Here is a 230,686-nt window from a genome sequence, read left to right as displayed (position 1 = left end):
GCCCGTGATGCCGATCGCGCCTTCCATGCGCTTGCTGAGCGACTGGAGCGCGTGCGTGAGCTCCCAGAGGAGCTGCATGAACTGGAGCGTCTTGCCGAGCTTCGGCTCGAGCGGCGCGTCGGACGTCGGCATCTCGTGGCGAGGTCTGGCAGCGGGCGCGCGAGCGCGCCAGTGGTCAGCTCGCGGTCGCGAAGCGCGCGATGCGCTCGATCCCGTGCACGGTCGGCGCGCACCATGCGCGCAGGAACGTTTCGTCGATCGCCCCCGCGCTCGCCGCCGCGGCCGTGAGCGCGCGGGCGCCGTCGAAGTCGACGAGCGCGAGACGCAGATGGAGCGCGCGCGGATCGGCGCCGAACTCGCTGCCGGGAAGCGCGGCGACCCCCTCGTCGATCAACAAGCGCTCGGCGAGCTGCACGTCGTCGTGGATCCCGCGCGCTTCGAGCTGCGCTCGCAGCGGCTCGAACGACGGGAACACGTAGAACGCCGCGTCGGGCTCGACCACGCGCGCGCCGGCGTCCCGCAGCCGAGCGCACGCCCAGCGCACGAGCGCGCCGAGCACGCGACGCGACGCGACGAGGTCGGCCTCGATGCGCGGGTCCGGCTGGAACGCGCGCACCGCCGCGTGCTGGATCGGCGCGCTCGTCGCGGAGTACGTCTCGCTCGCGACGACCGCCATCGCGTCGAGCAGCCATCGCAGGCGCGGCGGGAACACGAAGCAGCCGAGCCGCCATCCGCCCGCGCCGCACCACTTCGAGAGCCCGGTCGAGACGATCGTGCCCTCGTCGTACATCGTCGCGATCGACGTGTGGCGCGCCTGCGACGTGGAGAAGTGGAGCTCCCCGTAGATCTCGTCGGAGAGCACGATCATGCCGTGCGCGCGCGCGACGTCGGCGATCGCGGCGAGGCGCGCTCGATCGTGCGCGACGCCGGTCGGGTTCGACGGCGAATTCAGGATCAGCACGCGCGGCGCGCGGCCGCCCTCGCGACAGAGACGATCGAGCGCGTCGGGATCGATCTGAAAGCGATCTTCCTCGCGCGTCGCGAGCAGCGACACGTCGCGTCCGAGGATGCGCGCCTGCGGTACGTACGAGACCCACGCAGGCGTCGGCACCACGACTCGGCCGCGGAACACGACCTGGAGCAAGAACATCAGCTCCTTGGTCCCGGGCGCGATCAGCACGTCCTCCGAGGAGCGGCCGACGCCGTGGCGGTTCCAGAGGTGTCGCGCGATCGCGACGCGCAGCGCGGGAAGCCCGCGCACCGGCAGGTACTCCTTCTGCGCCGCGTTCGCGCGCAGCGCGTCGGTGACCGGCAGCGGCACCGGGAACGGCGACTGCCCGAGCCCGAAGCGCACGACGGGCACGCCCGACTGCGCGAGCTGCGCGCTGCGCTCCTGGATCGCGAGCGTCGCCGAGGGCCGGAGCCCGACGAGGCGAGGATCGAGCCCCGCCTCCTCGGCGCCGGTGGAGGTGAGAGAGAGCGAGAGACGGGAAGGCAGACGAAGCGAAGGATCGGTCACGAGCCCTCGGTGCTCTCCGCGCGTGCGGCGGCGATGACGGGGAGCCGGCGACGGCGCAGCGTGCGGAACGCGCTCCGCGTCGCGTCGGGGTCCTGGCGGATGCGACGCATCTCGGGCTCGAAGAAGAACTCGGCCTCGCCGAACGCGGGCTCGAGCTGATCGAGCCACGTCGCGCGCTCGTCGTAGCGCGCGAAGAACGGGCGGCCGACCCAGTCCGGCTCGCGTGCTTGGAGGAAGCGCAGCGCGAGCACGCGCTCACCACGGACGTGCGTGGGCCCGTCGACCGTGACCTTGCCCGGCGTCGCGCTCATCGAGGGTCCACGCGCGGTGCGCGCGAGCCCCGACACGCGCGCGAGCGCGTCGCGCACGATCCGCCACGCGTCGACGAGCGGCACCTCGAACCAGTGGCTCGCGCCGGTGTCGCGCTCGACGAACGCGTAGTAGGGCACGGCGCCGAGCTGCGCCTGGAGGCGCCACATCTCCGCCCACGCGATCGCGTCGTCGTTCACGTGACGCAGGATCGGCGCCTGACAGCGCACCACCGCGCCGGTGCTCCGGACGCGCTGCACCGCGCGCTGCGCGATCGCGGTCTCGAGCTCGCGCGGATGGGAGTAGTGCGCCATCAGCGCGAGCGTGCGGCCCGAGCGCGTGACCTCTTCGAACAGACGCAGGAGATCGTCGGCGTCGGGATCGGTCACGAAGCGATACGGCCAGTACGCGGGGGCCTTGGTGCCGATCCGGATCGACGCGAGGTGCGGCAGATCGGCGGCGAGGAGCGGCTCGACGTAGCGGCGCAGGATCGACGTCTTCATCAGCAGCGGGTCGCCGCCGGTGATCAACACGTCGGTGACCTCTTCGTGATCGGCCAGATAGCGGACGAGCTCGTCGGCCTCGCGGCTCGCGAACTTCATGTCGTCGAGCCCGACGAACTGCGGCCAGCGGAAGCAGTAGGTGCAGTACGCGTGGCAGGTCTGGCCCTGCGCGGGGAAGAACAGAACCGTCTCGCGATACTTGTGCTGGATGCCACGCGTCCGCGCGTCTCCGAGCATCGGCGTGTTGAGCTCCATCTGGCCCGCGGGGTGCGGATTGAGGCGGTGCTGGATCGCGCGTGCGGCGGCGCGGATCGCCTCGCTCGGCGCGCCGCTCGCGAAGACACGCTCCATCATCGCGAAGTCGTCGTCTCGCAGCATGCCGCGCTGCGGGAACGTGAGCTGGAACATCGGATCGTCGGGCACGCGCGCCCAGTCGATCAGCTCGCTCGTCACGTACTCGTTCACGCGGAACGGGAGCACGGACGCCACGATCTCCATCGCACGGATCTCGCCCTCGCCGAGGCGTGCGAGCTGCGGAATCGAGGAGAGATCCTTGCGCTCGAGAGCCTTGAACCGACGCGGGACGAGCGTTCGATCACCGAACAGCACGTCGTTCACTCATCCAGAAATAGTTTGAGCTCAAACTATCGTCAAGCACGAGCGTGAGCGCGCGCGCGAAAATCCGCGGCTCGTCGACGAGCGCGCGAGTCGCGATCAGAATCGGCGCGCCATGCGCGCCCTCCGTCTCGCTCCGCTCGCCCTGCTGCTCACGCTCGCCGCGTGCGGAGACGATCGTCCCGCCTCGAGCTCCGGGGCGCAGGGCGGCGCGAGCGCGACGAAGAGCGAGCCCGCGCGCGTGCCGCGTCGCGAGCAGGAAGAGGGTCTCGCGCGCTGCGGCGAGGTGCTGATGCGCATCGAGGGGCCCGAGGCCGCGCCGACGTTCGCGCGCCTGATGCGCGAGTGCAGCGGGATGTTCGCGCGCCGACGCTGCCGCGACGCGCTCGCCGCGGAGCCCTTCTCGCGCGAAGGCGTCGCCGCGGCGTGCCGCGAGGACTACTGCGACGACCTCCGTCCCGCGCCGTCGTTCTGCACGACGGACATGCCGACCGACGCGGAGTTCCTCGAGCAGTTCGCGCGGTTCTCGCGCGCGGCGCTGCGCGGCGATCTGCGGCGTCTGATGGATCGCGAGGGCGCCGACGAGATCGCGGATCTCTTCGCCGATCTGATCGAGACGCAGGCGACGCTGCAGTGACGCGGCTATTGCCGTGAAGTCGCGCGTTCGGGCACGCTGATCGCGGGGCGTCAGGGAAGCGCGCTCCGGGTGGGGAAACATGCGAATGCGGAGCGCGGGGGCGTTCGGCGCGTGGTGGATCACGGTCACGTGCGCGCTGGGGTGCGGCGCGACGGCGACCAGCTCGGGCGGTGCGGAGGGCACGACGGCGGCGTCGCAGCCCAACCGCGCGGTGGTCACGCGCTGTGACGTGCCGCACGCGCCCGCGCCGATCGAATTCGAGGAAGGCATGCGCGCCGCGGCGAGCGGCGACGTCGAGAATTCGCGGCGCCTTCTCGCGGTTGCGTGCGACAGCGGCAACCCGTGCGCGTGCACCGAGATCGGCGAGTCGTTCGTCGATCCGGCCGACGGCGCGCGCGACGTCCAGCGCGGCGCGCTCCTGCTCGAGCGCGGCTGCGCGGGCGGTGACATCTGGGGCTGCTACGCGCTCGGCTCGGCAATCTTCCGGTTCATCCCCGATCGCATCGAGCACGCGCGCGATCTCTTCGAGGACGCGTGCGAGGACGGAGTGCCCGAGGCGTGCCTCGAGATCGGGCGCTTCCGCATGACCGGCGTCGACGGCGATCGCTCGGCGCTCGACGCGCTGCAGTTCTACGAGCGCGCGTGTCGCGAGGGCGTGCAGCACGCGTGCGTCGTGCTCGGTGAGGCGTTCGCCGAGGGCGTGGGCACGCCGCGCGATCCCAAGCGCGCGGCCGAGCTGCTCACGTGGGCGTGCGAGGAGGCGGACGTCGCGCACGCGTGCACCGCGTGGGCGCAGCACCTCGACGTCGAGGACGAACAGCGCTCCGCGCTCCTCCGCCGCGGGTGCGACGGCGGCGATCCCGTCGCGTGCGACGCGCTCGATCCGGACGCGGCGCGTCGTGGCGGCGAGCCCGCGCTGCGCGCCCTCGCTGCGCGCGTGCCTTCGGCGCGTCCGGTGGAGAACGGGAGCGCGGAGATCGAGGCGACCATCGGCGGCGTCGTCGATCTGAGCGCGCTCGGCCTGCGTCCTTCGTGCGTCGGCTTCGTCGACGCGGAGCCCGACGCGGTGCTCTCGGTGCCCGAGGGATCGAGCGAGCTCCACGTCGGCGTGCGCGCCGCGGCGGACGCGATCCTCGCGATCCGCGATCCCGCAGGGCGCTGGCTCTGCGCCGACGACGGCGTCGCGGGCGACTACGACCCGTCGATCGCGATCGGCGATCCCGTGCAGGGCGACTACCTCGTCTGGGCCGGCACGCTCGATCGCGAGCCGAACATCCCGGCGCGCCTCTTGGTCGCGGCGATCGCGCCGGTCGTGGTCGCGCCGCCGGCGACGTACGAGAGCCTGCCGGAGCCGACGCCGGAGACGATCACGATGCCCGACGCGCGGCTCCGCCACTACCAGCTCGACGTGACCGCGATGCCCGGAATGACCGGGCGCGTGCGCGTCGACGGCAACGAGGTGTGGGCGTTCGAGAGCCGCGGCGGGCACGCGACGCTCGACGACATCCAGTGCGCGCTCCAGCCGGGCCGCCACGTGATCGACGTCGAGGTCGTGCAACGCGGGCGCGATGCGCGCCTGCTCGGCGGCGCGACGAACCTGCTGACGGTCTCGCTGCACGGCGCGATGCGGCGCTCGCTGCTCACCGAGGACGAGAGCCGGCTCCATCGGCTCGAGTGGACGCCCGAGGGCCCGGGGCGAAGGCAGCTCGTGCTCGAGGTCGAGCGGCGCCAGGCGGGTGATCGCAGCACCTGCGAGGAGTGAGCGGCGCTGCGAGGGCACCGCGTCAGATCACGCAGCGCGCGACGTGCGGCACGTCGCCGAGCTCGTCGGCGTACGTCTGCCCGTCGAGGAAGTCGACGGTCCACGGCTGCGGCTCGCCGGCGTCGCGGATCGTCGACGTCCAGTGTCGCTCCGAGGGTGTGTCGGGGAACAGCGCGGGATCGATCGCCGGCGCGCGGCGCGACTCGTCGACGAGCGTCTGGAGCTCGCGGATCGTCGGCAGACGCGCGTCGATCGCGGTGCACGCATCGCGCGCCTCGGTCCACGTCGTCGCGTCGATCACCGCGCGCGACCAAGTGAGCCCGGTGCCGCGATCGTGCACGCCTTCGTCGCGCACTTCGTGCTGGGCGCCGTCGATCGGCGCGGGCCCGGCGGCGACGCAGCGCACGCGCGCCGAGGGACGCGATGCGAGCCCGAGCGTGGTCTCGCCCGCGCCGAGATAGACGCTGAACGCCGAGCCCGGCGCCTCGTCGGGCTCGCTCGTGCTCCAGTGGTACTCGGCGAGCGCATCGGGGAACGCGTCGCCGTCGACCGTCGGGCTGCGCGCGGGCGCGACGATCGAGACCCACTCGACGCGTGTCGGAAGGCGAAAGTCGTCGCGCCCATCGAGCTCGAGCGCATCGCACTCGGCGCGCGCGTCCTCGAGCGTGCGCAGCGCGCCGGTGTCGCCGCGTTGCCAGATCAGACCGGTGACGAGATCCTCGACGACGGCGCTACGGATTTCGTAGCGCTCCCCGCCGAGCTCGGGCATCGCGAACGCCGCGTAGCCGCGCCCCGGGCGTGACGTCGTCGCCGCATCGATCGTCGACGCGTCGATCGACAGGACGACGTCCGATCCACACCCGACGAGCAGCAGCGCGAGCGCGAGCGCGAGCGCTCGGATCACACGAGGAGCTCGGGCAGCGTCCCGCGCAGCGAGAGCGACCCGCCGCCGACGAGCGGCGTGCTCTCCGCGCCGAACGCGTCCACGTCCATGCCCAGCGCGCGCATCAGCGTGACGTAGAGCTGGTTCTGCGCGGGCCCGATCGAGAGCTCGCTGTAGCCCTGCCGCACTCGGTTCGAGCGCGCGTAGCGCACGTACTGTCCGGTGCGCAGCACGCCGTTCGCGCCGCCCGCGATCACCACCGGCATGTCGTGCAGCCAGTGCGTGCCCGTGCCGAGCTCGCTGATCCACACGACCGCGGTGTGATCGAGCAGCGTGCCGTCGCCCTCGGGCACCGAGTCGAGCTGCTCGAGCAAGTACGCGAAGCGCCGCGCGTAGAAGAGGTTGTACTCGATCATCCCGCGCTCTGCCTCGGCGGTGAACGCCGCGTCGGGCCCCGCGACCGAGTTGTGCGCGTAGTCCTGGTGCACGTTCGTGCCCACGGGCAGGCCGAATTCCTCGGGCCGCAGCGGCATCGTCACGAAGCTCACCATGCGCGTCATGTCGCAGCCGAGCACCAGCGACATCACGCGCGCGAAGCGATCCATCTCGTGACCGAGCGCTTCGTACGTCGGCGAGCACGACGCGCCGGGCGTGGTGCCGCGGAACGAGATCTCGAGGTCGCGCAGCAGCTGCGCGTGGCGCTCGAGCTTCTGGCGATCCGCGGTGCCGAGGCGCGGCGCGACTGCGTCGTACTCGCGCGCGGCGAGATCGAGCGCGCTCGCGCGACCGCGCTGGATCGCCGCGACGCGCGGGTCGCCTCCGTCGTCGGGCGGCATGTAGACGCCCATCAGGTCGTCGTACGCCTGGCGCGCGGTGGTGACGCGCGGCGCGGCCTCGCCCGCCGCGACGAAATTGTACGGGTGCTGATGGTTCGCGCCGTACACGCGCGACGCCCAGCGTCCCGGCTGCGCGAGCGCACGACCGATCACCTGATCGACCGACTCGCCGCCGCCGATGCACGTCGAGCCCGCGCGCTGCAGCGGGTCCACGCACGTCAGCAGCGACGCCTGACCGAAGTGATGGCGGTTGAGGTCCCAGCCGCTCGTCGCCGCGCCGCGACGCTCGTAGTCGATCGCCGAGGTGCGCGCGATGCCCTCGACGATCGAGAGCTTCTGCTTGAACGGCGCGAGCGGCGCGAGGATGCGGCTCCACGCCGCGTCCTCGAGCGTCGCGATCGACGCCACGCCGGTGCCGCTCGCGGGCAGGCCCGGAGGGCTCATCGCCCACGCGTTCGGCACGGTGCCGTGCGGTGTGATCCACAGCAGCAAGCGCGCCGGCACGTCCTCGCCGCCCGCCTGCGCGCGACCGCCCCAGCCCATCGCGCCGGGCAACATCAACCCACCGCCGACGCTCGCCGCGCCGAGACCGAGCGCGGTGAGGAACTGACGCCTCTGCATCGTCATCACGGTCACTCCGAAGCCAGCGGGCGGTTGCGGAACTCGGGGCTCGTCACGATGTCGACCATCAGCGCGCGCACGTCGCCGCCGCTCTCGTGGAACGAGCGTGCGAGACGGCTCGTCAGGCACTCGTCCTCGCGCTCCGGCGCGCGACCGAGCGCGTAGCGCATCCACATCCGCGTCGCGCACACCTCGACGCGCGCGCTCTCCGCGAGCGCCTCGCTCAGCTCGATCGCGCCGACGTACGGACCGTCGACGTCGGTGCCCGTGAGGTTGCCCGACGCGTCGACCGGCAGGCCGTGATCGAGCTCGCGATATCCACCGACCGCGTCGTAGTGCTCGAAGCCGAACCCGAAGCCGTCGATGCGCGTGTGGCACGCGATGCAGCCCGCGGGCGACGTGCGCTCCTCGAAGAGCTGTCTATTCGTGCGCGGCTCCTCGCCGGGGCGCACCACCGGCGGCGTGAGATCCGCGTCGGGCGGCGGCGACGGGCGAGGCTCGCAGAGCAATCTCTCCATCACGAACACCCCGCGCAGCGGCGGCGAGCCGTTGCCCGAGTGCGCGTGCGACGCGAGGAACCCCGCGCGCGTCAGGAGCCCTGCGCGCTGATCGTGCGGGAGCGTCACCTCTTCCCACGTCGTCGCGTCGCCCGGGCCGTTCACGCCGTAGAGCGACGCGAGCGGTCCGTTCACGTACGCGGTGCGGCTCGTGAGCAGCGCGCGCAGCGTGCCCTCGCCGTCGAACAGCACGCCCTCGACGAAGCGATCCTGCTCGTCGCGCACCGCCTGGCGCAGCGTCTCGTTCCACGTCGGATAGAGCTCGGGCACGCGGCCCTGGTGCTCGTCCATCTCGATGCGATCGAAGTCGAGCCACTGGCGATGGAAGTCGACCACCGCCTCGCGCGCACGACCGTCGTCGAGCATGCGTCGCGCCTGTGCCTCGAGCTGTGCGTCGGTCGCGAGCTCACCGCGCGCCGCGGCCTCGAGCAGCGCGTCGTCGGGCGTGCTCTCCCAGAGGAAGTACGAGAGGCGCGACGCGAGCTGGTACCCGTCGAGCGGCACCACGCCGTCGCCACCGCCCTCCCCCGGCAGCTCGATGCGATAGAGGAACCACGGCGACTGCAGCAGCGCCATCGTCGTGAGCTGCACGGCGGCCGCGAAGTCGATCGCCTCGCGCTGCGACTCGAAGAACGCGACGTAGCGCTCGACCTCCTGGTCGCTCAGCGGACGTCGATACGCGCGGCGACCGAAGTCGCGCACGAGCGTCTCGCCGCACGCGCGCTGCGCGCCCGCGTCGCCCGCGCCCGGCGCGCACGGCAGGAACGCCGCGAGCCGATCGGGCGACGACGTGACCTCGCCCGCATAGCGGAACGCGATGTCCTCCCAGCGCGAGACGCGCACGTCGGACGGGCCGAGCGAGCGCGCGTCGTTCTCGAAGCCACCGACCTCGGTGTCCTCGGGCAGCTCGGGCACCGCCGGCGTCACGCCCGGGAAGAGATCCCGGAGCGTGTGCAGGTACTCGGCGTTGCTCAGGCGCCGCATGGGCGCGGTGCCGAGCACGATCGATCCGTCGCCGCAGCTGACTGGACCGCCACCACGTCGACCGGCGCCGGCTGGACCAGCTGCGCCGTCGAGCAGGACTCCGTCGCACGCAAACAGCGCGAGCGACGCGAGCACTGGAGCGATCCGCCCCCAGTCGTTCGGTCGGCTCATCAGCTACGTGAGTACCAGACCCGTGGCGGAATGGCTCAGGCGGTCGCGCAAAATCGTACGAGCGCGTGCGACCTGTAGGCCGCACGCGCTCGCTTCACTCGTCCCCCCGCTCAGCCGTTCATGATCTCGGGGATCACACCGCGCAGCGACACCGTGCCGCCGCTCGCCGTCGGCGAGGACTCGATGCCGAACGACTCGTTCTCCATGCCCATCGCGCGCATCAGCGAGACGTAGAGACGGTTCTGCGCCGGGCCGACCTGGACGAAGTGACCCCACCCCGCGCCGACGCGCGTGTCACGCGCGAGGCGGATGTACTGGCCCATGCGGAACGAGCCGCCCGCGCCGCCCGCGATGACGATCGGCAGGTCGTGCAGGTCGTGGTTGCCGGTGCCGAGCTCGCTCATCCACACGACGGCGGTGTGATCGAGCATCGTGCCGCCCGCCTCGGGGATCGAGTCGAGCTGCTCCAGCAGGTACGCGAAGCGCTGCGCGTAGAACCGGTTGTACTCGATCATCCCGCGCTCGCCTTCCGCGCGGTACGTGCTCGAGCCCTGGATCGACGTGTGCGCGTAGTCCTGATGGATGTCGGTCGCCGCGGGCAGACCGATCTCCACCGGCGCGAGATCCGGCGTCACGTACGTCATCACGCGCGTGAGATCGCAGCTGAGGCCGAGCGCCATCACGCGCGCGAAGCGGTCCATGTCGTGACCGAGATCGCTCCACGTCGGCGAGCACATCGCCGGCGAGTCCTCGGGCGAGTCGGCGAACGAGATCTCGAGCTCGCGGATGAGCTCCTGGTGCCGCTGGAGCTTCAGGCGATCGGCCGCGGGAAGACGCGACGCGAACGACGTGTGCTCGCGCGCCGCGAAGTCGAGCACGCTCCCGCGCGCCCGCGCGATGAGGTCGGCGCGCGTGTCGCCGCCCCCGTCGCTCGGCGGGTTGTAGGCGCCCACGATGTCGTCGTAGGCCTGGCGCGCGCCCTCGACGCGCGCGCTCTCCTGGCCCGCGGCGACGAACGAGTACGGGTGCCCGTGGCGCGACCCGTACACGCGGCTCGACCAGCGGCCCGCGGCGGTCGTCGCACGCCCGATCACCTGGTCGATCGAGATGCCGCCGCCGATGCACGTCGTGCCCGAGCGCTGCATCGGATCGACGCACGTCATCAGGTGCGCCTCGCCGAAGTGGTGGCGGTTCAGATCGAACGAGCCGCCCTGCGAGTCGTGCGCGCGCTCGTACTCGATGGCCGCGGTGCGCGCGATGCCCTCGACGAACGAGAGCTTCGACGCGTGCGGCTGCAGCGGCGCGGCGATGCGCGGCCACGACGACGCGGCGAGGCCCGAGAGCGGCGCCGCGGAGGTCCCGCTCGGCGCGAGGCCCGGCACGTTCATGTTCCACGCGTTCCACACGGTGCCGTGGGGCGTGATCCAGAAGAGCACGCGCTTGGGCGCGCCGCTGCCGGACACCTGCGCGAGGCCCTTGCTCGCGCGTCCGAGGATCGCGCCGGGGATCGTGAGCGCGGCACCACCGACGCCCATCGCGGCGAGGAACTTACGACGATCGATCTTCATGCGAGACAGCTCCTGCTGTTCGTGGGGAAGTTGGAGGTGGTGCTCATTCCGTCGCGGCGAGGCCGCGGGTACGGAACTCGGGGCTCGTCACGAGGCTCACGAGCAGCTCGCGGACGTTGCCGCCGCTCTCGGTGAAGCCCTCGGCGAGGCGGTCGACGAAGCACGACTCGGCGCGCTCGGGCGCGCGGCCCATCGCGTAGCGGACCCACTGCTGCGTCGCGCACTCCTGCACGCGCCCGCTCTGCGAGAGGATCTCGCTGAGCTCGATCGCGCCGTCGTACGGACCGTCGACGTCGGTGCCGATCACGTTGCCCGAGGCGTTCACCTCGAGGCCGTTGTCGAGCGCGCGGAACGCGCCGATCGCGTCGTAGTGCTCGAAGCCGAAGCCGAAGCCGTCGATGCGCATGTGGCAGCCCTGGCAGGTCGGCGCAGCCGTGCGCTCCTCGAAGAGGTCGCGGTTCGTGCGCGGTCCGTCACCCGGCTCCGCCGTCGGCGGCGACACGTTCGCGTCGGGCGGCGGCGAGGGGCGCAGCTCGCAGAGCAGGCGCTCGGTCACGAAGATGCCGCGCAGGATCGGCGAGCCCTGACCGGTGTGCGCGTGCGCCGCGAGGAAGCCCGCGCGCGTCAGCAGACCGGCGCGCTCGCCCTCGGGCAGCTCCGTCTCGATCCACGTCGCGTCGTCGGCGGGACCGTCGACGCCGTAGAGCTCGGCGAGCGAGCGGTTCACGTAGCTGCGGCGGCTGTTGAAGAGCGCCGAGAGCGTCCCCTCGCCTTCGAACAGCACGCCCTCGACGAAGCGGCGCTGCTCCTCCGCGATCGACTCGCGGAGCGTCTCGCTCCACGTCGGGTAGAGCTCGGGCACGCGGCGCTTGTGCTCGTCGATCTCGATGCGATCGAAGTCGAGCCACTGGCGGTGGAAGTCCACGACCGCCTCGCGGGCGCGCGGGTCGTCGAGCATGCGGCGCGCCTGCGCCTCGATCTGCTCCGTCGACGCGAGCTCACCGCGGTCCGCGGCCTCGAGCAGCGTCGCGTCGGGCATGCTCTCCCAGAGCAGGTACGACAGGCGCGACGCGAGCTCGTAGCCGTCGAGCGCCACATGCTGGCCCTCGGGCGCGACCTCTTCGATGCGGTAGAGGAACGCCGGCGACTGCAGCAGCGCCATCACCGTGAGCTGCACCGCGGCCGGGAAGTCGATCTCGGTGAGCTGCGTCTGGAAGAGGTCGACGTAGCGCGAGACCTCTTCGCTCGTCGGCGGGCGGCGCATCGCGCGCAGACCGAACTCGCGCACCAGCGTCTCGCCGCACGCGCGCTGGCTCTCGAGATCGCTCGCGGCGGCCGCGCAGGGAAGGAACGCCGCGAGCGTCGCGGGCGTGGCCGTCACTGCGCCGCCGTAGCGGAACGCGATCTCCTCCCAGCGCGCGACGCGGACATCGGACGCACCGAGCGCGCGCGCGTCGTTCTCGAACCCACCCGTGAGCGTGTCGGGCGGAAGCTCCGGAAGCTCCACCTCGACGCCGGGGAAGAGGTCTCGGAGCGTGTGCACGTACTCCGAGTTACTGAGTCGACGGATCGGCGCGCTGCCGACGACGAGCGCGTCGTCCGTGCAGCTGGTTGGCGTGGATCCACCGCCGCCACCGCCTCCTCCTCCGCCGCCGCCACCGCCCGCGCCGCCCGAGCCGGCGGGGCCCGCGGGACCGCCGCCGACGTTGCCCTGACAGGCTCCCATCAGCATCGCGCCCGCGATCATCAGCACGACGTTCCCACTGCTTCGTCGCATCCGAGCTCCTTTGTTCGGGGCGTCGGTACCGTCGCTGTCGTGGGATGGCTCAGTGGCTGCGAAAATCGGTACGCACCTCTGGAGACGGGTGCTCGGCGCCGGCACACCCGACGAGAGTTCCTCCCTGTGCGAGTGAGACACTCACGCCACAGGCTGTGGCGTTCTGAATCGTTGGAGCTCCAACGATTCAGAGGGTGGGCGCGAGTGCCGAGATGTCGGCGTCAGAGGCCCAGGCGGAACACCACCGCGGCGATCGCCCAGACGCTGACGAGCAGCAGCGTGATGCCGACGAAGAACGTCGGGCTGGGCCTCCGGTCGAAGCCCGCGACGCCCGCGATCGTTCGGAACGACGCGCTCCACAGGTGCTTCCGCAGCGCGAAGTACTGCGCCAGCGCGAGCGTGAGCCCCGCGGTGCCGGCGACCATCAGCGCGAGCCCGAAGATGCGCGGCGCGTGCGGCTCGAGCGCGGGGCGCGCGCCGGCGAAGCTCGACACGCGCTCGAAGAACTGCACGACCGTGAAGCCGAAGCCGACGAGCGCGGCTGCGGTCCGCACCCACGACAGGAGCGTGCGCTCCATCGACATGCGCGTCCGCAGCCACGAGAAGTGCGACGGCGCGTCGGGCGTCACCTCGAGGGACGCCGTGTCGTCCCCGCGCTCGTCGGTCGCGCTCATCGCGCGCCGTGGCAGCGCTTGGTCTTCGTCCCGCTGCCGCACGGGCACGGCTCGTTGCGCCCGGCGTGCGCCGCGGACTCGCGCGCGAGGATCGCCATCACGTCGGACGCGGGACGCCCGCGCTCCACGAGCTGCGCCATGCGCTTCATCGGGCCATCGACGTGATGGAAGAACGCTTTGTATCCCGCGCAGAGGTAGTTGAGCCCGGGCTCGCCGTCTCGCGTCTTCAGGAACCGGCTCTTCGGGCACTCGCCGTGACAGGCGAATCGGACGTCGCACTCGCGGCACTCGCGCGGGAGGGACTCGAGCTTGTGCCTGCCGAAGGCGCGCTGCTCGTCCGACATCACGACGTCGAGCAGTCGCTTGTCGCGCAGGTTCCCCACCCGATGGCGGGGCTCGACGAAGTGATCGCACGAATAGAGATCGCCGTTGTGCTCGAGCGCGAGGCCGTGCCCGCACGCCTCGTCGAACACGCACATCCCCGACGACTTCAGGCCGAGCCAGTTGCGCAGCGCCGCCTCGAACGTCTGCACGAACACGCGCCCCACGTCGTGGCGCACCCACTCGTCGAAGATTGCGATCAGGAACGATCCGAATTGCTCGGGGCCCACCGACCGCTCCGACACCGTCGATCCCAGCACGCGCTCGACCACGGGGATGAATTGGATCCAGTCGGTGCCCACCTCGTCGCGGAAGAAACGATAGACGTCGAGCGGATGATCCGCGTTCGCGCGATGGACGGTGCACAGCACGTTGTGGTCGACACCGTGCTCCTGCAGCAGCCGGACTCCGCGCATCACCTTGTCGAACGTCGGCTTCCCGCCCTTGTCGACGCGGTAGTGGTCGTGGAGCGCTCTCGGGCCGTCGATGCTGATCCCGATCAAGAACCCGTGCTCGCGAAAGAACTCGCACCACGCGTGATCGAGCAGTGTCCCGTTGGTCTGCAGCGTGTTCTCGAACACGAGCCCCGGGCGCGCGTGCTTGCGCTCGTACTCGACGACCTTGCGATAGAAGTCGAGCCCCATCAGCGTCGGCTCGCCGCCCTGCCAGGCGACGGTGACGCGATCGCCGCGATGGGCCTCGACGAGCTGCTGGATGTGCCGCTCGAGCAGCTCGTCGCTCATCCGGAAGTCGCTGTCCGGATAGAGCTTCTCCTTGTCGAGATAGAAGCAGTACGCGCAGTCGAGGTTGCAGATCGCGCCGGTCGGCTTCGCGAGCACGTGGATGCGCGCGGGCGGCGTGGGGATCGTCGAGGTCGCGGTGGTCATGAGCGCAGCGAACGCGGTGCACGCACCGTGCGCGGATCGCGCGTCGCGATGCGCCACGCGCGGCGCGAGCGGGCGTCGTTCGTGCAGAGCGGGATCCCATGCACGAGCGATCCGCGTCGGTGATCGTGCTCGCGACGATCGTCGCGACGAGCGTGACCAGCGCGGCACGAGACGACGGCGATCCGGTCGCGCCGGCGAGCGGCCACTCCGACGAGGCGCTCGCGAATCAGGTGGCCAATCCGCTCGCCAATCTGATCAGCGTGCCGCTGCAGAGCAATTTCGAGTTCGGGCTCGGACGCGACGACGACGGCTTCCGATATCTGCTCAACATCCAGCCGGTGATCCCGATCGCGCTCGGCGGTGACTGGCTCGTGATCACACGCGTCATCCTCCCGGTCGTCTATCAGGACGACGTCGTCACGTCGCAGGACTCGAGCGGCGACTCGATTGGAGGGACCGCCGACACGACTGCGAGCGTGTGGCTCGCGACACCGCCGATCGGTGGGCTCGTGCTGGGGCTCGGACCGGTGACGGTGTTGCCGACGTCGACCGACGATCGCTTGGCACCGGGGCATTTCGGGCTCGGTCCCACGGCGATCGCGCTCTGGCAGTCGCACGGTGTCACGGCAGGCGTGCTGATGAACCACGTCTGGACGTTCACCGAGGAGGACGACGACTACAGCCAGACGTTCGTCCAGCCCTTCCTCAGCTACGTGCTCCCGACGAGCACCACGCTGACGGTCCAGAGCGAGACGAGCTACGAGTGGCACTCGGACACGTGGACCGCACCCCTGATCGCAGGAGTGAGCCAGCTCGTGCGCATCGGACCACTGCCGATGAGCTTCGGGGTCCAGGGCAAGTGGTACGTGGAGCACCCCGAGTCGGCGCCGGACTGGGGATTGCGCGCGATCGTCACCGCGCTGCTGCCCACGGGCGCGCACTGATCTCTCGCCGCGAGGAGACACACTCATGCAGCTCGGACGATTCGCCACGTTGTCGCTCGCGGTGCTGATCGGATGCGGCGGTGCAGGCGCGAGAGAGACGATGCGCGACACGAAGCCGGCGGCGGCTCCGCGATCGGCGTCGAGCGCGCTCGCCTCGTGGAACGACGTCCCGTCGCGCCGGGCGATCGTCGACTTCGTGGAGCGCGTCACGACCGAAGGCAGTCGCGACTACGTCGCTCCGGACGCGCGCATCGCGGTGTTCGACAACGATGGCACGTTGTGGGCGGAGCAGCCGATGCCGTTCGAGCTCGCGTTCGCGGTCGATCGCGTGCGCGAGCTCGCGCCCTCGCACCCCGAGTGGCGCGCGCGCGAGCCCTTCGCGGGCATCCTCCGCGGCGACGTCGCGGGCGCGATGGAGCGCGGCGGACGTCGCGGGATCGCCGAGCTGATCGCGGCCACCCACGGCGAGATGACGCCCGAGGAGTTCGAGCGAGTGGTGCGCGAGTGGATGTCGACCGCACGACATCCGCGCTACGACCGGCGCTATTCCGAGCTCGTCTATCAGCCGATGCTCGAGCTGCTCGACTACCTGCGAGCGCACGAGTTCCGCGTGTACATCGTCTCCGGCGGCGACACCGACTTCATGCGCGCGTGGGCCGAGGACCTTTATGGGGTCCCGCCCGCGCACGTGATCGGCAGCCAGGCGCAGCTCCGGCTCGAGCGGCGCGGCGGCGTGCCGACGCTCGTGCGCGGGGGCGAGATCGAATTCGTCGACGACGGTCCGGGAAAGCCGATCGCCATCGAGCGCACGATCGGCGCGCGACCGATTGCCGCGTTCGGCAATTCCGACGGCGATCACGAGATGCTCTCGTGGGTCGCGAGCGGGCCGGGCCCGCGCTTCGTCGCGCTCGTCCATCACACCGACGCGGAGCGCGAGTTCGCGTACGACCGCGACGCGCGATCGGGTCGCCTCGCCGCCGCGCTCGACGACGCGCAGCGGTCGGGATGGACGGTGATCGACATGCGCGACGACTGGCGCGTCGTCTATCCGCCCGAGTGATCGCGCTGCGCGTGGCGTTGCTCCTCGCCGCCGCGGAGCACACGTCGCGCACGGCGCCGCGCGAGCGGATCGCGCTCCGGCGCGACGTCCGCGATTCCGCCTCTCCTCTTCGTGGCACGTCCAGCGCAAAGGGGCCGAGCATGCGAATCGGCATGATCCTCGGAGCAAGCGCGCTCGCCCTCGTGGCGGGCTGCGCGACCAGCGGTGGCGGGAGTGGAACGCTCGAGACCGGCAAGCCGGGCGAAGCGAGCGAGCCCGTCGCGTTCCAGTGGAACGCGGCACCGGACGCGACGCGCGGGACGATCCGCGCGGAGCTGATGGACGGGCGCGACTTCTCCGGCGAGTTCCTCCAGGTCACGACGGAGACACGCGCGACCGATCTCGATCCCTACTGGGACGTGTGGGGCGGTCCCTGGTACGGCATGGCCGACGACACGGCGTTCATCCGCCAGTACACCGGCCGCGTGATCGCGCAGCTCACGGGCCCGGAGGGCGAGCGCATGCGCTGTCACTTCCAGCTCGCCGATCCCGAGGCCGGTCCGCAGTCGGGCGGCATGGGCGACTGCGAGCTCTCCACCGGCGAGCGCATCCAGGACGCGATGCTGCGCGGACAGCGCTGAGAGAGGGAGACGTCATGGCGACGATGGGAAAGCGCAAGACGGGCAACGGGCACGGCAACGGACACGGAGAGAAGAAGTCCGACAAGCCGAACATCCTCGTGATCTGGGGCGACGACATCGGCATCACGAACCTGAGCTGTTACAGCGACGGCCTGATGGGATATCGCACTCCCAACATCGATCGCTTGGCAAAGGAGGGGATGCGCTTCACCGACTCCTACGGTGAGCAGAGCTGCACTGCCGGGCGCGCGTCGTTCATCACCGGTCAGAGCGGATTCCGCACCGGATTGACGAAGGTGGGAGTCCCGGGCGCGACGCTCGGCCTCAGCGCGGAAGATCCGACCATCGCCGAGCTCCTGAAGGCGCGCGGCTACGCGACGGGGCAATTCGGAAAGAATCACCTCGGCGATCGCAACGAGTTCCTGCCGACCGTGCACGGGTTCGACGAGTTCTTCGGCAACCTCTACCACCTCAACGCGGAGGAGGAGCCCGAGCTCCCGGACTACCCGCCTGCGAAGGACTTCCCGAACTTCCGCACCAACTACGGCCCTCGCGGCGTGCTGCGCTGTTGGGCGACGGACATCGACGATCCCACCGTCGACGAGCGCTGGGGTCGAGTCGGCAAGCAGAAGATCGAGGACACCGGTCCTCTGACGAAGAAGCGCATGGAGACCTGCGACGACGAGTTCATCGCCGCCGCGAAGGACTTCATCACCCGCAAGAGCGCCGATGGACAGCCGTTCTTCTGCTGGGTGAACACGACGCACATGCACTTCCGGACTCACCCGAAGCCCGAGAGCGTCGGTCAGTCGGGACGATGGCAGTCGCCGTACCACGACACGATGATCGACCACGACGAGCACGTCGGTCAGCTGCTCGACCTGCTCGACGAGCTCGGCATCGCCGAGAACACGTTCGTCATGTACAGCACCGACAACGGGCCGCACATGAACTCGTGGCCCGACGGCGCGATGACGCCGTTCCGGAGCGAGAAGAACACGAACTGGGAGGGCGCGTTCCGCGTCCCGAAGATCGTGCGCTGGCCCGGGAAGATCGAAGCGGGCGTGGTCTCGAACGAGATCGTCCACCACCACGACTGGCTCCCGACGTTCCTCTCGATGGCGGGCGAGCCGAACATCCAGGCGAAGCTCAAGAAGGGCCACACCGCGCTCGGAAAGAAGTTCCGAGTGCACATCGACGGCTACGATCTGCTGCCCTACCTGACCGGCAAGGAGAAGAAGAGCCCGCGTCCGGGACTCATCTACTTCAGCGACGACGGCGACCTGGTCGCGCTCCGGTTCGACAACTGGAAGGTCGTGTTCATGGAGCAGCGCGCGCCGGGCACGCTCCGCGTGTGGGCGGAGCCGTTCATCCCGCTGCGGGTGCCGAAGCTCTACAACCTGCGCACCGATCCCTTCGAGCGCGCCGACGTGACGTCGAACACCTATTACGACTGGTATCTCGATCACGCGTATCTGGTGTTCGCATCGCAGGTGATCGCGAAGGAGTTCGCGGACACGTTCGTCGAGTTCCCGCCGCGCCAGAAGTCCGCGTCGTTCACCATCGATCAGGCACTGCAGAAGATGCACGACACCGCGGCGATGGCGGGCGACTGAGGCGTATTCGACTCACCGCAGAGGGCACGGAGGGCCGCTGAGATGGGAGAAGGATTTCTCTTCTCTGCGGTCCTCTGCGGCGCTCCGTGGTGGATTTCGGAAATCGCGCCGTGCGCGATCGCGAGGCCTACTTCGAGAACCGTCCCGCCGCGATCGCCGCGGCGATCCCGTGCACGAAGGGCGGCGCGTCGGCGCGGACGTGCAGCTCGAGGCCGGGAAGGAGCTCGATGCGCCGCCACACCGCGCCGATGGGCACGCCGGTGCTGCTCGGCTCGTCGCGCGGGGCGAGCGCGCTCTGCACGGCGAGCGACTCGGTGGAGACGACGTTCTCGATGCCCGAGCCGCGGCCCGCGCCATCGCGCGCCGGCGCGCTGGGCGTTCCGTCGGACGGAAGCGCGCGGGTCGGCGGCGGCGGAGGCAGCGCGGCGGGCTCGCGCGGCGCGGGAAGCCCGCCGATCTCGCGCAGCTCCGCGTCGGTCTTGTTCGTGAGGAAGCGCGCGATGTGCGGCAGCGGAACTCCGTCGCGTCGGAGCGCGGCGACCGCGTAGGCGATCACGATCTGCTTCCGATCGAAGCGCGTGAGGTGACCGCGCGCCCGCGGTCGCGGCAGCGCGCCGGCCTGCATCCACGCGCGGAGCGTCCGGGTGCTGACGCCGAGCCGCTTGGCGAGCACGGCAGCTTCGAGGGCCTCGGGAACGTCGTCCATGTCGAGCCCCAGCGTAGGAGCACCTCCGACGGAAGACAATGCTCCGTTGAGTGCGATCTGGCGCCGTCGACGGAGGTCATGGTGCGCGGAGCCGCCGCTGGGCAACAGATCTAGGAAGGGCGATGGCTAACGCTAGCGTTCCAGGAGAGATCTCGGAAGCACAGCCGCTTGCGCAACCGTTTCGAGAGACATCTCGGAAGGACAGCCGCTGCCGCTAGCGTCCCACACCACATCGCGGAACCGCGACCGCTGACGCAAGCGATCCACCAGCTCTCCCGGAAACGCGACCGCTGACGCAAGCGATCCACCAACTCTCCCGGAGGCGCGCGCGCTCACGTACCGGTCCCGAATCCGCGGGGACTCGAGATCACCCTCCCGCAAGCGATCCGCGGGGACTCGGCGAGCCCTTCACCGCGAAGCAACCCCACCACGAGCGGCCCGCTCGCCGAAACCAGCAGCGCGACGGGCGTGCGCGCGAAGCGCGCACCTGGAGCGAGCACACACCGAAGCCGATCAGTACGACCGCGCGCTCACTCCGCGTCGACGATCGGGAGCCTGCGCGCGCCGTCCATGCCGATCGCGGTGCGCGGCGTCTTCTCGTCGCCGTCGGTCGCCACCGCGAGACCGAGCTTCGCGTAGAGATCGCGATCGAGCAGGTGCGTCGCGCGCACGTTCCCGATCGCCGCGAGCATGCTCTCCTTCGCCTTCGGCGCGTGCGCTTCCATCTCGGCGAGCATCCGCTTCACCTGCTTGCGCATCAGGTTGTCCTGCGAGCCGCAGAGGTCGCACGGCAGGATCGGGAAGCGCTCGAGCTCCGCGAACCGCGCGAGGCTCGGCTCCGCGCAGTACAGCAGCGGGCGGATGACGGTGTTGCGCTGGTCGTCGCTCACGAGCTTCGGCGGCATCGCCTTCAGCGAGCCCGTGAACATCAGGTTCAGCATCAACGTCTCGAGCGCGTCGTCGCGATGATGCCCGAGCGCGATCTTCGTGCACCCGAGCTCCTGCGCGACGTTGTAGAGGATGCCGCGACGCAGGCGCGAGCAGAGCGAGCAGTACGTGCTCTCCTCGGGCACCTTCTCCTTCACGATCGAGTAGGTGTCCTCGCGCACGATGCGGTAGTCGAAGCCGCGCTCGCGCAGCCATCCCTCGAGCGGCGTGCCGTCGTAGCCGGGGTGGCCCTGGTCGAGGTGTACCGCGAGGAGCTCGAAGCGCACCGGCGAGCGACGCCGGAGCACGTCGAGCAGGTGCATCATCGCGTAGCTGTCCTTGCCTCCGCTGAGGCAGACCATCACACGGTCGCCCTCGCCGATCAGGTCGAAGTCCCCGATGCAGCGCCCGACGTTCCGGGAGAGATCGCGCGTGAGCCGCTCGCGCTCGTCCATGAGGCGCGAAGGTGTGACGTTCGCCTCTCGAAACCGCAAGCAGGCATCGCTGCGCGGTCTCGGGATGGTATCTTCGCGAGGTCCATGACCGACGCCCATTTCCGACGCAGCGCGCGCACGGCGATCGAGCTGCGCGTGTGCTTCCGGCGAGACGAGCCCGGCGCGGCGCTCGAGAAGGCGGGACGCATCGCGGACCTCGGGATGGGCGGCGCGTTCGTGCAGGCGGATCGGCCTCCGCCGATCGGCGCGTCGATCGTCGTGACGCTGCAGAGCCCGACCGCGTGGGATCCGCTGGAGCTGCCCGCACAGGTGCGCTGGGTGAGCGACGACGGGCTCGCGGGGCTCGGCCGCGGCTTCGGCGTGAAGTTCGGCGATCTCGCGCCCACGCAGGCGGCGGCGCTCTACGAGCTGCTCTCGTCGGCAGGGTTCGACGAGGCGCCGGAGAAGGCGGAGCGCGAGGGATGAGCCAGCGTCGTCCGCGGGTGAGCGGCGTCGCGCAGACCGAGCGACCGCCGCCGATGGGCGCGCCCGAAGAGAGCTCGCACGTCGGGTTCCGGAGCGAGGCCTGGCTCGGTCGGCTCGTCGAAGGGCGCTATCGCGTCGCCGAGCTGCTCGGCGAGGGCGGGATGGGCGCGGTGTTCCTCGCGGAGCACGTGAAGCTCTCGAAGAAGGTCGCGCTCAAGGTGATCCTCCCGCAGTTCGCGGGCGACGGTGAGCTCGCGGAGCGCTTCGCGCGCGAGGCGATGGCGAGCGCGAAGCTCGATCATCCGCACGTCGCGAGCGCGCTCGACTACGGCGCGCTGCCCGAGGGCGGCGCGTACCTCGTGATGCCGTACGTGCGCGGGCGCAGCCTGCGCCGCGCGATGGACGCGGGCGACGCGACGTGGCAGTTCGCGTGCGACATCGGCGCGCAGATCGCGGACGCGCTCGCCGCGGCGCACGCGCATCGGATCGTGCATCGTGATCTGAAGCCCGAGAACGTCATCCTCGAGCCGCGCGACGACGGCAGCGAGATGGTGAAGGTGCTCGACTTCGGCGTCGCGCGCGTCGCGAGCGAAGAAGGCGCGACCGCGAGCACCGGCAAGGCGCTGACGCGCGTCGGCACGATCATCGGGACGCCGGGCTACATGGCGCCCGAGCAGGCGCTCGGCGAGAACGTCGACACGCGCGCGGATCTGTACGCGCTCGGCGTGGTGCTCTGGGAGCTGGTGGCGAAGCAGCCGCTCTTCCCCGACGACGATCTCACCGCGATCGTCACGCGACAGCTGACGACCGACATCCCGCGGCTCGCGAGCCTGGTGCCCGACGTGCCGGTGGAGCTCGACGAGCTGGTGGCGCGGCTGCTCGCGCGGGCGCGCGACGACCGACCGCAGCGCGCGGGCGAGGTGCGCGACGTGCTGCGCAGGCTCGCGCTGGGCGCGGCGCTCGAGCACAAGGTGCTCTCGGGCGAGATCGCGGTGCCGATCCGCTCGAGCGACACGAGCGGTCAGCACCCGGTGGTCGACACGACGGGATCGATCGCGACGGCGCAGCCGAGCGTGGTGTTGCCCGCGGGGCTGGGGAAGGCGGCGGAGACGCTGCAGGGCACGATGAACGTCGGCCCGGTGCGCAACGTGCCGACGTCGCTGGTGGTCGCGGGGTGCGCGACGCCGCTCGTGCTCGCGATGTTGATGTTCGTCGGCGTGCTCGCGTTCGGCGGAGGCGAGGAGACGCCCGCGGGCGCGACCGTCGCGACGACGACCCCGGAGGCGCAGGAAGCCCCGCCGACCCCGCCGGCGCGCGAGACGGGACGCCGCGGCGCGCCCGAGCGCGAGCTGCCGCGCGCGCCCGATCCGCCGGACGACCAAGCGGCCGCGGCCCCGGTCTCCGACACGAGCGGCGTGCCGATCCCGATCGAGATCGCGCGCGACGTCTCGACGCTGCTCGACAGCGGCTCGGGCGAGGAGCGCGAAGACGCGGCGCGCCGCATCCGCGACGCCGCGCGCACCGACGCGCCGCCGTTCGTGGCGGCGGTGGTGGCGCTCGAGCTCGGCGAGCGATGCCCAGACCGGCGCACCGCAGTGCGCGATCTCGGGCGCATCGGCGACGCACGCGCGCTGCCGGCGCTGGAGCGACTGCACCGGGATCGGCGCGGCTGCGGGTTCCTGAACACGCAGGACTGCCACCGCTGTTTGCGGCGCGACCTGCGCGATGCGCGACGGGCGCTGAGCGGAACCGCCGCGGAGGAGTAGGCGCTCAGGGACGCGCGGTCGCGACGACCGAGCGATCCGCGCCGAGCAGCGCGAGCGGGGGCATCAGCGCGACTCCGCCGTCGGGCGACTCGAGGCCGACCTGCTGCTCGGTGAAGCGCGGCCCGTGGTGCGGGCCATAGACGAGCTCGATGCGCGACGTGCCCGAGAGCACGACCTGCATCTCGATCTCCTCGCCGGTGTTGTAGTGCTGGCCGGTCCACTGCACGACGAGCTCGCCGGCGGTCTGGCGCGCGCAGACGCGCGCGACGAGATCGGTCCACTGCGCGGCGATGACACCGTCGGGCAGCTGGCCGCCGACCCCGACGCCGCCGCTGCCGATCGAGTCGCCGAGATAGCTGCCGTCGATCGTGAGCCAGCCGTTGGTCGACACGAGGATCTGGTCGACCGACGTGCCGAACAGCTCGAAGCCGGCGAACGTGTCGAGGGGCACGATCCCGCTCATCGCGTCGTCGTCGTCGACGAGCTCGACGCCCGCGGCGCACACGTCGGCGAAGCGGCGCGCGCCCGGGGCGAACGAGTACGCGGGAGGCTCCGAGTCGATCGCGATGCCGACCTCGCCCGCGCTGCCGTCGACGGTGCGCACCGCGAGCGCGATCCAGCCGCGCGGACCGACGGTGCGCGCCATCGACTCGGGCTGGCCGCCGCCCGTCGCGTCCACGGTGTCGACCACCGTCACGTCGGCCTCGAGCTCGTCGATCGCGACGTCCGCGCTCCCCGCGCCGGTCGCGCGGAACGTGAGCTCGGTGCCCGTGGGAGCACGCACGAGATAGAGGCGCGACGTGTCCGCGGCGATCGTGTCGGCCGCGCGCGTCACCGGCGTGCCCGGCGTGACCGGCACGTTCACGAACGTCTCGTTCACGAGCGCGAGATCGAGCGACTCGTCGAGCTCGGAGCCGTTGGGATCGTTCACCGCGATCAGCAGCTCGCCCGGGCCGTCTCCGTAGATGCGCGAGAAGCCCTCCGCGCTGATCAGCGCGTCGATCGCGCTCACGTTGCCGGGGCCGCGATCCATCGCGAGCACCCCCTCTTCGTCGCGCATGAAGAGCAGGGTCTGCGCCTCGACGAAGTCGGTGCCGGCGAGCGACGAGAGCACGTAGCGTCCCCAGTCGACCGAGCTCGCGTCGATCGCGACGAAGCCGTAGCGCCCGCCCGAGAGGTCGATCGTGCTCGGCGTGCCGACCGCCGCCGCGATTGGCGTGATCGCCTCGACCTGCAGCGCGACGTCGTAGTCGACGCCGTGCTCGCCATCGACGTTGTAGATGCGCGCGACGTAGCGCCCGGTGCCGGTGAGCTGCGCGTAGCGCTCGGCCGCGGTGCAGGGCTCGTCGACGCAGATCGGTGCGACGATCTCGGAGACTTCGCGATCGTAGAAGTAGTAGTAGAGCCGCGCGCCATCGCTCTCGATCGCCATGCGCATCACGTCGCCGGCCTGGCCCTCGAACCAGAAGTAGGGCGCCTCGTCCTCGTCGTGCTCGATGGTGAGCGTTCCCTCGTCGGGCAAGCGCGGCGGACGGCGGACCTCGAGGTCGTAGGCGACCGGGGTCGCCGCGTAGTCGTAGACCGCGTCGACGACGAGCAGCAGCGAGTCTCCGGCCTCGAGGATCTCGGAGAAGAGGTCGGTGCGCGGCGACGCGGCGCGCTCGCCGTGGAACGTGGTGCCGACGCTCATCACGAGGCCGCCCATCGCGGCCGCGCTCGACGCGGTGAGGCGCGCCTGGAGCACGGTGCGCGCGGGGCTGGCGATCGCGAAGAACTGCGGATCGCCGAGCGCGCCGGTGCGCGTGCTCGCGGTGAGCGCGGTGGGCGAAGGCGTCTCGAGCCCTTCGACGCTCGCGAAGTAACACGTGCCCTCGCCGCCGACCGGGCGCGCGAAGGTGAAGCGCGAGGGGAGCAGATCGAGCGTCGCGCTGCGGCTGTCGAAGATCATCAGCACGTAGGTGCCGGCACGCGGGAGCCAGACTTGGCGCTCCGAGCCGTCGCTCGCGAGGTCGATGCCGAGCCGGAACCACGTGTCGAGCGCGGGGTCCGTCGACGCGATCGCGAACGCGGCGCTGAGCCCACCCTTGCCGTCGGCGCGCACGCGGTAGAGGCCGGGCTGCGCGACGGTGAACGCGAAGTGATCGACGTCGACGTCGATGATCCCGCGATCGTCCTCGTCGAAGTTCGCGGGCGCGATGCAGCCGTCGATCGTGACCGTGTCGCCGATCGACGGCGGGCTCATCGGCGCGGGGTCGCCGTCGAAGCGCGGGTCGTCGGGCTCGGCGGCCGCGTGCACGTCGCCCACGAGCGTGTCGTCGAACGGGACGCAGCGGCCCTCGACGAGCACGGTGCCCTCGGCGCACGCGTCGGGATCGAGCACGCACGCGCCACGCGCGGGATCGAACACGGTGTTGCCGGAGCAGACGACGCTGCCGTCGGGCACGCACTCGCCCTCGACGAGGCGCGTGCCGGTCGCGCACTCGACGGTCTCGCTGGGCACGCACGCGCCGGTCTCGGGATCGCGCTCGGTGCCCGGCCCGTACGTGGTGCTCGAGACGCAGCGGCCGTCCTGCTCGATCGTGCCCTCACCGCACTCGAGCGACGACCCGTCGCACCCGGCGAGCAGCGCGAGCGCCGCGATCCCGAGCCAGCCCCTGCTGCGCATGCAGAACCTCCGAGCGCTCTTGGCCGCGCGCCGAGCGTTCCGTCACGCGGTCGCAGTGGGCAGCTCGATCGTCACCACGAGACCGCCGCCGTCTGCGTTCTTCGCGTGCACCGCGCCACCGTGCAGCCGCACCGCGCGATCGGTGATCGCGAGGCCGACGCCGGCGCCGCCCGAAGCACGCTCGCGCGCGCTCTCGACGCGCGTGAACGGTCGGAAGATCTCGTCGAGCGCGTCCTCGGGCACGCCGGGGCCGTGATCGCGCACCTCGAGGCGCGCGCGGCCGGACGCCACGTCGAGCGCGAGATCGACAGTCGTGCCGTCCGCGGTGAAGCGGATCGCGTTGCGCACGACGTTCTCGATCGCCTGGCGGAGGATCTCCTCGTCGCCGCGCACCTCGGCGGGCGCGCTGCGCACCAGCGCCACGTCGCGCCCCGCGCCGCGCGCCTCGAACGCCGCGTCGCGGTGGATCTCATGGAGGAGCTCGTCGATGCGCACCGGCTCGCTGCGGTGCGGCGCGGCCGAGGGCTCGAGCTTGGCCATCGTCAGCACGAGCCCGACGAGCTCGCCCAGGCGCTCCGCCTCTTTCTCGATGCGATCGAGCGCCTCGTGCGCGCCGGCGCCCGCGCTCTGTCGCGCCAGCTCGAGCGCGACGGACAGGCGCGCGAGCGGGGAGCGCAGCTCGTGCGAGACGTCGCGGAGCAGGCGCTCGCGAGACTCGAGCAGCGCCTCGATGCGCTCCGCCATGCGATCGAAGTCCTTCGCGAGCGCCGCGACCTCGGCATCGGCCGTGCGGGTGATCGTCGGCCCGACGCGCACGCCGGAGTGGCCCGCGGCGAGGCGGTCGGTGGCGGCGCGCAGCGCGCGGATCGGGCTCGCGATCCAGCGCGCGAGCGCGAGGGTGAGGATCGCGGAGAGCACACCGACGAGCAGCAGCTGGAGCGTCGGCGGCGAGAGGCCCGCGATCGTGCGCGGCTCGCTCGGCGCACCGACCACGACGAAGCCGCCCGGGAGCGCGGCGACGTGCCAGGCGACGTCGCCGCGCGTCGCGATGGTGGGCTCGCGCGATGCGCGCGCGGTGCGCACGAGCTCGGGGCCCTGGGGCGCGTCGCGGCGTCCGGCGACGATGCGGCCCTCGGGGTCGAGGATCGCGGCGCCGATGCCGCTGCGCGACGCTGCGTCGGCGAGGAGCGCCTCGGCGCGCTCGGAGTCACCCGCGGAGATCGCGATCGCCGCGTCGGCGCCGCGGCGCGCGAGCAGCTCGGCGACGAGGAACGACTGGTGCTCGCGGCGCCGCTCGAAGCGCGCGCCGTACACCAGACCGACACCGAACATCGCGAGCGCGTTCGCGAGCACCATCGCGACGAAGACGCGCGCCGAGAGACTCCTCACCGCTCGTCCTCCGCGAGGAGGTAGCCGGCGCCGCGCACCGTCTTGATGCGCTCGCGCCCACCGGCGCCGGGGCCGAGCTTCTTGCGCAGGTTGCTGACGTGGACGTCGACGCTGCGATCGAAGGGCGAGAAGCGTCGCCCCAGCACCTGCTCGGCGATCGACTCGCGGGTGACGATCTTGCCGGGCGTGCGGAGGAGCAGCTCGAGCAGCGAGAACTCGACGCTGGTGAGCGTCACCTCGTCGCCGCCGCGCCGCACCACGCGCGCGCCGACGTCGAGCGAGAGGTCGCCCGCGGAGAGCACCTCGCGGCTGCGCGGCGTGCGCGTCGCGGCCTCGGCGCGCCGCTGGATCGCGCGCACCCGGGCGGCGAGCTCGCGCGGGTTGAAGGGCTTCGGAAGATAGTCGTCGGCGCCCATCTCGAGCCCGACGATGCGATCGACGTCGTCGCCGCGCGCGGTGAGCATCAGCACCGGGACCGCCGACGTCGCGCGCAGCGCGCGCAGCACGTCGAGCCCGTTCATCCCGGGGAGCATCACGTCGAGGATCACGATCGCGTGCTCTCCGGCGCGCGCGCGCTCGAGGCCGGCGGGGCCCTCGTGCACCGCGTCCACCTCGAAGCCTTCGCGCGAGAGGTAGTCGCGGAGCAGGCCCGCGAGCTCGACGTCGTCGTCCACGAGGAGGATGCGCGAGGCCACGGAGGAAGAACGTAGGGCCCGGGGTGGCCGTCGCGCACGTCAAGAATCGTCGCGCCGCGTCTTTGCACTTCTTGAGACGAGCCGGGCACTCGGAAAGATCGCACTCGCTAGCTTGGCGATCGTGCGCATCGCTTCGATCCTCGCTCTCCTCGGCGCGCTCGTCGTCGCGCCCTCGGCGGCCTCGGCGCAGGCGATCACGGAGCGCGACGCGGTCGCGCGCGCGCTCGGAGCGAGCCCTCGGCTGCGCGCCGCGCAGGCCGATCTCGCAGGCTCGCGCGCGTCGGTGCGCGCGGCAGAGGGCGCGCGGACGCCCACGCTCGCGCTCACGGCGCAGGGGCACCACACCGAGGGGCTCGCAGCCGCTGCGAACGGGCTCACGCGCCAGCAGCAGGACGGCATCTCGAGCGAGGCGACGGTCGCGATGACGACCGATCTCGGCACGACGATCGAGCTCGGCGTCGCGACCGGGGTCGCATGGCGCTCGACGAACCTCGACCCGAGCCGCACGACGATCTTCCGCATCGGGCCGACGTACTCGGGCCAGGTGACCGTCGGGGTGCGCCAGCCGCTGCTGCGCGGCGCGGGCGACGACGCGACGTTGGGCACGCAGCGTCAGGCGGAGGCGGCGCGGACCGCGGCGGAGCGCTCGCTCGATCAGGCCGTGAGCCAGCTCGCGCTCGACGTGATCACGGCGCATCGCGAGCTCTGGTACGCCGAGCAGGCGCTCGCGGTGAGCGACGACGCGCTCGCGCTCGCGCGCCGACAGCACGAGGAGGCGGAGCTCCGGCTGCGCGAGCTCGGCACGGTCTCGCGCACCGAGGTGCTGCGCTACGGATCACAAGTCGCGAGCGCGGAGCGGGCGCGCGCCGTCGCGCTGACGAGCGCCGAGACGCGCGCGATCGAGCTCGGTCGCCTGCTCGGCATGAGCCCGGCCGAAGCGCGCGTGCTGCGCGCGGACGCAGAGGCGCTCGATCCCGTCGAGCCCTCGGCGCTCGAGATCCTCGCCGACGCAGCACGCGCGAGCTCGAGCGAGCTCCTCGCGCTCGAGGCGGACGTCGCCGCGGCGCGTGAGCGCGAGCGCACGGCGCGCGACGCCGATCAGCCGCGCGTCGATCTCGTGACGCAGCTCGCGGCGGGTGTGCTCTTCGACGACGAGGCGCTCGGCACGCTGCAGCTCCCGGGTGATCGCCCGGCGTTCAGCGGCACGATCGGCCTCGAGGTCGAGCTGCCGCTGGGCTCGAGCCAGGCGGGCGCGGAGCGCGAGGTCGCGTCGGCGCAGCACGAGGCCGCGCTCGCGCGCTACGAGGATCGCGCGCAGGAGATCGTCGGGCGCGCGGCGTCGCTGCGCGCGACGTTGGTCGCGGCGGCCGAGCGCATCGCGCTCTCGGTCGAGGCGGAGCGCGCGGCGCGCGAGCTCGCCGACGCGGAGCGCGAGCGATTGCGCCTCGGCACCGGCACCGCGCTCGAGGTGCTCCAAGCGCAGCAGAGCGAGCGCGACGCGACGCTCGAGCGGCTGCGCGCGCAGGCGGACTACGCAGAGGCGGAGGCGGAGCTCGCGCACCTCACGGGCGCGCTCGCCGGTCGCTTCGCAGGAGGCATGTCGTGACGAAGAAGAGGACGCGCGCGCTCGCGTGGGGCGCGCTCGTGGCGGCCGCGCTGATCGTCGCGGCGGGGCTCGCGATGTCGATGCAGCGCGCGGGCGCCGACGCGCCGAGGCCGATGGTGCGCGTCGAGCGCGGCGATCTCGTCGAGGTCGCGTCGGTGTCGGGCACGATCGAGCCGCACGCGCAGGTGGACGTGCACTCGCGGCTCGCGGGCGAGGTCGTCGAGGTCGCGGTCGAAGAAGGGCAGTCGGTGGAGCAAGGCGCCCTGCTCTTCCGGCTCGACCCCAGCGACGCGCAGCGCGCGCTCCGTACGGCGGAGAGCGAGGTCGTGCGGGCGCGCGCGGCGCTGGCCGAGGCGAGCGCACAGGTCGCGAGCGCGCAGGCGAGCGCGCGCGACGCGCAAGAGGATGCGCGCGTCGGCGAGCGCGGCGTCGAGCTCGGCCTCACCGCGCCCGAGACGGCGCGGCAGAGCGCGCACGATCGCGACGTCGCCGGCACGCAGGTCGCGTTGCGGCGGGCGCAGGTCTCGAGCGCGCGCGCGCAGCTCGCGGCCGCGGAGCTCGCGGTGGAGGAGGCGCGCCGCAACCTCGAGCGCACCGACATCCGCGCGCCGTTCGCGGGCACGGTGCTCTCGGTCGGTGTCGAGCGCGGCTCGATCGTGAGCTCGCCGATGGGCAACGTGAGCGGCGGCACGACGCTGGTGACCATCGCGGACCTCCGCGACCTGCGGGTGATCGGGCAGCTCGACGAGGCGCAGGTCGGGCGCGTGCAGGTCGGTCAGGAGGTCACGTTCCGCGTCGACGCGTACGCCGATCGTACGTTCGCGGGGCGTGTGCACCGGGTGAGCCCGCTCGGCGTGGTCGACACCAACGTCGTCGTGTTCGACGTCGAGATCGTCGTGACGGATCCCGACGTCGCGCTGCTGCGCTCGGGGATGAGCGCCGACGTGGAGATCGTGACGGCGCGGCAGGAGGGCGCGCTGCTGGTGCCGCTCACCGCGATCCGCAGCCGCGGCGCGGTGCGCGAGGTCGAGCTCGCCGATGGTGCGCGACGCGCGGTGCGCACCGGCGCGACCGACGGTGAGCACATCGTGATCGTCGAGGGGCTCGACGAGGGCGACGAGATCGTCGCCGACTCGCGCGCGGCGCGCGCGACGAGCGAAGCGCCCGCGCGACGCTCGGGCCTGCTCCCGGGACCGCCTTCGCGAGGAGGCCGCCGATGACGCGCGTGCTCGAGCTCGACGGCCTCTCGAAGGTCTATCACCCCGAGACGCCGGAGCTCTCGGTGCGCGCCGTCGATCGCGTGTCGTTCGCGGTCGAGGCCGGTGAGTCGCTCGCGATCATCGGTCCCTCGGGCTGCGGGAAGTCGACCCTGCTGCAGGTGCTCGGCTGCCTCGATCGTCCGACCTCCGGTCGTTACCTGCTCGGCGGTCGAGACGTGGCGGGGCTCGGCGACGACGAGCTCGCGCTCGTGCGCAACGTGCACGTCGGGTTCGTCTTCCAGAGCTTCCACCTGCTGCCGCGCCTCAGTGCGGTGGAGAACGTCGAGCTGCCGCTGCTCTACCGCGCGACCGTCGACGACACGCGCGCGCTCGCGCTCGATGCGCTCGCGCGCGTCGGGCTGGCGCAGCGCGCGCGGCACCTGCCGAGCGAGCTCTCGGGCGGTCAGCGCCAGCGCGTCGCGATCGCGCGCGCGCTCGTGACCCGTCCTTCGATGTTGCTCTGCGACGAGCCCACCGGCGCGCTCGACAGCCGCACCGGCGAGGAGGTGCTCGCGCTGCTCTCGCAGCTCCACGACGAGGGCGCGACGATCGTGATGGTCACCCACGATCTCTCGGTCGCGCGCGCGCTGCAGCGCGCGATGTGGATGAAGGACGGGCGCATCGAGGACGACGGGCCCTCGGAGCGCGTTGTCGCGGCGTTCGCGGCGGCGCACGCGAGGGAGGCGTCGTGAGGCTCCGCGAGGTCGCGCGCAGCGCGATGCGCTCGCTGCGCGCCAACGGCATGCGCACCGCGCTGACCGCGCTCGGCACGATCATCGGCGTCGCATCGGTGATCGTCGTGCTCGCCGTCGGTGAAGGCGCGAGCGCGGACGTCTCCAGCCGCATCCGCGCGCTGGGCACCAACCTGCTGACGATCCGTCCCGGCGCAGGCGGGTTCGGTCCGGTGCGCAGCGGCTCGGTCGAGACGCTCACCCTCGGCGACGCCGCCGCGATCGCGCGCGTGCCCGGCGTGGCCGCGGTCGCGCCCGAGGTGAGCGGCTCCGCGCAGCTGCGTCACCGCAGCGAGAACACGAGCGCGCAGGTGATCGGCGTGACCGACACGTACCTCGCGATCCGCTCGCTCGAGGTCGCGACGGGGCTCTCCTTCGACGCGCTCGACGATCGTGAGCGCCGGCGCGTCGTGATCCTGGGCGCGAACGTCGCGGAGGAGCTCTTCGGCAGCGCGAGCGCGCTCGGCGAGCGCGTGCAGATCCGAGGGATCGCGTTCCGTGTGATCGGCGTGCTCGAGCGTAAGGGCGACGCGGGGTTCCTCTCGCCCGACGACATGGTCCTCGTGCCGCTCGCGACGCACCAGGGCGTGCTCTTCGGCCAGGACCACCTCTCCACGATCAGCGTGCAGATCGAGGACGAGGGCGAGAGCGACGCGGTGCAGGCGAGCATCGAAGAGCTGATGCGGCTGCGCCACCGGCTGCGACCCGATCAGGAGGACGACTTCTCGGTGCGCTCGCAGACCGAGATGCTGCAGACGATGGGCGCCGTGACGGGCACGCTGACGGCGCTGCTGGGCGCGGTCGCGCTCGTGTCGCTGATCGTCGGCGGCATCGGGATCATGAACATCATGCTCGCGTCGGTGCGCGAGCGGACGCGCGAGATCGGCGTGCGCATGGCGGTCGGCGCGCGGCGCCGCGACATCCTGCTGCAGTTCCTCGCGGAGGCGGTCGTGGTGTCGGCCGCGGGAGGCCTGGTCGGGCTTGCGCTCGGATGCGCAGGCGCGGCGGCGATCGCGCGCTTCGGCGGATGGTCCACGGTGGTGCCCGCCTACGGCGTGGTGCTCGCGCTCGGCGTGTCGCTCGCGGTGGGCGTGGTGTTCGGCGTGGGCCCCGCCCGCAGCGCGGCGCGCCTCGATCCGGTCGAGGCGCTCCGCACCGATTAGTCGATCCGCCGTACGGCGACGGCGCGCGCGTGCGCCTCGAGCCCTTCGAGGCGCGCGAGCTCCTCGAGGAGATCCGCCTGCTTGCGGATCGCGTCGCGCGAGTACGCGATCAGCGAAGTGCGCACCACGAAGTCCCACACGCCGAGCGGCGAGGCGAAGCGCGCGGCGCCGCCCGTCGGCAGCACGTGGCTCGGCCCCGCGGCGTAGTCGCCCGCCGCCTCCGGCGTGTGATCTCCGAGGAACGCCGCGCCCGCCGCGCCGATCGACTCGAGCAGCGCCTCCGGCGCGCGCACCTGGAGGCTCAGGTGCTCCGCCGCGAGCGAGTCCGCGACGCGCGCGGCCTCCGCGAGATCGCCGGCGATGAACGCCCAGCCGTGCTCGCGGATCGACACCTCCGCGACCTCGCGCCGCGGCAGCAGCGCGAGCTGTCGCTCGACTTCGCGCGACACCGCGCGCGCCTGCGCCTCCGAGAGCGTCACCAGCAGCGCGTACGCGTCCTCGTCGTGCTCCGCCTGCGAGAGCAGATCCGCGGCGACGACCCTCGGGTCCGCCTGATCGTCGGCGACGACGAGGATCTCGCTCGGGCCCGCGATCGAGTCGATGTCGACGACGCCGAACACCAGGCGCTTCGCGCACGCGACGTAGATGTTCCCGGGCCCGACGATCTTGTCGACGCGCCCCACGCTCTCCGTGCCGTACGCGAGCGCCGCGATCGCCTGCGCGCCACCACAGTCGACGACCTCGGTGACGCCGGCGATCTCCGCCGCGGCGAGGATCTCCGCCGTCGGCCGCGGCGTCGCGAGCACGATGCGCGGCACGCCCGCGACGGCCGCGGGGACCGCCGCCATCAGCACGCTCGACGGATACCGCGCCTTGCCGCCGGGCGCGTACACGCCCGCGGCCTTCACCGGGCGCACGCGCAGGCCGAGCGAGATGCCGCCCTCTTCGTAGCGGAAGCCCGGCTCGCGCTGGTGCTCGTGGTACTTGCGGATGCGCTCGCCGGCCTCCTCGAGACGCGCGCGGATCGCGGGATCGAGCGCTCGCGCGCCGGCGACGATCGCGTCGCGATCGAGCACGATGCGCTCGATCGTCCGCTTGTCGAAGCGCTCGGTGTACTCGTGGATCGCCGCGTCGCCGCGCTCGCGCACCGCGCGCAGGATCGGTCGCACCTCCGGCTCGACCCGCTCGAGATCGGCGTCGCCGCGCCTCGACAGCGACGCGAGCGCCGCGTCGTACTCCTTCGTCCCGCGCGCGTGGATCGTCAGCATGCGGCGCGAGATCTAGTGGCAATGACGCGGTGTGTCGATCGGACGAGCGCACGTACGCCGACGCGACGCACGACGGTTCCGGTAGAGTCGCGCGCGATGTCCAAGGCGGTTCGGACGCTCGTGATCGTGATCGGTCTCTCGTGGCTCGCGGGGTGCGGCGATTCGTCGGGCGACGAGAGCGACGCCGGCAGCACGGACGGTGGCGCGCGGATGGACGCGCAGGTCGGCTCGGACGCCGCGACCGACGAGATCGATGCCGCGGTGGAGACCGATGCCGCGCTCGAGATCGATGCCGCGATCGAGATCGACGCCGCGATCGAGATCGACGCCGCGATCGAGATCGACGCCGCGATCGAGATCGATGCAGGCGTCGACGCGGGCGAGCCCGATGCGGGAACCGAGATCGACGCCGGCGTCGATGCCGGCGAGCCCGACGCGGGTCCGCCCGATGCGGGTCCGCCCGATGCGGGTCCGCCCGATGCCGGTCCGACGAGCGAGCTGTCGTGCACCGACGGCATCGACGACGACGGCGACACGCGCACCGACTGCGCCGACCCGGACTGCGACGCACGCTCCGCCGGTCCCGGCGCGATCTGCGCCGGCGGCGCACGCCGCGAGACGATCTGCACGGATCGCATCGACAACGACGGTGACACGCGCGTCGACTGCGCCGACGCGGAGGACTGCCCGTGGGGCTCGCCCTGCCGGCGCAACAACGGCACGCCCGGCACGTGTCAGTCGAACCGCACCTGCGGCTGAGTCACGCCGGCGCGGAGACGCGCACGCGCACGTCCGGCTGGATGCGCAGCGTGCCCATCATCGCGCTGTACGGCGTGACGCCGAAGTCCGGCTGGTGCAGCGTCGTCGTCGCGACCCACTTCGCGCCTTCCTTGGCCACGCGCACCTGCACGTCACGCTTGCGTCCGTGCAGCTCGAGCGCGCCGCGGATCACGTAGCCGTCGCCCTCCGGCTCGATCGCGCTCGACGTGAACACGACGTCGCGATGCCGCTTGGTCTCGAGCACGTCGTCCTGGATGTTCGACTCGATCTTCTTCTTGTCGCGATCGGAGAGCGCGCCCGGGCTGGGCTTGCCGTCCTTCATCGCGTGGATCACGCGCAGGCTCGTCGCCTCGAAGCGCGCCTCGACGCGCGTGCGCGCGTCGTCCCACTCGACGTGGAAGCGATCGACGGCGATCTCGAGGTCGTGCGCGATGGGCGAGAGCAGGCCTTCTTTGAACGTGTAGACCCGGCACTCGGCGTCGTTCTGCGTGAAGCGCGGCATCGGCCGCACCATGTTCTACCCGCCCTCGCCTCCGCAAGCGTCGATCGGCGGCTCGGGCGCGACGAGCCCCGCGACCCAGCAGCGCTCGCACGCGATCGATGCCGGATCGCGGAACCCCGTCCAGCGCTCCATCGCCTCGATCGACGCTTCACCGATCGGACGGAACGCGACGCGTGCGCGAGAGAACCGCGCGCGCACGTCGATCGGCTCGGGCCGCCGCCCCGCCTCGCGACACCACGCGCGCGTGCGCGATCGCGTGAGCAGGCTCCAGCCGTCGAGTCCCGAGGACCGCCACCAGCGCAGGTGCAGCGTGGTGCCCTCCCACGCGGCGCCTCCGCGCGCCCACGCACGATCGAGCTCGACGACCAGCGCCACGCCGCCGCGCGACGGCACGAACCCGAACGTCGCGACGCGCACCGACTCGCGCGACGTGTCCGCAAGCACCTCCGCGCTGCACGCGCCGAGCGAGCGACATCCGACCGCGACGATCTGCGCCGAGCGCGCGCCCTGCGCGAGCACGAGGCTCCACGTCGTGCCGCCCGCGACGCGCACCGAGCGCAGCGTCGTCATGCGTCGCGCCTCGCCGCGCACCACGCGCGCCGCCGCGCGCTCCGCGGGCGCATCGGTGCGCGACGCTCGATCGAGCGTGGGCAACGCGGGCTCCGCGCCGAGCCAGTGCGACGCGACGAGATCGTCCACGAGATCCGGGCTCGGCTCGAGCGACCACGCGCGACGCAGCGCGCCCGCGGCCTCGGCGTGCACTCGCGGCTCGCGCGAGCCCCGCGCGAGGATCGCGCGACCGAGCAGGGCCTCGCACCGAGCGCGCGCGTGACGCCCGGGCGCGCTCGCGCTCGGCGTCGACGCGATCGCGCGCAGCGCTTGGCGCGCGAGCGTCTCGGCCTCGGTGACACGGCCACGCCACAGCGCGTCGGAGCCCTCCGCGCAGAGCTCGTGGATCGCGCCCGCGTCGGGAGGCTCGACCGGCGGCGGCTCGCTCTCGACGGGACGCGGCGCAGCGCGCGGAGTGGGCGCCGCGGGCGTGATCGTGGCCGCGGGACGCGCCGGCACGCGCTCGGTGACACCGCGCGAGGCAGGCGCCGTCTGCGCATGCCCCGATCGCGGCTCGATCATCGTCGCGAGCACCGCGACGAGCACCATCCCCGCAGCCCCGAGCGCGCCACCGCCCCGCGCCATGCGACGACCCCCGTGCGCCGAGAAATAGGCACGGAAGGCGGAGAGCCCAGGGGGCGCGTTTCCCGAACGAGCCGCGGCGGAGCGCGCGCACGGAGCGCACGCTCACCGCATCAGACGTTGAAGCGGAAGTGCATCACGTCGCCATCCCGGACGACGTACTCCTTCCCTTCGATCCCCATCTTGCCGGCGGCCTTCACCGCGGCCTCGGTGCCGAGGCTCACGCGATCCTCCCAGAACATCACTTCCGCGCGGATGAAGCCGCGCTCGAAGTCGCTGTGGATCTTGCCCGCCGCGCCCGGCGCCTTCGTGCCGCGCTTGATCGTCCAGGCGCGCACTTCCTGCTTGCCCGCCGTGAAGTACGTGATGAGGTCGAGCATGCGGTACCCGGTGCGGATCACCGCGTTGAGCCCGGGCTCCTCGAGCCCCGCCGACGCGAGGAAGTCCGCGCGATCCTCGGGCGCGAGCTGCATGATCTCGGCCTCGATCTTCGCGCAGATCACCACGAGCGGCGCGCCCACCGAGTCCGCGTGCGCCTTCACGCGCGCGACCAGCGGGTCCTTCTCGCCCACCGCGAGCTGATCCTCCTTCACGTTGCACACGTAGAAGATCGGCTTGCGCGTGATCAGCGCGAGGTCGCGGACGATGTTCTGCTTGTCCTCGTCGTCGCCGGGGTCGTAGAGGCGCGAGGGCTTGCCCTGATCGAGCAGCTTCTCGAGCGCCTCCGTGACCTCGATCGCCTTCTTCTCGATCGCGCTGCCGCCCTTGCTCTGACGGCGCGCGCGGTCGAGCCGCTTCTGCACGGTGTCGAGATCCTTGAGCGCGAGCTCGGTCTCGATCGTCTCGATGTCCGCGAGGGGATCGACGCGGTTGTCGACGTGCAGGACGTTCTCGTCCTCGAACGCGCGCACCACGTGCGCGATCGCGTCGCACTCGCGGATGTTCGCGAGGAAGGCGTTGCCCTTGCCCTCGCCCTTGCTCGCGCCGCGCACGAGGCCCGCGATGTCGACGAACTCGACCGTCGCCGGCACCGTCTTCTCCGGCTGCACGATCTTCACCAGCGCGTCGAAGCGCGGATCGGGCACGGGCACGATGCCGACGTTCGGCTCGATCGTACAGAACGCGTAGTTCGCGGCCTCCGCCTGCTTCGACGAGAGCGCGTTGAAGAGCGTCGACTTGCCGACGTTGGGCAGACCGACGATCCCGACCGACAGCGCCATGGGACCTCCGAGGGGGCCGACACGTAGCGCGCCCCTCGGACCTTCGCAAAGACCCTGCTTTTTCGGCTAGGTGGGTGCCGTTGTCACCGGCGGGCGAATCCCTTTCGCTCCGGCCACGTGCTCGTCACATGGCTGCTACGCTCCTCCGTCAGTGTCGGCACCCGGAATGCGCGAGCGGATCCTGCTGGTCGACGACGAAGCGGACATCGTCGAGCTGCTCGAGTACAACCTCCGCCAGAGTGGGTACACGGTCGTCACCGCGCGTGACGGCAACACGGCGCTGGCCGAGATCCGGCGACAACGGCCCGATCTCATCCTGCTCGACCTCAACCTGCCCGACGTGGCGGGGACCGAGGTCTGTCGCAGGCTGCGCCGTGACGCGGGTACCTCGTCGATCCCGATCATGATGATCACCGCGCGCGGCGAGGAGATCGATCGGGTGGTCGGCTTCGAGCTCGGGGCCGACGACTACATCGTCAAGCCGTTCAGCCCGCGCGAGCTGGTGCTGCGCATCGGCGCGGTGCTCCGACGCGCGGTGACGCCGACCGCGGCGACGCCGACGGAGCGCATCCTGATCGGCCTGCTCGAGATCGACGTCCCGCAGCATCGCGTGGTCGTGGAGAACGAGGACATCCCGCTCACCGCGCTGGAGTTCAAGCTCCTCTACGATCTCGCGAGCCGTCCCGGTCGCGTACAGACGCGCGACGCGCTGCTCGAGCGCGTCTGGGGCTACGCGCCGGGGATCGAGACGCGCACCGTCGACACGCACGTCAAGCGGCTCCGCGAGAAGCTCGGTGCGGCGCGCGACTACATCGAGACCGTGCGCGGCGTCGGCTATCGTCTCCGGGCAGACTGATCGTGATGCGCGAGTGACGCGCACGGTCGACGAGCGAACGACGTGCTCCACAGCATCCGCGCACGCCTGCTGATCGCGACGCTCGCAGGCGCGGTGCTCGTCGTCGGCGCGAGCTGGATCTATGCGGAGAACGTCGCAGCCGACGCGGCGACACGAAGCGCGATGCGCGACGTGCTCGTGTTCGCGAGCGTGCTCGCCGCGATCGTGGCGGTCGTGCTCGCGGAGCTGATCGCGCGACGCTTCGTGACGCCGATCGCCGAGCTGCGTCACGCGTCCGACGCGCTCGCGCGCGGCGACTTCGCGGTGCGCGTGCGCTCGCGCCGCGACGACGAGATCGGCGGCATCGGGCGCGCGATCGATCGCATGGCCGATCAGCTCGCGGAGCGCCTCGAGGCCGTGCGCGCCGAGGAGTCGCGCCTGCGCGTGATGCTCGACGCGATGGACGAGGCGGTGCTCGTCACCGATGCCGACGGCCTCGTCGTGCTCAGCAACGCCGCGTTCGTCGGCCTGTCCGGCAGCGCGGGGCTCGGGCGCGCGTGCATCGAGGCGATCCGGAGCGCGGAGCTGCACGAAGCCGTGTCGAAGGCGCTGCGCGGCGAGCGCAGCAAGGCCGTCTTCCGGCTCGACGTGAAGATCATCTCGGCGCACGTCGCGCCGCTCCCCGACGGCGCCGGCGCGATCGTCGTGATGCGCGACGTGACCGAGGTGCGGCGTCTCGACGAGGTGCGGCGGGATTTCGTCGCGAACGCCAGCCACGAGCTGCGCACGCCGCTCACCGCGATCCGTGGGTTCGCGGAAACGCTGCGCGACGGAGCGCTCGACGAGCCGCGCATCGCGAAGCGCTTCGTGAGCAACATCGTCGAGAACGCGATCCGCCTGCAGCGCATCGTCGACGACCTCCTCGAGCTCTCGCGCTCCGAGTCGCCCGACGCGCGCTTCGAGCTCGAGCCGATCGATCCGCTCGCGATCGCGAGCAAGGTGCTCTCGTCGCTCGAGCAGAAGGCGAGCGACAAGGGCGTGCAGCTCGGGATCGAGGCGACGCACGACGCGGTGCCGGTGAGCGGTGACGAGCGCGCGCTCGATCAGGTGCTGCTCAACCTCGTCGACAACGGGATCAAGTACACGCCCTCGGGCGGGCGCGTGGTGGTGCGCTTCCGCAAGGACGCGGACACCGCGCGCGTCGAGGTCGTCGACAGCGGCCCGGGCATCGCGGCGTCGCACCTCTCGCGCATCTTCGAGCGCTTCTATCGCGTCGATCAGGGGCGCTCGCGCGAGCAGGGCGGCACGGGCCTCGGGCTCGCGATCGTGAAGCACCTGACGCAGCGCATGGGCGGCGAGGTCTCGGTCGAGAGCCGCCTCGGGCACGGCACGACGTTCTCGGTGCGGCTCGCGCGCGCCGAGCTCGGGCGCGACGCGAGCGCGCACGACGACGACTCGGCGGCGCTCGACGCCTGAGATCCGGAGCGCGCTTCGTTGACCCACGATCGCGCGTCCGAATAGGATCGCGCGATGATGCGCACGCACGCCGCGCTGGGCCTCGCGGTCGCGCTCTCGATGGTGTCCGCGAGCGCATCCGCGCAGGAGGAAGCGGCTCCAGCGCGCGAGCCCACCGACGCGGAGATCGCCGAGGCGCGTCACAGCTTCGAGGTCGCGTCGACCGCGTTCGATCAGGGCGACTACGAGACCGCGGCGTCGGAGTTCCGCGCGGCGTATGCGCTGCTCGGAGACCCCGATCTGCTCTTCAACGTGTACCTCGCGGAGGAGCGCGCGGGGCGACCGCGCGAGGCGCTCGAGGCGCTCGAGCAGCACGTCGCGCGCGCGACGATGACGGCGGAGCAGCGAGCGCTGATGGAGCAGCGGATCGTGCGCCTGCGCGAGCGCGTCGCGCGCATGGACGCGGGCACGCAGCCGCAGATCGACGACGCGCGAGAGAGCGCGGGCGACGTGCCGCTCGCGCTCGACGCGCAGCCGGCGACACCGCGGACGCCACCGCCCGAGCCGATCGAGACGCGGCCGCCGGCCGCGGCGATCGCGATGCTGGTCACGGGCGGCGTGCTGCTCCTCGCGTTCGGCGGGCTCGCGATCGCGTCGGAGCTCGAGGATCAGTCGCTGGCGTCGAGCTGTGGGCGCGACGCGGGCCGCTTCTGCAGCGCCGAGCGCGTGTCGACGCTCGAGGCGCTCAACGTCGCGGCCGACGCGAGCTGGATCGCCGCGGCGGTCGCGGGCGCGCTCGGGATCACGTTCCTCTTCGCGTTTCCGCCCGAGCGCAGCGCGCCGCAGGTCGCGGTCGCGCCGTGGATGTCGCCCGAGGGCGCGGGGATCGCAGCAGGAGCGCGGTTCTGATGCGCCTGATCGCGCTCGTGTCGCTCGCGCTCGTGTCGCTCGTGCTCGGCGGGTGCTCGGTGGTGAACGCGACGAGCGAGCACCGTGATCCGATCCCCGCGAGCGAGTTCTGCTCGGTGTTCGCCGAGGTCGCGTGCCGCGGGCTCGTCGAGTGCTGTCCGAGCGCGGCAGGCGCGGACATCGAGGCGTGTCTCGGGCCCGCGGCTGCGCGCTGCGCGCAGGACTTCGGCACGCTCGCAGCCGATCCGCGCACGGGCTACGACGCGGACGCTGCTGCACGCGTCGCGGCCGAGGGCAACGCGCTGATCGACACGTGCTCGCTCGCGCTGAGCGATTGGCTGCTGCAGCGCACCGGGTTCCAGTCGGTGCTCGCGGGCACCGTGCCTGGCGGCGAGCGCTGCGACGCACCGAGCGCGGAGGACGTCGCGCCGATCTTCTCGTGCGAGCGCGACGATCAGAGCTGCGTGTACGACGGAACGGCGTGGGAGTGCTCCGCGCGCCGCGCGCAGGGTGAGCGCTGTCTGCTCACCTGGGACTGTCAGGACGGGCTCTATTGCGCGGGCGTGTTCGGCACCGGCAGCTGCGAGCCGCGCCAGGCGGACGGCGCGTTCTGCGTGAACGACGAGGCGTGCGCGTCGCTCGTGTGCCGCACCGGACAGTGCGTCCCGCGGACGCTCGAGGACGTCTATTGTGGCATGGACGAGTGACTGCGTGTCACTCGTCCACGTGCGTCGCGCCGCTCGAGTCTCCGGACACGCGGTCGCGATGGACGACTGGAGCGGGGATCCGTCGTAGTCGACTCGGAGGGGCGCGATGAAGGATCGGAGTCGTTCGCCGATTCTTCACGATGCGAGCGCGACGAGCGTGGGAGTGCGACATCGACGCTGGCGTGGCGAGCGACACCGCGCTGTCACTCGTGCTCCACGGCCGCGACACCAGGCTCCGATCGACCGACGAGAAGCGCACGCTCGAGCCCGCGATAGCGCTCGGGAATCCCGGGCGCGAGACGCGCGGCGCCCACGAGCTTCACGAGCGGCGCCGTCGCGACCTCGTCGCAGAGCGACGCGAGCACCTCGCGCGCGACGTCCTCGGGCAGCAGCGCCGACGCGCAGAACGTGTCGCCGGGGATCGGTGCGCTGACGTCGATGACGCTCACACCGTGCGCCTCGGACCAGGGTCGACGGACGATCTCGCCGTCCGCGCCGACCGTGCAGAACGCGGCACCGACGTCGGCAGTGCCCGCCGCGAGCGCATCGAGCACCGCCTCGTAGGAGCCCACGAATCCCTGCGATCGCAGCGCCAGATCGGGATCGATCCCGTGCTCGCACAGCAGCGCGCGCGGCACGAGGTATCCAGCGGCCGACCAGTTGTCGACCCACACCGCGCGGCGGCCCGCGACGTCGGCGTACGACGACACGGCGCCGCGCCGACCGAGCAGCGCGGACGCGTACTGCGCGCGGCCGTCGCGCTCGACCGCGACCACCATGCGCACCGCGCCGAGCCGCGCCGCGCGCACGTAGGCGACCGGCGGCAGCCACGCGAGATCGACGTCGCCCTCGCCCACCGAGTCGACGAGCTCTGCGTAGCTGCGGAAGCGCGTGATCTCGCATGCCCGATCGAGCGCGGATCGGAACGCGTCGCGCAGCTGCACCGAGTCGAGGTCGCGCGCGTCGTTCACGATCCCGATGCGCAGCGCCGCGCGCATGGGCCCGCTCTCGTCGATCGTGACGCGCTGCACGCTCGGGACGCTGACGCGCTGGAGCTCGACGACCGTGGGGTCGGAATCGTCGTCGTCGTCGAGCTCGTCGAGCGAGTGGTAGCCCGCGGGCGGCGGAACCGTGCGCACGTCGTCGGCGTCGCCGATCGACGCGAGCATCGTCGCGAGCTCGCGCATGGTGGGCCGCAGCGCGGGCTCGATCGAGAGCGCAGCGCGGATCGGGCTCGCGAACGCGTCGTGCACACCCACGAGCAGGCGCGGGCTCGTCGCGTCCAGCCCCGAGATCTCGCGCAGCAAGAGGTGCAGCTGCGTGGACTCGTAGGGCACGCGTCCGGTGAGCGCCTCGTAGAGACACACGCCGATCGACCACACGTCCGCGGGAGGTCCGACCTCGTCGTCGAGGATCTGCTCGGGGGCCATGTAGTGAGGCGTGCCGAGCAGCGTTCCGTCGAGCGTGATGCGCGTGTACGCGTGGTCGTCGACCCGCTTCGCGATGCCGAAGTCGACGAGCTTGGGCACGAGCACGCCGCGCGGGTCGCGCGCGAGCACGATGTTCGAGGGCTTCACGTCCCTGTGCACGATCCCGAGCTCGTGGGCGGACGCGAGCGCGTCGATCACCGGCAGGAACACCCTCAGCACCTCGGACGCGGCGAGCCGTCCGACGCGATCGAGCCGCTCGTGCAGGTCTTCGCCCTCGAGCAGCTCCTGCACGAGGAACAGCGAGCCGTCCTCCGCCGCGCCCATGTCGAGGACGTCGACCACGTTCGGATGCGAGAGGCGCGACGCGGTGCGTGCCTCTTCGAAGAGCCTCCGCTGGACCGTGCGTGGCAGTCCGGGGTGCATGAGCTTCAGCGCGACGCGACGGTGCGTCCACGTGTTGATCGCCTCGTGCACGACGCCCATCCCGCCTCGCCCGATCTCGCGTAGCAGCTCGTATTTCTGCGCGATCGGAGAGGAACGATGAGCCGTGGCGGGCGCGTGATCCGACTCCGCGACTCCACGTGGAACTGCGGCGCTCATGCTCGATCAATAAGCGGCATCCTCGCGCGCTCCACAAGCCACGGGACGGTCATCGCCCGCGACATCGCGACGAATTGGCCCTGGTGAAAAGGTGACGACACCGCTGCGAAACGAGTCGAGCTCGACATGGCGCGAGCGGGGTCGCGCGTACACGAGCAACGGAGGCTCTGCGAGATGCGATCGTTCCTCCTCAGGCTCGTGCGCGGGCTCGCGATCGGCGCGATCGTGGTGGCGCTCATGATCTTCGGCTTCGCGACCCGACTGCAGCGCGCGCTGCTCTTCCACCCCGACGCGGCACCGACGAACGAGGCGATCGCAGCGCGCGTGCCCGGCCTCGAGCGCTGGTGGCACGACAGCGACGAAGGTCCCGTCGAGGCGTGGTTCATCCCGGGCGATGGCGTCTCCGCGGAGTCGCCCGGCCCTCTCGTCATCTACGCGCACGGCAACGCGGAGGTGATCGATCCACTCCCGCTCTGGCTCACGCACTACCGAAGGATGGGCGTGTCGGTGCTGCTGCCCGAGTATCGTGGCTACGGGCGCAGCGCGGGCACGCCGAGCGAGCGCGCGATCCGCGAGGATCTCGTCGCGTTCCACGACCGCGCGATCGCGCGTCCCGACGTCGATCGGTCGCGCGTCGTGCTCCACGGCGTGTCGCTCGGGGGGGGCGCCGTCGCGCAGCTCGCGCGCGAGCGGTCACCCGCCGCGATCATCCTGCAGTCGACGTTCACGAGCGTGTCCGAGGTCGCGTGGGAGCTCTATCGCGCGCCGGCGTTCTTGATCTCGGACCCCTTCGACACGATCCGCTCTCTGCGCGGCACGCGCGCGCCGGTGCTGCTCTTCCACGGTCGCCACGACACGGTGATCCCGTTCGCGCACGGGCAGCGCCTGCAGCGCGCGCTGCCGGGGAGCGTGCTCGTGGCGTGTGATGCCGGGCACAACGATCTCCCGCCCGTCGATCTCGACTACTGGGGCGAGATCCGCGCGTTCCTCGAGCGCCACGACGTCCTGCGGTGACGAGCTACGATGCGCGCCGAATGGCCCGTATCGTCCCCGAAGTCTGGAACATCCCCGCTCGACTCCGCGAGAAGGTCGGCCCGCGCGCAGGGCGACAGCGATTGATGACGCACGAGGGGCACGTGCTCCTGCTGCTCCACCAGGTGCCGCGCGACGCCGACCCCGATCGCCACGCAGTCGTCTTCTGGCGCGACGTCGAGGGCGAGTGGCGCTGCGCGCCCGGTCGCGACGACATCGTGACGCTGCAGACGCACGTCGAGAGCTACGCGAAGTACGTCGACGAGCTCGAGGAGCAGCTCGCGAAGGCGTGTCGCGCCGAAGACTATCTCGCCGTCGTGCGCGCGGCGCGCCCGGTCCAGCGCGCGGCGCGGCACATGTACCAGGCGCTCGCGCAGCTCCGCGAGACTCTCCCCGAGGACGATCGCGTCTTGCCGATCCGCGATCTCGCGTACGAGGTCGAGCGCGCGGTCGAGCTGCTCGTCGAAGAGGCCGAGGGAGAGATGCAGTTCATGGTGGCGAAGCGCGCGGAGGAACAAGCGCGCTTGTCGGAGCGCATCTCGGTGCAGACCCACCGACTGAACATGATCGCCGCGCTGTTCCTACCGATCACGGCGCTCGGCGCGATCCTCGGGATGAACCTCGAAAACGGGCTCGAGCACCTGCCGGAGCCGGTCACGTTCTGGTCGATCGTCGCCGGTGCGTTCTTGGTGGGATTCCTGATTCGCGCCCAGGTGGCGCGAGAGCGTGGCTGACGAATCGCCGCTGCGACACCCTCTGCGCTCGCGCCGACTGGCCGGCTCGATCGCCGCCCGATGCTCACCGGCGGCGACCGAGTCGGCCAGACAATCAGTAGAATCGACTCGTCAAGTCGGGTGCGCGCTCCGCCTGGCAGAGCGCCGCGAAGGCTTCGCAGCCGGCGGTGAACACGGGCAGGCCGCCTCGATTGGTCTCACAGTCACTCGACTGATCCCAGTCATTCGGTGTGTACGAGATCCGCCAGTCGGCCCAGCGCGCGTCGCTGCCGGCGCCTCCGTACATGCATTCGAACGCATCGGACGAATCGTCGAGGTCTCCGCGTAGCGAATCGTCTCCGGCGAAGCCGCACATCACGTCGAACCCGGAATCGGCCACGACGGGGTCGTCTGTCGAGACAATCCGAAAGAACTCCACCGTACCCGTCACCTCGTCCAGCACGCATGCGCCCAGGCTCGACGTGGACCCGCACGTCACGCCGCCACCCGATGCAGGCGTGCATTGCTGATAGCGCCCGAGCAAAACCAGCGTGTCATTCGTCCTCGCGGACAGGTCGAGGACATCGCACTGCGCTTCCGCAGAGCCCGGTGTGAACATGGACAGCACCGCGATCGCGCGCACGAGAGAGCTTCGACAGATCGCTTCAGTCACTGTGGCTCCTCCAGGTTGGGCCCCAATTGAAGGTTCCGCGCATGGCGTCGCGATGTCTCCGGCGTAGCTGTCCGGTCACGACGGGCCGGCGCGCAGATGCTCGCGCGCTTCGCGAATCAATCTCCGGCTCGACGAGATCTGGCGCATCGGAATAGCGCCTGCGTCGGCGAACCGGAGGCCCTGGCCTCGATGACATCCGGGTACGAATCTCGCGAGGAACGAAGAAGCCCCCGTGAGCACAGCTCACGGGGGCTTCTCGCACGCTGCACTCGCGCGCGAGTGCAGCTCACTCGCTCACTCCGCGGGGTACGCCGTCCAGCCCTGCGTCCAGTCGCTCGCCGCGTCGCGGATCGCGCCGATGAACGTGGCCGTCGCGTCGATGCCCGTGCCCGCCGGCGTCGCCGCACCGCTCGTGAGCGCCGCCGCCGGAGCGAAGTTCGGCGCCGTGAGGTTGTACGGCATCGAGAGCATCGGGTTCGTCTCGGTCTGGTTCATCGCGCCCGCCATGCTGAACGCGGTCTGCGCTGCGCCGCTCGAGAACGCGACTCCGTTGTTGAAGAAGATCGAATTTTCGACCTCGAGATCACCACTCGCCGCCGCCGCCGCGCTGGGATCCGGAATCGCCGGCAGCGGGCCGTCCCCGTCGGGGTCGACGGTCGCCGGAATCTCGACGCCGGCCTCGCCGAAGCCGACCACGATAGCGTTGAAGATGTGACCGTGGGTGCCGCGGCGGAGGACCATACCCACGCTGTTCGTCACTGCGGCGTTGTTCGCGCCGACGACCGTGAGGTTGTAGACGGTCGGCTCGGAGATCGGCGCGGCGGCCGGCGACGCGCGGAGATTGTCCGCCTCGATGCCGTTGGGATCCGCCGACGACGAGTTGCCGCGCTGGATGATCGCGAACTGCACGCTACCGGTGTAGCCCTGGTCCCAGTCGAGACCGTCATCGTCCATGCTCGACGCGACGACGTGGCGGAGGTTCACCGTCCCGCCGAACATCTCGAACGCATCATCGAGACCGTTGTGGACCTGGACGTAGTCCACGACCGTGCCGGTGCCGCACGCACCGAGCGTCAGCCCGTTCAGCTCGTTGTCCTCGCCGATGACGTCGCCCGCGTACTCCACGCGGACGTAGCGGAGCGTGCCGCAGTTGTGCGCCGCGTCGGTGCCGCCGTACACACCGCGCTCCTCCGTCGCGGGCAGCCCCTCGATGTTGTCCTCGCCGCCTTCGACGTTGATCGGCGCGCGGCCGAGGAGGACCACGCCGCCCCAGTCGCCGCGACCACGCGAGCCTTCCGCGCGCGACGAGGTGAACACGATCGGCGCCTCGGCGGTGCCGTCGGCGACGAGACGCGCGCCGCGCGTGATCACGAGGTGCGAGCCGTCGTCCCCGAGGATGCGGGTGCCGGGCTCGATCGTGAGCACGGCGTTGTTCGTGACGAACACCGGCGCGGTGAGGCGGTACTCGTTCGCGCAGGTCCAGGTCGTGTTGGTGCTGATGTCGCCCGAGACCGTGGTCTCGCCCTGCTCACCGCATTCCGGGGTGTTGCCGCCGTCGTTCTCGTCGCCGCCACCGTCGACCGGGTCGTTCCCACCGTCGACGCGGCCGGAGTCCGGCGTGCCGTCGCCACCGTCGTCGTCGCCGCAGCCCATCAGCCCGCCGGCCCCCATCAAGCCAAGCGCGAGCACCGTCGCAAGATACTGTCGCTTCCTCATGTCTTTATCTCTCGCCTTCTTTGGAGACCGTCACAATCGACTCCCGCGCGAGATCACGGGGAGTACGACGCACTGAGGACCACGGTCGTCCCGGGCTGATAACCCGTGACGACGAACCCGCCCTGGGTGAGGTCGATCCGCTGGAAGAGCAGATTCCGACCCGACAGAGAGAGTCCGAAGGTGTCGTCGACGTCCCAACGAATCGTCGCGTCCACCGTGTGCCAGGGCTGCTGATACACGTCGGGAATGCCCTGGAGCCCGACATCCTCCAGCCTCGGGCCGAAGACGTTGTAGTAGGCGTAGAACGAAAGGCCCGTATCGGGAGGCGTAAAGCCGAGTGACACGTTGATGACGTAGGGCGGCTGTCCAGCGAGGGGACGCTCGCTGTTCGTCGCCTGATTCCGCTGCTCGTCCGTGAGGCGAGCGCGGCTGTAGACGAGCGTCACGTTCGTGCCGACGCTGATCCAGTCGAGCTGGGGTACGATGTGGCCGAGGTGCACCCGCGCCTCGATCTCCGCCCCGTAGTTCTCCGCGCCCGCGATGTTCGAGTAGCTGAGATCGCCCGCGCTCGTCACGATCGTCTGCTCGATCGGGCTCTCGAACACTTTCGCGAACCCGGAGACCGCGAGCACTTCGTTCTCCGACGGGAACCACTCCCATCGAAGGTCGAAGTTGTGGATGTAGGTGCGCTCGAGATCGGGATTGCCAGTGATCGTGCGGCGCCGGACGAAGTCGACGAAGAGAAACGGCGCGAGCTCACGCACGAGCGGGCGCGCGACCGTGCCTCCGTACGAGGCGCGGACGAACATGTTGCTGATCGGCTCGACTACCACCGACGCCGACGGGAGCGGGTCGACGTCGGTACGCCGCGTTCCGGTGATCTCGTCGTCGGGCCCGGCGAAGACGGGACGCGACTCGACGATCTGGCGGAACGACTCAGCACGGACGCCGCCGGCAATCCGCAGCGCCGAGATCGGGCGCCACTCGAGCGACGCATACGCCCCGAGCAGCGTCTGGGACGCGTAGTAGCTGTCGTCGTCGCGGGACGTCTCGGCGATGCGAAGTGCGCTCTCGAGGCTCTGCGGGCCGAACAGCTCCTCCGGCGGGAGGAGCGCAGTCTCGGGCGGAGCGCTCAACGAGAGGCGCCAGTTGAAACGGCGCGTCTGGAAGTCACGCTCGGTGCGGCTCGCGAGGCCTCCGAACCGCGCCTCGAAGTGCTCGAACGGCACGGTTATGTCGAGCCCGCCGCCGTACGTGACGTCGTCGAGAGTCGAGTAGAAGCGCTGGCCGCTCGACGCGCTCGGAGCCCATCGCGCGACCCCTTCCTCGCTGATCACGTAGCGGAGATCACGCAGGTCGGGCTGGTCGCGCTGGACGCTGCTCAGGTTGAGCTGCCAGTTCAGCCGCGAGGTCCCGAAGAGGTGCGTGTGCTCGCCGAGGAGCTGGCCGAATCCGAGCGTCCGCTGCACCCACGAGATGCGGAAATCGCGAATGTCCGAGTTCGTCGTCTCGCTACGGCCCGAGATGATCGCAGCGAAGTCGTCGGAGTTCTGACTGAACAGGCCGACGAGCGTCACGTTGTGGTGCTCGGCGAGCTCATAGGTGACCGTGCCCAGCGCGCTGAGCTGGGCGACGCGGCGCACGCCGTCTTGCTGGAGCGATTCACGCAGCGTGACCGAATCCGGATCTTCGGGATCGCGGAGCTGGACCGACGCGATGATGTCGGGGAGCGGGCGCTCGGAATATCGATATCCCGCGACGACCAGATAGCCCAGCAGATGACCGTCGATGTCGACCGTGTCGCCCATGCTGAATCCGCCGCTCAGGTTCGGCCAAGACGTGCGCTCGCCCACGCCCCACGTGTTCGGGAACGACATCGAGGCATCGCGAAGCTGGTCGCCCGTGATGTCGCGCGACTGCAGATCGGTGTCGCGCACCAGATCGGGCAGTGCGCGAGTTCCGTCGTCGAACGCGAGGAAGTCGAGACCACCGGACTGATATCCGAGCGTCTCCTGGAACGAGTTCTCCGAGTTGATGCCGAAGCTCAGGTTCAGGCGCAGCTGGAAATCCGTCGGGTAGCTCTGCGTCTGGATGTTCATGAGCCCACCGGCCCACGCGCCGGGCACGTCCGGCGTGAACGTCTTCCGCACCGTCACGCTCTCGAGCAGCGAGGCGGGGAAGATGTCGAGCTGCACACCCGCAACGTCGGGATCCGTGCTGGGCACGACGACGCCGTTGAGCATCGTGCTCACGTACCGGCTCCCGAGGCCGCGGATGTAGACGAAGTCGTCGCGGGTCGTGACACCGACCATGCGGCGCACGACCTCGCTCGCCGTGCTGTCCGGCGCGCGGCGGATCTCTTCGCTGGAGATCGCGTCCTGCGAGCCCACTGCTTCACGCCGCATGCGCAGCTGCGACGCGGCGGTGCCGCGCTCCGCGCGGACCTCGATCACGATCTCCTCGCCCGTGGTCGTCTCCGAGCTCAGCTCGAGCTCGATCGTCGTGCACTCACCGCGCGTGACGACGACGTCGTCGACGCGCGTCGGCTGGTACAGGTCGTAATACGAGCGAAGCGAGTACGTGCCGGGCGGCAGATCGATCGCGAATCGACCGTCGTAGTCGGTCAGGACGCGAGCCCCGCGACCGACGACGATCACCGGCGCTTCGATCATCGTCTCGCGCGTCTGCGCGTCGCGCACCACGCCTTCGACGCCGGTGCCGCTGCAGTGCGGCGCGTCTTCGGCGAGCGCGGCGTCGATCTCCGCCTGCTCGGCCTCGCTGATCGCTGCGTCGTCCGGTGCAGCGACCTCGGCGGGCGGCGCTTCGTCCTGCGGCGCTTCGTCCTCGGGCGTCACCGGCGTGTCACCGACTTCGTCGCTCTGAGCGAGCGCGGGAGTCGTGACACAGAGCGTCGTCACAATTGCGAGGACACACCTCGCCCAGAGCGTCGGATTCACGACGGCACGCATGGAACCTCGGAGGTGGATCGATAGACGTCGCGGCGATCAGTCCGCGAACCGGATAGACAGCGGGAGCTCTGCGTTCAGCGCGCGTCGGCGAGCGCTTCGGTCGCGACCGCGATCGTCGTCGCGCCGGCGCCGCGGCACGTGTCGAGCACTTCGACCGCGCGGCCGTACGGAGCGTCGCTCTGCGCGTCGAAGAACACCGTTCGGTCTCCGCGCGCCGCGAGGACTCGACGCAGGCGCGTCTCGAGCTGCGCGAGGGGCACTTCGTCGCGATTGATCAGCACGCGACCCGCCGCGTCGACCGTGACGACCGGCGGTCCGTCGTCGCTGGGCGGCGGCGGCGTCGCCTCCGCTTCCTCGGGCTCGCTCGGCAGGTGGATCCAGAACTGCTTCGCGAGCATCGGCGTGATCACCATGAAGATGATCAGGAGCACGAGCACCACGTCGACGAGCGGCGTGACGTTCATGTCGGGCTTGCTGCGCCCCTTCTTCCCGCCCTTGCCGCTGGAGACCTCGAACGCCATCGCTCAGCCCTCGCTCTCGCCTTCGCCGCCGCGCTCACCCACGCGGAGCGAGACGCCCGGCAGACCGATCTGCTGGCACATGCGGAAGAGGCTGCGGACCTCTTCGTAGCGGAGCGTCGAGTCGCCGCGCAGGATCACGCGGCGCGTCGGCTCCGATGCGTGGATCTCGCGCAGTCGCGACTCGAGCGCGTCTCGCGGCATCTCGTCCTGCTCGAGGAACAAGCGACGATCCGCCGTGATCGAGACCGTGATCGGATCCGTTCGGCCGCGCGGATCTTCGTCGACGTGGAAGATGCTCGGCAGGTCGACGGGCGCGTCGTTCTCCATGCTCGGGAGGACGACCATGAAGATGATCAGGAGCACGAGGACGATGTCGACGAGCGGCGTGACGTTCATCGCCGGGCTCGGTCGCGATCGCTTTCCACCGAAGCGCTTCATGCTGCGTGCTCCGTGCGTGCGAGTCGTCGCTCAGACGGCTTCGGCGGTCGCGAGCTCTTCCGACGGAGTCGGCGCGCGGCGCGTGCCGCTCTCGCGATAGGTGCTCACCGGCTCGCTGACCTCGAGGCGATCCGCGAGCTCGCTGCCTGCGTTCGTGAGGCCCATCTCGAACCGCGAGATACGACCCGAGATCCAGTTGAAGACGAGCACGGTCGGAATCGCGACACAGAGACCGTAGCCCGTCACGATCAGCGCCTCGCCGATCGCCGCGCCGATCGTGCCGATGCCGCCCGAGCCGCTCGCCGCGATCATCTGGAACGCGTTGATGATGCCGAGCACGGTGCCGAGCAGACCGACGAAGGGCGCGGTCGAGCCGGTCGATGCGAGGACGTTGAGGCCGCGGTTGAGCTCGTCGGACGTCGACTCGCCCTTGCGCTCGATCGCGCGCCGCGCGAGCTCGGCCGCGCGCTCCGGCGCGTCGCCGGCCTTGCTGCGGTCGAGGAAGACCTTGAGCCCGGTGTAGAGCACCAGCGCGAGGTGCGACCCCTTCGCCTTGCTGGCCTCGTCGAAGAGGCGGCTCCACTCGCCCTGATCCATCAGCGGCGCGGCCTTCGTCGCGAACGCGCGCGAGACGGCCTGCGAGCGGAAGAGCAGCACGAGGCGATCGATCGCCACCGCGATGCTCGCCACGGCCTGCAGCGTCAGCACGATGACGACGATCCGGACCGGGAGCCCCATCTCGTGCCAGAGCTCGAGAAGATTGATGTTCATCCTGATACCTCGGGTGAGCGGAGAGTCGGAGTCAGCGTGCCAGTCGCGTCAGAGCGTGACTGCGATGGTGATCGGGAGCGTGTGAATCGCGGAGTAAGCAGATCCGTCCGCGAGGCGAGCAGGCTGGAAGCTGCTGCGCTCGACCGCGCGCACGATGTTCTCGTTCGGGATCAGCGGGTGTCCGCGCAGCACGTCGACGCGCATCACGCGTCCGTCCTCCGCGACCGTCACGCGCACGACCACCGTGATCCGCGCGATGCCCGCGGTGCGGACCTCGCTGGGGATGTCGAAGTTGCGCGCGATCTCCTCGCGATCGACCTGCGGCGGCGTCGAGCCCTCGATCACGCGCTGCGGGCCGCGCGGGCGCGCGGGCTGGGGCGCCGGAGCGGGCGTGGGCTCCGCGACGACCGCCGTGCCGGTGCCGCCGGGAACACCGCCGATCACACCATCCGGCGTGCCGTTGGGGTCGCCTTCTTGCTCCGGTCCGAACGGATCGTCGGGCGGCGCGAGGGGCGCATCCGATTCCTCGGGGCGCTCGTCGGGGATCTCGTCGGGCTGCTGGAGCTCGGGTCGCGGACGACCCAGGCGCGCCGGCGCTGCGTCGGGCGGCGGAGGCGTCGCGACCTCGACCGGGGGAGGCGGCGGTGGCGGCGGCGGCTCGGGAGCGGGCTCGGGCGGTGGTGCGAACTCCACCTGCACGAGCTCCTCTTCGACCACGACCTGACGCACCATCGCGCTGGCCGCGACGACCGCGCCGCTGATCGCTCCGAACACGAGCACGGACGCGCCCAGCGAGAGGCCGAACCGACCGCGCCCTCCGGAACCGCTCTTGCCGAAGTCGTCGAGCATTCGTCTCCTCCGGTGGCGAACCCCTCCGGACGCGGCGCGTTGTCGCAGGCGTCCGTGGCGGACGTGTGACGCGCGAGTGGCATCGCGTGTCCCCTGCGTCGCAAGAGGCGCAGCGTGTGTCGGAGCGGCCCGATCCGAGCGAGCGCGGCCGCGCGAGACCCGCCCGTTCGGCGTGGCCTCGCACCGAACCGAGATCGTCCCCGGGGTCGACGGCGATGGATCGTTTCGGTGACGAGCGCGCCTCACGAGCGCGGCGCGCGCGACAGCGATCAGAGGATCAGATCACGCAGCGCGTTCGCGATTAGCCCGAGCACGACGAGGGCGGTGACGATCGCAGCGCCCATCGCGAAGCGCGGGCGTCGATCGACGAAGAGGCCCATCTCGCGCGTCGACCGCTTCATGAACGTCACCGGGCACTGCACGCGACAGCGTCCCTCGAGGATCGCCTCGAGCTCCGCGATCATCTCCTCCGCGCTCTGCCATCGCGCGGCGGGATCACGCGCGAGCCCGCGGCGGCAGAAGTGCGCGAGCTCCGCAGGGATGCCCTGCGGGTTCGCGGGATGGGCGGGGAACATCGTGTGGACGTTCTCCGGCTCCTGCGCGCGGATGGCCTCGAGCAGCTCGCCCAGCGAGCCGCTCGTGCTGCTGCGGTAGTGACGCAGGCCGAGCAGCTCGTGGAACACGAGGCACGCCGAGTACAGATCGCTGCGCGCGTCGAGCTCGTCGTTCTTCCCCGCGGCCTGCTCCGGCGACATGTAGAGCGGCGTCCCGATCAGCGCGCCCGCGTGGGTCTCGCTCGCGCGCGAGGGCGTCGCGCGCATCTCGTCGGGGCTCATGCGCTGCGCGTCGTCGTGCGCGCCGACCTTCGCGATGGGCCGCGCCACACCCCAGTCCATCAGCACGACCTCGCCGTAGCGGCCGATCATGACGTTCGCGGGCTTCACGTCGCGGTGCACGACGCCGCGCGCGTGCGCGTACTGCAGCGCGCGCAGCAAGCCGACGAAGATCTCGACGCGGCGCGTGATGCCGTGATCGGCGATCGCGCGCGGATCGCCGGCCTGCAAGCGCGTGACGATCGACTCGAGCGTCTCGCCGTCGACGTACTTCATCACGAAGAAGTAGCGACCGCTCTCGTCGACCCCGACGTCGTGGATCGGCACGATGTTCGGGTGCTCGAGGTTGCCGATCGTGCGCACCTCGTCGACGAAGCGCGCGACCACCGCGGGCCCCTGACCGAACGTCGCGCGCAGGCGCTTCATCGCGACGTTGCGACCGATGTCGCGATCCTCGACGAGCGCGACCTCGCCCATCCCGCCCTCGCCGAGCGAGCGCACGGTGCGATATCGCGGACCGCTCGTGGGCACGAGGCGCACGCCCTTCCCTTCCGCCTCGACGCGCGGCAGCACCGACGTGGACGTCGACGTGACGCGCGGCGCGCTCGCCCCCTCGGCGACCTCCGGGAGCGGCGCGGCGAGCGTCTCGCCGAGCGCGACCGTCGCGTGCAGCGCGCCGGGGAGGCTCGCGTCGGCGGCGGTCTCGCCGAGCGCGAGCGGTGGGCGATCGCTCGCGCGCGGCACTTCGTATCCGACCGTCGTGTCGACCGACCCCTGTCGCTCGCGCTGCTGCATGGCTCGAGAGTCTCGGGCGCGGGGCCCCGGGCGCAAGCCCTACGCTCTTTACGAAATCGCGCGATGGGCCCAAAGTGCCGAGCCGTGTGTGGGAGACCTCGCGGGTGGCTCGCGTCGCTGCTGTTCGCGCTGGCCGTGGTCGTCGCGAACGCAGCGCACGTGAAAGCGCAGGACGCGCCGGCGGACGACGCGCCAGCCCGACCGAGCCCACCGCGGCTCACGCAATTCGTTCCGAGCGATCCGCCCGAGGGGCTCGAGGATCGCGACGCCGCGGTCCTCTTGGAGATCACCGTCACGGCGGAAGGCACGGTGTCCGACGTGCGCGTCGTCGAGGGCGCGGGCGAAGGCCTCGAGGCGTTCGACGAGCGCGCCATGACCGCGGCGCGCGTGTTCGTATTCGAGCCGGCGCGAGTGGGTGAGCGCGCGATCGGGGCGCGCATCCGATATCGCTACGTGTTCGAGGCGCGCGTCGTCGAGGAGCAGATCGAGCCCGCCGCGGAGGGCGACGCCGAGGCCGAGACCGAGACCGAGACCGAGACCGAGGCCGAAGGCGAGAGCGCGGCCGAGGCCGAGAGCGAGACCGAGGCCGACGCGCCGGAGGACCCGGAGCCCGTGTTCCGCGCGCGCGCCGAGGTCGAGCCCTCGCCACGCGACGCCGTGCGGCGTGTGCTGCGCCGCGAAGTGCTCACGCGCATGCCGGGCACGCGCGGCGACGCGCTGCGGGTCGTCGAGCTGCTCCCGGGCGTCGGGCGCCCTGCGTTCGGCGGCGGCGTCCTGCTGGTGCGCGGATCGGCGCCCGGTGACAGCCAGGTGTTCCTCGACGGCAATCCGGTCCCGCTCCTCTATCACTTCGGCGGACTGACCTCGTTCTTCAATTCGCAGCTCCTTCAGCGCATCGAGTTCGTCCCCGGCAATTTCTCGGTGCGATACGGGCGCAAGATCGGCGGCATCCTCGAGGTCGATCCGCGCGATCCGCGCTTCGACGGATTCCACGGGTTCATCGATCTCAGCGGCGGCATCGACGCGTCGATCATGCTCGAGGGCCCGATCGACGAGGACTTCGCGTTCGCGCTGGCGTTCCGGCGCAGCTACATCGACGCGGTCCTCGCGCTCGCTCAGGACAGCCTCGGAGACGACGCGCCGGACTTCCTCACTGCGCCCGTCTATTACGACTATCAAGCGCTCGCGACCTGGACTCCCACCGACGCCGATCGAATCCGACTCGCGATCTACGGCAGCAGCGACGAGCTCCGCCTCTTGCTCGCGAATCCGTCGGACGGCGACTTCGCGGTGCGCGGCAATCTCGGCATCTCGACGCAATTCCATCGCATCCAGATCGGATGGCGGCACGTCGAGGGCTGGCTCGAGCAGGACGTGCAGGTCGGCTTCGGGGTCAACCTGCTGGAGCTCGGCGTGGGCGACGCGTTCCAGCTCGACGGCGAGTTCTTGCCGCTGAACATCCGCAGCGAGTGGCGCATGCAGCTCTCGCCGAGCGTGCGGACGATCGTCGGCATGGACATGCAGATCACGCCGCTGAGCCTGCTGTTCCGCGGCCCGCCGACCGCCCAGTCGGAGGGCATGCCCGCGATGCCGACCGACGAGCGCATCGACTTCGCGATCGACGACGTGGTCGCCTATCGCCCGGCGGCGTACGTCGAGACCGACGTGACGCTGTTCGAGCGGCTCGATCTCGTGCTCGGCGTGCGCGCCGACTACTACCGCGAGATCGAGGAGCTCACGGTCGATCCGCGCATGACCGCGCGCGTGCGCCTCACCGATCAGATCGCGCTGCGCACCGGCGTCGGCCTCTTCTCGCAGCCGCCCGAATTCCAGGAGAGCGTGGAGGATCTCGGCAATCCGGACCTCGAGCCGATCCACGCGCTGCACGTCGGGCTCGGCGGTGATCTGCGGCTCCCGGAGCACGGGATGTCGTTCTCCCTCGACGGCTTCTACAAGCACCTCTGGGATCGTGTGGTCGCGACGCCGCGCGGCGTCGCGCCGTTCTTCACGAACGACGGACTGGGGCGCATCTACGGCCTCGAGGTCGCGGCGCGCATGGAGCCCGATGGGCCCTATCCGCTCTTCGGGTTCCTCTCGTACACGCTCTCGCGCAGCGAGCGACAGGACGGGCCGGGCCAGGAATGGCGCCTGTTCGACTTCGATCAGACGCACATCCTCACGCTCGCGCTCGTGTGGCGCATCGGACAGGGCTGGGAGCTCGGCGGCACGTTCCGGCTCGTGAGCGGCAATCCGTACACGCCGATCGGCGGCGCGATCCAGGACGTGCGAACGAGCACCTATCGCCCGATCTACGGCGCGGTGAATTCGGATCGGAATCCGTTCTTCCATCGCCTCGACGTGCGGCTCCAGAAGCTCTGGAGGATCGGGGACGTGTCGCTGACGTTCTACATCGACGTGCAGAACGTCTACAACAGCACGAACCCCGAAGGGCGCATCTACAACTACGACTATTCCGAGTCGCGGGATCTGCCGGGATTGCCGATCCTCCCGTCGATCGGAATCCGAGGAGAGCTCTGATGTCGGCGCGCAGCATCGGAGTCGTCCTCGCGGGAGTCGGCCTGTTCGGAGCGTCGATGTCGCTCGCGTGCGGGCCTTCGCTCGACCCGCCTTCGGTCGTGGATCGCACGCGCATCGTCGCCGCGCGGGTGTCGGTCGTCGATGCGCCGGAGATCGCCCAGCCCGCGCCGGGCGACGCGATCGTGATCGAGTGGATCACGATCCGACCCGCGGGCCCCGAGGAGATCGCGGCGACGCTGGTCGCCTGCGCGCCGCTCCCGGGCTCGACCGGTGCGCCGGCGTGCACGCCGGGAACGATCGTCGTGCTCCCGCCGCGCGCGCCGAGCATCGAGCCGCTGCGCACCGAGCTGGTGGTGCCGGAGGGCGCGGGGCGCGAGCTGCTGATCACCGGCGCGGTGTGCGTCGGCGGCGGCACGCCTGCGCTCGTCGACACGGGCGACGTGCCCGAGTGCGAGGGCGGGCCCGAGGGCGAGCGCGCGGAGCTCGTCGTGCTGAACGTCCCGCTCGCGACGGGCGAAGCCGCGAACCGACATCCGTCGATCGCCGACGAGGCATGGACGCTCGCGGGAGACGCCTGGGATCCGCCGAGCGCCGAGCCGCCGCTCGACGGATGCGCCGAGCTGGAGATCCCGCAGATCGATTCGAGCGAGCGCGCGGACCGCACGATCACGATCACGGCGAGCGACGCCGATCGCGAGACGTACGTCGCGGTCGAGGGCGATCCTCCGGCGAACGTGGACAAGCGCGAGGTGCTGCAGATCTCGCACTTCGCGACGGCCGGCCGCTTCGAGCGCACGTTCAGCGCGGTCGACGACACGACGACGCAGGACCCCGCGATCGAGATCGACTGGGCGCTGCCCGAGATCGACGAAGTGCCCGAGAGCGGGCTGCTCGTGCGGTTCACCGCGGTGGTGCGCGATGGCCGCGGCGGCGTGGACGTCAGCGAGCGCGTGGCGTGCGTGGTGCCGTGAGCGCCTCGCACACTTCGCGCTCCGTGCGCGGGCGCCGGTGTCGCGGGCGCAGCGCGACCATCTCGTCGAGCAGCGGCAGCGCGTGCGGGCAGTCGCCCTCCGCGAGCAGCGTCTCCGCGAGCCTCGCGCGCGACGTGTAGTCGCCGGGGTCGAGCCGCGCCGCGGATGCGAGCGCGGCAGGAGTGCCGTGCGCCCGCAGCGCGAGCGCCTGGATCTCGATCGCACGATGGGTCGCCGCGAGCATCAAGCCCGTCGCGAGCACGATCCCGATCCAGCGCGGCGCGCCCCACACGCGCACCTCGCGATCGACGGGCGGCGCGAGCAACACCGCGAGCACCGCGAGCGGCGCCGCGATCTGCAGCACCGAGTCGAAGAGCACGAGCGGCACCGTCGCGCCGAGGCACGCGGCGCACACCGCGCGAAGCGATCGATCCTCGAGCCGCGCGATCACCACGATCAGCGCGATCCCACACGCGAGCCCGCTGACGACGCCGAGCGCGCCGCGCTCGATCGCCAGCGCCGCCACGTCGCTCGTGAGGAGCCGACCCGTGTGCTCCCACGCATCCGCGAAGAACGTGGGATCACCGGACGGGCTGACCGCGGGATACTCGACGGCCCAATTCCCCGGGCCCACGCCGAGCCACGGATGCTCGTGGATCAGCGCGCGCGACGCGTCGATCTGCACGAGCCGCCCGTGGCCGCTCCCGCCGCTCGCGTCGACGAGCCGCTCGAGCGTGTCGCGATACGGGTGCGCGCTGCGCCACGCGAGCGCCGGTCGCGTCGTCGCGACCGCGACGATCCCGCTCGTCATCGCGAGCGCGCTGCCGAGGTGGCGCGCGCGACGACCACGATCGACCACCGCCCACACCGCCAGCGCGATCGCCCCGATGCCCAGCGCGAGCCAGCCGGCGCGGCTCCGCGTCACGACGATCGCCGCGCTCGCGAGCGCGACGACGAGCATCGCCGCGACCCGCCACCGCGCGCGCGACGACACGATCGAGGCGCGCCACGCGAAGGGCACGACGATCGCGAGCACGTGCGCGACGGTGTTGCGCTGCCCGAGCGTCGCGCCCGGCGCGCGCCCGTACGACGACATCCCGGCGATCGCGCCGTACGTCTCCGCGAGCGTGATCGCCGCGAGCGCGCCCGCCGCCGCGATCACCCAACCGCGCGCGCGATCCCGCGCGTCGTCGTCCTCCTCGCGCAGCGCGATCGCGAGCGCGACGCCCGCGACCGTCAGCGCCGCGAGACGCGCGCCGATCCACCCGTTCGTCGCGCACGCAGCGCTCGCGATGGCGGCGATCGCGGCGAGCCCCATCGCGACATCGAGCACGTCCCAGCGCACGCGCCGCGCGAGCCCGCCGATCGCGAGCGCGGACGCCGCGATCAGCGCGAGCTCCTTCGGCAGCTGATATCGCTCGAGCGAGAGATCCGCGAGCGGCGCGTACACGAACATCGTGGTGATCGCGGCCGCCGCCGCGACCGCCGCGATGCCCGCGCTACTTGCAGGTCGGATCACAGGACCGGCTGTAGCTGCGGCACGAGCCTCCGGTGCACGCGCCCTGGCACGCCGCCATCGTGCGGTGGAACGTCGTGGGCTCGCCCTCGGTGCGGCACGCGGCGCCGACCGCCTCGCTCATCACGACCTCGCGCGTGATCGCGTCGCGCGCGACGCATCCACCCGCGCTCGAGCAGAGGTCGTGGCACGTGCGCACGCGGAAGCAGGCTGCGCACGAGCACGAGTTCCGATACGCCGTGCTGCCGAAGCAGAACTCGGTGCACGCGTAGACGGGATCCGTGTAGCGCAGCATCTGGTACTCGGTGTCCCCGTCCTGCCGGACGAGCTGCACCATGTCCTCGTCGTGCACGCCGACCGCGCCGTGCATGATCTCGTGGAAGATCGTCTCCGAGAGCTGCGCGTCGGTGCGCCCGTCGATCAGCAGCGTCATCTGCAGCGTCTCGCCCTCGAGCTGACAGGCGAGACACCAGCGCCCGTAGTAGCCGCAGCCCGAGCCCGTCGCGCACTGGAACGAGCGCGCGCTGTTCCACATGAGGCCGATCGCGATCAGGCTCCGCGCGCGCACGTCGCCGCGATCCGCGCCCTGGTTGAGCAGACAGTCGAACCCGCGCTGGATCACCTGGCGCATCAGTCGATTGAGGCGCTCGCTCGTCGCATCGTCGCAGTCGCCGACGTCGCACGAACCGCCGCCACCGCCATCCTGCTCGAGGTGCTCGTCGGTGATCCGGGTCTCGCTCACCGTCGTCAGCACGCCCTCGACGAGCTCCTCGCGCGTCTGCCACTCGGAGCCGTCCGCACGGCGCTCGATGATCGTCCGCTCCTCGACGTCGCGGCTCGACGGATTGCGGAACACACGCTCGAGGCGTCCCGCGCCGATCGTCTCCTCGATCTCGAAGAAGGTGTCGTCGCGCTCGACCTCGTCGTCCGCGTGGAGTCGCCCGCGCATCACTCCGTCGCTGCCGCGCGTCCACTCCGCGAGCGTGACGATCACCGGCACGAAGCCCTCGAGCTCGAGGTCGTACTCGACGTCGATCTCGCGCACGACGCGGCTCTCGACGAGCACACCGCCCTCGATCACGCGCTCGTAGCGCACGCACCCGAGCGGCCCGAGCGGCACGCTGATCTCGCCGTCCTCCCACACGTCGATCCGCTCGATCGCGGCGGCGAGCGTCTCCTCGGTCGGCGTGTCGTCCTGCGATCCCGCGCAGCGGAAGAACGCGCCGTCCCACTCGGGCTCCGACGCGTCCTCCTCCTCCATCGGCGCGCTGGGCTCGCACGAGCAGCCCACGGCGAGCAGCGAGCACAACACCCCGATCCACGCACGACGGACCTCGAGCCCTCGCATCGGCTGCGACCTCCCACGACGACGCGACGCGTCGTCGTCCGGTGTTTGGAGGCGCGCCCCGAGATCCGTCTCAGTCCAGCTGGAGTGCTCGCCCGCTCAGGGACCGCACGCGAGCGTGCGGAGCACGTCGACGGGAGGGCCCTGAGCGGGCGAGCCGATGTTGGACACACTCTCAGCCGCGCGCGACGCGCGCGAGCGTCACGCGGATGACGTCGGGCAGCACGTCGCGCAGTCGCTCGACCACGATCTCGCGAGGGAGCGCGCGGCCCTCGGCGAGCGCGAGCACACACGTCGCATCCTCGAGCGCGCCGCGATCGGCGCGGGGCCTCGCGGTCACGTCCCGAGCGAGCGAGCGCGCGCGCACCGGATCTTCGCCCGCGCCCGCCGCGAGCAGGCGCAGCCGCGCCGCGACCGGATGACGCGCGGTGTGATCGTCGATCGCGCGATGCGCCGCGTGCGCGTCGTCGCGCGCGAGCGCCTCGAACGCGACGAGCGGCGCCTCTTCGTCGGAGGGAAGCCCACGCACCACGAGGCCCGAGACCTCGTTCGTCGGAGGCGGACGCCCGCCGTGCAGCGACGCCGCGGCGCGCGCGAGCCGCTCGACGTCGCGCGCCGCACGACGATCGCGCTCTTCTTCTCCGCGCACGAGCGCCGCGACCCGACGCGCCGCCTCGAAGCGCGTCGCCGCGAGACATCCCGCCGCGACCGCGACCGCACGATCGAGCCCCGCCGCGTCGCGCAGCACCGGCACGATGCGCAGATCGGTCGAGAGCGTCGCGACCTCGTCGACGCATCGCGCGCACGCTCCGACGTGACCCTCGCTGCGCGCGCGCGCCGCACCGCGCATCGTGCCGTCGACGAAACCGGCGATCGCCTTCTCGTCGAGGCATAGCGCCGTGTGCGACGCGTTCTTGCCGAGCACGCGCGCGCGCACGCTCCGCCACGTCGCCTCCGCCATCGTGCGCGCTGCGCGGAACGCCTCGTCGTCCTCGGTGCGCACGGCCGCGCGCGTGCGCTCCGCCGCGTCCGCTGCGCCGAGCACGATGCGGTACGCCTCGGTCGCGAGCTTCGCCGCGCTCTCGCCGCCCTTCTCGACCTCCTCGCCGATGCGCGCCGCGATGCGCTCGAAGCTCGCGACGATCACCGCCTGCGCCTGCCCGACCGCGCCCGCGATCTGCTCGCGATCCATCCCGCGAAGCCGCAGCCGCACCAGCGCGCCCGACGTCGGCGGCAGTCGCTCGAGCAGGTCGTGCACGAGGATCGCGCTCTGCTCGGCCTCGACGTCGCGCATGTGCAGGACCGGCGGCGTCGGGAAGAACGCGACGATCGACGCGCGCGTCGTGCTCGACTCGACCTGCCTCCGCGCGACGTTGCGCGCGACGACGCAGAGCCACGCGCGCAGCGAGCTCTCGCGCGGCGTCCACGTGCGCAGCGCCGCGCCGCCGTGTCGTGCGAGGTGATCCCACAGCGCGTCGCGCATCTGCTCGAGCTCGCGCTCGCTCTCCGCGGCGGTCCCGAGCTCGCGCAGCATCACGACCTCGGCGAGCGGTCCGTGACGCGCCTCGAGCACCTCGTAGGCGTCGCGATCCCCGCGGACACAGCCGTCCACGACGACCTCGTCGTCCGACTCGGAGTAAGGACGAGGCAACGTCACCGAGACTCGAATGCTGCGGGAGCGGAGCCCTTTCCGTCAACGCCGCGCGCGCGTTGCGAAGGGTGCGGAAACACCTGGGTTTCGTTGACAGTGCCCGACTCCGCTGCCACGATCGCGCCTCTCCTGATGGTCGATCGCATCGGCAATTGCCGCATCCTCGGCGAGATCGGCAGCGGCGGCATGGCCGTCGTCTACAAAGCGGTGCAGGAGCCGCTCGGCCGCCTCGTCGCGATCAAGGCGCTGAAGCCGAGCATCGCGGTCGACTCGGGGTTCGCGAAGCGCTTCGAGCGCGAGGCCCACTTCATGGCCTCGCTGCAGCACGAGAACATCCTCCACGTCTACGACTTCATCAAAGAACGCGGGACGATGTACATCGTCATGGAGTACGTGCAGGGCATCGACCTGTACGACCTCCTCGAGATCACGCCGCGTCTCCCGGTCGAGGTCGCATCGATCATCGCGCTGCAGGTCGCGCGCGCGCTCGACTACGCGCACTTCCGCGGGATCATCCACCGCGACATCAAGCCCGCCAACGTGATGATCAGCCATCACGGCGAGGTGAAGCTGATGGACTTCGGGATCGCGCGAGACGACAAGCTCAGCGATCTCACCGAGACGGGCACGGGCCTCGGCACGCCGAGCTACATGTCGCCCGAGCAGATCCTCGGCGACAAGCTCGACTTCCGCAGCGACATCTTCTCGGTCGGCATCGTGCTCTACCAGATGGTCACGGGGCGCAAGCCGTTCGTCGAGGACGACGCGCGCACCGTGATGCAGAAGATCCGGCTCGATCGCTACACGTCGCCGCGGAAGATCAACACGACGGTGCCGCGCGCGCTCGAGCGCATCATGGCGCGCTGCATGGAGAAGATGCCGGCGAACCGGTATCCGACCACGCAGGCGCTGATCGACGACCTGCAGGACTTCCTCGCGTCGCGCGTGCCGATCAACCACAACGCGCGGCTCGTCATGTACCTGCGCGAGGTCGGCACGATCAGCGACGAGCAGGCCGACGAGATCCTCGCCGCGAGCGCGCCCAACCGCGTGCGCCGCAGCGCGAGCGACCGGACGCTGCTCGTGCACAACTGGATGGTGCAGGGCGCGCTCTTCGCCGCGATCCTCGGCGGCGGCGGCGCGATCCAGGCGTTCAGCGGAAGGCTCGCCGGCGATCCCGATCAGTTCGCCGCGGAGAGCGGCGCGCCGGTGGTGCCACAACGCGCTGGCTATCTGCGCTTCGTCGTCGACCCGTGGGCCGAGGTGTACATCGACGGGCAGCACGTGCTGACGACGCCGAGCGCGCAGCGCATCGCGCTCGCGCCGGGGCGCCACTTCCTCCGCCTTCACAACCCGTACTTCCGCGGCATCGATCGCGAGGTGTGGGTCGAGGAGGGCGAGGTGCAGCTGATCGACGAGACGCTGGTCGAGGAAGAACCCGGCCACGCGACGACGCCCGCGCCGCTCGATCCCGGCGCGGTCCCTGCGGTGGGCGCCGACGGAGCGACCGCGCTGCCTTCGGCGAGCACGACGGGGGGCGGTCCAGGATGACGCGCCCGCTGCGCGCGCTCTCGTTCGTGCTGCTCGTGTCGCTCGTCCTGCTGGTCTCGCAGGAGGTCGCGCGCGCGGACTTCCCGGCGTACGTGCACGTCGTGCGCGACGGCGAGACGCTCGCGTCGATCGCGCAGCGCTACTACGGCGATCCGCGCCGCGAGAGCGTGCTCGTCGCGGAGAACGGGCTCACGACGCAGGGCGGCAGCGCGATCGTCGTCGGGCTGCGGCTCGTGGTGCCGACGGTGAACTACCACCGCGTGCGCGCCGGCGAGACGTGGGCGCAGATCGCGGACGTGCACTACGGCGACGCGCGCCGCGCGTACGCGATCGTCGAGGCGAACCCCGCGGTCGAGGGCTCGCAGCCGCCCGAGGGCGCCGAGCTGCTCATCCCCTACCCGCTGCGCCACGTCGCCGATCAGCGCGACACGCTCAACCACGTCGCGCAGACGTACTACGGCACGACCGACGGCTCGCGCACGCTGCGTCGCTTCAACTCGCTGCGCACGCTGCGGCTCTCGCGCGGTCAGGTGATCCTCGTTCCGCTCCCGGATCTCGTGCTGTCCGAGGAGGGCCGTCGCATCGTGTCGGAGCGCACCGGCGTGACGCCGAACGACGGCGAGGTCCGCGATCGACAGGCGCTGATCGGCGAGCAGCTGCCGCAGCTGCAGGACCAGGTGCGCGTCGGTCGCTACACCGAGGCGGTCTCGCTCGGCAACCGACTGCTCGGCGCAGGCGAGCTCACGGGCAACCAGGTCGTGACGATCCAGCGCACGCTCGCGGTCGCGTACGTCGCGCTCTCGCGCGAGGACCTCGCGGTCGAGGCGTTCCGCGAGGCGCTCGAGCGACAGCCGGACCTCGAGCTCGACTCGCGCCGGACGTCGCCGACGGTGATGCGCGCGTTCGATCAGGCGCGCGCCCAACGCGCGGCAGCGGGCGATGGTGGCGCGACGAGCGCCGCCGACGCGGGCGCGGCGACCGCGCCCTGACGCGTCAGCGCTTCGCGCCCTTCTTCTTCTTCGCGCCGCTCTTCTTCGCCTCGGGCGCGACGGCCTCGAGCTCCTCGCTCGGTGCGCTCTCTCGCGCGGGCTTGGCGGTCGTCGGCGTCGCGTAGGTCTCGGGCGCGCCGAGGCGCATCACCGGCACCGGCGCGCGCTGCTGCGCCTTCTTGCCCTCGAAGTAGAAGAACCCCGCGATCGGCACGAGCGCGAGCGACACGAGCTGCGACGTCGAGAAGCCGAACGCGAACCCGCGCTCGGGATCGTCGCGCACGTACTCGATCGCGAAGCGCCACACGCCGTAGAACATCGTGAGCGCGAGCAGCACCTCGCCGCGGAACGAGCGACGACGCCACATGAACAGCGTCACGCCGAGCAGCACGAACCCCGCGAGCGACTCGTAGATCTGCGTCGGGTGCACCGGGAACGAGTGCGCCGCGTCGTGCGCGAGGTCGTACTCCGCGACGTGGTGCGCCCATGCGGGCGAGCCGTTGCCGTCGGCCCAGTGCGGGAAGGTGCCGAGCGCGCGAAGCCACGAGGGCGCGTCGTCCTCGAGGCGCGCGCCGTAGTCGCAGCCGTAGAGGTAACAGCCGATCCGCGTGAGCGCGAGACCGAGCGCGAGCGTCGGCGCGGCGACGTCGGCGAACGAGAGCAGCGATCTCTTCTGCGAGCGCAGATAGAAGAGCGCGCCGAAGAAGCCGCCGAGGAACCCGCCGTACGCGACGAGCCCGCCGCCGCGGAGGTTCACGAGGTCCTGGAACGACTCGAACTCGCCGGGGTTCGTGAGGATGTAGAGCGCACGCGCGCCGACGATCGCCGAGACCGCGGTGACGATGAACGTGTTCGCCAGCGTCTCGCGCCCTTCGCCCTCGCGCTCGCCCAGCCACATGATCACGTACCAGGCGACGATCATCGAGGTCCCGAGCATCACGCCGTAGGAGTAGATGGGCAGAGCCCCCCAGGGCGTCGGGATCTCGAACAAGATCGGATGCATCGAGGGGCGACTCTTCATCGCGTGTGACGGGATCGTCAAGCTGTACGACCCGGCAGGCGCGCGACGGCGCGCACGCACGACACGAGCGCGCGCAGCTTGGGCTCGCTGCGCGCGGTGCGCGGGTAGTAGAGGTAGAGGCCGTCGAGCTCGACGGAGCACGCGTCGAGCACGGTGACCAAGCGCTTCTCCGCGATGGCGCGCGCGGCCTCGGGCTCGGCGACGTACGCGAGGCCCATCCCCTCTTCGGCCGCGGCGAGCAGCAGCTCGACGTCGTCCGAGATCGTCGGACCTCGCACGCTCACCTCGAGCGCTCGACCGCGCTCGCGCAGCGCCCAGCGATGCTCGCCTCCGTCGTCGCGGCGCCAGGTGAGGCACGCGTGCTCGACGAGGTCGCGCGGGTGCAAAGGTCGACCGCGCGTCCCGACGTACCGCGGCGAGCCGACCACGACCATCCGCAGCCGTCCGCTCAGCTGCACGCGCGTCATGTCCGCCTGGAGCGCGCGCTTGGGTCGCACGCCCGCGTCGAACCCTTCGCGAACGATGTCGACGTTCGCGTCGTCGACGACGACGTCGGTGCGCACTGCGGGGAAGCGCCGCGCGTACTCCGCGAGCACCGGCAGCAGACCGACGCGGCACGCGATGCGCGGAACGCTCAGCCGCAGCACGCCCGAAGGCTCCTCGCGACCGCGCTGCGCGGTGACGAGCGCGGTCTGCGCGGTCGTGATCGCCGGGCCTGCGTCGCGGAGGAGGCGCTCGCCCGCGGGCGTGACGTTCACGCTGCGCGTGGTGCGCACGAGCAGCGCGACGCCGAGCTCCTCCTCGAGCCGCGCGATCGCCTGGCTCGTCGCCGAGGGCGACATCCCGAGCGCGCGCGCCGCGGCGCTGAAGCTGCGGCGCCGCGCGACCTCGAGGAACACCGGGAGCTGCACGAGCCCGGGCGCGCGGATTGTTTCGCTCTGCTTCAGAGTGTCATCCGGATTCTTCGCATTCACGCCGCGACGGTAGCGCACCAGGTTCGCGTCATGAGCAACGAAGGTGAGCAGAAGGTGGCGTTGATCACGGGCGCGAGCTCCGGGCTCGGGCGCGCGATCGCGGAGCGGCTGGCGCAGTCGGGATGGATCGCCGGGCTGGTGGCGCGACGGCGCGATCGGCTCGAGGCGCTCGCGCGCGACATCGAGACGCGCGGCGGGCGCGCGCACGTGATCGTGGGTGACCTGCGCGATCGTGCGTTCGCGGCGGAGGTCGTCGACGCGCTCGTGGCGCGCACCGGACGTCTCGATCTCCTCGTCAACAACGCGGGCGCGCCGACGCCGGCAATCGATCGCGGGACCTGGGAGGTCGCCACCGACGACGCGTTCGACGACGCGTTCGCGCTCAACGTGCGCGCGATGTACCGGCTCTCGCACGATGCGCTGCCGCACCTCCGCGCGACGCGCGGATCGATCGTGAACGTCGGCTCCGCGGGCGTGGCGGCGAACCTGCCGATCGATCTCGTCTACCTCGCGAGCAAGGGCGCGGTGGAGGTGATGAGCCAGGGGATGGCGCGGAAGTGGGCGCCGCTCGGCGTGCGCGTGAACGTGGTCTCGCCGGGGCTCGTGCCGACCGAGATCTTCCAGGCGGCGGGGCTCTCCGAGGACGCGGCGCGCACCGAGATCGCGCGCGCGATCGGCACGCTGCAGCCCCTGCCGCGTATGGGTCGCGCGGAGGACGTCGCGAGCGCGGTCGCGTACCTCGCGTCGGACGCGGCCGCGTTCGTGACCGGCGCGGTGCTCGCGGTCGACGGCGGCATGGGCGTCGGAGGTGCGTCGTGAGGGCGCTCGTCGCGCTGCTCGGCGTGCTCGCGGGATGTGCGGGCGTCGCGACGCGCCCCGATGCGTTGGACCGGCTCGCGATCCGCGAGGTGCTCGATCGCGCGAGCGACGCGATCAACCACCACGAGTGGGATCGCCTCGAGACGACGTTCGCGTCGCGCATCGTGTGGGAGCGACGCTCGTCGGATGCCTGGCGGCTCGACGGACGCGAGGCGATCCGCGCGTTCCTCACCGGCAACGAGGAGCACATCGAGGTGCTGCTCTACGCCGTGTCGGCGACGTCGATCGAGCTCCACGATGCCGGGCACGCGACCGCGCGCTCGACGATGAGCGAGCACATCCGCGTGCTCGAGACCGGCGCGACGGTGCACGTGGTGGGCACGTACACCGACGAGCTGGTGCGCGAGGACGGCGAGTGGCGCATCGCGCACCGGACGTTCGTGCCGCGTTACGAGGAGGACGGGCCGCCGCCGGCGCGCCTCTGGTCGGACGGCGCGCCCACGCGCTCGGCGCTCGACGGGATCGTGGGATCGGAATAGCGATGCGTGTCAGGCTCGCGCGCGATGACGATCGACGTCGAAGCCGAGCTCGATCGGCTCGCGCGCGCGCTGCACGCCGAGCGGCTCGGGGCGCGCGCCCGCTTCCGCGAGGAGCGCAGGCTGCTCACGCTCGCGCAGCGCGTGGAGCGCGGCCTCGCGCTGCGCGATCTCGCGGTGACCGACACCGACGCGGCGCCCGGCGGGCGCACGATCCTGTGGCTCGCGCCGCGCGACGGCGAGATGCGCGATCTGCGGATCGGCCAGGGCGATCCGGTGCTGCTCTGGCAGGACGATCCCGAGGGGCCCGACGTGGTGCGCGCGATCGTCTCGCGACGCCGCAGCGACGCGCTCGCGGTCGCGATCGACGGCGAGGTGCCGGAGTGGCTGTGGACCGAGGGGTTCCGCCTCGATCGCGAAGCGCCCGAAGTGACCTTCGATCGCGGTGCGCGCGCGATCGAGCGCGCGAAGCACGCGAAGAAGGGCAGCGACGAGGCGAAGTCGGTCGCGACGCTGCTCGGTGCGCGGGCCCCGGACTTCGACGCGAAATCGTTGGAGCTCGAAGCATTCGACGAGGCGCTCGAGGACGATCAGCGCGTCGCGGTGCAGCGCGCGCTCGCGGCGCGGGATCTCTCGTTGGTGCTCGGACCGCCGGGCACCGGCAAGACGCGAACGCTGACCGAGCTGGTGCGCCAGGCGGTCGCGCGCGGTGAGCGCGTGCTCGTCACCGCCGCGAGCCACACCGCGGTCGACAACCTCGCGGAGCGGCTCGTCGACGCGGGCGAGAACGTGGTGCGCATCGGACACCCGGCGCGCGTCTCGCCGGCGATGGAGGAGCGCACCCTGGACGCGCTGCTCGAGAAGACCGACGCGTGGAAGCTCGCGCGCCGGTGGACGCGCGAGGCCGAGGATCTCCGCCGGCGCACGCTGAACCGCACCCAGCGCGGCACGCTGCGCGGCGAAGAGAAGCGCGCCGCGTGGAGCGAGGTGCGGCAGCTGATGCGCGATGCGCGCGAGTACCTGAAGGACGCGCAGCGCACGATCCTTTCTCGCGCGCGCGTCATCGCCGCGACCGCGGCGGGCGCGGACGCGTGGCTGCTCGAACATGAAGCGTTCGATCGCGTGGTGCTCGACGAAGCGACGCAGGCGCCCGATCCGATCGCGCTCGTCGCGCTGCTCCGCGCGCCGAAGGCGACGCTCGCGGGCGATCCGCACCAGCTGCCGCCGACGGTGATCGCACGCGAGGCGCTCGATCTCGGGCTCGGGTCGACGTTCTTCGAGCGCATCGCCGCGACGCAGAGCGATGCGCGCGTGGTGACGACGCTGCGTGTGCAGCACCGCATGCACGAAGCGCTGATGGCGTTCCCCAACGACGCGACCTACGGCGCCGTGCTCATCACGGCAGAGGACGTGCGCACCGCGCGCCTCGAGGAGCTGCCGGGCATCGAGCCCGACCCGTCGCGCGAAGGCCCGTTCGTGCTGGTCGACACCGCAGGGCGCGGCTGGGAAGAAGTTCGCGAGGCCGACGACCCGAGCACGCGCAACCCCGGCAACGCCGAGCGCATCGCCGACGAAGTGCGTCGACTGATCGCGCGCGGTGTCGCGCCGAGCGACGTCGGTGTGATCACGCCCTATCACGCGCAGGTGCGCCTCCTGCGCGACGCGCTCGAGCCCGAGCTCGCGGCAGGCCTCGAGATCGCGACCGTCGACAGCTTCCAAGGGCGCGAGAAGCTCGCGATCGTCGTCGATCTCGTGCGGAGCAACGACGAGGCGCAGCTCGGGTTCCTCGAGGACGTGCGCCGCACGAACGTGGCGGTCACGCGCGCGCGACGCTTCCTGCTGGTGCTCGGCGACGCAGCGACGCTCGCACGGCATCCGTACTACGCAGCGCTCGTACACCACGCCGAACACACGGGCGCGTGGCTCAGCGCGTGGAGCGAGTGAGCGCTCGCCGCGACGCAGCTACACCGCGGGCTCCCCGCGCTTCGCGAGCCACTGCTCGAGCTGATCCGCGCCCCCGATGCGCGTGCCGTCGACGAAGATCTGCGGGGTCGTCGCGGCGCCCGCCATCGCGCGCAACAGGCGCGGCGTGCTGCGCACCTCCTGCCATCGCAGCCCGGCCTTCGTGAGCAGATCGCGCGCGCGTGCGCAGTGCGTGCAGCCGGGCTTCGTGAGCATCGCGACGTCGAGCGGCGAAGGCGACGCGCCGTGCGCGACGTAGCGCAGCATCGTGTCCGCGTCGGAGACGTCGTAGGGGTCGCCCGCGATCTCCTTCTCGACGAACAGCTTCTTCACGACGCCGTCCTCGACGAGCATCGAGTAGCGCCAGCTGCGCGGGCCGAACCCGAGCTCGCGCTTGTCGACGAGGAAGCCCAGGGCGCGCGTCAGATCCCCGTTGCCGTCGGGCAGGAGGCGCACGCGCTCGACGCCCTGATCGCGCCCCCACGCCTCCATCACGAACGCGTCGTTCACGGAGATGCAGACGATCTCGTCGACGCCGTGCTGCGCGAGCTCCCCCGCGAGCTCTTCGTAGCGCGGCACGTGCGACGTCGAGCATGTCGGCGTGAACGCGCCGGGCAGGCCGAACACGACGACGGTGCGACCGCCGAACAGCTCGCGCGTCGTGAGGTCCTTCCACTGGCCGCTCTCGCGCACGCGGAGCGTGAGGTCCGGGATGCGCTGACCTTCGCCGATCGGCTCCATGCTCTCCTCCGTTCCGCCCTCGCATGGGACCTCGGAAGGGCGCGACAAGGCGGGGCTGGTGGACCCCGTGACAAAATGTGAGACTGCACAGTCATGATTTCACCGACACCACGCGCACCGCTCGATTCGTGGCCGGTGCAGGCGTTCGACGCGCGCTTCGGGCTCGGTTGGTGGACCGATCCTGCGGTGCTGGTGTTCCAGGCGACCGTGGAGCAGGCGACCGCGGAGAACGCCGAGCTCGTGCAGTCGTGGATCGACCTCGCGCTGCGCCATCGGAAGGAGGAGATCGCCGAGGCGGGCGGGCTCTTCATCTTCCACGACTGGCGCAGCGTGCGGGCCTACGACACCGAAGCGCGCAAGGCGTACCTCGCGCGGATGCGGGCGCGGCCGCGCGACTACCTCCGGCACTCGGTGACGGTGATCTCCGCGGCGAGCCCGCTGCTGCGCATGGCCGTCGAGACCGGGAACCTCGTCGCGTCGATGGTCGCGGGCAGGAAGGTCGAGATCGCGCACGATCCGGTCGCCGTGATGCGCGAGCACGAGATCCGTCCGCCGGCGATCGGGACGCGCTTCCCGGGCACGGGGCGCCCGTCGTCGCGTCCTCCGGTCGCGCGCTGATCAGCCGGTCATCGCGCGCAGCGTCTCGAGCGTCGGCGGAGCGAGCGGCGGCTCCATCGGGGTGTCGAGGCAGAGCTGCGCGAGCTCGCGCGTCACGCGATCCGCGTCGCCCCAGAGCGGCGCGAGCGCCGCGACGAGCTCTTTCGGGCGCGCCTTCCAGCCGCGGAACATCGCGCGCATGTCGTCGGGCCACACGCCGCGCGCGATCGCGTCCCACACCGCGAACGGGAGCTGCGAGCCCATCACCGGCTCCCCGGGCTCGCCCTCGAGCACGCCGAGCACCGCGTCCTCGATCAGCGCGCGGTGCGCGGGGTCGCCGGGATCGAGGCGATCGACGAGGTAGCGCTCGAGCAGGAAGACCTCCCACGCGAACGGGTGCGGCGAGTCGACGTCGTCGAGCGAGTCGCGCACGCGATCGACGTCGATCGCGAACACCGCGAGGTGCACGTAGGTCGCGCCGTGCCGGCTCGCGAGCGCGCGGTCCATGATCGTCGGCAGGCCGAGGCCCTCGGATCGCGCGGAGACGGTGGGCAGCTTGACGCGCATTCGGCGGTGAACATGGACGCCGCTCCGCGCGCCGTCGAGCGCGCCTTCAGCGCTCGACGTGCAGGTCGAAGCGCTCCTCGCCGACGAAGAGCGCGATCGCGAGCTCCCCCTCGCCCTCGGCGTGGCCCGACCAGTAGCCCGGCTGCATCGACGTGGTCCGCAGCCCCACTCCTTCGAGCCGCAGCGGCGCGTCGGTCGTCGCGTAGGCGGCCAGCTGTCCGTCGTCGAACGCGTACACCTCGACGCGCGCCGCGCCGGTGCGCGCGTCCTCGACCTGCGCGACCCGCCGGCCGCTCGCGGGATCACGCATCGGCTCCCCGTCCGCCGCAGCGAGCACGAGCGGTGCGCGCGTCCCGTCGGGGCGCGCCGACGTCCGCAGCGCCCACGCGAGCTCCTCGCGCGCGCGCGCCGAAGCACGGATCCGGCGCGCGATGCTCGCGGCCTCGAACGGATCGAGACGGCCCGAGAGGAGCCGCGAGACGTCTCGCGGCGAGGGCTCGGAGCGCGGCGCGGCTTCGGGATCCGGCGCACGGCCGGCGAGCGCACGGAGCCCGTCCCGCGCCAGCGTGAGCGCGATGCGCAGCGCTTCCTCTTCGTCCTCGTCGTCGCGACGCTCGGCGCCCGCATGGAGCAGCGCGCGCTGTCCTACGCGGCGGAGATCTTCGCGCGCGCGGCGCGACGTGTCGGGCAGCGCGCCCGTCACCTCGAGCGCGACCGAGAGCGCGAGCGCCTCGAGCACCGGCCCGATCGCGTCTCCCTCTCGCCACGCCGCGGCGGTGCGCGCGCGCTCTTCCCAGGCTCGCTGCAGCTCGTCCGTCATCGCGCAGCTCCCTCGATGGCAGCCAGATCGTCGCACCCGCGCGCTCGACCTCGGCTCGACCGAGACGCGCCGGCCCGCGATCCCGGCGATCCCGGTGCGTGGGGCGAACGAGCGGCTCTCGGAGCGGCGACGGCGTGCATGGCGCGCTCCCGACGCCGCGGGTGCGGTGCGACTGACGCGCTCACGATCCCTCCCCGCGTCGCCGCGACGGCCGCGGCCTCCCCGCGTCGGCGCGCCGCGCGCTCACGAGCTCGCGCACCGCCGCCGCGATGTCGGACGCGGTCGAGCCTTCCCCCGACTCGCGCACCCAGCGATCGAGTCCCGCGAGCACCCACGGCCGCCCGCGCTCGACCCACTTGTAGACGCGATCGCGCGTGAGCGGCTCGCCCGCGTCGAGCGCCGCGGCGATCGCGTCGAAGTCCGCCTCGAGCACGGCGCGGTGCAGCGTCGCGCGCGCCTGCATGCGCTTGAGGTGACGGCTCGCCGCGTTCGGCTCTGTGGCCTGCAGCTCCGCCTCGACGTGATCCTCGATCGTCGCGAGCACGCGCTCCAGCGCGTTGCCGTCGAGATCGCCGCCCGCGTCGCCCTCGAGGCGATCGAGCAGCGGCGTCGCGTCCTCGCTCTCGCTTCCGCGGTCGAGCCCGCGCTGCACCGGATCGCGCTTCCGCATCCGGAAGCCGTCGACCTTCTTGCGGCGGTGGATCGTCGAGACCCACTTCGCGGCCTGCAGCGGGACCGAGGCCTCCATCGTCCGCACGTTGCGCGCAATCGCGAGCAGCGTCTCCTGGCGCGCCTCGTCGGCGTCCGCGCCGCCCGCGGGCCACGTCTCGCGCAGCCACGCGTCCACGGCGCGCCAGTGCACGTCGTGGCGTCGCGCGAGGGGATCCTCGGCGTCGCGGAGCGCGATCAGAGCGGCGAAGAGCGTGTCGGGCGAGGACATCGGAGACGCGAGCGGAGGGAGTTACCCGATGCGAGCCCCGGACTCAATGCCGTCAGATCGCTTCGCAGCGCGCCACGAGCTCGCGCAGCGCGCGGCCGAGCGCGTCGGGGCTGCTCTTCGCCAGCGCTCGCTCCACGCGCCCTCGGGCCGCGCCGAGCCATCGGGGCGCATCGCCCCACGTCGGCAGCGCCGCGAGCGCGGCGCGGGTGCGCGCCGTCGCGTCCTCGTCGAGCCGTGCGCTCGCGACGCGCACCTCCGCCTCGACGAGCACGTTGACGTGCGCCAGCGAGCGCAGCCCCGGCTCGAGCGCGCGTCCGTGCGCGAGCGTCGAGCTCGCCAGCAGGTGCAGCCCGCGCTCGCGCGCGTCGCGATCGTCGCCTCGCGCGAGCGCGAGCCCGAGGTGACGTCGAGCGCGCAGCCCGGGCAGCGGATGCTCGTGAAGCGCCTCGTGCACCGCCGGCACGTCGAGCACCTCGCGCGCCTCGGACCAGCGAGCGAGCGCGACCAGCGCGCCGCCCCATCCGGTGCGCACCCAGCTCTCCTTCTTGCCGCGCGCGCCGGGCTCGTCCTCCGCGACCTCGTGCATCGCGGCGCGCCACATCGCGCGCGCTTCGGCGTCGCGGCCGAGCCGACCGAGCGCCTCCATCAGGTACACCCGGCTGCGCGCCGCGTCCTCGGGCGCGTGACGCAGCGTGAGCGCGAGCGCTTCGTCGAAGCAGGCGCGCGCCGCGTCGTCGCGCCGCCGCCCCATCTCGACGAGCCCCGCGCAGCCGAGCGCCTTGATGTGCTCACCGCGCAGCCGCGCGCGGCGCGCGATCGTGATCGCGCGCTGCGCCGCCTGGGCTGCGGCGCGGAACCGGAAGAGCTTCAGCTCCGTCATCGCGCGCTGCTGCTCGAGCGCGGTGAGCGGCCCGTCCGGGACCGCGTCGGCCTGGCTCTCCGCGATCACGCGCGCGCTCTCGAGCACGCGCAGGCTGCCCTCGGGATCGCCGAGGTGACGCCGCGCGGCAGCGAGGCGCGAGAGCGTCTCGATCTGCAGGTCGGGGCGCGCATCGGGCAGCGTGCCGGCGACGCGCGCGAGCCGCTCGTCGATCGCGGGCCAGCGATATCCACGCCATCCTTCGGCGAAGAGCGCACGCGCCTCGCGCACCGCGCGCTCGGGATCGCGACGAGCGCGCACCGCGACGAGCGTCGCGTCGAGCAGCGCCTCGACGGTGCGCACCGCGATCACCTCGATGCCCGCGCCCGCGCCGCGCGCTTCGTCCTCCTGCTCGGCGGGCACCACGATCACGTCGCAGCCCGCCTCGCGCGCCGCGCGCACCTTCGCGGGGATCGCGCCCACCCGCGCGATCACGCCGCTGCGCAGCGCGCCGGTCACCGCGATCCCGCTGCGCGTCGATCGCTCGCTCCAGAGCGACACCGCGCTCACCAACGCCGCCGCGCCGAGCGACTCGCCGTCGATCGCGACGGCCTCGAGCGCGCGCGGTCGCGCCGCGACGAGCCGGAAGCGTTCCATCGCGCGCGGTGGCGCTGCCCGCTCGGCCGCCATCGCGAGCGCATCCGCGAACGCCGCGCTCGCGCGCGCGCCCAGCGCCGGTCGGTCCCCGCCGCCGCCCGCAGGGTCGAACTCGATCCACAGCATCCGCACGAGCGCATCGCCCGCCGACGCGTCGAAGAGCGGCACGCGCACGGCGTGGGGAGGAGGCGTCTCCTCGCACGCGCCGATCGCCGCCTCTTCGATCCCGAGGGCGCGGGCCCGCGCCCTCAGCGCGATCGCGACGCTGCCCGGATCCGCGAGCGAGAACGCGCGCGCCGCGAGCTCACGCGCGTACCGGCGGGCCGCGACGCCCTCGGCGCGCTCCGCCCGCACCACGAACGGCTCGACGCGCCCGGCGCGCAGCGCGCGCTCGATCGACTCGGGATCGAGCGCGCTCAAGCCGGTGTTCCGAAGCCGTCCGTCTCGAGCGCTGCGCGCGGAGCCCCTGCGAGCGCGAACGCGATCCGCATCAGGACAGGAGCTGCTCGAGGAGCGCCAGGTTCTCGCGCTCCTCCTCGCTGATCTCGCCGTCCGCGCCGACGATGCTCTTCGCCATCTCGAGGAAGAGCGCGCGGTGCTCGCGCGGGATGTCGTTCGGATCGACCTCGTCCGCGCGCGGCGGGAGCTCGAGCCACTGCTGGACCTGCTTCGCCTCGGCGTCGTCCAGCTTGAGCTTGCGCATCATCTTCTGGACGAAGCTGCGCTCCTGATCCGCGATCCGCAGATCGGCCCACGCGAAGGAGCACACGAACTTCATCAGACGCAGGCGGTCTTGGCTGTCGAGGTTGCCGAGCACGTGTCCTCCTGGGGAAAGGCGGCGAGTCTACACCGGGCGTCAGGGCGAGGCGGGCGCGCTCTCGTCGGCGCCGCCGAAGGTGCGCGCGGCACATCCGGCGAACGAGCGCGACGTCAGGTGGCTCACGGCCCAGAGCCCACCCACCGCACCGAGCACGAGCAGCACCACGAGGCGCACCAGGAAGCGTCGATCGCGCCGGAATGCGTGCTCCTCGAGATCGGCCATCGAGCGCGATGATGCGTCGGGGCGAGAGCCACCGCAAAGCCGTGCCACGAGCAGTGGGCATCTCGGTTGAAAGCCCCCAGGCAGTCTGGTAGTGACAGGCACCTTTTTCCGCGGCTTCCGCGGTGTTCGCGACGCGCCCGGCGAAATTCCGCGGGCGCGCGCAGGAGGAGCTCGAATGGCGACGACGGTCGTGATGCCTCCGCTCGGCGAGAGCGTGCTCGAAGGGACCGTGGGAAAATGGCTGGTCCAGGAAGGCCAGCGGGTCGAGCGCGATCAGCCGGTCGTGGAGATCCTGACCGACAAGACCGACAGCGAGATCCCGGCGCCGGCGTCCGGCCTGGTCGTGAAGCTGCTGGTGAACGAGGGCGACACCGTGCCGATCGGCGCGCGCCTGCTCGAGATCGACGAGACCGCGTCGGGCGCGGTCGCGGCCGCCCCCGCGGCTCCGGCGCCTGCCGCCGCGCCCGCGGCGCCCGCGCCGGTCGCGGAGCCGGCGAGCAGCGGTGAGCCCGGTCGCGCGTCGCCCGCGGTGCGCAAGCTCGCGCGCGAGATGGACGTCGACCTCGGCTCGATCGAGGGCACGGGCCAGGGTGGCGTCGTCACCCGCGAAGACGTGCTCCGCGTCGCGAGCGCGGCGCGCCCCGCAGCGGCCCCCGCGCGTCCCTCGGCGCCCGCGATCGCGCCGCCGCCCCCCGCGCCCGTCGCCGCGCCCGCGCCCGCGCCGCGTCCCGCGGCGACGTCGCCCGGTGTGCTCGCCGCCCCCGGCACCGCGCCGGCCGGTCTCGCCGAGGCGCTGCGCGTCCTGTCGGGACAGAGCGCGTTCAAGGTCCCGCCCTACCAGCAGCAGCCGGGCGACAAGGTCGTCCCGTTCTCGCGCCGCCGCCGGATCATCGCGGACCACATGGTCTACTCGAAGCTGTCGTCGCCCCACGTGGTGACGTTCGCCGAGTGCGACCTGCACAAGACCTCGGCGCTCCGCGACAAGCACAAGGACGCGCTGAAGAAGGAGGGCGTGAGCCTCACGTTCCTCGCGTTCGTCACGGCGGCGGTCGCGCGCGCGCTGCGCGAGTACCCGGTGATGAACTCGCGCGTGCTCGAGGACGCGTACGTGCAGCACCGCGACGTGAACCTCGGCATCGCGGTGGAGACCGACGAGGGCCTCGTCGTGCCGGTGATCCGCAAGGCGGACGAGCTGCGGGTGCGCGGCATCGCGCGCGCGATCGACGAGATCGCGACGAAGTCGCGCGACGGCAAGCTCACGCCGGACGACCTCGCGGGCAAGACGTTCTCGATCTCGAACCCGGGCCGCAAGGGCAACCTCGTCGGCGGCGCGATCATCTCGCAGCCGAACGTCGGCATCCTGCGCATCGGCGAGATCAAGAAGCGCGTCGTCGTGGTGGAGAACGACGGCCAGGACACGATCGCGATCCACCCGGTGATGTACATGGCGCTCTCGTACGACCACCGCGTGGTCGACGGCGTCGTCGCGAACGGCTTCCTGTTCCGCGTGAACGAGCTCCTCGAGAAGGGCGAGTTCGAGATCTGAGCCGTGGTTGTCGGAGGGGTCTTGGAGACCCCCTCCCCAACGCACGAAAACGGCCCCTCGCGGGGCCGTTCTCGTTCCGTCGGATCGGGTCCGCGGATCGCTCAGAACGAGCCGAGCACCATCGCGCCCGCGACGCTCTCGCCGACCATCGGGACCACGGCGACGTCGGTCTCTTCGTCGGCGAGCATCCCGCCCTCCTGCGTCGTGATCAGGAGGAACGCGGTCGTGCCCGCCGCGAGGATCGTCGTGATCAGGAGCGCGTCGGTGACGACCGCGAGCGTGCTCGCGCTGTCCGCCGCCTCGCGCCCGTCGACGCGCGCCTGCTCGCGCACCGCCTCGGGCAGGCTCGTGTCCTCGTACGTCGCGACGTGGCGCTCGAAGTCGTCGTTCGCCGCGAGCGCGAGCCCGCCGGTCACACCCGCTGCGATGCCCGCCGCGATCGTGATCGCGCCCGCGACCCACACGCCCTCGAGGATCCGGAACCCACCGCCCGAGCTCGGCGGCGGCGTCGGCTCGGGCTCCGCGATCGGCTCGACGACCGGCTCCGGCTCGGTGCTCGCGACGACCGGCTCGGCCTCCGTCCCCGTCGCCTCGACCGGAGACGCGCCCACGCCCGACGCCACGACCGCCTCCGCGCGCGCGAGGCGCACGTCGACGCGCGCGGTCTGACCGCCCGCGACCGTCACGGTGCGGCGCTCGGCGCGGTAGCCGTCGAGCTGGATGTCGATCGTGTGATCGCCCGCGACCACCCGCACCGGCTCGGCGATCGGCGCGCGTCGCTGCTCGGTGCCGTCGATCGTCACCACCGCGCCGTCGGGCGTGACGTGCAGATCGAGCTCGCCCACGCGCTGGCGCAGCCGCCGCACCGCCGCGTCGACCTCGCGGCGCTGCTCGCGCGACGCGCCGGTGCTCTCCGCGAGGAAGCGCTCGAAGTGGAACAGCGCCTCGAGCGGGCGATCGAGCTGCTCGTACGCGTTCGCGATGTTCACGCGCACCATCGGGTGCGGCGCGAGGCGATACGCCTCCTGGAACGCCTCGAGCGCGACCTGGTAGTCGGCGCGCCCGTACGCGTCGACGCCGCGCTGGAACTCGACGCGCGCACGCTCGCGATCGTCCTGCGCCGCGGCGCGTGGGCTCGCGATCCCGAGCGCGAGCGCGACGAGCGCGACGACGAGGGCACCCAACGTGGTGCGCGAGAGCGAACGCATGAAGACCTCCACCGAGAGGGCGACGGTACGTTCGCGCTCGGGCGCGCGTCAAACGCGACGGGCGCGACGCAGCGCGAGCAGCGCGAGCCCGAGCAGGAGCGCCCCGCCCGGCGCGCGGGTGGACGGCCCGGCGCGGCACGAGCAGCCCCCGTCGCCGCCGCCCTCTCCGCTCCCCGCGTCCATCGTCGTCACGCCCGCGTCGGGCACGATGCCCGCGTCGACCTGGAGATCGAACACCAGGTCGGGCCAGAACATCGGGCACCGCTCGCCGACCTGCGTGTCCGCGCTGCAGCCGACGTCGTTGCGCACGTCGTCGTAGCTCCAGAGCGCGTCGAGCGTCTCGCCGCCATCGCTCGAGCGCGCGAGCGCGAAGCCCGTCGTGCGATCGTCGGCGCACACCCAGAGCTCGCCCTCGCGCTGCGCGAGGCAGCGCACGCGCAGCGCGGGATCGAGCATCTCGAACGTGAGCCCGCCGTCGGTCGAGCGCGCGAGCCCGCCGTCCCAGCTTCCCGCCCACACCGTCCGGCCGTCCGCGCTCATCGCGAAGCCGACGATCTCGAGCATCTCGAGCACCGTGCGCCACGTGTCGCCGCCGTCCTCGCTGATCAAGAGGCGCTCCGGGACCTCGTCGGCGACCGGCCGCACCATCCGCGCGAACAGGCGATCCGCGTTCGTCGGATCGACGCCGAGCACGTGCACGATGCGCTCGCCCTCGACCAGCGGGATCTCGATCGCGCGGAACGTCTCCGCGCGATCGTCGCTGCGCAGGACCACGCCGCGGCGCGGCTCGGTGTCGGTCATCAGGATCGCGCCGCTCGTGTACACGCGCATCGGATCGCTCGTCCCCACGCGGATGCGATCGGTCAGCGCGGTCGGGTGCGGGATCGCGATCGTCGACCAGGTGAGCCCTTCGTCCTCGCTGCGGCGCACCTCGTCGGGCGTCGTGCCCGTCGACGTGATCAGCCACGCGGTGCGGGGCTCGCTCGGGTCCTGCACGACGTCGACGACGTACTCGTCGTCGGGCGCGGTCTCGGGCGTCGACCACGCGCACTGCGCCTCGTCGCTCCGGTGCAGGCCGTCGAACGTCGCGGCGACCAGGGCGCGCGACGGGAACATCACGATCGCGGGATCCTCGTTGGTGCGATCGAAGGGCACCGCGTCCGCGCACTGCCACGTCCACGTCTCGCCACCGTCGCGCGTCGTGATGAAGCCCCAGGTGGCGCGCACCACGACGTGATCGCGATCGGTCGGATGGAAGGTCACCGCGCCGAGCGAGGGCTCGCGACCGTGCGCCGACGCGCGAGCGGCCAGCGCGAGGACGAGCAGCAGCGCGATCGACGACACGCGCATCATCATTCGAGCGGAGCTCCCTGTACGACGACGAGGTCCACGTACCAATAGCCCGCGTCGTGCTCGAGCTCGACCGCGATCGGCACCTCGCCGTCGGGCGTGACGAGCACGCCGTCGAGCACCGCGGTCTCGCCGTCGAGCGTCGCGTTCATGAACGTCGCGTCGGTGTGGCGCGCCAGGCGCGGCAGTCGCTCGACCTCGCGCTGCAGGCGCGCGGCGTCGTGATCGCGCTGGTACGCGGCGCTCGTGCGCTGGACCGCGCTCTGCCACTGCGATGCGCGCACGTCCGCGAGGAAGCCCTGCGCCGCGTCGCGCGCGGGCGCGGGCAGCACCGCGTAGCAGGCCACCGACGTCGCGCAGGTCGCGACGAACGCGAGCAGGCCGCAGCCCACGCCGGCGATTCGGAGCGCGCGGCTCATGCGCGGCTCAGCGTCCCCAAGGATCGAGCACTTCGGAGAACGTGCGGTGGCGCGCCGCGATCGGCGCGAACGGATCGATCACCTCGGACGCGATCGCGATCTCGCGGCGCGGCGGAGGCGGCGTGTGCTCGAACGGATCGAGGATCTCGTCCACCCACACGACGTAGATGTCGGCGCCCGCGCCCGAGCGCGCGTTGGGGCGGGTCGGCGCCGAGCGCACGTCGGTCGCGGCCTCGACCTCGCCGATCACGCGGCGCGCCGCGTCCGCGATCGTCTCGTCGTAGCGCCCGGGGCGCGTGATCTCCGCGACCGTCGACGCCGATCCGCCGGTCGCGTCGAAGCGCACGAGCCAGCGCGCGCGCGCCGAGTGCGCGATCGTCAGCGTGCCGGTCGCGCCGTGGGCCTGGGGATCGGTGATGCGCACCAGCTCCCGACCGAGCGTGCTCGCGATGGTGCGGCGCAGCCGCTCCGGGTTGATGCGCGCGTGCCCGGGATCGACGACGAGCACCACGGCGCCGCGTGCGTCCTGCGCCGCAGCGGGCTCGGGAACGAGCGCCGCGAGGGCGATCACGAGCGCAGGAAGAAGAGCACGCATCGAGAGCCCAAGCGTAGGAGACCGGCGGGCGTTCGAGCAACCCCGCGGCGGGGTCACCCTCGCTCCCGGCGCAGCGCGCGCACGCGGTCGACGGCGCGCGCGATCACGGTCACGCAGGGATCGCAGAACCCGCCGCAGCAGGTGCGCCACGTCTCGTCGGGCGCGTCCACCCGGGCGCGCACCTCGTCGCGCAGATCCTCGGGCAGGCCGAGCTCGCGCAGCGCGTCGGTGATCACGTCGTCGACATCGCGCGCGGCGGTCATCGGAGGGCACGAGCATGCCGCGCGAACGCGCGCGATGCAGCATGGCAGACTCGCGCCGTGCGCGACGACGAGGTGATCGCGGAGCTCGGGATGCCGCTCGAGGCGCGGCCGAGCGCGCTGCCGTTCGACGGTCCGCGCACGTGGTGGATCGGCGACGGGATCGTCGCGTGGTGCGCGAGCGAGGCCCGGGTACGGGACGAGCTCGCCGGGCTCGCGCGGGGCGCCGCGCATCCGCTCGCGCCGCGCGTGGTCGCGCACACCGCGCGGGCGATCGCGCTCGCGGCATCGCCCGACGCGCCGGAGGACGCGCTCGAGGCGCTCGTCGCGTCGGCGCCGCGCGAGGTGCGCACGATCGAGGCGACGGTGCGCGCCCACCTCGAGGGCATCGCCTCGCCGATCTCGGTGCCGCGCGCGCTCGCGCGCATCGTGGGGCGGGCGCGCACCGATCGCCTGCTCGCGCGCACGCTGCGGGTCACGACGCGCGTGGGCCCGATCCTCGGCGGCGTGCACCCGGCGTGGCTGCGGCGCGCGGAGGGAGGCGTCGCGTCGCTCTCGATGCGCCACGCGCAGCACGAGGGCTGGAGCGCGATCGATCTCGTCGCGCCCGAGGTCTTCGGGCTCGGCGCGCTGCGCGACGACGACGACGACGCAGCCTACGATCTCGCGCTGCTCGCCGCGCTCGCGCGCGAAGCGACGCTCGCGCGCGGCGACGACGCGGAGGACGCGGCCGAGCGCGCGCGCGACGTCGTCGATCGACTGATGCCGCGCGACACCGCGCGCGCGGTGCGAGTGCGCGTGGAAGCCCCCGCGTGGCTCGACACCTCGCGATGGCGCGGAGACATCCCCGCCGCGAAGGCGCGCTGGGCGCTGCGCGAGCTCGACGGCCTGCCGCTCGGCGGCGAGATCGTGCGGGTGCACGTCGATCCTCCGCTGCGCGCCGGTCGCGCCGCGCCGCCCTGGCGCCCGCGGAGCGAGCGTCGACGCGAGCTCTTCTCGCGGTGGGATCGCGGCATCCAGGCCGACGACGAAGGGCTCTTCTCGGCGACGCCCGAGGCGCTCGCCGATCGCATCGCCGAGGGCGCGCACGGCGTGGTGATCGACGGCACGTGCGGCATCGGATCGATCGCAATCGCGCTCGCGCGGCGGCCCGAGGTGCGCGAGGTGATCGCGGTCGACCTCGACACGTCGCGCCTCGCGATGGCCGCGCACAACGCGCGCATCTACGACGTCGCGTCGCGCATCCGCTTCGTGCACGGCGACGTGCACGACGTGATCGCGCGCGAGCGCGCCGACGTGCTGGTGCTCGACCCGCCGTGGGGCGGGCGCGACTACGATCGCGCGCGTGTCGTCGCGGAGGATCTCGCGCTCGACGTGCGCCCGCTGATCGCGACGTTCGAGGGCGCGATCGTGCTGAAGCTCCCGCGCAGCTTCGACGTGCGCACGCTGCCGCCCGGCTTCGTGACCGAGCCCGGCGTCGACGCGCGCGGTGGGATCAAGATGCTGATCGTCCGCCGCGCCGCGCAGCGGCCCCGCGGAGCATGACGGCGGCCCCGAGGAGCTGATCGGCGGCCCCGAGGAACTGATCGGCGGCCCCGAGGAACTGATCGGTGGGGTGCGGCGCCCCCACTGCCGGCCTCGATTTCGCGATCGGCGCCCTCGTTTTGGCGATCGGCGGCACCGTTTTCGCGATCGGCGGCACCGTTGCACGGAACGGCGGCACCGTTGGCACGAACAGCGGCACCGAGACCGCGCGCAGCGGCACCGAGACGGCGCGCAGCGGCACCGAGACGGCGCCCAGCGGCGACGTGGCCGACCGCGGCGGGCACGAGACCGACCGCGGGGGCTCAGTCCCGCGAAATCACAGCGTTTTCGACCCGCCGCGGGAGCACGCGGGCGTCCCACACGAAGAAGAGCGCGCCCCCGATCACCGGCACCACCGCCGCGGCGGCGAACGTCGTGCGCAGCGAGGTCGCGTCCGCGAGCGCGCCGAAGATCGGGCTCGCGAACAAGATCCCGGCGTCGAAGATCGCGCTGAAGAGTGACATCGCCGAGCCGCGCTCCTCGTCGCGCGCGCGCCCCGCGGTCATGCCGCTGACGATCGGGAACGCGAACGAGTGGCCGAGCCCGGCGAGCGCGCCCGCGAGCGCCATCGACCACGCGTCGCGCGCCAGCGCGAGCGCGGCGAGCGCGATCGCGATCGCGACGAGCGAAGGCGCGAGCACGCGCTTCGGGCCGACGCGCTCCGGGACCCATCCCGCCGTGAGGCGCAGCAGGATCGCCATCGCCGCGTACCACCCGTAGAAGAGCCCGACCGACCCGATGTGCTCCTCGAGCACGAAGGTCGCGAGGAACGCGTAGGTCGCGCCGAGCGCGCTCGCGAACGCGAGCCCGATGAACCACACCGGCAGCAGATCGCGCTGCAGCGCGACCGCGACGAAGCCGCGCTGCGCGCGCGCGTGCACGTGGACCGCGTCGCGACCCTGGCGCGCGCCGGTCTCGGGCAGCGCGAGCGAGACGAGGAGCCCGAGGCTCGAGCACGCGAGCATCAGCACGAAGAGCTCGGTGAACCCCGCGTGCTGCAGCACGAGATCGCCGACCAGCCCGCCGAGCGCGACCGGCATGAGGCCCGACACGCCGAACGTCGCGAGCCCTTCCACGCGACGCGCCGCGGGCACGAGATCGGTCGCCGACGTGAAGAGCGCCGCGAGCGCCGCGCCCGATCCGAGGCCATGCGCGACGCGCACGATCCACAAGAGGGGCCCGACGTGATCGACGAAGAGGTACCCCGCGCACGCGATCGCGTGCACGAGCCCGCCGAGCACCATCACGCCGCGGCGCCCGGCGCCGCCGTCCATCGCGCGCCCCGCGAACGGGCGCACCGCGACCGCGCCCGCGCCCGCCGACGCGACGACGAGCCCGACGGTCAGCGCGCGCTCGCCCCACCGCTCGAGCAGGCCCGGCAGGTGGAGCGTCAGCAACACCCCGAGCCCGTGCAGGAAGTTCGCGGCGAACGCGACGAGGAACGGGCGCGTCCAGATGCTGCTCACGCGCGCGGAGGTGTAGCGCGCGCGCGCTCACGCGCCCGCCTGCACCCGATCGATCACGCTCTTCGGGATCGGCACGAGCTTCTTGTTCGCGTCGACGCAGACCATGTGCACGACGCCTTGCACGAGGAGCTCGCCGCGCCGCCACACGTCCTGCTGGAACACGATGCGGAAGCCGCTCTCCATCCGCGGCGTGCTGCGGATCTCGAGCGTGTCGCCGAACACCGCGCCCTGCTTGAACGTGAGCTCGCACTTGTAGACGACGAAGCCGACGCCGTCCTGGTGGAGCAGGCGCACGAGCTCCTCGACGCCGAGCAGGTGCTCGCGCGCGCGCTCGAAGTACTTGAGGTAGTTCGCGTGGTAGACGAGGCCCGAGTGATCGGTGTCCTCGTAGTAGATCTGCACGGGGAACGTCGCGGTCGTCATGCGCTCTTCGCGAGCTCCCGGTGCGCGTGCTTCGCGGGGATCTTGCTCATCGCGCGCTCGGCGAGCGCGGTGATCGTGAGCGAGGGGTTCACGCCCGGGTTCGCGCTGATCGCGGAGCCGTCGATCACGTAGAGGCCGTCGTAGCCGAAGACGCGATGCTCGCTGTCGATCACGCCCTCGCTCGCGTCGCGGCCCATGCACGCGCCGCCGAGGATGTGCGCGGTCGTCGGGGTGCCCGCGAGCGTCTCGGTGAGCATCGTCATCGCGACGCCGCCGACCTTCTCCGCGAAGCGGCGCGCGAGATCCGTCGCCTCCTCGATGAACGCGGCGGGCGCCTCGCTGCCGGGGCTCAGCGTGCTGACGAGCCCGCGCTGGAACCCGGTGTACACGCTGCGCCCGAGCCGCAGCGAGAGCGTGCCCTCGAGCGTGCGCATGTAGAGCAGGATCTGGCTCGCCTTCGCGAAGTCGCCGACGGTGAGCGCCTTGAGCCAGAGCGCGGGCTGGCGGAAGAAGCTGCGCACCGAGCCGCCGATGCGCGTGAAGACGTTCGAGCCCGGCGAGTGCGGCAGCACCATCGTGCGGAAGAAGCCCGAGCCCTCGGCGTAGCGCACCGGCTCGATGTGGCTGTGCTCGTCGGTCTCGAGGATCGACGTGATCGCGATCCCCTTGCTGAAGTCTTCCTTCCACTCGGGCGCGATGATCCCGATGAGCGCCTCGCTGTTCGTGCGCACGAAGTCGCCGACGTGCTCGCTGAGCTTCGGCAGGCCCTCGGCGTCCTCGCGCATCTTGAGCAGCAGCGGGATCGTGCCCATCACGCCGCCCGAGAAGACGACGTTGTCCGCGGTGAACGTGCGCGTCGCGCTGCCGAACGTGTGCTTGGTCTCGACGCGATAGCCGGCGCTCTTCCCATCGGCCGACGCGCGCGGGCGCACCGCGGTGACCTCGGTCTCGGGCTCGACCTTCGCGCCGCGCTTCTCCGCGAGGTAGAGGTAGTTGCGATCGAGCGTGTTCTTCGCGCCGACGCGGCACCCGGTCATGCACGCGCCGCAGTAGTTGCAGCCGACGCGCGCGGGGCCGTCGCCGCCGAAGTACGGGTCGGGCACTTCCTGATCGGGCGTGCCGAAGAAGACACCGACCTCGGTCGAGTGGAAGTCCTTCTCCTTGCCGATGTCCTTCGCGATCGACTTGAGGATGCGATCGCCGGGCGTGACCGTCGGGTTCGTGCTCGCGCCGAGCATGCGCTTCGCGGTCGCGTAGTGCGGGAGCAGCTCCTTCTTCCAGTCGGCGAGGTGCGCCCACGACGCGTTCTGGAAGAAGCCGTCCTTCGGCTGCGGGAGCGTGTTCGCGTAGACGAGCGATCCCCCGCCCACGCCGACGCCGTGGAGGATCGTGACGTGCGAGAGGAACGACATCTGGAAGATGCCCTGGAGGCCGACCTCGGGGCGCCAGAGCCAGCGGCGCACGTCCCAGTTGGTCTTCGGGAAGTCGGCCTGCGAGAAGCGCTTGCCCTTCTCGAGCACCAGCACGCGATAGCCCTTCTCGCTCAAACGAAGCGCGGAGACACTGCCGCCGAACCCCGACCCGATCACGATCCAGTCGAAATGCTCGTCCATGCGGTCGCCATTCTGGTGCCGGACCCGGGTCGAAGCGAGCGCGTATGAGCGCGAGCAGAGCGCTGATACGATGTTCTGTCCGGACGGACGCATGGGAGGGGGCATGGCGGACGTGCGTGTGCTCGTGTTGCTCGCGATCGTCGCGTGCAGCGGGTGCGTCGAGCTGCTCGGACCGCGCAACGCGCGGCGCGCGGGGTTGATCGAGGCGCCGCGCCCGCAGCCCGCGCCCGAGCCCGCGGCGCCCGACGCGGATCTGCACCCGGTGATCTTCGCGTACCGCGAGTCGCTGCGGCCGTTCCTGGGCGCCGACGAGCAGGCCGCGCTCGACGCGGTCGACTGGGGCGGCACGGCGCGCGGCGACTCGGAGCGGCTGCGCTTCCTCGCGGCCGATCACGCGATCCGTCGCGTGCTGCCGCTGGTGCTCGAGGCGGAGGGGTCGGAGATCCTCGCGCGTCACGCGCAGCGCCTGCGCGCGCTGCCTCCGCTCCTCAACCGCGACACCGACGTGGTGCAGCGGCTCGCGGTGATCGAGGCGATGGTCGCGCTGGAGCGGGTGCGGCGCGGGATCGACGCGCGCGAGCCGAGCATGGTGCCGACCGCCGGCGAGACCGCGCCGAGCGACGCGGGCGACGCGCCGCCGAGCGATCCGCTGACCGACGCGCTCGCGAGGCTGCCGCGCGAGCGCAGCTACGACGTGGATCCCGAGGGCGAGGCGGCGATCGCGGAGGCGCTCGCGGAGTACGCGACCGAGTACGCGCGGGTGCACGGCGTCTCGGAGCTGCACGGCGCGGCGGCGGCGGCAGCAGCGGCGGACATGGTCGACGTCGCGTTCATGGTCGGGCGCGCGATGCAGCAGGGCGTCGGGCGCGAGCGCTTGTTCGAGGAAGCGCTCGCGATCGCCGACGGCATGTGCGGCGCCGCGCGGCGCGGAGAGCGGCTGCCGCGGCTGCACCGCGACGAGACGCCGGCGCGCGACGACGATCTCGCGGGCAGTCGGCCCTGACGATCAGCGGCTCGCCTCGGCCTCGCCGCGCGTCGCGATCCAGCCCGCGCGTGCGCCGGGCTGCGGCGGCGCGAGCTCCGCGTCGGCGAGCTCTTCGAGCTCGCTCATCAGCGCGGCGCACGCGGCGAGCTCGGTGACCGAGCAGGCGTGGCGTCGCAGCGCGGCCTCGGTCGCGAGGCGATCGCCGCCGACCTGGACGTGCCAGACCTCGAGCCGCGCGCGGCCCGCGAGCTCGCGCTCGAGCTGCGCGCGCTCCTGGCCGTCCGACACGACGAGATCGAGCAGGCGCGCGCCGGGGTGACGCGCGACGAACGCGTCGTGATCCTCGCGCGACGCGAACGCGAGGCGCAGGCGCGTGAACCGACGCTGCTCGAGCGCGACGCGCGAGACGACCAGCCCGTCGCAGCCCTGGGCGTCGATGCGCTCGGCGTCGTCGGCGATGCGCGCTTCGCCCCAGCGCTCGGTGATGCGCAGATCCTCGGTGAGCCCGAGCTCGACGCGCATGCCCTCGAGCACCTCGTCGAGCTGCGCGGGCGCGCTCATCTCGGGGCCGATCGGGATCGCGGCGAACCCGAGCTCATCGGCGTCGACGGGGCGATTCGACGCCCAGCTCGCGACCCCACCGGCGGGGCTCGGCACGAGGACCTCGGCGCCGCGCAGGCACGTCTCGCCGAGCGCGCGGCTCGACGGGTCCCACGCGCGGCCGAGCGCGAGATCGGACTCCTCGACGAAGAGCGCGCGCACCGGCTCGGGGTCCTGCTCGAAGATGCGCGGCGACGCGCCGAAGAGCGCGGCGGGATCCTCGAGCGTGGGGAGCGCGCGGAGTGTGATCGCCGCGTCGTCGGCGCCGATGCCCGCGTCGCCCATCGGGGGAGTGGTGCGAGGACCTCCTTCGCAGGCTGCGAGCGCGAGCGCGAGCCCGAAGCAGGGCGCGAGACGAGGGCGAAGAAGACGATCGATGTTCACGGTCAAGCTCCTGATGCGCGACGCGCGACCCCCCGCGCTCGCTGCGCCGCCTCTCAGCAGCGTTCGTGCCGAGCCAGATTCGCGCGGCACGCACACGGTTTCGGCGCGAACGCCCATGCGCCGCCCACGCCGCGCCCAGGGCTTCGTCGTTCACGACGTGATGTGCGGTGCACACCCGCGCGCGCTCGCAGCACGAAACGGCGCAACAGCGCGCGGCGCGGTCCGATGGGTCGTCGCATGTGGCGGTGCCAGTTCCGCGATGGGGGGTTCGTGTACGCGCTCGGAGAGCGATTCGAGCTGCGTCGGCTCGATCGCGGAGCGGGGTGGGAGCGCCTGGACGAGCGCCGCGCGGTGGACGTCCTCGGGCGCCTCGCGCATCGCATCCGCCCCGAGCTGCGCGACGTGCTCGCCCGTCTGCGCGGCGACGTCGCGGGCTTCGGGGAGGGCGAGCTCGAGGCGCTGGTGCGAGTCGAGCTCGAGTCGTTGACCGGACGGCTCGCGCTGGTGCGACGCGTCGAGCGGGTCGCCACGATCAGAGGGGAGCACGGACGGCAAGCGCCGGCGGACTGCGCGCCCGAGACGAGCTGGATCGAGCTCGAGCTCGTCGACGACGCCGGCGCGCCCGTGGTGGGCGCCCGGTTCGAGATGCGCTCCGAAGACGGGCGCGTGCGCCGAGGCATCACGGACTCGACGGGGATCGCGAGGGTCTCCGGGCTCGTCCCCGGGACCTGCTCCGTGACGTTCCCCGATCTCGACGGCGACGCGTGGGTGCCCGGGGGAGGATCACGATGACGACCGACCGAGTGCACGTCGTCCGCCAGGGCGAGGACGTGCCGAGCATCGCGGCGCGCTACGGCGTCGCCGATCCCGCGCGGATCTGGAACGCGCCCGAGAACGAGGCGCTGCGTGCACGTCGCCGCTCCATGCACGTGCTCCTGCCGGGCGATCGGGTGTCGGTCCCGCCTCCGCGCGAGAAGCGGGTCGACTGTGCGACGGGGCAGCGACACCGGTTCGAGGTCCGCACCGGCACGGTCGAGCTGCATCTCCGACTCCGTCTTCCCGACGGCACCACGCTCGGGAGCGAGCCGTACGTGCTCGTGTTCCACGATCGCGGCGTCGAGCAGACGCGCGACGGGACGACCACCGGTGACGGCGAGCTGCGTGAGGTCCTCCCGGCGCGCATCCGAGCCGCGATGATCGAGCTACCGCGCCGACGCCTGCGCTGGGAGCTCGCGGTGGGCACGCTCGACCCGCACGCCGACGAGGACACGTCGACTCCGGTGCTGACTGGCATCCAGGCGCGCCTCAACAACCTCGGTTTCATGTGCGGGCGTGTCGACGGCGAGCTCGGACCGAAGACACGACACGCGCTGTCGGAATTCCAGAGAGAAGTGCTCGGAAGAACCGAGCCGACGGGAGATCTCGACCAGGAGACCTGGGATCGATTGATGGAGGAGCACGGAACATGACGCAGATCGCGCGAGTCAGCGCGGGCGCACCGAACACGCTCGTCGGAATGCCACTCTCGCTGGTGCAGCTCCGGATTCCGCCGCCACCACGCGAGACGGACTCGCGCACTGGGCGAGATCCGCGCGACATGGCGCGTGATTTCGCAGAATCGGTCCGACTCGAGCCGGTGCAGAGCGCGAGGGTCGTGATCGTCCCGCTCGTCGGGGGGAGCGCGTCGAGCTCACCGCGACCCGACCCCGCGCGCGCAATCGAGGCGACGACGGATGATCGCGGCTCGATCCTCCTCGAGGACGGAGTCGCTCCGCTGTTCGCGCCGAGCGAGTACCTGGTGTTCTGGACCTATCACCAGGAGATCTACGACGAGGTGATCGAGGCGCTCGCCGACCCGGAGCGCGCGACCACGGTGATCCGAGAGCGCGCATTCCAGCACTTCACGTTCGCGCCCGAGACGGCGGTGGGCGAATTGGAGCTCCCGCTGCTCGGCGAGCACGAGCTGCCCTCGCAGATCGCAGTGTTGCTCGCTTCGGTCCGCCCGGGCCCGATGGGCATCGTGAGACACCGACGACGCTTCGGGCCGCGCTCGTCCGCGGTGATCGTCGAGCAGGTCGATCACCACTACGCGCTGATCGATCGCAGCATGCCGTTCGTCGCGACGTACGTCGCCGAGTTCGTGATGGCATACGCGACCGCGCTGCTCGCGAGCACGGCGCCCGAGTGGGCGCTGCTCGCGCACGTCGTGCGAATGATCGACATCGAGCGTCGTGGGCTGCCTCCCGACATCGTCGGCAACCCCGAACGAAGCTTCGCCCGCGCAGACGTCTATGCCGCCTACCACCAGTACGCCTTGGCGGCGGCGCGCTCTCCGGACGTCGACCGGCGAGCCTTCTGCCAGTCGCTCGGAAGCACCATCACCGGCGGAATGGGCTTGGCGGAAGCGGGCGCGCGGAGCGTGCTCGCGCAGAGCGCCGGCCGAGCGGTGCATCCGTCGTCGATCGGCGAGACGGATCACGCAAGCGGCTCAGCGCGGTTCACACGCGACGAGATCGTCATCGGCCCTCAGTTCGTCGACATGTTCGTGCACTACTTCGACTTCTACCGACTGGCGATTCGTGAGCGCGCCGCCGGCATGACGGACATTTCGCAGCGCGTGATCGGAGATCAGGAGCGCGAGCTCGATCGCCTGCGCGCATGGTGTGCATCGCTTCTCGAGACGCACGTCGCCGAAGCCCCGCTGTGGATCCGCCTCTGGGAGCACACTCGGGCGGCCGACGACGCGTTCGAGATGTGGAACCGCTGCTCGGCCGTGAGACTCGAGCTGGGTCATCACTTCTATCGGCGCGTCGCGAGCGAGATCGGCGAAGATGGTCTTTTCCGCAGAGCGATGAGCGCGATCGCCTCGGCGGCGGACAACGGAGCCCAGCTCTTCTCGGCGTCTTGCGAGCAGTTCTGCCGAAACATCGAGACGATCAGGGACATCCGTGCCGCGGACGTGGGCGATTTCGTGCGGACGTTCTACGGCTACCACGGTGCGATGACGGGCCAGCGCCTCGAGCTCCCGGGGCTCGAGCAATCGAGGCTGATCGTCGATCTCGCCGAGGGGCGTGTTCACATCGACTCCGGGACTTCCAGAAGTCTCGCATTCGAGTTCCTCACGACCGGAGGAGACGAGTCGTGGCCACGAGCGACGTCATCGGCAGCGCCAGCGGAACCGACCTGGCACCGATACACCGGAGACGAGCGAGTGAGGATCGTGGAGCACGAGCGCTATTCGCTCGAGCACGTGCCCGCGGCGCTGCACGGCGTCGTGGCCACCGCGCAGATCATCTCCACCGCGCTGGCGTTCCAGCAGGTCACGACCGAGCTCTCTGCGCAGAACGTCCGGACGTGCGTGGACCTAGGACAAGGCGTCCTCGGCACGATGGAGAGCGCCGCATCGTTCCTCGCGGTGATCGCCACGCGTCACCACGACTATTACGAGCCCGTCTCGCGGCTGTTGCGGATGCCCGGTGCACATCCGAGCGCGGCCCTCGCGCGTGCTGCGAGCGGGCTCGGGCGCGTCGCGACGGTGCTCGGGATCGGAGCGATGGCATATGACGGCGCGATGATCTTCTTCTCGCGCTCCGGCGATCTCCAACACGCGCTCGATCGCGGCGACGACGTCGCAGCGCTGGCCGCGAGGACGCGAGGCGGGATTTACGTCGTGGCCGCGATCGTAGAGACAGGCGGGCTCGTCGCGGCCCTCGCCGGCGCGAGCGGACCGTGGTTGGTAATCGCATCGGCCGTTCTCGGTCTCACGGTCGTTGCGGTCGACGTCGTCGCGTTGCTCGCGAACGGAGGCGCAGATCACCTCGAGGAGCTTCAGAGTGCCTACTACGACGCAAAGCGCGCAGAGCTCTTCGGCGGCGAACGCGAGACGTCGCTTCGGAACCTCCAGCCGCGAACGCTCGACCGGCTGCGCCGGTTGAGCACCGCGCTTCGCGCGCTCGGGAGCTGACGCATGCTGGACGCAATGTCGCTCTACGCGCTCGGTATGGCGTTGCTCGCCGGGGTCGCGGGCGCCGCGCAGATCATCACGGCGATGTGCGTGAGCGCCAACCCGTTGCGCTACGTCGACTGGAATCGACCGCCGCGTTTCGTCCGAGACGTCTCGCTCGACGGCATTCAGCGTGTCGTCGTGGCGAATGGCGGATATCGAGACTCGCCGAGAGCCTCGGAGCTCGAGCTTCCGAATCTACCGTTGCAATCGTTTCCCATATGGAACGCGATCGTGACGGTCGTCGATCGACGGCTCTTCACTGTGCGCGAGCGGCCCCCGCGAAATCCTGGGCGGCAGAATCGTCCGTACTTCATTCCGCTCGTCATCCGCGCCGAGGCGGTCCCCGGAGGGGTCCGGCTCGAAGCGCGCGAAGTCCACCCGCTGCTCCGCGTCAACGTGCTGCTCGGTGTTGCGTGCGCCGTCGCGGACGTGGTGACCTCGATGGTCGCGCTCCGTTGGTGCGTTCCTGTCCCGATGACGACGCTCCTCTGGGCGTCGATGACGGCAATACCGCTGATGGCTCGCGCAGTTCCGCCCCGCGACCGAGACGCGATGGTCGAGGAAGTACTCGATGTCGTCGGTGCGCTGATCAGGGAGCACGCGTCGCGTGAATAGCGCTGCTCACGCGCGGAGGATCGACGCGATCTTCGCGATCGCGCGCTCGTCTTCGATCATCCACCGGTGCAGCGCCACGTTCATCGCGGTCTCGCTGCGCGCGCCGCGCAGGCGGCTCGACGTCGCGGGGACGATCATCAGGTCGAACGGCGTGTAGAGCACGTGCACCTCGACATCGCCCCACGGGTCGGTGTCGGACTCGAGCTGCGCGAGGAACGCGCTCCCCGGGCGCATGTCGCGCGTTCCCGCGAACGGCAGCGCGAACGCCGTCGCGGTGCCGCGGTGCGGCCCGGAGATCGACACGAAGCGGCGGACGCGCGACTTGCCTCCGAGACGCTGCACGTACGTGCGCGTCACGAGCGCGCCCATGCTGAAGCCGACCACGTCGACGCGATCATGGCCGTGCGCGCGCGCCAGCTGCTCGGCGCCCGCCGCGACCTGATCCGCGAGCGCGAGGATCGGCGCGCGACCGTCGTTCGGAACGAGGTCCATCGCGCGCACCGGGCCGACGCCGCGCCGCTCGAGCCCACGCTGCAGCACGTCGAGATCCGCCGCGCGATCCCAGATGCCATGGACCAGGAGGACGGGAACGGCGCTCATGCGCGTCAGAACACGTAGCGGATGTACGCTGCTCCCTGGACGCCGATCGCCATCTCGCCGTCGAAGCCGTCGAGCGAGGGCGCGCCGCGCACGCCGCCGTGCACGCCGATCGAGTAGTGGCGGCTGTGGAAATGCGCGTCGAAGCCGAGGTCCGCGCCCCACGCGAAGCCGACGCTCGTGGCGTCCTGCAGCCCGTAGAGCACGAGCACGTCGTTGGTCGCGATGATCATGCCCGCCTGGCCCTCGAGCCACATCGCGAACTCCGCGGTCGGGTTGATCTGCAGCTTCACCGCGCCGAGCGCGGAGAAGAGCTCGAACACCGTGGTGTCGGGCGGCGCGGGCGCGGCGGTCTCGTGGATCGAGAGGTCGGCGATCGCGCGCACGAAGAGCCAGTCGAAGAGCTCGTAGCCGAAGCCGATCGCCGCGAACGGCCCGGGGCTCGAGACGCGCCCGATGCCTCCGACGAAACCGCGCCCGCCGACCGACGCCTCGATGAAGAAGCCGTGCGCGTAGAGGTCGCGCGTGATCTGGATCGCCTCGGGCGGCAGTCGCTCGACGTCGAGGCGCGTGGCATCGGGCTCCTCGACCGTCGCGCCGGTCCCCTCGGGCTCCGCGGTCGTCGAGGACGGCTGCGTCGTCTGCGCGCCGGCGATCGATGGAACGACGAGCAGCGAGAGCATCGACGACGCGAGGAACGCAGCGGTGGTGCGTCGCACGCCGCGAGCGTATCCAGCCCGCGGCGAAGGGGTCAACCGCGTGCGCGCGGATAGAGCCCGAAGAGCGCGCGGCGTCGCACCGTGACGGCCTTCTTCGCGATCTCCGCGTTCGATCCGCCCGCGAAGCGCGCGTCGAGGACCCACGGGTCGTCGCCGTCGAGCACCCACACGATCGCGTCCCGCGCGGCGTCGTGCCGCACGTCGTCGATGTCCTCCCAGCGCACGAAGCGACGCGCTTCGCCGTGCGCGAAGAGCACTCCGTCGACGCGCAGCGCGAGGTAGCTCTCCTCGCTGAGGACCCGCCGCAGCCCGAGGATCGCGACGAGCCCGCAGCCGACGACCAATGCGAACCCGAGCGCGGCCCAGAGGAACGTGGTCGGCGCGACGCTGCTCTCGGGCCACAGGATGGGATACCGCGCGGGCGAGCGCGTCGCGTAGCGCACGGCGTGCGGCGCGGTCATCACGAGCCGCGCGATCGAGAACGATCCCGCGACCATCCCGGTCGCGCCGATCGCGAGCAGCTTCGCGATGCGGCGCGTCGCATCGACGCGGAACCACTCGATGATCGGCGCCGCGGGGATCCCCAGCGGATCCTCGGGATCGGTGCGCTCGCGGGCATCGGCGATCGTCACGGGGCCAGAGCATGGGCGCGGATCGACCGCGCTTCCAGAGCCGAATCGTCAGCGCTCGGCGCGGGGCGCGCCGCGTCGCGCGCGCTCGAGCGAGACGTCGAGCTGGTGCGGACCGTCGGCGATCACGTCGACCTGGCGCGCGCGATATCCGCGCGCGCTCACCTCGAGACGATGCGAGAGCCCGTCGAACGGCACGTCGAACACGGGCCCTTCGATCGGCGCGCCGTCCCACGTGAAGCGCGCGCTCTCCGGGGCGCCCGTGAGCGTGATGCGCACGTGCTCCACGCGTCGCTCGACCGGCTCTTCCGCGGGCGTCGGCGTGTGCGCGATGACGCCGATGCGGCTCTGCTCCTCGGCGCGTCGCTGCTCGAGCCGGAGGCGGTGGAAGTAGAGCATCGTGCCGATCCCCGCGACGAGCAGCACCACGGGCACCAAGCGCAGCGCGCGCCACAGCGGGCTGCGGCCGCGCACGAAGTGCTCGGGCTTCACGACCTGGTCGGGCGGCGGCGTGAAGATCTTCGCGTGCACCTCTTCGGGCGGAGGATCGAACGCGAGGGGATCGGCGATCAGATCGAGCAGCGTCTTGCGCACGACCGCTGCGCTGTTCGGGCGCTCGGTCGGGAGCTTCGCGAGCAGCGCGTCGACGAGATCGTCGAGCGCGCGCGGAACGTAGAGCCCGGAGGGCGCGGAGTCGCGCAGGCGCGGCGCGGGCGTGCGCAGGTGATGGCCCATCAGGATCACCGGCTCGCGCTCGGCGAACACCGGACGGCCCGCGATCATCTCGAAGAGGATCGCGCCGAGCGCATAGAGATCCGCGGCCGGGCCCACCGGAAGACGCGCGACGGCCTCGGGGCTCATGTAGCGCGGCGTGCCGAGCATCTGCCCGACCTCGGTGAGGCCCGCGTCGCTCTGCCGCTGCTGGGCGCCGCCGGTCTGGCCGCTGCGATCGACGATCCGCGCGATGCCGAAGTCGAGCACCTTGAGCTTGCCCGCGCCGGGGAAGAACGCTTCGGTGAGGAGCACGTTGTCGGGCTTGAGGTCGCGGTGCACGACGCCCGCTTCGTGCGCGGCCTCGAGCGCGCCGAGCACCTCGATCGCGATGCGCACCGCTTCGCGCGGTGGGAGCGATCCGTCGCGGCGCATGCGCTGGAGCAGGCTCTCACCCGAGAGCAGCTCCATCACCATGAAGAGCGTGGCGTCCTCGTCCTGCCCGAAGTCGTGCACCATCACGACGTTCGGGTGGTGCACCGCGCTCGCGGCGCGCGCCTCGCGCTGGAACCTCGCGGCCATCGCGGCATCGCCCGCGAAGTCGGCGCGCACGACCTTGAGCGCGACGCGCCGCTGGATCGCGACCTGCGTCGCTTCGTACACGGCGCCCATTCCGCCGACGCCGATCAGCCGCTCGATGCGATAGCGACCCGCGACGACGATGCCCGGGCGCAGTGGCGCGGCCTGCTGGACGTCCATCCGCGACGGCCGGCGCACCGCGCGCGACTCCGAGCCGGGCTTCGCGCCGGCGTTCTCGACCGCACCCGCGTCCATCACGCCGGTCGACGTGCCGGTGCGCGGGTGAAGCGCTCTCGCTTCATCGATCGGACGCGTGGGGCGATCGCGCTCGGCCATGAGCCCAGCGCGCGAGCGTAGCACGCACTCCCGCGGCGGGTTTCGTCGTTTCTTCGTGGCCGCAGTGCGTCAAACGTGTCGCATCGCGGGCGCGCGGAGGTACGTGAGCGCGCGCCACAGCCACTCGAACGGGCCGTGCTGGAACCGCCGGAGCCACAGCATCGCGATGCTCGCCTCGAAGGCGTAGACCGCGAGCGCGAGGAGCACGCCCGCGGCGGGCCCGAGCGCGCCGTACATCGCGAGCCCGTAGCCGTAGAAGAACAGCGTGAAGCAGAGGGTCTGCACCAGATAGCAGGTGAGCGACGTGCGCCCGACCGCGGCGAACGGCGCGAGCCAGCGCGCGCTCGGATCGCGCAGCGCGAGCCACAGGAACCCGAGCGCGTAGCCGATCGCCATCACGTCGCCCGACGCGAGATAGAGCACCGGCGAGACGAGCATCACCGCGACGCCGAGCCCGATCCCGAGCGCGATCGCGACGAGCGCGAGCACGCCGATGCGCGCGCGGTGCTCGTGGAGCCGCGTGTGGATCCCGCTGCGCTCGATGGCGAGCCCCAGGGTCGCCATCGCGAGCACGTTCGCGCGGTAGCTGAGGTTGTAGGTCGCGAAGTACGACAGCATCTCGTTCCATCGATGCTGCGAGATCGAGACGAACGTGCCGTCGTGATAGACGCGCATCTCGCGCTCGACGTACGCGGCCTGCTCGGCGAGCGACGCGGCGTCGTCGGCCTCGAACATCCACGTGTCGAACTGGATCGAGAGGCCCTGCGCGAGCGCGAAGTAGACGAACGCCAGCGCGAAGAGCGCGCGCGGTCCGAGCCGCGCCATCAGCGCGAGCACGATCCCGGCGAACGCGTAGTTGAGCAGCACGTCGCCCCACCACCCGAACGTCGCGTGCAGCACACCGAAGATCAGCAGCGCGACGATCCGGCGCGCGTAGATCGCCGCGCCGCGATCGAGCAGGAGCCCGGTGCCGAAGCCGAACAGCGCGCTGAAGATCGGATAGAAGCGCCCCTCGCAGAGCCCCTCGACGGCGAACGCCGCGACGCGATCGATCGGCGCGAGCGCATCGGGATCGCGCAGCAGCGAGAGCAGCGACTCGCGGAACCCGATCCACGGCACGTTCACCAGCGCGATGCCGACCAGCGCCCAGCCTCGGAGCGCGTCGATGGGGCGCTGGCGCGCGCCGGGCTCGGTCGGCGCGCTCACCGCGTGCGACGACGCGGCGTCGTCGTGGTGGCCGCCGCGCCCGGCACGGTGATCTCGATCTCCGCGGAGCCGACGTTGCCGCCTGCGTCGGTCGCGCGCACCGCGACGATGTGCGAGCCGGGCGCGAGCGACGAGAGGTCGAGCTCGAAGCGCTCGTCGCGGGTGTCGAGCAGATCGTCGACCGGGAAGAAGACGAGCCACTCACCGCCGTCGACCGCGTGCTCGAGGCGCGCGATGGGACCCACGGTGTCCACCGCGCGACCGGTCACGCGCGCGCCGTTCGCGCCGAGCGGCTCGATCACGGGCGCGTGGTTGTCGACGAGGATCGGCTCCGACTCGAACGTCGAGCGCAGCGCGAGCGACGCCGGGTTGCCGAGCTCGTCGCTCGCCTCGACCTGGATCACGTACCAGCCGTCGGGCACCGCGCTCGTGTTCCACGTGTACTCGGTCGCGCTCAGCGTCTCGTGCTCGCGGAGGATGTCGCGCCACGTGCGCTGGCTCTCCTCGCGATAGCGCAGTCGATAGCGGATGCGATCGGAGTCCGGGTTGTCGACGCGCCACGTGAGCCCGACGTTCGGCGACGGCGACGGGAGCGCGTCGAGGTCGCGCACCGCGGGGACGGTCGGCGCGCTCGACGTGCCCTCGGTCGTGCTCGACGCGCCGCGCTTCGTGCGCGCCTTCGTGCCGACGTCGGTCACGACCGGGCGCTGGTTCTGCGGGAGGTAATACGCGGTCACCGCACGCAGCGTCGCGCTCGGATCGTTGCCGAAGATCGCGCGGATCTGCAGGAATCGCGCGGCCGGGCTGCGGATCGGGCCCGGCGCGGAGAGGCTCGAGCTCCACTCGCTCCACGACGCGTCGGGGCGCTCGGTGTTGCCGCTGCGCGTCTGGAATTCGATCGGTCCACGGCCGCGCCACGTGAGCTGGCCCCAGCGCGCGGGGAAGTCCGCGTCGAGCACCTTGCTCTGCCAGATCGCCTGCTGCGGCCGCTCGGCGAGCACGCGGTACACGGCCGCGCCGTCGCCGGTCGTGAGATACGGCTGCGCCCCGAGCAGATCGAGCGAGAGCACCTGTCGCTCGTCGACGTCGACCCACACCGCGCTCGTGCGATCGGGCGCGATGCGCACGACGCGCCCGTCGTGTCCGATCGCCGCGAAGACGGTGCCGTCGTCCGCGATCTGCAGCTGCGTGACGTGGCCCTCTTCCTGGCCCCAGACGCGCTCGGCGCGACCATCGGTGCCGACCGTCCACACGCGCGCCTTGCCGGGGCGCGGGCGCGATGCGCGCGCGCTCGTCGCGCTGTGCTTCGTCGCACCGCCCGACGACACCGCGGGCGCTTCGGGGAACTCGTTCGCCGCGACCGCGAGACGCCCCGCGCGCCACGAGAGCGACGTGATCTCGTTGCCCGGGAAGTCGTGCACGACCTCGACGCGACCGGGCGCGGTGCTGCGCACGACGATCGCATCGTCGCTCGTCCCCGCGTAGAGCGCGCCATCGTCGGCGAGCGCGAGGCTCATCACGTGCGTCGCGCTCGAGTCCCACCACGTCTGCACGGACCCATCGGGCGCGATCGCGTAGATGCGTCCCTCGGGCCCCGTCGCCGCGAAGAGCACGCGACGGCGCGCGTCCCACACGAGGCTCCACACGTGCTCGGTCGCGTCGGGCCGCGCGAGCTCGCGCACCGCGCCGCTCGCGTCGATCGCGTAGATGCGCCCCTCGGGGAGCGTGCCCGCATAGACGACGCCGCCGTCACCGATCGCGAGCGCGCTCACGAGCAGCTGACCCGTCTGCGCGAACTGCTCGACCGCGTCGCCGCGCATCCGGAACACCCGCCCGTCGTTGCCGGTGCCGAGATACACGGTGCCGTCGGCGGCGCGCGCCGAGGACCACACGAGCGCGACGTCGTCGGGCAGACCGAGCCGGCGCAGCTCGAGCCCGGGCGTCACACGCCCGTCGGAGTACACCGCGGTGCGTTGCAGCTCACCGGCCGCGAGCGACGTCGCGTCGTCGAGATCGAACGAGCGTGTCGCCACCGCGCCCGCGCTCGAGGCGCCGAGCCCGACCACGATGCTCGACGACACGAGAGAGAGAGCGGTGAGGAGGAGGACGCGGGCTCGGGTCTTCATTCGTGTCGTTCGTTCTTCAGTCCGCCGCGCGCGCGACGCGACGCACGCTCAGCTCCACCCGTGCTCCACCGCTCAGCACGACATCCATCGGGACCTCGGCGCGCCGATGCGTGACGAACGCACGCGCGCGATCCGAGTCGCCCGCCTGCTGCAGCGCATCGAGCGCCGAGCCCGGCAGCGAGCGCACCACGTGGCCCGCCATGCGCAATCCGCGCGAGCCCGGCAGCCGCGTCGAGACGACGAGCGACGTGCGCGGGTAGCGCTCGCGCACCGCGTCGATCGCGTGATCGAGCGTGCGCGGCTCGGGCCGCTCGAGCTCCACCTCGGAGCCCGGCTGCACCATGACCGAGATGCTCTGCCCGGCCGCGCTCTCCGGCACGTCGACCGGCACCATGCGCACTTCCTCGGGCATGCCGTAGCGCCGCAGCACCACGCGCACGTTCACGCGCTCGCCGGGATCGACCTCGGTGCTCGCGACCGACGCGTCGACGATCTCCGCAGTCTCGTGCGCGAAGCGCATCGCGAGCTCGATCTCGATGCGCGTCGGGCGCGTGACGACGAACGGGTTCACGAACGCGAGCTCGACGAGATCGAAGCCTCGCAGCTGCTGCAGCGCGCTCGACGACGCGGGACCGGTCGCCGCGAAGCCGGTGTCGTGCACCTCGACCGGCGCGCCGCGCCCGTCGATCCACACGCGGCTCGTCGCATCGAACATCACGTCGGCGTGATCGGCCGCGACCGACTTCACCGCGTTCGTGATGCTCGTGAAGACGAGCAGCGGCGTGAGCGCGCGGTGCGACGCGACCTCGAAATTCCACTCGCTGCGCTGTGCGTCGGGCACGCCGGTCAAGCGCAGGCGCACCGGGATCATCGCGGGCTGCAGCTGCTGATCGACGACGATCGTCGCCTGTCGATCCTGCACGAGCGCGCCGACCGGCGCGACGGGCTCGGCGATCTTGAACGAGCGCTGGAAGCTCGCGAGGATGTGCAGCACGCGCGCGACCGCCGTGGGCAGTCCGGTCTCGCCCGCCTCGAGCATCGGGTGCCCGAACGCGACGAGGCGATCCCCCTGCACGTGGGTGACGGTGCCGACGACGTTCGACGCGATGTCGCCGCGCGCGAGCGTGACCGCGAGCCCGCCGCCGTCGACGAAGCGCGCCGGCGGACCGCTCGTGGTCGCCGCCCTCGCCCCGCCGCCGCCCGCCTGCAGCACGTCGAGCCCGAACGGCGCGAGGTGCTCGCTGAGCATCGCGACCACCGAGGGCTCGAGCCCGCCGACGAGCAGCGGCGTCGACGCGGGGATCATCGACGCCCCGCTGGTGCCGGCGGTGCGCGGGATCGCGAGACGGCGCGACTGCTCTTCGAGCGCCGCGAGCGCGCCGCGCGGCTCGGTGCCGAGATAGGGTCGTGCGCCGCGGAGCTCGGGACGGCGCGCCGGACGCGCGCCGCTCGTCGCCGGCATCGGCACCGCGCCGGGGAACGAGTCGGGGCGCACCGGCCGATCGATCTCGGCGAGCATGCTGCGGATCGGCGTGACGCCGGCGACGGGCTGGCGCCCGTAGGGCCATCCGTACGCGTACGCACCGACGAGCCGATCCTCGAGGTAGATCGGGCTGCCGCTCATCCCGCCGACGGTCGGCGCCTCTTCGAGGATCGGATGGATCGTGCGGACGAGGATGAGGTCCTGATCGGGCCGGAAGTCGTGCAGGACGTCGATGACCTCGACCTCGAAGCGCTCCGGCTGCGTGCCGCGGAACACGGTGAGCCCGTACCCGCGCATGCCCGGGCGCACCTCCGAGACCTCCATGATCGCCGCGCCCGCACCGCGCAGCTGACCGATCGCGATCGGCGCGTCGGACAGCACCGTGGCCGCGCAGACGAGCGCGAGCGCAGTGAAGAGGACCGTCAGGGCGCGGCGCAACGACACTGCACGCGCGGGGCGAAGCGAGGAGGCTCCCACGTCGCGCCGACTGTAACAGAGCGTCGCGAGCGAAGCTCGCAGCGCCCCGGTCGTTCAGCGAGTCCGCGAGCGCGAAAACGCAGTGAGCCCCGCGCCTCTCGGCGGCGGGGCTCGCGTCATCGCATCGTGTGTATCACTCGGCGGGGGCGAGCTCGCCGTCGCCGCCGTCGACCAGCTCTTCCACCAGCTCCGCGCCCGCGCTCGTCAGCCGCTGCAGCAGCTCGAACAGGACCTCGACGCGGAACGGCTTGATCAACATCAGCGCCGCGCCCGCGACCTTCGCGGCGAGCCGCAGGTCGTGGCTCTCCTCGCTGCTCATCAGCACGACCGGGATGCCGGGGTGCTCCTGGCGGATGCGTCGCGCGACCTCGAGCCCGCTGATGCCGGGCAGCCCCTGATCGATCAGCACGAGGTCCGCAGGCCACTGCGCGATCACCGCGAGCGCGGCCTCGCCGGAGCTGGTGCCCACGACGCGCGCGCCGTGCACCGTCAGCATCCTCGCGAGGCGCCATTGGGTGTCGGGGTCGTCCTCGACCACCAGGACGCCGCTCTCGCGCGGCATTTTGGCGACCACCTCGGCCGTGACGGCCTCGTCCGCGACCAACCTGTCCGCGACCGACGGAGCGGTCACGACGTCTTCGGGTGCTTCGAGCTGGAGATCGATCTCGCGCGTGTCGGCCATCGTTCGGGTCTCTTCCGGAGAGAACGGCTGGGTTCGCCGGAAAAAGGATGCAGCTCTCGAGGAACGGTGCAGCTCTCGAGGAACGCTGCGGAGAACGTCTCGGGTCGACCGACCCCCTCCTCCTCCTCCCCCCTGGAGAAGGCGCCGTGTGCGTGGTGGAAAGCCACGGGAATCACGGCTTCGGAGGCCTGTCGGCCTGGCCCAATAACGCTGAGTGGAGCCGAGTATGCGAGGCCCAGGGCCGAGCCGCAACGCATATGGGGCCGCGTCCCCGGAACGCAACGCGTCGTTGCCCGCGTCGTCACGCGCAAGCTAATCTCGCGCCCGTGCGACCGCCCCCCCTTCCCCATCAGACGAACGTCCTCCGCGCCGCGCTCGAGCGCGTCGCCGGGTGGAGTGAGATCGAGGGCGCGCGCACGCCCGTCGTGGTGTTCGATCTCGACGCGACCCTCTACGACAACCGCCCGCGAACGCTCGAGATCCTGATGGAGTATCGAGAAGAGGTCGTCGAGTCGGAGCCCGAGGTCGCCGACGCGCTCGCGACCCTGTCGAGCGAGCGCATCGAGTATCTGTTGAGCGACACCCTGCGCGGCTGCGGCATCACCGCGGCGAGCGTCGTCGCCGACGTCACGCGGTACTGGCACGACCGCTTCTTCACCGACGACTACCTGCAGCACGACACGCCCCTCGACGGGGCGGCCGAGTACGTGCGCGCCTGCCACGAGGCGGGGGGCATCATCGTCTACCTCACCGGGCGCGACATCCCCGGGATGTTCCTCGGGACGGTGGCGAGCCTGCGCGACTCGGGCTTTCCGATCGGCATCGCGGGGACCGAGCTGGTGCTCAAGCCCGACGCGAACCTGCCCGACGAGGCGTTCAAGCGCGGCGCGCTGCCCACGCTCGACCGGCTGGGCGACCTGGTCGCGTTCTTCGACAACGAGCCGGCGAACTGCAACCTCGCGAAGGCGATGTACCCCGACTGCACGGTGGTGCTGCTCGAGACGCAGAAGGTGCCGTACGCGCCGGATCCCGCGCCCGACGTCGAGTTCGTGAGCGACTTCCGCATCGGCTAGCGCGCGCGTCGGATCCACGCTGGGGTCTCGTCCGGCTGGTGGCGCGCGAGCGCGTGACGGTCGTGCCGTGCGACGAGATGCCGCATTACCTCGGCTCGGAGCGCGTCGTACCAAGCGCGCATGCACGACCGCTTCCTTCGTCCACGGCTCCTCTCCGCGCTCCTCGTCACGATCACCACCGCAGCGTGCGGCGACGACGCGCCCGCGGATCGCAACGCGTGCGACTTCGTCTCCGAGGCCTGTCACGACGTCGCGCCCGGTGACCCGGCGATCGCCGAGTGCGACGAGCTCGGGCACGCGGGCGTCGTCACCGCGTGCGAGGCGCGCCTCGCGTCGTGCCTCGCGCTCTGCGCGCCGCAGACCGACGCCGGCTCGGGCGATGCGGGCGCTCCGACCGACGCGTACGTGCCGAGCGATGCGGGGCCTCGGGACGTCGTCGTGCGCTTCGTCCCGCGCGTGGGCAGCGAGGCGTTCGACTGCGAGTCGACGTACACGATGGGCTCGCCCGCGGTGCTCGCGAGCCCCGTCGACTTCCGCTTCTACGTGCACGACGTGCGGCTCGTCGACGCGCGCGGCGAGGAGGTCGCGCTCGCGATGTCCGAGGACGACTTCCAGCACATGGGCGTCGCGCTGATCGACTTCGAGGACGCGACCGGCACGTGTGACAGCGGCGACGCCGAGACGCGCGACACGATCCGCGGCACCGTGCCCGCGGGCGACTACGTCGGCCTCCGCTTCCGCATCGGCGTGCCGTTCGCGCTGAACCACGCCGACCTCACGTCGCTCCCTTCGCCGCTGAACCGCACGAGCCTCTTCTGGAGCTGGCGCGGCGGGCACCTCTTCTTCTCGGGCGTGACGCGCACGGCCGGGGACGCACCGAACACGCACTTCACGCACGTCGGCTCGACGATGTGCAGCGGCGATCCCGCGATGGGCATGCCGGTGACGGGCTGCGCGCGGCCCAACCGTCCGAGCATCGACCTCGACGGATTCGATCCCGAGAGCGACGCGATCATCGTCGATCTCGCGGAGGTGAAGGCGGACGTCGACGTCGCGACCGGCGCCGGCTGCCACTCGTTCACCGACGCGTGCGCGTTCCCGTTCGACGCGCTCGGGCTGAACTGGTCGACGGGCAGCGAGACGCCGAGCACGCAGACCGTCTTCCGCGTGGAGTGAGCCGATGCGACGCACGAGCGCATCGAGGTGGGCGATCGTGATGTGCTGCGCGCTCGGCGCGTGTCAGCCGTCGCGCGGGACGGTCGACGCGTCGCACGGGCATCACGACCACGATCACGGCGAGATCCCCGTCGAGCCGCTCGATGGCGGTCCCGAGATCGACGCGGCCGCGATCGACGCGGGCCCGCAGGGCTGGGTCTGGCGCTTGCCGCGCGGGCTGCCGGTCCCGCGGGTGCCCGAGGACAATCCGATGTCGGCCTCGAAGGTCGAGCTCGGGCGGCACCTCTTCTACGACACGCGCCTGAGCGGGAACCGGACGCAGTCGTGCGCGTCGTGCCACGAGCAGGCGCGCGCCTTCACCGACGGGCGCGCGTTCTCGATCGGCTCGACCGGAGAGCGCACGCCGCGCAGCTCGATGACGCTCGCGAACGTCGCGTACGCGACGACGCTGACGTGGGCGAACCCGCTCTTGCTGGAGCTCGAGGCGCAGGCGCTCGTGCCGCTCTTCGGGCGCGAGCCCGTCGAGCTCGGGCTCGCGGGGATGGAGCGCGAGCTGCTCGAGCGGCTGCGCGCGGAGGCGCGCTATCGGGAGCTCTTCCCGCTCGCGTTCCCCGACGAGTCGGACCCGTTCACCGTCGCGAACGTCACGCGCGCGCTCGCGGCCTTCCAGCGCACGCTCGTCTCGGGTCGCTCGGCGTACGATCGCTTCCTCTACGGCGGCGAGCCCGACGCGCTCTCCGAGAGCGCGCGGCGCGGGCTGGCGCTGTTCAGCTCGGAGCGCCTCGAGTGCTTCCACTGCCACCAGGGCTTCAACTTCGCCGACGCGGTGATGTGGGAAGGCAGCGGCTCGCGCGAGGTCCGCTTCCACAACACGGGGCTCTACAACGTCGGCGGGACCGGCGCGTACCCCGAGGGCGGCACCGGCGTGCACGAGATCAGCGGGCGCGCCGACGACATGGGCCGCTTCCGCGCGCCGACGCTGCGCAACATCGCGGTGACCGCGCCGTACATGCACGACGGGAGCATCGCGACGCTCGACGAGGTGATCGATCACTACGCCGCGGGCGGGCGCACCATCGCGGAGGGTCCGTACGCGGGCGTGGGGAGCGCGAGCCCGCTCAAGAGCGGGCTCGTCGTCGGGTTCGAGCTCACGCCCGACGAGCGCCGTGATCTGATCGCGTTCCTCGAGAGCCTGACCGACGAGTCGTTCCTCACGGACCCCGCGCTCGCGGATCCGTGGTCGACGTCGCGCGGCGAGTGAGGTCGATCGATTCTCGAATCGATCGCTGGGTGTCGGCGACCCCCGAGGTCGATTTCAGAATCGATCGTTGGGTCTCAGCGACCCCGGATATCGATTTCAGAATCGATCGTTGGGTCTCAGCGACCCCGGACATCGATTTCAGAATCGATCGTTGGGTCTCAGCGACCCCACACGTCGATTCTGGAATCGGCGCCGGCGTGAGCGAGACAGGCGCGCCGATTTCCAGATCGGGACGCGTGTCTCGGACACGTCTGGGCGGGCTCCAGGGTCGACGCGGGAGCCCACGAGGCGTGCTCGCGATCGTCCCGGGCACGTCGCGCGATCCAGGCGCGGCTCGTCGGGGAAAGCTCGTGATCAGCGGAACTCGCTGAGGTGCGTGATGTACCAGCGGTCGTCCCACGCGATCATCGTGCGCACCTCGATGCGGCGCTCTTCGTCGCCCACGCGATAGACGAGCCAGTTGTGGCGCTGCGCCCAGTACGGGAGGCGATTGGACTCCTCGCGCAGTCGGACCCACGCGCGACGGCGCGAGAATTCGAAGCGCACGAACTCCGCGCGTGACGCGTCGGCGCCGAGCTGCGCGTGCAGCTCGTGGATGTCGTCCTCGTACATCCGGAAGATGCGGTCGTAGAGCCCGTCGGGATCGGCGATGCCCTTGATCGCGCGGAACGCTTCGCGCGAGAGGAAGAAGTCGTGCGCGAGCGAGGGCTGGTCCTGCGCGATCGCCTGCACCAAGCGGCGCGCCCGCTCGTCGACGTCGCCCGGCCCCGGGCGCGGCGGAGGCTCGGTCAGCTCGGCGCGGTTGTGCTCGGGGATCGAGGTGTCCTGCGCGAGCGCGAACGTGGGGATCACGAGGAGCGCGCAGAGCGCGAGCACGAAGCGACGGGTCATGGCGCGCGGAACCTCCACCGTCGTGCTCGCTCGCGCAAGGGCCGTTGACGGCGCGGCCGCGCGCGGCAACCGTTCGGTGTGCACACGCATCGCTCTCCGCTCGCGCTCGTGCTGGTGCTCTCGGTCGCCTGCGCGAGCGGCGGCGGAGAGCGCACCGACTCCGGGGCCGGCGAGGAGGACGCGCCCGCGTCGAGCTCGATCGACGCGCCGATCGTCGAAGGCGAGCCGCGCGCCGATCATCGCCGTCCGAGCTGGACGTGGTCGGTGCCCGAGGGCGCGACCGCGTTCCGGCTGCGCATCGACGGCGGCCTCTGGGGCGACGTGCCGGTCGCGACGACGACCTACACGGCGATCACCGATCTCGTCGACGGCCGGCACACGTTCGAGGTGCAGGCGCGCGACGCGATGGGCGCGTACGGCCCGTCGGGCAGGTTCGAGACCGACGTCGCGGTGCGCGAGGGCGGCGGGTGGTGGCGCCAGGATCGCGCGATGGCGACGACGCCGTACGGCCACGTCGCCGCGATCTCGGCGCACAACGCGTACGAGGACGGGCTCGCGACCGCGGAGGAGAACCTCACGGCCACGCTCGCGCGCATGCACGCGGCGCAGGACGCGGGCGCGGATCTCGTCGAGCTCGATCTCGTCGACGGTGGAGAGCTCGTCCTGATCGATCACGACGACACCGGCGCGACCGCGCGCGCGTCGCTCGCCGACGTGCTCGACGACGCGGCGCTGCGCGAGGGCGACCAAGTGCTCTTCCTCGAGATCAAGGAGCGCACCGCGAGCGAGCCCTTCGTGCGCAGGTTGCTCGACGTGATCGCGGCCCAGCGCGCGGACTTCGCGCGCGCCGGGCGGCACGTGGTGGTGCGCGCGTTCCACTCGGTGCGCGCGCACCTCGACACGGCGCGCGCGCTGCTCGACTCCGACGAGTACGCGCTGCTGCGGCCCTACGTGCGGCTGAGCGTGTTGTTCGAGCGCAACGCGGCGACGGCCGAGCTCGTGAGCGCGGCGGCGAGCAGCGGGTACGACATGGTCGAGCTCGAGCACACGACGCGCGAGCTGATGACGCACGTGGTGCGGGCGCGCGCGCTCGGGCTCGGCGTGAACGTCTTCACCGTGCCGGTCGCGTTCGGCGAGGTGTTCGTGGCGAACGCGCGCGAGCGTGTCGACGCGATCACGGTGGACTATCCGGTCGCGTCGGCGCGCGCGGTCGTCGAGGACGACAACGCGCTCTTCTTCGTCGACGCGTCGCGCGCGAGCGATGCGAGCACCACGACGATCCCGTGGTACCGCGCCGACACGACGGAGCACGCGCTCGCGGTCGGCCGGGACGGCGCGCCGCTGCTGCGGATCGGGGCGTCGAGCGATCCGCTCGCGTTCGGGCACCTCGTGTTCGAGTCGAGCGCGACGCGCGCGGCGCCGCTCTACGACGCCGATGCGCGCGCGGGCGAGGGCGTGCTGCTCGCGACGGTGGTGCGCTTCGCCAGGACGACGATCGCCGATGGGACGACGACGAGCGTGATCGCGAAGAGCGACACCGGCGCGTGGGCGCTCGAGCTGTTCGACGCGGCGGGCGAGCCGGGCACCGTGCTGCGCTTCGGCGCGTACGTCGGCGGCGCGTACCAGTACGCGAGCGCGCCCGCGAGCGCGATCACGACGACGCGCGCGCACTTCGTCACGTGCGCGTACGACGGCGACGGCGGCGTGCGCATGTGGATCGACAACGACGACACCGCGGTGACGGTGGTGACCACGACCGGCGAGGTCGCGAACAACGACGTGCCCGCGACGCTCGGCGCCGATCCGCAGGCGGACGGCACGACGCGCTTCCACTTCGACGGCGCGATCCAGATGGCGATGCTGCAGGCGTGGGGCGCGCACTGAGCGCGCCGCGTGAACCGACTGGCGGTGCGCTCATGTGCCGTCGGTGCAGCCCTGGCTGAACTACCACCACCTCCTCTACTTCTGGACGATCGTCCGAGAGGGCGGGATCTCCGCCGCGAGCCGCAAGCTGCGCCTCGCGCAGCCGACGGTGAGCAGCCAGCTGCGCGCGCTCGAGGAGGCGCTCGGCGTGGAGCTCTTCCATCGCGAGCGCGGGCGGCTGGTGCTCACCGAGACGGGCGCCCACGTCTATCGCTACGCCGACGAGATCTTCACGCTCGGCCGCGAGCTGCAGGACTCGCTCGCCGGGAAGGCGGCGACGCGTGGACCGCGCCTCGTGGTCGGCGTCGCCGACGAGGTGCCGAAGCTGATCGTCCAGGTGCTGCTGCAGCCGGCGACGGAGCTGCCCGGTCCGGTGCGCTTGATCTGCTACGAGGACCGCCAGGATCGACTGCTCGCGGATCTCGCGACGCACTCGATCGACGTGGTCATCGCGGAGGCGCCGGTGCCCGCCGACGCGCCGGTGCGTGCGCACAGCCACCTGCTCGGCGAGTCCGAGATCGCGATCTTCGGCGCGGCTGCGCTCGCGAAGCGGCTCCGCCGAGACTTCCCTGGGTCGCTCGACGGCATGCCCTTGCTCGTGCCGATCGAGAACACGATCACGCGCGGCGTGCTCGCGACGTGGTTCGACGAGCACGAGGTGCGGCCGGTGATCCGCGCCGAGCTCCAGGACAGCGCGCTCCTCGGCGCGTTCGGACGCACCGGGCTCGGCGTGTTCGCCGCTCCGCTCGTGATCGCGCACGAGGTCTGCGCGCAGTACGACGTCGAGCGCGTCGGCACGCTCGAGGGCCTGCGGCAGCGCTACTACGCGCTCACGGTCGAGCGACGCATCCGTCACCCGGCGGTCCGCGCGCTCACGGAGAGCGCGCGCTCGAAGCTCTTCGCGCGGCGCGCCGAGCCATAGAGCGATGCTATGGCTGGCGCGCAGATCATCTGTTGGTCGGCGCGCGGCGCGAGACCCATGTCGGAGTGGTGCTCGCCCTGCCATGGACAAGAACGACGCGAACGTGCGGATCGGGATCTCCGGATCCTACGGAGGTATGAACCTGGGCGACGAGGCGATCCTCGCCGGCATCGTCTCGCAGCTGCGCGCGAGCGCTTCCGCGGAGATCACGGTGTTCACCCGGAACGTCGCGGACACGCTCGCGCGCCACGCGGTGGACCGCGCGGTGCCGGTGCGGCAGCTGACGCGGGCGGAGATCGTCCCCGAGATCCGCCGGCTCGACGTGCTCGTGCTCGGAGGCGGCGGGATCCTCTACGACCGCGACGCCGAGGCGTACCTGCGCGAGGTGTTCGTCGCGCACGAGCTCGGCGTGCCGGTGATGCTCTACGCGATCAGCGCGGGGCCGCTCGTCACCGCGTCGTCGATGCACGCCGTGAGGGCCGCGCTCGACCGCGTGCAGGCGATCACGGTGCGCGATCGGCTCGCGCTGCGCCTGCTCGAGGACGTCGGCGTGACGAGGCCGATCCACCTGACCGCCGATCCTGCGCTGCTGCTCGAGCCGGAGCCGCTGCCGCGTGACGCGCTCCTGGCCGAAGGCGTCGACTTCGATCGCCACCTCGTCGGCTTCTCGGTGCGCGAGCCCGGCCCGGCAGCGCCCGACATCGATCCCGACGAGTACTACGCGCTCCTGGCGAACGCGGCGGACTTCGTGGTGGAGCGATACGACGCGGACGTCGTGTTCGTCGCGATGGAGACGACCGACGTCACCCACAGCCACGGCGTGGTCGCGCACATGAAGAACGCCGAGCGCGCGGAGATCCTGCGCCGCCGCTACTCGCCGGGGCAGGTGCTCGATCTGCTCGGGCGCTTCGACTTCGCGATCGGCATGCGCCTGCACTTCCTGATCTTCGCGGCGCTCCGCGGCACGCCGTTCATGGCCCTGCCCTACGCGTCGAAGGTGAGCGGCCTGCTCGACGATCTCGGGATGGACGCCTCTCCGCTCGGCGAGACGGGGATCGGCCAGCTCCTCGCGCGGATCGATCGCTCGTGGGATCGCCGCGGCGAGATCCGCGGGACGATCGAAGAGCGCATCCGCGGGCTGCGCGCGCGCGCGATGCGCACGAACGAGCACCTCCTCGGGCTGCTGCAGCACGCGCCTGCGCGCACGACGCTCGACCAGATCGGGGTGGCGTGATGACGCTCGACGTGATCCGCACCGACGTCGCGATCATCGGCGGCGGGCTCGGCGCGTGCGCCGCGGCGCTCGCGGCAGCGAGCCTCGGCAAGCGCGTCGTGCTGACCGAGGCGACGCTCTGGCACGGCGGGCAGCTGACGAACCAGGCGGTCCCGCCCGACGAGCACCCGTGGATCGAGCAGATGGGCGCGACGGCGTCGTATCGGCGCCTGCGCGAGGAGATCCGCGCGTACTACCGATCGCACCTGCCGCTCACGCGCGCCGCGCGCGAGGACGCGCAGCTGAACCCGGGCAACGGCTGGGTCAGCCGGCTCTGCCACGACCCGCGCGTCGCGGTCGCCGCGCTGAACCAGATGCTCGCGCCGCACGCGCTCGGAGGTCGGCTCTTCGTGCTGCGGATGCACGAGCCGATCAGCGCGTGGACCGAGGGTGATCGCGTCGTGGGCGTGGTCGTGCGCGGGCTGCAGTCGGGGCGCGAGGTGCTGATCGAAGCGCCGTACTTCATCGACGCGACGCCGGAGGGCGAGCTGCTCGCGCTCGCGGGCGTGGAGCACGTGATCGGCGCGGAGTCGCGCGCCGAGACCGGCGAGCCGCACGCGCCCGAGCACGCCGATCCGCACGACCAGCAGGCGATCACGGTGTGCTTCGCGATGGAGCACCGCGCCGGCGAGCATCACGTGATCGAGCGCCCTCGCCAGTACGACGTGTGGCGCGCGCTGCGGCCCGAGGGATGGCCCGGCTCGCAGCTCTCGCTCACGACGGTGAGGCCGGAGACGCACGAGGTGCTCGAGCGCGGTCTCTTCGAGTCCGACGACGGCAAGCCGTGGTGGACGTTCCGGCGCATCCTCGATCACACGCGCTTCGAGCCGGGGTTCGCGGCGAGCGACGTGACGGTCGTGAACTGGCCGCAGAACGACTACTGGGTCGGGCCGATCTGCGGCGTCGACGCGGCCGAGCGCGCGCGCAACCTCGAGGCCGCGCGCGAGCTGAGCCTGAGCTGGCTCTACTGGCTGCAGACCGAGGCGCCGCGTCCCGACGGCGGCGTCGGCTATCCGGGCCTGCGCCTGCGCGGCGACGTGGTCGGCGGCACGGCGGACGGCCTCGCGCCCGCGCCGTACATCCGCGAGTCGCGGCGCATCCGCGCGGAGCTGACGGTCGTCGAGCACCACATCGCGCACCCGCTGCGTCCCGACGGGCCCGAGCGCTTCGCGGACTCGGTGGGCATCGGCTGCTACCGCATCGATCTGCACCCGAGCACGAGCGGGCGCGGCTATCTCGATCTCGGCTGCTGGCCGTTCCAGATCCCGCTCGGCGCGCTGATCCCGATCCGCGTCGAGAACCTCTTGCCCGGCGGGAAGAACCTCGGCGTGAGCCACATCGCGAACGGCGCGTACCGCGTGCACCCGGTGGAGTGGAGCGTCGGCGAGGCCGCGGGGACGCTCGCCGCGTTCTGCCTCGAGCGCGGCGTGTCTCCGCGCGCGGTGCGCAACACGCCCGCGCGCCTCGACGAGCTCCAGTCGCTGCTCGTGAGGCGCGGCGTGGAGCTCGCGTGGCCGACGCTCGCGCCGCTGTGAGCGCGGCTCAGCGCGGGGCTGCATCGAGCATGAACGCGATCGCGCGGAGGTACGTCGCCTCGTCGGGGAGCTGATGGCTCCCCGAGAACTCGAAGAGCTCGGCGGCGACGTGCGCGTCTCGCGCGCGCTCGAACGCGCGCCGGATCCCGTCCCGCCGCCGGCTCTCGTCCGCGGTGCCGATCACGAACGCGAGCCGAAGGTCGTCGCGAGGGCGAGACGTCGGGTCATGGTTCGGCGAACGTCTCACCGCGCGGCGGGATCGCGCAACGGGGCTCAGGGCAGGTGCGGACACGAGCGGCCCGCGTAGCAGCCGTGGGGGCAGCCGGGGATCCCGCACATGTAGCAACACAGCTCGCCGCGCGCGCAGGGGCTGAATTCGCTGCAGCCCTCGGTGCCGGGATCGCCGCGGAGGAGCGGCGTCGCGCGGAGCACGTCGTCGCGCGCGTCGAGCGCAGCGGCCGCGTCGCGCACGCGGAGGTGCGGTGGTGCCTCGACGTAGGTGCGCGGGTCGCGCGCGTCGTCGTCGATCGGCGTGAAGGGTCGGACGCCGCTGCCGACGCGCATCCCGGACGCGCGCGCGATGGCGACGACGTCCGCGCCTGCCGCGAGCTCGAGCGCGATCACGCCGCCCCACGAGTCGGGCTCGCGGAGCGACGGTCGTCGATCGCGCGGGAAGCGCACGACGATCGTCCGCCGCACGAGCCCGACGTAGCCGCCGCTCGCGCCGAGCCCCTGGTGGTGGAACGACGGGAAGTCGACGTTGTAGACGTGCTGCGACGCGGCCGAAGGCGGCGCGGCGTCGACGGGCTCGCGCCCGACGTCGAATGCGAGACAGAGGCGCAACATCGCGCCCGGCGCGAGCGTGTCGCCTTCGCGGAGCGCGCCGTTCGCGAGCGCGAGCGGCATCGTCCAGCTCGCGCTCAGGCCCATCACGGACGCGCGCTGGAGTCGCTCCACGTCGTACGCGGAGAGCGCGAGCGGGACGGTCGCGGCGTTCGTGATCGCGACGTCGAAGCGCACGACGTCGCCGGGTCGCGCGCGCACTTCACCGGTGCGCGCGTCGGCGCGATGCGAGGAGCGCACCCTGATGTGGAACGAGCTGCCGGGATGCTGGCTCTCGGTCTCGAAGCGCGCATCGTGCGGATCGGCGGAGCACGGCGTCGACGCGTGATCGACCAGCGTCGCGGAGCTCGGCGGCGTCGTGGTCGGAGGCGTCGTGATCGGAGGCGTCGTGATCGGAGGCGTCGTGATCGCGGGCTCGATCGCCGGCGTCGCGATCTCCGTCTCGGGCTCGGCCTCGGGCGCGGGCTCGGAGTCGACGACCACCGCCGCGCGCGGCGCGCTCGCGCAGCTCGCGAGCACCACCGAGAGCACCGCGAGCCCGATCCTCACGCGCGTCCTCGTCAGTGCCCGGCGGCAGCGCCCTTCGGGCGCGCGTTCCACACGCGCGTCGCGAGCGCGAGACCGAGCAGCGACACCGGGATCATCCAGATCGGCCACGCGATCCAGTTCGACGGGACCTCGTTCGCCGGCGCCTCGCTCGGCAGCGCGTGGCCGAGCGTCATGTACTGCACGCCCTGCCCCAGGTAGACGAGCCCGTCGATGATGCCGACGACGACGCCCACGTTCTTCTTGCCGCCGAAGTCCATGCTCGCGGCGCCCGAGAGCATGCCGTGCACGCCGATGATCGCGAGCATCATCACGACCACGACGCCGCTCAGCAGCGGCGTCGTCTCGAGCGAGAACGTCATCACGATCGCGCCGCCGAGCATCACGCCGTAGAGGATCGACGCGACCGGGCCGCGCCGCGAGCCGAACACGCGATCGCTGATCACGCCCGCGACGACACCGCCGAGGATGCCGGCGATGCACTGCATCATCCCCCAGTTGTCGGCGACGAAGTCGCCGCTGACGTGGGTCTGACGCGTGAAGAGCGCGTACCAGTCCATCAGCGCCGAGCGCAGGAACCCGCTGCAGAACTCGATCGCGGCGATGATCAGGATCACCGGCTGCGAGAGCATCATGCGGCCGACCTTGACCACGCCCGCGACGGTTCCGCGGATGCCCGGCGCCTGCGCCGCGTCGTCGCCCCACGTCGCGTCGCCGGTCTCGAAGTCGGCCTGGCCCGCCTGGCCCGGCGTGTCGCGCACGAGGAACCAGTCGATCACGAAGAACACGAGCAGCACCGAGGCGGGCACGAAGAAGACCCACTCGGTCGGCGCCGCGTCCGCGATGAACGCGCACCAGTCGAACGCGAAGTAGAGGCCGAGCGAGATCAGGATCCCGAAGATGCCGCCGAACGTGCCGCGCTCGCGCAGGTGGAACCACGCCGCGTTGACCTTGACGATCGAGACCGCGCCGAAGCTCTGGAAGTACATGTTCGCCGCGTAGAGCAGCATGAAGAGCTCGACGACGTGATCGCGCGTGCCGCTGAGGAGCAGGCCGCCCATCGCGAAGTTCGCGAGCGCGGCGCCGAGCGCGGCGAGGAGCATCGTCGCGCGCCCGCCGATGCGATCGGTGAGCGGCCCGTTGATCAGGAACGAGACGCCGTAGACGACGGTGCCCGCCGCTTTGATCGTGCCGAAGTCCTCGTTCGTGATCAGGTCACCGAGGTCGTTCTTCGCGGCCGCCAGGTTGTAGCGGGCCATGTAGAGGAACGCGTAGGTGAGCCCGAGCGGGAACCAGTTGAGGAAGCGGCGCGTCGTGAACGCCTTGCTGTGCCCGAGGTCGACCTTCGGGAGGCGCGCGACGACGATCGTGATGACCGCGAGGAGGATCGCGATCGGGAGGAGACGGCTGAGCCAGATCGGCATGATGGCGGTCCGCGACCGGTCCTTGTATCACGCCGGGCGCGGCCGCCTCACGGGGTTTCCGTGTGACGATCAGCGCACGCACACACCGTCGAGCTCGAAGCGCGGCGCGCCGCGCGTGCGCGCTTCGACGTACGTGACCTCGCAGAAGCCGCCGACGCCGGCGGGCCCGCTGCAGAGCGTGATGGTCGTCGGGTCCTCGAGGTCGTCGACGTAGAAGCCCCACGCCGCGTCGCGGCACGCGCTCGCGTCGGCGACGCGCGTCGCGGTGCGCGTGCTGTCGTCGGGATAGCGGAGCGTGATCGTGTCGGGCGCGTCGGCGCCGGGGGGCAGCATGCGCGTGCAGACCGTCGCGCGATCCTCGAGGTCCTGGACCATCGCGCGCGCCTGGCGCTCGACGTCCTCGCGGCCGCCGTTGACGATCGCGGAGTACCCGCCGCCCCCGTTCGCGATGTCGAAGATGCGCTCGATGTGATCGGGGGCGATCGCGGAGCCGATCACGCTCATCACGTGGACGCGCGCGGCGCCGCGGCGGCCATCGTCGAAGCCGGCCTCGGCGATGTCGGCGACCTCTTCCCAGGTCGCGTCGCATGCCTCGTCGGTGCCCGGTGACGCGTCCGTCACGAGGACGACGTGCGTCGAGCGCCAGCGCGACTCGGCCGCGCGATCACGCGCGATCGCGATCGCGCCCTCGAGCGCGGGACCGAGCGGGCTCTCACCGTCGAACGTGTGGAGCGCGAGCTCGTCGCGCATCGACTGTCCGCTCGCGCCGAACGCGACGTCGGCGCTCTCGTAGTCCGACGTCTCGCAGGACGCGACGATCGCCTCCGGGTCTGGCACGAAGCGCGGGAACACGGTGAGCGCGTGCTCGGCGTCGGCCCACGCATCGACGCCGTCGATCATCCCGTCGACCGCGCCCGCGTAGCGATCCGCACGGGTCTCCCACGAGTCGGTGGTGTCGACGACCCAGAGCACGTCGGCGGGCGCGGGATCGAGCTCGACCAAGGTGCACGGCGGCGGCTCGCTCGCGTCCTGCCCGCCCATCGCGGCATCGGTGGGCGGCGTCGTCGGACCACCGTCGATCACGATCGCACCGCGCGTCGGGTTGCACCCTGCGAGCGCCATCACGAGCACCACGATCGCGAGCCGAGCCTTCGAGCGTTCGTCCATCACGTCCCTCCGAGCGACGGGAACGTGAGGGTCTCGGCGCGTCTCCGCTTCCTACGTTCTCCCTAACGTTCCTTCAGATGTCGCTCTCGACGGGGACTTGGTCGCGGCGCTCGCGATCCGTCTCGCGAGCGCGGGGCGTCGTCGTCGGACCGTCGCCGATGAGCGCACGCACGCCGAGCGAGAGCGTCGGGCCGAACGCGATCTCGCCGAGGATCGGCAGCTGCGCCTGCACGACGATGCCGACGGCGTGCTCGATCTCGAGCTCGACGGCCATCCACGGGATCGCGGCGAGCTCGCCGAAGCGGATCGCCGCGTGGCCCTCGTCGACGACGCCGAATTCGACGTCGAACGACGTCGACGGCTGGTTGCGCAGCACGAGCCCCGCGGAGACGGCGAGGAAGTCGGTCGCCCAGTAGCCCGCGGCGAGACCGCCGTGGACGATCGGCATGAAGCTCTCGTGCTCCTCGCGCGCGGTCGTGCACGGACACGGCTCGATCGACGTGACGAGGAGCACCGACGGGAAGAAGCCGACGAGCACGCCGAGCTCGGCGCGCGTGAAGAAGGGCTCGTCCTCCGACGCGTATCCGAACGTGGCGATCGGGCCCGCGCCCCACGCGACGCGGCCCGGGCGCTCGAGCGTCGTCGGGTCGGACGCGATCGCGCCCTCGGGGATGCCGAGGAACCCCGCGGCGCGCACCGACACGAAGCGGTTGATGCGCACCGCGACCTGACCGTCGAGCTGGCCGCGGGTGAGCCAAGCGCCGCCGTCCTCCGACGCTGGGCGCGAGTGCGTCTCGATGAAGGTCGTGCCCGAGCCGCCGAGCATGACGTCGGCGCGCCCGTGCGAGGTCTGCGGGAGGCCCGCGCTCGGGGGCGTGAAGAGCGTCGACTGGCGGACGACGTGGGTCGTGCATCCGGACGCGACGAGCGCGACGAGGACGAGCGTGAAGCGAAGCATGCGTGCGACATGTGCGGGAAGCGTGCCTGCGGCACTCTCGCGCGGAAGCGCGGGCACGGCGTGAACCCCCGGCACGCTGCGCGTGCCGGAGTGTGCGCGCGTGATAGACGGTCGGGATGATCTGGCGAGCCCTCCTCGACCGCGCGCGTGGGCGCATCCGCATCGGTGAGGACCTCGCGTACCTCGTGCCCGACGCGGCGTACGCGGCGCGCATGCAGAAGCCCGATGCGCCGGTGTGGGGACCAGTCGAGATCGGCCCTTGCCGATGCGGGCGCGCGTTCGAGGAGCGCGTGATCACGTCGGCGTTGCCGAGCGACGACGCGGACGACGACGCGTGGGAGCGTGCACCGGTCGCGGTCGACGGATGGGTCTGCGAGCCGTGCGGCGTGCTGCGTTATCCGCGGCCGATGACGCCGGACCAGATCACCGCGCTCGGCCATCGCGGCGCGGCGCTCGCGCGCGAGGGACGTCCGCGCGAGGCGGAGTGGTGGTTCACCCGCATCACGTGGGACTGGCCCACCTGGGTGGCGGGATACCTCGATCTCGCGCAGGCGCTACGCGCGCGGGCAGCGCGTGAGCAGGACCCCGCGCGGGTGGCGAAGCTGCGAGAGAGCGCGCGCGAGGCGTACGTCGCGGCGTTCCGGGCCGCGTCCGGCGAGCCCCCCGAGGAAGCGGCGAGGATGACCGCCATCGCGCGGATCGCGCTCGCGGAGATCGCGGTCGAGGAGCGCGCGTTCGCGCGGGCGCGCGACGCGCTCGACGCCTGCCGCAACCTCGCGCTCGCTCCCGAGCAGCGCGCGCGCGTCGACGAGATCACCGCCTATCTCGACGAGGAGCGCCACGTGTTCGGCGACGCAGCGGCCATGCTGCGTCCGTACATGCGACTGCAGGGCGAGGCGCACCGTGCGATCGAGCCCGCCGCGCGATCGCGGATCGTGGCGGCGGTCGCGACGCTCGAGGCCTACGCGGCGGCGCACCCCGCGCACTGGCAGTCGAAGTGGATGGCCGCCAAGGGCAGCGCCGCCCTCGACGAGGCACGCGCGATCGAGCTCTGGCGAGCGGCGTGGCGCGCGCACCCCGACGTGGGGGACATCGTGCGCGAGCACGCCCTCGCGCTACTGGAGCGCGACCTCGTCGACGAGGCGCTCGCGGTGAACCGTGACGCGACGGCGCGCTTGCCGGCTGACTCGAAGCTCTGGTGCAACCGCGCAGTGTGCGAGGTGCTGGCCGGTGATCTGCGTGGTGCACGCGCCTCGGTCGCGGAGAGCCGTCGGCTCGATCCGGCCGACCCGATCGCGCGCGCGCTCGAGGCGCGGCTCGCGTCGCTCGGATCCGAGCGGCCCGCTGCCGCGCACGCTCGCGGAGCTCGAGGGGCGGCGTCGCTGATCGGCTCGCGCCGTCGCGGGCGACGCGAGAAGAAGCCGACCCGCGTTGCGCGGGCCGGCCTCTCCACGATCACTTCTTCGGCTTCGCCTGCATGTCGCCCGTGGGCTGCGGCGTGCGCGCCCTGCGCGCCTCCTCCTTCGCCGTCTTCTCGTTCTTCTTCTGCTGAGCGTTCCGGTTCTGCTGCTTCGGGGACTTGTCGCCCATCGATGATCTCCCCTCCCTGGCGCGCGGCGGACGGGACTGCCCACCACGCGCGTGAAGCTCTCAGGTCGGCGCGCTCGCGCGCGTGGCCTCGGGGCGTCGCTTCGTGAGCAGCGCGAGCACCGCGCGCGCGGCATCGGCGGACGAGGCCGGGTTCTGCCCGGTGATCAAGTGACGATCGACGCACACGTAGGGCTTCCACATCGGGCCCTTCGAGAAGCGCGCGCCCTTGTCCTGGAGCGCGTCCTCGAGGAGGAAGGGAACCACGTCGGTGAGCCCGACCGCGGCCTCCTCTTCGTTGGTGAACCCCGTGACCTCACGACCGCGCACCAGCGGCGTGCCGTCGGGCGCGCGCGCATCGCGCAGCGCGCCGGGCGCGTGGCACACGGCCGCGAGCGGACGGCCCGCGGCGAACGTCTTCTCGATCAGCTCGATCGACGCGGGGTCTTTCGCGAGATCCCACAGCGGGCCGTGTCCGCCCGGATAGAACACGGCGTCGTAGTCGGAGCCCGAGACGCTCGCGAGCTTCTTGGTCGTCGCGAGCGCGCGCTGCGCGGCCGGATCGTTGCGGAACCGGCGCGTGTGCTCGGTCTGTGCGTCGGGCGCGTCGCTCTTCGGATCGAGCGGAGGCTCGCCCCCTTGCGGCGACGCGAGATCGATCGTCGCGCCCGCGTCGCGGAACACGTAGTACGGCGCGGCGAGCTCCTCGAGCCAGAAGCCCGTCCGTCTCCCAGTGTTCCCGAGCGTGGCGTGCGACGTGAGCACCATGAGGACGCGCATGGCGGCGCAGATAACCCCTGATCCTGCTGCTCACACCGCCACGATCGGAGCGCGTCGCACGTTCGCCCAGGTCCCCGGAGGGCCGAGCCAGCCGCGACCTCAGACCGCTCCGAAGCGCGCCATCTCCACCGCGCAGTGCGCGGAGAACACGCGCACGTCGCGCGCGTGGTCGCGAGCGAGCGCGCGGAGGCGCTCCTGGTTCGCGCGGCGCGCCGCGTCGTCCGCGGAGTTCAGCTTCTGGAAGAGCGCGAGCCCGAGGGGCGCGCGCGGCGCCACGGGATCGATCTCGCGGTGGCTGAAGTACGCGTCGCCCGCGTGGAGCAGCCATCCGTCGCCGTCCTTCACCGCGACACCGCAGTGACCCTCGGTGTGTCCGACCAGCGGCACGAGGAGGATCTCCGCATCGAGCCCCGGGACGACGCGCACCGCCTCGAACCCGCGCCAGCGATCGCCGTCGACGGCGTAGCGCGTCCAGCGCGGGCCGTGCGCCCACTGCAGCGGCCGGTAGCCCGCGCGCCGCCTCGCGCCGAGCGCGGCGTCGTGCTCGTCGCCGAGCACGTGCACCTGCGCGTCCGGGAAGTCGCCGAGCCCGCCGACGTGATCGAGATCGAGATGCGTGGGGATGACGTGCCGCACGTCCTCGCGCCGGAAGCCGAGCCGCTCGACGTGCGCGAGCGCGGTCTCCTGCGGATCGAGGCGCGGCGTGTTGCGGCGCAGGAAGGTGCGGCCGAGGCGCGTGCGGGGATCGCGGAGATCGTGGGTGCCGAGCCCGGTGTCGACGAGCACGAGCCCGTCGCGATCGGTTTCGATCAACAGGCAGTGACAGACCAGTCGAGCGCGCGCGAAGAAGCTGCCTTCGCCCGTGACGAATCGTGCGCTCGCGGGGCAGAGCGTCCCGCAGTTCAGGTGGTGGACTCGCATGCTCGCGAGCTTGGGGCGCGGAGTCGCGGCGCCATTGGACGGAACGGCCACCTCGGTGGCGGGCGCGCACGAGACCGTCACCGCGACGTTGGATCCGACACGGTGCGTCGGTGTCAGGGTGCAGCGCATGACGAGCACGACGAACGACGCGGATCAGCTCCTCGCCCTCGCGAAGCTCGACGCGGTGCGCGCGATCGAGCACGTGCGCGCGTCCCTCCCCTGCATCTCCTCCGCGGGCGCGCGCTCGCTGCTGCGCGAAGCCGAGGACCTCTTCGGGCTGCTCGACGGAGTCGCGACCTGCACCAGCCTCGCCGAGCTCGCGAGCGACGAGCGCGATCGCTACGCGCACGCGGCCGACGCGCGCGGGCTCGCGCGCTCGGCGTACCTCGAGGCGATCCGGCGCGTCGAGCTCGCACGATCGAGCGAAGGCGTGCGCGTGCTGCGCTTCACGTGATCACGTCGGCGTGGGGACCGCCGGGGCGCCCGCGAGCACCGGCTGCACGCGCGCCTCGCGCTCGTCGCCGGCGCGCGGCAGGACCAGCGTGAACGTCGACCCCGCGCCCGGCTCCGAGTCGACGCGCAGCGTGCCCGCGTGCATCCGCGCGATGCGCTGCGCGAGGTGCAGCCCGAGGCCGAGCCCGCCGTGGTGCTTCCACGAGACACCGCGGTGGAAGCGCTCGAAGATCCGCTCCCTCTCCGACGCGACGATGCCGTCGCCGTGATCGCGCACCACGACGCGCGCCCCGCGATCGTCTCCGTCGATCGTCACGTCGATCGGCCGGCCCGCGCCGAACTTGATCGCGTTGCCGACGAGCTGCACGAGCACCTGCTCGAGCAGCGCGCGATCCCAGCGCCCGATCACCGCGCGCGGCACGTGCAGCGCGACCGTCGAGCCCGATCGGCGCAGCTCGAGGTCGTGCGCCGCGATCACGTCGTTCGCGAGCGCGCCGAGATCGACCGTGTCACGCACCAGCGCGCGCCCGACGTCGAGGCTCGTGACGTCGAGGAACGACGAGACGAGCCGCTCGAGCCGGCGCACCTGTCGATCGAGGCTCTGGACGACGCGATCCTCGGCGCGGTGCTCGGCCCCGAGCGCCTGGACCTGCAGCTTCAGCGACGTGAGCGGCGTGCGCAGCTCGTGCGACGCGAGCGAGAGGAACTCGTCGCGCGCGCGTGTGGCTTCCTCCGCGGCGTGGCGCGCCTCGATCTCGGCCTCGAGCAGCTTGCGATAGCGGCCCTGCACGGCGTGGATCACGCCGGAGAGGAAGATCGTGCTGCCCGCGACGGTGAGCCAGGTGCGCAGCCAGACGAGCACGGTCGGCGGCGTGATGAAGTGCCACCCCGGCCCGAGCGGTCCGTCGAGGCTCCGCCACGCCACGAGCGCGAGCACGATCAGCGTCGCGCCCACGCCGCCGATCATCCCCGCCGCGCCGAAGAAGAACGTCCAGCACACACACGACGCCGCGATCAGCGTGCCCACGCCGAGGATCGGCCCGTAGTGCACCAGCGCGAGCCACGCCGTCGCCGTCAGCGCCATCGCGAGGACCGCGGCCTGCAGCCGCGTGGACGCGCGCCACAGCGCGAGGAGGAGCACGGTCGCGAGCAGGACCGCGCTCGCCAGCCCGACGAGCCACCCCGACATCGTGCCGTCGCGCATGCCCTGCACGAGCGCGAGCGCGCCCGCCGGCACGGTGGTGATCAGCGCGAGCCACCGCGAGAGCCGCACCGCGACCTGCTCGGGCTCGGCGAGACGATCCGGTCGCGCGCCCGGCGTCGCGGGACCGTGGTGCGCGTGGTCGCGACCCACGATCGCGATCTAAGCCCGCGAGCGGCGGCCCCGAACGACGGCCCTCCCACCGGCGCGCGATCGAGCGCACGATGCGCAGACCTCCGATGCCCACACCTCCCTCGGTCGTGATCGCCGGCGCGGGCCCCGCCGGGATGGTGCTCGCGTACCAGCTCGTCGGCCGCGGCGTCCCGGTGCGCGTGCTCGAGCAACACCCCGACTTCGAGCGCGAGTTCCGCGGCGAGCTGATCGGCCCGTCGGTGCTGCCCGCGCTCGAGCAGCTCGATCTCGTGGGCACGCTCGTCGAGCGCGGCCTCGCGCGCACGGACGTGGAGCGCCAGATGTTCGTGGGGCTCTCGAGGCGCGTGACGCTCCCCGGTGGGACCGAGCGCGGCGCCGTGATCTCCCAGCCGGGCTTCCTCGCGCTGCTGCACGAGCGGTGCAGCCGCCATCCGCACTACCGCCTCGATTTCCGCACCACCGCGATGCGCGCGATCCGCGAGGGCGAGCGCGTCGTGGCGCTCGAGACGCGGCGCGAGGGCGCGACCGATCGCGTCGACGGCGATCTCTTCTTCGTGTGCAGCGGTCGTCAGAGCAAGGTGCGCAAGGACCTCGTGACGCTCGAGCTCGACGAGAAGCCCGACGACACGCTGTGGCTGCGCTTCGATCTCTCCGACGCGCCGCACGCGCTGCCGAGCGCGGTCGAGGTCCACATGTTCGGCGGCGGCGTGGTCGTCGTGCTCAGCGCGACGACGCGCTCGCGCCTGCAGGTCGCGTACAGCGCGCCCGGGGACGTGGGCGCGCTGCGCAAGGACCTGCCGCGCCTGCGCGACGCGCTGCTGCCGCGCATCGCGGAGCCGCTGCGCTCGATCCTCGCGGCGAAGCTCGACGAGCACACCGAGTCGCAGGTGCTGCGCGTCGCGATCGATCGCCTCGCGCGCTGGCACGTCCCGGGGCTGATGTTCCTCGGCGACGCGGCGCACACGATGGGCCCCGCCGGCGCGCAGGGCCTGAACCTCGCGATCCGAGACAGCATCGTCGCGGCGAACCACGTGCTCGACGCGATCGCGGAGGGACGCGCGGTCGACGACACGCTGCTCGCCGCGATCGAGGCCGAGCGCAGGCCCGAGATCGAGGCCGCGCAGGCCGGCCAGCTGCGCGCGTACGGGATGGTCCAGAAGCGGCTCGCGGTGCAGCACGTGATGTTCACGATCCTCGCCGCGGTGATGAAGGTGAAGCCGATGCCCGGCTTCGTGAGCGCGCCGGTGATGCCGAAGCACGCGACACGCGCCTGAGGCTCGCCTCGTGCGGCGACGCCGCGCTGGGAGGCGCGACGAACGCTCGATGTCGCTACGTGCTCCGCGATGCAGTGCCAGACGCCCGACGATCTGATCGTGCTCGTCCCGGGCTTCCTCGGGTTCGAGTCGATCTTCAACGTGCACTACTTCGCCGAGCTCGTCGCGAAGCAGCTCGCGGACACGCTCCGCGACGAGCACGGCATCGCGACCGAGGTCCAGGTCTCGCGGACGCTGCCCGCGGCGCGCCTCGATCGGCGCCGGGAGCGGCTCGTCTCGTCGCTGCGTGCATATCTGCGCGGGCGGCGCAGGACGCCGCGCATCCACCTCGTCGGGCACAGCACCGGAGGGCTCGACGCGTACGCGCTCGCGACCGGCCTCCACCCGAGCGACGCGCCCGACGAGCCCGCGATCCGCGAGCACATCCGCACCGTCGTCACGCTCGGCGCGCCGATGTGCGGCACGTCGATCGTGAGGGCGCGCGCAGTGCGCGAGGCGCGTGGACCGTGGTTCGCGCTGCGCATGCTCGCGTCGTTCCCGCGCGACGCGCGGCACGCCGTGATCACCGACCCCCTGATGCGCGCCATCGCGCTCGACCTCGCGCGCCGCCCGTGGCACGCGCTCCGCTATCTCCACGAGCTCGCGACCGACGACGCGCTGCTCGACCATCTCGATCCCGACACGAGCGACTGGGTGTGCCCGCCCCACCGCGAAGGGCTCGCGGTCGCGCACTACGTCACCCTCGCCGCGGGCTCGTGGTGCCCGCCGTCGATCCTCGAGCGCGAGGACGGCCACGGGACGCTCTACGAGGCGTTCATCGCGCTCGTGCAGGACGGTCAGCGCGACCTCTCTCTCGCGAGGCGCGCGGCGCGCTGGCCGGCGATCGCGTCGCGCATCCGATCGGGCGAGATCATCGCGAGCGCGGAGGGACGCAGCCGGCTCGATGGCGTGAGCGACGTCGCCTCCGACGGCGTCGTCGACTCGGCGCTCCAGATCGTGCGCACCGAGGATCTGCACGGCGTCGTGATCGCGGATCACCTCGACGTGGTCGGGCACTACCGCGACGGAGGCGCGCCGCGCGCGCAGGGTGAGCCCGCGCTGCTCCAGTCGGAGGTCGGGTTCCTCCACAGCGGGTCCGGCTTCGGCCACGCCGAGCACCGCGAGCTCTGGAGCTCGATCGCGGGCGTGATCGCGGGCCGACTGCGCCCTCGCCCGGGGCGCGGGCTCGGCGAGACGCTGCGACGCTCGCTGCGCGCCGGCGTCGAGAGCGTGATGCGATGAGCGCTCAGGCCGGAGGCGCCTCGTCGCGCAGCATGCGCTCGCTCATCTTCGCGGCGGCTTCCATCACCGAGGCCGAGAGCATGTTCCGCCGCGCGAGCACCGGGACGAGGTAGTTCGCGACCTCCTGGAAGCTGTTCACGTCGGGGTCGAGCTGCTTGCCGATCCCCTCGGCCGTGACGAGCCCGACCATCATGAGCGTCATGTCCGGCACCGGCCGCACGCCGTGCTTCCGGCCCACGGCGAAGATCTTGTCGATCAGCTGACCGAACTCGAGATCGCGCGTGCTGCGGGTGCGCCACTCCGCGCTGAACGTCGCGACGTCCTTCTCGAGCTCCGCCCAGTCGACCGTGCCCTCGACGTACGAGTGGTACGAGCGCAGGTGGCGCATGAAGTCGTCGACGTCGCCCATCACGAGGCAGCGATTGAAGTCGATGTAGTGCTCGAGCAGCTGCTCCGAGAGCTGCTTCACGAGGCCGACGTCGAAGATCGTCACCGTGCCGTCGGGCGACACGACGAAGTTGCCCGGATGCAGGTCGGCGTGGAGGAACCCGTCGTCGAAGCACATCTTGAGGAACACCTCGCGCAGGTGCCGCGCGAAGCCCTCGGGCAGCTCGGCGCGCGGGATCGCGTCGACCTTCTCGCCCCGCACGAACTCCATCGTCATCACGCGCTCGCCCGAGCGATCCGGGAACACCTTCGGGAAGCGCACCTTCTTCACGCGCCGGAAGTTCTCGCGGAAGCGCTCGTAGTTGCGCGCCTCGATGCGCAGATCGGTCTGCTGGACGATGCCCTCGACGAAGTGCTCGAGGTGCAGCGCGAGCTCGGCGTGGCGCGCTCGACCCGAGATGCGCTCGAGGACACGCGCGAAGAACAGGAGGATGCGCCCGTCGCGCTCGGCGTTCGTGCGCACGTCCGGCCGCAGCACCTTCACCGCGACCTCGGTCCCGTCCTCGGGGCCAGCGGCGCGCAGCACGCCGCGATGCACCTGCGCGACCGACGCGGCGGCGATCGGCGCCTCCTCGAGCTCGCGGAACAGCTCACCGATCGGCGCGCCGAGCTCGCGCTCGACGATCGCGCGCGCGTTCGGGAACGCGGGGAGCTTGTCCTGCAGGTGGCGCAGCTCGGCGATGAGCTCGGGCGCGAAGAGGTCGGGCCGCGTGCTCATCACCTGTCCGAGCTTGATGAAGGTCGCCCCGAGCGTCTCCATCGCGCTCCGCAGCACACGCCCGCGCAGCGCGGCGACACGCGCGCGCTTCGCCTCGGGGTCGCGCACGGGCGCGAGACCGGCGCGCAGGATCGCGTAGCGGAGGAGCGACCACCACGCGACGAGCCAGATGAACGAGCCGCGGACGAGGAAGCCGAAGGCCTGCATCGCGCGCGCGAGTCTGGAGTCGGCGCGCGATGTCGTCGAATCGACTGCGTCACATCGTCGTGTAGTCGAGGTAGCCCTTCTCGCCCGGCGTGTAGAACGTGCTGGGATCCGGCGTCGCGAGCGGCGCGCCGCGCTCGAGGCGGGCGACGAGATCGGGGTTCGCGACGAAGGGCCGACCGAACGAGACGAGCTCGGCGCGACCTTCGGCGAGCGCCGCCTCGGCGCGGGCGCGATCGTAGCCGCCGTTGATCATGATCGGGCCCTCGTAGGTCGCGCGGATCGCGCGGGCCGTCGCGGCGTAGCCCTCGTGCGCGCTCTCGACGAGGTGCACGTACGCCAGGCCACGCAGCGAGCGGGCGACCGCGGTGTACTGCGCCTCGACCTCGTCGTGCGCGGGCAGATCGTTGAACGTGCTGAACGGCGACAGGCGGATGCCGACCTTCTCCGCGCCGATCGCCTCGGCGCTCGCGGCGCCGACCTCCGCGACGAAGCGCGCGCGGTTCTCCACGCTGCCGCCGTACTCGTCGGTGCGGCGGTTGGTGTGCGGGTGGAGGAACTGCTCGAGCAGATAGCCGTTCGCCCCGTGCAGCTCGACTCCGTCGAACCCCGCTTCGATCGCGTTTCGCGCGGCGTGCACGAACTGATCGCGCGCCTCGCGCACGTCGTCCGCGCTCATCGCCTCGGGCTCGGCCTTGGGCAGCAGACCCTCCTGATCGGTCCACATCGTCCCGCTCGCGCGCACCGCGCTCGGCGCCACGATCCGCGCGCCCACGGGCAGGTTGTGCGGGTGCGCGATGCGTCCGACGTGCATCAGCTGCGCGAAGATCCGACCGCCGCGCGCGTGCACCCCGTCGGTGACGGCGCGCCATCCGCGTACCTGCTCGCGCGAGAAGAGCCCGGGGACGCGCGCGTAGCCGAGCCCGTTCGCCGAAGGCGCGATGCCCTCGGTGATGATCAGCCCGGCCGTCGCGCGCTGCGCGTAGTAGTCGCGCATCAGCTCGTTGGGCAGCGCGCCGATCGCGCGGCTACGGGTCATCGGCGCCATCACGACGCGGTTGGCGAGCTCGAGCGAGCCGAGGCGATAGGGAGTGAAGAGCGGCATCGACGTCCTCCTGGTGTTCGTCACGCGCTCACTCTGGAGAGCGGCCACCACGTGGACAATGGCGCGCGGATTGGACAGATTGTCCGGCCATGCGGACGACGCGCGCAGCCGATCCCAACGCCGTCGTGGCGTTCGTCGAGGTCGTGGAGCGTCAGAGCTTCCGCGGCGCGGCGCGCGCGCTCGGCGTCCCCAAGTCCACGCTCAGCCAGCGCGTCGCCGCGCTCGAGGAGCACCTCGGCGCGCGCCTGCTCGTGCGCACCACGCGGAGCGTGCAGCTCACCGACATCGGCGCGAGCTATCACCGCGAGGTCGCGCCCGCGATCGCCGCGCTGCGCGCCGCGGAGAGCCTCGTGGGCTCGCTGCAGGCGCACCCGAGCGGACGGCTGCGCATGACCGCGCCGTTCGAGCTCGGGCAGGACGTGCTGGGCCCGCTGATCGCGACGTACACGCAGCGCTATCCCGAGGTCACGGTCGAGGTCGATCTGCTCGATCGACAGGTGAGCCTGATCGAAGAGGGCTTCGACCTCGCGATCCGCGTGGGCCCGCTCGCGGACTCGAGCCTCGTCGCGCGACGCCTGGGCGAGCCGCAGCACATCGCGCTGTTCGCGAGCCCCGAGTACCTCCGGCGCGCCGGCACGCCGGCGCACCCGCGCGAGCTCGCGCGCCATCGCTGCCTGGTCATGCACGGCGCGCGCACCGCGACGAGCTGGGTGTTCCGCGGCGAGCGCAAGGCGCGCTCGGTCGCGATCGCGCCGCACCTCGCGGTGAACAGCTTCCACGTGCTGCGCACGCTCGCGATCGCGGGCGCGGGGATCGCGCGCATGCCGTCGCCTTATGCGAACGCCGCGGTCGCGTCGGGCGAGCTCGTGGAGGTGCTCGCCGGGTACGCGGCGCCGCCGGTGCAGGTCTTCGCTGTGTATCCGAGCGCGCGCGGGATCTCGCCGGCGCTCCGCGCGATGCTGGACGTGCTCGAGGCGGGCTACGACGCCGCCGCGCTCGGCGCGCTCAGCGCGCGGCCCGCTCGCAGGCGCAAGCGGTGAGCGCCCTTGTGGGCTCGCGCCTCGAGCCCACGTCCGTCGGAGGATGCCGGAGCGCTGGGACGCGATCGTGGTGGGCGCAGGCCCGAACGGGCTCGCCGCCGCGTGCACGCTCGCGCACGCGGGGCGCTCGGTGCTCGTGCTCGAAGCGGCCGCGCGCCCCGGCGGCGGCACGCGCACCGAGGAGATCACCGAGCGCGGCTTCAAGCACGACATCTGCTCCGCGATCCACCCGATGGGCGCGGCCTCTCCGTTCTTCCGCACCATCGATCTGCGTCCCTACGGCCTCGAGTGGGTGCACCCCGAGCTCGCGCTCGCGCATCCGTTCGACGACGGGAGCGCGATGCAGCTGCACCACTCGCTCGACGCGACCGTCGACGCGATGGGCGACGACGGGAAGCACTGGCGGCGACTGTTCCAGCCCTTCCTCGATCACACCGACGCGCTGCTCGACGAGACGCTCGGCCCGCTGCGCATCCCGCGGCGCATGATGCTCATGGCGCGCTTCGGGCTGCGCGCGCTGCGCTCCGCGGAGGGCCTCACCCGCGCGATGTTCGGGAACCCGAAGACGCGCGCCATGTTCGGCGGGATCTCCGCGCACGCGCTGGTGCCGCTGCACTCGTTCGGCACCGCGTCGTTCGGTCTGATGCTGATCCTCGCGGGGCACAAGGCGGGCTGGCCCGCGGCGCGCGGCGGATCGATCGCGATCTCCGACGCGATGATCGCGTACCTGCGCGAGCGCGGCTGCGAGGTGCGCACCGAGCATCGCGTCACGTCACTCCGCGAGCTGCCGGAGAGCAAGGCCGTGCTCTTCGATCTCGGGCCGCACCAGGTCGCGCGGGTCGCGGCCGACGCGCTGCCGTTGCGTTATCGCAATGCCCTCTTGCGCTGGCGCTACGGCCCCGGCGTGTTCAAGGTCGACTGGGCGCTCGACGAGCCGATCCCGTGGAAGAACGAGGCGTGTCGGCGCGCCGGCACGGTGCACCTCGCGAACACGTGGGAGGAGCTCGCGGAGACCGAGCGCGCGGTGTCGCGCGGCGAGGTGAGCGAGCGGCCCTTCGTGCTCGTCGCGCAGCAGAGCCTCTTCGACGACACCCGCGCGCCGAAGGGCAAGCACACGGGCTGGGCGTACATCCACGTGCCGCACGGCAGCACGATCGACGCGACCGAGCGCATCGAGTCGCAGATCGAGCGCTTCGCGCCGGGCTTCCGCGACGTCGTCCGCGCGCGCCACGTGATCGATGCGCGCGCGCTCGAGGCGCACGACGAGAACATGATCGGCGGCGACATCGGCGGCGGCGCGAACGATCTCTGGCAGCTCGTGTGGCGACCGATGGTGCGCTGGGATCCGTACACGACGCCGAACCCGTCGCTCTTCCTCTGCTCGTCGAGCACGCCGCCGGGCGGCGGAGTGCACGGCATGTGCGGCTGGCACGCGGCGCAGCGCGCGCTGCGCGGCGTACTCCGTTAGGCCTCACGCAGCGCGGATTTCCGGGCTGGATCGCGTTCCTACCTCACGAACGCGCGCTCGATGCGCGCCCGGGAGGTCAGCGATGCGACGTTCCACCTCGATGCTCGCGATCGGCGTCGCGTCGCTCTCCACGCTCGCCTGCACGAACGTGTCGCCGCCGGCATCCGCGACGCTCGATGCCACGCGCATCCCGCAGTTCGTGCAGCCGCTGCCGATCCCCGCGCCGATGGAGCCGACGGGTCGCGATGGAGACGTGGTCGAGTACCGCATCGAGGCGCGCCAATTCGAGCAGCAGATCCTGCCGCCGCCGCTGCCGACGACGACGGTGTGGGGCTACGGGCGCGAGGGCGATCCGTCGTCGTTCCACTCGCCGTCGCGCACGATCGAGGCGCGCAGCGGCGAGCCGGTGCGCGTCACGTGGATCAACGCGCTGGTCGACGACGACGGCGACTTCCTACCGCACCTCTTGCCCGTCGACGCGACGCTGCACTGGGCCGATCCCGGCGGGCACGGCCATCACGTCGACGCCGACGCGGTGCGCTACACGGGCCCGGTGCCGACGGTCACGCACGTCCACGGCGCGCACTCGTTCGATCACAGCGACGGTCATCCCGAGGCGTGGTTCCTGCCCGACGCGCGCGACATCCCCGAGGGCTTCCGTCGACGCGGACCGACGTATCGCACGCAGGGCGACGCGGGCGAGGGCGCAGCGGTGTTCGAGTATCCGCACGACGAGCCGGCGACCACGCTCTGGTACCACGATCACTCGCTCGGCATGACGCGCGTCAACGTGTACGCCGGGCTCGCGGGCATGTGGATCCTGCGCGACGACGTCGAGGACGCGCTCGGTCTGCCCGGGCCCGCGCCGCGCATCGGTGATGCGGAGGGCACGCGCTACTTCGAGATCCCGCTCGTCATCCAGGATCGCAGCTTCACGAACGAAGGCGCGCTCGCGTACCCGACGTCGCGCACCGAGTTCGGCGACTACGACGGTCCGTACGCGCCCGACTCCGACGTGCCGCCGATCTGGAACCCCGAGGTGTTCGGCGACGTGATGGTCGTCAACGGCGCCGCGTGGCCGTACCTCGAGGTCGAGCCGCGCCTCTATCGCTTCCGGATCCTGAACGCGTCGGACTCGCGCACGTTGATCCTCCACTTCAGCGACGATCGCGCGCGCTTCGTGCAAATCGGCGGCGACGGTGGGCTGCTCTCGGAAGCGCCGGTGACGCACGAGGAGCTCGTGGTCGGACCGGCCGAGCGCTACGACGTGCTGGTCGATCTCTCGCGCTTCGCGGAGGGAGACACGATCACGCTGCTCAACCGCGGGCCCGACGAGGCGTGGGGCGGTCCGCACGCGATGCCGCCCCAGGATCCCGCGGATCCGACGACGACCGGGCGCGTGATGCAGCTGCGCGTGATCGCGCGCAGCGACGCAGGGACCGAGGGCGCGGTGCCGGACACGCTGCCGGTGTCCGAGGTGCCGACGACGGCGCTCGCGCCGCGCGACCTCGTGCTGATCGAGGAGGACGTCGAGGGCACGGACGCGCCGCTCCACGTGATGCTCGGGACGCTCGAGGAAGGCGCGCTGATGTGGGACGCGCCGGCGACCGAGGTCGTGCAGCTCGGCGACACGGAGGTCTGGCGCGTCGCGAACACCACCGACGACGCGCACCCGATCCACCTGCACCTCGTGCAATTCCGTGTGCTCGATCGCATCCCGTTCGACGCCGACGCGTTCTCCACCGCGCAGGAGCGATGGCTCGACGGCGAGGGCGCGCAGCCGGTCCTCGAGGACTTCGTGACCGGCGCGGCGATCCCCGCGTTGCCGCAGGAGCGAGGGCCGAAGGACACGGTGATGGTCTGGCCGGGCACGATCACGCGCTTCGTCGCGACGTTCGATCGCGCGGGCGAGTACGTGTGGCACTGCCACATCCTCGAGCACGAGGACAACGACATGATGCGCCCGCTCGTGATCACCCCGTGACGCGACGCGGGTGATCGATATCGGCTACCGTCGCGGCGTCCATGCCCGACGTGCGCGCCCTCTCCCGCCCCTACCCTTCGCGCGATCACGCGCCCGTCCTCACCCACGTCGACACCGCGATCTTCGGCGCGCGCTACTTCACGCGCTGTCTCGCGCACCCGACCTGCCGCGACTGGTGTTGCTCGCACGGCGTCGACGTGGACGAGGCGAACGTCGCGCGCCTGCTCGAGCACGCCGACGTGATCGAGCGCTTCACCGGCATCGATCGCGCTCGCTGGTTCCGCGACGACGTCACGCACGACGCCGAGTTCCCGTCGGGCGCGTACCGCCGCACGCGCGTGGAGGACGGCGCGTGCGTGTTCCTCGATCGCACCTCGCGCGGCTGCCGCATCCACGCGTTCTGCGTCGCGGCCGGGCACGACTACCACGCGCTCAAGCCGATCGTGTCGACGCTCTTCCCGCTCACGTTCGACGAAGGGCTCCTCCACGCGAGCGACGAGGTGCACGACCACACGCTCGTCTGCCTCGACGCGCCCGAGACGCGCCCGCCGAGCCCCACGCTCTATCGCGGCGTGCGCGACGAGCTGCGCTTCTACTTCGGCGAGGCGCTGATCGCCGAGCTCGACGCGCTCGAGGCCTCGCACGTGCCGCGGACCGAGCCCACGCGGCTGCGCGTCCTGCGGGGCTGACGACATCGTCCGGACACGATCGTGCGAGACGGCACGCGCGCCGCACCCGCGCTCCGGCGTCGCGCCGCGCGCGCGCCCCGCTGCCCGCGTTCGCGAGCGTCGCGCGGCTCGCGCTGGTGCGGGGTGGCGCGTCCGCGCGGCGTGCGTCGCGTCGAGTGCCTCACGTCGCACGTGCGCCTCGCGCGTGGCCCCGCGGTGCTCGCCCGGCCGCGCGTCGCGCGGCGCCGCGTCTCCGACGAGCGAGGATCCTGCGTCTCGCGCGGTGGGAAGGCGCTCCGGCGCGTGCACCTCGGAGCAGGTGGTGGATGCCCAGGCGAGCGACCTCGCGTCGAGGCACGACGACGCACCGAGGCCTCACGCCACGGACCCTCGTTTCCGGCGAGCCGGGCACGCGCGCTGCAAACCCGACGGCGCATGTCCAGCGTGGCTCACGAGGCGTACGGGGACCTCAAGCCCGGCGAGCGCATCGGCGATCGATGGATCGTCCGCGAGCCGATCGGCAGCGGGGGCCACGCCACGGTGTACCGAGCCGAGCACGTCGAGCTCGGCCACTCGGTCGCGATCAAGGTGCTGCACCTCGATCGCTGCGGGAGCGCCGCCGACGAGATGCTCGGGCGCTTCCGTCGCGAGGCGCGCATCGCGGCGCGCATCCAGCACCGCAACGTGGTGCGGGTGTTCGACTGGGGCGAGCTCGACAGCGGGTGGCCCTACTTCGTGATGCAGCTCGTGCCGGGCGAGGACCTGCAGGCGCTGATCGATCGCGAGGGCGCGCTGCCGATCGCGGCCGCGGTCGACGTCGGTCTGCAGGCGCTCGCGGGGCTCGGCGCGCTCGCGGAGCTCGGTGTCGTCCACCGCGACGTGAAGCCGGGGAACGTGATGATCGAGACGCGCCCGAGCGGCGCGCGGATCGCGCGCATGGTCGACCTCGGGATCGCGTCGACCTGCGATCACGTCGCAGGCCCGCGCTTCACGCTCGAGGGCACGGTGCTCGGGACGCCCGAGTACATGTCGCCCGAGCAGATCCGCGGCATGGAGCTCGATCACCGCGCCGACGTGTACTCGCTCGGCGTGGTGCTCTACGAGGCGCTCACGGGCGTGCTCCCGTTCCATGGCAAGGGCCCGTGCGCGACGCTCGCGATGGCGCTGACGCAGGAGCCCGCGCGTGTGATCGAGATGCGCCCCGACTGTCCGCCGGAGATCGACGCGATCGTCATGCGCGCGCTCGAGAAGGATCGCGAGGCGCGCTTCGACAGCGCGCGTGCGATGGCGAGCGCGCTCGCGGAGGCGGCGGACGCGTGCGGTCTTCCGCGCGGCGTCGACGCATGGCGCGCGGCCGACGCGCTCGAGAGCGACGTCGTCGGGATCCACGCCGAGGTGATCGCGGCGGACGAGGCGCTCGCGCCGCACGCGTCGAGGCCCGCGAAGCGGCCGGCGGCGCGCGCACGTCACGGCGCGGTGCGCCCGCTGCCGCGCGTCGATCCCGCGGCCGCGCGCGCGCTCGACGACTCGACGCGCTTCCTCCGCGAAGGGCCGACGAGCACGACGGTGCGTCTCAAGGCGCGCGCGCGTGCCCCGCTCGGTGCGCTCCGCGCGCTCATCGCGGTGGTCGCGCTCGGAGTCGCGACGGCGCTCGGCGTGCGCGCCGCGACCGGTGCGGTGATGGCGGACCTCCCGGACACGACGACCGACGCGCTGCAGACGCACATCGTGCCCGCGCAACCGCCGCACGCGCCCTGAGCCGCGCGCGCGTTGGGCGGTCGCGCCGCGATCCGTGACGCGAACGCTCACACGCTTTCCGCGCCGCGCGATGGCCGCGATCCAGCGCGTTTGCTAGAGAGCGCGCCCGAGTCGGTGACGTGCCGGCTCGGGAGCGACGCAGCATGCAGGAGGGGGGTCGCTCGCTCACGCTGCGCAGTGAGACGCGCCGCACGAGCGAGATCGACGCGCGCACGCGCGACGCGATGTGGGCGCTCTTCGAGCGCTACTACGCGGACGTGCGGCGCGACGTGTTCGAGCGCGATCTGTCGAGCAAGCAGTACGTGATCCTGCTGCTCGACGAGGGCGACGAGAGCGTGCAGGGCTTCTCGACCGTGCAGGTCTACCGTCGCGTGATCGACGGGCGCGCCGTGCAGGTCGTGTTCTCCGGCGACACCGTCATCGAGCGCGCGTACTGGGGGCAAGGCGTCGTGCAGCGCGCGTACGCCGCGCTCTTCCTGAAGGTGAAGCTCGAGCGGCCGAGCGAGCCGCTCTACTACTTCCTGCTGAGCAAGGGCTACAAGACGTATCTCCTGCTCACGCGCTCGTACCCGGAGCACTGGCCACGCCACGATCGCGCGACGCCCGCGCACGTCCGCGCGATCCTCGACACGCTCTCGCGCGAGAAGTTCGGCGAGCTCTACGACGCGCGCAGCGGCGTCGTCCGCGTGCCCTCCGCGGAAGGGCGCCTGCGCGATGACGTCGCGCCCATCCACGACGGGCTGATGGCGGATCCCGACATCCGCTTCTTCGCGAAGATCAACCCGGGCTACGTCGACGCGCACGAGCTCTGCTGCATCGCGCCGGTCACGTGGCTCACGCCGGTGCGCTACGTCGTGTCGCGCAGCGCGCGCGTCCTCTCGTCGCGCCTCCGCGCGCCGATGCTCGAGAAGCGCCGATGAGCGAGCTGCACGTGCGCACGCCGCTGGGCGCGCTCGAGGAGCACTGGTTCCTCGCCGCGTCGAGCCGCGAGCTCGACGACGCGCCGCTCGGTCGGACCGTGCTCGGGCGATCGATCGTGCTCTTCCGCGATGCGTCGGGCGCGGCGGTCGCGCTCGAGGATCGCTGCGCGCACCGTCACGTCTCGCTCTCGAAGGGATGCGTGCAGCGCGGGACGATCGCGTGCCCGTACCACGGCTGGCGCTTCGACGGACGCGGCGCGTGCGTGCACGTGCCGAGCGCGCTCGACGGCGAGAAGCTGCCGAAGGCCGCGGTCGCGACGTTCGCGGTGCGCGAGCAGGACGAGAGCGTCTGGGTGTGGATCGGCGCGGGCGCACCGACGCGCGAGCCACCGCGCTGGCCGCACACCGAGATCGCAGGCTGCGCGACGCACGAAGCAGTCACCGTGATCGAGTGCGCGCTGCTGCCGATCCTCGACAACTTCGTCGACACCGCGCACACGGGGATCGTGCACCGCGGGCTCTTCCGCGGACCGCCGAGCAAGCCCGTGCGCGCGCGCATCGAGGAGCTGCGGACCGGCGTGCGCATCGAGACGCTCGGCGAGAGCGATCCCGACAGCGTCGCGGGGCGGCTCACCGGCGGCGAGCGCATCGAGCACTTCGACGAGGTGATCCTCCCGTACACGGTGCGCGTCGACTATCGGTGGGGGGCGTCGCGGCACGTGCTCACGACGTCGATCTGCACGCCCGAGACCGAGACCCGCACGCGCGTGTTCACGCGCGTGTCGGTGCGCTTCGGCCGCGCGTCCGCGATGCTCGCGCGCGCGCTCGTCCCGCTCACCGAGCGCGTGCTCGCGCAGGACAAGGACGTGCTCGAGGACCAGGCCGCGCAGCTCGCGAAGCACGGCGCGACGTTCCGCGCGTCGACGATCGCCGATGCGCCGACGCTCGCGGTGACGCGCGCGTTCGAGGCGTACTGCGAGCACCGCATGGACGCGCGCGAATTGCGGACCCGCGATGTCGAGTACCGCCTCTGACGGATACCGCGCGCCGCGCATCGCCGACGAGCGCGACGACCCGCGGCTCTGCGCGCTCGCGCGCAGCGTCGTGATGCGCGGCGACGTCAGCTACGTCCTCGAGCGCGATCCCAGCTTCCTCGCGATGACGCGCGCGCAGGGCGAAGGCGGTCGCGTCGTGGTGATCGAGCACGAGGAGAGCGGCGAGATCGTCGCGTCGGCGATGAGCGCGCCGATGGACGTGTATCTCGACGGACGCGCGCGGCGGACGCTCTACACCGGCGATCTCAAGGTGCATCCCGCGCACCGCGCGAAGGGCGTCGCCGAGCGCGTCGCGGCGGCGAGCGTCGCGCAATTCGAGCGCGAGGGACACGACCTCGCGTGGGGCGTGGTGCTCGCGAGCAACCGCGCGGTCGAGCGCTTCTTCGGGCGCACGACCGAGCTCGTGCGGCTCCAGCCGCGCAGCGACGTGACGATGTGGAACGTGTTCTTCGGCGCGCGTCGAGGACGCGTCGAGGCGCGGCGCGCGAGGCCCGAGGACGCGGCGCAGATGGTCGAGCTCTTCCACGCGGTGCATCGCGAGAGGCAGCTCGCGCCCGCGCTCGATCGCGACGATCCGCTCCGCGCGCTCACGCGCTTTCCCGGCATGCGCATCGAGGACTACTACGTGCGCGAGCGCGCCGGGCGCATCGTCGCGTTCTGCGGCGTGTGGGACGCGTTCGCGATCAAGCGCGCGCGTCTCCTCGCCCTCTCGCGCGGGATGCAGCTGGTGCGCGTCGGATACGACACAATCGCGCGCATCGCGCGGCGGCCGCGGCTCCCGCGCGACGGAGAGCACCTGCGCTTCCTCTACGCGACGACGTGGTGCGCGGAGCGCGCGGAGGATCTACGCGCAGTGCTCGCGACGATCCACGACGCGCACGCGGGGCGCGAGCACGTGTACTTCGACATCGCGTTCGACGTGCGCGATCCGATGGCGCGCGCGCTCGACGGATTCTGGAAGACCGGCGTCCCGTTCCGGCTCGCGACGCTCACGTGGGGAACGCGCTCGCCGCCGGTGCTGCGCGACGCGCCGTCGTACTTCGATCCCGCGATCGTGTGATCACGCGAGCGCGACGGTCGTGCCCTCGAACGCGCGGCGGTCGAGCGCGAGGAGCGCGATCGCGAGAACGGTCCACGCCGCGGTCAGGATGAAGAGCGGCGTCGAGTCCGCGGGCAGCGCGTGACTCGGGTTGTCGAGGTGCGAGCCGAGATGGAGCAGCACCGCGACCAGCAGGCTCCCGCCGGTGCGACGGAAGAACCACGTGTACGCGACGTTGCCGACGACGATGAGCACGACGCCGGCGAGCACCTGCGTCGTCGTCATCCCGACGCTGACGAACATCGGCAAGTGCCACACGCCCCAGAGCACGCCGAGGATCGCCGTCGCGCGCCGTGCCCCGTGGCGCGCGATCAGACGCGGGAGCGCGTAGCCGCGCCAGCCGATCTCCTCGCAGAGCGGCACGAACAGGATCGCGCCGAAGTGCTCGGGTCGCTCGGGCAGGTAGACCCACGGCCCTCCGTCGGACCCCGGCACGAGCGCGTAGACCGCGCGCCCGGCGACGTAGAGCAGCCCGGGGAGCATGAGCGCGAGCACGAGCCACGTCGGGCCGACGCGCCACGCGCCGAGCCCGCGCAGCATCGTGTGCACCGACGCCCATCCACCTTCGCGACGCGCCGCGAGGATCGCCGCGATCGCGGGCGAGAACACCGCGAGCGGCGCGGCCGCCATGTACGTCTCCGGCGCGCCGGACAACACGCCGAGCGCCGCGAGCGAGGGCGGCAGGAGCGAGAGCCACGTGAGCGCGAACGCGACGCCGAAGTAGAAGGTCGTGGACATGCGGCTCGTTCGACCACCGCAGCGCGTGGCGGTTCCGTGCTTTCTAATCGCAACCAATGGGTTGCACGTCGAGCACCACGTCGTCGATCAGCACCTCGAAGGGCGCCTGGCTCGCGTCGGACCACGCGACGCCCACGAGGAGCCGGTCGTAGTCGCCCTCGGGGTACGAGTCGATCCCGGTCGCCGACACCGCGCGCGCTCCGTCGACGAAGAGCTCGAGCTCGCCGTCCGCGTCCGACACGCCGATCCGCAGCTCCACGCACGCCCACTCGTCCGCGCGCAGCCGCACGTCGTCGGGCGCGTCGAACGTGCCGGCCTCGACGCCGTACACGAGCAGGCGTCCGTCGACGCCGACGTTCACGTCGATCCCGAACACGTCGCTGCCCTCGTGCTCGACCGCGAGCAGGTTCACGCCGACGCTGCCGCTCGGCGCGGGCACGCGCACGAAGGCGCGCAGCCACAGATCACCCGACGCGATCGGCACGAACCGATGGTGCGCGAACGCCGTGGACCCGCTGCCGCCCACCTCGGCGCGGAGCGCGCGCGCGCCGCGGTGCGCGACCGTCGTCGTCGTCGCGATCGTCCCGCCGTCGCGCGTGGTGAGCGACCAGTACGTGCCGACGTCGCCCTCGAAGCCCGAGCACACGCGCGCGCCTGCGTGTCGCGCCGCGCACTCGTCGACCTGCGCCGCGGCGTCGAGGTCCGCGCTGCCTCCGTCGCTCGATCCCGGGTCGTAGCCGACGCGGCCGCACCCCAGGAGCAGCACCATCGCGAGCGCCTGCGAGCTCCGCAGCATCCGTCTCCAGGATGCCTCGGCACGCGCGGTCAGAACAAACGCAGCTGCGCTCCCGCCACCCGGTCGAACGACGTGCCGAGCAGCGGCAGCACGACGTCGGCCGCGGGCGCGAGCTGCTTGTCGACGTAGTGCGCGTGATCGATCGGCGACGTGCGGCGCGATGCGGGCTCGGGGCCGCGCGTCGTGATGACGTACTCGATCTCGTCGCCGTCGAGATCGTCGTCGAGCAGACGCGCGGCGCGCACGTGCGGCGGCGAGCCGCCGTAGTCCTCGATCTCGCGGCGCAGCCGGCGCCGATAGACGAGCTCGTGATCGAGCTTTCCGCCGACGAGATCGGCGCGCACGCCGCGCAGCCAGTCCTCCCACGGCTCGTCGACGAACACGCGGCGCAGCAGCTCGCGCTGCACCTCGCGCGCGAGCGGCGTCCAGTCGCTCCGGATCGCCTCGAGCCCTCGGATCACCAGCTCCACCGCGCCGTCGCCGCGGCGCACGAGCCCCGCGTACCGCTTCTTCGAGCCGCGATCGGAGTGGCGCATCGTCGGCATCAGGAAGCGCAGGTAGTGCGACTCGAAGCGCATCTCGAGGAAGCTCTCGACGCGCATCTCGCGCGCCAGCGCGTCGCGCCAGTACGCCGTGATCTCGCGCGCGAGGCGCGAGCCTTCCGCGCGGCACTCGGCCTCGGCGAGCGACTCGGGCAGGCGCACGAAGAGCGAGTCGGTGTCGCCGTAGATCACCGCGTGACCGCGCTCCTCGAAGAACGCGCGGCTGCGATCGATGATCTCGTGACCGCGCCGGGTGATCGACGACGCGAGGCGCGGATCGAAGAAGCGGCACCCCGGCGTCCCGAGCACGCCGTAGAACGAGTTCATCAGGATCTTGATCGCGCGCGAGAGCGCCTCGTTCTGCGCGGCCTGCGCGCGCCCGCGCGCCTCGGCGAGGTGCGCGACGATGTCGGGCAGGATCGCGCCTTCGCGCGGGAACGACGCGCCCTCGAAGCCCGGGATCGGATCGTCGCCCGGCGCCCAGAGCCCGAGCGGATCGACGTGGAACGTGCGGATGATGCTCGGGTACAGCGAGCGGAAGTCGAACGAGAGCACGTTGCGGTAGAGCCCCGGCACGCTCTCGAGCACGTGCCCGCCGGGCGAGGGGATCGCATCGACCTCCACGCCCACGTCGGGCGCGACGTACCCGCGGCGATGCAGGCGCGGCAGGTAGAGGTGATCGAACGCCGCGACCGCGCCGCCCTGGCGATCGAGGGGCAGCCCGGTCAGGCGCGCGCGCTCGACCGCGAACCCGACGAGATCGGCCGCGCGGAACACGTCGAGCACGAGCCGCGCGTCCTCGAGGTTGTAAGCCGCGAGCGCATCGGGATCCTCCGCGTGCATGCGGCGGATCTCCGCGAGCGCGTCGCCGCCCGCGTCGATGCGCTTGCCGCGCCCGACGAGCGCGCGCGCGACGTGATCGAGCGTGTAGCGCTCGAACGACCACGTCGCGTTCTTCAGCGTCGCGATGCCGTCGAGCACCACGCGCCCCGGAACACGCGCGATCGACACCTGGCTCGCGGTCGCGCCCTCGAGCACGCGCGCGCGCTCGCCTGCGCGCCCGATCGCGAACGGGATGCGCAGCGTCGCGCAGCGCGCCTGGAGCGCGCGCAGATCGAATTCGACGACGTTCCATCCGACGATCAGATCGGGATCGGCGCGACGGATCACGCCGAACGCGGCTTCGAGCAGCGCGCGCTCGTCGTCGTGGAACGTGATCGCGTCGTGATCGCGATCGGTCTCTCGCGCACGCCGGATGAGCACGCGCTCGAGGCCCTCGGCCGCGAGCGCGATGGAGAGCACGGGGCCGTCCCACCCGTCGGTCTCGATGTCGAGCGAGAGCGCTCGCAGCCGAGGGGTCACGTCGGCGGCGCGCACCTGGGGATCGCGCACGTGCAGCACGCCGTCCTTGGCGCGCGCAGGACCGCGCAGCGTGATCCCGCTCGTGACGAAGCGCTCCATCAAGAAGCGATCGGAGGGCTTCACGTCGGACTCGAGCGCGACCTGCAGACGATTGCGGAGCCGCTCGCGCTCCGCGATCAGCGCGCGCTGGGATCGGAAGTAGACCGCGTCGACGTCGAGCCCCTCGCGCGTCCGCAGCGGGCGCGGATCGCGCCGCCCCGCTTCGGTCGCGACGTCGCGCGGCACGAAGAGCACGGCCTCCTGATCGCGCAGCGTCGCCTTGATCGCGCCGTGCTCGGACGAGACGGCCCAGAGCGTGATCTCGACGCCGCCCGGCCCGTCCCGCCACTCGCGCGAGAGGAGGAACGCATCGAGCTCGCGAACATCCGACACGAGCGCGTCATAGCGCAGTCGACGCGCTCACGCGGCCGGGAGATCGCGCGCGGCAGCGTGACGAGAGGAGCCCTCCGAGGCCCCTCTCGTCAGCACGGCCTCAGCGGTGCGTGCCGACGCCCGCGACCTTCGCGCGAACGCGCTCGATCGCCGCCTCGAGCTCGCCCGCGCCGCCCGCGCCGGGCGTGAGCTGCGGCGCGACCATCACGGCGGCCGAGCGGATCGTGTCGACGAACTTGAACGGGAGCGCCTTGGGCGAGAGCGACGAGAGCGCGACGCCGACGCCGCGCACGATCGCGGCGCGGAAGCCGCCGCCTTCGGGGACGATGATCGCGTGATCCATCGAGCTCGTGAGGTCGCGGTAGACGCGCGACATGCCCTTGCGGACCTCGTCGGTCGGGGGCGGGGACGTGCGCTCGATGATCGAGATCGTCGAGACCTTCGCGCCGGCGGGCTGCTCGGCCAAGAAGCTGCGCGCGACGCGCTCGAGGCCGGCCAGGTTCTCCATCGTCATCGGGCCGCGCCACACCTGGATCAGCACGCGATCCCACGTCGCGAGGCAGTGATCGGCGTCGAGTGTCCTCGTCTGTACTCCGTCGCTCATCGATCTCCCTCTGTCGCTCTGCTTCCGTCCCCGCGGCGAAGATACACGATACGCGGCAACGGTCGATCGTTTGCGCGCGCATGGAGCGAACGTGAGTCAGCGTCGCAGCGCCATGCGTCCGGTGAACGCGTTGTCGAAGAGCCCGAAGCGGTTGAACCGCGCGACCTGTCGCGCCCAGATCGGCCCTTTCGGATACCGGAGCAGGAATCCACCCGACACGGTGTGACGCTGTCCCCAGTGTGGCCGTCCGTCGAAGCGCGCATCGATCAAGGTGCGCTCGAACGCGCCGAGCAGGATCGGCGCCGCATCGGCGGCGCTCGGCGAGCCGATCGCGTGCACGTTCACGTTGCCCACCGGGATCGGCGCCTCGATCGTGCACGTGTCGCGACCGTGCTGCATCGCGAGGTAGTGCGACGACGCGCGCGAGAAGCGGATCCCGATCGGCGAGACGTGGAAGAAGCCGCGCTTCGCCATCGCGTCGAGGTGCGTGATCGTCGCGTCGATCGCCTCCACGCTGCGGTCGACGTCCACGCCGATCTCGCTCGACGTCGCGGGGATCCAGTCGCCCACGCTGGTGCGGAAGACGACGTAGCTCTCGCTCTCGATCGTGCGCGTCGCGTCCTCGCGGAAGAGCTCGCGCACGCGGTGCGTCGCGATGCGCGCGCCGTGCGATCCCGCGGCGAGCGCACAGCGCACCAGCTCCTTCGGGTCCTTCCCTTCGCGCGAGCTCGCCTCGCGGATCCGCGCATCTCCGCGCGGCGTCAGCTCGGTGAGCGGCACGTGATGCGGGAGCGCCGCGCGCTTCTCGCGCACGGTCACCTGGCACCAGTGCTCACCGTCGAGCCGCTCGGGCAGCATCGTCACGTCGAGCCACTGCGCCGAGCGCGCCCGCGTGACGAGCGTCGTCTTGAGCGACGACCAGGGCATCACCTCGCACGTCTCGCGCAGCTGGAACGCAGGCACCACGCGCAGCGTGAGCGCGGTGACGATCCCGAAGCAGCCGAGCCCGACCACGACGCTTCGGAACACCTCGTCGTCCTGCACGAGCGACATGCGACCGCGCTGGCTCGAGCCGTAGAAGCGATCGCGATCGGTGATCCCGTTCGTCGGCTCGATGCGCCAGTGGCGCACGACCGGTCGCCCCGCGTCCTCGACGCCGATCATCTCGATCGACGCGACCTGGTCCGCGAGCGGTCCGAAGCCGAGCCCGGTGCCGTGGGTGCCGGTCGCGATCGCGCCGTAGATCGACTGTCCGTCGTACGAGCCGAGGTTCGGCATCGCGAGGCGGCGCTTCGCGAGATCGAGGTTGAGCGCGCGGATCGTCTGGCCCGCCGCGACGCGCACGAGCTGCTCGCCGGGCCGCACCCGCGGCTCGACGAGCGCGAGATCGCCCTTGAGCCACGTCTTCCAGTCGGCGTCGTCGAGCGCGAGGTGCTCGAGCGAGAGGAGGATCGCGTCCTTCGAGGGGCGCGCCACGTCCGACGTGGAGTGGCCCGAGCCCGCGGCGCGGATGCGACGGCTCGTGCGCACCGCTTCCTCGACCGCCTCGAAGGCCGCATCGACCTTCGCCGGGCGCCGCACTTCGCACGCGACGCGTTGCTGTCCGAGCCAGTCGCTCCACTCCCCATCGCTCACCGGCATGCGCTCCTCCGACGCGCGCGAAGGTACCTCATCCGTGTGCGCGATCGCTCAGGGCGCGGCGGGAAGCGCCTCGATCGTGATCTGCGCGATCGCCTCGGGGATGCTCCGCAGCTCGAGCACGAAGTAGTGCGTGCCCGCGGGCACGTCGGGGAACACCCGCACGCGATCCTCGTGGGGCTCGAGCACGACGCAGCCGAGCGCCGACGTCGCGTCGCCGCACGCGCTGCGCACGGAGAGCCCGAGGCGCGCGAAGCCGTCGAGCGTGACGCGCAGATCCGCGCGCGCGCTCGTCGTGATCGCGTAGACGAGCTCGGGCCAGTCGTCCTCGCCGCACTCGAGCGCGAGGTCGTCGCGCGTGTCGATGAAGTCCGCGGTGAACGTCCCGCCCGCGCCCACGTCGAGCGCGCTCGCGCACGTCTCGTTCGTCGGCGGCGTGGTGTCGGGCGAGAACGTCACGTCGAGCGTGAGCTGGTCGGTCGCCCCCGATCCGAAGTTCCGCTCCGCGCCCGCGAGCACGAAGTACGTGCCGGGCTCGAGCGCGCGATATCGCAGCGTCGCGGGAAACCCGGTCACGTCGTCGATCTCGGTCGTCGCGTCGTCGCACCCGCGGCGCAGCGCGACCTCGGTGTACGCCCAGTCGTCGCCGGGATCCGCCGCGATGATCTCGACGTCCTGCGCTTCGTCGATCGTGAACCGCGCGACGAAGTCGCGGCACTCGAGGATGCCGCAGCCGAGATAGTCGCCACGCAGCTCGCGCGCCTCGATCACGAACGATCCACCCGCCGACACGTCGAGCGGATCGTCGCAGGTGTCGTGGGGCGCGGTCGCGCACGCGTCCTCGTCGACGTCTCCGTCGCAGTCGTCGTCGCGACGGTTGCCGCAGCGCTCGTCGGTGCCCGAGGACACGGTGGGATCGGCGTCGTCGCAGTCGTTGCCGCCGTCGCAGAACATGTCGACGTCGCCGTCGTCGTCGAGATCGCGCGCCGCGTGTGTGCAGCTCGCCTCGCTCTCGACGCAGCGATCGACCGTGCACACGTCGCCGTCGTCGCAGCTCTCGCGGCGCCCTTCGATGCATCCGTCGACGGGATCGCAGCGCTCGGCGCCGTCGCAGAACACGTCGTCGGCGCACGACGCGTGATCGAGATGCCAGCGGCACACGCCTTCTGCGCAGATCTCGACGCTGCACGCGACGCCGTCGTCGCAATCGGAGTCGACGTCGCACGCGCGAGGCCCGCCGTCGGCCGGAGGTCCGCCGTCCTCGTTCCCCGCGTCGGTGGTCGTGACGGGCCGTGACGAGCACGCCGAGAGCAGGACGAGGCAAGCGAGCGCGAAGACGGACGAAGCCCTCATGCATGCTTATTGGCCGCACCCCGCCCGACCCGTGACGCGACGTGAAAAACGAACGAGCGCCGCACCTCCTCCCGGAGATGCGGCGCCCGCGGTACGGCTCACCTCACGCGCTCAGGCGACCGCGCCGAGCCCCGCGCCCTGCGCCGCGACCTTGTGCTGCCCGGGGGCGATCGTGCTCTCGCCGTGGAACGTCTTGCCCGTCTTCGCCATCTCGACGAGCACCGGCGCCGGCGCGAACCGATTGCCCAGGCGATCGCGGAAGCGCTCGAGGCGCCGCACGATCTCCTTCGCGCCCACCGTGTCGACGTAGCGGAACGGCCCACCGCGGAACGGCGGGAACCCGAGCCCGAAGATCGCGCCGATGTCTCCGTCGCGCGCGCTGCGGAGGATGCCCTCGCCGTAGCAGAGGCACGCCTCGTTCACGAACTGCAGCGCGCAGCGCTGCGCGATCTCGTCCTTCGGCAGCTGCTTGCCGGGCGACAGACCGAGCACGCCGTACACGGTCGCGTCGACCTGCTTCTTCCCCTTCTTCTTCTTGTCGCCGTAGAGGTAGAAGCCGCGCCCGTTCTTGCGCCCGAAGCGCTTGTCCGCGAGCAGCTTCTCGAAGCCCGCGGGCGGCTTCATGCGATCGCCGAACGCGGCGTGCATGATGTGCCCGACCTTCTCGCCGACGTCGATGCCGACCTCGTCGAGCAGCGTGATCGGACCGACCGGGAACCCGAAGTCCATCAGCGCGTCGTCGATGTCCTCGACCTTCACGCCCTCCGCGAGGATGAACGCGGCCTCGTTCATCATCGGCCCGAGGATGCGCGACGTGTAGAAGCCGACTCCGTCGTTCACCACGATGACGGTCTTGCCCTGCTTCTTGCCGAGCTCGACGCAGGTCGCGGTCACCCACGGCGCGGTCTTCGGCGTCACGATGATCTCGAGCAGCGGCATCTTCTCGACCGGCGAGAAGTAGTGCATGCCGATCACGGTCTCGGGGTGCGTGCTCGCCTTCGCGATCTCGCCGATCGGGATCGACGACGTGTTCGACGCGAAGATCGCCTGCGGCCCGCACTCGCGCTCCACGTCCATCAGCACGCGGTGCTTGAGCGCGAGATCCTCGAACACCGCCTCGACCACCACCTCGGCGCCGCGCAGGCCGTCGTAGCCCGTCGTGCCGGTGACGTACGAGAGCTGCTCGCCCGCCTCGCGCACGGTGAGGCGCTTCCGCTTCACCTTCTGGTCGACGAGGTTCTTCACGTACGAGAGGCCGCGCGCGACGCCCTCCGCGTCCTTGTCCTTCAGGCGCACCGGGATCTTCGCGCTGTTCGCCGTCACGTACGCGATGCCCGCGCCCATGAGGCCCGCGCCGAGCATCCCGACCTTGTGCACCTCGCGCGGCTGCACGCTCGGATCGTCGACGCCGGTGTCCTTCTTCAGCGCGTTCGTCGCGAAGAAGATGCTCATCAGCTGCGCGGCCTGCGGCGAGACCACGAGCTCGCCGAACGCGACCGCCTCCGCCTCGAGCCCCGCCTCGAAGCCCTTCTCGAGGCCCTTCTCGACGACCTCGAGGATGCGCTCCGGGCCCGGATAGTTGCCGCGCGTCTTGCTCAGCAGCTGCTTCTTCGCCTGATCGAAGAGGAAGCGACGGCCGAGCGGCGTCTTCGTGAGCGCGGCCTCCTGCAGCTTCTCCGCGCCCTCGAGCTTCGGGCCCTTCGGCGCCGCGCTGCGCGGACCGCTGCTCTTCTCGGCGAGCGCCGCGGCGCGCTGCACCGCGACCTCGAGCAGGATCGCCTCGGGCACCACCTCGTCGACGAGCCCGACCTTCTTCGCCTTCTTCGCGTCGAGCTGCTTGCCGGTGAGCAGCATGTCGAGCGCGGTCTGGATCGGCACGAGGCGCGGCAGGCGCTGCGTCCCGCCCGCGCCGGGCAGCAGACCGAGCTGCACCTCGGGCAGGCCGAGCTTCGTCTTCGGGTCGTCGCTCGCGATGCGCGCGTGGCACGCCATCGCGACCTCGAGCCCGCCGCCGAGCGCCGCGCCGTGGATCGCCGCGACCACCGGCGCACGGAGCTTCGCGATGCGATCGAGGGCGCGCTGACCGGCGCGCGAGAGCTCCGCCGCCTCGCGATCGGTCTTCGCCTTCTGCAGCATCGTGATGTCGGCGCCCGCGATGAAGCCGCTCTTCTTGCCCGACGTGAGCACGATCGCCTTCACGCTCGTGTCGCGCTCGAGCTCGTCGAACACCCGCGCGAAGTCCTCGGCGAACGACGCCTTGAGCGTGTTCACCGGCTCGCCCGGGACGTCCATGCGCAGCACGACCACACCGCCGTCGCGCTTCTCGATCGAGAGCGCCTCCGCTCCCGTGGGCTGGATGCTCGCCATGTCAGTTGACCTCCAGGATCATCGCCGCGCCGATGCCGCCCGCCGCACACGCCGTGACGAGGCCGAGATTGCCGCCGCGCCGCTTGAGCTCGCGCAGCGTCTGGGTGATCTGCCGCGCGCCCGTCGCGGCGAACGGATGACCGATCGCGATCGAGCCGCCCGTCGGGTTGAACTTCGCGGGGTCGATCTCGCCGATCGCCTCGCTGCGCCCGAGCTTCTCCTCCGCGAACTTCTTGCTCGCGAACGCCTGCGTGTTCGAGAGCACCTGCGCCGCGAAGGCCTCGTGCATGTCGATCACGTCGAGGTCCTTCAGCTTCACGCCCGCGCGATCGAGCGCGATCGGCGTCGCGTAGCTCGGGCCCATCAGCATCTGCCCGCGCGGATCGAGCGCCGCGAACGCGTAGCTCTTGATGTAGCCGAGCGGCGTGAGGCCGAGCGCCTTCGCCTTGTCCTCGCGCATCAGCAGCAGCGCGCTCGCGCCGTCGGTGAGCGGCGACGCGTTGCCCGCGGTGATCGTGCCGTACTTGCGGTCGAACGCGGGCTTCAGCTTCGTGTAGCTCTCGAGCTTGCTCTCGTCGCGCACGAGGTTGTCCTTCGCGTACGGCTCGAGGCCCTTCCCGTTCTGCACGTAGACGGTCATCACCTCGTCCGCGAGCCAGCCCTGCTTCCAGGCGTTCGCGGCCTTGGTGTGCGACTGGTGCGCGAGCTCGTCCTGCGCGGCGCGCGAGATGTGGTTCTCCTTCGCCATCTTCTCCGCGCTCTCGCCCATCGAGAGGCCCGTCGAGTACTCGACGATCGCGGGCGGCACCGGGACGAGATCCTTCGGCGAGAGCTTGCTGAACGCCTTGAGGCGCTCGCCCAGCGTCTTCGCCTTGCTCGCGTCGAGCAGCGCCGCGCTGAGCTTCTTGCTCACCGTGATCGGCACGTCGGTCGAGCTGTCCGCGCCGCCGCTGAGGCCGCAGTCGATCGCGCCGGTGAGGATCGCCTCCGCGATGCTCACGGTGCTCTGGTAGCTGGTCGCGCACGCGCGGCTGACGCTGAAGGCCTCGATGTTCCGCGGCATCCCGGTGCCGAGCACGATCTCGCGCGCGATGTTCGGCGCGGCGATCGAGGGCAGCACCTGCCCGTACACGACCTGCTCGATCTCGCTCGGCGACACGCCGGTGCGCACCAGCAGCTCGTTCACGACCGCCTGCCCGAGCTCGAGCGCGGACATGTTCTTGTACGCCGAGCTCTGCTTCGCGAACGGGGTGCGCAGCCCCGCGACGACCGCCACGCGCGTGCCGTTTCCGTTCGTTCCCCTGGCCATGCGTCCTCCACCGATGAGAAAGGAGCGCGCGCCCGAACCCGAGACGGCGAATGAATCGCGGTTCAGCGCACGACCGCGACGGCGTAAAACGCTTGACGCAGCGTGTCAAGGAACGGCCGATCGTTGGACCACCAACGATTCTTCGGCCGCCCAAACAAATCGGCCCGTCGACGGGGGGTCGACGGGCCGCGACGCCGCTCGGCTCGGGACATCAACTGTCGATACGGCGACTCCTGGACGATGCGGCCCGCCGGGGCCGACCGACCATCACCCCGGGGGGTGGATCCGCGACCGGCCGGTCGCACCAGACCCCACCGGAGCGGAGCGCGTTCTGTTCCCGCGCGCCGCGATCCGCGGAATTCGCGATGTTCCGTTACGGCACTTCCCTTGCGAAGGCGCGTGCACATGCGCTTTCGCTCCCTCACCGCGCTCGCGGTGCTCTCGCTCGCCGCGTGCGACGGGTCGCTGCTCGATCCACGCGGCAGCGGTCCCGGCACGGTCGACGGCTGGGGTCCAGAAGGCCCGAGCGGTCCCGGTGGCCCCACCGTCCCGGCCGAGCCCGGCCGCGTGACGATGCGCCGGCTCAACCGGAGCGAGCTCGACCACACGGTGCGCGACCTGCTCGGCATCGAGCGCCAGGTCAGCACCGACTTCCCCGCCGACGATCGCGGCTACGGCTACGACAACAACGGCGACGTGCTCTCGACCTCGGCGCTCCACGTGGAGCTGCTCGCGAGCAGCGCGGAGGAGTGGATCGACGAGGCGCTCGGCACCGCCGAAGCGCCCGGGCCCGGCCGCGAGCGCATGCTGACTTGCGACGTCGCGACCGGCGGCGAGTCGTGCGCGCGCACGATCCTCACCACGTTCACGCGCCGCGCGTGGCGCCGCCCCGCGACCGACGCGGAGATCACGCGCCTGCTCTCGGTGCACGAGATCGCGCAGATGCACGGCGACGGCTGGCCCGAGGGCGTGCGCCTCGCGCTGATCGCGACGCTGATCTCGCCGCACTTCCTCTACCGCGTCGAGCTCGACGATCCCGCGGTCGACGGGCCCGAGCGCGTGTCGGACTACGAGCTCGCGTCGCGCCTCTCCTATTTCCTCTGGGCGAGCGCGCCCGACGACGAGCTGCTCGACCTCGCGGCAGACGGCGTGCTCCACGACGAAGCGACGCTGCGCGCGCAGGCCGAGCGCATGCTCGACGACGCGCGCGCCCGCTCGCTCGTCGACGACTTCGCGGGCCAGTGGCTCTACACGCGCCTCATCCCCGATCACGACGCCGACGACGGCACGTTCCCCGACTGGACGCCGGAGCTCGCGCGCTCGGCGCAGGGCGAGATGGAGCGCTTCTTCGCCGCGTTCCTCGAGGAGGATCGGCCGGTCGAGGACATGCTCACCGCGAGCTTCGGCTTCGTCGACGATCGCCTCGCGGCGCACTACGGCGTCGAGATTCCGGAAGGCACGACGCGCGACGAGCAGGGCTTCGCGCGGGTCATGCTGCCCGACACGCGCAGCGCGGGCCTGCTCTCGCGCGCCGGCGTGCTCGCGGTCACGTCGCAGCCGAACCGCACGTCGCCGGTGAAGCGCGGCGTGTGGGTGCTCGAGCAGATCCTCTGCTCGCCGCCGCCTCCGCCGCCGCCCGGCGTCGAAGGCCTCGAGGCGACCGAGCCGCGCGAGGGCGAGACGCTGCGCGAGCGCTTCGAGCGGCACCGCAGTGATCCGGTCTGCGCGTCGTGCCACTCGGTGATGGATCCGATCGGCTTCGGCCTCGAGCGCTACGACGCGATCGGTCGTTATCGCGAGACCGACAACGACGGCACGATCGACGACAGCGGGCTGCTCCCCGGGTTCGGCGAGTTCACGGGCGCGAGCGAGCTCGGCGCGATGATCTCGAGCGACCCGCGCTTCCCGCGCTGCGTCACGCGCCAGATGATGACCTACGCGCTCGGCCGCGGTGTCGAGCACCGCAGCGACGAAGCGTGGGTCGACATGCTCACCGAGGACATGCTCGCGAACGGCGGGACGCTGCGCGCGCTGATCCTCGAGATCGTGACCAGCCCCCCGTTCCGCATGCGCGGCGCCGATCACGGCGCGGAGGACGAGTGATGTCGGCGTGGAGCAAGAAGAAGCTGGGGCGCCGGTTCTTCCTCGGCGGCGCGGGCGCGGCGATCGCGCTTCCGTTCCTGCCCTCAGCGGCGCGGATGATCGAAGGGCGCAGCACGGCGCACGCGGATCACGCGTCGTGCGAGGACCCGAAGCGGCTGCTCGCGTGGTACGTGCCCTGCGGCATCCACATGGCGGCGTGGCGCCCGACGTCGACGGGGCGCGACTTCGCGCTGCCGGAGATCCTCCAGCCGCTCGAGCCGGTGCGCGCGAAGATCAACGTGCTCACCGGCATCGCGAACATGCCGGCGCGGCCCGACGGCCCGGGTGATCACGCCGCGGGCACCGGCTCGTTCATCACCGCGACGCACGTGGTGAAGACCGAGGGATCCGACATCCGCAACGGCGTCTCGATGGACCAGGTCGCGGCGATGCACATCGGGTCGTGCACGCGCTTCGCGTCGCTCGAGCTCGGCATCGACGGCGGTGGCCCCGCGGGCGGCTGCGACTCCGGCTACTCGTGCGCGTACGCGCGCAACGTGAGCTGGAGCGGCCCGCAGACGCCGATGCCGAAGATGACCGACGTGCGCGCGGTGTTCGATCGCCTGTTCGAGGGCTTCGATCCCACCGCGTCGCTCGCGGAGATCGAGCGTCGTCGCGCGTACCGCACGAGCGTGCTCGACGTCGCGCTCGAGGACGCGAACTCGCTGCGCCCGCGCCTCGGCACGACCGATCAGCGCAAGCTCGACGAGTACCTCACGGCGGTGCGCGAGGTGGAGCTGCGCATCTCGTCGGAGGAGACGCTGGTGTGCGAGATCCCGGGCCGCCCCGCGACGGATCTCGATCTCACCGCGCGCATCGACGTGATGAGCGACCTCCAGGCGATCGCGATGCAGTGCGATCTCACGCGCGTCATCACGTTCATGATGGCGAACGCGGGCAGCAACCGGAGCTATCCGTTCCTCGGCATCAGCGACGGGCACCACAGCCTCTCGCACCACCAGGGCAACGCGGAGAACCACCGCAAGCTCACGCTGATCGATCGCTGGGAGATGGAGCGCTTCTCGTACTTCCTGCAGAAGCTCGACTCCATCGAGGAGCCCGGCGGCGGCACGCTGCTCGACACGTGCGCGGTCTTCCTCTCGAGCGAGATCTCGGACGGCGATCGCCACAACCACGACGACATGCCGATCCTCGTCGCCGGCACCGCGAACGGCGCGTGGGAGACGGGGCGTCACGTCGTGTACGACGGGCGCCCGCCGGTCGCGAATCTCTTCACGACGCTGCTCAACGCGGTCGGTGTCCCGTCGGAGCGCTTCGGCGACGACGGCACCGGTCCGCTGACGATCTGATCCAAAGACGAAGATCGGCTCGCCCGCGGGTCCCTACCGTCCGCGCGCTTCGCGCGCTCCCCTCCGGGACCGGCGGGACGAGCACTCCGGTAGGGACTCACGTCGCGGCGCTCGCCTCGCGGTGGGCGCGTCTCGGCCTCCAACGGAAGAGCCCGCGTCGCTCGCCATGCGGCGCCGCGGGCTCGCCGAGCACGTCCTCCACGTAGAGCATCCGGACCGCGACGACGACGACGACGAGCAGCGGCGTCGCGACGAGCACGCCGACCGGCCCGAGGTACACGACCGTGACGAGCTGCGCGAGCACCACGAGCGCGGGCGGCAGGTTCACGGCGCGCGACTCGACGACGGGGTCGAGCAGGTTCGTCTCGAGGAACTGGATCACGAGATAGAGCACCAAGACCTGCAGCGCCTTCTCGGGCCCCTGCAGGAACGCGACGGCCACGGCGGGCACGAGCGCGAGGATCGCGCCGATGAACGGGATGAACGCGAGCGCCCCGGTGATCACGCCGATGGGCAGCGCGAGCGGCACGCCGAGCAGCGCGAGCCCGACGCCGAACGCGACGCCGATCACCGTCATGAGGAAGAGGCGCGCCGCGAACCACGAGCGCAGCGTGCCGACGGTCGCGTGGATCACCTCGCGCAGGCGATCACGCCGCGGACGCGGAGCGAGCATCAGCAAGCCGTCCACGTAGCGACGCGGCGTCGCCGCGAAGAAGACGGCCAGGAAGATCACGATGACCGTGTCGGCGAGCGCGCCGAGCCCGCTGGCGACGCTGCGCTGCACGGAGCCGAGCATCTCGCCGGAGCGCGCGGCGAGCTGATCGTCCATGCCCCCGACGCGCTCGCGGATGCGCCGCGCAAGCGGCGTCTCCTCGACCCACGTGCGCGCGCGCTCGACACCGTCGCGCACGGCGATCTCGAGGTCGTCGACCTGCGCCGCGATCTGCGGCCCCGTCCACATCGAGAACGCGACGACGAGGCCGACCAGCGCGAGCAGCGTGAGCGCGAGCGACGCGCGATACGGGAGGTGCAGACGGCGCGAGACCGCGCTCGCGATTGCCCACATCGCGATGCCGAGCAGCAGCGCGCACGCGAGCACTGCGGCGTAGTGCACCAGCGGGGCGCCGAGGACGTACGCGAGCGCCACCCCGCCGAGGCCGATCACGATGATCTTCGCCGCGCGGACGGCGCCCTCACGCGTGTCGTCGGTCATCGCGGAGAGCACCAAGCGCGAAGCGTGCCGTGAGGGACTGATGCGAGAGTGCCAGTCGGAGGATGGCAGTCGGATATCGTGAGATCGATTCTCGCACTGGCACGTCGATAGGCACTCTGCTAACTCTGCGACTCGCTCCGTTCTGCTCACCCGACGCGACGGAGGTCCACTGCATGAGCCCTCACTCCCGCACATACGCCTGCGAAGACTGTCTCTTTCTCGGACGAGAGCTCTCGCTCCGAGGAGAGGAAGCCCTCGAGGTGATCGGGTGCACCGGTCCCCGAGCGCTGCCGATGCCGGCGGCGTTCGTGTGGTGAACCGCGTGCTCGTGCGGTGAGCCGCGTCGCGGAGCTCGTGCTGCACCTGGATCCCCTGGCTCTCGCGCTCGTCTGAGCGCCTTCCGATCGCGCTCGCGCGCTCGTGAGGCGCGGCGAGCGCGGCACCGCGTCGTCGAAGCGACCCCTCCGGTGGGAGCGGTCGGACGCGGCGCCCGGTCTCCGTCGAGCCACCCGGTGCGTGGGCATTCTCGCCTGCGCGCCGCGGAGACCTTCGGGCGCGTCGGCTCGAGCGATCGAGCCGGCGCAGTGTCTTCGTGGCCCACGGATCCAGGCGCGCTCGTGCCCGCCGCGCTCCCGGCGCGCGATGCAGCCGTGCGGACGATCCCGCTGTCCGCGCGGCTCGAGGTCGTCGTGTGTCCAGCACACGGCGTGCGCGCCCCCTCGGCGACGAGCGTCATGCGCTCCGAGCCGCGGCTCACCGAACGAACGTCGAGCATCGCAGTCGGACTCTCACGCTCTCCGCGGGGGACGTGACACTCGATGCTTGCGTACGACCCCGCTGCGACCCGCACACTCCTCGCACCCACAACGGCCTCGTCGTGCCCGTCCTCCTCTTCCAACGCCTGCTCACGCGCTCGGTCGATCGCGACGATCTGCCGGCGCTGCGCACGCTCGCGTCCCTGCCGATCCCAGAGCGTGCGCCCTGGCTCGGCGCGCTCGCGCCCGCGCTCTCGCACGACGACGTCGACGTGCGTGTCGCGGCGGTGCGCGCGCTCGCCGGCGCGCGCGGGCGCGTCGGGCTCCTGCGCATCTCCGAGTCGCTCGACGATCGTGACCAGGAGGTGCGCATCGCGGCCGTCGAGTCGCTGCGCGCGTCGAGCGCGGGGCTGCCCGCCGCATGGGCGCTCGCGATCTTCCATCGCGATCCCGCGGTGCGTCGCGCTGCGGTCGAGGGCACGGCGCCGCTCGGCTGTGAGTCGCTCGCGCTGCACCTGCTGCCCGATCCGGCGTGCGCCGATCGCGTCACACTGCCGGCGCAGCCGCGCGCGATCGGACCGATCCTCGCGCACGTCCGGACCGGCGTGATGAGCGCCGAGCGCGCGCGGGCGTGGATCGAGTCGAACCTCGGCGTGCAGCTCCTGAACGAGCTGCTCGTGATCCGGTACCGCACGCCGGCGGAGATCGATCCGATCCTCGACGGCGACGATCCCGGCGTCGCGCTCGACGACACGCTCGAAGAGATGATCGAGCTCTTCCTCGCGCCCGACGTCGAGCCCTCGCGCTGCGCGAGCGTGCTGCGCACGGTGCGCGCGCTCCTGCTCGGGCGCCCCGACACACATCGTCGCGCGGCGGCTGCGCTCTATGCGCTGCTGCGTCGGCGCGGCGAGCTGCCCGCGCCTGCGTGCGCGCTGCTCGGCGCGGTGTATCCCGCCGCGCTCGCCGACGTTCGCCTGTCGCGCGCGGTGCGCGTCGACGCTCTCGAGGGCCCGCTGCAGTGCGGTGATGCAGTGCCCGCGCTCGCGGCGGAGACCGTCGACGCGCTGCTCGGCGGCGATCTCGTGCGCACGCCGGAGGGCACGCTCGACCTGCGAGCGCTCGCCGCGGTCTTCACGGTCGCCCGCGGCGTCGATGCCGCGACGGTGATCGCGCGCCTCGGCGAGCGCGAGATCATCGAGGCGTTCCGGGCCGATGCGCACCGCGCGGCGCCGCTGATCGCGCGCGCTCCCTCGCTCCTGCCGGCGCTGCTGAGCGCGATGCCGGATCGGCGCGCGCTCCTCGTCGCCCTCGCGATCACCGCGACCCCGACCGACGACGTCGCGCTTCCCGCCGGGGTCGACGCAGCGCTCGCGATCGACGTCGCGCTCGCGCTCGACGTGCTCCGCGCGTCCGAGGAGGCGCGCCTGACCTCGGCGAAGATCGGTCGCTCCGTCGAGGTGCTCGGAGCGTGCATCGCCGCCGTGCCCGAGGCGCTTCGCGCGCTGATGATCGCGCTCGTCGATCACGACGACGCGAAGGGCTCGCCGCTCCTGCTCGATCTCCTCGGCGACGTCGCGCGCCGCGTCGGCGCCGACGCGTGGGTGGACGCCGCGCGCTCGCTCGATCTCGAGCGGCTCGTCGCGCTGGTGACGCTGCTCGGCCACGTCACGAGCCTCCCGTTCGCGAAGGAGCTGGCGCTCGCGCACGCGCTCGCCGAGCACGAGCACCCCGCGCTCCGCGGCTGGGCGACGAGCCGCGTGCCCCGCCCTGCGCTCGAAGATCCCACGTCGCTCACGGTGACGACGCTCGACGAGCACCAGGTCGCGCGCATCGCGGGCGCGACCACGGCGGGCGATCTGCTCGACGCGCTGCGGCCCGCGCTGACCGCGCCGCGGCGTGGGCTCGTCGCGGTGCTCGCGGCGCGCCGACCGATCGTGTCGCCCGTGGTGTGCGCGGCGCTGCTCGCCTCGCACGACGATCCCGTCGCGGTCGCACGCGAGCTGGCGCGCTGGTCCGCGCCGACCGCTGCGTTCCGCACCGAGCTCGACGCCGAGATGGTGCGCCGCTGGCGCGGTCGTCAGGACGTGCTCCCGGTGCTCGCGAACGCGTGGCTGCACCTCTTCGAGGCGCACGCGTTCGCGCTGATCGAGCGGCTCGCCGCGGGGAGCGACGGTGCGCTCGGCGCGCTCGCGGCGGCGCGATCGCTCCCGGCGCCGATCCTCGCGCAACAGATCTGGGCGGGCGTCGCGACCGTCGCGGAGATGTGGCGGTGGCGCGATCGCGCGCGCCTCGAAGAGCTCGCGACGCCCGCGCTCTTCGATCTCGCGCTCGCCGAGCTCGACACCGATCTCGGCGACATGGCGGCGCGCCTGCTCGTGTCGTGCGGCGTGGTCGCGCCGACGCTGCTCGCGGAGCGCACGCCCGCGATCGTCGCGCGGCTCCCCGATCTGCCGGAGCGCACGCGCGAGCGGCTCGCCCCGATCGCGAGCGCGCGCGGGCTCGCGCCGGCGCGGCGACCTCCGCGCGCGCGCATCACGTCGGACGAGCTCGATGCGATCGACCGCATCAAGAGCCTCGCCGATCTCGATGCGCTCGCCCGCGAGTGCGAGGGCACGATCGAGCCGCTCGTTCAGGAGGCCGCGCTCGCGCTGCTCCTGCGCGGCGCGGCCGCGGGCGAGCGACGGATCGCGCAGCTGCTCGAGCGCGAGCCCGGTGTGCCCTGCGCGAGCGCGCTCGCGGGCGCGGTGGACTTCTTCGAGTCGCAGCCGGCGCTCGACGTGATCGAGGCGATGGTGCGCGCGCGTCGCGGCGCGGGCGCCGACGCGGAGCTGCGGTTCCGGCTCGCGGTGTCGCTGGCGCGGCTGGGTCGCACCGACCTCGCCGACGTCGCGCTCGAGGCGGCGTGCGATCCCACGCCGCCGATCGGGTGGATGCGCGAGAGCGACGTCGAGCGGCTCGAGGCGCTGCGCCCGCTCGTCGTCGTCGCCTGCACGCTCGCGCGGTCGCCGCATCCGCACGCGTACACGCGCGCGGTCCGCACGCTGCGCACGCACGTCTGGCGGCCCGCGGAGCGAGAGCGCTGCCTCGAGGGCCTGCGCGCGTTCCTGATCGCGGGGCCCGAGCGTCACGCGGCGCTGCGCAGAGAGGTCGCGCAGTGGCTGATCGCGGAAGAGGATCGCCTCGGCGCGCCGCTCCTCCTCCAGAGCGCGCTGCGCGCCGAGCAGCCGCTCCCGATCGACCTGATCCGGCGCATCAGCGAGGGCATGGTGATGGCGCTCGCGGAGGGCGGCCTCACCGTCGGGCACGAGCACGTGCTCGAGCCGCGGATCGTCGATCTGCTCGAACGGTTGCGCACGCGACCGAGCGCTCGAGAGTCCGCGCTCCGCCGCGTGCTGGAGGACGGCATCTACGAGGTCGCGCGGCGTCGTGCGCGCTTGCTGATGGCGCCGGCGCGCGCCCGCGACGCGAAGCTGCGCGAGGTCGCCGACGTGTTCGCGTGGGGCACGCGCCGCGCGCGCGAGCTCACCGGGCGCGTCCTGCGCTTCCACATCAGCGACGTCTCGCAGCTCGGCTACACGACGATGCGCTCGGGTGACGTCCACGTGACGCCGCTGCCGATCTTCCAGCGCGAGCGCGACGGGCGGACGATCGTGGAGGCCCTCGTGCTGCACGAGATCGGGCATCACGTGTTCCACGGCTCCGACGAGGCGATCGCGATCTGGGAGAAGGCCGACGAGATGGGCCTCGTGCGCCTGCTCAACCTCGTCATGGACGAGCACCTCGAGCGCAACCTGCGCGCGATGGAGGCGGAGTGGGGCGATCGCCTGAAGACGCTCGCGGCGTGGGCCTTCCGGCACTCGCGCAACGACGTGAAGCTCGATCTCCTGCTCTCGATCCTCGGCGCGCACGCGTTCGACGTGCTGAGCGCGACGAAGCTCGGCGTCGCGCGCGATCGCGCCGCGATCACGGTGGAGAGCGGCGCGGTGCTCGGTGCGCTCGAGGCGCGTGGTCACTCGTTCGCGCGCTTCGTGCGCGCGCTGCGCATGGGCCTCGGTGATCGCTCAGGCGACCCCAAGGTGCGCGAGGCGCTCGCGCTGTTCGATCGCAAGTTCCGCCACGCCGACGTGCCGCGGCTCTGGGAGATCGCGCAGGCGCTGCATCGCATCTTCGGACAGGAGATCGACGTCGCGCTCGGCTTCGGCGGCGCGGAGTCGGTGTCGCGCCCGGGCGAGCTCGTCGACTGCGACGAGGGCATCACCGACGGCGAGGTGCAGCGCGAGGTGCAGCGCGTGCTCGAGGCGCCTCGCAGCACGCCCGGCGCACCGCCCGCCGGGCGCGACCAGCCGCTCGCGATCAACGTCGGCGCGAGCCAGGACTGGGCGCCGATCACGCGCGTCGAGGTGCTCGCGCCCGATCCCGGCAAGCACGAGCAGGTCGCGAGCACGGTGCGTCGCCACGCCGATCGCATGCGCCGTCACCTCGAAGAGCTCGGCCTGCGCTGGGAGCCGCAGCGGATGCGCCTCCAAGGACGTCGCCTCGACGTCGCGCGCCTGCGCGCGCTCGTGACCCGCGGCGATCCGCGCGTGCTGATCGCGCGCGAGCTGCGCCACCGCACCGATCTGTTCCTCGGCGTGCTGATCGACTGCTCGGGCTCGATGCAGGGCACCTCGATGGAGCGCGCCCACGCGTTCGGCGTGCTGCTCGCGGAAGCGGCGCGCGATCTGCGCGGCGTCGATCTGCGTGCGTTCGGGTTCACCGACCGCTGCATCTACGACGCGGGCGATGCGCGCCGCAGCGCGATCACGTCGCTGCGCGCGACCGACGGGAACAACGACGCGGCCGCGCTCGACCACGTGGCGCACGTCGCCGCGCGCTCGACCCGCCGCGCGAAGCTGATCGTGATGATCAGCGACGGGCTCCCGACCGAGTGCTCGGTCGACGCGCTTCGCACGTGCGTGCGCCGCACCACGCGTCGCGGCATCGCGTGCGCGCAGGTCGCGGTGCGACCGCTCGAGGAAGTGTGCTTCCCGCACTACGTGGTGATCGAAGGCGGCGAGCTCGACGGAGCGGTCGCGCGCTTCGGCGAGGTGATCACGAAGCTGGTGCGCCAGGTGATGAGGGGTTGATCATGACGAAGCTGGAGATCGACGAGATCCGCGTGGGCGCGGTGATGGAGGCGACGTTCTGGGCGAACCCCGTCGAGGACTCGCGCTTCAAGTACCGCGCGACGCACCTCGACGGGCGACGCGCGCCGAAGGTCGTGCTCAGCGACGACGTGCGCATCCAGCCCGGCGTGCCGTGCCTCGTGCGCATCGAGGCGATCCACAAGCCGGAGCGCGCCGACCACGGCTTCATCGAGGCGAAGTGGGAGCGCCCCGCGCCGTTCCGCATCGAGGGCGTGTGGATCGATCCGTCGGTCGCGAAGAAGCTGCAGATCCTGCTCGAGAGCGGGCTCAACATCCTGCTCGACGGTCCGCAGGGCTGCGGCAAGACGACGCTCGCGCGCGCGATCGCGGAGTCGCTCGGCATGGAGTTCGTCTTCTTCAACTGCGGCGCAGTGGTCGAGGCGAGCGATTTCCTCGCGACCATCCAGGTGCGCGCGAGCGCGTCGGGCGCGCCGGTCACCGACTTCGTGAAGACCGACGTGCTCCTCGCCATCGAGCAGGCCAACGAGTCGAAGGACAAGCGCTGGCTCGTCTTCCTCGACGAGCTCAATCGCTGCCCCGAGAGCGCGCGCAACGCGCTGATGCCCGCGCTCGACGCGACGCGCCGCGTGTTCCATCCGGTCGAGAACCGCTTCGTGAAGATCCCCGATCACGTGCAGTTCGTCGCCGCGGTGAACCGCGGTCGCGAGTTCTCCGGCACGTTCGGGATCGACGCCGCGCAGCTCGATCGCTTCGCGCCGCTGCAGATGCGTTATCCGCCGCCGCCCGAAGAGGTGAAGCTGCTGCGCGCGCGCCATCCCTCGCTCGGCAAGGAGCTGGTCGAGACGCTCGTCGCGATCGCCGATGCGGTGCGCCACGCGCCCGAGCTCGGACAGAGCCTCTCGGTGCGCGCGACCGACGAAGCGTGCGTGTACCTCGAGCATCCGCTGATGAGCGAGGAGCCGCGCGCGAACCTGCCCGAGGTGCTCAAGTCGAGCTTCTGCGGGCGCTTCTCGGGCCGCTGGGACGATCCCGGCAGCGACGCGGGCGCGGTCTGGGCGACCGTGACGCGCGTGCTGCGCGAGCGCGGAGAGCCGGTGGCGTGATCGGGGCGCGCGTCTAGATCGCCGGGGTGCCGGATCGATCGGACAAGCTGCCCGCCGGACTGCGCGCGCATCTCGCGTCGCTGTTCCCGGGCGCGCGCGTCGTGCGGGCGTGCGCGCTCGGGCCCGATGCGCATCCGCCGAGCGACGAGACGGAGAAGGAGCTCGGGTACGGACATCCGCTGCGCGTCACGCTCGCGACCGAGAGCGGGACGACGCGCGACGTGGTGCTCCACACCGCGGGCAGCGACGAGTACGGCCACGATCGCCGCGCGGATCGTGTCGCCGCACAGGTCCTCGCGTACGACACGTTCGGGCTCTTCCCGCAGCACGTGCGCGCGATCGACGTGGGCGCGCTGCGCGACGACGGGACGCTCGTGTCGCTGCGCGCGACCGGCGAGGCGTACCTGATCACCGAGTGGGCCGAGGGCGAGCTCTACGCCGACGATCTCCGCCGCATCGCGCGCGACGGCATCGTGCGCGAGCTCGACGTCGCGCGCGCCGACGCGCTCGTCCGCTACCTCGTCGCGCTGCACCGCACGCCGGGCACCCACGAGGGCGCGTACGTGCGCGCGATCCGCGACCTCGTCGGCGCGGGCGAGGGCATCGCGGGGATCGTCGACGCGTACCCCGACGACACGCCGGGCGCGCCGCGCGCGCGGCTCGACGCGATCGAGCGCGCGTGCCTCGAGCATCGCCTGCGCCTGCGCCGTCGCACCGATCGACTGCGACGCACCCACGGCGACTTCCACCCGTTCAACCTGCTCTTCGATGGCGAGGCGCTCACGGCGCTCGACGCGAGCCGCGGCGCGCAGGGCGACCCCGCCGACGATCTCGCGTCGCTCACGATCAACCATCTCTTCTTCGGGCTCGAGCACCGCGACGTGTGGAAGGACGGGCTCGGCGCGTTGTGGTCGCGCACGTTCGATCGCTATCTGCGCGCGAGCGGCGACGACGGCGTGCTCGAGGCGATCGCGCCGTTCTTCGCGTGGCGCGCGCTCGTCGTGTCGAGCCCGCGCTGGTACCCGCACCTGCGCGGCGAGGATCGCGATCGCCTGCTGCGCTTCGTCGAGCGCGTCCTCGCTGCGCCGCGCTTCGATCCCGCGATCGGCATCGAGGCGATGACGTGAGCGACACTGCATCGAGCGGCGTCGTCGTGTGGCTCACCGGGCTTCCCTCGTCGGGCAAGTCGACGCTCGCGCGACGCGCCGCGGAGCGACTGCGCAGCACGAACGTCGCGACGCTCGTGCTCGACGGCGACGACGTGCGCGAAGCGCTGCGCCCGCGGCCCGGCTACGACGACGACGCGCGCGACGCCTTCTACGAGACGCTCGCGCGGCTGGCAGCGCTCGCCGCGTCACAAGGGCTCGTCGTGCTCGTGCCCGCGACGGCGCACCGCCGCGCGTTCCGCGATCGTGCGCGCGCGCTCGCGCCGCGCTTCGTCGAGGTTCACGTCGACGTGCCGCTCGCGACCGCCGAGGCTCGCGACGACAAGGGCTTCTACGCGCGCGCCCACGCCGCGCAGTCGAGCACGATGCCCGGCGTCGGCGTCGCGTACGAGGCGCCGAGCGCGCCCGAGCTCGTCGTGCACGCGAGCGACGACGTCGGCGCGCTGCTCGCCGCGATCACGCGGCTCTGATCACGCGCGCAGTCCGCGCGCGTGGCCGTTGTCGCGCGCGGCGTGGTGCCCACGTCGCTGCCCACACGAGGGCGGACTGCTCACTCGGTGACGCTCGCAGGGGGATGTCGGATGCGAGCCGAGCGCGGTCCTGTCCATGACCCACTCAGGATTCCGGGGGTAGACATGATCCGTTCGTTCCTGATCGCCGTCGTCGCGCTGTGCGGTCTCGCCGCGTGTGGAAGCAACGAAGAAGCGTCGACGACGGAGACGACCGGCACCGCGCCGGCGACCACCACGACGCCGACGCCGACGCCTCCGCCCACCACGCCCACGCCCGCCGAGGGCACCACGGCCGCGCCCGGCGCGGCGGCCGCCGGCGGCGGCGCGACCATCACGATCGCGACCGGCTTCACCGATCCCACGATCACGACGGGCACGTCGGGCGGCGCGGTCGAGGCCTCCACGCTCAACTCCGAATGCGCGGGCTGGGTGAGCTCGAGCCCCGATCACGTGATCGATCTCCAGGCCGCGATGCCGCGCCTGAAGATCATGGCGTTCGGCACCGAGGCGGACTCGGACGTCACGCTCGTCGTGCGCAAGCCCGACGGCACGTACCTCTGCAACGACGACAGCGACGGCTTCCACCCGGTCGTCGAAGGCGAGATGCCCGCGGGCCGCTACGAGGTCTTCGTCGGCAGCTACGAGCAGGGCCGTCGCCGGGCGTACCGCCTCGGCATCACGACGCAGGAAGCGGCGACGCCGACCACCACGCTCGCGCAGGCGCAGTGATCGACTGACCCCCACGGACGCCGGTGATCTCGCACGAGGTCACCGGCGTTCGTGCTTCCGCCGATCTTCGATGCAACTTGCATCGAAGTCTTCGATGCGTCATGCATCGAAGCATGACCAACAAGCTCAACCGCAAGCGCCGCCAGGAGATCGCGGAGGAGACCGTCGCGATCCTCCGCGCCGGTCGCTACGTCGCGCCGAGCGGGCGCGAGGTCGACGTCGAGCGCGCGATCGGCGACGCGATCGCGGGCACCACGCTGCACACGCCCGAGCGCCCACCGCCGCGCGCGATCCCGAGCGCGCGCCCCACGATCATCACCGTCGCGAACGAGACCACGCTCGCCGGCGCACGACGCCTGCACGACGAGGGACGACGCGTCGCCGCGCTCGTGTTCGGCTCCGCGCGCAACCCTGGCGGCGGGTTCCTCGGCGGCTCGGAGGCGCAGGAAGAGAGCCTCGCGCGCGCGTCCGCGCTCTACGCGTGCGAGGAGGGCTCGCCGTTCTACCAGCACCACCGCGCGCGGCGTGATCCGTCGTACTCGCACCACGTGATCCACGCGCCCGACGTGCCGGTGCTACGCGACGACGCGGGCACGCTGCTCGAGGCGCCGTGGCCCTGCTCGTTCCTCGTCGCGGCGGCGCCGAACCGCCGCGAGCTCGATCCCGACGAGGACACCGCGCCGGTCATGGCGGAGCGCATCGCGCGCATCCTCGACGTCGCGGCTGCGCACGAGCATCGCGCGCTGGTGCTCGGCGCGTTCGGGTGCGGTGTGTTCCGCAACGATCCGATCGAGGTCGCGGGGCTCTTCGCGTCGGCGCTCGAGGGCAGCCACGCCGGCGTGTTCGACGTCGTGCGCTTCAGCGTGCTCGACACGTCGGAGGAGGGCGCGACGTTCCGCGCGTTCGCAGCGCGCTTCGATCGCGCATGATGGCGCGATGACGCTCGATCGCATCGCGCCGACGCGACGACCCGAGGGCGCGAACGCCGGCACGCAGCGGTGGCGCGAGCTGCTCTTCGTGCACTGGAGCGTCTCGCTCGACGAGGTGCGCGCGCTCGTGCCGGCGGCGCTCGAGCTCGACGCGTGGGAGGGCCGCGCGTGGATCGGCGCGGTGCCGTTCCGCATGGAGCAGATCCGCCCTTCGTGGCTGCCCGGCGCGCTGGCGCTCGACTTCCTCGAGCTGAACCTGCGCACGTACGTGCACCACCGCGGCCGCCCCGGCGTGTGGTTCTTCTCGCTCGAGGCGAGCTCGTGGCTCGCGGTGCGCGCGGCGCGCGTCGGATGGTCGCTGCCCTACTGGCACGCGCGCATGCGCACCGAGCGCGACGGCGCGCGCGTGCTGTACGCGTCGTCGCGGCGTGGGCACGATGCGCGGTTCGACGTCGACTACGAGATCGGCGATGCGCTCGGCGCGTCGGCGCCGGGCACGTTCGAGCACTTCCTGCTCGAGCGCTACCTGCTCTTCGCCGCGCACCGCGGGCGGATCCTCGAGGGGCAGGTGCACCATGCGCCCTACCCCGCACATCGGGCGCGCGTGCTGCGGCTCGAGCAGACGCTCACCGCGGCGGCCGGCCTCCCCGCGCTGCAGCGCGCGCCCGAGATCCTGCACTGGAGCCCGGGCGTCGACGTCGAGGTGTTCGGCCCGCGCGCGACGTGATCGAGCGCCTTCCATCGCGCGCGTGATCGCTGCTACACACGCGCGGTCATGAAGCACCCATCCATCGCGCACGCCGCGATTGCTCTCGCGTGCGCGATCCTGCTCCTCACGACCACGCTGTCGGCGCGACACGCGCACGCCCAGACTGCGCGCGCCCCGGAGCGCTTCGCGCTCGAGATGCCCGACCCCGAGCGCTACGTCCTCGAGAACGGGCTCGAGGTGATCCTCGATCCGCTGCCCGGACGGCGCGAGGTCACGGTGCAGGTCACCTACCACGTGGGCGCGGCGGATCAGCGCCCCGGCTGGACCGGCCTCGCGCATCTCGCCGAGCACCTGATGTTCGAGGGCTCGCTGCACGTGCCGAACGACTCGTACATCCCGTGGCTCGAGCGCGCGGGGAGCCTCGATCGCAACGCCACGACGTCGCTCGATCGCACCGAGTACCACCAGACGTTGCCCTCCGAGCGGCTCGAGACCGCGCTGTTCCTCGAGAGCGATCGCATGGCGTACCTGCTCTCGGTGCTCGACGAGGCGAACGTCGACGAGCAACGGCGGATCGTCGCGCGCGAGCGCATCGAGCACTACGCGCTGAGCGCGCACGGCCTGTTGCCGGGCGTGACCGCGCGCGCGCTGTATCCCGAGGGGCACCCGTATCGCGAGGTCGACGAGCGCCCGGCCGATCTCGAGGCGATCCGCCTCGCGCACGTGCAGTGGTTCGTGCAGTCGTACTACCAGCCCGCGAACGCGACGCTGATCGTGTCCGGCGGGTTCGAGCCCGCCTCGGCGCGCGCGCAGATCGAGCGCTGGTTCGGGAGCATCCGTCGCTCGGGTCGCGTGCCGCCGCGCGTGACGCCACCGCGGGTGCGGCTCGAGGACGAGACGCGCATCGTGGTCGAGGCCGATCACACGAACGACGAGCTGCGCGTCGTCTGGCCGACGCCGGCGTACGGCGCGCCCGGCGACGCCGAGCTCGACGTCGTCGCGCACATCCTCGAGGAGCGGCTGCGCCTCGCGCTCGTCGAGCGTGGGCTCGCGATCGGCGTGTGGGCGTACCAGCTCAGCCGCGAGCGCGGCTCGGAGTTCACCGCGGGCGTCGTGCTCCCGCGTGATCGCGGCACCGCCGAGGCGCTCTCGGCGATCGACGCGGAGCTCGAGCGCATGCGCGGAGGTGTCGATCCCGCGCTCGTGCGGCGTGTCGATCAGGTGTGGTTCGACCGGCTCGTGGAGCGGATGGAGCGCACGTCGGCGCGCGCGCAGCTGCTCTCGATGCGCTGGCACGACGGCACGCCGTACACGGTCGCAGCGGACGCACGCCGCTACGCGCAGGTCGACGCGGAGCGCACGGCCCGCGCGGTGCGAGCGTTCCTGCCGCTCGACCGGCGGATCGTGGTGTCGCTCGACGCGACGCCGGGCGTGCGCGAGGGCGGTCGCGTGGTCACGACGCAGCGCGTGCAGAGGTCGCGATGAGGTCCACGTGGCTCGCCCTCTGTGTCGCGCTCGCCGTGATGCACGCCGGATGCGGAGGCGCATCGCGCGCGACGTTGCCCGCGCCGCATCGTCCGCTGGTGCGCACGCGCGACGACGCATCGCGCGCGCCTCCGCCGCTCGCGACGCTCCCGCTGCTCGAGGTGCCCGAGGTGCACCGGACGACGCTCGCGACCGGCCTCGACGTGCAGGTCGTGCCGCGCACCGAGCTGCCGCTGGTCGCGATCGTCGTCGCGTCGCGCGCGTTCCACATCCACGACCCGGGCTCGCCGCGCGGCGCGGCGTCGCTGACGGCGCGCGTGATGGAGCGCGAGCTCGGGCGGATGGCGCTCGCGGCGCGCGGGCGTGAGCTCGCGGCCCCCGACGTCACGGCGGGCGGCGACGGCTTGCTCATCGCGATGCAGGTGCCGAGCACGGAGGTCGTGCCCGCGCTGACGATGCTCTCGGCGGTGCTGCGCGCCGAAGACTGTTTCGCCGCCGACGTGGAGCTCGCGCGCGTGGCGCATCGCGAGCTCGTCGCGCGCGCGCAGACCGTCGGTCGGCTCGCGAGCCTCGGCGCGCTCGTGTCGCTCTACGGCCCGGAAGATCCGCGCTCCGCGCCGTCGTACGGCAGCGCGCTCCACGTCGAGCGCCTCCAGCGGGCCCACTGCATCGCGCAGCGCCGCCGCGGGCTCCTGCCGGCGTCGACGACGATCGCGATCGCGGGCGACATCACGCCCGAGGAGGCCTTCGCGCACGTGCAGGGCACGCTCGGCGCGTGGGCGCGCACCGGCGCGGCGGTGCCGCCCGCGCCGCCACCGACGTTCCCGCAGTCGGAGCGCAACCTGCTGCTCGTGCCGGTGCGCTCCGAGGAAGGCTCGCTGATGATCGTCGAGCGCGGCCCGGGCCCCGACGAGCCCGGGTTCCCGGCGTTCGCGGTGCTCACGCGGATGCTCGGCGGCATGTTCGCGGCGCGCATGAACATCGAGGTGCGCGAGCGCCGCGGCTGGGCGTACGGCGTGTCGGCCGAGCTCGGTGTCGCGGCGGATCACTCGACCGTGCGCGTCGAGTGCACGGTGCGCGGCGATCGACTGCTCGACACGCTGCAGGTGTTCGAGCACGAGCTCTGGCGTCTGCGCGAGCCGGCTCGCATCGAGGCCGACGAGCTCGCGACCGCCGTGAGCATGGAGCGCGCGACGCTGCGCACGCAGCTCGAGGCGCGCACCAGCGTCGCGTACGCGCTGGCGCGCGCGTTCCTCCACGGGCGAACGCTCGCGGATCATGCGCGCCTCGACGCGGCGCTCGCGTCGCTCCGGAGCGACGACGTGGCGCGCGCCGCGGCGTCGTTCCGGCTGGGCGCGGCACCGGTGGTGATGATCGGGCCGCGGGAGCTCGCGCCGGCGCTCGCCCGCGCGCGCCCGGGGCGGTTCGGGCTGATCCTCCCGCCCTGAGAGCGGCCTGAAAGCGCCTGAAATGCCCTGAAATTCGCGGCTCTGCGCGAGACGCGCCCGTCGAGTCACGCGAGAGTCGGGCCATGGGGAAGGATCACCACGGCACGCGCGGGGGCGCGTGGCGGATGATGTGCGCCGTGCTGGCGCTGGCGTGCAGCGAGCCGGCGCCCGACGACGCGCTCGACGCGACCACCGACGACGGCGACGCGAGCGTGCTCTGCGCGAGCGACGCCGACTGCAGCGACCAGCTCTACTGCAACGGCGCCGAGCGCTGCGCGCCGACGAGCGCCGACGCCGACGCGCGCGGCTGCGTCCTCGCCGAGCCCGCGTGCGTCACGGGGCAGTCCTGCGACGAGGCGGCCGATCGCTGCGCGACGGTGTGCGCGGTGACCGAGGACGCCGACGGAGACGGCGCGATCGCGATCGACTGCGGCGGCGACGACTGCGACGACTCCGAGCGGCGCGTGTTCCCGGGCGCGATCGAGATCTGCGACCCCGAGCACGTCGACGAGGACTGCGACCCCACGACGCTCGGCGCGCTCGATCGCGACGCCGACGGATACGCCGACGAAGCCTGCTGCAACGACCGCGGCGACGGCGTGCTCGCGTGCGGCGACGACTGCAACGACCTCGAGCGCACCGCGACGCCGACGTCGAGCGAGGTGTGCGATGGCTTCGACAACGACTGCGACGGCACCATCGACGAGCGGGTGCTGGCCTCCGGCTTCCTCGACGCGGATGGCGACCTGCACGGCGATCCCGCTTCGCCTCGCATGGCGTGCCCCGGCGAGACGCGCTTCTCGGCGGTCGACGACGACTGCGACGACGCGGACGCGCAGCGGCACGGCTCGCAGTCCGAGGCGTGCAACGCGCGCGACGACGATTGCGACGGAACGATCGACGAGGCGACGTCGACGCTCACGTGGTACCGCGACGCCGACGGCGACGGCTTCGGCGACCCGAACGCGACCTCGCGCGCGTGCGCGCCGCCGGCGGGCCACGTGCTGATCGCGCTCGACTGCGACGACGGAGATCCCGACGTGCACCCCGCGGCGGCCGAGCGCTGCAACGGCGAGGACGACGACTGCAACGGCCGCGCGGACTTCCGCGTCGCGCGCGGCGACTACGAGGACGACGATCACGACCTCCGTCCCGACGCGTCGTGCAGCGAGGACGAGGGCGTCGCGGACTGCGACGATCGGAACCCCGACGTGCGCCCCGGCGCGCCCGAGCTCCTCGACGGAGTCGACAACGACTGCGACGAGGCCGCGGACGACGTGTGCCGCGCGACGAGCTGGTACGTCGACGGCGACGGCGACGGATTCGGCGACGGCGCGAGCGAGCCGATGCGCGGGTGCGAGCCGATCGCGGGACACGCGCCGCGCGACGGCGACTGCGACGAGGCCGCGCCCGAGCGCAACCCCGCGCAGCGCGAGGTCTGCGACGGCGAGGACGACGACTGCGACGGCGAGACCGACGAGAGCGCCGGCTCGCTGTGCTTCCTCGCGCACGCGCTCGGCGCGTGCGACGCGGGCGCGTGCACGATCGATCGCTGCGGCCGCGGGTGGCGAGACTGCGACGGCGAGACCGACGACGGCTGCGAGATCTCGATCGCGACCGACGCCGCGAACTGCGGCGCGTGCGGCACCGAGTGCGCGGGCGGCGATCACGCGATGGCCGCGTGCACGATGGGCCGCTGCGGCTTCGACTGCGACGACGGCTACGGCGACTGCGACGGCGACCCGCGCAACGGCTGCGAGGCCGACGTCTACTCCGACGTGCTGAACTGCGGCGTCTGCGGCCGCGTGTGCTCGAACCGTCCGAACGCGACGCGCGACTGTCGCCTCGGCGCGTGCGTCGCGGACTGCGCGACGGGCTACGAGAACTGCGACGGTGACCTCGCCGACGGATGCGAGGTCGAGATCGCGCGCGACGCGACGAGCTGCGGCGCGTGCGGCGCGAGCTGCGGCACCGCGGGCGAGATCTGCATCGATCGCTCGTGCGAGACGCCGGCCTTCGCGAGCAGCGGGTCCGAAGGTGCGTTCGCGCCCACCGCGGACGTGGTGCTCTCGCCGGGCGTGCACCACTTCACGACGATCACGATCCCCGAGGGCGTGGTGGTCACGACGTCGGGCAGCGGCGTGCTCGAGCTCCGCGCGACCGGTGACGTGCGGATCGCGGGGCGCGTCGACGTGACGGGCTCGCGCGGAGGGCACGGCAGCGCGGCATATCCGCAGTCCGACTCGGGCGGAGGCGGCACCACCGGCACGCCGCTCGCGCCCGGCGTCGACTTCGACGAGATGACCGCGGAGTGCGGGCCCGCGGGCAGCGGCGGCACCGGCGCGACGGGCGGGAACGGCGTGACGACGTCGAGCGCGGGATGCTCGCTCGGCGGCGCGTTCGGTGGCGGCGCGGGCGGCCTCGCCACCGGTGCGGGCGGTGGTGGCGGCGGCTACGCGGGCGGCGGCGGCGGGATGGACTACCAGGGTCGTGCCGGCGGTGCGGGCGCGTCCGCTGCGGGCAACTCGGGCGGCGCGGGCGCGAGCGACACGACGCCGTGCACGCCGGCGCAGGGCGGACAAGCACACGGCCGCTACGCGGGCACGAGCTCGCCCGGGTGCCACGGCGGCGCGGGGGGATCGATCGGCGCGCTCGCCGTCGCGGATCTGCGGGTCGCGACGACGTTCCGTCCGGGCAGCGGCGGCGGTGGCGCCGGAGGCTCGTACCTCAACGGCTCGGGCGGCGGCGGTGGCGCGGGTGGCGCGGTGCGGATCGCGAGCGCGACGCGGATCGAGATCACGTCGACGGGTGCGGTGCGCGCGGACGGCGGCGCGGGCGGCACCGGGCCGAGCGGCGGTGGCAACGGCGGGGGTGGTGGCTCGGGCGGCGTCGTGTACCTCGTCGCGCCGTCGATGCAGATCGACGGCACGGTGAGCGCCGTCGGCGGCGTCGGCGGAGGCGGCGGGAGCCCGCAGCGCGGCGGCAACGGCGGGCTCGGTCGCGTGCGGCTCTCGGTCCTCGAGGAGGAGTGCACGATCACCGGCGTCGTGTCGCCGGTGCTGCTCGACGGATGCGGCCCGAGCGCGGTGCGCGAGCACCCGTACGTCGCGCGCTATCCCGACTGATCAGGGCGCGGCGGGCGCGGGGGCGGGCTCGCGCAGGAGCTGGCGGAACGTGCGGAAGAAGGACGTGCGCTCCGCCTCTCCGACCGCGCCCGCATGGCGCCATCGCATGCGCCCCTGACGATCGATCAGCGCGACGTTCGCCTCGCTGCCGCGCAGCGAGAACGGCGCGCGCCGCATCACGCCGTCCCAGTCGAGCAGGATCTGGATCCCATAGCGCGACGCGATCGTGCGGATGGCGCCGCGCGCCATGTCGCGCACGATGCCGTCGATCCCGTGCACGTCGGCGATCGCGTAGGTCGTCGTCTGCTGCTGCAGGTGGTTGTCGATCACGAAGCGGTGCAGCGTCTCCTTGAACGCGTGGTTCACCGACGTGTGATCGCGATCCTCGTAGAAGACGATCACGACGCGACCACGCACCGACGACAGCGTGCGCGTCTGGCCCGAGGTCTCCTCGAGCGAGAAGTCGCCCGCCTCGCTCGGCGGCTCGACGAGCTGCGCATGCGCGAGGGTCGCCGCCGAGAGGGCGACGATCACCGCGAGCAGCGCAGCCCGGCGCGTCACTCGGCAGCCTCCGCGATCTGCGCGTAGACGTGGTCGACCAGCGCGCGCACCGACACGACCTCGGGGTGCTTGTCGGCGCGACCGACGCAGCGCTCGAAGTCGCGCGCCACGAGCGAGAGCGCGCGACGACGCGCGCCGCCTTCGGCCTCCTCCGCGTCGAGCCGCGCGTCCGAGACGCGCGAGCCCCAGGTCGCGAGATCGACCTCCCGCGCGAGCTCCACGCCGTTCGTCGGCCCGAGCGACACCAGCGCGCGCAGCACCATCTCGTGCAGCAGCTCGTCGGCGAGCGCGAGCTTCTCCGTCATGTACACGTGCGTCTCGTCGGGCGTCATCGCCTTCTCGAGATCGAGGTGCAGGTTCGCGAGCAGCGACGGAATCGGCGGCAGCGTCACGTGCACCGCGCGCGGCTCGTCGTGCGCGCGCTTGGCCCACTCCGAGACCAGCTTCTGCGCGCGGAAGCTCAGCGTCGCGAAGCCCTTCGCGATCTCCACGAAGCGCGCGTGATCGGCGGGCGGCAGCTTCCAGAGCTCCTTGAAGAAGTACTGGCAGACGAACGCCCAGTAGTTGAAGTCGTCCCAGTAGATCTTCGCGGCCATCGCGCGCGGCTGGCCGTAGCAGGGCGCGGCCTTGCGGTAGGTCTCGCACGCGACGTCGAAGAAGCGCAGGTAGAACCCGTCGTATTCCTCGGCGCGCGCCTGCCACGACGCGTCGCCCGCGAGGTCCATGCGGACGAGCTCGGTCGTGAAGCAGTTGCCGAGCGCGATGAAGTCGGAGCCCGGCGAGTAGAACGGATCGGCGAAGGGACCGGCCTCGCCCACGCACGACCAGCGATCCTTCGAGTAGACCTGCGCGCTGCCGTGCGAGTAGTGGCGCAGGCAGAGGAAGTCCTCGGCCTCGTGGTGGCCGATCTGCTCCCAGATGCGCGGCTCGTGGTGCGCGATCCACTGCTTCGTCTTCTCGAGCGTGCGGATCGTGTCGAAGGGATGCACCTCGTCGTGCACCACGACGCCGACGCTGGTGTGCCCGGTCGAGAGCGGGATGAGCCAGAGCCAGTAGCCGGTGCCCATGAAGTGCACCGTGGAGAGCCAGCGGATGCGCTCGCCGTCGCGCGCGTGCCAGCCGCGCTCGCTCTCGGGCACGAAGTCGCCGACGTCGAGCTTGCCCTTCACGCGGTACCACGAGCTGTTCGCGAGATGGCCGCTCGGGCGCGTGAGATCGAGCTTCTTGCGGATGAGGGCGGCGCGTCCCGCGGCGTCGACGACCCAGCGCGCGCGCAGCGTGACGCGCTCGCCCTGCGAGCCCTCGCTGATCACGACCTCGTGCGGCGCGTCGCGCTCGCCGAAGTGGATGTCGCGCACCGAGAAGCCCTCGATCAACGTCACGCCGTCGGCCTCGACCATCGCGCGCAGATCGTTCTCGAGGCGCCCGCGATCGAGCTGGAACGAGGGCACCTTCGGCATCTGCGGCGGCCCGATCTCGGTGCGCTCCTCGAGCCTGTGGGTGCGCCCGCCGCCCGGGAAGAAGCGCAGCCCGTTCTTGATCAGGTGGTTCTTGCGGAGGTAGTCGCCGAGCCCGAGCACGACGCCGAAGTAGTGCGACGAGAGCTCGACGCTCGACTCGCCGACCTTGTGCGCTGCGTCGGGAAGCGGACGACGCTGGCGCTCCACCACCGCGACCTTCGCGCTCGGCACCTCGCGGCGCAGCTGCCGCGCGAGCGTCAGGCCCGCGAGCCCTCCCCCGCAGATGACCACGTCGAACATCGCCCCATCGAACGAAGCGCTCATAGAGAGAATGAGAGTATCGCTACGACGGGCCTGGCGCCCACCGATTCACCGGCGGAGCTTGCGCGACGAGCCGCGCCGCTCGCGCTCGTCCTCGTCGTCGAAGTCCTCGTCGTGATCGACGCGCACGCGCGGACCGCGCCCGTCGCCGTCGCCCACGTCGCCCACGCGCGCGCCGGTGGGCCCGCCCTTCTTGCGCGCGACGTAGCGATTGAACTCGGTGTCGGGCAGCGGGCCCTCGTCGCGACGCGTCGCCTTGTCGAGGTGCTTCGTCGCGGCCTGGAGCAGCGCGCTCACGCCGCTCTCGACCGCGCGCTCGAACTCCTTCTCGATGCGCTTGCGGCGATCCCGGTCGCCGCGGTCGCGATGGCGTCGCGCCTCGCGCTCCAGCCGACGCGCCTCGCGCTTGCGCTCCGCCTCGCGCCTGCGTCGATCCTTGCGCGTCACGCGCTCGACCTGCGCGGGCGTCGGCTCGCGGAGCGCGCCCACGCCCTGGAGCGCGACCGCGATGCCCCACCCGAGGAGCGGATAGAAGAACCACCATCCCGGCCCACCGAGCAGATCGAGCAGGAAGAGCCCTGCGTTGACGACGAGCCACGTCAGGAAGTGCGACGCGAACCGGCGCCGACGCGCGGCCTTCCACGACTCGACCGCGAGCCGATCCTCGCGTCGCTCCGCGAGCTCGCCCGCCGCGCTCTCGACCGCCGAGACGTCGATGCCCGCCTCGCGCGCGGCCGCGACGAGCTCGTCGTGGCGCAGCGCATCGCCGCGATCGTGCGTGCGCTCCGCGGCGCGCCGCAGGATCTCCTCGACCTCCTCGCGCGTGTAGCGCGGCGTCTCGCGCTCGTCGGCCATGACGGTCGATCTCCTACCACGCCGCGTTCCACCGCTGCAGCGCGCGCGTCAGCACATCCCGCCGTTGACCCCGATGACCTGGCCGGTGATGTATCCCGCCGCATCGCTGCACAGGAACGCCACGATCGCGGCGACGTCGTCGGGCTTGCCGATGCGGCGCATCGGGATGTGCTTGAGCACCTCGTCGAGCGGCGTGCCCTGCGCGAGCGCGCCCTGGAACATGTCGGTCTCGACCGGGCCCGGCGCGACTGCGTTCACGGTGACGTTGCGCTTCGCCATCTCCTGCGCGAGCGCCTTGGTCGCGCCGATCAGGCCCGCCTTCGCGGCCGAGTAGTTCACCTGACCGCGGTTGCCGATCACGCCCGACACGCTCGCGATGTTCACGATGCGGCCCCAGCGCGCGCGCACCATCGGCATCACGAGCGGCTGCGTCACGTTGTAGAAGCCGTCGAGCGTGGTGCGCGTGACCGTCTGCCATTGCGCGAGATCCATCGCGGGGAACGGCGCGTCCGCGGTCACGCCCGCGTTGTTGACGAGCACGCCGATCGGCGCGCCCTCGAGCAGCTTCGCCATCGCCGCGCTCGCGCGCTCCGCGTCCGCCACGTCGAAGCGCGAGAGCTCGGCGCGCCCGCCCTCCTTCTCGATCGACTCCTTCACCGCCTGCGCCGCGTCGTCGTTCGATCGGTACTGCACGATCACGGGGTAGCCCGCGCGCGCGAGCGACACCGCGATTGCCGCGCCGATGCCGCGGCTCGCGCCGGTGACGAGCGCCCTGGGCTTCTCCTTCGGGCTGCGGTCCCTCATCGCTGCTCCCCCGCTCCGGTCGCGATCCCCATCGCGACGTTGATCGTGCCCTTCGCGATGGTCGCGCCCGCGCGCACGAGCGCGCACTCGTACTGCGCGGCGGGCGGCATGAACATCACCTGGGTGACGCGCACCTCGAGCAGCTCACCGACGCGCAGCGTGCTCTCGCTCATCTCGAGCTTGCGCGTGCCGAGCAGCGCGCCCGACGACATGCCCGAGCCGCGCGTCATCCCGAGATACCCGAAGTGCGCGGCCGCGGCCTGCGCGAAGAGCTCGAGCGTCACGAGCGCGCTCACCTCGCCGCTCGGCTCGACGAAGAGATCGCCCTGCCGGAACGTCTTGGTGCACACCGCCTCGGTGTCGGTGCACGCGACGAGCGCGTCGAGCATCAACATCGGTGCGCGATGCGGCATGAACGCGGTGAGCGGCGGGAACGCGGCGGACATCGCGCGCGGTGTACCACGCAGCGAGCGCCGGGTTCGACCCCCGAGCCGGACCCGAGCAAGATCCGCGGCCGACGGGGCGTAGACTCTCCGTCGACGCGAGGAGAGACGCATGAACGACTTCACGCCCTGGCTCCGCCCCACGCTCGTCGGTCCGTTCGCGACGACGTGGACCATCGTGTCGCTCCTGCAGCTCGCGCAATCGGCGCTCGTGCTGCCGAACGGCGAGCGCCTCGACGCGTGGCTGCTCGTGCTGCTCTCGACGAGCTTCTACGCCGCCATGATCGTCGTCGGCCTGCTCAGCGCGGATCTGCTGCTGCTGCGCGCGCAGATGCGTCGCCTGCCGACGAACGGTCGTGCGTGGATGTCGTCGCTGCTCGCGCCGATCGGCGTGTGGATCGCGTGGGGGATCGTGGGCTGGGGCGACGAGGACACCGCGATCCCGATGCTCGTCCTGCTCGTCGCGTGGCCGTTCCTCGGTGTCCCGCTCGCGCTGCGCTGGGCGTTCGGCGAGCGCCCGTGAGCGCTCACGCCTGATAGACGATCGCGCCCGATGCGCAGCGCGTTCCGTCGCGCGAGACGTCGAAGCGCACCTGCGTCTCGCCGGGCGCGCCGCCTGCGCTGCGCTCGAGCGTGACGTCGAGCTCGTCGCCCGGGTGGATCACGGCCTCGAACTTCACGCGCACGATGCGCTTCTCGCGGCCCAGCGCGGCGAACACCTCGCGCGCCCGACGATGTGCGAGCGCGACCAGCTGCGCGACCCCGGGCAGCATCGGGTTGCCCTCGAAGTGGCCCTCGAAGAAGCGCAGATCGACGGGCACGCTCGCGCGCAGCACCGCGCGCTCGGGCGTCCGCTCCACCTCGCGCACCACGAAGTCGTCGCTCATTGGTAGATCCTTACCTGCTACCGGCCTGCGCCGGCGGTTGGTCAAGACCCCCGTTCAAACCGTGCGTGCGGATTTCCCGCACACGGCTTACGGGCAGTCTCTCGAGTCGCTGCATTACGCGACCTCCCGGAAGAAGGCTCGCTCGGGGTACTGCACGGTCCCTCGCAGGCGATGAAGTCCGAGGCTCCAGAAGTACTCGCGCGTCCACCTGCTCGACTCCCCCGGCTTCAGATGCCGGCCCTTGCGCTCCACGCGCAGGTCCCGCAGCCGACGCCAGACGTAGCTGTCGAGTTGGTTGAATTTCTTGGCGGCATTTCCGGTGCGGAAGTAGTTGCCCCAGCCCCGCAGCACGGGGTTGAGATCGGCGATCACCTCGCGAACATCCGCGTGGCACCGCCTCCTCGGGGTCAGCTCCTTCACGCGCTGTCTCACCCGCTTCATCGCGCGCGCGGACGGCCAGCGATGCAGGAAATAGAGGCGTCTGCCTTTCTTCTCCCACAGCGCTCCGCTCATGCGTTTGTGCAGGTGATGTCCGAGAAAATCGAAGCCCTGCTTGCCATCGTAGAGCTCGACTCGCCTCGTCTTGTCCGGATGCAGCTCGAGACCGAGGCGCCCGAGGATGACTCGAATGCGCCTCTCTGCCTCTTCGCACTCGCGCTTCGTCGTGCACATCACGACGAAGTCGTCCGCGTAGCGCACCAGCGTCCCGAGCGGGGCGCTCTTACGCATCCACGTCACGTCGAGCACGTGCAGGTAGATGTTCGAGAGCAGCGGAGAGATGACTCCGCCCTGCGGCGTTCCCGCGATGTTGCGAGTCACGACGCCCCCGTCCATCACGCCCGCTTCGAGCCACTGCCGCACCAGCTTGAGCATCCGCCGATCCGAGATGCGTCGAGCGACGAGCTTCATCAGCTTGTCGTGATCGATGCTCCCGAAGTAGTCGCGGATGTCGGCGTCGAGCACGTGATGATGCCCTTTCGCGCCGAGCTTCCTCAGCGTCTCCAGCGCACCCAGCGCGCCCCGCTTCGGCCGGAAGCCCCACGAGCACGGAAGAAAGTCCGCCTCGAAGATCGGCTCCAGCACCAGCTTCGCCGCCATCTGGACCACTCGATCCCGGACCGTCGGAATCCCGAGCGGCCGCTTCCTTCCATCTGCCTTCGGGATGTACCGGCGCAGCACCACCTCGGGCCGGTACGTCTTGCTCCGCAGTGCGTCGCCGAGCTCTTCGAGGAAGCGCTCGACTCCGTACTGCTTCACCTCGGCGATCGTCTGGCCATCGACGCCCGCCGCGCCCTTGTTCGCCTCGACTCGCTTCCACGCTTCCCGAAGGACGTCACTCCTCCAGATGTGGTCATGAAGAGCGTGAAAACGTCTCCCAGGTGCTCGCTTGGCCGCGACCCACAGTCGCCTCTGCAGTTGTCGCACTTCTTCGCGCGGCCTACGGCCGACGGGGTCGTTAGGTCCGGTCCTGCCGGCCATTCCCTCGCGCTTACCTGCTTCCTCGACGTGACTGCCCCAGGGACCCTTCCCTCCCGTCGCGTTGTTCTGCACGACGTTCGTCGACATCGCCGACGCGATGCCGTGCGGTACTACGATCCCCTCGGACTCCCGCTGCGCGGCGGCCGATTTCGCCTTCGGCTTATACGGCGCGCTTCGCCCCGACGAGGGCTGCGCAGACGGGCCTCTCGTGTTCCGCGCTTCTCCGTGATCGCGTGCTGCGCCCCATACCCCGCCGAGACTCGATGCGCGCTCCGGAACAGACGCTTCGAGCGTGGCCTTCGCCGTGAAATGAGCGGCTCGGCTCTCGGATTGTTCATCTGACGAGGCTGCAGGCTTCACTTCATGTTGCGGCCCGCAATCTTGCTCCCCGCTGCACAGCTCTCGCTGCCTGACGGGCTTTCGACGCCCCGCTCGGGACGACGGGATCTCTCCCGACGCCCGGGGCCTGCTACTCGGCGCTCCGGTGCCTACCGAGGCGGGACTCTCACCCGCAGGAGAAGCGCAGCGCGCAGACGTCGGCCCTACGGCTCGACCTTCGTCTGCGTCACGACGCACCATCGCGCGCGACGGTACCTCAACGCCGCGTCAGGCGCAGGCTCACCAGCTCCGCGCTCGGCTCGCGCGCGACGAACGCGAGCCCGACCTCGCCCAGATCCTCGACCGCGCATCGGCGCTCCCCGAGCGTGATCACACCGGGCGCGATCGCGATCACGGCGTCGCCTTCGCGCACCGCGCGGCACCCGTCGATCGCCATCTCGTCGTCGTCGATCGTGATCCCGATCGTGCCCGCGTCGCCGATCACGCGCAGCTCGACCGCGCCGCGCGCGACGAGCCCCACGTCCCAGCGCGTCCCGCGGAGCGCGCGCACGTCGACGCGCGCACCGGCCTCGAGCGCGACCAGCGCGCCGCCGCGCACCTCGAAGCGCGGCGCGGTCCACCGCTCGTCGCCGACCGGATCGCTGGTCCACCACGTCTCGTCGGACGCGAAGAGCAGCGTCGCGGGTGGCTCGTCGAACGGCGTGGGCCCCTCCTCGCGGCGCAACGAAGCGCCGGTCGCGGCGAGCTCGACCACGCTCTCGTCGATCATCGCGACGAGCGCCGAGGGCACCCGCGACGCTGCGCGGGTGGAGACGCGACCGGTCCCGAGGTCGAGCACGTACGCCGCGCGCGACTCGCCCTCGCTGCCCACGACGAGCGCGCGCCCCGCCGTGCTCACCGCGCGCGCAGTCTCGAGCGGCATCGCGTCGAGCGCGCGCGACGCGACCGGCGCGTCACCGTGGAGCGCGATCACGTGGACCTCGTCGCGCGCGACCCACACCAGGCGCTCGCGTACCCACGCGAGCGCGAGCGGCGCCGGCGCGACGATCTCGAATCGCTCGATCACGTCGCCCTCGACGTCGAGCCGCTCGATCACGCCCGCATCCTCGTCGCGCAGCGCGCCCCCCGCGATCCACACCCGGCCGTCCTCCGCGAGCGCGACCCACGGCGCGACGCGCGCCGCCGCGAGGCGCGCGTCCAGCACGGCGCTCTCGGGGCGCTCCGGATCGATCACCTCGATCGCGTCGATGCCCTCGCCGTCGCTCGACGTGCGCCCACCGATCAGCACCACGCGCCCGTCGCGCAAACGGAGCGCCGCGTGATCACGACGCGGCCGCGAGAGCGGCTCGATCACGCGCGCCGCGTCCACCCGCGGATCGAGGATCTCGAACTGATCGTAGGCCGGCGCGCTCGCCGCGATCGCTCCGCCCGCGATCACCACGCGCGCCGCGTCGATCGCCGTCGCGGTGCCGAACGCGGTGGGGAACCCGAGGCGCGCCGGCGTGGTCTCGCCGACCTGCGCGCCCGGCGGCAGGAGCACGACGCGCCCCGTAGCGCGGCCACCGTCGTCGAGCCCTCCGGCGAGGAGCAGCGTCCCGTCGGCGAGCACCGCGAGCTGCGCGCCCTCGGGCGCACGCGCATCGGGGTCGCCGATCGGGCACGACAGCCCCGGCGGGAGCAGCGCGATCTCCTCGCCCGCGCTGCCCAGCGCGCGCCAGCCCACGCCGCGCCACCCGGGCGCCTCGGCGATCGCGAGCACGACGCGCGTCGGATAGGGCAGCGAGGGCAACGCGCGGATCGGCGCGTCGGGCGCGAGCGACACGATCGACGATGGCTCGCCCGGTCCGTCGCCGAGCACGCGCACCCGCAGGGATGCGAGCGACGAAGCCGGCGCGCAGCTCGTCGCATCGGGCAGGCGGAGCACGACCGAGCGCTCGACGACGCGCTCGCCCTCGCACCCCAGCGCGAGCGCGACGAGCAGCGCGATCCCAGCTCGCGGCGACTGGCTCCGGTATGATCGCGTCGCGGGCATCGCCTCGTCCGCGCATCCTAGTCGGCCTCTTCGATCCTCGCTCACCGTGATCGCGTCCGAACCGGCGGCGGGCCCCGAGCCCTTCGGCAAGTACCTGCTCGATCGCGAGATCGCCCGCGGCGGGATGGCGCGCGTGCATCTCGCGCGACTGCGCGGGCTCGGCGGGTTCGAGAAGCGCCTCGTGGTAAAGCAGATCCTGCCGCACCTCGCGCTCGATCCGCGCTTCGTCTCGATGTTCGTGGAAGAGGCGAAGACGCTCGTGCAGATGAGCCACCCGCACGTCGTGCCGGTGTACGAGCTGGGCGTCGTCGACGGCGTGTACTTCCTCGCGATGGAGTACGTCGAGGGCGCGACGCTCGCGGACGTGCTCGAGGAGGGCCCGCTCGATCCGGCGCAGGTCGCGCACGTCGGCGCGCAGACCGCGGATGCGCTCTCGTACGCGCACGAGCGCTTCTCGGTCGTGCATCGCGACGTGACGCCGCGGAACGTGATGGTCGACGCAGCGGGGCACTGCCGCTTGCTCGACTTCGGCATCGCGGCCCCCGCGGAGGACGACGCCGAGGGCGCGCTCTTCGGCACGCCGGGCTATCTCGCGCCGGAGCAGGCGCGCGGCGAGACCATCGGGCCCGCGACCGATCTCTTCGCGCTCGGGGCGGTGCTGCACCACGCGCTACTCGGCGAGCCGCCGGTCGATCCCCACGACGTCGATGCGCTGCGCGCGCGGCGCGATCCGATCGCGAGCGTCGCAACGCGCGGCGTGGATCCCGAGCTCGCCGCGATCGTCGATCGCGCGCTCGCGCTCGATCCGAAGGAGCGCCCGCCGTCGGCCGCCGCGCTCGCGCGCGCGCTGCGCGGATGGCTCGCCGCGAGGAGCCCCGAGGGGGTCGCGCACGAGCTCGGTGCGCGCGCCGAGCGCGCTCGCACGCGCCGCGAGCGACGGCGTGCCTCGGAGCGTCCGCCCGCGCCGACCACCGGCACCAGCACCGCGCGGCGCGAGCCGACCGGCAAGGTGCGCACGCTCGCGCAGAGCCGCGCGCTCGAGGAGATCATCGCGGGCACCGCGCCGCTGCCGCGCGCCAGCGTTCCCTCGGGCCTCGAGCCCGCGACGAAGCCCCTCGATCGCCCGCGACCGAGCGCCGCGCCGGCGCCGGAGCCCGTCGAGCGCACCGAGCGCACCCGCCTCCCCGTCGCGCCGCGCGCGCGGAGCTGGGTCGGCCCGGTCGTCGTCGGAGGTCTCGCGGTCGCGGGGGCGCTGGTCCTCGCGCTCGCGGCGGGCGCGCCGCGCGAGATCGACGATGCGCCCATCCCCGATCGCCCGGTCGTCGCAGCCCCCGAGCCGCCGCGCGTCGCGCCTCCTCCGCCGCCCGAGCCCGACCCGATCGCGACGCCGGTCACCACGCCCGCCCCGCCCGAGACCGAGCCCGCGACCTCGAGCACCCCGGCGACCGAGGACCCCGCGCGCGCCCGCGCTGCGTCGATCGCCGTCTCGTCGCGCGACTGGGCGGAGATCAGCGTCGACGGCCGACGCCTCGGCACGACCCCGATCCGTCGCGCCGCGCTCGCGCCGGGCGCGCACACGATCGTCGCGGAGAACGCGCCGCTCGGCCTCCGCGCGAGCGCCTCGTTCCGCGCCGAGCCGGGAACGCGACTGCGCGCCGTCGTCGACTTCCGCGCGACGCCTCCGCGGATCTCCGTCGACGCGCAGTGATCGATCAGAACGTCGACGGTGCGGGCGCGACCGGACCGTCCGACGGCGGATGCGCGACCTGGAGCGGCGCGCCGCCGCGCTCGACGTACTTCTGGTAGAGCTGCGCCGCGAAGTGCGCGCGCGCGACGACCATCGCGACCATGCACGGGATGAGCGGCAGCCCGCAGAGCAGCATCGAGCCGACCATCATCAGCCACTGCACGAACGCGAGCACGAGCGAGCCGATCACGAGCTCGCGCAGCACGAGCTTCGTCATGTCGAGCACCTCGCGGAACTGGAGCGCCGCGTTCAGATCGTCGGCGAGCTCCGCGCGGATGCCGGCCATCTGCGCCGGGAGCTGCAGGACGATCGACACCGCGATCAGCAGCGGGAATCCCACGCCGAACATGCAGAGCGCGCCGAGCCCGCCCATGCCGCCGTCGCCGCCCGCCGACGCGCTGCTGATGAAGCTCGCGACCGCGCCCACGTACAGGCAGATCACGCCGGTGCCGATCAGGATCCCCGCGGGCAGGCCCCAGATCATCATCGCGAGGAACGCCTTGAACCCGGTCGAGAGCAGCTTGCCGAGGTAGTCGAAGTCGAGATCGAGGCGCGGCATCGGCGTCTCGGTGCCCGACACCGAGCGGCGCACCATCACCGCGCCCCACCCCGCGAGCACGATCTGCCCGAGGAACGGGATGATCGACGCGCTCAACAGCAGCAGCGATCCGACGCCGATCTTCGAGAGCCAATCGGGATCTTCACGGAGTCGGCGCAGGCCGCGGAGGTAGTCCATCGCGCGAAGGAGTGACACGCGCGCTCGCGTCGATCGAGCGCACGTTCGGACTCATCTCACCCCGCCGCCCCCCAGGACGCGCGCAGCGCGAGGGTCGAGAGGGGAGGCGCGCAGCCTCCCCCGGGACATCACTGCCGCGGCGTGAACTGGAAGGGCACCTGCACGACCGCGCAGTCTCGCCCGCCGGGCGGCGGGAACCGCATGTGCGACGCGACGCTGCGCACGCACGCGAACACGTCGCGATCGCGCAGCGAGCCCGTCACCTGCGTGCCGTCCACGCTTCCGTTCGGCGCGATGCGCACCGCGAGCGTCATGTTGCCCTCGAGCATCGGGTTCTGCTTGAGCTGGCGCTCGTAGCAGTTGCGGATCTGCGCGTTGTGCTCGCGGATGACCTGCGAGGCGGCCGCGGTGGCGATCTCACCGGTGCACTCGTCCCAGCTGCGCGTCGGCTGCGGACGCCGCGGCGTCGTCGCGACCTGACCCGCGTCCGGCGGCGGGCCCGCGTCCGGCTCGAGCTCCGGGATCTCGAACTCGTCCTCGACGAGCGCGGTCGACCGACCTGGGCCCGCATCGGGCGTGGTGTCGGCGACCGGCGCGGGCGGTGGAGCCTCCTCGCGCGTCAGGCAATAAGCGAGGCCCGCGATGGCGAGCAACGCCACGCCGGCGATCGCATATTTGGCTCCCCCGCCACCGGGCTGGGGAGGCGGTGTCGACTCGGACGCCAACGTTCTCTCCCTTCGAGCACGCCTTTCGGCGGGCTCCTTTTACCACGCCACGCGATGCGTGCCGTCCCAATCGCACAGCGCCGCACGCGCCGGGCTCTCGGGCGTCTTCATGCCGCGACGCGCGAGAACCTTCAGCGCAGGGACCCCGTGATCTCGAGGTGCAGATCGATCCCGATGCGCGCGTTGCCGTCGGGGAACGCGTCGCCCGGCGCGAGATCGACGCGCGTTCGCGCGAAGAACCGCACGCGGCGCGACGTGTCGACGAGGTATCGCGAGAGCGCGTCGACACCTTCGGCATCGAGCGCGATCGTGCCGCTCGTCATCGCGCCGGCCGCGATGGGAGGCACGACGCCGAGCGCGACGACGCCCATCGAGGGGTCCACGTGCGATGCGCCCTCGGGGCCCCAGAACAGCTCGGTCTCGGGCAGCGCGACCGTGAGCGCGTTGAACGGCACGTCGTAGCGCGCGTCGATCACCTCGATCGCCTCGACGTGCCCCAGCAGCTCGCGCGCGTCCGACGTGAGCTGATCGACGTCGACGACCTCGCCGAGCGCGACCGAGATCGTGCGCGGGGCGGGATCGCACACGCTCTCCTCGCACGTGATCGGGACGTCCGCGGAGCTCGGGCACATCTCGGTAGGCCCGCACGCGAGCTGCGCGATCACGTCGCCGTCGCGCATCGTGTCGGGCAGCGCGAGCGCGTCCGCGTCGACGTCGAACCCGCGCGCGCCCGTCTGGAGCCGGACCATCACGCCGTCGTCGCAGCCCGCGAGCGCGAGCACGAGCGCGGTGAGCGACGCAGCGACGCGCATCGCCGGCAGTCTACGGCGTCGCGCGCGCGACGTCAGCGGCTGACTCCCCACGGCTCGCGTCCGTCGATCACGAGCACGTCGCGCTGCTGCGGCTCGGGCCAGGTCGCACCGATCGCGATGCCGACGGCACCCGCGATCACCACGCCCGCGATCACCCACGGCCACGGCTCCTCCCACCACGCGTCCGGCGGCGGCGGCGGAGTGACGGGGATCGGCTCGTCGAGCCACGCGCGTGCATCGGCGAGCGCCGCCGGCGCCAGCGGCTCGGCCTCGAGATCCGGATCGCGCGGCAGCACCGACTCGACGCGCGCGACGTCGATGCGCACGGGCGCGCCGCATCCCGCCGCGCGACAGGCGACGACGATCGCGCGATCGGTCGCGCCGGCGCTCGCCTCGACGAGCCAGAGCGCACGCGGCGCATGCCCCTCGCGTGACAGCTCCGCGAGGATCGCGGCGACGTGCTCGAGCGCGCCCGCATCGCTCGCATCGCGCAGCGACCGCGCGGCGACGAGCGAGGGCTCGGGCGCGAGCGTCACCGCGATCGGCGCGCGCGCGCCCTGGAGCACGTCGACGAGTCGCGCCCACGCGCGATGCCCGGGCGCATCGACGCGGAGCACGTGCGCCCCGACGCTCGCCTCGATGCGCGCCGGTGCCTCGCCGATCACGCGCCCGTCGAGCGACACGATCGCGCCGGGCACGTCGGTGCGTAGCTCGAAGCGCCCGCGTGGCCCGGTCGCGATCGCGCGCGCGATCGATGCCGCCCGCGCGACGAGCGACGGCGGCGCTTCCGCGGCGCCGAGCACGCGGCTCGGATCGATCGTGCTCGCGCGCGCGAGCGCCGCCTCGGCGAGCCCGGTCTGTCCCAGCTCCGCAGCGGTGACCGCGAGCGCGATCTGCACCTCTGCGTACCACGCGCTCGCGCCGGGCACGTCGAGCACCGATCGCGCGATGCGCTCCGCGTCCGCCAGCCGCGCGAGCGCGCCGTGCGAGTCGAGCTCGGCGCGCGCGTCGTGAGCCTCGCGCACGAGTCGCTCCACGTCGGCGAGCCGCGCGACGCGCGCCTCGTCGCTGCCCGCCTCGTCGAGCGCCCACTGCTCGGCCTCGATCGTCACCTCGGCGCCTGCACGCTCGAGCGCGCGCGCGACCCGGCGTTGCCACCGGCGCGCGCGCCCCGCGACCTCGCCCTCGGGCGCCGACGCGATCCAGACGACGTGCGGCGCATCGGCGCGCGCCGGCACCGCGCCGATCGCGATCAGCCCGGCCACCACCCACGCGCACGCACGAGCCACGGCGCGAGCGTACTGCATCACCGCGCGCGCAGTGGCGACTGCGCGCGCCGCGGATCACATGAGCATCGTGATCGGCGCCTCGAGGATCTTCTTCAGCGCCGCGAGCCACTCCGCGCCGACCGCGCCGTCCACCACGCGGTGATCGCACGACATCGTCATGCGCATCCGCCGACCCGGCACGACCGCGCCGTTCTTCACGACCGGCTCCTCGCGCACCACACCGACCGCGAGGATCGCGCCCTCGGGCGGATTGATCACCGCAGAGAAGTCCTCGATGCCGAACATGCCGAGGTTCGAGATCGAGAACGTCCCGCCCTGCATCTCCTCGGGCTTCAGCTTCTTGTCGCGCGCCTTCTTCGCGAGCTCGCGCACCTCGCGCCCGATCTCGACGATGCCCTTCCGGTCCGCGTCGCGCACCACCGGCGTGAGCAGCCCGTCGGGCACCGCGACCGCGACCGAGATGTCGACGACCTGGTGCTGCAGGATCTTGTCGCCCGCGAACGATCGATTCACCGCCGGCACGCGACGCAGCGCGATCGCGCACGCCTTGATCAGCAGATCGTTGACCGAGACCTTCTCGCCACTCTTCTCGAGCTCGGCGTTCATCCGCGCACGCGCGTCGTTGATCGGATCCGCGTCGACGTCGATCGTCAGATAGAAGTGGGGGACGTTCTGCTTCGACTCGACGAGCCGGCGCGCGATCGTCTTGCGCATCTGCGTCAGCGGCTGCTCCGCGGGCGGATGACGCTCGAAGCTCGTCTGCAGCGGCACGAACACGTGCGCAGCCGGAGCCTTCGCCTCCGCGGCCGGCGCCGGCTTCGGGCGCGAGAGCACCTCGTCGACGTCGCGCTTGATGATGCGCCCGCCCGGTCCGGTGCCGCGCACGCTGCGCAGATCCACGTCGTGCTCGCGCGCGAGCGCACGGACGAGCGGCGACGCGCGCACGCGTCCGTCGTGCCCGTTCGTGACCTGCGCGCCGTTCTGCACGACCGGCGGCGGCGCGGTCGGCGCCTGCTCGGGCGGCGTCGAAGGACGCGCCGTGCTCGCGGGCGTGTTCGGCGACGGCGTGAGCGCGCCCGGCGCGACCGGCGCGCTGTGCGGCTGCTCGGGCTTCGGCGCATCGGGCATCGAGGGCGCTGCCGCGGCCGCACCGCTCTTCACCTGCGCGAGCAGCGCGGTGATGTCCTCGCCCGCGTTGCCGAAGATCGCGACCGGCTGCTCCGGCTTGAGCGTCGCGCCCTCGGGCGCGAGCACCTTCAGCAGCACACCCTTGTCGAACGAGCGCCACTCCATCGTGGCCTTGTCGGTCTCGATCTCCGCCACGAGATCGTCGATGCCGATCGCGTCGCCTTCCTTCTTGGCCCAGCGCGCGAGCGTGCCCTCCTCCATCGTCGGAGAGAGCTTCGGGAGCCCGATGATCTTCGCCATCTCTCGCCTCGCTCAGTCCTTGTAGAGGACCTGACGGATCGCCTTCTCGATGCGATCCGGTCCGACGATCACCTTGTTCTCGAGGTGCAGCGCGTAAGGCATGGGCACGTCGAGGTTCGTCGCACGCAGGATCGGCGCGTCGAGGTAGTCGAACGCGTCGCGCGTCACACGATCGACGATCTCCGCGCCCGGTCCGCCGTAGGGCCAGTGCTCGTGCACCACGACGCAGCGGTTCGTCTTCTTCACGCTCTGCACGATCGTGTCGGTGTCGAGCGGGCGCAGCGTGCGCGGGTCGATCACCTCGAGCTCGATGCCCTCGCCCGAGAGCCGATTCGCGACCTCGAGCACCGTGTAGAACGGGCGCCCCCACGTCACGACCGTCACGTGCCGGCCCTCGCGCACCACGCGCGCCTGGCCGAGCGGGATGATCTCGTCCTCGCCCGCGTCGGGCACGTCGCCCTTCACGTTGTAGAGCGTCTCGCCCTCGAGGAACACGACCGGGTTGTCGTCGCGGATGCTCGTCTTGAGCAGCCCCTTCGCGTCCCGCGGCGTCGACGGGTACACGACCGCGAGCCCCGGCACGTTGCAGTAGAACGGCTCGACCGCGTGCGAGTGCTGCGCGCCCACCTGACGCGCCGACGCGTTGGGCCCGCGGAACACGATGGGCACCGGGTACTGGCCCGCGCTCATCTGGTACATCTTCGCCGCGTTGTTGACGATCTGGTCGAACGCGACGAACGAGAAGTTCCACGTCATGAACTCGATGACCGGGCGCAGCCCCGTCATCGCCGCGCCGACACCGACGCCCGCGAACCCCGCCTCGGCGATCGGCGTGTCGATCACGCGCTCCGCGCCGAACTGATCGAGCAGGCCGCGCGTGACCTTGTACGCGCCCTGATAGTGACCGACCTCTTCGCCCATGATGAAGACGCGAGGATCGCGCTCCATCTCCTCGGCCATCGCTTCCTTGAGCGCGTCGCGATAGGTGATCTCGCGCATCACGCGCCTCCTCCCTCGCGCGGCGCGTCGCCGCTCGTCGTCTTGGCCAAGACGTAGTCGAGCATCGACGACTCCTTCGCGGGCTCGCTCTCGTCCGCGAACTTCACCGCGTCGGCGACCTCTTCCTCGACCTGCGCCTCGATGCGCGCGACGTCGTCCTCGCTCGCGCCCGCCTCGAGCAGGCGCTGCCGCGCGATGCGCACGGGGTCGCCCTTGCGCTTGCGCTCCTCGACCTCTTCGCTCGTGCGGTACTTGCCGGGATCCGACATCGAGTGACCGCGGAAGCGATAGGTGAGGATCTCGACGAGCGTCGGGCCCTCGCCGTCACGGGCGCGCGCGACCGCCTTCGCGATGCGATCGCGCACCTCGATCACGTCCTGCCCCTCGAAGCGATCGCGCGCCATGCCGTAGCCCGGCGCTTTGTCGGTGATGTCCTTCGCGGGCAGCGTGCGCTCGAGGGGCGTGCCCATCGAGTACATGTTGTTCTCGCAGACGAACACGACGGGCAGCTTCCAGAGCCCCGCGAGCGAGAGCCCCTCGTGGAAGCCGCCGATGTTCGTCGCGCCCTCGCCGAAGAAGCAGAGGACGACCTCGTCGTTCTTCAGGTACTTGCACCGGAAGCCGACGCCGGCGGCGAGCGAGCAGTGACCGCCGACGATGCCGTGGCCGCCGAGGAAGCGGTTCGGTCCGTCGAACATGTGCATCGAGCCGCCGAGGCCGCGCGCGCACCCGGTGTCCTTGCCGAAGAGCTCGGCCATCACACCGCGCGCGCTGGTCCCGCGCGTCAGCGCGAAGCCGTGGTCGCGGTAGGTCGTGATGATCCAGTCGGTCTTGCGGATCGCCGCCTCGACGCCGACCGCGATCGCCTCCTGCCCGATGTAGAGATGCAGGAAGCCACCGATCTTGCCCTGCACGTAGGCCCGCGCTGCTTCCTCCTCGAGGCGCCGGATCAGCTGCATCGAGTGGAACATCCGCGCGAGCTCGTCGCGCGGCGCGGGAGCCTCGGCGGGCTGCGTAGCCAGAGAGCCCATCGTTCCTCCAAAGGGGCGCGGAGCCTAGCACGAAAAGAAGGACGCCACGCCACCGCGGCGATCCGTCGATCGCCTTGTTTTTCCTTTGACGCAGAGCGTCACTCTGCGTCGAGGCACCATTTCGTCCTGCAGCAGTTCAAGGCCGCGGGCCAGGGTCGCACGAGACCACGGACCACGAGAAGACACCGCCCGAGCACGGACCGCAGAACGACGTAGGCCCCGACCGCTCACGCGATCGGGGCCTACATGATGTGGAGCGACTCGCGCTCGATCGGCTCTGCCGGACTCTGCGTCAGATCACAGGATCACCTGCGACCCGACGAGAGCATCAGAGCCAGCTCGTGATGCCGAAGATGCGCTGGACCTCGATGAGCGTCTCGAGGAAGGACTCGTTGCGCTCGAGCTCGCGCTGACGGTTGCGGAGCTCGCGCTCCTGCTCCGGCGTGCGCGTCGCGAGCGCCTCGAGCTCCTCGATGCGCTGCTGGTTGCGCGTCATCTCGAGAAGCAGCGCGAAGCCGAGCTGCTCCTCCTCGAGGTTGTACTCGATGCGCGGGCGGACCTTCACCGCGACGTACGAGACGTGCAGGCGGTTCGACTCGTACACGATGTAGTCGGCCTCGAGCGGGTCGGTGCAGAGCGCGTGGCCCGCGTCGATCGCCGTGCCGAACGCGCACGTCGCGTCGCCGTCGGGCTGCGTGTCGGGGATGTCGAAGCCGTCGGCGTTGCCGAGCTTGAACACCGCGAGACGCTGCTCCCACGACGAGTCGTAGAAGACCGGGAACTCGGAGAGCGCGAACGCGGCCGCGTAGAAGCGGAGCACGTCGTTGCTGGTGCCACCGAGCGCGCTGCCCGGGAACACTTCCGTGTTCGGTCCACGGCACGGCACCAGCGCGCCGGTGCCCGCCTCACGGCAGTTCGCGCGGTACCAGTTGACGTACTCGAGGGTCGCCTCGCCGTCGTCCACCGTCACGCGCGGCGCGTACCAGTGCGGGTCGTCGATCACGTAGCCGCCGAACAGCTCCGTCATCTCGACCGGGAACAGGTCGTAGAAGTTGATGAAGTAGCGCTCGTCGATCGTGAACGAGAGGCCCCAGTCACGGATCGTCAGCGCGCGCAGCGCGATGAGCTTGTCGAAGAACGTGCCCGCGCGCTCGAGGCGCCAGAAGCCCTGGAGGCCCTCCTGGTACGCCGACCACGTGTGGAAGCCCTGACCCGCCTCGAGCGTGAACTCGGAGCCGGCCATTCCGGGGGTCTCGCCCATGTGGACGTAGGTGTCGGTCGTCGCGTCGTAGTCGTACGACCCGACGTCCGGCAGCTGCGCGAGGTACGAGAGGAAGTTCATCGAGTCGACCGACGCCATGAACTGGTCGTCGAACCCGAGCGGGCCTGCATCGCTGCCGAAGCCGGTCTCGTAGTAGTACCGGAAGAGCAGGTGCTGGTAGATCTTCGCCGCGTCGGGGATCCAGCGGGTCGCACGCGAGCCCGCGTAGAACGGACGGCGGAAGCGGCGGAAGTACGCGGTGGGATAGCTCGACTCCCACGCGGTGCGCATGTTCGCGGTCACCTCGAGGAACGACTCACCCGCGTCGAACGTGCTGCACCACGAGATGTCGTTGAGGCGCGAGTTCGAGCAGAAGAGGTAGTTCACCGGGTAGTAGTCGAGCGGCGCCGAAGGCGGCCGGTACGCGGCGCCGGCGACGTAGTCGACCATGTCCTCGTCGAAGTTCGAGCAGATGCAGTGGCGCGCCGCCTCGGGGTCGGCGAGGTCACCGCAGGGCACGGGGATCGACGAGTAGCGGGGGTTCGAGACGCAGCGCTGGGTGACCGCCTGGCCGGGCGCGAGGCCCGACGAGCCGGCCGCCATCGGGCACTGCGCGTCGACGCGGCACTGATCACCACCGCGGTACCACGTCCACAGCTCGCGGCCGTTGACGTCGGAGCGCAGCAGGTCGTCGCGCGAGGTGCCCGGCTCTTCGTGGCGCGGGTCGCCCTCGAACGACTCGATCATGTTGAAGTAGTTGAAGTACACCGCGCCGCGGTCGTAGAACCCGATGCCCATCGAGTCCGACTCGTCGCCGGGGTAGTCCATCGTGGACGACGTGGTGTAGTTGCCGAGACCGCGCTCCTGGCGCTGGCTGCGGATGTTCTGGAACTCCTGCAGCCAGACGTTCGTCTCGACGTCGGTGAGGACGCCGTTGCGGTCCGCGTCGAACTCGGTCATCAGCGGGAGCGCGCACGAGCGGCGAGCGCCCGAGAGGTCCTCGCAGTCGTCCGACATCTCGACGTTGAAGTACGCCGGGTTGTAGTGATCGCGATCGAGCGTCGCGCCGAAGTTGTGCTCGAGGCCGAGGCCGTGACCGAGCTCGTGCTGCATGACCGCGCGGTGGAACGCCTGCGCCCAGCGGATGCGTGCCGTCGGCAGCGCGACACCGTCGAACGCGTTCGCCCAGTAGCGGCCGTACTGGCTGATGAGCTGGTACTCGTTCTCGAACAGCATGCAGGTCCCCGACTCGCCGAGGAGCTGCTCGCGACGGCGCTCCGCCATCACGTCGCCGAGGAACGCGTCGCGCGCGGGCGATGCGCGATCACGCACCGCGTCCGCGAACTGCGCGGGGCTCGACATGCCGTAGCGCGAGACGAGCTCCTGCTCGACCGAGGTCGGCGTGCGTCCGGTCGCGAGGCGGCTCGTCGCCTGGAGCTCCGCGGGGCGCGTCGGCTGGAAGGTTTCCATCGCGACGCCGTCGGTGAAGCGACGCTCGAGACCGCTGCCCGCGATGTTCTGCAGGCGCTCGCTCAGGAGCTGCGCGCGAGCCTCGCGACCGTGGAGCCGCTCGACGCGCGCCGCGTGCGTCTCGATCACGTCCTCGAAGTGCGCGTGCAGATCGGTCGGGAGCGAAGGACGCGGGCCACCGCCCACGTCGCTGCCCGCCGCCGCGCCGGGCGCGAGCCCGACCGGCGAGCGCACGCGGCCGAGACGCTCGAAGTACTGACGGATCTCCTCGCCCTCGAAGAGCGGATCCGCCGGCTGCTCGCCGCGGAGGATCGGCCAGATGTTGATCGCGACCTGCGACGTGCTGTCGAGGCACAGGCCGCCCATGTTGACCGGCGAGATGATCGCCTCACCGGTGAGCGGATCCTGGTTCGGCTGCATGACGCCGCACCAGCCCGCGCCCGCGCCGCTGACGTAGTTGAAGAACTGGTAGCGGAGGTCGCCGAGCTGCTGACACGCCGCGCCGGGGTTGCGGTCGCAGTCGTTGACGTCGAGGACGAGCATGCACTCCGAGCCGCGGAACCGGTACTCGTACGCGTCGACGACCTCGTTGCCGTCGCTGTCCACGTCGTAGTCCGCGAAGTCCGTCGGGCTCGCGAGATCCGCCGGGCCCTCGATCCAGCAGTCGAACGGGTTCTCTTCGTTGCGCTCCTCGGGGCGCACGAAGTAGTTCGACACGTGCGCGCAGTCCATCGTGTCGCGGTCCACCTCGGGCGAGAGGAACCCGTCACGGCCGTAGCAGTACTGCGTCGGATCCGCGCTCTGCATCGCGACGCGCGCGCCGGTCGGCGGCGGCGGGACGGTGACGCCGCCGATGTTGCGGCCCTCGCGCTGCTCGCGATTGCCGCGCATGAACGCGTCGTTCCACTGCGCGACGAGCTCGAACGCGCTGCGCGTCAGGTACGTCGGGTAGTCCGCCGAGAGCGTGTAGTGGACCGCGCGGACGGGGCGCTCGTGGAGCGGCACGGTGCAGCGACGCGCGTGCTGATCGCACACCGAGCCGCCGTTCGCGCCGGTGCCGCCGTCGTAACGACCGCTGCACTGCCAGTCCGCGATGCACTCCTGATCACGGAGCGAGTCCGAATAGAAGTTGTGACGAAGGCGGTAATAGGTGAGGAAGTCGGTCTCACCGAGCTCGTTCGTCAGACCGCCGACGCACACGTGCTGCGTCGTGTCGCAGACGACCTCGCACTCGATGCCGAACTCGGGGTCGCAGCCGGGATCGCAGTCGAGGTTCGTGTCGCAGCGACGGCCGATCGTCGAGCGATCCTCACCGCCGCGCGTGTACGTGCGCGACTCGGTGCGGATGATGCCGAAGCGGTCGTACTCGCTGTTCGCGAGGGTCTCCGTCGCGTACTCGTGGTTCGGCGGGATGCGGAGGAACGCGTCGCGCACCGTGATGCGGATCGACGTCTCGCAGAGCGCGTCGACGCACTGGAGCGGAGTCCAGAGCTCCTGCGTGACGAACGACATGTAGTGGACCGCGTCGCGCTGGTCGGCCGGCCACTCGTCGAGGAAGCGATAGCAGGCGCCCTCGCTCTCGCCGCTCGGGTCGCACGCGGTCTCGTCGCCGAGGCGCACGAACTGCGGCGCCCACTCCGCCGGGAGATCGCAGCGCGCGTCGGGGTTCTCGGGATCCGCGCAGAGACCCTCGTCGAGCACACCGAGCGGCACCGACTCGCGGCGGAACGTGCCGAAGAGCTGGTCGATCTCGAGGCTGGCGCCGAAGAGGCCCCAGGTGACGAGGTTCTGCGACCAGTCGACGCGCACGAAGCGGCGGTCGTACCAGCGACGATCGGTGTTCTCGCTCACCACGTTGCCGGGCTCGCCGGTGACGGGGTTGAAGTCCTGCCGAACGTCGAAGTGACCGGAGATGCGATACGCCGCGAGCGGCTGACCGCGGAACTCGGGGTCACGCGCGTCCGCCGACGAGCCCTGCACGATCTCGCTCGAGCGATACGCGAACAGGAAGTTCTCGTCGACGACCCAGCGGATGCGGCCGACGACGCCCGACTGCGACGCGATGTCGAAGTTGGCAGTCGCGCCCGGCCACGGAGCGCCCGCGCCGGCGGCGCCGATCGCCCACGACTCGCTGTCCGAGAGGTCGACGACGGTGTGGGTGAACCACCACTCGCCCTCGAACACGCTCTTGTCGATCAGGTTGGTCTGCACGCGGTCGATCCGCGGGCCCGGCTCGCAGCCGGACACCGCGACCGCCACGAGCGCGGCGAGCAGCGCGAGAGGGCGGAGCTTGCTGGTGATCATGGTCGTCGCCTCGGAGGTCCGGAGGTTCTTCGGGTGCATGCTCATCGCTCGCTCCTCAGATCTCCGGCCGGGTGTACGTGAACGGGAACTGGATTCCGAACTCGCGCTCGAGCTGGATGAGGTAGCCGAAGAACGACTCCAGCTGGACCACGCGACCGTCGAGGCGCTCGACCTCGTCGTTGATGCGCGTGGAGTCGGGGCGTCCGTCGCCGAGGCGCGGGATGGTGTAACCGAGCGCCGCGAGGCGCGTGCGGTCTGCCGCCGGGATGTTCGTCTCGTCGTTCGGCGTGCCGCCGAAGTCGCCGCGGAACTGACGCAGGCAGCGCAGGATGAACGCCGAGTCACGCGCCTCTCGAACCATCGAGAACGCGATCGACTCCTGGTCGATCAGACCACCCTCTTCCGGCGTGAGCTGCCACGCGAGGTAGCTCTTGCCGAAGCGAGTGCTGGTGTAGCGGACGTAGTCGACGCCCTCGGTGCCCTCCGGAGCGTTGCAGTCGCCCTGGCCCTCGACACACAGGAACAGCTGCGTCTGGAACGCCGTGTCGTAATAGACCGGGAACTCCGAGAGACCGAAGATGGTCGCGTACGACTGGAGGAGGAAGTTGTCGCCACCGTTCATCACGAACATCCGCTCTGCGGGGTTCGGACGATAGGTGATGTCCGCGGGGTGCGGGCGGCAGGTCGTCGACCCGGGGGTCGTGCAGTCGCCGCGATAGAAGTCCATGTAGAGGGTGCGCGGATTGCGGCACTGCGGGAACGAGCTCGATGCGTCGCAGATGACGCGCGGCATGTACTCGCCCGGCTGGTCCGCGATCATTCCCGTGAAGATCTGGTTAATCTCGTTCGGGAAGAGGTCGTACATGTTCGTGTAGAACACGAGATCGGGACCGTAGAAGGGCGACAGACCACGCAGAGTCAGCATCTGCATCGTGATGATCTTGTCGTAGAGCGATCCGATTCGCTCGATGCGGTTGATGCCCGTCAGACCCGCCTGATAGACGGAGCCGAAGAAGCGGCCCTGTCCGAGTCGGATCTGGAGCTGGCCAGTCGGCGAGTCGGGGTTCGAGTTGAACCGCTCGTACCACTGGTAACCGGAGTTCCACTGGTACGCGCCGATGCCCGGCGAGCCGAGGATGCGCGCGAAGAAGTTCAGCGTGTCCGCCGTCGCGAGGAACTGATCGTAGAAGCCCCACGCGCCTTCCTGGTCGCGGAACTCCGGATCGTTCTGGTAGCGATACAGCAGGTTCTGCTCGATGTTGAGCAGCGGGAAGAGGTACCGCGTGAGGCCGTTGATGTAGCCGTTGATCGAGAACGTGCGGCGGTACCGGCGGAACGCCGAGAAGATGTAGTTGCGCTCGTACGACTCCATCGCGTTCCGCACGATCTCGCGGAACGAGTCACCCTCGTCGAAGAGGTTGCACCACGGGAGCGTGCGGGTGTTCGCGCGGATGTCGTCGCAGTAGCGGAACGTCACCGGCACGAAGTCGGGCGTGCCGCTCAGCGTCTCGCTGAACTCCGCGACGTCCGAGTCGAAGTTCGAGCAGATGCCGCCGCCGGCCGACGTCGGGTTCGCGACGCAGGTCTGCGTCAGGCCCGTCGTCATGTTGGTCTCGAGCAGCTCGGCCGCGCGCGCGCCGCCGACCGCGTACGGGCAGTCGGCGTCCGCGTCGCAGCTCTCGCCGCCGCGGTACCACTTGATGCCGACGCGCTGGAAGCCCTCGGCGATCGTCCCGTTGGCGCGCACGCCGGCCGGGTTGATCTGCTCGAGCGGGAGCCGCGACGTGCGGTTGTCGTAGATGTCGACGATGTCGCCGTAGCCGAAGCGGATGGCCATGCGGTCGTAGTGGCCCGCGCCCTGGATGCGCTCGTACCACTGCGCCGTGTAGTCCATCACCGACGCGTTCATCCACGTGTCGATGCCGGCGAGCTCGCGGAGACGGCGCGCCTCGGCGTAATCCGTCTCGAACTCCGTGACTTCCGCCGGGCTCAGACCGGGCGTGCCGTCCGTGTCGTACGTCGCCGGGCTCGGCAGCGGGAAGCGACGATTGATGAGGTAGTAGTCGTCTTCGTAGTTCTGGCTGTCCGCCGTACCACCGAAGTCGTGGAGCAGGCCGAGACAGTGGCCCATCTCGTGGACCTGCGTGTCGCGATAGAGGCGGCGATTGAGCTCGAACTCCACGCGTGCGCGCGGCCAGCTACGGTGCTGCATCACGAACCACATCACCGAGTGATCCGTGAACTCGGTCGACATGTGGAACGCGTTCAGACCGCTGCGGACGTTGAAGTCCGCGTAGTGGTCGAGGTGCTCGCTCACGTCGTGGCGGAAGGGCGACGCCTGCTCGAGCACCGCCTCGTTGAGCTCGGCGCCGGTCATCGTCGAGGGCACGTTGGTGAGGCCCGCGAAGACGAGCGCGTCCTCGCCCGACACGAGACGACGCTCGATGTCGGTGCCCGCGAGCTGACGCACGCGCGAGTCGCTGAAGAGCTGCGCGCGGCCCTCGGGGCCCTGCAGCCGCTCGGCGCGCATCATCGCGCGGTCCATCACGTTGTGGATCTCGCCGCGCACGGCGGGATCCGCACCGACGCCACCCTCGAGCGCGACGCTGAAGTCGATGCGCGGCGGGGCCGGCAGATCGACGCGGTTCGCGGCCTCGAGGAACGCGCGGATGTCCTCGCCGGTGAAGAACTCCTGATCGGTCGAGCGGCCGTTGATCAGGTCGTAGGTCTGCATCGCGCGCGTGCGCTGCGACTGCATCGCAGGACCGCCGATGTTCGCGTCGCCGGTGAAGACCTCACCGGTGATCGGGTCGCCGCGCAGCTGCGCGACGCCGAGGAACGGCGTGCCCGGCTGATCGACGTAGCTCAGGAACTTGAAGCGGATGTCGCCGCGCTCCTGGCAGGTGATCGTCTCGTCCGCTTCCTCGGCCGCCGCCAGGCTCGCCTGGTTGCAGCTGTTGATGCGCAGGACGTTGACGCACTCGCTGCCTTCCATGCGCGCGCCGAACCAGCCGTTGAACGAGCCGTCGCTCAGGCGCTCCGCGACGCCACGATCCGCCATGTTCGGCTCGGCGCCCTCGGGCACCACGACGTGGCAGTCGAACGGCTCGCCCGAGGCGAGGCGACCGCGCGCCTGATCCGGCGTCTCGAAGGGATCGTACTGACCCGCGCAGGTCGGATTGAGCGCGTCCGCCGCCGTGCACCCGGTGCCGTCGGGGAACTCCTCGGGGTCGCACTGGCAGTAGCAGTACCCGCTCGGATCGTCGCTCTGACACGCAGTGCGCTGATAGACCGGGAGCGCCTGGCCACGCAGCTGGCGCACGGTGCCCATCAGCACTTCGTTCCACTCGCCGATCGTCTCGAACGCGGGCTCGACGAGGTGCGCGGGCAGCTCGGGCGTCGTGTACCAGACGATCTGGCGGACGTCGCGCTCGGCGTACGGCACCGCCGTGCGCGTGCCGTCGTCGCTCTCCGTGTACCAGTTGCGCCAGATGTTGTGGCGGTTGGTGCCGCGGTTCGAGAAGTCGGTCTGGCCCCACGTCGGGTCGTCGGCGGTGCGGCTCGCGTCGTAGGTGACGCGATCGAGGCGGAAGAAGCCGGCGCGCGCGTGGCGCTCGTCGGTCCACTCGACGGGCTCGTACTGACGCGTGTCGCTCACGCGCAGGAAGCTCGTGCGCACCGCGACGAGCACCGAGGCGCACTCGGGGAGGCCCGCGCTCGCTTCGCCGCAGTACGGCTGAGTGCCGAACCCGGGGATGAAGATGTTGCCCGGAGAGACGATCTCCTGGGTCACGAAGCTGAAGCTGTAGAGATCGCCCGGCTGGTAGTCACCCGCCCAGTCGCGATCCTCCGCGGCGCACGACTCCGACGCATCGTCGATGCCGGCGCACGACATGAAGTGGAACTGCGGGCGCCAGCTCTCGGGGAACTGCGACTCGTCCTGGACGACCAGCTGCGCAGGCTCGCGGCGCGTCTGGCCGAAGATCTCGCTGAGCTCGTGGCTCGTGCCGAAGTACGACGTGAGCAGGTTGCGCGACCAGTCGACGCGCATGAACCGGCGCTCCCACCAGCGACGGTCCGTCGTGTTCTCGACGAGGACGTTCAGCTCCTCGCCGGTGACCGTGTTGTAGTCGCGACGGATGTCGAAGTGGCTGAGGATCCGGAACGCCGCGACCGGCGCGCCGAGGTGATCCGGGTTCGGCTCCGACTCGCCCCACGGATCTTCGGGATCGCCGACGATCTCGTAGTCGCGATAGGCGTAGAGCGTCTCCTCGTCGATGACCCAGCGGATGCGCGGGAGCGCGAACCCCATGAAGCCCGCGGTGCCGTCGCGCGCGATCTCGCCCATGAACCCGAGACCCGCGGCCTCGTAGTCCATGTCGATCGTCGTGCGCGCCATGTACCACGAGCCCGTGAACGCGCTCTTCTCGACCACGTTCACGCCGACGCGATTGACCGGAGGCTGCTCGTTGCCGCAGCCACCGATGCTCGCGCCCACGAGCAAGCCCAACGCGACCCACATCCCGAGACGCTTCATCGTCCCAGCCTCCAGCCCCGCAGGAGCGCTCTCCGCGCGGGGTTCCGTCGTGCGATCCGAGTTCGAAAGACAGGCGCGCGACGAGCGCGCGTGATCGTGTCCGTGCCGCAGCATCAGAAGGAACCTCCGGTGGTGCTCTGCACACCCGCGAGGCCCTGACGGCGACGCTGGCGCTGCTCCGGCGTGAGACCGTCGTCCTCGGCGCCGCGGAGCGTCTCGAAGAGGGCGTCGATCTGCACGGTGGCAGTGAGGAAGAAGTTGTTGTCGGGGTTGAAGATGTTGCGTGCCGATCCGTCGTCGTTCTGGAGCGGCGCGAGCACCGTCGCGTTCGACCAACCGATCGAGAGGTTCAGCCACGACTGCACGTCGTACGCGACCGAGAGCGAGACCGACGTGAAGTGACGCCAGTGCGTGTCGCTGTTGTCGCCGAGGCAGAGCTCGCCGCCGGGCAGCGTGTCGACCGGCGTGCACGCCGTGCCGAGGCCGTGGCCTTCCTGCGACTGCCAGAACGCGGCCGCCGACACCGTGAGGCCGGTGAGCGGCATGATCGTCACGTTCAGGCCGGCGGTGATCACGTGGCGCGCGCCGGTGAGCGCCGACGCCTGATCACCGAAGTTGCCGCCCTGGAGATCGCCGCTCGGCGCGTGCTGCTGCGCGGGATACGTGCCCAGCGTGCCCGGCGTGTTGCGGCCCGCGAACCAGTACTGGTAGCGGCCGATCAGCGCGAACGTGAGCGAGGCCGCCTCGGGGATGACGCGCACCGCCGTGAGGCCGCCCGCGAGGCCGAAGTAGCGCTGCTGCGCCTGGCTCGCCTTCGACGCGGGGAGCACCACGCGGCCCGCGGGGATGAAGATGAAGCCTTCCCACGCGATCGTGCGGCGGAGCTCGACGATCGTGTCGCTGAGCATCGGCTCGCGGTTGTTCACGCTCGAGAGGCCGTCGTCGGTGAGCTCGACCGAGAGGCTCTGGCTGAGCGCGAAGAACGTGGCGGAGTCGAGGTACCAGCGCGGCGCGAGGTTGAACGACCAGTAGTACATCGGGTCGTAGCTGAGCTGCGCCCCGCGGAAGAACGAGTTCGGCGTGATGCCGTGGGTCCAGCTGAAGAACGAGTTGCGCCACGGCAGCGGCTCGCGCTGGGCCTGCGCCTCTTCGGCGGCGACCTCCTCGGCGGCGGCGTCCTCACCGCTCGCCGCGGCTTCCTCGGCCTCGATGTCGCCGGGCTGCAGCGCCGAGTCGGGCGCGCTCGTCGTCGTCGCGTCGGTCTGCGCGGCCTCGGTGGTCTCGTCGGGAGGCGTCGCGGCCTCGGGAGACCCTGCGGCCTCGGCAGACTCTGCGGCTTCGGGAGAGGCTGCGGCCTCGGCGGACTCTGCGGCTTCGGGAGAGGCGGGCGCCTCTGTCGCGCCGTCGGATGGCGCCTGTTCCTGCGCCGGTGCTGCTTCGTCCGCGTCTTCCGTCGTCTGCGCGGACGCGAGAGGCGAGGCGATGGTCAGCCCCGCGATCGCGCTCAGCGCGACGACGAACCAGGCCCGCGAAAGGCGAGCCGTCAGCGTCCATTCTCTCACCGAGGCTTCTCCATCCGTCCGATCGGTGCTGGGGGAACAAAAACGAAGGCGAGCAACGTTGTCCGGCGAAAGTCGATTGCCGCGCTTGAAGCGGGTGTCGTCGTGACGATGCCTTTCACGCAGAGCGCGCAAAGGCCCCACCGCGGACGAGCGGCGGAGTAGGACAGAGGCGCGGACCTCTTGTCAACGTGTTCTGATTGGCCGTCCGGCGTCGATTCCGTGTGCTGATTTCGTTCGTTTCCGTGAGCACACGACGGTCGTCAGAGGACGCACGGTGCGACGCTCCCGGTCGGATCGGGGCGGCCGTCATCGCAACCGATGTGCCACGCCACACTCGCGTCGGGTGCAGATTCGATCCTTCGGGGATTTCCAGCACCCGCACAGTCGCACCCGCGAGACAGGGTGTCGCGCGCGTAAGCATCCTGACGGAGCGCGAAGCGACGACGCGCTGCGCGACGCTCAGAGCGAGTCGAACGGAAGGACCGAGACTTCTCGCACACCCGGCAGTCGCTGCAGGCGATCGAGAAGCGGCGCCGCGGTCGCGACGAGGACGATCGACAGATCCTCGTGCGAGAGTCGCGCACGCACTGCCTCGTTGGCGCGCGGCAGGGTCACGGCGCCGACGCTCGTCACGAAGTGCGTGTAGAACTCGGCGGGCATCGACTGCACCTCGGCGTCGAGGCGCGGCTCGAGCCGCTTCGCCGCCGTGTCGCGATCGAACGCGTGCGACTTCACGAGGTAGTCGCGCGCATTGCTGAGCTCGGGCGCGCTGATCCCCTCGTCGACGAACTTCTCGATCAGCTCGAGCTCGAGCGCGATGCAGTCGATCGCGTTCTCCGCCGAAGGATGCGTGTAGAGGCTCCACGCCTCGCGCTGTCGATCGGCGCCGAGCCGCGCGCTCGCCGCGTAGCTCCAGCCACGCTTGCTGCGCACTTCGTTGACGAGGCGCGACGTGAACGTGCCGCCGAACGCGGTGTTCGCGAGGACGAGCGGATAGAAGACCGGGTCGGCGAGGCGCGTGCCGAGCGTGCCGAGGAAGATCTGCGTCTGCGTGCGCTCGGGCTTGTCGACGACGAGCACGCGGCGGCCCTTCGCGATCACCGGCACCGGGAGCGTCACCTCGGGCGCGCGGCCGCGCGGCACCTTCGCGAACGCGCGATCGACCATCGCGCGCAGCTCGCCCTCGGTCACGTCGCCGGCCACGCCGAGCACGATGTTCTCGCCGACCACGTGCGCCCCGAGGAAGTCCGCGACGTCGCCGCGCGACACCTTCGTGATCGTGTCCGCGGTGCCGAACGTCGGGCGCGCGTACGGGTGCTCGCCGAAGAGGTGCGCGCGGAAGCCGCGGCTCGCGAGCCAGCGATCGTTGTCGCGCTGGCTCAGCAGATCCGCGATCGTCTCGCGCTGCACGAGGCCGAGATCCGCGCCGCGCAGCGCGGGCGCACAGACGAGCTGACCCAGCAGCTCCAGCAGGTCGGGCAGGCTGCGGCGGATCACCGACGCATGGATGCGCACCATCGAGTGCGCCACGTCGACGCTGAGCGCGGCGCCCATCGAGTCGATCGCCTCGTCGACGTCCTCCGCCTTCAGGCGCTTCGTGCCCATGCGGAGCAGGCGCGCCGCGAGGCGACCGAGCCCTTCCTTGCCCGGGGGATCGAAGAGCGCGCCGGTCTTCAGCACGACCTCGACGTCGACGAGCGGGATCGCGTGGCTCTCCTCGAGGAGCACGGTCATCCCCGCGTCGGTCGTCCATCGCGGGCCCCACGGCGCGTCGGGCGCCGGAGCGGTGGGACGTCGAGACGTCGTCACGCTGCGCTGCGCTTTCGCGACGCCGTGCGACGCTCCTTCGGCGTCACGCGCACGATGGTGCGGCGGCGATCGTCGAAGACCTCGCGCGCGACGCGACGCACGTCGTCCGACGTGACGCGCCGGTACTCCGCGAGCCGCGTGAAGCTGTGCCGCGGATCGCCCACGACCGTCTCCGAGAAGCCGATCTGCTCGGCCTTGCCCGAGACCGTCTCGAGCCCCGAGAGGAACCCGAGCTCGAGGCGGTTCTTCACCTTCGCGAGCTCGTCGTCGTCGACGAGCTCCTTCTTCAGTCGCTTGAGGTGCTTCTCGGCGATCGCGAAGCACTTGTCGATCGACGCGCCCTCGCGCGCCGAGAGCCAGAGATCGACGAGCCCGCCGTGGCGGAACGGCGAGAGCGACATGCGCACCTCGGCCGCGAGCTCCTTCTCGCGCACGAGCTCCTTCCAGAGCCGCGACGAGCGACCACCGACGAGCAGCTGATCGATCACCGTGAGGACCGCGTGATCGAACGACGCGTACCCCGGCGCGTGCCAGCCCACCGCGATCTTCGGCGTCGGCGTCGGCCACGCGACGTCCTTGCGGCGCTCGCTGCGCTGCCGCGGCGCGGGGGGCGCGTCGTGCGTCGTGAGCTTCGACGGCGCGAGCGTGCCGTAGTGCTCCTGGATCATCGCGAGCAGCGGCTCGATCTCGACGTCGCCGACGACCACGAGCGTCGCGCCGTTCGGCGCGTAATTCGTTCGATAGAACGAGCGACAGTCCGACGCGGTGAACGCCTCGATGTCGTCCATCCAGCCGATCGTCGGCCAGCCGTAGGGGTGCTCCTTGCCGAACGCGGTCGCGTAGAGGACCTCGCTGACCTTGCCCTCGACGTCGTCCTCCACGCGGTCGCGGCGCTCCGACGTGACGACCTGCTTCTCGCTCGCGACCTTGTCCTTCGCGAGCACGAGGTTCGACATGCGGTCGCTCTCGAGGCGCACCGCGAGCGCGATCTCCGAGGCGGGCAGGTTCTCGTAGTAGTAGGTCCAGTCGACCCACGTCGCGGCGTTCGTCTCGCCGCCCGCGGCCTCGAGCAGACGATCGAATTCGCCCTGCGCGAGCGTCTTCGTCTCGTGGAACATCAGGTGCTCGAGCAGGTGCGCCTGGCCCGTCTTTCCGGGCTTCTCGTGGCTCGAGCCGACGCGCAGCCACGTGTGGTACGAGACCACCGGCGCCGCGGGATCGGGCAGCACGAGGATCGTCAGCCCGTTGCCGAGCACCCAGCGCTGGATGCGCAGCGCTTCGCCGAACGGGACCTCCTCGACGAAGCGCACGCGCGCGTGTGCGGCGGTCGTCGCAGCACCCTCGATGACACGGTTCAGGCGCGCTTCGATCTCCTCGGTGGACGAAGCGGCCGCGGGCGCCGGGTGCGTTGCGGGCGAGGCTGAATGTTCCATCCGGAAGAGCGGCTCGGGAGCATGGAGCCCCGCGGATCAGGGGTCAAGCACGGGTGTCGCGCTTGTGCTAACGCTCGCCTCCCCATGACGACCAAGGGAGATCGCGTCCGCTTCGCGCCTTCGCCGACCGGATTCCTGCACATCGGCGGCGTTCGCACCGCGCTCTACAACTGGCTCTGGGCGCGGAGGACCGGCGGGACCTTCGTGCTGCGCATCGAAGACACCGACCGCGAGCGCAGCACGCAGGAGAGCGTCGACGTCATCCTCGACTCGATGAAGTGGTGCGGCCTCGAGTGGGACGAGGGGCCCGAGGTCGGTGGTCCGAACGGGCCTTATTTCCAGACGCAGCGCCTCGAGCTCTATCGCGACTTCGCGGAGAAGCTCATCGCGCGCGGCGCGGCCTTCAGGTGCTACTGCACCAAGGAAGAGCTCGACGCGCAGCGCGCGAAGCTCGCGCCCGGTCAGCACTTCCGTTATCCGGGCACCTGCCGCACGCGCACCGATCAGCCGGATCGCCCGTACGTGATCCGCATGAAGTCGCCGACGAGCGGGGCGACGGGCTGGCTCGATCTCGTGAAGGGGCGCATCGACGTCCCGAACGACGCGCAGCAGGACTGGGTGCTGATGCGCGGCGACGGCGTGCCGCTCTACAACTTCGGCGCGGTCGTCGACGACATCACGATGGGCATCACGCTGATCGCGCGCGGCGACGATCACGTCGTGAACACGCCGATCCAGATCATCCTCTACGAGGCGCTCGGCTACGCGCTGCCGAAGTTCGCGCACCTGCCGATGATCAACGGGCAGGACGGCAAGAAGCTCAGCAAGCGCCACGCGGCGGTGAGCACGACCGAGTATCGCGACATGGGCTACCTGCCCGACGCGGTGCTCAACTACCTCGCGCGCCTCGGCTGGTCGCACGGCGATCAGGAGATCTTCACGCGCGACGAGCTGATCCAGGCGTTCTCGTGGGACGGCGTGGGCCGCACCGCGGCGCAGTACGACGCGAAGAAGTTCGCGCACGTGCAGGCCTCGCACCTGCGCGCGCTGGGCGACGCAGAGCTCGCGGAGAGGGCGCGCCCGTTCGCGAAGGACGCGACGATCGCGAGCGCGATCGATGGCGATCGCGATCGTTACGTCGGCGCGGTCGGGACGGTGAAGACGCGCGCGACGACCCTGATCGACATCGTCGAGATGGTCGACTTCTACTTCCGCGAGCCGCCCGTCGAGGACGAGAAGGCGGTCGCGAAGTTCCTCGTGAAGGAGAGCGCGGCGACGCTGAAGGCGCTGCGCGATCACGTCGCGAAGGTCGACTCGTTCGATCGCGTCGCGCTCGAGGCGAGCGTCAACGAGTGGCTCGCGCAGGCGGGCCTGCAGATGAAGAACGTCGCGCAGCCGGCGCGCGTCGCGATGACCGGCAAGACCGCGAGCCCCGGGCTCTTCGACGTGATGGAAGTGCTCGGTCGCGAGCGCACGCTCGCGCGCCTCGATCGCGGCATCGCGCGGAGCGAGTCGGCCTCGTGAGCAAGCGAGGCGCTGCCGCGAAGGCCGCTGCCGCTGCGTCCGAGGCGGGGCCGTACCGCAGCGCCGCCGAGAGCGACAAGCGCGCGCGCATCGAGTGGCTCGAGCACGGGCTCTCGGCGAAGACGTGGCCGCAGCGCCTGACCGAGCTGCACCCGCGCAACTTCTTCGTGCGCGCGTGGCGGGTGCTCGACGAGCTCGCGTCCGACGAGCGCAGCGAGCGCGAGGCCGCGGGCAAGGGCTACGACTACCGGCCGATCATCGCGCTCTGCGTGGGCGCGCTGTGCCTGACGGTGATGGAGTACGTCGGGCACTCGACGACGTTCCGCCAGCTGATGCGCGAGCTCGCGCCGCTCGGCTCGCGCGAAGACACCTTCTGGACGTGGCTGCGCGACTCGCAGTGGCTCGAGCTCGCGGACTTCGTGTGGTGGTCGGGCTTCCGCGTGCTCGGGTACTTCGTGATCCCGGCGATCGTCGTGAAGTGGTTCTTCAAGGAGCGGCTGCGCGACCACGGCCTCGAGACGAAGGAGATCCGCAACCACGCGTGGATCTACGGGCTCAGCTACGCGGCGGTGTTCGTCGGCGTGATGTTCGTCGCGCGCTTCGTGCCGCACTTCACGCAGTACTACCCGTTCTACGATCTCTGCTCGCGCAGCTGGTTCGATCTGATCGCGTGGGAGCTGCTCTACGCGGCGCAGTTCCTCTCGCTCGAGTTCTTCTTCCGCGGCTTCTGGATGCGCTCGATGCGCAGCGCGATGGGCTCGCAGGCGATCTTCGCGATGGTCGTGCCCTACTGCATGATCCACTTCGGCAAGCCGTTCCTCGAGGCGGCCGCCGCGATCTTCGCGGGCGTGGTGCTCGGGACGCTCGCGCTGCGGACGCGCTCGATCTGGGGCGGCTGCGTGGTGCACATCGGCGTCGCGATCACGATGGACGTCACTGCGCTCATCGTGAGCGGGCGGGGCATGCCCGCGCAGTGGTTCCCGGGCTAGCGCACTGGTTCCCGGGCTAGCGCACCGGTTCCCCGGCTGACGCAAGTACGCGCACTCGCACGCCATTCGCGTGTGGTGAGGCCTGACTTTCAGGTTCCATCAGCGCGGAATCGTCGGCTAGTATCGAAGACGTGACGGATCCGCTCTCGCGATTTCGCGAGGATTTGTCGGGGGGACGGGGCGACGCGGAGGGCACGGCGCGACATCGGCGCGCGCTGCTGCTCTTCGAGCACGGAGGTGCGTTGCTCGGAGTCCCCGCCGAGTCGGTGGACGCGGTGATCGCGTGGCTGGCCCCGGCGCGTCTGCCGTGCGCGACGGCGGGCTTCGCCGGCGTGGTGCAGGACCGCGGTCGCATCGTCGCGGTGCTCGAGTCGCCGCTCGGCGCGGGCGCGGGCGAGTCGCGCGCCGGGCGTCGCCTCATCGTGTGCGGCACGCCGCGCGGGTTCGTGGGGATCCCCGCGGAGACGACGCGCGGCGTGAGCACGGTGGAGCTCGCACGCGACGCGTCCGCCGGCGAGCTCGTCGACTCGTCCGAGGGCCCGCTGACGATCGTGGATCCGGTCGCGCTGATCGCCGCAGCACGGGAGACGACCTGATGAGCTCGCGAACTCCTTCGGCCGACGTCCTGGTCATCGACGACAGCGACATCGCGCGCGAGTCGATGAAGCGCGCGCTCGCCGGCGCAGGGCTTCGCGTCGTCGACCTTCCCTCGCCGATCGGCGCGACGAGCGCGATCCTGCGCACGCAGCCGCGCCTCGTCGTGATCGACATCAACATGCCGTCGATGCGTGGCGACAAGCTCGCGAGCTTGTTCCGCAAGACGGAGAAGCTCGGCGACCTGAAGATCGTGCTCGTCTCGGGGAACGACACGACGCAGCTCGAGGTGCTCGCGCGCGACGCGCAGGCCGACGCGGTGGTCGCGAAGTCGGCGGGCACGGACGCGCTCGTGAAGATCGTGAAGCAGCTGCTCGCGGAGCCGCGGTGAGCCGCGTGGTGCTGCTCTCGCACGACGGAGTGCGCTGCGCCCTCCCCGCGTCGCAGGTCGTGCGCGCCTCGGGATCGGGGAGCGACGACGAGCGGCCGGTCGCGCTCTTCCGCCGCGAGCCCGATGCGTCGGTGCGCGACGTGCGATCGCTGTGGGTGCGCACCGGCGCCGGCGAGCGGCGCGTGGACTGCGCCGAAGCACGCTTCGACTGGCTCTCCGAGGAGCGCCTCTTCGCATTGCCCGATCTGCTGCGCGACGCGATGGCCCTGCCTCACGTCGTCGGCGTCGCCGAGATGGACGACGTCGGGCTCGTCTGGCTGGTCGATCTGGATCTCTTTTCGGGCTCGAGCGCGCGCTGAGCGCCTCCGGACGTCGAGGGCACATGTTCCGATTCGTCTCGGTTCGTTGGAAGATCGCGGGCTTGCTCTTCGGCGTGGTCCTCGTGATCACGGGGCTCGACGCGTGGCTCGTGCCGGAGCGCGCAGCGCAGGCGGAGCGCGAGTCGATCACCGAGCGCGCGCGCGCGACGGCGGCGATGCTCTCGGAGTCGGTCGTCGCGCCACTCGAGTTCGATCAGGACGACTCGGCCGCCGAGGTGATGCGCGTCGCGCTCGCCGATCGGCTCGTCGAGTGGGCCGCGGTGTACCGCGCGAACGGCGAGCGCGTGACGGTCGTGGGCGACGGCAACCCGCCGCGCACGATGCGGATGCGCGACGAGCCGCAGGACGTGTCCGCGAGCGAGTCGCTGGTCGTGGTCGCGGCCCCGGTGGCGCGCGGGAACAACGACGCGATCGGGACCGTCGCGGTCGCGCTGCGCAGCACCGCGATCGCGCGGCGCCGCGAGGAGACGCGCGGCTGGATCGCGATGCAGGGGCTCGGCGTCGCGATCGTCGGGCTGCTCGCGTCCTTCGTGTTCGCGACGCGCATGTCGAGCCAGATGCAGCGCATGGCGCGCGCGGCGGAGCAGATCGCGCGCGGTGACGTGTCGAGCAACCTCGCGCTGTCGCACTCGAACGACGAGCTCGGCGAGATGGCGACGGCGTTCGAGCGCATGAACGATCGGCTGCGCGAGCTGCAGCAGGGCGCGGTGCGCGTCGCGGACGGCGATCTCACGGGATCGATCGGCGGCGACGGTGAGCTCTTCGTCGCGTTCCGGCGGATGCTCGACAGCCTTCGCAGCCTGACCCAGCGGATCGGCACGAGCTCGGACGCGGTCGCGTCGGCGTCGGCGGGGATGTTCTCCGCGGTGCGCGAGCAGGAGACGCTCGCGACGCAGCAGACCGCGTCGCTCGAGGAGATCCGCCGCACGCTCGAGACGCTCGCGGCCGCGGCCGACGCGGTCGCGCGCGACGCGCAGGCGGTCCACGAGATGTCGGGCCGCACGCTCGAGAGCTCGACGCGCATGGCCGATCAGACGCGCCTGGTGAGCGCGCACTCCGATCGCATCGGCGAGATCCTCTCGCTCATCCAGGACATCGCGGATCGCTCGGATCTGCTCGCGCTGAATGCCGCGCTCGAGGGCACGAAGGCGGGCGAGGTCGGGCGCGGGTTCTCGCTGGTCGCGGCCGAGATGCGGCGGCTGTCCGAGCACGTGATGGACTCGGTGCGCGACATCCGGAAGCTCGTCGCGGACATGCGCGCGGCGTCGCACGCGTCGGTGCTCGCGACCGAGGAGAGCACGAAGCTCGCGCGCGACGCGGCGGCGGCGGCCGCGAAGATCTCCGACGCGGTGAACCGCCATCAGGAAGGCACGTCGCAGGCGAAGTCCGCGGCCGACGAGGTGGTGCGCGCGGTGAACGAGTCGCTCACCGGATCGGCGGCGACGACGCGCTCCGCGGAGTCGCTGCTGCAGCTCTCGCACGAGCTGAAGCAGGCGATCCAGGCGTTCCGCGTCGCGTCCGCCGAGCTGCCGCGAGATCATCGCAGCGGGCGCTGATCGATGGCGGTGCAGGATCGCGATCTCGTCCGCGCGTTCTGGGACGCGGCGTCGGATCGCATCAGCGAGGCGACGGATCTGTGGATCGCGCTCGAGCAGGGCGACGCGGGCGCGTCGCGCTCGCTGAAGCGGCTGCTCCACACGATGAAGGGTGAGGCGCACATGCTCGGCCTCGCCGACTGCGGCCACCTGCTGCAGTCGATGGAGGGCGTCGTCGAGCGCGCGTCGAAGGCGATGAGCGAGGGCGCGGGCGACGCGATCCTCACCGCGCTCGACGCGATCTCGGCGATGGCGGCGTCGGAGGGCGCGCTCGAGATCGACCTCGACGAGATCTTCGCGCGGCTCGCCGCGGCGAGCGCCGCGGCTGCGACGTCGACCGAGACGCACGCCGACGCGACGCACACCGAGGTCGAGGCACGCGCCGAGCACGTCGAGCACGCGCGCCCTTCGCTCGATCCCGCGCGCCTCGCGCCGCTGGTCCACGAAGCGCGGCGCCTCCATCGCGAGCACTCGCTGCTGCACCCTGCCCTGCGCGAGGTGCGGCGCATGCTCCGGGCGCTGCTCTCGGAGATCGATCCGCAGCTGCCGCCGGAGGCGCTCGCGGAGCGCATCGTGAAGACGCTCGGGTACGGCGCGGAGATCGAGCGGCGCATGGGCGATCTCGCGGCGCAGTGGTCGACGCACGAGTTCGCGCTCGAGATGGCGCTCGAGCAGCTCGAGGACACGGTGCGCTCGGCCGCGATGGTCTCGGTCGCGGCGCTGAAGTCGCAGGTGCATCGCGCCGCGCGCTCGACGGCGCACGCGCTCGGCAAGCGCGTCGAGCTGCTGGTCTCGGGCGACGCGTACGTCGATGCGTCGGTGGAGCGCTCGCTCGGCCCCGCGCTGCTGCACCTCGTGCGAAACGCGGTCGATCACGGGATCGAGAGCGAGCTCGCGCGCACCGCGGCGGGCAAGTCGCCGGTCGGTCGCATCGAGATCACGATCCACCAGACCGACTCGAGCGTGCAGGTGATCGTCGAGGACGACGGCGGAGGCGTCGATCTCGAGCGGATGCGCACTCGGCTCCGCCACGAGGGCGACGACTCCGAGCTGCTGCAGCGCATCTTCGAGCAGGGCGTGACGACGCGCGACGAAGTGACCGACATCTCGGGACGCGGTGTCGGGCTCGACGTGGTCGCGCGCGAGGTCGCGGCGGTCGGCGGCAGCGTGCGCGTCGAGTCCGAGCGCGGGCGCGGCACGCGCTTCGAGATCGTGCTCCCGACGATGCTGCGCGCCGACATCGTGGTGCCGATCGAGTGCCGCGGGACGCGGCTCGCGATCCCGGTGCGCGAGGTGCTCGCCGTCGAGCGCATGGGCGAGCCGGTGCGCGCGAGCGATGGGTGGCGCCTCGCGCGAGGACCGGCGAACGCCGCAGATCTCGTGCCGCTCTTCGACCTCGGCGCGCTCTTCGGCGCGGCCGAGCCGCCGCGCGCGGGCGACGTCGCGGTGATCACGCACCACCGCACCGGCGTGTTCGCGCTGCGCGTCGACGGGTACGACAACCCGCGCCCGATGGCGTTCGAGCGGATCGACGAGCTCGCGGTGCGCTCCGACGTGGTGCGCGGCGTCGCGCCCGCGCCCGACGGCGGCGTCTACTTCCTGCTCGACGCCGACGCGACCCACGCGACGCTGCGCGGCCGTGTCGCGACCAGCGCGGCGCGTCCTTCGACGTCGCCGCGGCGCGCGGTGCCGCACGTGCTCGTGGTGGAGGACGCGCCCGTCGCGCGCGAGCTGCTCCTCGGCATCCTGAGATCGTTTGGGCTCAAAGTATCGGACGCGTCCGACGGCAAGCAGGGGCTCCTGCTCGCGCGCACCGAGCGCCCCGATCTGATCCTCACCGACGTCGAGATGCCGTTCCTCGGCGGGCTCGAGATGATCGCGGAGCTGCGCGGCGATCCCGCGCTGCGCGAGGTGCCGGTGATCGTGCTCACCACGCGCAGCGAGCCCGCGGTGCGCGACCGCGCACGCGCGCTCGGCGTGCGTGGATTCCTCTCCAAGCAGCGCTTCGTCGAGACGGAGCTGCGACAGGTGATCGACGAGTGTCTGGCGCGATGACGCTTCGAGTCTGTGTCGTCGACGACTCCGACATCGCCGCGCAGCGGATCGCGCGGATCCTCGAGAGCGACGACGACGTCCGGGTGATCAAGCGCTTCGCGAGCGTCGACGAGCTGCGCGCGTGGGGCGATCTCGACACCGCGTCGGTCGTGGTGCTCGACGTGTGGATGCCGGGCGCGTCGGGGCTCGGTGCGATCCGCGAGATCGCGGCGCGCGTGCCCGTCGTCGTGGTCAGCGACGTCGCGGAGGGCTCCGACGTCGCGCTCGAGGCGGTGGCGCAGGGCGCGGTCGCGTTCGTGTCCAAGCGCGAGCTCGGCACCGAGCCCGGAGAGACGAGGCTGCGCGCGATCGTGCGCGACGCGGCCACGCAGTCGATCGCGCGCGAGCTCCCGGTGCTCGTGATCGCCGGCTCGACGGGCGCGCCGCGCGCGCTCGAGCGTCTGGTGCCGGGGCTGCGCGACGTGCCCGCGGCGATCGTCGTCGTGCAGCACCTGCCGCTCGGCGGTGAGGTCGGATTCGCACGATGGATCGCGGGGCTCGGCCTGCCTGCGCGGCCCGCGCGCCACGGCGATGCGCTCGCGAGCGGGCGCGCGCTGATCGCGCCCGCGGGGCGTCACCTCGTGATCGAGAACGGCGTCGTGCGGCTCGTCGCGGGCGCGATCGGAGAGCTCCACGTGCCCTCCGCGGATCGCGCGCTCGCGTCGGCCGCGTCGCTCGGACGGCGCGTGGTCGCGCTCGTGCTCTCGGGCATGGGGCGCGACGGAGCGCGCGGCATCGCGCTCGCGCTCGAAGGGAGCGCGACGTGCCTCGCGCTGAGCCCCGACGAGTGCGCCGCGCCGTCGATGCCGCGCCACGCGCTCGACGTCTCGCCGCGCGTGCGGGCGGTGCGCCTCGACACGATCGTCACCGATGTCCGCGAAGCCCTCCGACGCCGACGCTGATCGCGAGCTCGCGCAGCTGCTGCGCGCGCTGATCTCGCCGCGCCTCGGGCACACGCTCGAGCCGTGGCCGAGCGCGTTGCGGCTCGCGCTCGATCGCATCGCGCGGGCGCGACGCACGTCGCCGCTGGCGCTCGCGCGGGATCTGCTCGCGCGTCCCGACGCAGAAGCGCTCGATGCGCTGGTGTCCGCGGCGACGGTGCCGCACACCCGCTTCTTCCGGCACCCCGAGCACTTCGAGCGCCTCGCGCGCGAGCTGCCGCGCATCGTCGAGCGACGCGGCGCGCCCGTGCGCATCTGGTGCGCCGGATGCGCGACCGGCGAAGAGCCGTGGAGCGTCGCGCTGCTCGCGTCGCAGCTCGGGATCGACATCGAGCTGCTCGCGACCGACGTGAGCCCCGAGGCGCTGCGCACCGCGCGCGCCGGGATCTATCCGCGCGTGATCGGCGGCGCGGGCGCGCCGATCGCGATCCCGTCGTCGTGGAGCGCGCCCGACGCGCTCCGGCGCGTCGTGCGCTTCGAGCGCGCGTCGATTACCGAGCCCGATCCCGATCGGGGCGCGGGGCCGTTCGACGTGGTGCTCTGTCGCAACGTGCTCATCTACTTCCCCGCCGCGCAGGCCGCCGCGATCGCGAGCCGGCTCGCGGCGCGGCTTCGTCCGGGCGGCGCGATGATCGTCGCGCCGGTCGAGGCGCTCGTCGCGATCCCACCCTCGCTGCGCCACGGCGATCCGCTGGGGTGGCTCGAGCCTCCGTCGAGCGCGGCGCGCATCGCCGCTGCGCCGCCGGCGTTCACGGCGCCGAGCGTCGACGAGCTCGAGCGCGCTGCGCGTGCGCTGGGCCTCGGTGAGCTCGACGAAGCGGAGCGCGCGCTGCGGGCGGCGCTCGAGATCACGCCCACGCGCGCCGAGGCGTGGTTCCTCCTCGGCGAGACGCTCGAGAAGCGCGGAGAGCGCGCCCAGGCGCGCGCGGCGTTCCGATGCGCCGCGAGCCACGCCGACACGACACCGCACGGCCGCACGCTCGCGAGCGCGGCGCAGCGTCGCGCACGCGACTGAGCGCGCCCTCGCCGACGTCGTGCGCGCGGAGCTCGCTCAGCGGATGACTTCGGCGAGCCGCAGCACCGCCGCGTCGAGCCGCGCGCCTTCCGCTTCGACCGCCGGGAGGTTGATCACGAGGCGCACCTGCGAGCCATCCGCGACGAGCCCGACGCCGAGCCCGCCGCGACGCACGCCCTCGCTCTCCGACGTCATCGAGAGCGTGCGCGCCTCACGCGCGGCCTGCGAGATCTGCTGCGCCGCACCGCCGAGCCCACCGCACACGAAGATCGCGGTCGCGCCCGCCGTGCGCGCCGCTTGCACCAGCGTCGCGCGATCGCGGAACGCGTGCTCCACCGCGCGCGCCTGCATGTTGCTGACGGTCGTGCGCGCGCCGAGCGCGTTCAGCGCGGTCACGACGCGCGAGCGCTCCGCCTCCGACGCGCCGTTGCCCTGCTGGTAGACGATCAGCACGGCGACGCGCCCGTTCGTCGCGCGCTGCGCGAGGTTCCGATCGTACGAGAGGATCCGCAGGATGAGCGCCGCCTCGCGCGACGCGTCCTGCGCCTGGGCGATCGCCGGCAGCACGGACTCCACCGTCGCGACGGGCACAACCGACGCGAGGAGCACGACCAGGAACGTGGCGGCGAGCTTCCTCATCCGATCTCGAGATGACGATGGTAATCGCGGCGAGCCGCGCGACGAGCGAAGACGTGAGCGCGGACGCGTCGATTCACGCGCACCACGTCGCACAGCCACGCTCGCGCGCCGACGATCAAATCAGCCCCTCCGCGCGCCAGCGCTCGTAGATGGGCGCGATCTGATCCTCGGCCCACTGCACGGCCTGCTCCGACGTCATCTCGCCGTTCGCGGCGCGCAGGAACATCTGGGGCACGATGCCGCTCGCGAGCACCTCGCCGACCGCCGGGTTCGCCGCGCCCGGATACCCGACGTTCGTGCTCCACGACTCCGCGTCCGTGAGCAGCGAGAGCTTGTCCGCGGGCTGCGACTCGAACGGGTCCTGCGCGAGCCACCCGTCGTCGCCCGTGAGCTGCGGCGTCGTGCTCGGGAACGCCGGGAGGTTGTAGAGCGCCGAGTTGTAGACGACCTCGTTGTAGCGCTCGACGAGGTGGAGCATGAAGTCCTGCGCGGCGTTCGGGTTCCGCGCGTGGCGCGCGACCATCATCGACACGTTCGCGTGCGCGCCGACGAGCGCGGTCGCCGGCCCCATCAGCGCGCGACCGAAGAAGACGTCGGCGGCAGTCGCCGGCACGTTCGTCTGCGCGGTGCGGTACGCCGAGATCGAATTGATGATGTACGACGCGCGCCCCTCGACGAGCGCGATGTTGTTGTCCGCCGCGCCCCACGCGAGCACCTCGGGCACCATCGTGTCCGCGTACAGCTCGCGCATGAACTCGACCGCCGCGATCGACTGCGGCGAGTTGATCACGACCTCGGCGCTCGCGCTCTGCACGCTCGCGCCGTACGACCACAGCAGCGCGCGGCACGCCATGTTCGCATCGGGATCGCTGCCCGCGAGCCCGATGCCGACGTGCACGTCCATCGCCGTCTTGATCTGACGGCCGCCCTCGAGCAGCTGCTGCCACGTGCTCGGGCCCTGCGGCATGCCGACCGCGCTCCACAGCGAGCTGCGGAAGTTCGCAGGGTCCGGCGCCCACCCGTGGTTCAGCGCGTAGAAGTTGTTGGTGCGCGGGTTGAAGCAGCTCTGACGACAGAGCGGGATCATCGTCCCGTGCCGCGCCTCGAGCTCCGTCATCATCTCGTTCAGCGAGACGACGTGCGGCTCGAGATCCGCCTGCGGCGTCGGCCACTCGTAGATGTCGTGCCCGGTGCCCGACTCCATCTCCGCCATGAACGTCGGCCGCACCATGTTGAACGGCACGCGCTCGACGACGACCTCCACGCCGTTCGCCTCGCCCCACTCGCGCGCGAAGCGATCGAACCACACGTCGTGCCCCGGCACGAAGTGCGTCCAGCCGAGGATCCGCAGCTGCGTCTCGCGACGGCCCGCGTCGGGCGTCGTCATCGGCACGTCGTCGTCGCCGCCGCAGCCGACCAGCGAACCGATCCCGCTCGCCGCGAGCCCCGCGGCGCCCGCCGCGCTCGCGCTCGTGCGAAGGAACCCACGACGCGACAGCGGCGATCGAGCTCCGTTCTTCTTCGCCATCGTCCCCTCCCCTCGCGTGCGCGGCATCAGAGCCCGCACGCTCCCTCGACCACGGCGCAGCCCTCGGGATCCGCGACGCACCCGAACGTGCGCTGATCCACGAAGCGCGCGCCCTCGACGCGGTAGTGCACGAAGTTGTTGCGGACGTCGCCCGCGGCATCGAAGTCGACCGGCCCCGACGCGCCCTCGTACTCGATCGGCGTACCGTCGCGGATCGCGCGCACCGCCTCGGCGAAGCCCTCCGGCCCCGCGACGATCGTCGTCGCCGCGGCGTCGCCCGACGACACACGCGCGAGCGCGTCGCGCACCGCAGTGCCCTCGACCTGCGCGTTCGTCGCGGGATCGGTCTCCTCGATCGCGATCAACGTCGCGAGCATCAGCGCCATCGCCGCGTCGTAGGTCTGCGCGTCCCAGATGCCGGCCTCGTGACCGACCTCGTCGCGCATCGACTCCGCGAACGTGCGGCCCGACGTCTGGCAGTTGTCGAGCACGGCGTGCGACACGCCCTCCTGACCATCGGTATCGAAGCCGACGAGGCGCACCAGCGTGGTCTCGTGCCGCCAGTTGTGATGATGGAGGAACGGCATCGCGCGCACCTCGTCACCGGCCTGCACGTACGCGCGCGTGATCGATGCCGCGAAGAGCGGGAACGTGATCTCGACGATCGCGTCGGGCTCTCCGTCGATCACGAAGTCCGGTAGCGGCTCGCCCGGGCGCGACACGCCGGGGTTCACCTCGGGCTCTTCGTTGCGATCGTCGGTGAGCGCCGCGAGGTCCGCGTCCCAGCGATGCGTGTTCGCGTCGATGTCGGGCGCGTGCCGCACGATCTCGAGGCGCAGCCCGCCTCGGATGAAGTCGCCCGTCGGATCGATCAGCGGGTAGCTGCGATCGCGCGCGCGCTGGATGCCCTCGAAGAAGCCGTTCCCGAACTCGTCGTCGACGACGTAGAACGCGACCTTCCACACGCCGTCGCCGTTCGTGTCGCCACGATCGCCGAGCGCGCGCGCAGCGTGGAGCAGCGCGACCGCTTCGGGATCGGAGTCCGCCGCGGTGCGCCACACCCAGTGATCACGATCGCGCATCGCCTGCTGGCGCACGAAGTCGGGATCGGCCGCGATCGGATCGCCGAGCTCCGGCGACGTGCACGCCATGCACACGATCGGCACGCCGACGTCGTCGACCTCGGGGTCGTACTGCGTCCCCGCGATCGCGAGCACGTCCTCGGTGGTGTCGGTGATCAGCCCGGCCACCGCGTGGTCGCGCGTCATCGCGAGCGCGCGGTCCATCGCGACGCGCGGCACGCCGCTCGAGTCGCTGAACCGCAGCTCGAAGCGCAGATCGCGGTGCCCACCGGCCAGCTCGAGCCCGCGGTTCGCGTGCGCGATCGCGAGCTCGGCTGCGTCTCGCCACTGCGGCCGCGCGTTCGATCCCGTCTGATCGATCACCGCGCCGATCGTGACGACGTTCGGCCCCGCGCGCGTCGCGTCGTCGGGCGCACACCCGAGCGCGAGCGCGACGACGACGACGGCGATCGTGGACGAGCGCATCGAGCCCTCCCGCATCAGAAGACCTGCCGCAGCTCGATCCACATCGTCCGCCCCTGGCTCGGCAGGTCGTAGCCGGCGAAGTAGGGCTCGGAGTAGCGCGTATCGAGCAGGTTCCGGATCGCGACGACGATGCGCGTCTCGCTCTCGCCGAGCACGCGCAGGTCGACGGTGCTCAGCGTGAGATCGATGAGCGCGTACGGATCGAGCGTGTACGCGCGACCGTCGTTGAGCAGCGAATTGCTCTGCGTCGCGCCGCGCTCTCCCGCCCAGCGCACGCCCGCGCCCGCGCGCACGTGGATCTCCGAGATCGTGACGTCGAAGCCGGACGCGCCGAAGATCGACGGGTACTGCGGCGGCGGTCGCGTCGAGATCCCGCTCTCCAGCACCTGCACGCCGCCGGTCACGTTCGTCCACGCGCTCAGCCGATCGACGGTGAGCCGCGCGCTGAGCAACACGCCCATCGAGGTCGCCTGCGCCTCGTTCACCGCCACGAAGTCGGTCGCGAGCTGGTTGAACACGATGCGATCGTCGACGCTCTGCACGTAGAGCCCCGCGTCGATCGCGAGCGCGCGATCGAGCAGCTCGAGGCTCGCGATCGCCTCGGCACCGGTGACGACCTGCGGCCGCAGCGGCGGCACGCCGAGCACGTTCACGTCGAAGTTGCCGAGGACGTTGTTCGCGATGCCGAACCCGCCCTGCGCGAACATCAGCACGCCCGAAGGAGTCTGGAACGCCTGCCCGCCGACGATCTTCGTCGTGACCTCGGGCGACCACTGGTAGATCACGCCCGCGCGCCAGCTCACCTGCGCCGGGTACTCGATCGGCCCGTAGCGGATCAGATCCACGCGCAGATCGCCGGTGAGGCGCAGCCCCGGGAGCTCGGTCGGCAGCGGCACGCTCGCGACGCCGAGCGACACGCCGAAGTCGGTGATCGTCTGCTCGCGATCGGTCGAGGGCGAGATCAGATCGATCGTCGCCGGCGGCTCACCACCCTCGCCCGGCGCGCTGAACGTCTGCCGGTAGTAGAGGATGTTCTCGAGGTCGACGAGCAGATCCGCCGCCACGCGGAACGAGAGCTGACGACCGAGCGGCGAGATCACCACGGCGGCGCTCGCGTTGAACGCGTCGTATCCGAACTGCGGGCGCCACGTCGCGTCGTGGTTCTGCGCGAGCGCGAGGCGCATGTCGCGCGTCGGTCCGCCCGTCGAGTACCCGACGTCGATCGTCGTCGACACGAGCTCGGACCACTCGGCCTCGTGGCGCAGATCGATCCAGAAGTTGTCGATCGCGACGCGGCTGCGATGCGAGAGCACCGAGCTCACCTGCAGCTCGGCCATCGAGTCGAGCCGCTGCACGCCGCCCTGCAGCGTGAAGCGACCGTACGCGCCGCGGATCCCGCCGAGGTGCACCTGCGCGAAGCCGCTCATCGGCGTGCTCGCGTCGCCCTGCGTGCGATCCGCGAAGAGGAAGCGATAACGCTCGAGCGTCGCGTCCTGGGAGACGAACGTCGGCGTGATCCGCAGCCCGCTGCGATCGATCCAGTCCGCGGAGAAGCCGAGCACGACGCCCCAGTCGGCGCCGCCCTGGATCGTCGCGGCCGAGAGCCCGAACCCCGGATTGCCGTTCGTGAGGAGGAAACGCCCCGCGGCCTCGGTCGTGCTCTGCTCCGTCGCGTCGCGCGTGATGACGTTCACCGTCGCGAGGAACGCGTTCGCGCCGTACACCGCGGAGAGCGGGCCCTGCACGATCTCGACGCGCTCGACGAGCTCGATCGGGATGAACTCCGAGCCGAGGAACGCAGTCAGATCGGGGAGGAACCCGACCGGCACGCCGTTGATCATCACGCGCACGATGCGCGTGCCCGCGCGCAGACCACCGGTCACGCCACGCACGCCGACCGAGGGCACGACGAGATCGTCGACGACGTAGATGCCCGCCTGCGACGCGAGCGCGTCCGCGACGGTGCGCCACCCGTTGCGCGTGAAGTCCTCGCGACGGATGACGACGACGTTGCCCGACGCGACGACGCGCTCCTCGGCCTCGCCACCGCTCGACGTCACGACGGGATCGCGGAGGAGCGACTCGAGATCGAAGTCTTCGATCGCGCCGGGATCGGGCTCGACCGTCTCGGCCGCGACCTCGGGCTCGCTCGGCGACTCGGTCGCCGCGCCCGGAGCCGAGACCACGTCCGGCTCCGACGCAGCCGCGTCGGGCTCCGACGCAGCCGCGTCCGGCTCCGACGCCGGAACGGAATCCGGCGCGCCCGAATCCGAGCCCGGCGCCACGTCCGACTCCGACCCTCCGTCGCTCGGCACGTCCGGCGACGACGGCGGGCTCTCGTCCTGCGGCGCTTCGCTCTCTGCTCGCTGCGCGCGGACCGACGGCGGCGCGCCGACGATCAGCGACGCGACCACGAAGGCCCGAGCGCACCCCCCGAATCGCACCAGGCTCCCTCCTCGGCGCGACACTCAAGATGCAACGTTCTATCGACAACGTATCCCAACGCGGGATGCGGGATCCATCAAAAAATCCACACTCACGAAACAATCTCGAGATGCGGTCTTGACGCTCTACACACCGCATAACCATTCGGGATTTTCCGTGACGCACCGAGACAGAGCACGACCATTGAGTACAATTCGGTGACAATCGCCGTGGTACCCAGGCCGCGTGGAAATCGCGGTCATCGCCCTCTACATGCTCGTGCTCGGTGTGCTCGCCGTGTACGGGTTCCACCGCGGGCAGCTCCTCTTCCTCTACTGGAAGCACCGCCACCAGGCGCCACGCCCCGCCTCGAAGTTCAAGGATCTGCCCGTCGTCACGGTGCAGCTCCCGATGTTCAACGAGATGTACGTCGCGGAGCGGCTGCTCGAGAGCGTCGCCGGCATCGACTACCCGAAGGACAAGCTGGAGATCCAGGTCCTCGACGACTCGACCGACGAGACCCGCCAGATCGCGAAGGCGAAGGTCGAGGAGCTCGTCGAGCGCGGCTTCGACGCGGTCTATCTCCACCGCACGGATCGCAGCGGCTACAAGGCGGGCGCGCTCGAGGCCGGCGTGAAGGTCGCGAAGGGCGACTACCTGCTCGTCTTCGACGCCGACTTCGTCCCGACGACGTCGATCGTGATGGACCTGATCCACCACTTCAGCGATCCGACGGTCGGCATGGTGCAGGCGCGCTGGGGCCACCTGAACCGCGACTACTCGATGCTCACGCGCGTGCAGTCGATGATGCTCGACGGCCACTTCGTGGTGGAGCACATCGCGCGCAATCGCTCGGGCCGCTTCTTCAATTTCAACGGCACCGCGGGCATCTGGCGCAAGGCCGCGATCGTCGACGCGGGCGGCTGGCAGCACGACACGCTCACCGAGGACATGGACCTCTCGTTCCGCGCGCAGATGCGCGGATGGCGCTTCGTCTACGTGCCCGACGCGCTCGCGCCGGCCGAGGTGCCCTGCGAGATGAACAGCTTCAAGTCGCAGCAGTTCCGCTGGGCGAAGGGCTCGGCGCAGACCGCGAAGAAGCTGCTCCCCGTCGTCCTCCGCGCGAAGCTGCCGTGGAAGATCAAGCTCGAGTGCGTCTTCCACCTCACGAACAACTTCGCGTACCTCTTCCTCGTCATCCTCGCGATGCTGCAGCTGCCGAACATGATCCTGCGGCAGCAGATCGCGCGCCCCGAGCTGCTCCTGCTCGACGTGCCGCTCTTCGCGCTGACCAGCGGCTCGATCGTGCTCTTCTACCTGACGACGCACCGCGCGCTGTACGGCAACCTCTGGGAGGCCGTGCGACGCCTGCCGCTGATGATGGCGCTCGGCATCGGTCTCTCGCTCAACAACGCGCGCGCGGTGGTCGAGGGTCTGTTCGGCGGTGAGAGCGAGTTCGTCCGCACGCCGAAGCACGGCGTCGTGAAGAAGACCGAGAGCTGGACGAAGGCGAAGTACCGCGCCGGCAAGAACCTCTTCTCGTGGCTCGAGTTCGGGTTCGGCCTCTACTTCGTCGCGACGATCGCGCTCGGCGTGGTGATCGGCGCGTGGGCGAGCATCCCGTTCCTCGTGCTCTTCATGGTCGGCTTCCTGTACGTCGGCGGGCTGAGCCTCTACCAGGCGCGCTGAGCGACCCGTCGGATCGAGTGGGGGGCGCGTTCCGGAAGGAGCGCGCCCCTTCTTCGTCCGTCACGCTGAGACGATCTCGTGCAGCAGTTCCTGAGCCCCGGCATCCGCGCGATGCTCCTCAGCGCGCTCGCGTTCAGCGTGATGAGCGCGCTCGTGAAGCTCGCGGGAGAGCGCCTCTCGAGCGTCCAGATCACGATGGTGCGCGGGATCGTCACGCTCGCGCTCTCGTGGTGGGCGGTGAAGCGCGCGGGGATCTCGCCCTGGGGCAACGATCGCAAGTGGCTCGTGGTGCGCGGGCTGCTCGGGTTCGTGGGGCTCCACTGCTACTACTTCGCGGTCACGCGCCTGCCGCTCGCTGACGCGACGGTGATCCAGCTGACGAACCCGCTGATGGTCGCCGTCGCCGCGGCGATCTTCCTGCACGAGCCGCTGCGCCGGAGCGATCTCGCGGGCATCGCGCTGGGCCTCGGCGGCGTGGTGTTGGTGTCGCGTCCGACGTTCCTCTTCGGCGGCGAGGAGCGCGCGCTCGATCCGATCGCGCTCGGGGTCGCGGTGCTCGGCGCGATCGTCGCAGCGTCGGTCTACGTCGTGGTGCGCAAGCTGCGCGCGACCGAGCATCCGCTCGTCGTGGTGCTGCAGTTCCCGATGCTGACCGTGCCGCTCACGCTCCCGCTCGTGATCCCGGTGTGGCAGTGGCCGACGCCGTTCGAGTGGCTCGTGCTGCTCGGCGTCGGCGTGTTCACCCAGATCGGCCAGGTGAAGATGACCGAGGCGCTGCACCTCGAGCCCGCCGCGCGCGCGACCGCGGTGAGCTACGTGCAGATCCTCTTCGCCGTGATCTTCGGCGTCGTGCTGTTCCGCGAGACGCCGACCGCGTGGACGCTCGCCGGCGCGACGTCGATCGCGATCGGCACCGCGATCGTCGCGCGACCGCGCGCACCGACGACGAGCTGATCGCTACTCGCGCGCGAGCTCGGCGACTGCCTCCTGCATCCTCTCGCGCTCCGCGTCGGTGACCGACGGGTACTGCGGATCGATCGCCTCGAGCGTGCGCACGATGATGTCCGCGACGGCCGCGCGCATGAACTTCTTGTCGTCGGCGGGGATCGCGTACCACGGCGCGCAGGGGCGCGACGTCGCGTTCAGCGCGTCCTCGTACGCGCGCATGTAGTCCTTCCAGCGCGCGCGCTCGCGGATGTCGGCGGAGCTGAACTTCCAGTTCGCCTCCGGATCGTTCACGCGATCGAGGAAGCGCTTCTTCTGCTCGTCGCGCGAGACGTTGAGGAAGAACTTCACGATGGTCGTGCCGTTGCGCGCGAGGTGGTGCTCCCACGCGCGGATCGATTCGTAGCGCTCGTCCCAGAGCCGATCGAGATCCTCGGGCAGCTCGGGCAAGCGCTGGCGATCGAGGTACTCGGGGTGCACCCGCACGACGAGCACTTCCTCGTAGTGGCTGCGGTTGAAGATGCCGATGCGACCGCGCTCCGGCAGCGCGCGCTGCACGCGCCAGAGGAAGTCGTGATCGAGCTCGACCTCGCTCGGCTGCTTGAACGACGTGACCTCGACGCCCGCGGGGTTCACGCCGGTCATCACCGCCTTCACCGTGCCGTCCTTGCCCGCTGCGTCCATCGCCTGGAAGACGACGAGCAGCGAGTGACGATCACCCGCCATCAGCCGCGCCTGCAGCTTCCGCATGCGCTCGATGGACGCGAGGAGCGCGTCGCCGTTCCCGCCGTCGTCGCGCTTGGATTTCGGCGGCTTCGTCGGCGTGTCCTTGATGCGGAAGCCGCCGTCGAAGGGGACGAGGAACTCGCTCGGGACGGCCTCGACGAAGCGGGTCTTCTTCTTGGGCATGGCGTACCGGGACGGTACCAGACCGTGCGGTAGAGTCCGCGCGTGACCGTGATCGATCCTCGCGCGCTGCGCGCGCACTACACGCACTTCGTTCGTCCGGGGCGCATCCTGCTCACCGGGCACTCACACCAGGCGTGGCCCGACGTCGCGCGCGACGCGCAGCTGCGCGCGTTCGACGACGCGGCCGAGCTCGTCGACGACAAGTGGGAGCGCGCCTTCGAGGCCGCGGAGGCGGTGCGCGTGGGCGTCGCGTCGCGCATCGGCGCGCGCGCCGACGACATCGCGCTCGGCGCGAGCACGCACGAGCTGGTGACGCGCTTCTCGTCCGCGCTGGATCTGCGCGCGCGACCGCACGTCGTGACGACGAGCGGTGAGTTCCACTCGATGCACCGGCAGCTCGCGCGCCTCGCCGAGGCGGGCGTCGACGTCGAGATGGTGCCGTGGGCGCCGGTGTCGACGCTCGCCGAGCGGCTCGCGGCCGCGGTGCGTCCGACGACCGCCGCGCTGATGGCGTCCAGCGTGCTCTTCGAGACGTCGTCGATCGTCCCGCACCTGCGCGTCGCGATCGAGGCCGCGCATCGTGTCGGCGCGGCGGTGCTGATCGACGCGTACCACGCGTTCGGGGTGGTGCCGTTCTCCGTGGGCGAGCTCGGGCCCGATCCGATCTTCGTCACGGGCGGCGGGTACAAGTACGCGCAGTGGGGCGAAGGCGTCTGCTGGCTGCGCGTGCCGCCGGACAACGCGATGCGCCCCGTCGTGACCGGCTGGTTCAGCGACTTCGCGAACCTCGCGGCGATGCGCAGCGGCGGTGCGATCGGGTACGGCGCGCGCGGCGCGGATCGCTTCGCGGGCTCGACGTACGACCCGACGAGCCACTATCGCGCGCGCGCGGTGATCGATTTCTTCGACGCGCAGGGGCTCACGATCGAGCGGCTGCGCGCGACGTCGAGCGCGCAGACGACGCGCATCGTCGCGGGGCTCGACGGCGTCGAGGTGCTCACGCCGCGCGAGCCGAGCGCGCGCGGTGGGTTCGTCGCGCTGCGCGTGCCTCGTGCGAACGACGTGGTCGGCGCGCTGCGCGCTCGCGGCGTGCTCACCGATGCGCGCGGCGACGTGCTGCGCCTCGGGCCCGCGCCGTACGTGACCGACGACGAGATCGACGAGGCGCTCGCGCGGCTGCGCGCGGTGCTGAGCGTCTGAGGAAAGACGACGGCCGCGGTCGATGGCGAATCGACCGCGGCCGTCTAGGAGGGAACGGACGAGAACGGGGAACGGACGTAAGGAAGGGAACGAACCGAACCGGAAATCAGCGGCAGATGCCGTCGACGCAGCTCTGACCCGCGTCGCACTCCGAGGCCGCCGAGCAGTCGCTCGTCGCCTCGTTCGTCGTGTAGCAGAGCAGCTCGATGCAGAACGTCAGCTGCTCGTCGAAGCGACGGCAGTCGGTCGCGTCCTCGCAGGGCGAGCGGCACACGCCGTCGCGGCACACCGCGCCCTCGGCGCAGTCGGCGTCGCGCGAGCAGATCGGGCGCGGGCGATCGTCCACGCGGCAGCGACCATCGGGACCGCAGTAACGACCCTCGCCGCACTGCTCGTCGCTGGTGCACGCATCCCAGCAGCGACCGTCGATGCACACGTCGCCCGAGGGGCACTCCGCGGTCGTCGTGCAGTCGTCGGTGCCGGGCTCCTCGCGGCAGAAGCCGTCCACGCAGATCGCGCCGGTCGGGCACGGCGTCGTCGCGTCGCAGCCGATCGTGCAGTGCTGGTCGACGCAGATGCGGCCAGGACCGCACTCCGACGAGAAGCGGCACACGTCGTCGGGCGTGCGGCACTCGCCGTCGACGCACACGCGGCCCGCCGAGCAGGGGCGCGTCTCGTCGCAGGTCGGCGTCGTCGTCGGGACGCACGAGCCGTCGATGCAGACGAGGTCCTCGCCGTCACCCTCGAAGCGGTCGCAGTCCGAGTTGTTCGTGCAGGTGCACTCGATCGACGCGGTGGGCACGGTCTCGGTCGGGCCGACGCAGAAGCCGGCCTCGCAGATGGTGCCGCGCGCGCAGTCGTCGGTGTCGTCGCAGCTCTGGGTGCAGCCGAGCGAGGTGCACGAGAGGCCCGAGGCGCAGTCGGCGTTGCAGCCGCAGTCGCCGCGGTCCGGCGGGTCCACGTCGCGACAGCCGAGGCCATCGCAGTAGTAACAGCCGGTCTCGTCGCAGTAGTAGTCCTCCTGGGAACATCCACCCAGGAGCGCGAACGTCGCGGCTGCCGCCAAGCCGAGCAAGATCGCGGAACGGGTCCTCGCCACGTGGCACCTCCCCCGCGCGGTCGCACCGCGACGGGCTGACGGCCGTTTTACCAAGAAGCGCGCCAACGTGTCGCCGCTGCGGATCGCCGACGATCCGCAGGATCTCTGGATCCGAGCCGCGCGAATGAGTGGACGCGTGTTCACACCGGGGCGCGTGAACCGGCATGACTTCGCACGGTCCACACCGCGCTACGATGCGCGCGCGTGTCTCGGGCGTCCGCTCTCGTTCTGGTGCCGATGGTGGCGATCGTCGGGTGCGGCGGCGCGATGGCGACGGCGGGCGATCCACCCGAGCGTGCAGTGCGCGCGTACGCGGAGGCCCTCGCGCGCGGAGACGCGGCCGGGACGTACGAGATGGAGCTCGACGTGGCACATCGCGATCGCGACGTCGCCGCCCAGCGCGCGCGGTTCGAGGATGCGCGCGGCGAGCTCGCCGAGGTGGGGAGCGCCCTGGCGAGCGCACCGCGCGACGCGATGCGGGCCCACGCGCGCGTCGCGCTCTCGAACGGCGAGACCGTCGTGCTCGCGCGCGACTCCGACGGCGGGTGGCGCATCGAAGGCGGCGTGCTCGGCGTGCCCGCGCTGGTCGAGCCGCGGGACGCGGTGGTCGCGCTGCGCGGTGCGCTCGCGCGACGTCATCTGCGCGGCATCGAGGAGGTGCTCGCGCGTCGCACCCGCGCCGCGTGGGAGGCCGAGGTCGCGCGCGTGCTCGAGCAGACGGCGGACGAGGACGCGCTGCGCGTGACCGTCGACGGCGAGCGCGCGTTCGTCCGCACGCCGGGCGGCATCGAGATCGAGCTCGTGCGCGAGGGCGAGGAGTGGCGCGTCGTCGACGTGCGCCCGATCGCCGCCGCGCCGTGATCAGTCGGCGTCGCTGGTGTCGCGCGCGACGAGGAGGTGCACGACCGCGGTCGCGATCGGGCGCGACTCGTCGTCGTCCTGGAACGCGCGCACGTCGACCACGACGACGCGCTTACCCTGCCGCACGATCGACGCGCGACAGAGCGTGTCGACCGGACGGCCCGAGCGCAGGTAGTCGATCGTGAACGTGATCGTGCGCGGCAGGACGATCTCGTCCTCGGCGCGCCACAGCACGTCGAGGATGGCCGTCGACTCGAGCAGCGCCGCGATGGTGCCGCCGTGCAGCGCGGGGATCGTCGCGTCGCCGATGAGCGACTCGTCGTAGCGCAGTCGACCGCGCACCCCGTCGCCGTCGGGCTCGAGCCCGAGGCCGAGGAATTGCGCGTACGGGATCGCGGCGACGAGCACGCTCGGATCCCGCGCTTCACGCGCGCGCTGGAGCAGCCCTTCGAGCGCAGCGGGCGTCACGGCGCGCCGTCCTTCCTCTTGCGCGCCTTGCGCGCGAACGTCGCCGCGACCGACGCGATCGGATCGTTCGCGTCGTGCACGTACGCGGTGCCGCGCACGAAGCACACGTGGCGCGTGATCTTGAAGCAGTGCGCGTGCGCGATGACGTCGGCGCCCGGGATCGCGGGCTTGAGGTAGTCGATGCGCAGATCGAGCGTCGCGATCGGCGAGGGCCCGCCGAGCGCGATCATCGTCGCGAACCCACACGCGGCGTCCATCAGCGACGAGACCGCACCGCCGTGCATCACGCCCGTCGCGGGATTGCCGACCAGCTTCGCGTCGTAGGGCAGGCGCATCCACACCTCGCTCGCCGCGTAGTCGATCACCTCGAGCCCGAGCGCGCGGTTGTGCGGGATGCGGGCCTGCATGCCCTGCGTCATCACCGCGCAGACTTGCGCCTTCTGATCCGGCGGGACGTCGAGCCTCATGCGTTCGCTCCCTCGAGCGCGATGCCGAGCTCGCGCAGCTGGCGATCTACGTTGCCCGCCCAGTCCTTGTTCGCCGCAGGGCTCGCCGGGCTCGGATGGAGGATGCAGCCGATCGTGATCGGCGTTCCTTCGCCGAGCGTGCGATGCGCGCGCTGCTCCGCGAAGCCGCCGACGCCGACGACGTACCTCGGGCGCAGCGTCTCGACGATGCGGCCGAGCGCCTCGTCGCACGCCGCGAAGAGCGGCTCGCGCTCGCTCGCGCGCAGCTTGTCGGGCGTGAGGTTGCGGCTCGACGCCTCCATGAAGACCAGCGGGCACCAGTTCCACACGAAGAAGCGATCGAAGAAGCGCTCCGCGGTGCCGAAGCGATCGCGCGCGAAGCCCCAGAAGCGCGTCCCGCTCACCTCGCTGCGCGGGCACGCGAAGCCCAACACGAGGCGCTGCGGGTGCTGCTTCTTCGGGCGCGAGACGTCGCCCGTGATGCCGAGGAAGTCGCGCACCATCGCCACGTCGCCGAAGGGCACGCCGGTCTGCGCCATCCCGAACGGCCCGGGGTTCATCCCGAGCATCAGCACCTCGCGCGGCGCCTTGCTCCCGTAGCGCTCGAGGTACGCCTCGTGCGGCGCGCGCGCGTACTCGAGCGGGTTGTAGACGTACGCCACGGGCTCGCCGAACGAGAGGCGCGAGACCTTCTTGCCGAGCTCGCGGCTGATGCGGACGAGCGGCGAGACCGTCGGCATCTCATGCCTTCGCACGCAGCACGTCGACGCGCACCTCGGGGCGCGGCACCGACGCGATCCCGGTGCGCTCGAGGTGCGCGCAGACCTGCAGCACGGTCGCCTCGTCCCACGCGTCGCCGAGGATCTGGAGACCGATCGGCATCCCGCGCGCGTCGCGGCCGATCGGCGCGCTCGCGGCGGGCAGGCCGGTGAGGTTGCCGAGGAACGCGTAGCGGCACGCCGCGTCGAGCTCGACGGTGTCGGCCATGCCCTCGAGCACGTCGCTGTCGCTCACTGCCGGCGCGGTGCGCCCCGCCGTCGGCAGCGCGAGCACGTCGACCTCGCGCAGCAGCGCGGCGGTGTCGCGACGGAGGCCCGCGCGCAGCTGCTGCGCGTCGAGGTAGTCGTCCGACGCGAACGTGCTCATCACGCGCAGCAGCAGCTGCAGGTCGGTGCCGAGCTCGCTCCACGACGTGCGTCGCTCTTCGATCATCGCCGCGTGGGTCTCGAGGCCGATCGTCAGGTAGCCCATCGCCGGGGCCCATCGCGCGAGCGGAAGGCGCACCGGGACGATCACCGCGCCTTCGCGCTCGAGCGCGGAGAGCGCGTCGCGACAGCCCTTCGCGACCTCGGGGTGCGCGTCCTCCATCTCGCCGTCGATCACGCCGATGCGCAGGCCGCGCACCCCGCGCTTCATCGCGCCCTCGAGGAACCCCGGCACGAACCCGGGGTTGCCGTCGGTGAGCACGTCGTCGGGATCTTCGCCGCTCGTCGCCTGGAGGAAGTGCGCGAGGTCGAGCACCGACGCGCCGAGCGGGCCGACGTGCGCGACGGTGCCGCCGAAGCCGTCGCCGCGGCGCGAGATGCGCCCGAACGTCGGCTTGATGCCCCAGATGCCGTTGAACGACGCCGGCGTGCGGATCGATCCGCCTCCGTCGCTGCCGAGCGCGACCGGCGCGAGCCCGACCGTCACCGCGACCGCCGAGCCCGTCGAGCTGCCGCCCGCGGAGCAACGCGTGTCGTGCGGGTTGCGCGGGAGCACGCGCGTCGCGCTCACGCCGAGCGGCGTCATGCCGTACTCGGTCATGACGGTCTGGCCGATCACGATCGCGCCCGCCGCACGCAGCCGCGCGACGGCCGTCGCGTCGACGACGTCGGTGCGCGCCGGACGCGCGGTGCCGAGGCGCGCGCCGTGCCCTTCGAGGTCGACCTCTTCCTTCACCGGCACCGGCACTCCGTCGAGCGGGCCGAGCGGCTGTCCTGCGCGCCACCGCTTCGCGGAGGCCTCGGCGTCGCGCAGCGCGCGCGCTTCGTCGCGGTAGAGCAGCGGATCCATCGCCGGCGCGCGCGACGCGAGCGAGCGCGACGCCTCGAAGCAGCGTCGCGCGACCTCGACGGGATCGAGCGCGCCGCTGCGATAGAGCGCGGTGAAGCGCGCCGCGGTCGGCGCGTGCGCGCGATCGACGTCCGGGAGCGGCAGGTCCTCGCTCGCGCGCTTCGGCGGCAGGCGCGCCTGGAGCGGGCGCGCCGTGAGCGGCATCGGACCGCGCACGCGCGCGGGCAGCGCGCGGAGCTCGTCGATCTTCAGGTCGCGACGCATCAGCGCGGCGACGACACGGCGGACGGGATCGGCGTCGGTGGCGCGCACCAGCGCGCGGAGCGCGCGACCCGAGATGCGTGGAGGCGGCGGCAACTTCATCGCGGGCGACCTTCGCCGACGGCGCGCCCGAGCGTCAATCCGAGGTTGCTCGCGCGCGGGGTCGCGCCGTACGTTGCGAGCCGTGCGCGTCCTCGGCATCGATCCCGGCACACGGAAGCTCGGCTGGGGCGTGGTCGAGCGACGGAGCGCGAAGCTGCGCGGCGTCGCGGCGGGCGTGGTCTCGCTCGACCCCAAGACGCCGCTGCACGATCGCCTCGCGCGCGCCTTCGAGCAGGTCGAGCTGATGATCGAGGATCACGCGCCCGACGTGATCGCCGTCGAGGACGTGTTCTTCGCGCGCTTCGCGTCGGCCGCGATCAAGCTCGGACACGTGCGTGGCGTCGTGCTGCTCGCCGCGGCGCGCAACGGCAAGCCGCTGACCGAGTGGCCGCCCGCGCTGGTGAAGCGCACCGTCGCGGGGCGCGGCGCCGCCGAGAAGGCGCAGGTCGGGCGCGTCGTCGCGGCGACCCTCGGTCTCGCCACCGTGCCCCCCGCCGACGCCGCCGACGCGCTCGCGATCGCGATCACGCACCTCGCGAGCACCCCGATGCTCGCGATGGCCAAGCCCGCGATCCGCCGCGCGCGCTAGGGCTAACGCGCGAGCGTGCGGCGCGCGAGCGCGACGAGCGCCATCGGGTCGATCGGCTTCACCAGGAACCCGTCGGCGCCCAGCGACGCCAGCAGGCGCCAGTCGGGCGCGCCGCCCGTCGCGGTCACCACGAGGATCGGCATGCGCTCCGAGCGCGACGTCGCGCGGATCGCCGCGGTCAGCTCGATGCCGTTGAGCCCCGGCATGTCGAGGTCGAGCACCGCGAGGGCGGCGGGGTGTCGATCGAGCTCGCGCAGCGCCTGCTCTCCGTCGCGTGCCACCACGATCTCGGCGCCCGGGAACGCCCAGTCGAGGGTCTCGCGCACCAGCGCCGCGAAGTCCTCGTCGTCGTCCGCGACGAGCAGGCGCAGCGCGCCCGCG

192 protein-coding genes (2 of these 192 only partly in view) are annotated in these 230,686 nt (G+C 71.7%); 81 read left to right on the top strand and 111 right to left on the bottom strand.

The window, feature by feature from the left end:
• The 3 genes in view from DB32_RS10140 to DB32_RS10130 are tightly spaced (at most 43 nt apart) and all read right to left on the bottom strand, a layout consistent with a single transcriptional unit that may run on beyond the window.
• Positions 1–132 carry the start of a MarR family winged helix-turn-helix transcriptional regulator gene (locus DB32_RS10140; protein ID WP_053232219.1) on the bottom strand. Its footprint begins 342 nt before the window's first position, so only the first 132 of its 474 coding nucleotides appear in the window; it begins with the start codon at positions 130–132; its stop codon lies off the left edge, out of view.
• A 43-nt stretch (positions 133–175) separates the two neighbouring features.
• Positions 176–1,519 carry a pyridoxal phosphate-dependent aminotransferase gene (locus DB32_RS10135; RefSeq protein ID WP_205627041.1) on the bottom strand — a complete coding sequence of 448 codons (1,344 nt, stop codon included), beginning with the start codon at positions 1,517–1,519 and terminating at the stop codon, positions 176–178.
• On the bottom strand, positions 1,516–2,949 hold the full coding sequence (locus DB32_RS10130; RefSeq protein WP_075097497.1) for a KamA family radical SAM protein: 1,434 nt from the start codon (positions 2,947–2,949) through the stop codon (positions 1,516–1,518). Before DB32_RS10130 ends, DB32_RS10135 begins: the two co-directional genes overlap by 4 nt.
• A gap of 112 nt (positions 2,950–3,061) precedes the next feature.
• On the opposite strand from DB32_RS10130, the gene DB32_RS10125 reads away from it, so the two are divergent.
• Positions 3,062–3,583 (top strand): hypothetical protein, encoded by a 522-nt coding sequence (locus DB32_RS10125; RefSeq protein ID WP_053232218.1) that lies wholly within the window; start codon positions 3,062–3,064, stop codon positions 3,581–3,583.
• Between the two features lie 85 nt (positions 3,584–3,668).
• On the top strand, positions 3,669–5,345 hold the full coding sequence (locus DB32_RS10120) for a tetratricopeptide repeat protein (RefSeq protein WP_053232217.1): 1,677 nt from the start codon (positions 3,669–3,671) through the stop codon (positions 5,343–5,345).
• A gap of 22 nt (positions 5,346–5,367) precedes the next feature.
• Here the strand turns inward: DB32_RS10120 and DB32_RS10115 are convergent, their stop codons facing one another.
• From DB32_RS10115 to DB32_RS10085, 7 genes are all read right to left on the bottom strand, one after another.
• Complete coding sequence (locus DB32_RS10115; protein WP_053232216.1) at positions 5,368–6,249, bottom strand: Lcl C-terminal domain-containing protein; 882 nt, start codon at positions 6,247–6,249, stop codon at positions 5,368–5,370.
• Positions 6,246–7,691, bottom strand: a complete 1,446-nt coding sequence (locus DB32_RS10110) for a DUF1552 domain-containing protein (RefSeq protein ID WP_157068912.1) — start codon at positions 7,689–7,691, stop codon at positions 6,246–6,248. The genes DB32_RS10115 and DB32_RS10110 overlap by 4 nt, the downstream gene beginning before the upstream one ends.
• A 5-nt stretch (positions 7,692–7,696) precedes the next feature.
• Complete coding sequence (locus DB32_RS10105; protein ID WP_075097496.1) at positions 7,697–9,397, bottom strand: DUF1592 domain-containing protein; 1,701 nt, start codon at positions 9,395–9,397, stop codon at positions 7,697–7,699.
• A gap of 110 nt (positions 9,398–9,507) precedes the next feature.
• The gene (locus DB32_RS10100; protein ID WP_053232213.1) at positions 9,508–10,965 is read right to left on the bottom strand and encodes a DUF1552 domain-containing protein; all 1,458 of its coding nucleotides are present in this window, start codon (positions 10,963–10,965) and stop codon (positions 9,508–9,510) included.
• 43 nt (positions 10,966–11,008) lie between these two features.
• Positions 11,009–12,742 carry a DUF1592 domain-containing protein gene (locus DB32_RS10095; protein WP_075097495.1) on the bottom strand — a complete coding sequence of 578 codons (1,734 nt, stop codon included), beginning with the start codon at positions 12,740–12,742 and terminating at the stop codon, positions 11,009–11,011.
• 221 nt (positions 12,743–12,963) lie between these two features.
• Complete coding sequence (locus DB32_RS10090) at positions 12,964–13,416, bottom strand: YidH family protein (protein WP_075097873.1); 453 nt, start codon at positions 13,414–13,416, stop codon at positions 12,964–12,966.
• The gene (locus tag DB32_RS10085; RefSeq protein ID WP_053238754.1) at positions 13,413–14,684 is read right to left on the bottom strand and encodes an anaerobic sulfatase maturase; all 1,272 of its coding nucleotides are present in this window, start codon (positions 14,682–14,684) and stop codon (positions 13,413–13,415) included. The genes DB32_RS10090 and DB32_RS10085 overlap by 4 nt, the downstream gene beginning before the upstream one ends.
• Positions 14,685–14,782: 98 nt before the next feature.
• Between DB32_RS10085 and DB32_RS10080 the strand changes: the two genes are divergently transcribed.
• The 4 genes from DB32_RS10080 (at position 14,783) to DB32_RS10065 (ending at position 18,924) form a co-directional block, all read left to right on the top strand.
• On the top strand, positions 14,783–15,628 hold the full coding sequence (locus DB32_RS10080; RefSeq protein WP_053232210.1) for a hypothetical protein: 846 nt from the start codon (positions 14,783–14,785) through the stop codon (positions 15,626–15,628).
• A gap of 25 nt (positions 15,629–15,653) precedes the next feature.
• On the top strand, positions 15,654–16,688 hold the full coding sequence (locus tag DB32_RS10075; protein WP_240481187.1) for an HAD family hydrolase: 1,035 nt from the start codon (positions 15,654–15,656) through the stop codon (positions 16,686–16,688).
• A gap of 152 nt (positions 16,689–16,840) precedes the next feature.
• Positions 16,841–17,308, top strand: a complete 468-nt coding sequence (locus tag DB32_RS45145; RefSeq protein WP_157068911.1) for a hypothetical protein — start codon at positions 16,841–16,843, stop codon at positions 17,306–17,308.
• Between the two features lie 23 nt (positions 17,309–17,331).
• Entirely contained in the window at positions 17,332–18,924 is a 1,593-nt protein-coding gene (locus DB32_RS10065) for an arylsulfatase (RefSeq protein ID WP_053238752.1), read from the top strand.
• A gap of 127 nt (positions 18,925–19,051) precedes the next feature.
• Here the strand turns inward: DB32_RS10065 and DB32_RS48090 are convergent, their stop codons facing one another.
• Entirely contained in the window at positions 19,052–19,630 is a 579-nt protein-coding gene (locus tag DB32_RS48090) for a helix-turn-helix domain-containing protein (protein ID WP_053232208.1), read from the bottom strand.
• A 530-nt stretch (positions 19,631–20,160) separates the two neighbouring features.
• A complete protein-coding gene (gene ttcA, locus DB32_RS10055; protein WP_083457285.1) occupies positions 20,161–21,012 on the bottom strand; it encodes a tRNA 2-thiocytidine(32) synthetase TtcA in 852 nt (283 codons plus the stop codon).
• A gap of 84 nt (positions 21,013–21,096) precedes the next feature.
• Between ttcA and DB32_RS10050 the strand changes: the two genes are divergently transcribed.
• Together DB32_RS10050 and DB32_RS10045 are read left to right on the top strand one after the other, a co-directional pair.
• Positions 21,097–21,477, top strand: a complete 381-nt coding sequence (locus DB32_RS10050) for a PilZ domain-containing protein (RefSeq protein ID WP_053232207.1) — start codon at positions 21,097–21,099, stop codon at positions 21,475–21,477.
• Complete coding sequence (locus tag DB32_RS10045; protein ID WP_053232206.1) at positions 21,474–23,243, top strand: serine/threonine-protein kinase; 1,770 nt, start codon at positions 21,474–21,476, stop codon at positions 23,241–23,243. The genes DB32_RS10050 and DB32_RS10045 overlap by 4 nt, the downstream gene beginning before the upstream one ends.
• A gap of 4 nt (positions 23,244–23,247) precedes the next feature.
• Here DB32_RS10045 and DB32_RS10040 read toward each other — a convergent pair whose 3' ends face one another.
• Genes DB32_RS10040 through DB32_RS10030 form a run of 3 tightly spaced genes read right to left on the bottom strand, consistent with a single transcriptional unit; the run spans position 23,248 to position 27,992 of the window.
• Positions 23,248–25,908 carry a hypothetical protein gene (locus DB32_RS10040; RefSeq protein WP_053232205.1) on the bottom strand — a complete coding sequence of 887 codons (2,661 nt, stop codon included), beginning with the start codon at positions 25,906–25,908 and terminating at the stop codon, positions 23,248–23,250.
• Positions 25,909–25,950: 42 nt separating this feature from the next.
• A complete protein-coding gene (locus tag DB32_RS10035; protein ID WP_053232204.1) occupies positions 25,951–27,297 on the bottom strand; it encodes an ATP-binding protein in 1,347 nt (448 codons plus the stop codon).
• Entirely contained in the window at positions 27,294–27,992 is a 699-nt protein-coding gene (locus tag DB32_RS10030) for a response regulator transcription factor (protein WP_053232203.1), read from the bottom strand. The genes DB32_RS10035 and DB32_RS10030 overlap by 4 nt, the downstream gene beginning before the upstream one ends.
• Positions 27,993–28,113: 121 nt before the next feature.
• On the opposite strand from DB32_RS10030, the gene DB32_RS10025 reads away from it, so the two are divergent.
• Genes DB32_RS10025 through DB32_RS10010 form a run of 4 tightly spaced genes read left to right on the top strand, consistent with a single transcriptional unit; the run spans position 28,114 to position 32,751 of the window.
• Positions 28,114–29,598 carry a TolC family protein gene (locus DB32_RS10025; RefSeq protein ID WP_169791399.1) on the top strand — a complete coding sequence of 495 codons (1,485 nt, stop codon included), beginning with the start codon at positions 28,114–28,116 and terminating at the stop codon, positions 29,596–29,598.
• Positions 29,595–30,818 carry an efflux RND transporter periplasmic adaptor subunit gene (locus tag DB32_RS10020; RefSeq protein WP_053232201.1) on the top strand — a complete coding sequence of 408 codons (1,224 nt, stop codon included), beginning with the start codon at positions 29,595–29,597 and terminating at the stop codon, positions 30,816–30,818. Before DB32_RS10025 ends, DB32_RS10020 begins: the two co-directional genes overlap by 4 nt.
• Positions 30,815–31,549 (top strand): ABC transporter ATP-binding protein, encoded by a 735-nt coding sequence (locus DB32_RS10015; RefSeq protein ID WP_053232200.1) that lies wholly within the window; start codon positions 30,815–30,817, stop codon positions 31,547–31,549. Before DB32_RS10020 ends, DB32_RS10015 begins: the two co-directional genes overlap by 4 nt.
• Positions 31,546–32,751: an ABC transporter permease gene (locus tag DB32_RS10010; RefSeq protein ID WP_053232199.1), complete on the top strand. Its 1,206-nt coding sequence runs from the start codon at positions 31,546–31,548 to the stop codon at positions 32,749–32,751. Before DB32_RS10015 ends, DB32_RS10010 begins: the two co-directional genes overlap by 4 nt.
• On the opposite strand, the gene hisD is transcribed toward DB32_RS10010, so the two are convergent.
• Positions 32,748–34,019: a histidinol dehydrogenase gene (gene hisD / locus DB32_RS10005; protein WP_053232198.1), complete on the bottom strand. Its 1,272-nt coding sequence runs from the start codon at positions 34,017–34,019 to the stop codon at positions 32,748–32,750. The two genes, DB32_RS10010 and hisD, sit on opposite strands and share 4 nt — an antisense overlap.
• Positions 34,020–34,115: 96 nt before the next feature.
• Here hisD and DB32_RS10000 point away from each other — a divergent pair, with 96 nt between their 5' ends.
• Positions 34,116–34,778, top strand: a complete 663-nt coding sequence (locus DB32_RS10000) for a hypothetical protein (RefSeq protein WP_053232197.1) — start codon at positions 34,116–34,118, stop codon at positions 34,776–34,778.
• A gap of 1 nt (position 34,779) precedes the next feature.
• Here the strand turns inward: DB32_RS10000 and DB32_RS09995 are convergent, their stop codons facing one another.
• From DB32_RS09995 to ychF, 3 genes are all read right to left on the bottom strand, one after another.
• Positions 34,780–35,313 (bottom strand): YceI family protein, encoded by a 534-nt coding sequence (locus tag DB32_RS09995; protein ID WP_053232196.1) that lies wholly within the window; start codon positions 35,311–35,313, stop codon positions 34,780–34,782.
• Between the two features lie 3 nt (positions 35,314–35,316).
• Positions 35,317–36,495 carry a hypothetical protein gene (locus DB32_RS09990; RefSeq protein WP_157068910.1) on the bottom strand — a complete coding sequence of 393 codons (1,179 nt, stop codon included), beginning with the start codon at positions 36,493–36,495 and terminating at the stop codon, positions 35,317–35,319.
• 110 nt (positions 36,496–36,605) lie between these two features.
• A complete protein-coding gene (gene ychF / locus DB32_RS09985; protein ID WP_053232194.1) occupies positions 36,606–37,712 on the bottom strand; it encodes a redox-regulated ATPase YchF in 1,107 nt (368 codons plus the stop codon).
• Positions 37,713–37,782: 70 nt separating this feature from the next.
• Here ychF and DB32_RS09980 point away from each other — a divergent pair, with 70 nt between their 5' ends.
• The 4 genes from DB32_RS09980 to DB32_RS09965 are packed head-to-tail and all read left to right on the top strand — an operon-like array spanning position 37,783 to position 41,618.
• Positions 37,783–38,568 (top strand): response regulator, encoded by a 786-nt coding sequence (locus DB32_RS09980; RefSeq protein WP_275935464.1) that lies wholly within the window; start codon positions 37,783–37,785, stop codon positions 38,566–38,568.
• Positions 38,569–38,610: 42 nt separating this feature from the next.
• A complete protein-coding gene (locus tag DB32_RS09975; protein ID WP_053232192.1) occupies positions 38,611–40,023 on the top strand; it encodes a sensor histidine kinase in 1,413 nt (470 codons plus the stop codon).
• Positions 40,024–40,077: 54 nt separating this feature from the next.
• Positions 40,078–40,911 (top strand): tetratricopeptide repeat protein, encoded by an 834-nt coding sequence (locus tag DB32_RS09970; RefSeq protein ID WP_053232191.1) that lies wholly within the window; start codon positions 40,078–40,080, stop codon positions 40,909–40,911.
• Positions 40,911–41,618 (top strand): hypothetical protein, encoded by a 708-nt coding sequence (locus tag DB32_RS09965; RefSeq protein ID WP_053232190.1) that lies wholly within the window; start codon positions 40,911–40,913, stop codon positions 41,616–41,618. The genes DB32_RS09970 and DB32_RS09965 overlap by 1 nt, the downstream gene beginning before the upstream one ends.
• A gap of 203 nt (positions 41,619–41,821) precedes the next feature.
• On the opposite strand, the gene DB32_RS09960 is transcribed toward DB32_RS09965, so the two are convergent.
• Complete coding sequence (locus DB32_RS09960; protein ID WP_075097493.1) at positions 41,822–43,648, bottom strand: protein kinase domain-containing protein; 1,827 nt, start codon at positions 43,646–43,648, stop codon at positions 41,822–41,824.
• A 174-nt stretch (positions 43,649–43,822) separates the two neighbouring features.
• Here DB32_RS09960 and DB32_RS09955 point away from each other — a divergent pair, with 174 nt between their 5' ends.
• The gene (locus tag DB32_RS09955; RefSeq protein WP_053232188.1) at positions 43,823–44,662 is read left to right on the top strand and encodes an alpha/beta hydrolase; all 840 of its coding nucleotides are present in this window, start codon (positions 43,823–43,825) and stop codon (positions 44,660–44,662) included.
• A 20-nt stretch (positions 44,663–44,682) separates the two neighbouring features.
• The gene (locus DB32_RS09950) at positions 44,683–45,414 is read left to right on the top strand and encodes a CorA family divalent cation transporter (RefSeq protein WP_157068909.1); all 732 of its coding nucleotides are present in this window, start codon (positions 44,683–44,685) and stop codon (positions 45,412–45,414) included.
• A 94-nt stretch (positions 45,415–45,508) separates the two neighbouring features.
• On the opposite strand, the gene DB32_RS09945 is transcribed toward DB32_RS09950, so the two are convergent.
• The 8 genes from DB32_RS09945 to DB32_RS09910 all read right to left on the bottom strand — a co-directional run bounded on the left by DB32_RS09945 (position 45,509) and on the right by DB32_RS09910 (position 54,958).
• Positions 45,509–46,066 (bottom strand): hypothetical protein, encoded by a 558-nt coding sequence (locus DB32_RS09945; RefSeq protein WP_157068908.1) that lies wholly within the window; start codon positions 46,064–46,066, stop codon positions 45,509–45,511.
• Positions 46,067–46,360: 294 nt separating this feature from the next.
• Complete coding sequence (locus DB32_RS09940; RefSeq protein WP_157068907.1) at positions 46,361–47,782, bottom strand: hypothetical protein; 1,422 nt, start codon at positions 47,780–47,782, stop codon at positions 46,361–46,363.
• 53 nt (positions 47,783–47,835) lie between these two features.
• A complete protein-coding gene (locus tag DB32_RS09935; RefSeq protein ID WP_083457281.1) occupies positions 47,836–50,751 on the bottom strand; it encodes a TonB-dependent receptor domain-containing protein in 2,916 nt (971 codons plus the stop codon).
• 74 nt (positions 50,752–50,825) lie between these two features.
• Positions 50,826–51,272, bottom strand: a complete 447-nt coding sequence (locus DB32_RS09930) for an ExbD/TolR family protein (RefSeq protein WP_053232183.1) — start codon at positions 51,270–51,272, stop codon at positions 50,826–50,828.
• A gap of 3 nt (positions 51,273–51,275) precedes the next feature.
• The gene (locus tag DB32_RS09925; RefSeq protein WP_053232182.1) at positions 51,276–51,710 is read right to left on the bottom strand and encodes an ExbD/TolR family protein; all 435 of its coding nucleotides are present in this window, start codon (positions 51,708–51,710) and stop codon (positions 51,276–51,278) included.
• Between the two features lie 30 nt (positions 51,711–51,740).
• On the bottom strand, positions 51,741–52,481 hold the full coding sequence (locus DB32_RS09920; protein WP_053232181.1) for a MotA/TolQ/ExbB proton channel family protein: 741 nt from the start codon (positions 52,479–52,481) through the stop codon (positions 51,741–51,743).
• A gap of 48 nt (positions 52,482–52,529) precedes the next feature.
• The gene (locus DB32_RS46560) at positions 52,530–53,330 is read right to left on the bottom strand and encodes a hypothetical protein (protein WP_053232180.1); all 801 of its coding nucleotides are present in this window, start codon (positions 53,328–53,330) and stop codon (positions 52,530–52,532) included.
• A 269-nt stretch (positions 53,331–53,599) separates the two neighbouring features.
• Complete coding sequence (locus DB32_RS09910; RefSeq protein ID WP_053232179.1) at positions 53,600–54,958, bottom strand: serine/threonine-protein kinase; 1,359 nt, start codon at positions 54,956–54,958, stop codon at positions 53,600–53,602.
• Between the two features lie 135 nt (positions 54,959–55,093).
• Here DB32_RS09910 and DB32_RS09905 point away from each other — a divergent pair, with 135 nt between their 5' ends.
• Positions 55,094–57,496 (top strand): TonB-dependent receptor domain-containing protein, encoded by a 2,403-nt coding sequence (locus tag DB32_RS09905; protein ID WP_169791398.1) that lies wholly within the window; start codon positions 55,094–55,096, stop codon positions 57,494–57,496.
• Positions 57,496–58,467 (top strand): hypothetical protein, encoded by a 972-nt coding sequence (locus tag DB32_RS09900; protein ID WP_053232177.1) that lies wholly within the window; start codon positions 57,496–57,498, stop codon positions 58,465–58,467. The genes DB32_RS09905 and DB32_RS09900 overlap by 1 nt, the downstream gene beginning before the upstream one ends.
• On the opposite strand, the gene DB32_RS09895 is transcribed toward DB32_RS09900, so the two are convergent.
• The 3 genes from DB32_RS09895 to DB32_RS09885 all read right to left on the bottom strand — a co-directional run bounded on the left by DB32_RS09895 (position 58,436) and on the right by DB32_RS09885 (position 62,985).
• Positions 58,436–59,986, bottom strand: a complete 1,551-nt coding sequence (locus tag DB32_RS09895; RefSeq protein WP_157068906.1) for an O-antigen ligase family protein — start codon at positions 59,984–59,986, stop codon at positions 58,436–58,438. The genes DB32_RS09900 and DB32_RS09895 overlap by 32 nt on opposite strands.
• The gene (locus DB32_RS09890) at positions 59,967–61,331 is read right to left on the bottom strand and encodes a hypothetical protein (RefSeq protein ID WP_053232175.1); all 1,365 of its coding nucleotides are present in this window, start codon (positions 61,329–61,331) and stop codon (positions 59,967–59,969) included. The genes DB32_RS09895 and DB32_RS09890 overlap by 20 nt, the downstream gene beginning before the upstream one ends.
• Positions 61,332–61,503: 172 nt before the next feature.
• Complete coding sequence (locus DB32_RS09885) at positions 61,504–62,985, bottom strand: hypothetical protein (protein WP_053232174.1); 1,482 nt, start codon at positions 62,983–62,985, stop codon at positions 61,504–61,506.
• Between the two features lie 126 nt (positions 62,986–63,111).
• Here DB32_RS09885 and DB32_RS09880 point away from each other — a divergent pair, with 126 nt between their 5' ends.
• Both DB32_RS09880 and DB32_RS09875 read left to right on the top strand, forming a co-directional pair.
• The gene (locus DB32_RS09880) at positions 63,112–64,530 is read left to right on the top strand and encodes a serine/threonine protein kinase (protein WP_053232173.1); all 1,419 of its coding nucleotides are present in this window, start codon (positions 63,112–63,114) and stop codon (positions 64,528–64,530) included.
• A complete protein-coding gene (locus tag DB32_RS09875; protein ID WP_053232172.1) occupies positions 64,527–65,519 on the top strand; it encodes a LysM peptidoglycan-binding domain-containing protein in 993 nt (330 codons plus the stop codon). The genes DB32_RS09880 and DB32_RS09875 overlap by 4 nt, the downstream gene beginning before the upstream one ends.
• Before the next feature lie 4 nt (positions 65,520–65,523).
• Here the strand turns inward: DB32_RS09875 and DB32_RS09870 are convergent, their stop codons facing one another.
• Positions 65,524–66,522, bottom strand: coding sequence for a prolipoprotein diacylglyceryl transferase (locus DB32_RS09870; RefSeq protein WP_169791397.1), 999 nt, complete (start codon positions 66,520–66,522; stop codon positions 65,524–65,526).
• A gap of 35 nt (positions 66,523–66,557) precedes the next feature.
• Positions 66,558–67,514, bottom strand: coding sequence for a LysR family transcriptional regulator (locus tag DB32_RS09865; protein WP_169791396.1), 957 nt, complete (start codon positions 67,512–67,514; stop codon positions 66,558–66,560).
• A gap of 30 nt (positions 67,515–67,544) precedes the next feature.
• Between DB32_RS09865 and DB32_RS09860 the strand changes: the two genes are divergently transcribed.
• Genes DB32_RS09860 through DB32_RS09850 form a run of 3 tightly spaced genes read left to right on the top strand, consistent with a single transcriptional unit; the run spans position 67,545 to position 70,813 of the window.
• Positions 67,545–68,333, top strand: a complete 789-nt coding sequence (locus DB32_RS09860; RefSeq protein WP_053232169.1) for an SDR family NAD(P)-dependent oxidoreductase — start codon at positions 67,545–67,547, stop codon at positions 68,331–68,333.
• On the top strand, positions 68,330–68,872 hold the full coding sequence (locus tag DB32_RS09855) for a nuclear transport factor 2 family protein (RefSeq protein WP_053232168.1): 543 nt from the start codon (positions 68,330–68,332) through the stop codon (positions 68,870–68,872). The genes DB32_RS09860 and DB32_RS09855 overlap by 4 nt, the downstream gene beginning before the upstream one ends.
• Positions 68,873–68,896: 24 nt before the next feature.
• Positions 68,897–70,813 carry an AAA domain-containing protein gene (locus tag DB32_RS09850; RefSeq protein ID WP_053232167.1) on the top strand — a complete coding sequence of 639 codons (1,917 nt, stop codon included), beginning with the start codon at positions 68,897–68,899 and terminating at the stop codon, positions 70,811–70,813.
• An 18-nt stretch (positions 70,814–70,831) separates the two neighbouring features.
• Here DB32_RS09850 and DB32_RS09845 read toward each other — a convergent pair whose 3' ends face one another.
• The gene (locus DB32_RS09845) at positions 70,832–71,572 is read right to left on the bottom strand and encodes a glutathione peroxidase (RefSeq protein WP_053232166.1); all 741 of its coding nucleotides are present in this window, start codon (positions 71,570–71,572) and stop codon (positions 70,832–70,834) included.
• Between the two features lie 93 nt (positions 71,573–71,665).
• On the opposite strand from DB32_RS09845, the gene DB32_RS09840 reads away from it, so the two are divergent.
• Entirely contained in the window at positions 71,666–72,190 is a 525-nt protein-coding gene (locus DB32_RS09840; RefSeq protein WP_157068904.1) for a hypothetical protein, read from the top strand.
• Here DB32_RS09840 and DB32_RS09835 read toward each other — a convergent pair whose 3' ends face one another.
• The 6 genes from DB32_RS09835 to DB32_RS09810 form a co-directional block, all read right to left on the bottom strand.
• Positions 72,191–72,736, bottom strand: a complete 546-nt coding sequence (locus tag DB32_RS09835; protein WP_053232164.1) for a hypothetical protein — start codon at positions 72,734–72,736, stop codon at positions 72,191–72,193.
• A 46-nt stretch (positions 72,737–72,782) separates the two neighbouring features.
• Entirely contained in the window at positions 72,783–73,556 is a 774-nt protein-coding gene (locus DB32_RS09830; protein ID WP_053232163.1) for a hypothetical protein, read from the bottom strand.
• A gap of 181 nt (positions 73,557–73,737) precedes the next feature.
• Entirely contained in the window at positions 73,738–74,496 is a 759-nt protein-coding gene (locus tag DB32_RS09825; protein WP_053232162.1) for a hypothetical protein, read from the bottom strand.
• 52 nt (positions 74,497–74,548) lie between these two features.
• The gene (locus tag DB32_RS09820; RefSeq protein ID WP_053232161.1) at positions 74,549–76,432 is read right to left on the bottom strand and encodes a S16 family serine protease; all 1,884 of its coding nucleotides are present in this window, start codon (positions 76,430–76,432) and stop codon (positions 74,549–74,551) included.
• Between the two features lie 70 nt (positions 76,433–76,502).
• The gene (locus DB32_RS09815) at positions 76,503–76,829 is read right to left on the bottom strand and encodes a tellurite resistance TerB family protein (protein WP_053232160.1); all 327 of its coding nucleotides are present in this window, start codon (positions 76,827–76,829) and stop codon (positions 76,503–76,505) included.
• A gap of 39 nt (positions 76,830–76,868) precedes the next feature.
• A complete protein-coding gene (locus DB32_RS09810; RefSeq protein WP_053232159.1) occupies positions 76,869–77,054 on the bottom strand; it encodes a hypothetical protein in 186 nt (61 codons plus the stop codon).
• A gap of 175 nt (positions 77,055–77,229) precedes the next feature.
• Between DB32_RS09810 and DB32_RS09805 the strand changes: the two genes are divergently transcribed.
• The gene (locus DB32_RS09805) at positions 77,230–78,600 is read left to right on the top strand and encodes a dihydrolipoamide acetyltransferase family protein (RefSeq protein ID WP_053232158.1); all 1,371 of its coding nucleotides are present in this window, start codon (positions 77,230–77,232) and stop codon (positions 78,598–78,600) included.
• 101 nt (positions 78,601–78,701) lie between these two features.
• On the opposite strand, the gene DB32_RS09800 is transcribed toward DB32_RS09805, so the two are convergent.
• The 5 genes from DB32_RS09800 to DB32_RS09780 are packed head-to-tail and all read right to left on the bottom strand — an operon-like array spanning position 78,702 to position 82,435.
• A complete protein-coding gene (locus DB32_RS09800; protein ID WP_157068903.1) occupies positions 78,702–79,808 on the bottom strand; it encodes a PEGA domain-containing protein in 1,107 nt (368 codons plus the stop codon).
• A gap of 48 nt (positions 79,809–79,856) precedes the next feature.
• A complete protein-coding gene (locus DB32_RS09795; protein WP_053232156.1) occupies positions 79,857–81,164 on the bottom strand; it encodes a WD40/YVTN/BNR-like repeat-containing protein in 1,308 nt (435 codons plus the stop codon).
• Positions 81,161–81,577 (bottom strand): hypothetical protein, encoded by a 417-nt coding sequence (locus tag DB32_RS09790; protein ID WP_053232155.1) that lies wholly within the window; start codon positions 81,575–81,577, stop codon positions 81,161–81,163. Before DB32_RS09790 ends, DB32_RS09795 begins: the two co-directional genes overlap by 4 nt.
• A gap of 7 nt (positions 81,578–81,584) precedes the next feature.
• A complete protein-coding gene (locus DB32_RS09785; protein ID WP_157068902.1) occupies positions 81,585–82,172 on the bottom strand; it encodes a hypothetical protein in 588 nt (195 codons plus the stop codon).
• Between the two features lie 53 nt (positions 82,173–82,225).
• Complete coding sequence (locus DB32_RS09780) at positions 82,226–82,435, bottom strand: hypothetical protein (protein ID WP_053232153.1); 210 nt, start codon at positions 82,433–82,435, stop codon at positions 82,226–82,228.
• Positions 82,436–82,492: 57 nt separating this feature from the next.
• Here DB32_RS09780 and DB32_RS09775 point away from each other — a divergent pair, with 57 nt between their 5' ends.
• Complete coding sequence (locus DB32_RS09775; RefSeq protein ID WP_053232152.1) at positions 82,493–83,977, top strand: methyltransferase; 1,485 nt, start codon at positions 82,493–82,495, stop codon at positions 83,975–83,977.
• Here the strand turns inward: DB32_RS09775 and DB32_RS46555 are convergent.
• The 4 genes from DB32_RS46555 to DB32_RS09760 all read right to left on the bottom strand — a co-directional run bounded on the left by DB32_RS46555 (position 83,928) and on the right by DB32_RS09760 (position 87,518).
• Positions 83,928–84,218 carry a hypothetical protein gene (locus DB32_RS46555; RefSeq protein ID WP_157068901.1) on the bottom strand — a complete coding sequence of 97 codons (291 nt, stop codon included), beginning with the start codon at positions 84,216–84,218 and terminating at the stop codon, positions 83,928–83,930. The genes DB32_RS09775 and DB32_RS46555 overlap by 50 nt on opposite strands.
• A 61-nt stretch (positions 84,219–84,279) precedes the next feature.
• Positions 84,280–85,482, bottom strand: coding sequence for an MFS transporter (locus DB32_RS09770; RefSeq protein ID WP_053232151.1), 1,203 nt, complete (start codon positions 85,480–85,482; stop codon positions 84,280–84,282).
• A gap of 27 nt (positions 85,483–85,509) precedes the next feature.
• Entirely contained in the window at positions 85,510–85,905 is a 396-nt protein-coding gene (locus tag DB32_RS09765; protein WP_053232150.1) for a YbgC/FadM family acyl-CoA thioesterase, read from the bottom strand.
• A complete protein-coding gene (locus DB32_RS09760; protein ID WP_053232149.1) occupies positions 85,902–87,518 on the bottom strand; it encodes a GMC oxidoreductase in 1,617 nt (538 codons plus the stop codon). The genes DB32_RS09765 and DB32_RS09760 overlap by 4 nt, the downstream gene beginning before the upstream one ends.
• A gap of 103 nt (positions 87,519–87,621) precedes the next feature.
• Here DB32_RS09760 and DB32_RS09755 point away from each other — a divergent pair, with 103 nt between their 5' ends.
• Positions 87,622–88,521 carry a hypothetical protein gene (locus DB32_RS09755; RefSeq protein WP_053232148.1) on the top strand — a complete coding sequence of 300 codons (900 nt, stop codon included), beginning with the start codon at positions 87,622–87,624 and terminating at the stop codon, positions 88,519–88,521.
• 3 nt (positions 88,522–88,524) lie between these two features.
• Here DB32_RS09755 and DB32_RS09750 read toward each other — a convergent pair whose 3' ends face one another.
• Positions 88,525–89,487, bottom strand: coding sequence for a hypothetical protein (locus DB32_RS09750; protein WP_157068900.1), 963 nt, complete (start codon positions 89,485–89,487; stop codon positions 88,525–88,527).
• Positions 89,488–89,757: 270 nt separating this feature from the next.
• On the opposite strand from DB32_RS09750, the gene DB32_RS09745 reads away from it, so the two are divergent.
• Positions 89,758–90,279 (top strand): carboxypeptidase-like regulatory domain-containing protein, encoded by a 522-nt coding sequence (locus DB32_RS09745; RefSeq protein ID WP_169791395.1) that lies wholly within the window; start codon positions 89,758–89,760, stop codon positions 90,277–90,279.
• Positions 90,276–90,956 carry a peptidoglycan-binding domain-containing protein gene (locus tag DB32_RS09740; protein ID WP_053232145.1) on the top strand — a complete coding sequence of 227 codons (681 nt, stop codon included), beginning with the start codon at positions 90,276–90,278 and terminating at the stop codon, positions 90,954–90,956. Before DB32_RS09745 ends, DB32_RS09740 begins: the two co-directional genes overlap by 4 nt.
• A gap of 221 nt (positions 90,957–91,177) precedes the next feature.
• Here DB32_RS09740 and DB32_RS48085 read toward each other — a convergent pair whose 3' ends face one another.
• Both DB32_RS48085 and DB32_RS48080 read right to left on the bottom strand, forming a co-directional pair.
• Positions 91,178–91,570 carry a hypothetical protein gene (locus tag DB32_RS48085; protein WP_169791394.1) on the bottom strand — a complete coding sequence of 131 codons (393 nt, stop codon included), beginning with the start codon at positions 91,568–91,570 and terminating at the stop codon, positions 91,178–91,180.
• 2 nt (positions 91,571–91,572) lie between these two features.
• Complete coding sequence (locus DB32_RS48080) at positions 91,573–91,710, bottom strand: hypothetical protein (RefSeq protein ID WP_169791393.1); 138 nt, start codon at positions 91,708–91,710, stop codon at positions 91,573–91,575.
• Between DB32_RS48080 and DB32_RS09735 the strand changes: the two genes are divergently transcribed.
• Together DB32_RS09735 and DB32_RS09730 are read left to right on the top strand one after the other, a co-directional pair.
• Entirely contained in the window at positions 91,700–93,451 is a 1,752-nt protein-coding gene (locus DB32_RS09735) for a hypothetical protein (RefSeq protein ID WP_169791392.1), read from the top strand. The two genes, DB32_RS48080 and DB32_RS09735, sit on opposite strands and share 11 nt — an antisense overlap.
• Positions 93,452–93,454: 3 nt before the next feature.
• A complete protein-coding gene (locus tag DB32_RS09730) occupies positions 93,455–94,108 on the top strand; it encodes a hypothetical protein (RefSeq protein WP_053232143.1) in 654 nt (217 codons plus the stop codon).
• A 6-nt stretch (positions 94,109–94,114) separates the two neighbouring features.
• On the opposite strand, the gene DB32_RS09725 is transcribed toward DB32_RS09730, so the two are convergent.
• The 8 genes from DB32_RS09725 to DB32_RS09690 all read right to left on the bottom strand — a co-directional run bounded on the left by DB32_RS09725 (position 94,115) and on the right by DB32_RS09690 (position 103,653).
• Complete coding sequence (locus DB32_RS09725; protein WP_053232142.1) at positions 94,115–94,708, bottom strand: lipase family alpha/beta hydrolase; 594 nt, start codon at positions 94,706–94,708, stop codon at positions 94,115–94,117.
• Between the two features lie 5 nt (positions 94,709–94,713).
• Positions 94,714–95,424, bottom strand: coding sequence for a hypothetical protein (locus DB32_RS09720; RefSeq protein WP_053232141.1), 711 nt, complete (start codon positions 95,422–95,424; stop codon positions 94,714–94,716).
• A gap of 32 nt (positions 95,425–95,456) precedes the next feature.
• Positions 95,457–96,056 carry a hypothetical protein gene (locus DB32_RS09715; protein WP_053232140.1) on the bottom strand — a complete coding sequence of 200 codons (600 nt, stop codon included), beginning with the start codon at positions 96,054–96,056 and terminating at the stop codon, positions 95,457–95,459.
• 48 nt (positions 96,057–96,104) lie between these two features.
• Complete coding sequence (locus tag DB32_RS09710; RefSeq protein WP_169791391.1) at positions 96,105–97,598, bottom strand: serine/threonine-protein kinase; 1,494 nt, start codon at positions 97,596–97,598, stop codon at positions 96,105–96,107.
• A gap of 150 nt (positions 97,599–97,748) precedes the next feature.
• Positions 97,749–98,885: a DUF418 domain-containing protein gene (locus DB32_RS09705; protein WP_053232138.1), complete on the bottom strand. Its 1,137-nt coding sequence runs from the start codon at positions 98,883–98,885 to the stop codon at positions 97,749–97,751.
• Positions 98,882–101,011: a hypothetical protein gene (locus DB32_RS09700; RefSeq protein WP_053232137.1), complete on the bottom strand. Its 2,130-nt coding sequence runs from the start codon at positions 101,009–101,011 to the stop codon at positions 98,882–98,884. Before DB32_RS09700 ends, DB32_RS09705 begins: the two co-directional genes overlap by 4 nt.
• Before the next feature lie 16 nt (positions 101,012–101,027).
• Positions 101,028–102,932 carry a SpoIVB peptidase S55 domain-containing protein gene (locus tag DB32_RS09695; RefSeq protein WP_157068898.1) on the bottom strand — a complete coding sequence of 635 codons (1,905 nt, stop codon included), beginning with the start codon at positions 102,930–102,932 and terminating at the stop codon, positions 101,028–101,030.
• A gap of 172 nt (positions 102,933–103,104) precedes the next feature.
• Positions 103,105–103,653, bottom strand: a complete 549-nt coding sequence (locus tag DB32_RS09690; protein WP_053232135.1) for a response regulator — start codon at positions 103,651–103,653, stop codon at positions 103,105–103,107.
• A 326-nt stretch (positions 103,654–103,979) separates the two neighbouring features.
• Here DB32_RS09690 and DB32_RS09685 point away from each other — a divergent pair, with 326 nt between their 5' ends.
• The 3 genes from DB32_RS09685 to DB32_RS09675 all read left to right on the top strand — a co-directional run bounded on the left by DB32_RS09685 (position 103,980) and on the right by DB32_RS09675 (position 107,163).
• Entirely contained in the window at positions 103,980–104,726 is a 747-nt protein-coding gene (locus DB32_RS09685; protein WP_053232134.1) for an HAD family hydrolase, read from the top strand.
• Positions 104,727–104,846: 120 nt separating this feature from the next.
• Complete coding sequence (locus DB32_RS09680) at positions 104,847–105,902, top strand: MbnP family copper-binding protein (RefSeq protein WP_053232133.1); 1,056 nt, start codon at positions 104,847–104,849, stop codon at positions 105,900–105,902.
• Between the two features lie 4 nt (positions 105,903–105,906).
• Positions 105,907–107,163 carry a methanobactin export MATE transporter MbnM gene (locus DB32_RS09675; RefSeq protein ID WP_053232132.1) on the top strand — a complete coding sequence of 419 codons (1,257 nt, stop codon included), beginning with the start codon at positions 105,907–105,909 and terminating at the stop codon, positions 107,161–107,163.
• A 354-nt stretch (positions 107,164–107,517) separates the two neighbouring features.
• Here the strand turns inward: DB32_RS09675 and DB32_RS09670 are convergent, their stop codons facing one another.
• Positions 107,518–108,054: a hypothetical protein gene (locus DB32_RS09670; RefSeq protein WP_053232131.1), complete on the bottom strand. Its 537-nt coding sequence runs from the start codon at positions 108,052–108,054 to the stop codon at positions 107,518–107,520.
• A gap of 78 nt (positions 108,055–108,132) precedes the next feature.
• Between DB32_RS09670 and DB32_RS09665 the strand changes: the two genes are divergently transcribed.
• The 4 genes from DB32_RS09665 to DB32_RS09650 are packed head-to-tail and all read left to right on the top strand — an operon-like array spanning position 108,133 to position 113,707.
• Positions 108,133–109,938 (top strand): glycerophosphodiester phosphodiesterase, encoded by a 1,806-nt coding sequence (locus DB32_RS09665; protein ID WP_053232130.1) that lies wholly within the window; start codon positions 108,133–108,135, stop codon positions 109,936–109,938.
• 43 nt (positions 109,939–109,981) lie between these two features.
• Positions 109,982–110,899: a LysR family transcriptional regulator gene (locus tag DB32_RS09660; protein WP_053238751.1), complete on the top strand. Its 918-nt coding sequence runs from the start codon at positions 109,982–109,984 to the stop codon at positions 110,897–110,899.
• 4 nt (positions 110,900–110,903) lie between these two features.
• Positions 110,904–112,133 carry a polysaccharide pyruvyl transferase family protein gene (locus DB32_RS09655; RefSeq protein ID WP_240481185.1) on the top strand — a complete coding sequence of 410 codons (1,230 nt, stop codon included), beginning with the start codon at positions 110,904–110,906 and terminating at the stop codon, positions 112,131–112,133.
• Positions 112,133–113,707 (top strand): FAD-dependent oxidoreductase, encoded by a 1,575-nt coding sequence (locus DB32_RS09650; protein WP_053232128.1) that lies wholly within the window; start codon positions 112,133–112,135, stop codon positions 113,705–113,707. The genes DB32_RS09655 and DB32_RS09650 overlap by 1 nt, the downstream gene beginning before the upstream one ends.
• Before the next feature lie 7 nt (positions 113,708–113,714).
• Here the strand turns inward: DB32_RS09650 and DB32_RS46550 are convergent, their stop codons facing one another.
• The 5 genes from DB32_RS46550 to DB32_RS09630 form a co-directional block, all read right to left on the bottom strand.
• Entirely contained in the window at positions 113,715–113,891 is a 177-nt protein-coding gene (locus tag DB32_RS46550; protein ID WP_157068897.1) for a hypothetical protein, read from the bottom strand.
• Positions 113,892–113,980: 89 nt separating this feature from the next.
• A complete protein-coding gene (locus tag DB32_RS09645) occupies positions 113,981–115,099 on the bottom strand; it encodes a hypothetical protein (protein ID WP_157068896.1) in 1,119 nt (372 codons plus the stop codon).
• 11 nt (positions 115,100–115,110) lie between these two features.
• Positions 115,111–116,520: an MFS transporter gene (locus tag DB32_RS09640; RefSeq protein WP_053232126.1), complete on the bottom strand. Its 1,410-nt coding sequence runs from the start codon at positions 116,518–116,520 to the stop codon at positions 115,111–115,113.
• Between the two features lie 69 nt (positions 116,521–116,589).
• Positions 116,590–117,687 (bottom strand): hypothetical protein, encoded by a 1,098-nt coding sequence (locus DB32_RS09635; protein ID WP_053232125.1) that lies wholly within the window; start codon positions 117,685–117,687, stop codon positions 116,590–116,592.
• A 73-nt stretch (positions 117,688–117,760) separates the two neighbouring features.
• Positions 117,761–118,645 (bottom strand): hypothetical protein, encoded by an 885-nt coding sequence (locus DB32_RS09630; RefSeq protein ID WP_053232124.1) that lies wholly within the window; start codon positions 118,643–118,645, stop codon positions 117,761–117,763.
• Between the two features lie 116 nt (positions 118,646–118,761).
• Between DB32_RS09630 and DB32_RS09625 the strand changes: the two genes are divergently transcribed.
• Positions 118,762–120,342, top strand: coding sequence for a tetratricopeptide repeat protein (locus DB32_RS09625; RefSeq protein WP_053232123.1), 1,581 nt, complete (start codon positions 118,762–118,764; stop codon positions 120,340–120,342).
• Here the strand turns inward: DB32_RS09625 and DB32_RS09620 are convergent.
• Positions 120,296–121,012, bottom strand: a complete 717-nt coding sequence (locus DB32_RS09620; protein ID WP_053232122.1) for a type 1 glutamine amidotransferase domain-containing protein — start codon at positions 121,010–121,012, stop codon at positions 120,296–120,298. The two genes, DB32_RS09625 and DB32_RS09620, sit on opposite strands and share 47 nt — an antisense overlap.
• Positions 121,013–121,111: 99 nt before the next feature.
• Positions 121,112–121,933: an MBL fold metallo-hydrolase gene (locus tag DB32_RS09615; protein ID WP_053238750.1), complete on the bottom strand. Its 822-nt coding sequence runs from the start codon at positions 121,931–121,933 to the stop codon at positions 121,112–121,114.
• A 127-nt stretch (positions 121,934–122,060) separates the two neighbouring features.
• On the opposite strand from DB32_RS09615, the gene DB32_RS09610 reads away from it, so the two are divergent.
• Positions 122,061–122,387 (top strand): hypothetical protein, encoded by a 327-nt coding sequence (locus tag DB32_RS09610; protein WP_157068895.1) that lies wholly within the window; start codon positions 122,061–122,063, stop codon positions 122,385–122,387.
• Here DB32_RS09610 and DB32_RS09605 read toward each other — a convergent pair whose 3' ends face one another.
• Positions 122,388–123,740: a sensor histidine kinase gene (locus DB32_RS09605; RefSeq protein WP_053232120.1), complete on the bottom strand. Its 1,353-nt coding sequence runs from the start codon at positions 123,738–123,740 to the stop codon at positions 122,388–122,390.
• 86 nt (positions 123,741–123,826) lie between these two features.
• Between DB32_RS09605 and DB32_RS09600 the strand changes: the two genes are divergently transcribed.
• Positions 123,827–125,014: an FAD-dependent monooxygenase gene (locus tag DB32_RS09600; RefSeq protein WP_053232119.1), complete on the top strand. Its 1,188-nt coding sequence runs from the start codon at positions 123,827–123,829 to the stop codon at positions 125,012–125,014.
• A 69-nt stretch (positions 125,015–125,083) separates the two neighbouring features.
• Complete coding sequence (locus DB32_RS09595; protein WP_053232118.1) at positions 125,084–126,295, top strand: esterase/lipase family protein; 1,212 nt, start codon at positions 125,084–125,086, stop codon at positions 126,293–126,295.
• Positions 126,296–126,299: 4 nt separating this feature from the next.
• On the opposite strand, the gene DB32_RS09590 is transcribed toward DB32_RS09595, so the two are convergent.
• Together DB32_RS09590 and DB32_RS09585 are read right to left on the bottom strand one after the other, a co-directional pair.
• Entirely contained in the window at positions 126,300–127,667 is a 1,368-nt protein-coding gene (locus DB32_RS09590; protein ID WP_053232117.1) for an ABC1 kinase family protein, read from the bottom strand.
• Between the two features lie 49 nt (positions 127,668–127,716).
• Positions 127,717–128,769: an alkene reductase gene (locus DB32_RS09585; RefSeq protein WP_053232116.1), complete on the bottom strand. Its 1,053-nt coding sequence runs from the start codon at positions 128,767–128,769 to the stop codon at positions 127,717–127,719.
• 89 nt (positions 128,770–128,858) lie between these two features.
• Here DB32_RS09585 and DB32_RS09580 point away from each other — a divergent pair, with 89 nt between their 5' ends.
• The 8 genes from DB32_RS09580 (at position 128,859) to DB32_RS09545 (ending at position 138,722) form a co-directional block, all read left to right on the top strand.
• Positions 128,859–129,809 (top strand): LysR family transcriptional regulator, encoded by a 951-nt coding sequence (locus tag DB32_RS09580; RefSeq protein ID WP_075097491.1) that lies wholly within the window; start codon positions 128,859–128,861, stop codon positions 129,807–129,809.
• Between the two features lie 43 nt (positions 129,810–129,852).
• On the top strand, positions 129,853–131,277 hold the full coding sequence (locus DB32_RS09575) for a phytoene desaturase family protein (RefSeq protein WP_053232115.1): 1,425 nt from the start codon (positions 129,853–129,855) through the stop codon (positions 131,275–131,277).
• 82 nt (positions 131,278–131,359) lie between these two features.
• A complete protein-coding gene (locus tag DB32_RS09570; protein ID WP_083457276.1) occupies positions 131,360–133,261 on the top strand; it encodes a multicopper oxidase family protein in 1,902 nt (633 codons plus the stop codon).
• Positions 133,262–133,311: 50 nt separating this feature from the next.
• On the top strand, positions 133,312–133,950 hold the full coding sequence (locus DB32_RS09565) for a DUF3109 family protein (protein WP_169791390.1): 639 nt from the start codon (positions 133,312–133,314) through the stop codon (positions 133,948–133,950).
• Between the two features lie 414 nt (positions 133,951–134,364).
• A complete protein-coding gene (locus DB32_RS09560; protein ID WP_157068894.1) occupies positions 134,365–135,687 on the top strand; it encodes a serine/threonine-protein kinase in 1,323 nt (440 codons plus the stop codon).
• A 143-nt stretch (positions 135,688–135,830) separates the two neighbouring features.
• Positions 135,831–136,607: a hypothetical protein gene (locus DB32_RS09555; protein ID WP_053232112.1), complete on the top strand. Its 777-nt coding sequence runs from the start codon at positions 135,831–135,833 to the stop codon at positions 136,605–136,607.
• Positions 136,604–137,641: a Rieske 2Fe-2S domain-containing protein gene (locus DB32_RS09550; protein ID WP_053232111.1), complete on the top strand. Its 1,038-nt coding sequence runs from the start codon at positions 136,604–136,606 to the stop codon at positions 137,639–137,641. Before DB32_RS09555 ends, DB32_RS09550 begins: the two co-directional genes overlap by 4 nt.
• Positions 137,622–138,722 (top strand): GNAT family N-acetyltransferase, encoded by a 1,101-nt coding sequence (locus tag DB32_RS09545; RefSeq protein WP_053232110.1) that lies wholly within the window; start codon positions 137,622–137,624, stop codon positions 138,720–138,722. The genes DB32_RS09550 and DB32_RS09545 overlap by 20 nt, the downstream gene beginning before the upstream one ends.
• Here the strand turns inward: DB32_RS09545 and DB32_RS09540 are convergent, their stop codons facing one another.
• The 8 genes from DB32_RS09540 to fadI all read right to left on the bottom strand — a co-directional run bounded on the left by DB32_RS09540 (position 138,723) and on the right by fadI (position 149,902).
• Positions 138,723–139,499, bottom strand: coding sequence for a CPBP family intramembrane glutamic endopeptidase (locus DB32_RS09540; protein ID WP_053232109.1), 777 nt, complete (start codon positions 139,497–139,499; stop codon positions 138,723–138,725).
• A 43-nt stretch (positions 139,500–139,542) separates the two neighbouring features.
• Positions 139,543–140,295 (bottom strand): LamG-like jellyroll fold domain-containing protein, encoded by a 753-nt coding sequence (locus DB32_RS09535; protein ID WP_053232108.1) that lies wholly within the window; start codon positions 140,293–140,295, stop codon positions 139,543–139,545.
• Between the two features lie 29 nt (positions 140,296–140,324).
• Positions 140,325–142,631 carry a DNA polymerase II gene (locus tag DB32_RS09530; protein WP_053232107.1) on the bottom strand — a complete coding sequence of 769 codons (2,307 nt, stop codon included), beginning with the start codon at positions 142,629–142,631 and terminating at the stop codon, positions 140,325–140,327.
• A gap of 100 nt (positions 142,632–142,731) precedes the next feature.
• Positions 142,732–143,235: a hypothetical protein gene (locus DB32_RS09525; protein ID WP_053232106.1), complete on the bottom strand. Its 504-nt coding sequence runs from the start codon at positions 143,233–143,235 to the stop codon at positions 142,732–142,734.
• Positions 143,236–143,331: 96 nt separating this feature from the next.
• Positions 143,332–144,870 (bottom strand): D-arabinono-1,4-lactone oxidase, encoded by a 1,539-nt coding sequence (locus DB32_RS09520; protein WP_169791389.1) that lies wholly within the window; start codon positions 144,868–144,870, stop codon positions 143,332–143,334.
• A gap of 54 nt (positions 144,871–144,924) precedes the next feature.
• Entirely contained in the window at positions 144,925–146,226 is a 1,302-nt protein-coding gene (locus tag DB32_RS09515; protein ID WP_053232104.1) for a MopE-related protein, read from the bottom strand.
• 111 nt (positions 146,227–146,337) lie between these two features.
• A complete protein-coding gene (fadJ, locus tag DB32_RS09510; protein WP_053232103.1) occupies positions 146,338–148,593 on the bottom strand; it encodes a fatty acid oxidation complex subunit alpha FadJ in 2,256 nt (751 codons plus the stop codon).
• 1 nt (position 148,594) lies between these two features.
• Positions 148,595–149,902, bottom strand: a complete 1,308-nt coding sequence (fadI, locus tag DB32_RS09505; RefSeq protein ID WP_053232102.1) for an acetyl-CoA C-acyltransferase FadI — start codon at positions 149,900–149,902, stop codon at positions 148,595–148,597.
• A 405-nt stretch (positions 149,903–150,307) separates the two neighbouring features.
• Here fadI and DB32_RS09500 point away from each other — a divergent pair, with 405 nt between their 5' ends.
• Together DB32_RS09500 and DB32_RS09495 are read left to right on the top strand one after the other, a co-directional pair.
• Positions 150,308–152,005 (top strand): DUF1592 domain-containing protein, encoded by a 1,698-nt coding sequence (locus DB32_RS09500; RefSeq protein WP_169791388.1) that lies wholly within the window; start codon positions 150,308–150,310, stop codon positions 152,003–152,005.
• A complete protein-coding gene (locus DB32_RS09495) occupies positions 152,005–153,354 on the top strand; it encodes a DUF1552 domain-containing protein (protein WP_053232100.1) in 1,350 nt (449 codons plus the stop codon). Before DB32_RS09500 ends, DB32_RS09495 begins: the two co-directional genes overlap by 1 nt.
• A gap of 97 nt (positions 153,355–153,451) precedes the next feature.
• Here DB32_RS09495 and DB32_RS09490 read toward each other — a convergent pair whose 3' ends face one another.
• Positions 153,452–154,717: an AI-2E family transporter gene (locus DB32_RS09490; protein ID WP_169791387.1), complete on the bottom strand. Its 1,266-nt coding sequence runs from the start codon at positions 154,715–154,717 to the stop codon at positions 153,452–153,454.
• A gap of 727 nt (positions 154,718–155,444) precedes the next feature.
• On the opposite strand from DB32_RS09490, the gene DB32_RS09480 reads away from it, so the two are divergent.
• The 10 genes from DB32_RS09480 (at position 155,445) to DB32_RS49915 (ending at position 171,675) form a co-directional block, all read left to right on the top strand.
• The gene (locus tag DB32_RS09480; RefSeq protein ID WP_053232097.1) at positions 155,445–160,448 is read left to right on the top strand and encodes a vWA domain-containing protein; all 5,004 of its coding nucleotides are present in this window, start codon (positions 155,445–155,447) and stop codon (positions 160,446–160,448) included.
• A 2-nt stretch (positions 160,449–160,450) separates the two neighbouring features.
• On the top strand, positions 160,451–161,572 hold the full coding sequence (locus tag DB32_RS09475) for an AAA family ATPase (protein ID WP_053232096.1): 1,122 nt from the start codon (positions 160,451–160,453) through the stop codon (positions 161,570–161,572).
• A gap of 26 nt (positions 161,573–161,598) precedes the next feature.
• A complete protein-coding gene (locus DB32_RS09470; RefSeq protein WP_240481184.1) occupies positions 161,599–162,699 on the top strand; it encodes a phosphotransferase family protein in 1,101 nt (366 codons plus the stop codon).
• Positions 162,696–163,208, top strand: coding sequence for an adenylyl-sulfate kinase (locus DB32_RS09465; RefSeq protein ID WP_053232094.1), 513 nt, complete (start codon positions 162,696–162,698; stop codon positions 163,206–163,208). The genes DB32_RS09470 and DB32_RS09465 overlap by 4 nt, the downstream gene beginning before the upstream one ends.
• A gap of 165 nt (positions 163,209–163,373) precedes the next feature.
• The gene (locus DB32_RS09460) at positions 163,374–163,979 is read left to right on the top strand and encodes a hypothetical protein (protein ID WP_053232093.1); all 606 of its coding nucleotides are present in this window, start codon (positions 163,374–163,376) and stop codon (positions 163,977–163,979) included.
• 113 nt (positions 163,980–164,092) lie between these two features.
• Positions 164,093–164,908, top strand: a complete 816-nt coding sequence (locus DB32_RS09455) for a TIGR02452 family protein (RefSeq protein WP_053232092.1) — start codon at positions 164,093–164,095, stop codon at positions 164,906–164,908.
• A gap of 7 nt (positions 164,909–164,915) precedes the next feature.
• Positions 164,916–165,635, top strand: coding sequence for a YqjF family protein (locus tag DB32_RS09450; protein ID WP_053232091.1), 720 nt, complete (start codon positions 164,916–164,918; stop codon positions 165,633–165,635).
• 48 nt (positions 165,636–165,683) lie between these two features.
• Positions 165,684–167,102, top strand: a complete 1,419-nt coding sequence (locus DB32_RS09445) for a M16 family metallopeptidase (protein ID WP_053232090.1) — start codon at positions 165,684–165,686, stop codon at positions 167,100–167,102.
• Positions 167,099–168,550 carry a M16 family metallopeptidase gene (locus DB32_RS09440; protein ID WP_053232089.1) on the top strand — a complete coding sequence of 484 codons (1,452 nt, stop codon included), beginning with the start codon at positions 167,099–167,101 and terminating at the stop codon, positions 168,548–168,550. Before DB32_RS09445 ends, DB32_RS09440 begins: the two co-directional genes overlap by 4 nt.
• A gap of 83 nt (positions 168,551–168,633) precedes the next feature.
• Positions 168,634–171,675, top strand: coding sequence for a putative metal-binding motif-containing protein (locus tag DB32_RS49915; protein ID WP_053232088.1), 3,042 nt, complete (start codon positions 168,634–168,636; stop codon positions 171,673–171,675).
• Here DB32_RS49915 and DB32_RS09430 read toward each other — a convergent pair whose 3' ends face one another.
• From DB32_RS09430 to DB32_RS09410, 5 genes are read right to left on the bottom strand one after another with little or no spacing between them, the layout of a single operon-like run.
• Positions 171,676–172,236: a peroxiredoxin family protein gene (locus DB32_RS09430; RefSeq protein WP_053232087.1), complete on the bottom strand. Its 561-nt coding sequence runs from the start codon at positions 172,234–172,236 to the stop codon at positions 171,676–171,678.
• Positions 172,233–174,020, bottom strand: coding sequence for an NAD(P)/FAD-dependent oxidoreductase (locus DB32_RS09425; RefSeq protein WP_083457272.1), 1,788 nt, complete (start codon positions 174,018–174,020; stop codon positions 172,233–172,235). Before DB32_RS09425 ends, DB32_RS09430 begins: the two co-directional genes overlap by 4 nt.
• A 45-nt stretch (positions 174,021–174,065) precedes the next feature.
• The gene (locus DB32_RS09420) at positions 174,066–174,872 is read right to left on the bottom strand and encodes a 2TM domain-containing protein (protein ID WP_053232085.1); all 807 of its coding nucleotides are present in this window, start codon (positions 174,870–174,872) and stop codon (positions 174,066–174,068) included.
• A 48-nt stretch (positions 174,873–174,920) separates the two neighbouring features.
• Positions 174,921–175,676 (bottom strand): 3-oxoacyl-ACP reductase FabG, encoded by a 756-nt coding sequence (gene fabG / locus DB32_RS09415; RefSeq protein WP_053232084.1) that lies wholly within the window; start codon positions 175,674–175,676, stop codon positions 174,921–174,923.
• Positions 175,673–176,122 (bottom strand): hotdog family protein, encoded by a 450-nt coding sequence (locus DB32_RS09410; RefSeq protein ID WP_053232083.1) that lies wholly within the window; start codon positions 176,120–176,122, stop codon positions 175,673–175,675. The genes fabG and DB32_RS09410 overlap by 4 nt, the downstream gene beginning before the upstream one ends.
• Positions 176,123–176,231: 109 nt before the next feature.
• Here DB32_RS09410 and DB32_RS09405 point away from each other — a divergent pair, with 109 nt between their 5' ends.
• On the top strand, positions 176,232–176,642 hold the full coding sequence (locus DB32_RS09405) for a hypothetical protein (RefSeq protein ID WP_053232082.1): 411 nt from the start codon (positions 176,232–176,234) through the stop codon (positions 176,640–176,642).
• 4 nt (positions 176,643–176,646) lie between these two features.
• On the opposite strand, the gene DB32_RS09400 is transcribed toward DB32_RS09405, so the two are convergent.
• From DB32_RS09400 to DB32_RS09390, 3 genes are all read right to left on the bottom strand, one after another.
• On the bottom strand, positions 176,647–177,006 hold the full coding sequence (locus tag DB32_RS09400; RefSeq protein ID WP_053232081.1) for an ApeI family dehydratase: 360 nt from the start codon (positions 177,004–177,006) through the stop codon (positions 176,647–176,649).
• 114 nt (positions 177,007–177,120) lie between these two features.
• The gene (gene ltrA, locus DB32_RS09395) at positions 177,121–178,572 is read right to left on the bottom strand and encodes a group II intron reverse transcriptase/maturase (RefSeq protein ID WP_205627040.1); all 1,452 of its coding nucleotides are present in this window, start codon (positions 178,570–178,572) and stop codon (positions 177,121–177,123) included.
• 508 nt (positions 178,573–179,080) lie between these two features.
• The gene (locus DB32_RS09390; RefSeq protein ID WP_157068893.1) at positions 179,081–180,901 is read right to left on the bottom strand and encodes a hypothetical protein; all 1,821 of its coding nucleotides are present in this window, start codon (positions 180,899–180,901) and stop codon (positions 179,081–179,083) included.
• Position 180,902: 1 nt separating this feature from the next.
• On the opposite strand from DB32_RS09390, the gene DB32_RS49910 reads away from it, so the two are divergent.
• Positions 180,903–182,564, top strand: coding sequence for a serine/threonine protein kinase (locus DB32_RS49910; protein ID WP_053232079.1), 1,662 nt, complete (start codon positions 180,903–180,905; stop codon positions 182,562–182,564).
• A gap of 4 nt (positions 182,565–182,568) precedes the next feature.
• Here the strand turns inward: DB32_RS49910 and DB32_RS09380 are convergent, their stop codons facing one another.
• From DB32_RS09380 to DB32_RS09325, 12 genes are all read right to left on the bottom strand, one after another.
• A complete protein-coding gene (locus DB32_RS09380; RefSeq protein ID WP_053232078.1) occupies positions 182,569–183,339 on the bottom strand; it encodes a DUF4013 domain-containing protein in 771 nt (256 codons plus the stop codon).
• Positions 183,340–183,467: 128 nt separating this feature from the next.
• On the bottom strand, positions 183,468–183,998 hold the full coding sequence (locus tag DB32_RS09375; protein ID WP_053232077.1) for an AgmX/PglI C-terminal domain-containing protein: 531 nt from the start codon (positions 183,996–183,998) through the stop codon (positions 183,468–183,470).
• Between the two features lie 197 nt (positions 183,999–184,195).
• On the bottom strand, positions 184,196–184,876 hold the full coding sequence (locus DB32_RS09370; protein WP_053232076.1) for a hypothetical protein: 681 nt from the start codon (positions 184,874–184,876) through the stop codon (positions 184,196–184,198).
• A gap of 32 nt (positions 184,877–184,908) precedes the next feature.
• Positions 184,909–186,165, bottom strand: coding sequence for a PEGA domain-containing protein (locus tag DB32_RS09365; protein WP_169791386.1), 1,257 nt, complete (start codon positions 186,163–186,165; stop codon positions 184,909–184,911).
• 54 nt (positions 186,166–186,219) lie between these two features.
• Positions 186,220–187,593 carry a pyruvate dehydrogenase complex dihydrolipoamide acetyltransferase gene (locus tag DB32_RS09360; protein WP_053232074.1) on the bottom strand — a complete coding sequence of 458 codons (1,374 nt, stop codon included), beginning with the start codon at positions 187,591–187,593 and terminating at the stop codon, positions 186,220–186,222.
• A 12-nt stretch (positions 187,594–187,605) separates the two neighbouring features.
• Entirely contained in the window at positions 187,606–188,592 is a 987-nt protein-coding gene (locus tag DB32_RS09355) for a pyruvate dehydrogenase complex E1 component subunit beta (protein ID WP_053232073.1), read from the bottom strand.
• Positions 188,592–189,623, bottom strand: coding sequence for a pyruvate dehydrogenase (acetyl-transferring) E1 component subunit alpha (gene pdhA, locus DB32_RS09350; protein ID WP_053232072.1), 1,032 nt, complete (start codon positions 189,621–189,623; stop codon positions 188,592–188,594). Before pdhA ends, DB32_RS09355 begins: the two co-directional genes overlap by 1 nt.
• Before the next feature lie 328 nt (positions 189,624–189,951).
• Positions 189,952–194,703: a hypothetical protein gene (locus tag DB32_RS09345; RefSeq protein WP_053232071.1), complete on the bottom strand. Its 4,752-nt coding sequence runs from the start codon at positions 194,701–194,703 to the stop codon at positions 189,952–189,954.
• 10 nt (positions 194,704–194,713) lie between these two features.
• Positions 194,714–199,195 (bottom strand): zinc metalloprotease, encoded by a 4,482-nt coding sequence (locus tag DB32_RS09340; protein WP_157068891.1) that lies wholly within the window; start codon positions 199,193–199,195, stop codon positions 194,714–194,716.
• A gap of 113 nt (positions 199,196–199,308) precedes the next feature.
• Positions 199,309–200,757: a hypothetical protein gene (locus DB32_RS09335; RefSeq protein ID WP_053232069.1), complete on the bottom strand. Its 1,449-nt coding sequence runs from the start codon at positions 200,755–200,757 to the stop codon at positions 199,309–199,311.
• Between the two features lie 459 nt (positions 200,758–201,216).
• Positions 201,217–202,566, bottom strand: coding sequence for a M16 family metallopeptidase (locus tag DB32_RS09330; protein WP_053232068.1), 1,350 nt, complete (start codon positions 202,564–202,566; stop codon positions 201,217–201,219).
• Positions 202,563–203,876 (bottom strand): M16 family metallopeptidase, encoded by a 1,314-nt coding sequence (locus DB32_RS09325; protein ID WP_053232067.1) that lies wholly within the window; start codon positions 203,874–203,876, stop codon positions 202,563–202,565. Before DB32_RS09325 ends, DB32_RS09330 begins: the two co-directional genes overlap by 4 nt.
• A gap of 207 nt (positions 203,877–204,083) precedes the next feature.
• Here DB32_RS09325 and gltX point away from each other — a divergent pair, with 207 nt between their 5' ends.
• The 9 genes from gltX (at position 204,084) to DB32_RS09280 (ending at position 213,522) form a co-directional block, all read left to right on the top strand.
• Entirely contained in the window at positions 204,084–205,523 is a 1,440-nt protein-coding gene (gene gltX, locus DB32_RS09320; RefSeq protein WP_053232066.1) for a glutamate--tRNA ligase, read from the top strand.
• Positions 205,520–206,512, top strand: a complete 993-nt coding sequence (locus DB32_RS09315; protein ID WP_053232065.1) for a CPBP family intramembrane glutamic endopeptidase — start codon at positions 205,520–205,522, stop codon at positions 206,510–206,512. The genes gltX and DB32_RS09315 overlap by 4 nt, the downstream gene beginning before the upstream one ends.
• Before the next feature lie 131 nt (positions 206,513–206,643).
• Entirely contained in the window at positions 206,644–207,108 is a 465-nt protein-coding gene (locus tag DB32_RS09310; RefSeq protein ID WP_053232064.1) for a chemotaxis protein CheW, read from the top strand.
• On the top strand, positions 207,108–207,497 hold the full coding sequence (locus DB32_RS09305) for a response regulator (protein WP_075097488.1): 390 nt from the start codon (positions 207,108–207,110) through the stop codon (positions 207,495–207,497). The genes DB32_RS09310 and DB32_RS09305 overlap by 1 nt, the downstream gene beginning before the upstream one ends.
• Positions 207,494–207,856, top strand: coding sequence for a hypothetical protein (locus tag DB32_RS09300; protein ID WP_053232063.1), 363 nt, complete (start codon positions 207,494–207,496; stop codon positions 207,854–207,856). Before DB32_RS09305 ends, DB32_RS09300 begins: the two co-directional genes overlap by 4 nt.
• A 23-nt stretch (positions 207,857–207,879) precedes the next feature.
• The gene (locus DB32_RS09295) at positions 207,880–209,433 is read left to right on the top strand and encodes a methyl-accepting chemotaxis protein (protein ID WP_053232062.1); all 1,554 of its coding nucleotides are present in this window, start codon (positions 207,880–207,882) and stop codon (positions 209,431–209,433) included.
• A 3-nt stretch (positions 209,434–209,436) separates the two neighbouring features.
• Complete coding sequence (locus DB32_RS09290) at positions 209,437–211,527, top strand: hybrid sensor histidine kinase/response regulator (RefSeq protein ID WP_053232061.1); 2,091 nt, start codon at positions 209,437–209,439, stop codon at positions 211,525–211,527.
• Positions 211,524–212,468, top strand: a complete 945-nt coding sequence (locus tag DB32_RS09285; RefSeq protein ID WP_157068890.1) for a chemotaxis protein CheB — start codon at positions 211,524–211,526, stop codon at positions 212,466–212,468. The genes DB32_RS09290 and DB32_RS09285 overlap by 4 nt, the downstream gene beginning before the upstream one ends.
• Positions 212,437–213,522 carry a CheR family methyltransferase gene (locus DB32_RS09280; RefSeq protein ID WP_053232059.1) on the top strand — a complete coding sequence of 362 codons (1,086 nt, stop codon included), beginning with the start codon at positions 212,437–212,439 and terminating at the stop codon, positions 213,520–213,522. The genes DB32_RS09285 and DB32_RS09280 overlap by 32 nt, the downstream gene beginning before the upstream one ends.
• Positions 213,523–213,558: 36 nt before the next feature.
• Here DB32_RS09280 and DB32_RS09275 read toward each other — a convergent pair whose 3' ends face one another.
• The 4 genes from DB32_RS09275 to DB32_RS09260 form a co-directional block, all read right to left on the bottom strand.
• The gene (locus DB32_RS09275) at positions 213,559–214,161 is read right to left on the bottom strand and encodes a YfiR/HmsC family protein (RefSeq protein ID WP_053232058.1); all 603 of its coding nucleotides are present in this window, start codon (positions 214,159–214,161) and stop codon (positions 213,559–213,561) included.
• 115 nt (positions 214,162–214,276) lie between these two features.
• Complete coding sequence (locus tag DB32_RS09270; protein ID WP_075097863.1) at positions 214,277–215,689, bottom strand: ABC transporter substrate-binding protein; 1,413 nt, start codon at positions 215,687–215,689, stop codon at positions 214,277–214,279.
• Between the two features lie 26 nt (positions 215,690–215,715).
• Complete coding sequence (locus tag DB32_RS09265; protein WP_157068889.1) at positions 215,716–217,236, bottom strand: type 1 periplasmic-binding domain-containing protein; 1,521 nt, start codon at positions 217,234–217,236, stop codon at positions 215,716–215,718.
• 14 nt (positions 217,237–217,250) lie between these two features.
• Positions 217,251–219,680 (bottom strand): TonB-dependent receptor plug domain-containing protein, encoded by a 2,430-nt coding sequence (locus DB32_RS09260; RefSeq protein ID WP_157068888.1) that lies wholly within the window; start codon positions 219,678–219,680, stop codon positions 217,251–217,253.
• 226 nt (positions 219,681–219,906) lie between these two features.
• Here DB32_RS09260 and DB32_RS09255 point away from each other — a divergent pair, with 226 nt between their 5' ends.
• Together DB32_RS09255 and DB32_RS09250 are read left to right on the top strand one after the other, a co-directional pair.
• Positions 219,907–221,349, top strand: a complete 1,443-nt coding sequence (locus DB32_RS09255) for a cellulose synthase family protein (RefSeq protein ID WP_205627039.1) — start codon at positions 219,907–219,909, stop codon at positions 221,347–221,349.
• A gap of 78 nt (positions 221,350–221,427) precedes the next feature.
• Positions 221,428–222,303 (top strand): DMT family transporter, encoded by an 876-nt coding sequence (locus tag DB32_RS09250; RefSeq protein ID WP_053232053.1) that lies wholly within the window; start codon positions 221,428–221,430, stop codon positions 222,301–222,303.
• Between the two features lie 3 nt (positions 222,304–222,306).
• On the opposite strand, the gene DB32_RS09245 is transcribed toward DB32_RS09250, so the two are convergent.
• The gene (locus tag DB32_RS09245; protein WP_053232052.1) at positions 222,307–223,203 is read right to left on the bottom strand and encodes a PPK2 family polyphosphate kinase; all 897 of its coding nucleotides are present in this window, start codon (positions 223,201–223,203) and stop codon (positions 222,307–222,309) included.
• A 42-nt stretch (positions 223,204–223,245) separates the two neighbouring features.
• Here DB32_RS09245 and DB32_RS09240 point away from each other — a divergent pair, with 42 nt between their 5' ends.
• A complete protein-coding gene (locus tag DB32_RS09240; protein ID WP_157068887.1) occupies positions 223,246–224,403 on the top strand; it encodes an aminotransferase class V-fold PLP-dependent enzyme in 1,158 nt (385 codons plus the stop codon).
• Between the two features lie 106 nt (positions 224,404–224,509).
• Here DB32_RS09240 and DB32_RS09235 read toward each other — a convergent pair whose 3' ends face one another.
• The gene (locus DB32_RS09235) at positions 224,510–225,502 is read right to left on the bottom strand and encodes a DUF7107 domain-containing protein (RefSeq protein WP_169791385.1); all 993 of its coding nucleotides are present in this window, start codon (positions 225,500–225,502) and stop codon (positions 224,510–224,512) included.
• Between the two features lie 204 nt (positions 225,503–225,706).
• On the opposite strand from DB32_RS09235, the gene DB32_RS09230 reads away from it, so the two are divergent.
• Positions 225,707–226,363, top strand: a complete 657-nt coding sequence (locus DB32_RS09230; RefSeq protein ID WP_157068886.1) for a hypothetical protein — start codon at positions 225,707–225,709, stop codon at positions 226,361–226,363.
• Here DB32_RS09230 and DB32_RS09225 read toward each other — a convergent pair whose 3' ends face one another.
• The 4 genes from DB32_RS09225 to DB32_RS09210 are packed head-to-tail and all read right to left on the bottom strand — an operon-like array spanning position 226,364 to position 229,716.
• Complete coding sequence (locus tag DB32_RS09225) at positions 226,364–226,831, bottom strand: PaaI family thioesterase (protein ID WP_053232049.1); 468 nt, start codon at positions 226,829–226,831, stop codon at positions 226,364–226,366.
• Positions 226,828–227,298: a PaaI family thioesterase gene (locus DB32_RS09220; RefSeq protein ID WP_075097487.1), complete on the bottom strand. Its 471-nt coding sequence runs from the start codon at positions 227,296–227,298 to the stop codon at positions 226,828–226,830. The genes DB32_RS09225 and DB32_RS09220 overlap by 4 nt, the downstream gene beginning before the upstream one ends.
• On the bottom strand, positions 227,295–228,038 hold the full coding sequence (locus DB32_RS09215) for a uracil-DNA glycosylase family protein (RefSeq protein WP_053232048.1): 744 nt from the start codon (positions 228,036–228,038) through the stop codon (positions 227,295–227,297). The genes DB32_RS09220 and DB32_RS09215 overlap by 4 nt, the downstream gene beginning before the upstream one ends.
• Before the next feature lies 1 nt (position 228,039).
• Positions 228,040–229,716, bottom strand: coding sequence for an amidase (locus DB32_RS09210; protein ID WP_053232047.1), 1,677 nt, complete (start codon positions 229,714–229,716; stop codon positions 228,040–228,042).
• Positions 229,717–229,798: 82 nt separating this feature from the next.
• Here DB32_RS09210 and ruvC point away from each other — a divergent pair, with 82 nt between their 5' ends.
• Entirely contained in the window at positions 229,799–230,305 is a 507-nt protein-coding gene (gene ruvC / locus DB32_RS09205) for a crossover junction endodeoxyribonuclease RuvC (RefSeq protein WP_083457265.1), read from the top strand.
• A gap of 2 nt (positions 230,306–230,307) precedes the next feature.
• On the opposite strand, the gene DB32_RS09200 is transcribed toward ruvC, so the two are convergent.
• Positions 230,308–230,686: the final stretch of a protein kinase domain-containing protein gene (locus tag DB32_RS09200; protein ID WP_053232045.1), read on the bottom strand. 983 nt of this gene lie beyond the right edge of the window; only the last 379 of its 1,362 coding nucleotides appear in the window; its start codon lies beyond the right edge, outside the window; its stop codon occupies positions 230,308–230,310.

Source organism: Sandaracinus amylolyticus (assembly GCF_000737325.1).
Taxonomy (GTDB): Bacteria; Myxococcota_A; Polyangia; order Polyangiales; family Sandaracinaceae; genus Sandaracinus; species Sandaracinus amylolyticus.
The sequence above is the reverse complement of the archived record's forward strand: the minus strand, read 5'-3'. Positions and strand labels throughout refer to the sequence as shown.

Bases quoted from the DNA above. Each gene is read 5' to 3' on its own strand.
- DB32_RS09640 (WP_053232126.1), bottom strand. From the start codon at position 116,520: ATGCCGATCTGGCTCAGCCGTCTCCTCCCGATCGCGATCCTCCTCGCG.
- DB32_RS09620 (WP_053232122.1), bottom strand. From the start codon at position 121,012: ATGCGCGTCCTCATGGTGCTCACGTCGCACGCCACGCTCGGGAACACT.
- DB32_RS09710 (WP_169791391.1), bottom strand. From the start codon at position 97,598: ATGGACGCGGGTGCGGTCGAGAACGCCGGCGCGAAGCCCGGCTCGGAG.
- DB32_RS09575 (WP_053232115.1), top strand. From the start codon at position 129,853: ATGCCGGAGCGCTGGGACGCGATCGTGGTGGGCGCAGGCCCGAACGGG.
- DB32_RS09515 (WP_053232104.1), bottom strand. From the start codon at position 146,226: ATGAGGGCTTCGTCCGTCTTCGCGCTCGCTTGCCTCGTCCTGCTCTCG.
- DB32_RS09940 (WP_157068907.1), bottom strand. From the start codon at position 47,782: ATGAGGAAGCGACAGTATCTTGCGACGGTGCTCGCGCTTGGCTTGATG.
- pdhA (WP_053232072.1), bottom strand. From the start codon at position 189,623: ATGGGCTCTCTGGCTACGCAGCCCGCCGAGGCTCCCGCGCCGCGCGAC.
- DB32_RS09830 (WP_053232163.1), bottom strand. From the start codon at position 73,556: ATGACGGACGAGCTGCAGCGAGCCTGGGAAGAGCGCGCGCGCACCGCC.
- DB32_RS09800 (WP_157068903.1), bottom strand. From the start codon at position 79,808: ATGCGTTCGCTCTCGCGCACCACGTTGGGTGCCCTCGTCGTCGCGCTC.
- DB32_RS49915 (WP_053232088.1), top strand. From the start codon at position 168,634: ATGGGGAAGGATCACCACGGCACGCGCGGGGGCGCGTGGCGGATGATG.
- DB32_RS09795 (WP_053232156.1), bottom strand. From the start codon at position 81,164: ATGATGATGCGCGTGTCGTCGATCGCGCTGCTGCTCGTCCTCGCGCTG.
- DB32_RS09760 (WP_053232149.1), bottom strand. From the start codon at position 87,518: ATGGACGAGCATTTCGACTGGATCGTGATCGGGTCGGGGTTCGGCGGC.
- hisD (WP_053232198.1), bottom strand. From the start codon at position 34,019: ATGCTGACGATCCACGCGCGCGGGACGAAGGAGTACGACGCGGCGCTC.
- DB32_RS09585 (WP_053232116.1), bottom strand. From the start codon at position 128,769: ATGCCGCTCTTCACTCCCTATCGCCTCGGCTCGCTCGAGCTCGCCAAC.
- DB32_RS09560 (WP_157068894.1), top strand. From the start codon at position 134,365: ATGTCCAGCGTGGCTCACGAGGCGTACGGGGACCTCAAGCCCGGCGAG.
- DB32_RS09965 (WP_053232190.1), top strand. From the start codon at position 40,911: ATGCGCCTGATCGCGCTCGTGTCGCTCGCGCTCGTGTCGCTCGTGCTC.
- DB32_RS09210 (WP_053232047.1), bottom strand. From the start codon at position 229,716: ATGAAGTTGCCGCCGCCTCCACGCATCTCGGGTCGCGCGCTCCGCGCG.
- DB32_RS09910 (WP_053232179.1), bottom strand. From the start codon at position 54,958: ATGCAGCAGCGCGAGCGACAGGGGTCGGTCGACACGACGGTCGGATAC.
- fadJ (WP_053232103.1), bottom strand. From the start codon at position 148,593: ATGGCGAGCATCCAGCCCACGGGAGCGGAGGCGCTCTCGATCGAGAAG.
- DB32_RS09995 (WP_053232196.1), bottom strand. From the start codon at position 35,313: ATGGTGCGGCCGATGCCGCGCTTCACGCAGAACGACGCCGAGTGCCGG.
- DB32_RS09295 (WP_053232062.1), top strand. From the start codon at position 207,880: ATGTTCCGATTCGTCTCGGTTCGTTGGAAGATCGCGGGCTTGCTCTTC.
- DB32_RS09630 (WP_053232124.1), bottom strand. From the start codon at position 118,645: ATGCTTCGCTTCACGCTCGTCCTCGTCGCGCTCGTCGCGTCCGGATGC.
- DB32_RS09455 (WP_053232092.1), top strand. From the start codon at position 164,093: ATGACCAACAAGCTCAACCGCAAGCGCCGCCAGGAGATCGCGGAGGAG.
- DB32_RS09625 (WP_053232123.1), top strand. From the start codon at position 118,762: ATGATCTGGCGAGCCCTCCTCGACCGCGCGCGTGGGCGCATCCGCATC.
- DB32_RS09955 (WP_053232188.1), top strand. From the start codon at position 43,823: ATGCGATCGTTCCTCCTCAGGCTCGTGCGCGGGCTCGCGATCGGCGCG.
- DB32_RS09740 (WP_053232145.1), top strand. From the start codon at position 90,276: ATGACGACCGACCGAGTGCACGTCGTCCGCCAGGGCGAGGACGTGCCG.
- DB32_RS48090 (WP_053232208.1), bottom strand. From the start codon at position 19,630: ATGGACGACGTTCCCGAGGCCCTCGAAGCTGCCGTGCTCGCCAAGCGG.
- DB32_RS09950 (WP_157068909.1), top strand. From the start codon at position 44,683: ATGGCCCGTATCGTCCCCGAAGTCTGGAACATCCCCGCTCGACTCCGC.
- DB32_RS09825 (WP_053232162.1), bottom strand. From the start codon at position 74,496: ATGTCCTCGCCCGACACGCTCTTCGCCGCTCTGATCGCGCTCCGCGAC.
- DB32_RS10045 (WP_053232206.1), top strand. From the start codon at position 21,474: ATGAGCCAGCGTCGTCCGCGGGTGAGCGGCGTCGCGCAGACCGAGCGA.
- DB32_RS09340 (WP_157068891.1), bottom strand. From the start codon at position 199,195: ATGAAGCGTCTCGGGATGTGGGTCGCGTTGGGCTTGCTCGTGGGCGCG.
- DB32_RS09875 (WP_053232172.1), top strand. From the start codon at position 64,527: ATGACGCGCCCGCTGCGCGCGCTCTCGTTCGTGCTGCTCGTGTCGCTC.
- DB32_RS09790 (WP_053232155.1), bottom strand. From the start codon at position 81,577: ATGAGCCGCGCGCTCCGAATCGCCGGCGTGGGCTGCGGCCTGCTCGCG.
- DB32_RS09370 (WP_053232076.1), bottom strand. From the start codon at position 184,876: ATGCGCGTCGCTGCGTCGCTCACCGCGCTCGTGCTCGCGCTCGCGGGC.
- DB32_RS09805 (WP_053232158.1), top strand. From the start codon at position 77,230: ATGGCGACGACGGTCGTGATGCCTCCGCTCGGCGAGAGCGTGCTCGAA.
- DB32_RS09925 (WP_053232182.1), bottom strand. From the start codon at position 51,710: ATGAAGCGCTTCGGTGGAAAGCGATCGCGACCGAGCCCGGCGATGAAC.
- DB32_RS09780 (WP_053232153.1), bottom strand. From the start codon at position 82,435: ATGACCGCCGCGCGCGATGTCGACGACGTGATCACCGACGCGCTGCGC.
- DB32_RS45145 (WP_157068911.1), top strand. From the start codon at position 16,841: ATGATCCTCGGAGCAAGCGCGCTCGCCCTCGTGGCGGGCTGCGCGACC.
- DB32_RS09380 (WP_053232078.1), bottom strand. From the start codon at position 183,339: ATGGACTACCTCCGCGGCCTGCGCCGACTCCGTGAAGATCCCGATTGG.
- DB32_RS09835 (WP_053232164.1), bottom strand. From the start codon at position 72,736: ATGCGCGTCAAGCTGCCCACCGTCTCCGCGCGATCCGAGGGCCTCGGC.
- DB32_RS09675 (WP_053232132.1), top strand. From the start codon at position 105,907: ATGCGACGCACGAGCGCATCGAGGTGGGCGATCGTGATGTGCTGCGCG.
- DB32_RS10110 (WP_157068912.1), bottom strand. From the start codon at position 7,691: ATGACGATGCAGAGGCGTCAGTTCCTCACCGCGCTCGGTCTCGGCGCG.
- DB32_RS09290 (WP_053232061.1), top strand. From the start codon at position 209,437: ATGGCGGTGCAGGATCGCGATCTCGTCCGCGCGTTCTGGGACGCGGCG.
- DB32_RS09920 (WP_053232181.1), bottom strand. From the start codon at position 52,481: ATGAACATCAATCTTCTCGAGCTCTGGCACGAGATGGGGCTCCCGGTC.
- DB32_RS09930 (WP_053232183.1), bottom strand. From the start codon at position 51,272: ATGGCGTTCGAGGTCTCCAGCGGCAAGGGCGGGAAGAAGGGGCGCAGC.
- DB32_RS09400 (WP_053232081.1), bottom strand. From the start codon at position 177,006: ATGAGCGACGACTTCGTGGTGCGCGAGGTGGAGCGGACGCCCGAGCGC.
- DB32_RS10120 (WP_053232217.1), top strand. From the start codon at position 3,669: ATGCGGAGCGCGGGGGCGTTCGGCGCGTGGTGGATCACGGTCACGTGC.
- DB32_RS09610 (WP_157068895.1), top strand. From the start codon at position 122,061: ATGACGAGCACGACGAACGACGCGGATCAGCTCCTCGCCCTCGCGAAG.
- DB32_RS09850 (WP_053232167.1), top strand. From the start codon at position 68,897: ATGACGATCGACGTCGAAGCCGAGCTCGATCGGCTCGCGCGCGCGCTG.
- fabG (WP_053232084.1), bottom strand. From the start codon at position 175,676: ATGAGGGACCGCAGCCCGAAGGAGAAGCCCAGGGCGCTCGTCACCGGC.
- DB32_RS10040 (WP_053232205.1), bottom strand. From the start codon at position 25,908: ATGCGCAGCAGGGGCTGGCTCGGGATCGCGGCGCTCGCGCTGCTCGCC.
- DB32_RS09635 (WP_053232125.1), bottom strand. From the start codon at position 117,687: ATGGACGAACGCTCGAAGGCTCGGCTCGCGATCGTGGTGCTCGTGATG.
- DB32_RS09870 (WP_169791397.1), bottom strand. From the start codon at position 66,522: ATGCATCCGATCTTGTTCGAGATCCCGACGCCCTGGGGGGCTCTGCCC.
- DB32_RS09245 (WP_053232052.1), bottom strand. From the start codon at position 223,203: ATGCCCAAGAAGAAGACCCGCTTCGTCGAGGCCGTCCCGAGCGAGTTC.
- DB32_RS09450 (WP_053232091.1), top strand. From the start codon at position 164,916: ATGACGCTCGATCGCATCGCGCCGACGCGACGACCCGAGGGCGCGAAC.
- DB32_RS09845 (WP_053232166.1), bottom strand. From the start codon at position 71,572: ATGGAGCCGATCGGCGAAGGTCAGCGCATCCCGGACCTCACGCTCCGC.
- DB32_RS09765 (WP_053232150.1), bottom strand. From the start codon at position 85,905: ATGACGACCGCGACGTTCCCCGTGCAGATCTACTACGAGGACACCGAT.
- DB32_RS09730 (WP_053232143.1), top strand. From the start codon at position 93,455: ATGCTGGACGCAATGTCGCTCTACGCGCTCGGTATGGCGTTGCTCGCC.
- DB32_RS09495 (WP_053232100.1), top strand. From the start codon at position 152,005: ATGTCGGCGTGGAGCAAGAAGAAGCTGGGGCGCCGGTTCTTCCTCGGC.
- DB32_RS09890 (WP_053232175.1), bottom strand. From the start codon at position 61,331: ATGCGAGGGCTCGAGGTCCGTCGTGCGTGGATCGGGGTGTTGTGCTCG.
- DB32_RS09215 (WP_053232048.1), bottom strand. From the start codon at position 228,038: ATGCCGACGGTCTCGCCGCTCGTCCGCATCAGCCGCGAGCTCGGCAAG.
- DB32_RS09860 (WP_053232169.1), top strand. From the start codon at position 67,545: ATGAGCAACGAAGGTGAGCAGAAGGTGGCGTTGATCACGGGCGCGAGC.
- ychF (WP_053232194.1), bottom strand. From the start codon at position 37,712: ATGGCGCTGTCGGTCGGGATCGTCGGTCTGCCCAACGTCGGCAAGTCG.
- DB32_RS09785 (WP_157068902.1), bottom strand. From the start codon at position 82,172: ATGCGTGCTCTTCTTCCTGCGCTCGTGATCGCCCTCGCGGCGCTCGTT.
- DB32_RS09655 (WP_240481185.1), top strand. From the start codon at position 110,904: ATGCTATGGCTGGCGCGCAGATCATCTGTTGGTCGGCGCGCGGCGCGA.
- DB32_RS09270 (WP_075097863.1), bottom strand. From the start codon at position 215,689: ATGGCGAAGAAGAACGGAGCTCGATCGCCGCTGTCGCGTCGTGGGTTC.
- DB32_RS48080 (WP_169791393.1), bottom strand. From the start codon at position 91,710: ATGTCGATCATTCGCACGACGTGCGCGAGCAGCGCCCACTCGGGCGCC.
- DB32_RS09525 (WP_053232106.1), bottom strand. From the start codon at position 143,235: ATGAGCGACGGAGTACAGACGAGGACACTCGACGCCGATCACTGCCTC.
- DB32_RS10085 (WP_053238754.1), bottom strand. From the start codon at position 14,684: ATGACCACCGCGACCTCGACGATCCCCACGCCGCCCGCGCGCATCCAC.
- DB32_RS10065 (WP_053238752.1), top strand. From the start codon at position 17,332: ATGGGAAAGCGCAAGACGGGCAACGGGCACGGCAACGGACACGGAGAG.
- DB32_RS09545 (WP_053232110.1), top strand. From the start codon at position 137,622: ATGTCGAGTACCGCCTCTGACGGATACCGCGCGCCGCGCATCGCCGAC.
- DB32_RS09275 (WP_053232058.1), bottom strand. From the start codon at position 214,161: ATGAGGAAGCTCGCCGCCACGTTCCTGGTCGTGCTCCTCGCGTCGGTT.
- DB32_RS09690 (WP_053232135.1), bottom strand. From the start codon at position 103,653: ATGGCCGACACGCGCGAGATCGATCTCCAGCTCGAAGCACCCGAAGAC.
- DB32_RS09285 (WP_157068890.1), top strand. From the start codon at position 211,524: ATGACGCTTCGAGTCTGTGTCGTCGACGACTCCGACATCGCCGCGCAG.
- DB32_RS09220 (WP_075097487.1), bottom strand. From the start codon at position 227,298: ATGAGGCTCGACGTCCCGCCGGATCAGAAGGCGCAAGTCTGCGCGGTG.
- DB32_RS10105 (WP_075097496.1), bottom strand. From the start codon at position 9,397: ATGAGCCGACCGAACGACTGGGGGCGGATCGCTCCAGTGCTCGCGTCG.
- DB32_RS09960 (WP_075097493.1), bottom strand. From the start codon at position 43,648: ATGAGCGCCGCAGTTCCACGTGGAGTCGCGGAGTCGGATCACGCGCCC.
- fadI (WP_053232102.1), bottom strand. From the start codon at position 149,902: ATGGCCAGGGGAACGAACGGAAACGGCACGCGCGTGGCGGTCGTCGCG.
- gltX (WP_053232066.1), top strand. From the start codon at position 204,084: ATGACGACCAAGGGAGATCGCGTCCGCTTCGCGCCTTCGCCGACCGGA.
- DB32_RS09615 (WP_053238750.1), bottom strand. From the start codon at position 121,933: ATGCGAGTCCACCACCTGAACTGCGGGACGCTCTGCCCCGCGAGCGCA.
- DB32_RS09500 (WP_169791388.1), top strand. From the start codon at position 150,308: ATGCGCTTTCGCTCCCTCACCGCGCTCGCGGTGCTCTCGCTCGCCGCG.
- DB32_RS09475 (WP_053232096.1), top strand. From the start codon at position 160,451: ATGACGAAGCTGGAGATCGACGAGATCCGCGTGGGCGCGGTGATGGAG.
- DB32_RS09810 (WP_053232159.1), bottom strand. From the start codon at position 77,054: ATGGCCGATCTCGAGGAGCACGCATTCCGGCGCGATCGACGCTTCCTG.
- DB32_RS10125 (WP_053232218.1), top strand. From the start codon at position 3,062: ATGCGCGCCCTCCGTCTCGCTCCGCTCGCCCTGCTGCTCACGCTCGCC.
- DB32_RS09935 (WP_083457281.1), bottom strand. From the start codon at position 50,751: ATGCGTGCCGTCGTGAATCCGACGCTCTGGGCGAGGTGTGTCCTCGCA.
- DB32_RS09535 (WP_053232108.1), bottom strand. From the start codon at position 140,295: ATGCTGCGGAGCTCGCAGGCGCTCGCGATGGTGCTGCTCCTGGGGTGC.
- DB32_RS10015 (WP_053232200.1), top strand. From the start codon at position 30,815: ATGACGCGCGTGCTCGAGCTCGACGGCCTCTCGAAGGTCTATCACCCC.
- DB32_RS10080 (WP_053232210.1), top strand. From the start codon at position 14,783: ATGCACGAGCGATCCGCGTCGGTGATCGTGCTCGCGACGATCGTCGCG.
- DB32_RS09970 (WP_053232191.1), top strand. From the start codon at position 40,078: ATGATGCGCACGCACGCCGCGCTGGGCCTCGCGGTCGCGCTCTCGATG.
- DB32_RS09580 (WP_075097491.1), top strand. From the start codon at position 128,859: ATGCGGACGACGCGCGCAGCCGATCCCAACGCCGTCGTGGCGTTCGTC.
- DB32_RS10075 (WP_240481187.1), top strand. From the start codon at position 15,654: ATGCAGCTCGGACGATTCGCCACGTTGTCGCTCGCGGTGCTGATCGGA.
- DB32_RS09725 (WP_053232142.1), bottom strand. From the start codon at position 94,708: ATGAGCGCCGTTCCCGTCCTCCTGGTCCATGGCATCTGGGATCGCGCG.
- ltrA (WP_205627040.1), bottom strand. From the start codon at position 178,572: ATGTCGACGAACGTCGTGCAGAACAACGCGACGGGAGGGAAGGGTCCC.
- DB32_RS09600 (WP_053232119.1), top strand. From the start codon at position 123,827: ATGCCCACACCTCCCTCGGTCGTGATCGCCGGCGCGGGCCCCGCCGGG.
- DB32_RS09840 (WP_157068904.1), top strand. From the start codon at position 71,666: ATGATTTCACCGACACCACGCGCACCGCTCGATTCGTGGCCGGTGCAG.
- DB32_RS09265 (WP_157068889.1), bottom strand. From the start codon at position 217,236: ATGCGCTCGTCCACGATCGCCGTCGTCGTCGTCGCGCTCGCGCTCGGG.
- DB32_RS09990 (WP_157068910.1), bottom strand. From the start codon at position 36,495: ATGGCGCGGGGCGGTGGCGCGCTCGGGGCTGCGGGGATGGTGCTCGTC.
- DB32_RS09590 (WP_053232117.1), bottom strand. From the start codon at position 127,667: ATGCAGGCCTTCGGCTTCCTCGTCCGCGGCTCGTTCATCTGGCTCGTC.
- DB32_RS09460 (WP_053232093.1), top strand. From the start codon at position 163,374: ATGATCCGTTCGTTCCTGATCGCCGTCGTCGCGCTGTGCGGTCTCGCC.
- DB32_RS09405 (WP_053232082.1), top strand. From the start codon at position 176,232: ATGAACGACTTCACGCCCTGGCTCCGCCCCACGCTCGTCGGTCCGTTC.
- DB32_RS09410 (WP_053232083.1), bottom strand. From the start codon at position 176,122: ATGTCCGCCGCGTTCCCGCCGCTCACCGCGTTCATGCCGCATCGCGCA.
- DB32_RS09440 (WP_053232089.1), top strand. From the start codon at position 167,099: ATGAGGTCCACGTGGCTCGCCCTCTGTGTCGCGCTCGCCGTGATGCAC.
- DB32_RS10000 (WP_053232197.1), top strand. From the start codon at position 34,116: ATGTCCAAGGCGGTTCGGACGCTCGTGATCGTGATCGGTCTCTCGTGG.
- DB32_RS09555 (WP_053232112.1), top strand. From the start codon at position 135,831: ATGCAGGAGGGGGGTCGCTCGCTCACGCTGCGCAGTGAGACGCGCCGC.
- DB32_RS09420 (WP_053232085.1), bottom strand. From the start codon at position 174,872: ATGGCCGACGAGCGCGAGACGCCGCGCTACACGCGCGAGGAGGTCGAG.
- DB32_RS10100 (WP_053232213.1), bottom strand. From the start codon at position 10,965: ATGAAGATCGATCGTCGTAAGTTCCTCGCCGCGATGGGCGTCGGTGGT.
- ttcA (WP_083457285.1), bottom strand. From the start codon at position 21,012: ATGGACGAGCGCGAGCGGCTCACGCGCGATCTCTCCCGGAACGTCGGG.
- DB32_RS09670 (WP_053232131.1), bottom strand. From the start codon at position 108,054: ATGACCCGTCGCTTCGTGCTCGCGCTCTGCGCGCTCCTCGTGATCCCC.
- DB32_RS09550 (WP_053232111.1), top strand. From the start codon at position 136,604: ATGAGCGAGCTGCACGTGCGCACGCCGCTGGGCGCGCTCGAGGAGCAC.
- DB32_RS10090 (WP_075097873.1), bottom strand. From the start codon at position 13,416: ATGAGCGCGACCGACGAGCGCGGGGACGACACGGCGTCCCTCGAGGTG.
- DB32_RS09680 (WP_053232133.1), top strand. From the start codon at position 104,847: ATGCACGACCGCTTCCTTCGTCCACGGCTCCTCTCCGCGCTCCTCGTC.
- DB32_RS09700 (WP_053232137.1), bottom strand. From the start codon at position 101,011: ATGAAGACCCGAGCCCGCGTCCTCCTCCTCACCGCTCTCTCTCTCGTG.
- DB32_RS09355 (WP_053232073.1), bottom strand. From the start codon at position 188,592: ATGCGCGAGATCACCTATCGCGACGCGCTCAAGGAAGCGATGGCCGAG.
- DB32_RS09570 (WP_083457276.1), top strand. From the start codon at position 131,360: ATGCGACGTTCCACCTCGATGCTCGCGATCGGCGTCGCGTCGCTCTCC.
- DB32_RS46560 (WP_053232180.1), bottom strand. From the start codon at position 53,330: ATGCTCGACGACTTCGGCAAGAGCGGTTCCGGAGGGCGCGGTCGGTTC.
- DB32_RS09540 (WP_053232109.1), bottom strand. From the start codon at position 139,499: ATGTCCACGACCTTCTACTTCGGCGTCGCGTTCGCGCTCACGTGGCTC.
- DB32_RS09360 (WP_053232074.1), bottom strand. From the start codon at position 187,593: ATGGCGAAGATCATCGGGCTCCCGAAGCTCTCTCCGACGATGGAGGAG.
- DB32_RS09595 (WP_053232118.1), top strand. From the start codon at position 125,084: ATGCAGTGCCAGACGCCCGACGATCTGATCGTGCTCGTCCCGGGCTTC.
- DB32_RS09345 (WP_053232071.1), bottom strand. From the start codon at position 194,703: ATGAGCATGCACCCGAAGAACCTCCGGACCTCCGAGGCGACGACCATG.
- DB32_RS10095 (WP_075097495.1), bottom strand. From the start codon at position 12,742: ATGCGACGAAGCAGTGGGAACGTCGTGCTGATGATCGCGGGCGCGATG.
- DB32_RS09755 (WP_053232148.1), top strand. From the start codon at position 87,622: ATGGCGGACGTGCGTGTGCTCGTGTTGCTCGCGATCGTCGCGTGCAGC.
- DB32_RS09900 (WP_053232177.1), top strand. From the start codon at position 57,496: ATGTCGGCGCGCAGCATCGGAGTCGTCCTCGCGGGAGTCGGCCTGTTC.
- DB32_RS09880 (WP_053232173.1), top strand. From the start codon at position 63,112: ATGGTCGATCGCATCGGCAATTGCCGCATCCTCGGCGAGATCGGCAGC.
- DB32_RS09650 (WP_053232128.1), top strand. From the start codon at position 112,133: ATGACGCTCGACGTGATCCGCACCGACGTCGCGATCATCGGCGGCGGG.
- DB32_RS09735 (WP_169791392.1), top strand. From the start codon at position 91,700: ATGATCGACATCGAGCGTCGTGGGCTGCCTCCCGACATCGTCGGCAAC.
- DB32_RS09425 (WP_083457272.1), bottom strand. From the start codon at position 174,020: ATGAGCGCTTCGTTCGATGGGGCGATGTTCGACGTGGTCATCTGCGGG.
- DB32_RS09445 (WP_053232090.1), top strand. From the start codon at position 165,684: ATGAAGCACCCATCCATCGCGCACGCCGCGATTGCTCTCGCGTGCGCG.
- DB32_RS09280 (WP_053232059.1), top strand. From the start codon at position 212,437: ATGTCCGCGAAGCCCTCCGACGCCGACGCTGATCGCGAGCTCGCGCAG.
- DB32_RS10050 (WP_053232207.1), top strand. From the start codon at position 21,097: ATGACCGACGCCCATTTCCGACGCAGCGCGCGCACGGCGATCGAGCTG.
- DB32_RS09305 (WP_075097488.1), top strand. From the start codon at position 207,108: ATGAGCTCGCGAACTCCTTCGGCCGACGTCCTGGTCATCGACGACAGC.